The following is a 223,423-nucleotide window of genomic DNA, read 5'->3' on the forward strand; positions in this document are numbered from 1 at the left end:
AAGCCCGATCCTGACGATCGATTCAGATCGTGTGTTCAAAGAAAGCGCCTTTGGTCTGCGGGTGGCGGATGACGTGGAAACCCAAAGCGCTGAAATATCTGCCGAAAACCGCCTGATCGAAGCGGATTTGAAGGCCGAGGAACGCAAGCTCACCGATCAGCGCAGCAAGCTCAGTCCCGATGCCTTTAGCGGGCTGGCGGATGCCTTTGACGAAAAGGTGCAGAAAACCCGCGCGGCGCAAGCGGCAAAGGGGCGGGCGTTGAACGAATTGGTCGAGAAGGAACGCCAGGTGTTTCTGGCCGCTGCGGGCCCTGTGTTGGAACAGATGATGCGTGAAGCCGGGGCGGCCGTGATCCTTGAACGTCGGTCGGTCTTCGTCAGTGCCAACGCCATCGACATCACCGACGAAGCCATCGAGCGGCTTGACGCGTCGGTCGGCAGCGGCAAGAACTGATCCCCCCGCTTGCCCATGGCGGCCAGAATTGGTAGCCAGCATACAGCTTTTAACAGACAGGACATGCAATGACTGACACCCTGCCAAGTGCCGATATCCAGATGATCCAGCGGATCATTCCGCACCGCTATCCCTTTTTGCTGGTCGATAAAGTGGTCGATATCCAGGGCACGCAAAGCGCTGTCGGGATCAAGAATGTCACGATGAACGAACCGCATTTTCAGGGGCATTTTCCCGGCATGCCGATTATGCCCGGCGTCACCATCGTAGAGGCGATGGCGCAGACCGCTGCGGTGATGGTTGGTGTCACGCTGGAAATGGCGGACAAGGACATGAAGGTCTATTTCATGGCCATCGATAAATGCAAATTCCGCCGCAAGGTCGTTCCCGGTGACGTCGTCCGGATGGAGCTGAACACCCTGCGCGGCAAACCCGGCGGCAAAGTCTGGAAATTCGGCGGCGTCGCGTCGGTCGAGGGCGAAATGGCGGCCGAGGTTGAATTCACTGCGATGATGGACCTGTCCTGATGGGCAACATCCACCCAAGCGCCGTGATCGAGGAAGGGGCGCAGATCGCGGCCTCTGCCAAGGTCGGCCCGTTCTGCGTCATCGGCCCTCGGGTCGTGCTGCATGACAACGTTGAGGTGAAGTCCCACGCTATCGTCACCGGCGACACCGAAGTCGGCGAAGGTACGGTGATCTTTTCCTTCGCCGTGATCGGTGAAATCCCCCAAGACCTTAAGTTCAAAGGGGAATCCAGCCGCCTCGAGATCGGGAAGCGCAACCGTATCCGCGAACATGTCACCATGAACGGCGGCACCGAAGGCGGTGGCGGCGTGACCAAGATCGGCGATGACGGGCTGTTTATGGCGGGCTGTCACATCGCCCATGATGCGATCCTTGGCGATCGGGTGATTGTGGTGAACAACGCCGCCGTCGCGGGCCACTGCATCATTGAAGACGATGTCCTGATCGGCGGGCTGGCCGGTATCCACCAGTTCGTGCGTATCGGTCGCGGGGCCATTATCGGCGCTGTGACGATGGTGACGAATGACGTGATCCCCTACGGTCTGGTGCAAGCGCCCCGTGGGGTCTTGGACGGGCTTAACCTTGTCGGGCTCAAGCGACGTGGTGTCACCCGCGCCGACATCACGGCCCTTCGCGCGGCGTTCCAGATGCTGGCGCAGGGCGAGGGGACATTCCACGACCGCGCCCGTCGTTTGGGCGAGGAAACCGGCAGCGACTACGTCCGCGAGATCGTCGATTTCGTATTGGCCGACACGGGCCGTCACTTTCTGACACCGGGTTGATGCTGGCGCTGATCGCAGGGGGCGGCGGACTGCCTCAACGGGTGGCCGGCGCGCTGGCCGATGCGCCTTTGATCTGCGCCTACGAGGGGACGACACCCGTCGGGTTGGTGCCGGATCTGGTGTTCCGCCTTGAAACGCTTGGCACTTTGCTGGCCGAGCTGACCGCGCGCGGCGTGACGCAGGTGTGTTTCTGCGGTGCTGTGGCACGGCCGTCCTTCGATCCGTCCAAGCTGGATGCGGCAACGCTGCCCTTGGTGCCGGTGTTCCAGCAAGCCCTTGCCGCGGGGGACGACGGTGCCTTGCGCGCCTTGGTCGATATTTTCCAGACAGCGGGGCTGACCGTCGTTGCCGCGCATGACCTCGCGCCCGACTTGATGGCGCGCGAAGGCGTGCTTAGCCAGCGTCAGCCGGATGCGCAGATGCGCGATGACGCCGCGCGTGGTGCCGCCCTGGTGCGCTGCCTTGCGCCGATGGATGTGGGGCAATGCTGCGTCGTCGGGCAAGGGCAGGTCATGGGGATCGAGGCGATTGGCGGCACAGATCACTTGCTGTCGACCCTGCCTGATCGTGCGCGCTCGGCCAGCGCGGTGCTGTTTAAAGGTCCGAAATCCGGCCAGAGCCATCTTGTCGATATGCCCACCATCGGGCCGGACACCCTGCGCCGCGCCCACGAGGCAGGGCTGGCGGGTGTTGTGATCGAGGCGGGGTCCGTCATTCTTCTGGAGCCAGACGCCTGCGTCGCCTTGGCGGATGAACTAGACCTCGTGCTATGGGCAAGGGCCGCGACATGAAGGTGTTCATCATTGCGGGCGAACCTTCGGGCGACCGTTTGGGGGGGGCGCTGATGGCAGGGCTGAAATCCCTGCGCTCCGACATCACCTTTGACGGGATCGGCGGGACGGATATGGCCGCCGAGGGGCTGAGCAGCCGCTTTGATATGTCCGAACTGTCTGTCATGGGCATCGCCGAGATCCTGCCGAAATACAAATCCCTGATGGCGCGGATCAACGAGACGGCGCAGGCCGTAATCGATGCCAAGCCCGATGTGATGATCACCATCGACAGCCCCGATTTCTCGCTCCGCGTGGCCAAGCGGGTCAAGGCGGCGTCGGATATTCGCACGGTGCATTACGTCGCGCCCACGGTCTGGGCCTGGCGTCCCGGGCGCGCGAAAAAGATGGCGCGGTATATCGATCATGTGCTTGCGCTTTTCCCCTTCGAGCCGCCCCTGATGGAGGCCGAGGGCATGGCCTGCGATTTCGTCGGCCATCCCGTGGTCGGAGAGAAAATCGCCACACACCGCGAAGCCGCTGCCTTTCGTCAAGCCCATGAGATCGGCGATGCTCCCCTGATGCTCGTCCTGCCCGGATCTCGGCGGTCAGAGGTGGCGCGGCTTTCGGATGTGTTCGGCGATGCGGTGGCCCGTTTTGCCCGGACCCATCCGGATCTGCGCGTGGTCATTCCCGCCGCTGGTCCTGTCGCAGATGCGGTGATTGCGCAGACCCAAGGCTGGACGGTGCGCCCTATCGTGCTGGACCCGCGTGCGGGCAGCAGGGAGGAAGGTGCCGCGATGAAACGGGCGGCGTTTGCCGCCGCGGACGTGGCACTTGCGGCCTCTGGCACCGTCTCGCTGGAACTGGCCGCCGCATCGCTGCCGATGGTGATCGCCTACCGGATGAACTGGCTCAGCTTCCGTCTGATCAAGGCGATGGCGCTGATTGATACGGTGACTTTGGTGAACCTTGTGTCCGACACACGCGTCGTGCCGGAGTTTCTGGGCCCCGATTGCACCGCCGATAAGATCGCTGGCGGTTTGGCGCATGTCTTTGCGCATCCCGAGGATCAGAAAGACGCGATGGCGCTGACGATGGAGCGGCTCGGCAAGGGGGGCGAGAGCCCGGGCTTGCGCGCGGCGCGGGCGGTATTGGCAAAGCTGTAGGTCTAGAGATTGGCTATAGTGTAAAATGAGGGGCGCTGCCCCTCAAACTCCCCGGGATTTTAAACCATTTGGAAGGGGTTAGCCTTTGTGGATCCAGCCGCCGCCGAAAATGCGGGTGCTTTCGGGGTCGTAGAAGACGCAGGCCTGACCCGGCGAGATCCCTTCCTCGGGGGTGAGCAGCTCTACCGTGGCTTCGGTATCCGAGATCGGACGCAGGATCGCGTCTGTCGGAGGGCGGGTAGAGCGTACGCGCACAGCAATGGGCCATTCGCTTTGCGACATGAGCGGGGTGTCACCAAGCCAGTTAATCTCTTTCACGGGCACAGTACGGGTGGCCAGCATCGATTTCGGCCCCACGACGACCTGCGCATTATCCGCATCAAGTTTCACCACATAGAGCGGGTCGGCCAAGCCGCCGATGCCAAGGCCACGGCGCTGCCCGATGGTGTAGTTGATCACCCCGTCATGCTGGGCCAGCACATTGCCGTCGGTGTCGACGATATTGCCGGGGTTGGCGGCTTCGGGGCGCAGTTTGCGGATCACCGAGGCGTAGTCGCCATTCGGAACAAAGCAGATATCCTGACTGTCGGGCTTGTCCGCCACGCTCAGCCCGTATTTCGCCGCCAGCGCCCGCGTGTCGTTTTTTGACGGCAGGTGGCCAAGGGGGAAACGTAGATAGTCCAACTGTTCGGGCGTGGTCGAGAACAGAAAGTAGCTTTGATCGCGATTGGCATCGGCGGCGCAATGCAGTTCGGCCCCGTCGAGGCCCATCTTGCGCTGGATATAGTGACCGGTCGCCATGCAATCGGCATCCAGATCCTTGGCCGTTTCCAGCAGATCCTTGAACTTCACCCGTTCGTTACAGCGGATGCAGGGCACGGGCGTGGCCCCGCCCAGATAGCTATCGGCGAATTCGTCAATCACGGCGTCCTTGAACACGTTTTCATAATCCAAAACGTAATGCGGGAACCCCATGGATTCCGCGACACGCCGCGCATCATGGATATCGATGCCCGCACAGCAGGCCCCTTTGCGCGCCAGTGCCGCACCGTGGTCGTAAAGCTGCAGGGTGACGCCGACGACGTCATAGCCTTCCTCGGCCAGCATGGCGGCGACCACGGAACTGTCGACACCGCCCGACATCGCCACAACGACGCGGGTGTCGGCAGGTGCTTTGGCAAAGCCCAACGAATTGAGCGGTGGGGTGCGATCAAGCGGCATGAGAATACTCCGGGAGGTTTGAGGCTTAATATAGGAAAATTAGCGGTACTCTCAAGGGGCGACTTCACGGGTCGTTAACATGCGGCGACCTAGCCTGCACCGGATCAAGAACGGGCCGTGAACAGTGGGCGCGCGTCTTATGTGTAAAGGGTGAAAAGGGGAAAACGAGTGTATTTGAAAAAGGTCGAACGACCCAGGGCGGTGACCTTGCCCGACGGGTCCAGCTTTAGCCTTGCGGATCTGCCGGATCGCAATACCCGCCGGTGGGTCGCATCGCGCAAGGCTGCGGTGGTCCGCGGCGTGTTATACGGGCTGATCACTGAGGCGGAAGCGGAAGAACGCTATGGTGTGGGGCGGGCGGAATTTGTCGAATGGGTGCGCGCTGTCTCTGAACATGGGGAGGCGGCTTTGAGGGCCACAGCGCTACAAAAGTATAGACAACTTTAAGTTGCTCGCCTAACAAGTTGAGCACTATTAACGAGTGGTTAAACTATTTTGTTCACGGTGCCTTTTATACCAAATCCATTTGAGCGGAGTGAGACACATGCGAATTTTGTTGGTCGAAGATGACCCAACCACCTCCAAAAGCATCGAACTGATGCTGACCCATGCCAATCTGAACACCTATACCACCGATTTGGGGGAAGAGGGCATCGATCTGGCAAAGCTCTATGACTACGATCTGATCCTGCTGGATCTGGATCTGCCGGATATGAACGGGCATGACGTTTTGCGCCAATTACGGCTGAGCAAGATCCAGACGCCGATCCTTATCCTCTCCGGCTCCGACGACACAGAAAACAAGATCAAGGGGTTCGGCTTTGGCGCCGATGATTATCTGACCAAACCCTTCCACCGCGAAGAACTGGTGGCGCGTATCCATGCGATCATCCGGCGGTCCAAGGGCCACTCGCAATCGGTGATCAACGTCGGGCGCGTGTCGGTCAATCTGGACGCCAAGTCGGTGACGGTGGGGGATAAGCCCGTGCATCTGACCGGCAAGGAATACCAGATGTTCGAACTGCTGAGCCTGCGCAAAGGGTCGACGCTGACGAAAGAGATGTTTCTGAACCATCTTTACGGCGGCATGGATGAACCCGAGCTCAAGATTATCGATGTTTTCATTTGCAAATTGCGTAAAAAGCTTAGCAATGCCACGGGCGGCGAGAATTACATCGAGACGGTCTGGGGCAGGGGCTATGTGCTGCGTGATCCGGCCACCATGGGCTACCCCGAACAGGAAAGATTGGCCGTCGGCGGCTAGCCACAAAGGAGAGGGAAATATTCTAGACGCGGGGGAGTTCCCTGCGTATCTAGACCCCAGTTGAAACAGCAGGCTGGGGCTTACCGTGACTGATAAAACCGCACTTCAGGAGCTTTCCGAGGAGGAGGCCAAAGCCGAATTGGCGCGGTTGGCGGACCTGTTGGGGCGGGCGAATGCGGCCTATCACACGCAGGACGCGCCCGACCTGTCAGACGCGGAATATGATCGCCTGAAACGCCGCAATCAGGCGATCGAGGAACGGTTTCCCCGCCTCAAACGCGCTGACAGCCCCAGCGACAAGGTCGGAGCCGCGCCGGCGGAAGGGTTCGGCAAGGTTCGGCATGACGTGGCGATGCTGTCCTTGGGCAATGCGTTCGAGGATGAGGATGTTGTCGATTTCGATGCGCGCATCCGCAAATATCTGGGGCTGCCAAGCGGCACGCCGCTGGCCTTCACCGCAGAGCCCAAGATTGACGGGCTGTCGCTGTCGCTGCGCTATGAAAACGGGGAACTGGTACAGGCCGCGACCCGTGGGGATGGTGCCGTCGGGGAAAACGTCACCGCCAATGCGCGCACGATTGATACCATTCCGACGCGGATCCAGGGCGCACCGGCGCTGCTTGAGGTACGCGGCGAAGTCTATATGCGCCACCACGATTTTGATGCGCTGAATGCCCGCCAGACGGCCAACGGGGGCAAGACCTTTGCCAATCCGCGCAACGCCGCCGCCGGATCCTTGCGCCAGCTGGATGCCGAGATTACCCGCGCACGGCCGCTGGCATTTTTCGCCTATGCCTGGGGGGCCTTGTCCGCGCCGCTGGCCGACACGCAGTTTCATGCGATAGAGCGGCTGAGCGCATTCGGGTTTGACACCAACCCGCTGACGACGCTCTGCGATGGTCCGCAAGAGATGATCGCGCATTACCGCAAGATCGAAGAGCAACGCGCGACGCTTGGCTATGACATCGACGGCGTTGTCTACAAGGTGAACGATCTGGCGTTGCAAGACCGGCTTGGCTTTCGCTCCACCACCCCCCGTTGGGCAATTGCGCATAAATTCCCTGCGGAACTGGCCTGGACCCGGCTGGAGGATATCACCATTCAGGTCGGCCGCACCGGCGCGCTATCGCCGGTAGCGCGGTTGAAGCCGGTGACCGTGGGCGGCGTCGTTGTCTCGAATGCGACGCTCCATAACGAGGATTATATCAAAGGGCTCGACAGTAAGGGGGCCAGTATCCGCGACGGCAAGGATATCCGCGTCGGCGACTGGGTGCAGGTCTACCGTGCGGGGGACGTGATCCCCAAGATCGCGGATGTGGACCTAGGCAAGCGACCCGAGGACTCCGAAGCCTATGTCTATCCAACGACCTGCCCGGAATGTGGCAGCGACGCCATCCGCGAGGAAGGTGATGCGGTGCGTCGCTGTACGGGTGGACTGATCTGCCCTGCCCAAGCAGTTGAAAAGCTGAAACATTTCGTATCACGCGCGGCTTTTGATATTGACGGTCTGGGCGCGAAACAGGTCGAGCAATTCTATGCCGATGGCTGGATCGCGGAACCGGCGGATATCTTCACGCTCAAGGCGCGCTATGGCAGCGGCATGCAGCAGCTCAAGAACCGCGAAGGCTGGGGCGAGAAATCTGCCGATAAACTGTTTCAGGCCATTGAGGATAAACGCAAAATTCCCCTGTCGCGGCTGATCTTTGCGCTTGGCATCCGCCATGTGGGCGAAGCGGCGTCGAACCTGATCGCGCAGCATTACGGCAGCTGGACCGCGTTCGAGGCTGCGATGGGGCATGCAAAATCCGGGGATGGCCCCGCCTGGGACGATCTGATCGGAGTGGACGGCGTCGGTCAGGTCATGGCGCAAAGCCTGGTAAGCACCTTTGCCCAAGAGGCCGAGCGTGCCTCGATCGACCGGCTGGTAACGGAACTGTCGGTGCAGGATGTGGCGCGCCCCGATACCGAAGGGTCCCCCGTGGCGGGAAAAACCGTGGTCTTCACCGGCACGCTTGAAAAAATGACCCGCGCCGAGGCGAAGGCCCGCGCCGAACGTTTGGGGGCCAAGGTCTCTGGCTCGGTCAGTGCGAAAACCGATATTCTGGTCGCGGGGCCGGGGGCTGGCTCCAAGGCCAAGAAAGCGGCGGATCTGGGCATTCAGACATTGGACGAGGACGGCTGGCTTGCGCTGATCGACGGCGCATGACCGGCCGGCCCGAGGCGCTTTTCCCCCTCTTTGCCAAGCTCGAAACGCTGGAAGGGGTCGGGCCGAAGACCGCGCAGAACTTTGCCCAGCTTGGGGTGATGGCCCCGCGGGACCTGTTGTTTACGTTGCCGTATTCCGGCATCGACCGACGGCTGCAGCCCAGTGTCAAGGATGCGATCCTGCCCGCCACTGTCACCGTAGCGGTCACCGTTGGCGCGCATCGGGCCCCTGCAAACAAGGGCGGGGCCTACCGTATTCATGTTGAAGACAGCGCCACCGCCTTTCAGCTGGTCTTCTTTCACGCGCGCGGGGATTACTGGAAACGGCAGATGCCCGAAGGGTCACGGCGCGTGGTGTCGGGGCGGGTAGAGCTTTTTGACGGCATCCCCCAGATGGTGCACCCGGATTTCGTCGTGCCCGAGGCCGAGGCGGGCGATATTCCGACGTTTGAACCGGTCTATCCGCTGACCAGCGGGATCACGCAAAAGCTGATGTATAAGGCCACGCGGGCCGCATTGTCGCGGGTGCCAGAGGTCGGCGAATGGATTGATCCCAATCAGAAAAACCAAGAGAACTGGCCAGATTTTCCCGATGCGCTGCACCAGGCGCACGCCCCGAACGACATGGCTGACCTGTCTGCCGCGGCACCAGCGCGGGCGCGGCTGGCCTATGATGAATTGCTCGCCCATCAACTGACGCTTGCCCTTGCGCGCGCCAAGGACCGGCGGAAGGCAGGGCGCAAGACGCTTGGGGATGGCCACCTGCAGCAGCGCGTGCTTGGCGCATTGCCCTACGCGCCCACCGGTGCACAGACCCGTGCTATCGCCGAGATTGCAAAGGACATGGCCAGCGGGGCGCGCATGAACCGCTTGCTGCAGGGGGATGTGGGCGCGGGCAAAACGCTGGTCGCCTTCATGGCATTGTTGCGGGCGGTCGAGGCAGGCGGGCAGGGCGTGCTGATGGCCCCGACAGAAATCCTCGCGCGACAACATCTTGAAGGCTTGCGCCCCCTGGCCGAACAGGCGGGTGTGGTGCTTGATCTCTTGACCGGACGCGACAAAGGGCCCGAACGGCGCGCCAAGCTGAGCGCGCTGGAAAGCGGCGCGATCCAGATTCTTGTGGGCACCCATGCCGTCTTTCAGGCCGATGTCGCCTTTGGCGATCTGCGTCTTGCGGTGGTGGATGAACAGCACCGCTTCGGGGTGCGCCAGCGGCTTGAGCTTGGCAAAAAGGGGCAGGCCGTCGATGTTTTGGTCATGACCGCGACGCCGATCCCGCGGTCGCTGGCCCTCGCGCAATATGGCGATATGGACGTGTCTGTGCTGGATGAAAAGCCGCCCGGGCGCAAACCCATCCGCACCGCCCTGATTGCCACCGACCGGATGGAGGAGGTCGTAACCCGCTTGCGCGCCGCCATCAGCGAAGGGCGGCAATGCTATTGGGTGTGCCCGCTGGTCGAAGAAAGCGAGGTCAGCGATCTGATCGCCGCAGAGGCGCGGTTCAAACACCTGCGTGCGGCATTGGGCGAAGGCGTGGTCGGGCTGGTCCATGGGCAAATGCCGCCCGCCGATAAAGACGCGGCCATGCGTGCCTTTCAGCAAGGGCAGACCAAGCTGCTGGTCGCCACCACGGTGATCGAGGTGGGCGTCGACGTGCCGAACGCCAGCATCATCGTGATCGAGCGCGCCGAAAGTTTCGGGCTGGCACAATTGCACCAGCTGCGCGGGCGCGTGGGACGGGGGCAGGCGGCCTCTACCTGCTTGCTGATGTATCAAGCCCCGCTCAGCGAAAGCGGCCGCCAACGGCTGGAGGTTTTGCGCGAAAGCGAGGATGGGTTTGTGATCGCCGAGACGGACCTCAAGATGCGCGGAACCGGTGATCTGATTGGCACGGCGCAATCTGGCGTTCCGCGGTTTCGGGTGGCGGATCTGGAGAAACAGGCGGGTTTGATGCAGGTCGCCCAATCGGATGCGCGCGCCTTGCTGGCTGTGGACCCAGATCTGGCCACCCCGCGCGGCAAAGCCGCCCGGTTGCTTTTGTGGCTGATGCGCCAGGACGAGGCGATCCGTTTGATATCAGTAGGTTAGAGAATTAATCCTATTTTGTTCTCTTTTGTTCTCATAAAGTTCTTTACACAGGGGTTTGAAAATGAGAACAAATAGGCAACGGAAACGGGAGAACGCAAATGACCACGATCCTTACAGTCAAAGCCATTGCCAAACGGTCGAAAGACACGCTGTTGCAAGATGCCGCAGGGGCGGCTGCCTTGGTTGTCATCCTCGTGGTCGGTCTGCACCTTCCCGCCTTCGTTTGACTTCTGCCTGCGTAAACCGTGTTGTTTTGATCTAGCCCGCGCATCTGTCCCAAACTCTATGCGTTGGCGAAGTCCGCAATACCTTCGTCCCTGTGCCCGAGTTGTCCCCTCTGTCACGGATCAAAACGAGCCTTCACGGTCACCGCACCCTTACGCCGCCATCCTGCCCGGATGTGCGGCGTTTTTTTGTGTGTTCGGTGGGGGGCGTTCGCTGATAGGGCGGCATCGCTGCCACGGTGCTATTTGCGCAGAAAGCCGCGGAACGGGCCTAGCCGTTTTGCGCGACCGATTGGGTCTGTTCCATCGCTTCGGCCAACGCCTCTATCGTCAGCAGGATGGACGCATGACGGTTTTTATAGGCCACCGCGGGGGTCAGCACCTCGAACCCGTCAAAGGGGGCGTCGGGCACGGGGCCTTGGCCTTTCAACATCGCTTTCAACTGGTCCCGCGCCGTCTGGATCTGATCCAACGTGGCACCAACTGCCGCCGCACCGGCCACAGCGGCAGAGGCTTGCCCCAAGGCGCAGGCCTTCACATCCTGCCCCATCTGCGCCAGCTTGCCATCTTCAACCACGACATCGACCGTGACGGTGGACCCACATAGGGGCGAGCGCCGCGTGACGCTGGCATCGGGATTTTCCAAGCGCCCCAGATGTGGGATGTCAGCCGCAAGCCCCAAAATCCGCGCTGAGTATAGCTTGATCAGGTCTGTCTCGTCACTCATGGCTGTTCCTCTGTATCGTTAACCCTTACATAAGCTTTCACGCGGATGATGCAAAAACAAACTGAAGGCACGGCGATGGACTTTGACACCAGCACATTGAAATTCAACGAAGCAGGGCTGATCCCCGCGATTGCGCAGGATGCGACCACGGGCGAGGTGTTGATGATGGCGTGGATGAACGCGCAGGCCGTCACCCAAACGCTGGAAACCGGCCGCGTCACCTATTGGAGCCGCTCTCGTCAGTCGTTCTGGATCAAGGGCGACACCAGCGGCCACGTGCAAGAGCTGGTCGAGCTGCGCATTGACTGTGACCGCGATTGCCTGCTGGTGAAGGTGCACCAGACGGGGGCGGCCTGTCACACAGGACGGCGAAGCTGCTTTTACACGCTCGTTGAGAATGGTGCCGAACGTATTACGCTTGACGTAATGGATGATGAATAGGCGCTAAAGCCCTATCATTGAACGAATATCTTTTGGTGACGCGCCTTCGCACCGGTATAAGGAGATTGCGCGCGCGTCATCGCGTTTGGCCAACCGCTTGCCATTTTCATCACGGATCAGATCGTGGTGGAAATAGCGCGGGGGTTTGTGGCCCAGCAGATCCAGCAGCAACACTTGCACCTGAGTGAAGTCAAACAGATCCACGCCGCGCACCACATGGGTGATCCCCTCGCGGATATCGTCGATGGCAGAGGCAAGGAAGTAGGCGGCGGTCTGGATGTCTTTGCGCCCCACCACGATATCACCGATCTTTGTCAAAAGGGCCGCGTGATCAAGGGGATGCGGGCCGGTGTGTAGCGGCCCGTCCTCTATGAACCCCAGCCCGTCTGAGACTTGCTCAAGCGCCCGGTCCATATGCAGGCGGATGGCGTCATTCGGTGCGCGGTCGTCCATGCTGCGCGTTTTGCAGGTCTGCGGATAGACGCTATGCGGTGCCCCTTCCTGCGGCGCGGCGAGCGCGGCGGCGATATCTTTGCGGCTACAACGGCAGGGATAGGTTAATCCACGTGAAGAAAGCGCCTCAACACTTTGATTATACACATCAAGGTTTTCGGATTGCATCAGAGGTGGTGCATCCCATGTGATGCCCAGCCACGCCAGATCGTCCAACGCTTGGCGCATGTATTCGGGCTTTGATCGCTCCAGATCCGTGTCCTCGAACCGCAGCAAAAAGCTGCCACCTTGGGCGCGCGCCATATCGTGGGCCACCAGCGCCGAATAGGCGTGCCCCAGATGCAGCGGCCCGGTGGGCGACGGTGCGAACCGGGTGCGAAAGCTCATGCTGCGGGCGTGGCGCCGTCCAGCCAGCCCTGCCAGTCTGTCTTGGCGCGGTCGGTGTAGGCTTTATAGCGATCCTTGCGGCCGCGACGGCCGGATTTCAGCCCCTCGACCGGTGGGAACAGGCCAAAGTTGACGTTCATCGGCTGGAAGGTTTTCGCATCCGCGCCGCCGGTGATATGGGTAATCAAGGCACCGGTCGCAGTGGTCGGCGGGGGTGGTGCGGCCGCTTCGCCCTTGATCTCGGCCACGGCCAAACGCCCGGCAAGCAGCCCCATCGCAGCGCTTTCCACATAGCCTTCGACGCCGGTGATCTGCCCTGCAAACCGCACGTTCGGCTGGCTGCGCAGACGCATCTGGTCGTCCAACAACGTGGGCGAGTTCAGGAAAGTATTGCGGTGGATACCGCCGAGCCGCGCGAAGGAGGCATTTTCAAGCCCCGGGATCATCCGCAGCACCTCTGTCTGGGCCCCGTATTTCATTTTGGTCTGGAAGCCGACGATATTATACAACGTGCCCAACTTGTTATCGCGGCGCAGTTGCACCACGGCATAGGGTTTGTTGTCGGGATCATGGGGGTTGGTCAGGCCGACGGGCTTCATCGGGCCAAAGCGCAGCGTTTCGCGCCCGCGTTCGGCCATCACCTCGATCGGGAGGCAGCCGTCGAAGTAACCCGCCGTCTCGCCTTCCTTGAATTCTGTCTTGTCCGCGGCCAGCAGCGCGTCGATGAACGCCTCGTATTGATCCTTGGTCATCGGGCAGTTGAGGTAGGCGGTACGCTCTTCCTCGGTCTCGCCCTTGTCATAGCGCGATTGCATCCACGCTTTGCTCATATCAATGCTGTCGTGGTAGATGATCGGCGCGATCGCGTCGAAAAAGGCCAGTGCCTCGGCACCGGTTTCGGCGGCGATAGACTGCGCCAGATCGCCCGAGGTCAGCGGGCCGGTCGCGATGATCCAGTGACCCTCGCGCGGCAGATCGGTGATCTCGCCATATTCGACAGAGATATTCGGATGCGCCATCAGCGCGTCTGTCACCGATTGCGCGAAGGGATCACGGTCCACCGCCAAGGCACCACCGGCGGGCAGGCGGTGTTTCTCGGCGGTTGCCATGATCAGCCCGTTGGCGGCACGCATTTCCCAATGCAGCAGCCCCACGGCGTTCTGTTCGTTATCATCCGAGCGGAAGGAGTTGGAGCAGACCATTTCCCCCAGCAGCCCCGTCTGATGCGCGAAGGTGCCGACCTTGGGCCGCATTTCATGGAGCACAACCTGAATGCCCGCGTTCGCCGCCTGCCAGGCGGCCTCTGATCCGGCCATGCCGCCGCCGATGATATGGAGTGTATGTGTCATGTCAGCGATGTAGGGCAGGGGCTGGCGCGGTGCAATAGCCAGCGGTGTCTGTCGCGAAACGCGTGCCCGCCGCCCTTTAGACCGTCAAACATGTCGATTGAATGTGAAGGGGGATTTTTGGGGTCGCCGCTGCGGGAACGGTCGGTCAGTGAGAGGCTGACCTGGAGGGACCTTCCGCCGGCGGCGACCCAAAATCATCAAGGCATCTGCCTTGTCTTATTTGTGCCACAAAAGCGCCCGAATTGAAAGCACGAATTCGTGATCTGTGCGGCACCATCGGAAACAGTCTGTTTCCGGCTTACTGATCCCACTCAGGAGTGCGTTTTTCCAGAAAGGCCGCGATGCCCTCGGCTGTGTCGGGGTTGAGCATGTTTTCCACCATCACGTCACCCGTGTAGACATATGCTTGCGCAACCGGCATGGCGAGCTGCGCATAGAAGGCCTGTTTGCCGATCTTGACCGCTGTGCCCAGCTTGTCCGCGATCTGCTGCGCCAACGCTGTCGTCTGCGTCGCAAGTTCGTCTGGTGGGGCGATACGGTTGATCAACCCTAGCTCGCGGGCGCGGGCTGCATCGATAAACTCGCCCGTGGTCAGCATCTCGAACGCCTGTTTGCGCGGGATATTGCGGCTGAGCGCAACCATCGGGGTCGAACAGAACAGGCCGATATTCACCCCGTTCACGCCAAAGCGCGTATCCTCGGCCGCGACCGCAAGATCGCAGGTCGCGACCAGCTGACATCCCGCGGCAGTGGCGATGCCGTGGACCTGCGCGATCACGGGCTGGGGCAGGGACTGGATGCGCGCCATCAGACGGGCGCAGCGTTCGAACAGGTCTTGGAAGCCGGCAACACCCCCATCCTTGGCGTCACGCAACGCCGTCATCTGCTTCAGATCATGCCCGGCGCAGAACGCCTTGCCCGCCCCGGCAAGGATGACGACCCGTATATCGGGCCGATGCGCGATCTCGTCCAGACGCGCCTGCAACGCGGCCAGCATCTCGTCCGACAGCGCGTTCAACCGGTCCGGCGCGTTCATCGTCAACCGGACTACCGCACCGTCACATGCCATTTCGACCATTGTCATCTTGAACCCCTCCCGCTTTTCCCTGAGCCTAGCCGCGACATATGAGGGAGGACAAGTATGCCAATTATGATGGATGCCGATGCGCTCGCGGTTTTTATGAAAGACGTGTTCAAGCAGGTCGCCGATGATTTCGCCATCGACCATGTCGGAGAGACGGATCTGACCACACGTTTGCTCACCGCGGACCGGCACCTGCGCCCCGGCGGCACCGTGTCCGGCCCGTCGATCTTCGCGCTGGCCGATGTCAGCGCCTATCTGATGACCTTGGCGCGAATCGGGCCCAAGGCGCTGGCGGTGACCACAAACTGTTCGATCGATTTCATGCGCAAACCAGCGGCCAATACCGATCTGATCGCCAAGACGCGATTGCTCAAGCTTGGCAAGCTGCTGTCGATTTGTGATGTGTTGGTCTATTCCGACGGGCTGGACGACCCTGTCGCGCGGGCATCGCTGACCTATGCCATTCCGCCACGCTGATTGTACCCCACACTAACGGGTACAATGGAAAAAAGGGCCGGTATTTACCGGCCCGAGTGAAGAGGTCTGGACTGCGCCACAGGGACGTTACGCCTTCCAGAACACCCGAATAGACTCATCATGAGCCTGTCGCGGTGTGAGTCCCACGTCTGCCAACTGCCAAGGCTCAAGCTGTGCGAGCGCTTTGCGTGTCCGGCGACGCGATGCCATCTTCGTGACGCAGACCGCAAATTTGACCGCAAGAACAGCGGCAAACGGTGTGCTGCGCTGGTTCAGGATTGCCACAGTTTCGTGGTTGAGGGTCAGGGTCTGTGTCATGAGAATCTCCTATTTCTGAATTGTATTGACACAATGTTACGTTTTGCTGTAACAAAGGGGTACAAAATGAGATACATTTTGGAAAGGAAAACATTGTAATGGGTACAATTTGGCAACCTGATCAGATTGACGGGCCTGGCCCCAAATACAAAGCCGTTGTTACAATGATACGAAACGGTATCTCGAACGGTGCTTTATCGGCGGGGGAAAAACTGCCGCCGGTGCGGGAACTGGCATGGAAGCTTGGCGTTACGCCGGGGACTGTGGCACGGGCATATACGATGCTGACCGAAAGCGGGACGTTGCAGGCCGAGGTCGGGCGCGGCACCTTTGTCGCCCTGCCGCCCACGACCCCCGATCGCAACAGCCCGATCGAGATGGATGTGATCGCCCACCACGTGCATCAAGGAACCAAGAACTACCCCGCGGACACCTATGCCGTGAACATGTTCTCGCCGCACCTGCCATCGGCAGGGCAGGCGACCCTGATCCGCAACCTGATGGCCGAGATCGCTCAGGATCCGGCGTCAGGTGTGATGCATTATCCCAGCCGCACCGGGGCGCGCCCCGCACGCGAAGCTGTGGTCAAATGGCTGGCCGGCACGCCGCTGGGATCCTTTACCGAGGCCGATGTGATCCTGTCTCACGGCGGGCAAAACGGTCTGTCTCTCGTTTTCCAGTCCATCCTGCAAGGCCGACGCCCCGCCATCGCGATTGAAGAGCTGTCGTACCCCGGTTTCCGCCGCGCGGGCGAGCTGCTGCGCGCCGATGTCATTCCGGTGGCCATGGATAAAGACGGCGTGATCCCCGAAGCGCTGGACGAGGTGGCGCGGAACCATGATCTTCAGATTTTCTGCACCTCGCCCGAAGTCCACAACCCGACCGCCGGCTTCACACCTGTGGCGCGCCGCGAGGCGCTGGTCGAGGTGGCGCGCAAACATGACTTTCAAATTGTCGAGGACGATTGTTATCGCATGCGCGTAGAGCGTGCGCCGACCTACCGGATGCTTGCGCCCGAACGCGGCTGGTATGTCTCGTCACTGGCCAAGACCCTGACCCCTGCGCTGCGCATCGGCTTCGCCATCGGCCCCCGCCAGCGCACACCCGATCTGCGTCGCGTGGCCGAATATAATTGCTTTGGCCTTGCGACCCCGCTGATCGACCTTTGTGCCAAGCTGCTGGTGCATCCCGATATCGACACCATCGCCGAGGGCACGCGTCAGGGCTTTAACGCCTATGTCCAAAGCGCGGTGAATATACTGGGCGGATATGATGTGGCGTGGCGCACCAACGTGCCGTTTTTATGGCTGAGCCTGCCGGTTGGCTGGCGTGCGGGTGCGTTCTGTCAGGCGGCTGAAGGGCAGGGCGTTCAAATCCGCTCGGCCGAGGAATTCGTCTGCCGCGATGCCCGCGCGCCCCATGCGGTGCGGCTTGCGATCAACGCAGGCGTGGCGCTGCACAGTTTTGAGGATGCGATCATGCGCCTACGACATCTGCTGGACTCTCCACCCGAGCAGTTGAGCGTGTGATTTTCGTGGGGTATAATAATACCTAATTTGCAAGGCATTGTTTTTGTGTATAAAAATAGGGAATGTGGCGCTTGACGTGGCGAAGGGCGTGTTTATAACCCAGCCATCAGATAGCGGGGTTCGGTTTCGGACCCTTTCACCAAAGTAACGGGAATTCCCTCCATGAAAACCTTTTCTGCAACACCGGCAGATATCGACAAGAAATGGATCATCGTCGACGCTGAAGGCGTCGTCCTTGGCCGTCTTGCGTCGATCATTGCCATGCGTCTGCGCGGCAAGCACAAGCCTTCCTACACCCCTCACATGGATTGCGGCGACAACGTCATCGTGATCAATGCCGAGAAAATCCAGATGACCGGCAAGAAGCGTGAAGAAAACTTCTACTGGCACACCGGCCACCCCGGCGGGATCAAGGAGCGTACCAAAGCTCAGATCCTTGAAGGTGCGCACCCCGAGCGTGTTGTGACCCAAGCGGTCAAGCGCATGCTGCCCGGCAACCGCCTGAGCCGCCAGATCATGACCAACCTGCGCGTTTACGCCGGTTCCGAACACCCCCACGAGGCGCAAAGCCCCGAGGTTCTGGACGTGAAATCCATGAACTCTAAAAACACGCGGAGTGCATAAGCATGGCTGATGAAATCAAAACACTCGAAGGCCTCGAAGCGGCCGTAACCGAGAACATCGGTGGCGTTCAGGGGACAGAAGTTGAAATGACCCCACGCGAGCCCGTGCGTGACGCGCAAGGCCGCGCCTATGCAACCGGTAAGCGTAAAGATGCGGTTGCCCGCGTCTGGATCAAACCAGGTTCCGGTAAAGTCATCGTAAACGGCAAAGCGCAAAACGAATATTTTGCACGCCCCGTTCTGCAGATGATCTTGGCACAGCCATTCACCATCACAGGCACCGACGGTCAGTTCGACGTTGTTGCAACTGTGAAAGGTGGCGGTCTGTCCGGTCAGGCGGGCGCGGTGAAGCACGGTGTTTCCAAAGCACTGCAGCTCTACGATCCCTCCCTGCGCGGCGCGCTGAAAGCGGCAGGCTTCCTGACACGCGACAGCCGTGTTGTTGAGCGTAAGAAGTACGGTCGTGCGAAAGCGCGTAAGAGCTTCCAGTTCTCCAAGCGTTGAGCTTTGCTTTACAGTTTTGGGAAAAGGCCGCTCCTGCCGGGGCGGCCTTTTTCGTATGCGCCTGAGGCCAGCCGACCCTTCGGGGAGAGTTTATTTCGCAAAATGAAGCCGGCGGGGTGGTTTTGTTTTACAGGCCGCGTGCTTAGGTAGAGGTTGCGTTAAAAACGGAGCCGCCCCATGCGATATTCAGTCCTTGATCTTTCCCCCGTGCCCGAAGGGTCAGATGCCCGTCAAGCTATTGCGAATACGATTGATCTGGCAAAGCGAACCGAAGCGGCGGGATATTATCGCTACTGGATGGCAGAGCATCACAACATGCCGGGGATCGCCTCTGCCGCGACATCGGTGTTGATCGGGCATGTGGCGGATCACACCTCTCGCATCCGTGTGGGCGCGGGGGGCATCATGTTGCCGAACCACGCGCCGCTGGCGATTGCAGAGCAGTTTGGCACGCTTGCCACGATCCACGGAGACCGGATTGATCTGGGCCTTGGCCGCGCGCCCGGTGGGGATCAGGCCGTGTACCACGCCTTGCGGCGCGGGATGCAAGGGGGCGACCGTTTCCCCGAAGATGTGGCCGAGCTGATCGGCTATCTTGGCGAGGCCCCTGCGGGCGCGCGTGTGATGGCGCATCCGGGTCAGGGCACGCATGTGCCGGTGTGGATATTGGGCTCTTCGCTCTATGGCGCGCAGCTGGCGGCGCATTTCGGGCTGCCCTATGCCTTTGCCTCGCATTTCGCCCCCGATGCGTTGGAAGACGCCGTGGCGATTTACCGTCGCGATTTCAAACCCTCGGCGCAGTGGGAGAAACCGCATTTCATGTTGGCGGCGAATGTTTTCGCGGCGGATACCGATGAAGAGGGGGCCTACCTTCGGACCTCCATGCAGCAGGCTTTTGTGCGGTTGCGCACCGGCAAACCGGGCAAGCTGCCGCGTCCGGTGCGCGATATTGATGCCGAGGTTGGCGTTCAGATGCGTCAAGCCGTCGATCAGGCCCTGCGGGTCACTGCCGTGGGCAGCCCCGAGCGTGTCGCGCGGCAACTGTCGCAGATGATTGAGACATATCAACCGGATGAATTGATCCTGACAGGGCAGATCCACGACCACGCCGCGCGGGTCAAATCCTTCGAGATCGCGGCGCAGGCCTTGGCGGAGATCGCCGCCTAGTCGTCCGGTCCCACCAGACCAAGGCCGCGCAGGTAGATGCCGATGCCGCTTTCCAGCAGATCATCTGCGGGAAAGGGAGAGGCCCTGCCGGGGGAATTCCGGGCGAAGAGTTCAACCACCCCGTGGCTCAGCGCCCAGATATGGGCCGAGAACATCGAGGCGGGCGGGCGCTTTTCCAACGGGATATGCTGGCTGAGATCGCTTGCAGCCTGTTCCAGCACCCCATTGGCCCGCGCCGCAGCGGCGGCCAGATCGGGGGTGCGGTTGACGGAAATGCCGCTTTCGAACATCGCGATGTAATGGCCCGGATAATCGCGGGCGAAGGCAAGATAGGCACGGCCTGTCGCCTCGAACGCCTTGAGCGCGGAAGGTTGGCCGGATTGATACGCGGCTTCCATCAATTCGGCAAAGATATCATAGCCTTGCAACGCGCCTTCGGCGATCAGGTCTTCGCGGCCCTCGAAATGGCGATAGACGGCTGCGGGGGTGACACCCGCCTGTTTCGCCGCCTCTGACAGGGTGAACCCCGTGGGGCCGCGATCCTCGATCAGTTTGAGCGCGCCGTCGATCAGCGCCTGTCGCAGGTTGCCGTGGTGATAGCCGCGTTTAGGCATCCCAGATATCCGGCCCGCCGCAAATCTGGTCATCAATCGCACCGATCGCCTTGGTGTCTTTGCCTGTATATTCAAACGCGTGGAGCACGGTCCGGATCGCTGCCAGCCGCGCGCGGCGTTTATCGTCAGAGCGGATCACCGTCCACGGGGTCTGCGGCGTGTGGGACCGCAGCAGCGTGTCCTTGATCGCGACGCTATAGGCGTCCCATTTCGCCAGCCCTTTGACATCGATGATGCTGAGCTTCCATTGCTTTAGCGGGTCGCCTTCGCGCGCGAGCATCCGCCGCAGCTGTTCGCCGCGGCCTACGTTGAGCCAGAATTTGAACAGGTGTAGCCCATCGTCCACCAGCATCTTTTCCAGCGGGACAACCTGATCGAAGAAGGCTTCACGCTGGGCCTCGGTGCAAAAGCCGAACACCGGTTCGACGACGCCGCGATTGTACCAGCTGCGATCAAAGAACACCATGTCGCCGGCGGTCGGCAAATGCTTGATATAGCGTTGAAAATACCATTGCCCAGCTTCGGTTTCGGTGGGTTTGGGCAGGGCCACCATATGGGCGGCACGCTGGTTCAGGTTCTGACGGAAGCGCGAGATGGTGCCGCCTTTGCCCGCAGCGTCGCGGCCTTCAAAGATCATCGCGATCCGTGTGCCGGTGTCGCGCGCCCATGCTTGCAGCTTGACCAGTTCGATCTGGAGCCGATCCATCTCGCGGTCATATTGCTTGCGCCCCAGACGTTCGGAATGGGGGTAGCTGTCGCTCAGGATATCGTCCTTGTCGGCGCGTTTGATCGCCTTGTTGATGGGCGCGGGCGCGTCGTTTTCGAAATAGGCGCTGATCGCACCGTCAAAGGGCAGGTCCATGGGGGCCTCCTCAAATATCCTGTTCACCCTAACTTATGGAGCGTTCTGCCCCCTAGCGCAAACCCGCACGTGTCGCTGCGCGGTCAATGACGGCGATGACGTCGGGTTGGGTCACATGTTGCGGCATATGGCCGATGCCGGGTAGGGTGGTCAGCGCCGCGTCGGGCAGTTGCGGCGTGGCGATTGCCGCGTGGACATCCAGCGGGACGATGGTGTCTGCGGTGCCGTGGATCAGTTCGACCGGCATGGTCAGCGTATCATACTTCGGGACCATCTTCTTGATCTCGGGCAGCAGCGTGTTCACCTGTTGCGCATTGGCGCGCATGGACATCCGGCGCAGGGACAGGCCGGTGCCGATGTGGTCACTATAGCCGACAGGCGTGTCTTGCGGGGCAAAGATCGCGCCGACGCTGGCGCGCACAAATCCCTGCGGCACAAAGGCGGTGACCAGCGGGATCACGATACCCGACCCAAAGGCAGAACCGGTGATCTTGTACTGCCAGCCAAGGTCACCTTCCCACGGCTCGGACACGGCGGATACGAGCACCAGCGCCGCCGTGTCATCGGGCCGCGACAGCCCCCACGCCAGCGCCACCGCGCCGCCATAGCTGTGACCCAGCACCATCGGGTTGCTCACCCCAAGCCTGTCCGCTGCCTTTTGCAACAGCGCGGCTTGTTCATGGGGTGTGGCCGCGGTGGCATTCCATGCGCCCGCGTGCTGGGGCAGGTTGTCGGTCCAACCGAGCCCCGGACGGTCGAACAGGATAACGCGGTAGCGGTCGGTAAGCTGGTCCACCATGTCAAAGGTGAAATCCCGCATATTCCCTGACGCCCCGTGGATCAGCACCAGTTCCGGCCCGCTGCCCTGCACCTTGGCATGGACCTTGACGCCGTCGATATCGATCAGCTCGCCAATCGGCGGGTAGCCAGCGTTGGCCGCAGCCTCGCGCGCGCTGGCCCGCCAGTGCACCACGATCACCAAGCCCACGCAGACCAGCGTCAGGATCAACAGCATGCTACGTCCCAAAATTGCTGCGACCGATGTCGTTGAGATCGTAGTGGGTGGTCTGGTAGATCTCGTTGATCCAGTTGCCGTAGAGCAGATGCGCATGGCTGCGCCAGCGGTTCAGCGGCACCTGTGCAGGATCATCATCGGGGTAATAGTTGCAGGGCACGTTGATCGGCGTGCCTTGGGCGACATCGCGGTCATATTCATCCTTCAATGTGTCGCGGTCATATTCAAGGTGATTGAAGATATAGAGTGCCCGATGCCCTGCATCCTCGACCAGACAGGGGCCGACCTCCTTACTGCCGAGCAGGGTGGTCAGGCTGGGCACGGCGTCGACCTCTGCCGCGCGCATTTCGGTCCAACGGCTGACCGGCACCACCAGATCATCCGAGAACCCGCGCAAATAGGGTGACGACGGTTCAAGGTTGCTGTGGCGGAAGCAGCCGAAGGCCTTTTCCTCCAGCAGATGCTTTTTGATACCGTGGAAATAATTTATCATCGCCATGCCACCCCAGCACACGCCGAAGGTTGAATGGACATTGGTCTGGGTCCAGTCAAAGACGCGGGTAAGCTCTTCCCAATAGGTGACGTCATCAAAGTCCAGATGCTCTATCGGGGCACCGGTGATGATCAGCCCATCGAATTTCTCATGGGTGACTTCCTCGAACGGGCGGTAAAAGCTTTCAAGGTGATCTGCGGCCGTATTGCGCGACTGGTGGTCGGACATGCGGATCAGGCTGAATTCGATCTGCAGGGGCGTCGCCCCGATCAACCGCGCGAACTGGTTCTCTGTCTGGATCTTTTTCGGCATCAGGTTCAGCAAGGCAATGCGCAAAGGCCGGATGTCCTGACGCGCCGCCATTTCCTCGTCCAGCACCATGACACCTTCGCGCGTCAGCACGTCATAGGCAGGCAGGTCGGAAGGCAGTTTAATCGGCATGTCGGTATTCCACGTCTAGGGGCTCAGGTCTTGCATCATCTGCGCCGGATTTAGATAAGCGCCCGCGCAGAGGGCGCCAAGGGTCACGCGCTTAACGTCCCCGCGATCAGGTCGTTGAAATCATCCTCGGATTTGAGCCCGGCCACCTGATCGGCAGTCACGGTCACCCCCCATCGCGACATCGCCTCGTAGCGCGGCTGTCGGTGGGCAAGCGCTTGGGCGTAGGTCCAGCGGATAAAGGCATCCGGATCGACATCATCCTCTTGGCAGTTGTTTTCGCTCAGATATTCCTGCCACACCCGCAGCAGGAATTCGGGTTGATAGGCCATCGGCTTGGGCGCTTTGTCAAAGCGGCGGATCAGCTCTTGGGTGTGAGCATCGTCGCCCTTGATCCAGACCGGCAGACATTCCGCCGACAGGGTTTGCATCAGCGGATCATTGTCATCATCGGGGTCCACCCATTCACAGATCGAGCCGCCGGTGTCGCAGATGAAATGCGGATACCCATAAAGCGCCTGCGCACGGCGGGCAAAATGGCCGGTGTCGCGCAGGGCCGCGATCTCTGCCTGTTTGAACGCGTCCTGTCGCGAGGCATATTCCGCCATCGGCAATCCCCCCTTGGCCGCATCGCCGGGCTTGCCCAGCCAGGTCGCCACGGGCGAGAGATTATCAAAGGTGATGTTTGACCCGATGTAGATGCTGTCGCTCAGCAGAAGATCCCGCAGGAAGGGCACCTTCATCGCTTCGGCCTTGGCGTTGTCGGCGATGGTTTCACCCAAGTATCGCGTGCCGATCCGGTAGTCGATGGAGTAGTGAAACCACCTCGCCGATTGCCGCAGCAGATGCGCCATATGCGTCTTGCCCAGACCCGACATGCCAAAGACCAGCACATGTTTATGCGGCGCGGCACGCCACGCATCGGCAGAGGGGTAAAGCATGGGTCGTCATCCTTGGAACGTCTTGTTTCGCAATGAGTAGCCTAGCCTGTGCCCAGACACCAGACGCGAGACATCGGCCACGAGACGTCAGACATCGCGGGCCCATGAAAAAGCCCGCCACATTGCTGGGGCGGGCTGATAGAGCGTTGCTGTGGTAGGGCTTAGAAGGTGAAGCCGACTTTCACACCGATCGCAACAGCGTCGTTGTCTTCGAATGTCGCTGCGGGCGATGCAAGTCCTGCCTCGGTTTCTGCATCACCGATGTTGATGTAGCGAATACCGGTAGTGATTTTCACATTGTCACGGGAGTATGTAGCGGCAAGCGCCAAGCTTTTGTTGCCATCTGTAGGTCCTAGGTTGCTAGAAAAACCACCTTCGGACTTCTCGTAGCCTATGGATGCTGCCACAGACCAAGTATCATTCAAACGTCGTCCAACACCCAAGCTATAGCTATATACATCGTCGTCATAGCTAAGCAGCTTGCCGCCGCGTGTAAGCGTAGCATATTGCTGCGGTGCGATTTCGAACGACGACCAGTCAGTCCAGCGAACACCACCGAACAGTAGAGTATCGGCAGCAATACCCGTCTGGAATTCGAGGTTTAGCGACTGGGGTGTATCCACCTCTGTAGTCGATTTCACACCCATACCAAGGGCTGAGTTTTCCGTTGTATCAACGTCGTAACTAATCTTCGAATTATATGTAAGGGATACCCGCATAGCGATTTCTGGCTTTTCGTAAGCCACACCGGCGACATACCCAACCCCGGTTTCCTGATCGCCTTTTACGGAATACGGAGCACCGGGATTTGTGATAAATGGGTTGTTTGGGTTCGGTGCCGCAGTAACGAAAGGAATAAGCGCCGAAGCTTCAATTCGTTGAACACGGATACCACCATGAACGCTAAAGTTGTTTGGCGTTTTGTAGCGAAGTAGAGCCGTCAGGGCATCGCTATCGAAGGTGGCAGTAGATCCGGCGGCAAAGTAACCTGTGCCGGTGTCATAGGCCACGTCTGCTCCAAACGGCTGATCATAGATGATGGCATAAGAAAGCTGATCATTGATGTCCGCTTTATAAGCTGCGCCGAAAGTAAAGAAATTGTCTGTCATATTCCCGGATTTGACACCCGGAGTTGCTTGAACCCCAACCCCCGATGTATTCGGCGATACCGACCCAAGGCTGAACTCAGCATACCGGCCGCTTTCAAACAGGGCCGTGATCGACTGACCCGACCGGTCGATCCCCCCCGCGTGCAACGTGGATGCGCTGCCCAACAGGGCCGCCATTGCGATTACTCGATACGTCATCTCTAAATACTCCTCCCCAGAAGCAATGCAGCCACAACACGCAGCCACAATTTATACAGCAACTGAACGGTAGCATGCGTCAATCTGTCAATTCTTGACCAAGGGGAAGTCTGCGCCCCTATGCCAGAACTGTTGCAGTTTCGTTACGAAACGCGGCGGGATTCGATCCAGAGGTTCATGTAATTGCCGGCAAAGATAATCGCGCCGCCGATGAAGACCCAGATATCCAAGGCCTCGGCATAGACCAGCATTCCGATGACGGCAATCAGGGGCAGGCGGACAAAGTCGATCGGGACGACCACTGTCGCAGGCGCAATGGACAAGGCGTTGGTCAGGCAGAAATGTGCCATAAGCCCTGCAACACCGATCAGCAACAACAGCGGCATCTGTGCCACCTCGGGCACCGCGATATCCCCGTCGTAACCGGCCATGATCACGCCAAAAACCAGTTGCGTCACGGTCAGGTAGAACAGGATACAGGTGATCGTCTGGCTGCGCGTCAGCCGCTTGGTCAGCATGATCGTAAGCGCAAAGAAGATCGCCGAGGACGCCGCCGTGATCACGCCGGCATTCAGCCCGGCAATCGTCGGGCGGGCAACACAAAGGATGCCAATAAACCCAAGAACCGCCGCCAAAGCACGCACCTTGGTAAGCCGTTCGCCCAAAATCAGCGGCGACAGGACAATCACCCAAAGCGGAGAAGTGAACTCAAGCGCAAAGACCTGCGCGAGCGGGATCACGGTAACGGCGTAGAACCACAGATTCTGTCCGGTGAAATGCGCCAGATTGCGCCCGATCTGCGTGCCGAAATCGCGCCGGTTGATCTGCCCCCAGGTCCCGTAAACGGTCGTGAGCGTAAACACAGCGATCACGCCCACCAGCGACCGGTACATCATGATCTCGAAAGTATCGAGGCTGCCGCCAAGCTCGCGCCCGGCGACGGCCATCGCAGAGAAAGACGTGATCGACCCCATCATCCACAAAGCCGCCCTTAGCGTCGGGGTCATGGTCTCTCTTCCAAATGGAAAAAAATCCCCGCCGGAGGCATCTTTGTCATGCGGCCGATCACAGCCATTCAGATCATTCCCATTCAATGGTGCCGGGAGGTTTCGACGTGATGTCGTAGGTCACCCGGTTGATGCCCGGAATCTCGTTGATGATGCGTGTTGCGGTCTCGCCCAGGAATTCATGGGTGAACGGATAGTAATCCGCCGTCATCCCATCGACCGAGGTGACGGCCCGCAGGGCGCAGGCGAAATCATAGGTCCGCCCGTCGCCCATCACACCCACGGTGCGGACAGGCAGGATCGCCACAAAGGCTTGCCAGATTTCATCATAAAGCCCGTGCTTGCGGATCTGGTCGATATAGACCGCGTCCGCCTCGCGCAGGATGTCGAGCTTTTCGCGGGTAATCTCACCGGGGCAGCGGATGGCGAGGCCGGGGCCGGGGAAGGGGTGGCGGCCGATAAACGACGGCGGCAGACCCAGCTCGCGGCCAAGCTCGCGCACCTCGTCCTTGAAAAGTTCGCGCAGCGGCTCGACCAGCTTGAGGCCCATCTTTTCGGGCAAGCCGCCCACGTTGTGATGCGATTTGATTGTCACCGACGGGCCGCCGGAAAAGGACACGGATTCAATGACATCGGGGTACAACGTGCCCTGTGCGAGGAAGGTGGCATCGCCGACTTCCTTGGCGTGCTTCTGGAACACGTCGATGAACAGTTTGCCGATGATCTTGCGCTTGGTTTCGGGGTCGGACACGCCATCCAGCTCGCCCAGGAACAGTTCCTGTTCGTCGGCGTGGATCAGCGGCATGTTGTAGTTGTCACGGAACATGGTGACGACCTCTTCGGCCTCGCCCTTGCGCAGCAGACCGTGGTCGACAAAGACGCAAGTGAGCTGGTCCCCAATCGCTTCGTGGATCAGCACGGCCGCGACCGAGGAATCGACCCCGCCGGACAGACCGCAGATGACCTTTTGATCACCGACCTGCTCGCGGATCGCGGCGATGGCCTCGTCGCGGTAGGCGCTCATTGTCCAGTCGCCCTTGAAACCCGCGAGACGCACAAAGTTTTCGTACAGGCGCGCGCCATTGGGGGTGTGGTGTACTTCGGGGTGGAACTGCACGGCATAGAAATTGCGCGACACATCGCCGGTAACCGCGAAAGGCGCGTGAGGCGAGGTCCCGTAGACTTCGAAACCGGGGGCGATGGCGCTGACGTGATCGCCGTGGCTCATCCAGACTTGCTCTTTCTCGGTGAGGAACCAGCCTTCCAACAGCTCAAGACGGGCCTCGGAGGGGGTCACATAGGCGCGTCCGAATTCAGCGGTGCCGTGACCGCGTTCAACCTTGCCACCCAGGCAATGCATCATGACCTGTTGGCCGTAGCAGATGCCAAGGATCGGTACGCCAAGCTCGAACACCGATTGCGGCGGCATGGGCGCACCTTCGGCGAAGACCGAGGACGGCCCCCCCGACAGGATCACCGCCTTGGGCGCAAAATCCTTGAGAAAGGCATCATCCACCGTGTTGAACGGGTGGATTTCGCAGAACACATTAAGTTCACGCAAACGGCGGGCGATCAGCTGGGTGACCTGGCTGCCGAAGTCGATGATGAGAAGGCGGTCATGGGAGATATCTGTCATGCAGACTGATTATGGGCGGATGGCCTGCGTGGCAAGAGTGGAGTGGGGGCCAGCCCCCAGACCCCCGGAGTTTATTTTGGCAAAATGAAAGGGTCGGCGGATCATGATGTCGGTTTTTGACCTCTAAGGCCGTAAACCGCGTAAAGCCCGCTGCGTGAATGGGGTAGCTAGGCGTCAGTTTTGGCGGAAAGGAAGACCTCATGGCGGAATCAGCAAGACGCGGGCGCGGTGGTGGCGGTGCGGCACGTCGGGCGGCACGCTCGGCTGTGTCCTTCGAGACAGCGAAATACATCGAACGCAACATTCCCAACTACGAGGTGCTGACCGAAGAGGCGCTGCAGATCATCGAGTATAACGCCGATACGGTGTTGGAAGAGATCGGCGTGAACTTTCCCGACAACCCCGAGGCGCTGGCGCTGTGGCGCGCGGCCGGGGCGGATGTGACCGGCGACCGCGTGCGTATCCCCCGCGGGCTGGCACGCGAGCTGTGCAAGACCGCGCCGTCGCAGTTCACCCAACACGCGCGCAACCCCGCGCGCAACGTCGAGATCGGCGGGCGCAATCTGGTGTTGGCCCCAGTCTATGGCCCGCCCTTCGTGCGCGACACCGCCGGGGGCCGTCGCTATGCCACGATGGAAGATTTCAACAAATTCGTGAAGCTTGGCTATATGTCCAAGTGGTTGCACCATTCCGGCGGCACCGTCTGTGAGCCCACCGATGTGCCCGTCAACAAGCGCCATCTGGACATGCTCCATGCGCATATGACGCTAAGCGATAAACCCTTCATGGGATCCGTCACGGAACCGAGCCGCGCGCAGGATTCCGTGGACATGTGCAAGATTTTGTTCGGGGCGGATTTCGTCGACCAGAACACGGTGATGACGTCGCTGGTGAACATCAACTCGCCCATGACGTTTGATGATGTGATGATGGGGGCCCTGAAGGTCTTTGCCGAGAACAATCAGGCGTCGATCATTTCGCCGTTTATCGTTGGCGGCGCGATGGCACCGGTATCCGTGGCAGGGACATTGACGCAGGTCCTGGCCGAGGTCATGGCGGGCATCGCCTATAGCCAGCTGATCCGTAAGGGCGCGCCGGTGATTTTCGGGGCCTTTGTGACCTCGATCGACATGAACTCGGGTGCGCCGACCTTTGGCACGCCGGAGGCCGCGCATATCACCTATGGGGCGGGGCAGTTGGCGCGGCGGATGAACCTGCCATTCCGGTCCTCGGGCTCGTTCTGTGGGTCAAAACTGCCCGACGCGCAAGCAGCCTATGAGACGGCGAACAGTCTGAACATGGGGCTTTTGTCGGGGGTGAACTTTATGCTCCACGCCTGTGGCTGGCTGGAAGGGGGGCTCGTCGCCTCGTTCGAGAAATTCGTGATGGATGCCGATCAGCTGGGCGCGTTGCACCATTTGGCGCGCGGTGTAGAGATTGGCGAAAACGCGCAAGCGCTGGATGCGATCCGCGAGGTTGGTCCGGGGGGGCATTATCTGGGATGCGCACACACACAGGCCAACTTTAAGGAAGCCTTCTGGAAATCCGATCTGCTGGACTACAAGCCATTTGAAACATGGTCAGATGAGGGCGCGCGCGATACCCAGTCGCTGGCGGCAGCCCGGGTTGAAAAGCTGTTGGGCGACTATGTGCAACCGCCTATGGACCCCGAGACGCGTGCGGCGCTTGATGCCTTTGTCGCGGAACGCAAGGCGGCGGAGCCTGACAGCTTTATGTAGCCGCATCTCGGAAGTTTTCGCGCAAGATCGCGGCCTCGGCAATGAGGGCGATCATCACCTCTATATGACGGACCAGGTTATAGCCTGCGTCCGTCTTTTTACGTCTGGCGTTCAGGTCTGCCTCTATATCGATCAGCTGCACCAGCACCACAGCGCTGCGCGGCAGGGTCGCTTTCCCCAGTATCCGGCGCAGGGCGGGGCCGCGGCGATAGCTGCGGGCCCCGATGGTGCCTGCCTGCACCAATATGGCGGGACGGTGGATACCGCGAAGACGCGTCAGAATATCTTGCATAAAATCAAATCCTTGCTGGCTACGGGGTCATGCCATCGCATGGCCGCTCACGGGCAGGATTTCACGCAGGATCCTGGTGTTGCTCGCGCGGCGAGGTCTGCGTGCGTCGCGGTTACGACTGTTTACCCTTTGGAAACAATTATGGGTTGTATCGGTAAATATTAACAAATCCATAACCAATTAACCTTTTGGTATTGTGGATAAGGCTGTGGATAACCGCGCCGCCTGAAGAAAGGAGACCGCATGACCCAAGTTTTGAATACGCCGCCGGACCGACGTGGATTGCCCGGATGGGTACCGGATGCCGCGCGGCATTACGTGTCGCATGTGGAGATGGGCCAGCCGATCCGGGCGCTGGCGCGATCCGCTGAGTGTCACGCCTCTACCATCCTGCGCCAGATCCGGCGGCTGGAAACGCGGCGCGATGATCCGCTGGTGGACGACGCCCTTGATCTGCTGGGGCAGGTCAGCCGTTTTGAAACCCACCCCATGCAGGAGCCCGCCGCGATGAATGACACCTCACCCCCCATGATGCCCGATGATGAAACCCTAAAAAGCGAAGCGCAGCGCATCTTGCGGCGCTTGTGCGAAACCGGTGCGTTGCTGGCCGTGGCGGCCGAGATGGACAAGGCCGTTGTCGTGCGCGGTGGTCCGGATGGCGCGCAGACGCGAACTGCCGTGGTGGACCGTTGTGTCGCGCAGGCGATGGCGCTTAACGGCTGGATCGCGAGTGATGGCGAGGGGCGCATCCTGCGCTATCACATCACCGCGGCCGGACGGCATGCGCTGGAAGAGATGCTGGGTCAGGGGGCACAGAACGGTTTTGCCGAATCCCAAACCAGTTTTGCCCCTGCGCCGCCGCTGCCAGAGGGGGCGCGGCAGAAGACAGCGCGGCGCTTGCGCTACACTCTGGCAGAAAGCCCGTTGGCCGCGCTCGCCCGCAGACGCGACGCAAAGGGCGCGCCGTTCCTGTCCGACAGTCTCGTCCAAGCCGGAGAGCGCCTGCGCGAGGATTTTGAACTGGCGCAAATGGGCGAGGCGGTGACGCAGAACTGGGACCGGTTTCTGGCACCGGGCGGGCAGGGCGACAGCGTCAGCTTTGAAGGCAGCGCACCCTCTGCAGCCCGGGCACGGGTGGGATCGGCGCTGGCGGATCTGGGACCGGGTCTGTCGGATATTGTGCTGCGGTGCTGCTGCTATCTGGAAGGGCTGGAAACCACGGAAAAGCGCCTTGGCTGGTCAGCGCGGTCGGGAAAGATCGTTCTGCGTATCGCCCTGATGCGCTTGCGCAAACACTATGCGGAAACGCTTGGCCCCGGGAGCGCGATGATCGGCTAGGCGGCGGATCCGGATCGGCGCGCACCGCATGTCTGCCCCGCAGCTGACAACTGCCTCTTTCATGCGCCGCGCGAACCTACTACATAAGGGGCGTATTCCAAACGGAGCCTGATCATGCGAGACCTGAAAATCCCCGAGCAGCGCCACCCTGAAAAGGCCCGACGCCCCGACAATCCACAGCCGAAAAAGCCGTCGTGGATCCGGGTGAAGGCGCCGGGTGGCAAAGGCTATGCGGATACCGCAAAGATCATGCGCGAGAACAAGCTGGTGACTGTCTGCGAAGAAGCCGGCTGCCCGAATGTGGGCGAATGCTGGTCGCAGGGCCATGCCACCATGATGATCATGGGCGAGGTCTGCACCCGCGCCTGTACCTTCTGCAACATCGCGACAGGGCGCCCGCCGGAAGCGCTGGACATCTTTGAACCCGGGCGTGTGGCCGATGCGGTGTCCAAACTGGGGCTGAACCACGTGGTGATCACCAGCGTGGACCGCGACGACATCGAAGACGGCGGGGCAGAACATTTTGCCCAGACCATCCGCGCCGTGCGCAAACGGTCCCCGGGCACCACGATCGAGATCCTGACCCCCGATTTCATCCGCTGTGATCCCAAAGTGCTGGAAACCGTGGTCGAGGCGCGCCCGGATGTGTTTAACCACAATCTGGAAACAGTGCCCGGCCTCTACCCCGAGGTCCGCCCCGGGGCGCGGTATTTCCATTCGCTGCGTCTGTTGCAGCGGGTCAAAGAGCTTGATCCGACGATGTTTACCAAATCCGGCATCATGGTCGGTCTGGGCGAGGATCGTCAGTCGGTTATGCAGGTCATGGAAGACATGCGCGCGGCGGACATCGATTTTCTGACCATCGGGCAATATCTGCAGCCGACACCAAAGCACCACGCGGTGGACCGCTTTGTGCATCCCGATGAATTCGCCGCCTATGAAAAATCGGCCTATGGCAAGGGGTTCTTGATGGTCTCTGCGACGCCTCTGACGCGGTCGAGCTACCACGCGGGGGATGACTTTGCGCGGCTGCAGGCGGCGCGGTTGGCGAAGCTAGGGTAACTGTGATGCATTGAGTTTGAGGGGTGCAGCCCCTCAAACTCGCGCGGTACAATGAGGGGCGCTGCCCCTTAAACTCACGCGGTACAATGAGGGGCGCTGCCCCTCAAACTCCCCGGGATTTACATCCATTTGGAAAGGTTAGAACGGGTTTTTGATCCGTTGGGTCGTGGCCCACTCGGGCCAGTAACCAAAGTATTCTGCGGTGAAAATCAGCGCGCCGGCCAGGACCACAGCAAGGACGAATTTGACGCGGCCCGCCGAGGGCGGGTGCTGCACCCACCGTTTCATCCGCATCAGCCAAGCGACGTTCATGTAAAACGGACCTTGCCGATAAAGGGCTGGTTGCGGTCGCGCTGTGCGAAATCGATGCCGTAGCCCACAACAAATTCATCGGGAATTTCAAAGCCGATCCAATCGGCCTTCATGTCCACCTCGCGGCGGCTGGGTTTGTCGAGCAGGGCGATGGTTTTCAGCCGTGCGGGTTCGCGCGACATCAGCAGGTTGCGTACGTGATGCAGGGTGTGGCCCGTATCGACGATATCTTCGACGACCAGCACATCGCGCCCTTCGATTGCGCCGCGCAAGTCTTTGAGGATACGGACTTCTCTGCTGCTTTCCATGCCATCGCCATAGCTGGAGGCTTCGAGGAAATCGACCTCGATCGGGAGGTCAAGCTCGCGCACCAGATCGGCGATAAACACGAAAGATCCGCGCAGCAGCCCCACCACTGTCAGCTTTTCGGTGCCTGCGAATTCGCTTTGGATTTCGCGGCAGAGAGTTTCGATCCGCGCGGCGATTGCCTTGGCCGAGATCATTTCATCGATGACATAAGGTCGCGTCGTCATGGGTTTTACCTTGAAAAAGGGGGAGATAGGATTTCATAAGGGCTAACTTCATGACAGATGGAAATCAATGCCTACCCATTCAGAGACCCGCGAACTGCCCTACACCGCCGAACAGATGTATGATCTGGTGGCCGATGTGGCGTCATACCCAGAATTTTTGCCCTGGACCGCCGCCGCGCGGATCAAAAGCCGTGAGGATAAGGGTGATCACGAGGTGATGGACGCCGATCTTGTCATCAGTTTCAAGGTGTTTCGCGAACGTTTCACCAGCCGGGTGGTGTTGTGGCCAGCGGCCAAGAAGATCGACACCGAATATCTGGATGGCCCGTTCAAATACATGAAATCGAACTGGGCGTTCGAGGACAATGGCGACGGCAGCTGCAAGGTGCATTTCTTCGTCGATTTCGAATTCAAGAACGCGATTTTGCAAAAGATCATCGGCGTCGTCTTTAATGAGGCGATGCAGCGGGTGGTGCGGGCGTTCGAGAAACGCGCGGCGGCGCTCTATGGGGCCGGGGCCTAGAAACGACAAAGGCCCCGGTGCGGGGCCTTTGCGTGGGTCTGCGTTTTCCCGATCAACTGCTTAGATCATAGGCCCGTTCACCGTGGACGGACAGATCAAGCCCGTTGACCTCGACCTCTTTGCTGACACGCAGCGGGGTGATCGCCTTGCAGACCAGCACCAGCACGACGGTCACCACCGTGGTATAGACACCGACAATCGCCAGCGACCCCAGTTGTGCGGCCCAGGACCCCGCCCCGAGGGCAGCGATCATGATGGTCCCAAAGATACCACCCACGCCGTGAACCGCGAATACATCAAGCGTGTCGTCGATCTTGGCCTTGTTGCGGATCAAGACGACTGCTTCCTGGCACAGGATCCCGGCAACCGCGCCGATCAGCAGCGCCGCCCAAGGGCCGACGAAACCCGACGCAGGCGTGATGGAGGCCAGTCCCGCGATGGTGCCTGTGACGATGCCGACCAACGATGCTTTGCCGAATTTGATCCGCTCCCACAGCGCCCAAGTGAGCGAGGCGGTGGCGGCAGAGATATGGGTCACCGTGATCGCCATCGCCGCACCTCCGTCTGCGGCCAGTTGCGAGCCGCCGTTAAAGCCGAACCAGCCAACCCAGAGCATCGCCGCCCCGATCATCACGAAGCCCGGGTTATGCGGCGGGGTGTTGTGGTTGAGGCGTGGACCAAGGAAGACCGCGAGGATCAGCGCCGCGAGGCCAGCTGTTTCATGCACCACGATGCCGCCCGCGAAATCGCGCACGCCGACCTCGCCAAAGATGCCGCCATCGGCCAGGAAACCGCCGCCCCAGACCCAATGCACCACGGGCGCGTAGCACAGCAGCATCCAGAGACCCGAGAAGAGCATTACAAAGCCAAAGCCGATACGCTCCACATAGGCACCGACGATCAGCGCGGGGGTGATCACTGCGAATGTCATCTGGAAGGCGAAGAACAGAATCTCGGGCAGGGTGCCTGACAGGCTGTCAGCAGTGACCCCCGACAGGCCGATCTTGCCCAAGCCGCCCCAGAGGCCCGATGTGTCGGGACCAAAGGCGATGGAGTATCCGGCGAAGAACCATAGCACGCTCATCAGACAGGCGACGCCGTAGGTATGCATGAAAACGCTCAGCACGTTGCGGCTGCGCACCAGCCCGCCATAGAAGAGCGCGAGCCCCGGTAATGTCATGAACAGGACCAAGGCCGTGGCGGTCATGATCCAGGCCGTATCAGCTGCGTTCATCTTGGTTTCCTCCCGAAAGGTTTTTGATTGCAGACGGGTGAAACGGATGTGCGCGCGCGACAAAAGTTAAAATGCGGGCAAAGCCGGTGATTAAACGGGCATTTCTACATTCGCCACATATTTAGGCAGCAATTTCGCCATGCCGCCTGTTTTGCGGGCGTTATGCAATCGCCTCAAAAATCAGCCCCAAGGCGAAATCGCGGGCAGCGCGGCGGACTTTATCGCGGCCCAATGCGCCGAACTCTTGCGTTTGGGTGGTGATACCGGACGCCGTGGCGAGGCCGAAACAGACGCGGCCTTCGGGCTTATGCTCTGACCCGCCGGGGCCTGCGATACCGGTGATCGACACGGCGATCTGCGCGCCAGATCGTGCCAAGGCACCACGCGCCATTTCAAGGGCGACCTGCTCGGACACCGCGCCGTGGGCGGTGAGTGTGTCAGGGCTGACGCCAAGCAGGTCGATCTTGGCGGCATTGGTATAGGTGACAAACCCACGGTCAAAGATCGCGGAGGATCCGGGCAGGTCCGTCAGGGCGGCTGCGACCATGCCGCCCGTGCAGCTTTCGGCGCAGGCGATCATGACCTCGCGCGCGCGGGCGCGGTTCAGAAGGGCGTGCAAATCAGGCAAAGAGATACACATGATACAGCACGGCCAGTGCGATCACCCCCAGCAGTGCAAAAATGCCTGCAAAGATATCATCCAGCATCACGCCAAGCGCATCGCCGCGCCGGTCGGCCCAGCCGATGATCAGCGGCTTCCAGATGTCGAAAAGTCGGAAAAGCGCAAAAGCCGCGATCCAGCCGGGCCACATCACAAGGATGTTCATATCCATCGTCCAGCTGGCATAGCTGAGCGGCAGCAGCGCGACCCATTGGCCCGCAACCTCGTCGATCACGATTTCCGACGGATCATGATCAGCGCTTCCGGCGGTCATGCGTGCGGTGGCCCACCAACCGGCGGCAAAGGTAAAAACGATGCCTGCGATCAACAGCGGCAGCCCCCCGATGACATGGAGCAGCCAGGCCCAGGGCAGCGCCACCAGCGACCCCCAGGTGCCCGAGGCAGGGCGGATGTAACCCACCCCCAGAACAGTCGCGATCAGCTTTGCCAAAGTCATAGTTTCACCAATGTTGCTGTGGCCATGCAGGCGATGCCTTCGCCGCGGCCGGTAAATCCCAAACGTTCCGAGGTCGTCGCCTTGACCGACACACGGCTTTCTTCGAGGGACAGGATATCCGCCATCACGCGGCGCATCTCTGCGGCATGAGGCCCCACTTTGGGGTATTCGCAGATCAGTGTGCAATCGACATGGGTCAGGGTGAACCCTTCGCTGCGTGCCAGATCGGCGGCATGGCGCAGAAAGATATGGCTTTGCGCCCCTTTCCACTGCGGGTCAGATGGGGGGAAATGCTGGCCGATGTCGCCCATAGCCAGCGCGCCATAGATCGCATCGGTGACCGTATGCATACCGACATCGGCGTCGGAATGGCCGACCAGCCCCTGATCATGCGGGATATCAACGCCGCAAAGTGTGACGTGATCCCCCGGACCGAAAGCATGTACATCAAACCCGTTGCCGGTGCGAATATCCATCGAAGACTCCAATATGCGGGCGGCGCGGGTCAAATCGCCCGGCACCGTGATTTTCAGGTTATCGACGCTGCCGGGGGTGATGGCAACCGCAACACCGGCGGCGCGGGCGACCTCTACATCATCGGCGGCGATGCCTTCAAAGGCGGCATGAGCGGCGCGGATCGTGGCGGCATCGAAACCTTGCGGGGTTTGGGCGGCATAAAGCGCGGTGCGGTCCTGCGTGCCTGCGACGGCTCCGTCTTCGGCCACCCAAAGCGCGTCGGTGACAGGCAGGCCGGGGGCGGCTGCGGCATCTGTGGCCAGCGCGTCGATCACACCGTCGATGATTTGCGGCGTGACACAGGGGCGGGCGGCGTCATGGATCAGCACCAGATCCGCATCCCCCAGCAGCGCCAGACCGTTGCGCACCGATGCTGCGCGATCCGCGCCCCCTTCGGCGACAAGACAGCCTTGCGCGGTGAACCCGTCGGCCTGCGCCATGTCACTGGCGTTCAATACGATGATGATCCGGTCGACCTGCGGATGCCGCTGGAAAGCCGCAAGCGTGTGGTCGATCACGCGTTTCCCGCACAGCGGCTGCCATTGTTTGGGCACGGCGCCCCCCGCACGGGTACCCCGTCCGGCGGCCACGATGAGCGCTGCGATTTTCGGTGTCGACGCCATCGCGCGCCCCCTTTGATAAACTCGCCCCGTTCTAAGCCCGCAAAGCAGCCTGTGCAATCGCCCGCGCCCTATGCCTAAATTTTAGGCAACAGGTCAGTTTCTCACCAGCAAAAGCTTTTGGTTTGATTGAGTTTCGGCCCACCCCTCGGTAAACCAAAGGCAATTGCACAAGGATTAAGCGTTTGGATCTCTCGGATCTGCCCTTCAAACTCGACCCGCCCGTTTTGCTGGCTCCGATGGCGGGGATCACTGATCTGCCGTTCCGCACACTGGTGGCGTCTTTTGGCGCAGGGTTGGTGGTGTCAGAGATGGTTGCCAGCGTCGACATGATCAACGCCCGCCCCGGGACGCTGGAAAAGGCCGAACTGGGGCTTGGCGTCGAAGGCACTGCGGTACAGCTGGCAGGACGCGAGGCCGCCCCCATGGCCGAGGCCGCGCGGATGGTCGAAGGGCAGGGCGCGCGCGTGATCGACATCAATATGGGCTGCCCCGCCAAGAAGGTGACCCAGGGCTATTCCGGCTCTGCGCTGATGAAAACGCCCGACCACGCGCTGCGCCTGATCGAGGCGGTGGTGAACGCGGTGAACGTGCCCGTCACGCTCAAGACGCGACTGGGGTGGGACGACAATATGCTGAACGCGCCACAGATCGCCGCGCGGGCCGAAGCGGCGGGGATCACCATGATCACCATCCACGGGCGCACGCGCTGCCAGTTCTATAAGGGCTCCGCCGATTGGGCCGCGATTGCGGGTGTCAAACAGGCGGTCTCTGTTCCTGTCATTGCCAATGGCGATATCATCAGCACCGATGCCGCGCGGCAGGCGCTGGCGCAGTCGGGGGCGGATGGTGTGATGATCGGGCGCGGTGCCCAAGGTAAACCGTGGCTGCTGGCTCAGGTGGCCCATGATCTGTTTGGCGCGCCCGCACCGGTCATCCCGCAGGGCGCCGATTTCGCGCGCATGGTGTCCGACCACTACGAGGCGATCATCCGGTTCTATGGCGAGGTGATCGGCCTACGCGTCGCGCGCAAGCATCTGGGGTGGTACATGGACACCAGCAACACCCCCGCTGATCTGCGCCGCGCGGTACTGACCGCGGCCAGCCCCGCCGAGGTCCACCGTCTTATCCCGTCCGCCTGTCTGCCGGACCACCAGTTGGAGGCCGCTTGATGTCGCTGGATACTGTTTTCGCCTCGCTGCCCGTGCCCGCCATTCTGATCGATACAGACGACACGATTGCCGAGCTGAACTCGGAAGCCGAAGGGTTTCTGAACGCCTCTGCAAAATCCGTGCGCGGTGTGCCGGTGTGGGACATGATCGCCGTCGACGCCCCTCTGGAAGAGGCGTTCACCCGCGCCCGCGACAATGGCACGCCCTTGTTCGTCAACGATGTTGATGTCGGCAGCGGCCAGCGCCCGCCGGTGCAATGCGCGTTGCACTTCGCGCCGCTGATCGATGCGGCGGGGCAGATGATCCTGATGATCACCCCCCGCGAGATGGCCGGTCGGATGACGCAGAATAATTCGGTCAAATCCGCCGCCAAATCCGCCATCGGCATGGCCGAGATGCTGGCCCATGAGATCAAGAACCCGCTGGCAGGAATTACGGGCGCCGCGCAACTGCTCAGCATGAATCTCAGCACCGAGGATCTGGAGCTGACAGACCTGATCGTCGCGGAATCGCGCCGGATCGTGAAGCTGCTGGAACAGGTCGAACAATTCGGCAACCTGATGCCGCCGGAACGCAAGGCGGTGAACCTGCATGACGCGCTGGACCGCGCGCGCCGGTCTGCGCTGCTGGGGTTCGGCGCGCGCATGAAGATCATCGAGGATTACGACCCCTCGCTGCCGCCGGCCTTGGGCGACAAGGACCAGTTGTTGCAGGTGGTGCTGAACCTGATCAAGAACGCGTCAGAGGCGGCAGGCCCCTCGGGCGGCACGATCCGGTTGCACAGCTATTATGAACATTCCTTCCGCATGCGCCGATCCGACGGCACGGCGCAATCGTTGCCTTTGCAGATCGAAGTTATCGACGACGGCCCCGGTCTGCCAGAGGCGATCCGCGCTGACGTGTTCGAACCCTTCGTATCCGGGCGTGAGAACGGCACCGGGCTGGGGCTGGCGCTGGTGAGCAAGATTATTTCCGACCACGGCGGCTGGATCACGGTGGATTCTGTGCCCGGCAAGACCGTGTTCCGCATCTCACTGCCGCGGGCCGATAAGACCCAAATTGAAAATACCGCTTCCGATCAGGAGAATTAACGATGGATGGCACCGTTCTGGTCGCTGATGACGACCGCACAATCCGCACCGTTCTGACACAGGCACTGACCCGCGCGGGCTGCAAGGTGCACGCGACATCCAGCCTGACCACCCTGATGCGTTGGGTGGGCGAGGGCAAAGGCGACGTTGTGATCTCGGATGTGGTGATGCCCGACGGTAATGGGCTCGAGATGCTGCCCAAGATCGCGCAGGACCGCCCCGGTTTGCCCGTCATCGTGATCTCGGCGCAGAACACCATCATGACCGCGATCAAGGCGGCAGAGGCGGAAGCCTATGATTACCTGCCCAAGCCTTTCGACCTGCCTGACCTGATGAAACGCACCGCCCGCGCGCTAGAGCGCAGCGGGCCCGCCCGCCGTCCGGCGCAGACCAGCTCTGACAGCGATGGGGACCGCGATGATCTGCCGCTGGTGGGGCGCACGCCGGTGATGCAGGCGCTCTACCGCGTGGTGGCGCGGGTGATGAACACGGATCTGCCGGTGTTGATCTGGGGCGAATCCGGCACAGGAAAGTCGCTGATTGGCAAGGCGATCCACGATTTTTCGGACCGGCGGAACCTGCCCTTTGTCACCGTCACCTCGGCCGAGTTGCAAGACCTTGAAGGCCCGACACGTGTCTTGGCGAGGGTCCGCGGCGGGACGCTGCTGATTGACGAGATCGGCGATTTCTCGGAAGAGATTCAGGCCCGTATCGCACGCATGATGGACACGCCCGGCGAACATGCGCCGCGGTTCCTTGCCACCAGCCAATCGGATCTGGCCGCCGCGATGAAGGCGGGCACCCTACGGCGCGATCTGTATTATCGTCTTTCGGGGGCGACGCTGCATGTGCCCGCGCTGCGCGACCGCGTGGATGATATTGCCTTGCTTGCCGCGCATTTCCTTGAACGGTCCGAAACCGGCAATACCGCGCCGCGCGCCCTGTCCGAAGGGGCGGCGAAAGTCTTTGCCAACTATCAATGGCCCGGCAACGTACGACAGTTGGAACACGCGATGCGGCAACTGGCGCTGACCAGCCGCGCGCCCGAAATCACCCAATCCGAGGCAGAGCATGTGCTGGGGGCGCAACCCGACCCCGAACCGCTGCGCGCGCAGGCCAATACCGAAAAGCTCGGCGCGTCGGTCGAACGTCACCTACAGAGATACTTTGACCAGCACGGATCCATGCTGCCGCCCCCCGGGCTCTACGCCCGTATCCTGCGCGAGATCGAAGCCCCGTTGATCGAGATCGCCCTTGCCGCTACCGCTGGTAATCAGGCGAAATGTGCAGACCTTCTGGGAATCAACCGCAATACGCTGAGAAAAAAGATCACGGACCTCGATATTGAGGTGACACGCGGTCGAAAAATGATGTAAAAGCGCCACATAACCGTGGCCATCTAGCCTCAAAGCCGGATCAGGACCACAAAAATGGGCGGTTGATGCATAGGTGCATCACATCATCGGTGAGGATAGCGGGTGCTTACCCGGTCACGCAGCTATTATCTTATGCGGCTTGAGCGCCTGCGCCGGATCAGGCGCGTGCGCAATCTGGCGACCTTGGGGCTTGTGGTTCTGGGGCCGGTGCTGGCGCTTGTCACCTATCTGGTGCTCGGCCCGCTTGAACAAGGCGGAAACACCCCCAGCCTGCGCATCATTCTGCTGATCGATCTGGTCTATATCCTGCTCGTCGCCGCCCTTGTGCTGAGCGAGGTCGCGCGGCTGGTGGCGGCGCGGCGGGCGAAGTCGGCGGGCTCGCGGTTGCACCTGCGTCTGACGGGGGTGTTCGCGCTGATGGCGCTGATCCCGACGGTGAGTGTTGCGATCTTCGCGGGCCTGACGATCAACGTCGGGCTTGAGGGCTGGTTCTCGGATCGGGTGCGGTCGGTGGTGGGCAATTCGCTGGCCGCCGCCGAAGCCTATGAGAACGAGCAAAGCGACGATCTGCGCGAAGATGCCATCGCCTTGGCCCGCGCGATTGATCAAGCGCGCACGCAGGGCGTTGATGTGCCGGACACCCAGCTTTTGGCGGACGGGCAACGCCTGATCCAGCGCGGCTTGCGTGAGGCCTATATGATCGACGGCACCGGCCAGATCCGCGCGCGCGGCGACCGGTCCTATCTGTTCGATTTCGAAGAACCGACTCCCGAACAGATCCGCGAGGCACAAGAGCTCGACGGCGCGCCGCTGGTGATCGAGGATTGGGACAACAACGAATTCCGCGCGCTGGTGCTGATGGAAGCCTTTGTCGATCGCTATCTTTACGTCAGCCGCGATGTGGACGGAAAAATCCTGTCGCTGCTGGACGATACCAAGGAAACGGTGCGACTGTACCAACAGCTTGAAAACGAGCGCGGCAAGCTGCTGTTCGAATTCGGGCTGCTTTATGTGGGCTTTGCGGTGATCCTGATTCTCGCGGCGGTCTGGCTGGGACTGTGGTTTGCCGAACGTCTGTCAGGGCCGGTGGGTCGCCTAACCGGCGCGGCGCAGCAGGTCGGTGCCGGTGATCTTGAGGTTCAGGTCCGCGAGGAAGAAGGCGATGACGAGATCGCCATGCTTGGCCGCTACTTCAACCAGATGACCAAACAGTTGAAAGGCCAGCGCGAGACGTTGCTGGATAACACCCGCCAGATCGAACGCCGTCGCCGCCTGTTCGATTCGGTGCTTAGCTCCGTTACTTCAGGCGTCGTGGGGCTGGACCCCGAAGGGCGGGTGACCTTCGTCAACCGCTCTGCCGCGCGGCTGCTGGACTGGAGCGAGGACCAGCAATCGCTGGCGCTCTCTGTCGCGGTGCCGGAGTTCGGCCCGCTGTTCAATACGGTCGTCAAGGGGCAGAACGAGGTCGCGCAGGGCGAGATCAAGGTCTCGCGTCAGGGGCAGATGGAGAATCTCCTGGTGCGCGTCGCCACACGGCGCAGCGAGGACGGGCGGCTAGAAGGCTATGTTGTCGCCTTTGACGATGTGACCGATCTGGTGAGCGCGCAGCGCATGGCCGCATGGGGCGACGTGGCGCGGCGTATTGCCCACGAGATCAAGAACCCGCTTACTCCGATCCAGCTGAGCGCCGAGCGGATCAAACGCAAGTTCGGCCCCAAGCTGCCCGACGACGCCGCCAGCCTTGACCAGATGACCGGCGTGATCATCCGCCAGACTGGCGACCTGCGCCGTATCGTCGATGAATTCTCCAAATTCGCGCGCATGCCAGAGCCAGAAACCTCTGTGCAGAATGTCGTTCAGGTGCTGCAAGATGCGGTCGTGTTGCAGCAGTCGGGCCAGCCCGACGTGACCATCAGCGCCAATCTGCCGACACAAGAGATACTGGCGCGGGTGGACCAGACAATGCTGTCGCAAGCCTTAACAAATCTGATTAAGAACGCGGGCGAAGCCATTGAAAGCCGTAAGCAAAACGACCCAGAGGCCGACATAGACCCGCGCATCGAGGTGCAGTTGACCACAACCCAAACGGCGCTACAAATCACCATAGCGGATAATGGCATCGGATTGCCGGAAGACCGCGCGCGACTGTTCGAGCCATATGTCACCACCCGATCCGAAGGGACTGGCCTTGGCCTGCCCATCGTGAAAAAGATCATCGAAGAACACGGCGGGACGTTGTCGTTGGAAAACGCGCCGGTCTTCGCGGGCGAAACACATTTCGGCGCAATGGCGGTGATCACGCTACCCCTTGCTGCCCCCACCGGAACCCCAGAACTGGAGACCCATAATGAGTGACATCCTGATCGTTGACGACGAACGCGACATCCGCGAGTTGATTTCGGACATTCTGGAAGACGAAGGCTTTGTCACGCGGTTGGCCGGCAATTCGGACGAGGCGATCTCGGCCATCAACGCGGAGCCGCCGGCGCTGATGATCCTTGATATCTGGTTGAAAGACAGCCGGATGGACGGAATCGACATTCTGAAAACGGTAAAGCGGGACAATCCGGATGTGCCTGTTGTCATCATCTCGGGGCATGGGAACATCGAAATCGCGGTCGCGGCGATCAAGCAGGGTGCCTATGACTTCATCGAAAAACCCTTTAATATCGACCAGTTGATGGTGGTGATCCGCCGCGCGATGGAAACCTCGCGCTTGCGTCGCGAGAACCACAGCCTCAAACGGCGCGAGGTCGCCAGCACCGATATGATCGGCAGCTCGACCGCCTTCAAAACGCTGATGGGGCAGCTTGACAAGGTCACGAAATCGAACGGTCGGGTGATGCTGCGCGGCCCTGCGGGGGCGGGCAAAGAGATCGCCGCGCGCTATATCCATGCCAATTCCAACCGTGCCTCGGCCCCCTTCGTAACGGTCAACTGCGCCAGTGTGGCGCCAGACCGCATGGAAGAAGTGTTGTTTGGCCGCGAAACCCCTGACCGTGGGGTAGAGCCGGGCCTGCTGGAACAGGCGCATGGCGGGGTGATCTTCTTTGACGAGGTGGCCGATCTGCCGCTGGGAACACAATCGAAAATCCTGCGTGTACTGGTGGACCAGCAATTCACCCGCGTCGGTGGCAACGACAAGGTGCGTGTCGATCTGCGCGTTATATCCAGCACAAACAAGGATTTGGACGCCGCGATTAAAGCGGACACCTTCCGGCAGGAACTGTTTCACCGGCTCAACGTCGTGCCGATCTCTGTCCCGTCGCTTGAGGAGCGTCGCGAGGATATCCCCGTCTTGGCGCGCCACTTTATCGCGGACTTCAACGCCTCGCAGGGGTTGCCGCTGCGCGAATTCTCGGGCGATGCAGAGGCGTTGTTGCAGACGATGGTCTGGCCGGGCAACGTGCGTCAGCTCAAGAACCTGGTGGAACGTGTGCTGATCCTTGGCGACGGCACCGGTCCGATCGAAGCGCGCGAGCTGCCGGGCGAGGAAGAAACCACCGATGAAGAAGGCCGCGTGGTGCTGTCCGGTGCCTTGGCGACCTTGCCCCTGCGCGAGGCCCGCGAGGCGTTCGAACGCGAATACCTGCTGACCCAGATCAACCGGTTCGGCGGCAACATCAGCCGCACCGCGAATTTCGTCGGCATGGAACGGTCGGCGCTGCACCGTAAGCTCAAAAGTCTCGGGGTGGTGACCTCGGCCAAGTCGGGCACGCGGGTGGCGCATGTGGATGATGACGGGGCAGCCGATAGCTGACCGCGTTCGCTACCCCCGCGTCACGATCTGGAAACTGCCATCGTCATTGCGGATCACGCAGGCGTTTTCAGTCAGCGCGGGCAGGACGGTTGTGCGCCCCTGCGGCGCGGCCTTGGCGATGCCGGCGGGGCATTGCGGGATCGACACCGGGGCAAAGCCGGCATCCGCCATACATTGCGTTTCAACCCTTTTGCGCAGATCGGCATTGGGATCGATCGTATAGGTCTGCCCGGGCTCGAAATATCCCGCGCGGGAAGTGCAACGGCCATCGGACCGGCAGACGCGGCGCGGCGGGATGAAACGGGGCGGGGTGCGCACGGTTTGAAGCGCCACAGGCACCTGCGCCAAGGCATCGACCTGACATTGCGTGGTCTGCCGTTCGACCGTCGCGACAGTGGCACCGGGTTTGTAGTAGGTGTTCAACGGTGCGCAGGCCGCCAGTGCCACGCCACCCCAGATGATCAAAGCCGTTTTCCGCATATGCGCCCCCGTCCTGCTATGGAAGCAAGTCTGACATTTGAATTGACCCTTGCATAGCCATCTGTCATTCAAATCACTGGCATATCACGGGTCACGCGGGCACGCCCCAGCTGGTGACGCAAGGCAAGGCTTCACGCCAAAGGAACCCCATTTATGAAAGTGATCATTTGCGGCGCAGGGCAGGTCGGGTGGCAGATTGCCCGCCATCTTTCGGGCGAACGCAACGACGTCACAATCGTTGACAGCAACGCCGATCTGGTGCGCCGCGCCACAGATACGCTGGATGTGCAAGGGATCGCAGGCTTTGCAAGCTACCCCGACGTGCTGGACCGCGCCGGTGCCCGCGATGCCGAGATGATTATTGCCGCCACCCATTCCGACGAGGTGAACATGGTCACCTGTCAGGTGGCCCATTCGGTCTTTGGCATCAACCGCAAGATCGCGCGGCTGCGCAGCCAATCCTATCTGACGGCGATCTATTCCGATCTTTATCGTCGCGATCACATGCCGATCGACGTTGTAATCTCGCCCGAGAAAGAGGTGGCGAATGCGGCGTTGCAGCGGCTTTCGGCCCCGGCGGCCTTTGATACAGAGACGTTCATGGACGGGATGGCGCATCTGATCGGTATCCAGATCGACGAAGACTGCCCGGTTGTGAATACGCCGCTGCGACAGTTGACCGATCTGTTCTCGACGCTCCGCGCCGTTGTCGTTGGTGTGCGCCGCGACGGGACGCTGTTTGCGCCGGAATCCAAGGACCAGCTGTTTGTCGGTGACGCCTGCTATGTCTTTTGCCACCGCGATGACATCCCCCGCACGCTCGAGATTTTTGGCAAGACCACCAGCAAGCTTGAACGTGTCGTGCTTGTGGGCGGGGGGAATGTCGGGCTGGCCGTGGCCCAGAACCTCGAGGCGCGCGGCAAGCGGGTGCGCACCAAGATGATCGAGAAGAACCGCCGCATCGCGGAACGCGCCGCCGAGGCGTTGGAGCGGACGATCGTGCTTAACGGTGACGGGCTGGACGCGTCCCTGCTGGCCGAAGCGGGCATTGGCCGCGCCGATGCGATGATGGCGATCACCGATGATGACAAGACCAACATGCTGGCCTGCGTGCGCGCCAAATCCGAAGGCTGCCCCTATGTCATCGCGCTGATCAATGACCCCACGCTGGTCCCGCTGATGGAGCCTTTGGGCATCGACGCCTATATCAACCCGCGTTCCACCACCGTCAGCTCTATCCTGCGGCACATCCGTCACGGGCGGGTGCGGTCGGTCTATTCCATCGGCGACGCCGAGGCAGAGGTGATCGAGGCCGAAGTGCTGTCGACCTCTCCGATTGCGGGCAAACGTGTGTCCGACATTGATTTCCCCGAAGGGGCATTGATGGGCATGGTCCGCAAGGGCGACGAGGTCATGCGCCCCCTTGGCACCACACGCATCGAAGAAGGCGACGTCATCGCTGTGTTCTGTCTGGCCAAAGACGTGCCGCAGGTCGAACAGCTGATGCAGGTCTCCATCGACTTTTTCTGATGGTGCCTGCGTCCAAATTACCGGAGCGCCGCACGTGAGACGCAAATCCTATATCCGCCGCGAGATCCTTGAACTGCCGCTGTTCTTGCTGATTTTCGGTGTGTTCAGCGCCTCGACAATCTTTCCGGCGATCTTTGCGCTGACAACCCAAGACCATCTGGCATCGCGGGCGTTTTTCTATTCGGGGCTGCTGGGGGTGATTATCTTTACCCTGATTGCGGTCGCCCATGCCGGACGGCGCGCGCGGCACGGGGCCTTGGGGCCGTTGATGTCGCTGTTTTCCAGCTTTGTCTTTTTGCCCGCGCTGCTGGCGATCCCGTTTCTCGAGGCTCTGCCGACCACGCGGTTCCTGCACGCCTATTTCGATATGGTCAGCGCGATCACCACGACCGGCGCGACGCTGTTCGATGATCCCGGGCGGATCAGTGACACGCTGCATCTGTGGCGCGCGCAGGTCGCCTGGATGGGCGGGCTGCTGATGTGGATCGCGGCCTCGGCCATTCTGGCCCCCTTGCACCTTGGCGGATTCGAGGTGACCTCGCAGGCCGAACCCGGCAACCCGGACGAACGCCGCAGCAATATGGGCCAGATCGACCCGCGCCAACGGTTGCTCAGGTCCGCGGCGGCGCTGACGCCCACCTATCTGGCGCTGACGCTGATGCTGTGGCTGCTGCTGCTGGCCAACGGAGATAGATCGCTGGTGGCGCTGTGCCATGCGATGTCGGTGCTGGCGACCTCGGGCATCTCCCCACTTGGGGGGACGCATGACACCGGTGTCGGTTTCGGGGCCGAGGCGATGATGATGCTGTTCATGCTGTTCGCGCTGTCGCGGCTGACCTTTTCCAAAGACACGGTGACGGCGACGCAAGGGGGGCTCTTTACCGATCCGGAATTCCGCATGGGGCTGGCGCTGATCCTCGGCGTGCCTGTGGTGCTGTTCGTGCGCCATTTTCTTGGCGCTTTCGATGTGGATGCCAGCGCCGAAGCGCTTGAGACCGGCAGCGCCTTCTGGGGGGCCATGTTCACGGTCACCTCCTTTCTGACCACCACCGGATTTGTCAGCGCGTCCTGGGCCGAAGCCCAAAGCTGGTCGGGGCTCGAGACTCCGGGGCTGATCCTCATGGGGCTGGCGCTGATCGGCGGCGGAGTGGCGACCACGGCCGGAGGGGTCAAGCTGCTGCGGGTCTTTGCGCTGTATCGAAACGGCGTCCGCGAGATGGAACGGCTGGTCCATCCGCACTCTGTTTCAGGCGCCGGTCAAGCGGGGCGGCGGCTGCAAAGCAACGGGGCGTTCATCGCCTGGATCTTCTTTATGCTCTTCGCGCTGTCGCTGGCGGGGGTGACCCTGCTGCTGACGTTCGTCGGCGCGCCCTTTGCCGATGCGCTGGTGATGTCGGTGGCCACACTGGCAACAACCGGCCCGTTGATGGAGTTTGCCGCCGATGCCCCCATCGCGTTGATCCAGCTGGGCGACGGGGCAAAGATGATCCTATGTGCGGCAATGGTGCTGGGGCGGCTGGAAACCTTGGCAATTATTGCGCTGCTCACCCCTGATCTGTGGCGCGCGTGACACGGCATGCGGCTTTGCGTGCAACAGTTCTGACATTTTGGGGTGGAAAGTCTGTGCGCGGGTCTTCATAGTCTTCCGAAGGGGTGAACCGATCCGCGGTTGCCAGCAAGAACAACAGCAAGAATAAGAGCGAGACCAACAATGGCGGCTGACCGACAAAACCTGCAAGACGCATTCCTGAACCATGTGCGCAAGACAAAGGTGCCGGTAACGATTTTCCTGATCAACGGTGTGAAGCTGCAAGGCGTCATCACATGGTTTGACAATTTCTGTGTTCTTCTGCGCCGTGATGGCCAATCGCAGCTTGTGTACAAACATGCGATTTCCACGATCATGCCAAGCACGCCGATCTCGCTATACGAGGGTGAAGACGCTAATTGAGCCGTCCTCCGTTTCAAATTGATGACACCGCAGGCCCGAAGCGTACCCGGGCTTGGGTGATTCACCCTGACATCAAGTCAGACAATGACCGCCGCATCGCCGAGCCCGCCTTGGCGGAAGCCGTTGCATTGGCCCGTGCCCTCCCGCATCTTGACGTGGAAGGGGCCAATATCGTGCCCCTGCGTACCGTCAGCGCGGGCATGCTGTTCGGCTCTGGCAAGATCGAGGAGCTTCGGCTTGTCTTTGAAGAGGCCGAGGTTGAACTGGTGCTGGTCGATGGACCAGTGACGCCGGTCCAGCAGCGCAACCTTGAAAAAGCATGGGGCGTCAAACTGCTTGACCGTACTGGTCTGATCCTCGAGATTTTCAGCGATCGCGCCGCCACCCGCGAAGGGGTGCTACAGGTCGAAATGGCCGCGCTGAACTACCAGCGCACGCGTCTGGTCCGTGCCTGGACCCACCTTGAACGTCAAAGGGGTGGATTGGGCTTTGTCGGGGGCCCCGGCGAAACCCAGATTGAATCGGACCGTCGCGCCATTGACGAACAACTGGTGCGCTTGCGCCGGCAGTTGGACAAGGTCGTCAAGACTCGCGCCTTGCACCGCGCCGCGCGTGCCAAGGTACCGTTCCCCATCGTGGCGCTGGTGGGCTATACCAACGCAGGCAAATCGACGTTGTTCAACAGGATGACCGGCGCCGATGTGATGGCGAAAGACATGTTGTTTGCGACGCTGGACCCGACCATGCGCAGCCTTGTGCTGCCCGACGGACCAGAGATCATTCTAAGCGACACCGTGGGTTTCATTTCTGACCTGCCGACGGAACTGGTCGCCGCCTTCCGCGCCACACTGGAAGAGGTTCTGGCCGCCGATATCATCTGCCACGTGCGCGATATCTCTCATGCAGAGACGGAAAGCCAGGCACGCAATGTGCGCGATATCCTGACGTCCTTGGGCGTGCCCAAGGATACGCGCAGCTTCGAGGTCTGGAACAAGCTTGACCAGTTGGATGACGACCGAGCCGCCGCCGTACGCGCCCGTGCGCAGCGCGACGACAGTGTTCTTGCCATCTCTGCCATCACGGGTGAGGGGTTGGAGGAGTTGCAAGCGGTCATCGCCGAAGCGCTGCAAGGTGCTGTGCGCGAAGCCGAGCTGACGCTGGCCTTTGCCGACGGCAAGAAACGCGCCTGGCTGTTCGAACAGGACGTCGTGATCGAGGAAACCCAAACCGAAGACGGGTTCAATCTGGTCGTGCGTTGGTCGGCACAGCAAGAAGCGCAATACCAGCGGCTGTAAGGCCGGCAGGTCTCGGGACCATTCAAAATAAGATAAAAAACGCCCGGAAAAGTCGCATTTTCCGGGCGCTGCTGCATATGATTGGGGAGCGTTGATTTTTCCCGGAGCCCCCGATGACTTTGATTATTCTTTATGTACTGACATTCGCGATCTTTCTGGGGCTCGACTTTCTTGGCCTGAGCTATCTGATCAAGCCGGTTTTCAGCCGCGATATCGGCCCCTTGCTGCTGGACCAGTTCCGGCTGCTGCCTGCCTTTGTCTTCTATGCCTTCTATATTGCTGTGCTGCTGTATTTCGTCAGCTGGCCCGCGATTGCACAGGATAAATCCTTGCTGTGGGTCTTTGGCAATGCCGCGCTGATCGGGGCTTTGGGCTATGGCACCTATGAGTTCACCAACCTCGCGACGTTGAAAGACTGGACACCGCAGATGGTGGCGACGGATTTCTCTTGGGGGGTGGTGTTGACCGGGACCTCTGCCACCTTGGGGGTCTGGGGCACGCGGGTGTTTTCCTGACGGTTCAGGGGTCAGGGAAAAGGGGGCCAGCCCCCCGGCCTTTGGCCGCCCCCCGGGATTTTGGGCCATTTGGAATTAGCGGCCAAGCTCGGACGAGAAGCGCCATGCGCCGGGTTGGAGCTTGTGCAGTTCCCAGTCTCCGACGCGCGCGCGGATCAGGCGGAGTGTCGGCAGGCCGACATGGGCCGTCATGCGCCGTACCTGACGGTTGCGACCTTCGGTGATCGTGATCTCGAGCCAGGCATCAGGGACGGATTTGCGAAACCGCACCGGCGGGTCGCGGTCCCACAGAGGGTCGGGCGGGTCCATCAGCCGCGCCCTAGCGGGGGCGGTCTTGCCGTCTTTGAGCGTGACACCGCTGCGCAAAGCGGCGAGGGCTTGTTCATCCGGCGTGCCCTCGACCTGCACCCAATAGGTTTTGGCCAGTTTATACTTCGGATGCGAGATACGCGCTTGCAGCGGGCCGCTGTCAGTCAGCACCATCAGCCCTTCGCTGTCGCGGTCCAGCCGTCCGGCGGGGTAGAAGCCTTTTTCATCGATATAGGCCGACAGGGTCGGGCGCGGCGAGCCTTCGGTGCCCTTGTCGGTGAATTGGGACAAGACGCCAAAGGGTTTGTTGAAAAGGATCACGCGGTTCATTCTGCCTCCGGTATCAGCTTGGTGATGCCGACGGGGGCGGCGCGGGCGAGCTCTTCGTCCAGCGACATGGGAATGTATTCGCCACGCCGCCAGAGCTGTGCCAGATCGTCGTAGTGATGCGACAGGAAGTGGCCCGATTGACCCGTCGATGTAATGAACACCGATGAATCCGGATCGGCGAAGTCATAAACCCCGCGGAAGCCTGCGCCGTGGACATTGGCGAAAGGGTCCGGCCCCGTGCCACGGGTGCGGCCACGCAGCAGGGTGTTGTCACCGCCCGAGGTCGATTGGCGGATGTTCATGAAGTAGCGCAACACGGGTACTTCACCCAAGGTCTGGTGGTCGTGTGTGGCTTGGTGTGCGTCGCCCCACCGCAGGGATTCCAGCTGGGTGCCCCATGTCTCGTTGATCCAGATCAGCGCGTCGTCCAGCGCCATGCGGGCCATGTCGGGGCAGGTCTCTTTCGGGGCGGATTGCAGCACGTCGCACCATGCGGCCGCACCGTCCACATCGCGGAAAACACGTTCGATGAACAGCGGATCGACATGATCGAATTCCTCCGCCAGGGCCCCAAGCTCGTCCTGGATCAGCCGTTGCTGCAAGGCGCGCAGCCAGGCGGCATAGATCAGCGGTTCGGGCAGATGTTCGTTCATCTCGCCCGACCAGCCGGCAAGCAGGGTCAGCGCGCGTTGGCGTTGGCGCTCAGACGTGCCTTCGGGCGCGGTTTCGCCGGTGAACCAAAGCTCGGCCCCGATCAGCGGTAGCAGAGAGCGCGCGGTGAAGCTGACCGTATCCAGCTGCGCTTCGATAAAGCTGTCGCGCGTGTGCACCTGGCGGCGCTGCATCAGGTTGCGCCACCGTTGGATGCGTTGCGTATCGCCCCAAAGGAAGGACACGTGGTTGGGGAAGGGGCGGTCCACCGTCTTGTTGTTGGTATTGCCGATGATCCCACCACGGGGCGAGAGGAATTCGGGGTTTGCGCTATAGGGCAGGCGGCCCTGCCAGCGGTTCGCGGCGATCCAGCCCGGTGTGGGCATGCGCCCCTGGCTTTGATGCGCGGCGTCGCGGGCGGGCAGCGCGCCGATGGTTTTCATCGCGATGGTATTCACATCCACCAGCGTCAGGTTTTGCGACGGCGCGATATAGGCCTCGCCCGCGGTGATCCCTTCCTCGACGGTCTTGGCCTCCATCAGCTGCATGGCCGCGGCGATCGAGGTATCGGCGGGGTCAAGCGCGGTCCAGTTCAGCGCGGCGACATGACCGGGCGGGGTGATCGCAGCGAGGTTATAGTGGCTGCCGGGAAGCACCGGCCCATTGTCGGTCCAGCGCAGGGTCAGCGTGATCGGATCGGCATCCTTGACCGTGATGATCGACGCGCGTTTGGCGAATTTCTTGAACCCGTCGGGGGTGCGATATTCCTCGCTGTTGTCGGGGTTCAGCTCTTCGATATAGACATCCTGATCGTCGGCATAGGATGAGGTGATCCCCCAGCCAAGCGCGCTGCTGCGCCCTGTCAGCACCACGGGGATACCGGGGATGGTGCCGCCGATGACACCGCCCGATTGCAACTCGAGCCGCGCGAGGTACCAGATGGTCGGCGCGGTGAAGCCCAGATGCGGGTCATTGGCGATCAGCGTCCCGCCCGAGGCAGAACGATCCCGTGCGGCAGCCCAGGCGTTGGAGGCACCAGCCAGATCAAAGGATTTGAACGGCGACAGCGGAGAGGGATCGAGGGGGATATTGGCGGCGAACTGCGGCAGGCCGGGGGCCAGCTGCGCATATTCGGGCAGGGCGGCGATGCCACTGCCGGGGGCGTCAGGCAGGATATCGGACAGGCGCTTTTGATCGGGCAGCGCGAGCGAGGTGCGGGCGCGCTTGACCTCGGCATCCAGATGCCCCGACAGCTGCAAGGCCATCAACTTGACCAGCGCGACGGAATCCGCGGCGCGCCAGGGCGCGACGGGGGCATCAAACAGCAGCATTTCGGGGGCACCGCGGCCCAGGGCTTCGGTGTTGATCTGGTCCAGCCGGGCATTCACCCCGGCGGCATAGGCATCCAGCGCTGCGCGGGTCTTAGGGTCGAGCGCCTGAAGCGACTGCACCGACAAGGTATAAAGATCAAAGCGGCGCAGCAGACGGTCGATACGGACGGTGGTGGTGCCGAAAACCTCGGACAAGCGGCCTTGGACCGTGCGGCGCATGGTGATCATCTGCCACAGACGGTCCTGCGCATGGGCAAAGCCCAGCCCGTAGAACACATCTTGGTCACTTTCCCCGAAGATATGCGGCACATTGGCGTTGTCGCGCACGATCTCCACCTCGGCCCCGAGGTTGGGCACGCGGACCGTATCGTCGTAGTCAGGCAGCGACCGCGAGGCCAGCCAATAGGCGCCGCCGACACCGATCACCGCCAGCACCACCAAGAGCGTTGCAATTCGCATCAGCCACCGAAAAACCACTGCCATGTCACGCTCCTGGGTATATGTACGCGCGATTGACCAATGCGCGCAGGGTGATAGGTTCCTCTCAGGCAATAGCGCAACTGAATGACAAGGAAAAGACGATGGCAAAGCTCGCATTTTTGGGATTGGGCGTGATGGGTGCGCCAATGGCCGCGCATCTGCAAAAAGCGGGGCATGACGTGACCGTGTACAACCGCACCACAGAGAAGGCGCGCGCTTGGGCAGAAACCCACGGTGGCAAGATGGCAGAGACGCCCAAAGCCGCGGCTGACGGGGCAGAGATCGTCTTTTCCTGTGTCGGCAATGATGACGATCTGCGCTCCGTCTGCGTTGGCGACGACGGCGCTTTTGCCGGAATGGGTGAGGGCACGATTTTTGTCGATCACACCACGGTCTCGGCCGCGGTTACGCGCGAATTGCACGCGGCGGCGGATGCACGCCAGATCAGCTTTGTCGATGCGCCGATTTCTGGCGGGCAGGCGGGGGCGGAGAATGGCCAACTGTCCATCATGTGCGGTGGCGATTCCGGTGCCTTTGATCGTGCGCTGCCCGTGATGGAGGTTTACGCCAAGATCTGCCGTCGCCTTGGCGATAGTGGTGCCGGCCAGATGACCAAGATGTGCAACCAGATTGCCATTGCCGGTCTGGTGCAGGGCCTGAGCGAGGCGCTGCATTTCGCCCAGAAGGCCGGATTGGACGGGCGCGATGTGGTCGAGGTGATCAGCCAGGGTGCCGCAGGCAGCTGGCAGATGGCCAACCGCTACGAGACAATGCTGGATGATAAATTCGACCACGGGTTTGCCGTGGACTGGATGCGCAAGGATCTGGGGATTTGTCTGGACACCGGTAACGAGATTGACGCGAGCCTGCCTGTCACGGCGCTGGTCGATCAGTTCTATAAGGATGTGCAGAAAATGGGGGGCGGACGTTGGGATACGTCGGCGCTGTTCAAACGTCTGAACGCCTTGGGTTAGGCCCAAAGCTGCCCGATCCGCGATGGTGCGGATCGGGCGTTTTGCTTAGGGAATGATGCGCGAATATTTCGTGCCTTCCAGCGTGGCGCCGATACGCAGACCGGCGCGGCCAAAGACGGCGGCCAGCACGGGGGCAAGCACGGTTGTGGTATCCGCTTCGACGCTTTCGCCACGATCCGAGATGACATATTCCAGATCGGCACCCGCAGCCCAACCGGGGGAGCGGCGGAAATCGCTGAGTGCTGCTTCGGTCATGAAGAACAGCACATGCGCATATTGCTGCGCCCCGATCTGCAAGCCGCCCGTCGCCTTGGTGACCGAGTAATAGTCGACAGTCACGTTATTCACCCGCAGCGCACCACGGCCATAGGCACCGCCGAAGCCAAGGCCAGCCTCGGTCACCAGCGGCATGATCAGCATACCGTTGGATTTTTCCGCCAGTTGCCGCGTGTTGGGGAAGCTGCGGTACATCGCGTTGAGCGTCGCATCGACGCGGGCGTCAATCATCCCGCTGCCACGGCTGCCGACACCGTTGCCACATGCCGCAACGGCACCCGCGCTTGCAATCGCACCCAAAGCGAAAGCCCGGCGCGAGAAAGTGTTGTTTGTCATAGTCTTCTGCCTGTAATTGCCTGTGCCGGTTCATCCGGTTTCTGCGCGATCTTATGCTCAAAACCCGCGGGTGTCACGAATTTAGGGCTTGAATCGGCGGTGATCTGCCACAAGTGCCATGTTATTTGCGCATCGAAGCCGCGTTATCCGTTCATCAACCGCGCCACGGCGGGGGCAAAATAGGTCAAGACCCCGTCACAGCCCGCGCGTTTGAACCCCATCAGGCTCTCCATCATCACGCGTTCTTCGTCGATCCAGCCATTCTGGGCGGCGGCTTTCACCATGCTGTATTCACCCGAGACCTGATAGGCAAAGGTCGGCGCCCCAAAGCTGGATTTCACGCGGTGGCAGATATCAAGATATGGCATGCCGGGTTTGACCATGACCATATCGGCCCCTTCGCGCAGATCACGCTCGATCAGGCGGATCGCCTCGTTGCTGTTGGCGTAATCCATCTGATAGGTCTTCTTGTCGCCGGTCAGCGCCCCCGAGGCCCCCACAGCATCGCGGAACGGACCATAGAAGGCCGAGGCGTATTTCGCCGCGTAGCTCATGATCATCACATCCGAATGGCTTGCCCCTTCAAGGCCCGCGCGGATCGCGGCGATGCGCCCGTCCATCATATCGGACGGCCCGATGATATCCGCCCCCGCGTCGGCCTGTGCCAGCGCCATCTTGACCAATGCCTCGACCGTGCGGTCGTTGACGATGATCCCGTCTTCGACAAAGCCGTCATGGCCGTTGATATTATAGGTATCCAGCGCGACATCGGTCATGAGGACCATATCGGGCACCGCCTTGCGGATCGCGCGAAGGGCGCGGTTGGCGTTGTTTTCAGGATCCCAGGCACCGGCGCAATCCTCTGTCCGGTCCTCGATACCGGTGTAAGGGAAGATACACATCGCCCCGATCCCCAGATCAGAAGCCTCGCGCGCGGCATCGACCAGCTTGTCAACGCTGCGCCGATAGACGCCGGGCATGGAGGGGACGGGCTCTTCCACGCCCTCACCGCTGCGCACGAACACCGGCCAGATCAGATCCCCCAAGCACAGCGCATTTTCACGGACCAATGCGCGGACGCCCTCGGATTGACGGGTGCGGCGCAGGCGGGTGGCGGGAAAGGGGGCTTGTTGGGGTCTCATGCAAAAATACCTCAGATGCTATCGGGCAAGGCTTGCCACGTATTTTTGCACGGCTCAAGGCTAGGAATTTCGCGAACGCGCCGCTATGACAGGCAGACGATTGTAGGGCAGCACGTCTGAACACAATGATTTCACTTCAAAGATGAGCGCACCTTGACCCTCTATCAGACAATTTTCGAAGTCATCGACATGCGGTCTTTTTCCAACCTGTGGTACTGGATCGCCGTTGCGGTGATCTGGTCTTCTGCCAGCCATTGGGTCTTGGGCGTGCCCTTTGATATGGTGCTGCGCGCGCGGCGCAACGGTGAACAGGCGCTGGTCGACCTGGAGGATATGGCGCGCATCAACGTGAACCGTATCCTATATATTACCCAAGTGTCCGGCATCTGGATTTTGGGGTTCACCTGCTTTTTCATGACGATGCTCTTTACGCTGGCGGTTTTCTACCGGTTCGAATTCGCCCAAGCCGTGCTGTTGCTGGCGTTTCCGCTGTGTCTGGTAGGGGTGCTGAGCGTGTCGACCGCGCAGCAGATCCGCGAGGATTCCGGCACCGGCGACCGCCTGATCAAACGGCTGAACCGTCACCGTCTTTATACCCAGATCATCGGGATGATTTCGATTTTCATCACATCGATGTGGGGCATGTACCAAAACCTTTATACAGGTCCGTTTGGCGGTTGAAAAAACCGCGATCGGATACAGGTAGCTGCTGATGTCAGAGAAATCCCAAATCACGCTGTCCGGCGTTCCCGAAGGTTTTGACGCACAGGCGGTGCTGAACGAACTGGGCAAAAACGGCACACCGGTGTTGCATATTGCCCGCGATGACAAACGCATGGCGGCCATGCAGGCGGCGCTGCGCTTTTTCGCGCCGGATGTGCCTGTGGTCGTCTTCCCCGGATGGGATTGCCTGCCCTATGACCGCGTGTCGCCCAATGCCGATATCTCGGCGCAGCGGATGGCAACGCTAGCGGGACTGGTGCATGGAATGCCGGACCGTTTTATCCTGCTGACCACGCTGAACGCAGCGACCCAGCGGGTGCCTGCGCGCGATGTGCTGCGCGATGCCGCGTTTTCGGCCCGTGTGGGCGACCGGATAGACGAGGCGGCCTTGCGCGGGTTCCTTGTCCGCATGGGCTTTGTCCAGAGCCCGACAGTGACCGAGCCGGGCGATTACGCGATCCGCGGCGGCATCATCGACATTTTCCCACCCGGCGATCTTGGCCCTGTGCGGCTGGACCTTTTTGGCGATACGCTGGACGGGGCGCGACGCTTTGATCCGGTGACGCAGCGCACCACAGAAAAGCTGGAGCTCGTGGAGCTTGCCCCCGTCAGCGAAGTCATTCTTGACGAAAGTGCTATCACCCGTTTCCGCCAGAACTACCGGATCGAATTCGGGGCCGCGGGCACCGATGATCCGCTATACGAAGCGATCAGCGCAGGGCGCAAGCATCAGGGCGCGGAACACTGGATGTCGTTCTTTCACGAGACGCTCGAGACCTTGTTCGACTATGTGCCGCGGGCGACGATCACGCTGGACGACCAACTGACCGCGCAACGTCTGTCACGGTGGGAGAGTATCGCGGATCAATACGAAACCCGCAGGCTGGCGATGGCGAACCGGTCGAAGATGGACAGCGTCTATAAGCCCGCACCGCCCGAAGGACTGTACCTGACCGACACCGCGTGGGAAACCGCGCTGATCGGCAAACGCGTGATCAGTTTCAAACCGCTCCCACAGCCGACGGGTCCGAATGTGCTGGATGCGGGTGGACGCTTGGGGCGCAACTTCGCGCCCGAGCGGCAACAGGAAACTGTAAGCCTTTTCGGTGCCTTGGCCGCGCATATTAAAGCAAAACTTCAAGAAGGGCCGGTGGTCATCGCCAGCTATTCCGACGGTGCGCGCGAACGGTTGACCGGGCTGATCGAAGACGAAGGCATGGGCGAGACCATCGCCATCAAGAACGGCACCCGTATCGGCAAACGCGGGCTGCATCTGGCGGTTTGGGCGTTGGAACATGGGTTCGAAGCCCCGTGGGAAAGCGGCAGCAGCGCGTCGAAACTGACTGTCATCTCTGAACAGGACATCCTTGGCGACCGCTTGATCCGCGCGCCGAAACGTAAACGGCGGGCCGAGAATTTCCTGACCGAGACACAGTCGCTGAGCCCCGGCGATCTGGTCGTGCATGTGGATCACGGTGTCGGCCGCTATCTGGGGATGGAGGTGGTGACCGCCGCTGGTGCCGCCCATGAATGTCTGCTGCTGGAATACGCCGAAAGCTCGAAGCTCTATCTGCCGGTCGAGAATATCGAACTGCTGTCGCGCTATGGTCATGACGAGGGGCTGCTTGACAAGCTGGGCGGTGGCGCGTGGCAGTCCAAGAAAGCCAAGCTCAAGGAACGCATCCGCGAGATGGCGGACAAGCTGATCCGCATCGCCGCCGAACGTGCGCTGCGCAAGGCGCCTGTCATGGATCCGCCCCCCGGCATGTGGGACGCGTTTGCCGCGCGCTTCCCCTATACCGAGACCGACGACCAGTTGAATGCCATCTCGGATGTGCTGGACGATCTGACCAGCGGCAACCCGATGGACCGGCTGATCTGCGGCGACGTAGGCTTTGGCAAAACCGAAGTCGCGATGCGGGCCGCTTTTGTGGCTGCGATGTCCGGGTTGCAGGTGGCGATTGTTGCGCCAACAACCCTGCTGGCACGTCAACACTATAAATCCTTCGCCGAACGCTTCCGTGGCTTCCCGCTTGAGGTGCGTCAACTGTCGCGTTTTGTCTCTGCAAAAGAGGCCACAGCCACCCGCGACGGCATCAATCGCGGCACCGTCGATGTGGTGGTGGGCACCCACGCGCTGCTAGCAAAGACGGTCAAGTTCAAGAACCTCGGCCTGCTGATTATTGATGAAGAACAACACTTTGGCGTGGGTCACAAAGAACGTCTGAAGGCGATGCGCACGGATATTCACGTGCTGACCCTGACCGCCACGCCGATCCCGCGCACCCTGCAGCTTAGCCTGACCGGCGTGCGCGACCTGTCGATCATCGGCACGCCCCCTGTCGACCGTCTGGCGATCCGCACCTATGTCAGCGAATTTGATGCCGTCACCCTGCGCGAGGCGCTGTTGCGCGAACATTATCGCGGCGGGCAGTCCTTCTATGTGGTGCCCCGCATCACAGATCTGCCCGAAATCGAAGCGTTCCTGAAAGAGCAACTGCCCGAGCTGACGTATCTTGTTGCCCACGGGCAGATGGCCGCCGGAGAGCTCGACGACCGGATGAACGCCTTTTACGACGGGAAATATGACATCCTGCTGGCCACGACGATTGTGGAATCCGGTCTGGATATCCCGACCGCCAATACGATGATCGTGCACCGTGCCGATATGTTTGGTCTGGCGCAGCTGTACCAGATCAGGGGCAGGGTGGGTCGGTCAAAAACCCGCGCCTATGCCTATCTGACGACCAAACCCCGTGCCAAGCTGACTGCCACCGCAGAGAAGCGTTTGCGGGTGTTGGGCAGCCTCGACACGCTTGGGGCAGGCTTTACGCTGGCGTCGCAGGATCTTGATATTCGGGGTGCGGGCAACCTGTTGGGCGAGGAACAATCCGGCCAGATGCGCGACGTGGGGTTCGAGCTTTATCAATCCATGCTGGAAGACGCGATTGCCAAGATCAAGTCGGGCGAGCTGGAAGGCGTAATCGACGACGATGGGCAGTGGGCACCGCAGATCAATCTGGGCGTGCCGGTGCTGATTCCCGAGGATTACGTGCCTGATCTGGATGTGCGGCTTGGGCTCTACCGTCGCCTGTCCGAACTGACCACCAAGGTCGAGCTGGAAGGCTTTGCCGCCGAGCTGATCGACCGTTTCGGCAAGCTGCCGAAAGAGGTGAACACGCTGATGCTGGTCGTGCGGATCAAGGCGATGTGCAAACGCGCCGGTATTGCCAAGCTGGATGGCGGGCCCAAGGGCGTCACGATCCAGTTCCACAACGACAAATTCGCCTCGCCCGAGGGGTTGGTCACCTTCATTCAGGACCAACGCGGGCTGGCAAAGGTCAAAGAGAACAAGATCGTCGTCAAGCGCGACTGGAAAACCGATGCTGACAAGATCAAAGGGGCCTTTGCCATCGCCCGTGATCTGGCAGAGCATGTGATCGCCAAGGAAAAGAAGGCCAAGAAAGCAAAAGCCTGACCCGTTGCCGGATCAGGCTTTCACAACCGTCTGTGGTCAGGCCGCGCCGCTTTAGGTGTAGAGCGACGGCACCCCCATCTGCGCGTGGATCTCGTTCACTGCGGCGGGCTGCATTCCATAGGCGCTGGCTAGCTTGTGCAGATATTGCGCCTCTTCCTGCGTATCCAGATCAATCGCCAGCAGCGACATCGCATAGATTTGCGGGCCCATGCCGTCGGGTGTCTGGGCGACCAGCGCGTCGACATCCACAGGGGCTTCCATCTGGCCTTGCACGAATGCGGCCTCGTCGGCGTCCACGTCGCCCAGATGGTTCAGCAGCTTTTCACGCTCGTTCTCATCAAAAGTGCCGTCGGATTTCGCGGCCTGGATCATCGCGGCGATCATCAGCGCGGCGGTGGCCTCCTGATCGCGCGAGGGGGTGATTTCGGGGGCAGGGTTGCTATCGAATTGCGAGTTCAGCACCGCGCCGAAGTCTGCCTCTGGCCGTTCGGGGGCTTTTTGGCTGGCACCGCTCAGGCTGGACAGCAAGCCACCCGCACCTGCGGCACCGGCAAGCCCACCCAGCAGCCCGCCAAGGCCGCCCGAGCTGCCAGACGTGCTTGTGCCTGTGCCGCCGCCAAGCTGGTTCAGCAAACCGCCCAAGCCGCCGCTGCTGGCCCCGGACGATCCCCCCATCAAACCACCCAGCATATCCTGCAGGTTACCGCCCGAGCCGCCCGTGCTGCCGCCAGTCAGACCGCCCAGCAATCCGCCTAGACCGCCGCCGCTGCTGGCGCTGCCGGTCGTGGATTTATTCTTGTTCATCATGGCGCTCGCCCCTTTGGCCACAGCCACGCCGATCGCCACTTTGGCCAATGTTTTCATCAAGCTCATTATCGATAATCCTTTTGGGTCAAATCGCCTGCAAGTCTGTTGCAGTTTACTGTGCAAAACAACCAAAAGATCGCGGGGGTTCCCGCTTGTCGACGTGCTTGACGGTGGGACAACGGGTGGCACCTGCCACCCGCTGGCCGCTCAGGTGCCGCAGAAGGTGGCCGGCACGATTTCCTGCGTCGTCGGCGCGCGGTGCAGATCGGCGTCGGTTTCGCGGTACGGGCTGGCAAGCGCTGTCATCAGCCGGTGGAACGGGTCCATATCACCGGCAACGGCGGCGTTGATCATCGCCTCTATCCGGTGGTTGCGCGGGATCACGGCGGGGTTGGCGGCATCCATGACCGATTTAGGGTCAGGCTCAAACGCGATGCGCTGCTGCCACGCGTCGCGCCAGTTGGCAAAGGCCGCGCGGTCGGTGAACTGAGCGGCGGCATCATCGCCTGACAGCGCCCGGAAAGCATTGGTAAAATCCGCGCCATCCGTTTGCATCAGCGACAATAGGGCGTCGATCAGCGCAGTATCTTCAGCCTTGGGCGTCGTGATCCCGATCTTGGCAGCAAAGCGTCTCAGCCAGGCTTGCTCGATCAACGCGGGCATGGCGTGCACGATCTCTGTCGCCTCGGCCACACCGCTTTCGGGATCATCACGCTGCTGCAACAACGAGGTTGCAAGCTGCGCCATATTCCACACGACGATCTGCGGCTGATTGGCATAGGCATAGCGCCCCTGACGGTCGATGGAGCTGAACACACGGTTGGGGTGGAACGCATCCATGAAGGCGCAGGGGCCGTAATCAATCGTCTCGCCCGAGATGGCGCAATTATCGGTGTTCATCACCCCGTGAATAAAGCCCACAGACATCCACGCCGCGACCAGATCCGCCTGTGCTGCGCAGACCGCGCGCAGCAGACCCAAGGGCCCGTCCGCCTGCGGGTAGTGCCGCTGGATCGCATAGTCGGTGAGGCGGCGCAGGTTTTCGACCTCGCCCCGATGGGCAAAGACCTGAAACGTCCCCACACGCAGATGGCTTGCGGCGACACGGGTCAGCACGGCACCGGGCAGGGCGGTTTCGCGAAAGACATCCTCGCCACTTTGCACAGCGGCCAAGGCGCGGGTGGTGGGGATGCCTAGGGCGTGCATCGCCTCTGACACTACATATTCGCGCAGCACCGGCCCAAGCCAGGCGCGCCCGTCGCCGCCACGGGAATAGGGCGTGCGCCCCGATCCTTTCAGCTGGATATCGCGGCGCTGGCCCTTTGCATCCAGCACCTCGCCCAAGAGGATCGCGCGACCATCGCCAAGCTGCGGGTTGTAATTGCCGAATTGGTGCCCCGCATAAAGCTGCGCCAGCGGGTCGGCACCGGCGGGCAGTTCGTTCCCGCTGAAGATAAAGGCCAGATCCTCGGTCGATCCGTGGGTGATCCCCAGGGTCTTGGCCAGCGGCGCGTTGAAAGCCAGCAGTTTGGGATCGGCCACCGGCGTAGGCGTGGTGCGGGTGAAAAAGCCATCGGGCAAGGCCGCGTAGCTGTTATCGAAGGGGGCTGATACTGTCATAGTGCAGATATAGGGGCCGCGGCCCCAGCTTGCCAGCCCGCGTCAGAATTTGCGCGACATGAACATATAGTTTTCGCGGGGGCGAAAGCCTGCACGGTGGTAAAGCTTCTGCGCGATCTCGTTGCTACGCTCGACCTCAAGATGGATCGCGCGCAGACCGCCGCCCGCCAGCGCATTCGGGACGGCCAGCAATGCCTCTGTCGCAATGCCACGGCCACGCACGCCGGGGCGCACGTAGATTTCATCGATGATCGCGTCCAGACCGCCGAATTCAACCGACCAGCCGAAGGTGATGATGATATAGCCGATGGGCGCACGGGCAGGGCCGATCAGATAGGCCACCCCATAGGGCGTGCCTTCGAGCAGCGGTGCCAGCCCGTTGCGGCGGTCGTCATCCGTCTGCTCGATCCCCGTCTCGGCGTGAAAGCTGCCCACGAGGGCAACGAGACGGTCCAGATGCTCTGGCTTGGCAAGGGTGAAGGCCGCGCTCATAGACGGGCCAACCGTTCGGTCAGCAGGGCAAAGAAGCCATCAGAATCCAGATCGCCCATAAAGGTCGCATTGGGGGCGCGGTCGGTCACGCCCCACCAATCGGCGACGGTCATACCCATGGTCAGCTCTGACTCTGTCTCGATCTCGACGTTGATATGGCGGCCTTTGAACAGATCGGGGTTGATCAGATAGGCGGTGACGCAAGGGTCATGCAGCGGCGCGCCGTCAGAGCCGTATTTCTCTTTGTCGAACCGTTCGAAGAAATCGGTCATTTCCGCCACGGCGATGCCCACAGGCGTGCCAAGGGCGCGGAAAGCGTCGTTGCGCGCTTTGGTCACCAGCGCCTTATGGGTAACGTCCAGCGGCATGACAACGATAGGAGCTCCGGATTTGAACACGATATCCGCGGCTTGCGGATCGACGTAGATGTTGAACTCCGCCGTTGGGGTGATGTTGCCCCCTTCGAAATAGCCACCGCCCATCAGTACGATCTTGGCGATGCGATCGGCGATATCAGGTGCTTTTTGCAACGCGGTGGCGATATTGGTCAGCGGCCCCAGCGGGCACAACGTGACGGTTCCCGGAGCGTTATCGCGCAGCGTGTCGATGATGAAATCCACCGCATGGCCTTCGGCCATCGGCATGCTAGGCTCGGGCAGATCGGGGCCGTCCAGCCCGGTCTTGCCGTGCACATGCTCTGCCGTGACCAGCGCGCGGCCCAGGGGGCGGTCGCATCCGGCAAAGACTTTGACATCCCGTTTGCCTGCCAATTCGCACACGATCCGCGCGTTGCGCGAGGTGAGGTCCAGCGGCACATTGCCCGCGACGCAGGTGATCCCCAGAACATCAAGCTCTTCGGGGCTGGCCAAAGCGACAAGGATCGCTACGGCGTCATCCTGACCGGGGTCCGTGTCGATAATGATCTTGCGCGGTGTCATGGGCTCTCCTGTCTTGGCTGTGCCAGAGCCTTGCCGCAAGTGCCGCGACTTGTCCAGCAGGCACGGGCGGTCCTAGCTGCGTTCCGCCCGTTTTACATCCTCCCACAAGGCATCCATCTCGGCGAGATCACTATCCGAGGGGGATTTACCTCGTGCGGCCAACCGCGCCTCTACCCCGTTGAAGCGGCGCATGAATTTGGCGTTGGCAGCGCGCAGAGCGGCTTCGGGTTCGACGCCAAGATGCCGGCCCAAATTGGCCATAACGAACATCAGGTCCCCGTATTCCTCGGTCACCTCGGCCTGGGTCAGCGTATCACGCGCCTCGACCAGTTCGGTCGCTTCCTCGGTGATCTTGGCGATCACATCATCGACCTGCGGCCAGTCAAACCCGACACGGGCCGCCCGTTTTTGCAGCTTGTAGGCGCGCAGCAGCGCGGGCAGGCCAACGGCTACGCCGTCAAGCGTTCCCCCCTGGGCCTTGCCCGCGCGTTCTGCCGCCTTGATCTTTTCCCAATCCGCGGTCTGTTGCTCGGCCGATTTATCGCGGCTTTCATCGCCGAAAACATGCGGGTGCCGGGCGACCATCTTGTCCGAGATATTGCGCACCACTGTCTGAAAGCTGAACCGCCCGTCCTCTTCGCCCATGGCCGTGTGATACACGGTCTGGAGCAGCAGATCGCCCAACTCTCCCTCAAGCTCGGGCCAGTCGCGACGCTCGATCGCATCGGCGACTTCATACGCTTCTTCAATGGTATAGGGGGCAATGCTGTCGAAATCCTGTTCGATATCCCAAGGGCATCCGGTTTGCGGGTCACGCAGGCGGCGCATGATTTCCAACAAGCGTTCGATCCCGGCGTCGCGATCGTGGATCAACGCATCATTTCTTGTCTCGGCCATTGCAGCCCCCATGTGTCTGATGTCAGATGCAACCTGACCAACATCCCCACAGGAGTCCAGTAATGCCCGTCGTGAACCGTATCGCGGATTATGCCCCCCAGATGACAGAATGGCGCAGATATCTGCACACGATCCCGGAACTGGGGAACGACTGCTTCAAGACCGCGGCTTTCGTGGCGGAACGCCTGCGGGACTTCGGCGTGGACGAGCTGCACGAAGGCTTTGCCACCACGGGCATGGTTGCGATCATCAACGGTCAGGCCGAGGGGCCGACCATCGGGTTGCGCGCCGATATGGATGCGCTGCCGATCCCCGAGGAAACCGGGCTGGACTATGCCAGCACCCACGCAGGCAAGATGCACGCCTGCGGGCACGACGGGCACACAACGATGCTGCTGGGGGCGGCGAAATATCTGGCGGAAACGCGCAATTTCGCGGGCCGCGTGGCGCTGATCTTCCAACCTGCCGAAGAAACCGGCGGCGGGGCCGAGGTGATGGTCGAGGAAGGGATCCTTGATCGCTTCGACATCGGCCAGGTCTATGCGCTGCACAATGCGCCCGGCTTTGAGAAAGGGGGGTTTTACACATCCCCCGGCGCGATGATGGCGGCGGTCGATGAGTTTCACATCCACATCAAGGGTTTGGGTGGTCATGGTGCCACACCGCATCTGACCCGCGATCCGGTCGTTGCCGCCTGTGGCATTGCGACGGCATTGCAAACCATCGTCAGCCGCAACCACTATGCGCAGGATGATCTTGTCGTTTCGGTCACGCAGATCCACACGGGCACCACCGACAACGTGATCCCCGAAACGGCCTATATCAACGGCACGGTACGCAGCTTTGACAAAGAGGTGCAGGCCATGGTGATCCGCCGGATGGAGCAGATCGTCGCCGGGCAGGCCGCCAGCTATGATGTCAGCGCGACACTGGAATATGAAAAGGGCTATCCCGCCACGGTGAACACCCCGGAAGAGGCCGGATTTGCCGCCGCCGTTGCCACCGAGATTGCGGGCGCGGACCGCGTTATTGCCGATAATGGCCGCGAGATGGGGGCCGAGGATTTCAGTTATATGCTGGAAAAACGCCCCGGTGCCTATTTGTTCATCGGGCAGGGTGACACCGCAGGGCTGCACCACGCCGCCTATAACTTCGACGATGAGATCGCGCCCGTGGGTGCATCCTTTTTTGCCCGCATCGTCGAGCGGGCCCAACCATTAGGAGCCAAGTAACATGGGTTTGGAAGACGCGAAAAATCAGGTTGATCAAGCCTTTACCCGCGATGATCTAAAAGGGCCGAGCTTCGAGAACGCCTTTGGCGGGGCCACGTCCTTTCTGCGGCGGCGCTATACCAAAGACCTGCGCGGCGTGGACATCGCCGTGACCGGCGTGCCCTTTGATCAGGCCGTGACCAACCGTACCGGCACCCGTCTGGGCCCGCGCGCGATCCGCGAGGCGTCTTCCTTGCAGCCCTACGACCCGCCCTATGGCTGGGATTTCGACGTGCTGAGCGAGTTCGCCATCGCCGACTATGGCGATCTGGCGTTCGACTATGGTCACATAAGCCAGTTTCCTGCCGCTTTAACAAGCCATATCAAAGGGATACTGGACGCAGGTGCAGCGAGTGTGACCCTGGGCGGAGATCACTACATCAGTTTTCCGATCCTCAAGGCCTATGCCGAAAAATACGGTCCTATCAGTCTGTTACAGTTCGATGCCCATTCGGATACATGGCCCGACGATGATATGGACCGGATCGACCACGGCACCATGTTCTACAAGGCGGTGAAATCGGGCATCGTTGATCCGAAAACCTCGGTTCAGGTGGGCATCCGCACGACCAACCCCGATACGCTTGGCGTGACCACCATCGACGCGCGCGAGGTCCACGAGAAGGGGCCGCAGGCAGCCGTTTCCAAAATAAAACAGGTACTTGGCGACCGTCCTTGTTATCTTACATTCGATATCGACGCGCTTGATCCCGCCTTTGCGCCGGGCACGGGCACGCCGGTTTGGGGCGGACTCACGTCAGCACAAGCGGCGATCGTGATGCGGGATCTTGCGGGGATCAACATCGTGGGCGGTGACATCGTTGAAGTCTCTCCGCCTTTTGACACGACAGGTGCGACAGCGATCGCGGGGGCCCATGTGGCGACCGAGATCCTGTGTTTGCTGGGGTGGAACATGCGGCAGACCAAAGCCCGCGCATAACCACTGGCGGCGCAGTTTGCGACGGCAGGACGCTCCGCGGGGAGTTTATTTGGCAAAATGAAGGTAAAGATAATGATGGCATTTTTCTGGATCGCACTGGCGATTTTCGTCGCCTTGCAGGCGTACATCCGCCTTGCACCCGCCCCCGCGGCCCGCTGGGAATTGGGCGCGGTCGACAAGGCCCCCGGCGATTACCCGTCGGAGGGGGGCTTTATGGCCGTGCGCGAGGTTGAAGGCGATGGCACGGCGTTCTTGAACCGGTTTGACGACGCGATGTTGTCGTTGCCCCGAACCCAGCGGATCGACAGCAATGCAGGTCAGGCGCTTTATGTCACACGCTCGGCCTTCTGGGGCTTTCCCGATTACACCAGCGTCGCGGTCACCCCCGTTGACGGGGCGGATCAGAGCCGCGCGGTGGTCTATGGGCGGCTGCGCTTTGGCCGGTCAGATATGGGTGTGAACGCCAAGCGTTTGAAGCGGGTTCTGGCCCAAGCCGGGGTCTAGGCGCTGTGCGAGGCCGGGGCAGGCCTCGCCGATATCGCGCCACATGGGCACATTCAGTGACATCTGGCATTGCGCGGCAAAGCGGCGACCGTTGACATCGAGGCAGATCGTTTGCCCCAGCTCGACCCGCTGGCCGTTGCGGTCGGTGCAATAGCACTCCACCGCTTTGCGCCCCGAGGGCGCGGGGTCCGCCGCAAGCGACGGGGCAAGGCAGATCAGACTGAAAACCAGCGAAATGCGTTTCATAGGGGCATCATAGCACAGGCTGGGTCTTGACCATAGCCGCTTCATCAGCGACATCCAGCGGTATGATCCCCATGGACCGCCTTGCCCAAATCACCCAACGTTTCCAGTTTCTGGAGGCGTCGATGTCTGCTGGCTCTGACGGGGCGGATTTTGCCAAGCTGGCCAAGGAATACGCCGATCTGCGCCCCGTGGTCGAACAGATCGACGCTTATCGCCAGTTGCTGCAAGACATGGACGACGCTCGCGCCATGCTGAAAGACACCGAGATGGCGGAGCTGGCCGAGGAAGAGCTGCCGCGCCTGAAGGCCGCTTTGCCGCAAGCGGAGGCTGATTTGCAGCTCGCGCTGCTGCCGCGGGACGAGGCCGACAAAAAGCCCGCGATGCTGGAGATCCGCCCCGGGACCGGCGGGGATGAGGCCGCGCTTTTCGCCGCTGATCTGCTGCGCATGTATCAACGCTATGCCGAGGCGCGGGGCTGGAAGTTTGAGCTGATCGAACAACAGTTCACCGAACTTGGCGGCGTCAAAGAGGTCGTGGCCCATATCAAGGGCGAGAATGTCTTTGCCCGTCTGAAATACGAATCCGGTGTGCACCGCGTGCAGCGCGTGCCCTCTACCGAAAGCGGCGGGCGTATCCATACTTCTGCCGCGACTGTCGCCGTTCTGCCAGAGGCAGAGGATGTGGATATTCACATCGACGCCAATGATCTGCGGATCGATACAATGCGCAGTTCAGGGGCGGGTGGGCAACACGTCAACACCACCGATTCTGCCGTGCGCATCACCCACCTGCCGACGGGGCTGGTGGTGACGTCTTCCGAGAAATCGCAGCACCGCAACCGCGAGATCGCGATGCAGGTGCTGAAAGCGCGGCTTTATGATATGGAGCGTCAGCGGGTGGACAGTGAACGGTCGGCCAGCCGTGCGGCGCAGGTGGGGTCGGGGGACCGGTCTGAACGGATCCGGACCTATAACTTCCCGCAAGGGCGCCTGACCGACCACCGGATCAACCTCACCCTTTACCGGCTTGAAGCCGTGATGCAGGGCGATCTGGACGAGATTGTCGATGCGTTGACCGCGGATGCGCAGGCGCAGCTGCTGGCCGAGATGGGGCAGTGAGCGCGCCAACCGCCGCGCAAGCCATGGTCGCCGCCACAGCGCGATTGCGCGCGGCGGGCGTGCCTGACCCCGCACGGGATGCGCGGATCTTGCTGGCGCATGCGGCGTCAGTCGATGCGGCGCGGGTGACGTTGATCGCGCCCGAGGAAATCGCACCGGATATTGCCGAACGCTATGAAAAGCTGATCGCCTTGCGGGCGGTGCGCGTGCCGGTCTCGCATCTGGTGGGGCAGCGGGCGTTTTACGGGCGCGACTTCAAGGTCAGCCGCGATGTGCTCGACCCGCGGCCCGAGACCGAATCTCTTATTGAACTGGCGCTGTCCGAGCCATTTGAACGGGTGCTTGATCTGGGCACCGGATCGGGCTGTATTCTGGTGACGCTTCTGGCCGAACAGCAAGACGCACGCGGCGTGGGCCTTGATCTGTCCGAAGCTGCCTGTCTGCAGGCCAGCGCCAATGCGGTGTTGCACGGGGTGCAGGCACGCGCGGAGATCACGCAATCGGATTGGTTCAGCGCGGCGGAGGGGCGGTTCGATCTGATCGTCTCCAACCCGCCTTATCTGGCACAAAGCGAGATGGCGGATGTCTCGCCCGAACTGCGCCTGCATGAACCCGAGATGGCATTGACCGACGGGCAGGACGGGTTGAGTGTGTACCGTATCATCGCGGCGCAGGCACAGGGGTATCTGGCCCCCACAGGTCGCGTTCTGGCAGAGATCGGCTGGCAACAGGGTGCCGATGTGAAAGCGATCTTTGAGGCAGCCGGTTGGGGCCGGGTGCGCATCTTGCCCGATCTGGGCGGGCGCGACCGTGTCCTTTGGGCCGATACGCCAGCATAAACACGCCAAAACTTGTCATTTCGGGGTGTTTTTCGCCAATTTCCACTTGCTCCAAATCATTTGCCGTGCTTATTCAAGGATGTTGCAGCGGTGGATGCCTTTTGGGCGGTCCCGCGCGGCGTTAAGCCCAACAGAGCGTAAAGCTAGCTTTTCAGGGACGCGACTGCGTCCGGCAGCTTATTCCGAAGCCCAGCATAACAAGGCTGAACTGATTACATGAAATCTTCCAGATCACGGTCCCGGTCCAAGAATAATCGCAACCGTCAGCCGCAAGGTGGCAACGTCGTTAACCGCGTTTTCGACAGTTCTGGCCCCGAAGGCAAGGTCCGCGGCACGCCGCAGCAGATTATCGAGAAATACAACCAGTTGGCGCGTGATGCCCAGCTGAGCAACGACCGCGTGGCGGCAGAGAACTTCCAGCAGCACGCCGAACATTACCTGCGGATGCTGTCCGAAGCGCAACGCGAGATTGACCAGCGTCGCGATCAGCAAGAACGCGAGAACCGCGAACGTCAGGCAGAGCGGGACCGCGAGCGGGTAGAGCGTCAGGAACGCGAAGCTGCCCAAGCCGGTCAGAACACTGCGGATCAACCTGCTGCGGAAACAGATACGGGCGAAAAATCCGACGCGCCCCAGCAGGACAACACCAAGGGTGATGCCCCCAAGCGCCGCCGCAGCCGCAGCAACAACAACAACAACCAGAATGACAACGCTCCTAAGTCGGACAGCGCGCCCAAGTCGGATGGCGATGACGCGCAAGATGGCAGTGCGGCAGAGGACAATCTGGTGGACACGCCCGAGAACAAGCCCAAGCCCCGACGCGCGCCGCGCCGCAAACCTGCCCCCAAGGCAGAGACGAGCGAACCGGCCAAGGACAGCAGTGGCGACCAGCCCGAAGCGGCTGAATAAACGCTTTGACATCGTAACAAAGGCCCCGCGATTGCGGGGCCTTTTGCGTTTCGGACGGTGGGTGTGTTGTGGTGACCTTAGCCCTTAGCCCTTGGCGATTTCGCGGGCCAGCGCGCAGAAGCCTTCCAGCGGCACCTGTTCGGCGCGCTCCGTCGGTTTCAATCCGGCCGCACGCAAACGATCCTCGATATCCGGTGCGGTTCCTTTGAGGGCAGAGCGTAGCATTTTGCGCCGCTGATTAAAGGCGGCCGCCACAACGCGGTTCAACACATCAGGGTCCGCCGGAAAGCGGGGTTCGGGCAGGGCCGTCAGATGCACCACAGCAGAGGAGACTTTGGGCGGCGGGGTAAACGCCTCTGGCGGCAGGTTCAGCACGATACGCGCATCGGCCCGCCACTGTGCAAGCAGCGCCAGACGGCCATAGGCCTTGGAGCCGGGCTTGGCCACGATCCGCTCGGCCACTTCGCGCTGGAACATCAACGTCAGGCTTTGCCAGAAGGGTGGCCATTCCTGCGGGGTTAGCCAACGCACCAACAGCTCTGTCCCCACGTTATAGGGCAGGTTCGCCGCAATACGGATCGGTGGGGTCAGATGGGCCAGCGGATCGATTTCAAGGGCGTCGCCTTCGATCACCGTCAGACGGTCGGGATAGGCTTCGGCGATCTCGGCCAAAGCGGGCAGGCAGCGTTTGTCTTTCTCGATCGCCAGCACGCGGCGCGCGCCTTCGGACAGCAACCCGCGCGTCAACCCCCCGGGGCCCGGCCCGATTTCAAGCACATCACATTCGGTCATATCGCCCGCTTGTCGCGCAATCTTGGCGGTGAGGTTCAGGTCGAGCAGAAAGTTCTGGCCCAGCGATTTGCGCGCCTTCAGGTCATGGGTATTGATCACCTCGCGCAGGGGCGGCAGGTTGTCGATTGTGCTCATTCTTGGACCTGTGAAGCAGAAGGGTTCCGGGGGCGCGGGGTCATGATTGCGCCATGCGATAGGCCATGCGCAGGGCCTCGACCATGCTGGTGGGGTTGGCGATGCCCTGACCCGCGATATCAAAGGCGGTGCCGTGATCGGGCGAGGTGCGGATGAACGGCAGACCGAGCGTCACATTGACGCCGCGGTCGAAATCCAGCGTCTTGATCGGGATCAGCGCCTGATCGTGATACATGGCAATCGCCGCGTCATAGCGCGACCGTGCGGCGGCGTGGAACATCGTATCGGCAGGGTGCGGTCCGCTCAGGTCATAGCCTTCGTCCTGCATCCGGGTGACCAGCGCCGTCATCCAATCTGCTTCCTGACGACCCATCGTGCCGCCTTCGCCCGCATGGGGGTTCAGACCTGCAATGGCGATCCTGGGGGCCTTGATCCCGAATTGAGAGCGAAGCCCCGCCGCCGTGATCTCTATCACGCGGCGCAGATGGGCGGGGGTCAGCACATTAGGAACCTGATCCAGCGCGATATGGATCGTGGCCGGCACCACCCGCAGTTGGTCAGAGGCGAGCATCATCACCACATCGCTTCCGCCCGCCAGCGCGGCAAGATATTCGGTGTGGCCCGGATAGGCGAAACCGGCCCCGTCCTTCAGCGCCTTCTTGTGAATGGGCGCGGTGGTCAGCGCAGATGCGACCCCGCTGCGCACCAGATCAACACCGCGCGCGATCACGTCGATCACCCCCTGCGCATTGGCGGGGTCCGGCTTGCCCGCGACGGCACCGGCGGCAAAGTCGTGGCGCAGCACGGGCAAGGCGTCGCTGCCCGCGGCAAGCGCGTCCGACGGGCTGTCGATAATGCAATGGGGAATGTCTTGGGGCAGGTGGCGCGGATCACCGATCCAGGCGAGCGGCACTTCGCCTGCCAGCATCGCCCAGGCCCGTGCGGCGACCTCTGGTCCGATGCCAGAGGGTTCGCCGCAAGAGATCACAACCGGCTTGTCGGCCAAGCCCGTCTTGGCTTGGGTCATTTGCGAACGATGCGCGCGTCGGCCCGCAATTGCTCCAGCAGCTGTTCGGCATAACCGGTCAGCCGTTCCTGGCGCAGCGCATTGGTCACATCCTCGCGCGAGGCGGAGGCATTGGCGGCGGCGGTACGCCCACACATCATCAGCAGCATCAGCGTCTGACCATTGGCGCGGGTCAGCGTGGTCGAAACCTCGCCCGTGTCGAGCTTGGACAGTTCAATCGCCACGTCCTGCGGGATGTCCGAGGGGGCTTTCTTCACACGCTCCAACACTTCGGCGGGCTGGCCTTTGGCGATGCCGTAAAGGTCATCGCAGGTATCGATGCGGCCACGGATCTGCGCCGCCTGAGCCAGCGCGGCTTCTGTGCGGCCACCGGGGATGTAATAGGCTGCGTATTCAATCTCGGAATAAGTCGGCGCGGTGACGCTGGTTTCCTCGATGTCGCGCAGTTGAAACAGTGCCACGGCGTTGGGGATCGGCAGCGGGTCGGTAACTTCGCCCGGTGCGAGGTTCAGGATCAGTGGTTGTAGGCTTGGCGGCAGGTCCGTCAGGTTCTGCCACGGCAGCCGCCCGCCACGCCCGCGCGAAGCGGTCGCGGAATAGCGGCTGGCGTAGTTCGAAAACTCTGCCGTTGATTTGGATTGCGAGATTTGTTCGGCCAGCGCGTTCACCCGTGCGGCTTGCTGAGGCGGAGCGGGAATGATGATCTCGGACACGAGAACGCGCACACCGCTGCCTTGGGTTTCGCCCAAAGCGCGGTTGATTTCAGCGTCGGTGATCTGCACGCGGCTGGCATAGCGGGCACGCACCAGTTCACGCCACCCGACCGAGTTTACAACGAAATCGCGAAACGTTTCGCGCGAGACGCCAGATTGACCAAGCGCCTGGGTGAATTCTTCGGTGCTCAGATCCGCGCGCGAGGCAAATTCGGCAAGGCTGTCTTCGATGCCCTGTGGCGTCAGCTCGATGCCCGCTTCGGCCACGGCCTCGTTGCGCAGGCGTTCGTCGATCAGCGAGGTCAGCGCCCCTTCGCGGGTCGCCCCCGGTGCGTTCAACACCTCGAGAAAGCGCTGGCGCTGCTGGACTTCGAATTCGGTTACAACGGATTCATTCACCTTGGCGACGGGCGCAAAGAGGTTCTGCGCCGAAACGGGAGCGGCGGTCATCAGACCCAGCCCAAGGACGGCGATGCTTCGTGTCAGACGGTTCAGGTTCATCTTACTTATTTCCCACATGATCGCTCATATCTTTCTGTTCCGTTGGAGGCCGAGAAGCCCCGCAGGCCGATGTTAAACCCGATATCGGTTGAGGGCTCAACACTTGTTGAGGAGGTATAGCGGCGGCGCACCGAAAGGTCGACGCTCACACATTCATTATTGTAGGTCAGGCCAAGCCCCGCCGTCGCCGCTGTATTGTTTTGCACGTCATAGCGCACATCGGCGCTGGCGGACCATTGCTTGTTGATGTCGTAGCTGCCGTCGAACGACACCTCGGAAATCGCTTCGGTCCGGTCTTCTTCAGTATCCGCCAAAAGCCAGACATAGGTGCCTTCGACGGTGGTTTTGCCAAAGCTCCACCCACCGCGCAGTTCCGCCTTGGAGATGTCGAAATTGGAGTCGACCAAGGTCCGCGCGGTCAGCGAAAGACCGGCGTTATTCTTGATCTGCCCCGCCAGCAGCACATCAGAGCGCACGCCAGACAGGCCGGACGTATCGGTAAAGTCAGGGTCGCTGATGCTGCGGAACACCTGACCGACCGCGACATAGGTGTCCCAGCCATTGGGGTCAAAGCGCGACCAGTTCACCGCCACCGCTGCCGTTGTGCCGCGTTCGCGCCGGTCGGGGCGCGGAAAGCGCGAGAGCGACAGGATGTTGCCCTGATCGAATTCCACGCGCGTGCTTTCCTCGTTCGGAATGTCGAGCCGGCTGCCATCGGTCCAGCCCAGTTGCACCACGGGCGTCAGCACCTGCGATGCACCACCAGCCTCGCGGCGTGCCATCGGGTAGCTTAGTCCGACCGCTGCGAAAGGCGCGATGTCGCTGTGGTTCTGCGCAAAGGTATCGTCTTGGGTGATGTCGAAGAAATTGAACGTCGTGCCGACCTGCGCATCGGTGACCAAGCCGGAGCGGTGGGTGAAGCGACGCAGATATTTCAGCGACCCGTTGATCCGCGATACATCGCGGCCAATCACATCCGCATCAGAAGATCGCCAATGGCTGTGCGCCTCCAGCCCGAACCGCAGCTCGCCCCCCCATGCCTTGGGGAAAAAGCGCCGTTCGAATTCGCCGTCGATCACGACTGTGGGCAGGGTGCTGTTCAACTCTCCGGGGCGCAGGGTTTCAAAGTTGTAAAGGCTGGTGCGCACAAAGCTGTCACGTCGCGCGCGTGAAAGTGTGAGGTCACTGCGCAAACGGTCCTCGTCCGAATAGCCGTATTCGGTAAAGTAAGAGCTGTCGCTGACGGCCTCGATCGTGAAGCTCAGCTTGTAGCCGCGCTCAAGCTCAAAGCTGCCTTCACCGAACAGATAGCCGCGGGTTTCATCTGGGAGTTGGTCATCGCGGGTGTAGGCTCCGTTAAACTCGATATCACCGTTGGTGAACGCCTGCCGATAGCGGAATTCAAGCGTGCGGGTCGAGGACGACAGATAGGGCGTCAGTGTCAGGTCGCGGCTTTCGCCCAAGGTGATGAAATAAGGCAGCTTCAGCCCCGTGCCCAACAACGACGTGGTGCGGATTGATGGGGCCAAAAACCCGTCCGCGCGGTCCAGTGTCGGGTCGGGCAGCCGCAAACGGGGCAGGTAGAACACCGGCACCGACCGGATATGAAAAGTCGCATCATCGAAATACAATTGCTGCGCCTCGGTATCATGCACCACGCGGCGCGCGCGGATCTGCCAGAGGGGCAGCTCGCCGTCATTGCAGGTTTTGCATGAAGTCACGGCGGTCTTGTACAGCTGGCTATAGCGCCCCTCGACACGGTCGATCTGGACGGCGGCCATCTGCACCTGCTGGTTCAGCACCATACGTGCGCCGCGCAGCAGACCGTTCTGCAACCCCTGATCCAGCTCTGCCGCATCCGCGAGAATGACGGTACCATCACCGTCGTTCAGCACAATCGGCCCTTCGATCACCAAGGCACCGGTTTCATCATTATAGCGGATCGCAGAGGCACGGATGCGGGTCGTGCCTTGAAACGCCTCTACGTTACCTTGGGCGACCAATTCCCGGTCACGGGTGATGAACAGGTCATCGGCCACCAGAACGGCAGGGCGATCACTGTCTTGAGCGGCAGCGGGCAGACCAAGGGCGACAAGAAGGGTCAGGAGCAAACGGCGCATGTCAGCCATCCTCTGAATGAAGTAGAAGGCCAAGCGCCAGAAGAATGGACGCGACAGGCGGTGCCCAGGCCGCAAGAAGAACCGGAATTTGCCCGTTCTCCCCCAGAATTTGCGCAAAACTGCGAATAAAATACAAGCCGAACCCCATCAGAACAGAGGCCAGCACCGCGACGCCCGTGCCTCCGAACCTCGTATGGCGCATGGTAAACGCGCTCGCAACCAGAACCATCGCAACCAGAAAGAACGGGCGCGCCAGTTCGGTCTGCAGCCAGACCTTGTGGCGGCGCGGGCTGAAGCCTGCCAGTTCAAGCTGCTTGATGTAATCAGGCAGATCATAGATCGAGACGGCACCGGGATCGGTGATGCTGTCGCGGATACGGTCCAGCGTCAGGGTCGAGGGCAGGGTGAGCGTGTCAAATGTCTCGGCCGCGCCTTCGGCGTTCACCCCCACTTCAAGCGGCCATGACTTCGCATCGGTCAACGTCCAGATACCATCTTCCAGCGCGGCGCTGTCCGCTTCGATCCGCCGTGCGGGACCGCTCTCGGGGGCGTAGCTGAGGAATGTGACATCATAAAGCACCGAGGCGTCCTTGTTTGACCGCCATGCGCGGATCACGGTCTGCCCCTCGTCGCTGCCTTGGCGCAGCCACAGCCCTTCGTCGCTGACCGACAGGACAGAGGTCCCGCCCGCGCGAATGCTGTCGCTGAGTTGAATGTATCGTTTCGCGGTCGCCGCAACGATGGGGTTCAACATGCCCACAGCCATCACGCCAATGATGAACGCCACCCAGATCGGGGCCTGCAACGCGCTGAGCGCTGAGCGGCCGGCGGCACGGGTCACCACCAGTTCTGACGAGCGTGCCAGCGACAAAAACAACACCACAGTCGCAAGAATCATAATCAGCGGCAGGATCAGGTTCATGGTTTCGGGCGTCTTTAACAACGTCATCCCGAAGAGCCGCAGCCAGCCGATATCGTAGCTGCTGAACCGGCGCGCTTGATCGACCATATCCACCAACACGAGCAGAGAGAACAGCACAGCGGAGATGAGGATAAACCCCATAATAAAGCGGCGCGCGAAATAGAGATGCAGGATCATGCGACGCCCCTTTGCTTGCCCATCCGTTTGGTCCAGCCCGGATGGGCCGTTTGCCAGATCATCCCGATCACAATCACAGCGCCAATCAGGCTGGGCAGGAACAGCAGCGGCCAGCGGCTGGCATCGTCGCGCACCGTATCAACCAAAGTGCCGCGCAACCCGTCAAGCGCGATGAGCAGACCAAAGGCGATCACGATCTCGCGCCAGACTCCGAAGCGCGAAAACCCTCCGAGCACCAGTGTCGCATAGCCGATCATCGCGGCGATCATGCAAAAGGCTGCCGAGGAAAAGCGCTGCGCCAGCTCTTCTGCGATGTCACCCGCGCTGGATTTGGTGATCGTCTCAAGCTGGTCCCACTGGGCAAACATCTCGGCCGTGGTCATGGCGTCGATGGATTGGGTGCGGGGTTTGTCGCTGCTGACCAAGGACGAGATATCGAACGAGAAATCGCGGAACTTGGCTGTCGACAGGCGTTTGCCTGCCATCTCAAGCCGTTGCGCCATGCCATCGACCATGATCAGCGTCGTACCATCGCCATTGCGGATCAGATAGGCTTCGGACGCGGTATAGATCACGCTCTCGTCGGGGTTGCGCCGGTCCGAGAGAAACACATCGCGCAACACCCCGTCGGCGTCGATCACGCGGGTATAGAATGTAACCTTAGAGGTCGGATGCAGGAATGTGCCTTCGGTCAGCAGCCGTGCGGTGACATTCTGCGAAATTTCGGCCTCGCGTTCAGACAGCTGTCCGTTGGACAGGGGCAACAGCAGATGGGTCAGCACCGACATCATGATCGCGACGCAAAGGCCATAGACGAACACGGGCCGCGCCAGACGCCAAGGGCTGGTGCCCGTCGCCTGCAGCACCGTCAGCTCGGATTCGCTGGTCATCCGGTTGATCACATAGACCGATCCCGCAAAGGTCGCGATCGGCAGGACGGTGGTGATCAGCTTGGGCAACCCCAACACGGTAAATTCTAGAAACACAAGCGCCGTCTGGCCGTCGCCAATCAGCCGGTCAAACAGCACCACAGCGCGGTTGATCCAGAAAATCGCCACCAAGATCAACGCAAAGAAACTGAACAAAATCAGGAACTGGGACAACATATAGCGGTCGAACTTGGCCAATCTGCATCCCTTGGGTATCAACACGGGTGAACTTTCGCCCGACGATAAAGTAAATTTCCGCCCACGAAAACTGCTATCTGGCCTTAACGGCGCACGCAGGATACGTCTAAGCGAAATTCAGACAAAAGGGGTTCACCTGATGACCGCATTGACGCCAATGACATTTACCGAAACCGATATTGACCAGATCGCGGGTCACACGGGCCGTGTGGCTGTGACTGTGGGCGCGGATGGCAAGCTCAACCCCTCCGCGCGGCGCATCAACAAGCTGACCAAAGGCGCGTTGGAACGTCTGGTGGCCAGCGACAGCTTCACGAAATTGTCAGCGGGCGATGCGGTCAGCCTCGGTTTTCCCACCGGCATGGCGGCCGAGGCCGTGGATGTGGTGCAATTGGCGAATAACGCCGATCAGGAAGCCCTGCGCGCAGCCGGTGCGGCGCTTGCGAAACGGCGCGGCGATGCGGATCTGCTGGTGTTGACGGGCGGTTTGCGCAAAGCGGCCGAGCTTTGCTTTGGACTGGCCATGCGCGACTACACGTTCGAGGATCGCAAAAGCAACGGCAAGCCACGCAAGGGGCAGGTCGTGATCATGAATTCCAAACCCGAAGAGGTCGAAGCCGCTGCGGCACCCCTGCTGGCCATCGCCGACGGCGCCTTTATGACGCGCGACCTGACGAACGAACCCGCGAATATCCTGACCACCACCGAATTCGCCGACCGTCTGGCCGAGATGAGTTCAATCGGCCTTGAGGTCGAAGTGCTGGACGAAGCCAAGCTGGAAGAACTGGGGATGCGCACCTTGCTCAGCGTCGGGCAGGGGTCGGCCAGCCCGTCCTACGTCGTGGTGATGAAATGGAACGGCGGCGAGAAAGACGCGGCCCCGCTGGCGTTGGTCGGCAAGGGCGTGGTGTTCGACACCGGCGGCATCAGCCTGAAACCGGGCGCGGGCATGGAAGACATGACCATGGACATGGGCGGCGCAGGCGTTGTCTCGGGCGTGATGCGCAGCCTTGCCCTGCGTAAGGCCAAGGCCAATGTCGTCGGGCTGGTCGGTATCGTAGAGAACATGCCATCCAGCACGGCAACCCGCCCCGGTGACGTAGTCAAGACGATGAAGGGCGACACGGTCGAGGTGATCAATACCGACGCCGAAGGCCGTTTGGTGCTTTGTGATGTGCTCTGGTATGCGCAAGAACGGTTTAACCCCGCGGGCGTGATCGATTTGGCGACGCTGACCGGCGCGATTATCATCGGCTTGGGTCATGACAATGCCGGGGTTTTCTCGAACGACGATACGCTGTGCAACGCCTTCCTCAAGGCCGCGCAAACCGAGGGCGAAGGCGCGTGGCGGATGCCCTTGGGCGCGGGGTATGACAAGCTGCTGAAAAGCCGCATCGCCGACATGAAAAACATCGGCGGGCGGCCTGCCGGGTCGATCACGGCGGCGCAATTCCTGCAACGGTTCATCAAGGACGGCACGCCTTGGATTCACCTTGATATCGCCGGTGTGGCCTCCGTCAAATCCGAGACAGCGCTGGCGCCCGTCGGGGCCACGGGCTGGGGCGTTGCGGCGTTGAACCGATTGATTACAAACCTCTACGAGACAGAGTAAACCTGATGGGTGCCGCGTATTTCTACCATCTGACCCAGCGACCGCTGGTCGAAACGCTAACCATGCTTTTGGGCAAAGCCCAAGGCGCGGGCTGGCGTGTGGCGGTACGCGGCACCGATCAATCCTTGCTGGAACAGCTTGACGTCGCCCTGTGGCGCGGGCCCGAGGATGGCTTTCTGCCCCATGGACTGGCCGGTGGCCCCCATGATGCCGAACAGCCGGTGTTGCTGACCACGGACACCCACGCGCCGAATAACGCAAGCTGCGTTTTCTCGATCCATGGCGCGGCTGTGTCGGCACAGGAAGTCGCGGCGCTGGATCGGGTGTGCATCCTGTTCGACGGGCTGGACGACCACGCCTTGAACGTCGCGCGGGACCAGTGGAAATCGCTGAAAGCCGCAGGAGCCTCTGCGCAATACTGGTCCGAGGAATCGGGTCGGTGGGAGAAAAAGGCAGAGACCTAAAGGCGTTACGCCGTGTTTCAACGGGTGAGGATCAACTCTCCGTTGGTGATCTCGATCCGGCCCCAGCGTTGCAGATAGCCCATCCCCAACAAGGATTGCCGCATCTCTCCTTCGTTCACGACCGCGGGCACATCGGTATCGCGCACCCCGCCCAGTTCAACCTCGTCCAGCCGCACATAGGCAGTGCGCACTTCGCCATTGGCGGTGCTGGCACGGCCCAGATAGTTCAGGCTATCGGGCGAAAGCCCTGCAGCTTCGGCATCGGCGCGGGTCAGCACCATATCTGTCGCGCCGGTGTCCACCACAAAGCGGAGCGGCGTGCCGTTGATCGTCGCCGTCAGATAATAATGCCCGTCGCGGGCGCGTGGCAGGGTGACGCTGCCGCTGCTGGCCTCATAGGCTTGGCGCGGGATGTCGCCTTGCCGGTTGATATCCTCCCACAGGCCGTAGCCCGCGGCGACACCGGTAAAGATCATGGCCCAGACCGCGACCTGTTGCAGCGTCTTGTTCCAGCCCTGACGGCTTTGCATGAAGAACCAGCCCGCGACCATCGCCATGAGCACGATCAGATAGATCAAACGTCCTGTTTCAATGTCCGGCATCGTATATCCTTTGGCAATCTTCCAAAGATATGGGGGCAGGGCACGGAAAAGTCAGCCCGGACCCGGCCCGAAACCGAAAGCGCTAAGCCCGTCGAGCACGAATTGCACCGACAGCGCGGCGAGCAGCATACCCAAAAGCCGCGTAATCACGTTGATCCCGACCTTGCCCAAAGCGTTTTCAAGGTAGCCGCTGGCCTGCATCGTGATACCCATGATGATCAGGACGGCAAAAGTGATCGCGACGACGGTCACCAGCCCTTCAAGGCCCGGTTTCTCGCCCGTCAGCAGGATCACCGACGCGATAGAGCCGGGGCCCGCGATCAAGGGAATGGCCAGCGGAAATACCGATGGGTCGTCGTGATCGTCATCCGCCTCGGCATGGCCCTCGCGGCGTTTCGTGCGGCGGTCGAACAACATATCAAGCGCGGTCAGAAACAGCAGCACGCCCCCCGCGACACGGAAGGCGGGCATGGAGATGCCGATAAAGCCAAGCACAGCCTCGCCAAAGGCGGCAAAGACCAGCAGCAGCAGCCCCGCGATGACCACGGACCGCCACGCAATCAAGCGGCGCTGGCGCGGGGTCATACCGGGGGTCAGGGCCAGAAACATCGGGCCAATCGCAAAGGGGTCAATGATCACGATCATCGTCGCGAACGCGGTGATCATGAATGCCAGATCAAGTGCCATCATAAACTGTCACCGGGGCCAGCCCCGTCCTTATCCCTTGCGCCGCGCGGGCGTTACGCCGACGCGGTTTCCAGTTTCTCCAACGCGCCCATCCAGATCGCCTCTGCCCGTTCAAGCGCGGCCATGACTTCGGCGTATTTCTTGTTCCAGACCTCAAGTTCGCCGACTTTGTCCTTTTCGTAAAGGGCAGGGTCCGCGAGCTTTTTCGCAAGCTTGTCGCGCATGTCGTTGATCTTGGTCACCCGCGCCTCGGCCGTGCGCACTTCGGCGCGCAGGGCAAGGATGTCTTCGCGGTTGGCACGTTTGGGTTTTGGCGCTTCCTTGACCGGTTTGGGGTTCTTGCTGACGGGCTTTTCCACGGTCAACAGCATCTTGCGATAGGCTTCGAGGTCATCCTCATAGGGCTTGACCGTGCCGTTCGACACCAGCCACAGACGGTCCGCGACCATCGACAAAAGGTGCATATCGTGGCTGACAAGGATCACAGCACCGGAATAGCGCGTCAACGCCTCGACCAGCGCTTCGCGCGATTCGATATCAAGGTGGTTGGTCGGCTCATCGAGGATCAGCAGATGCGGTGCGTCCAATGTGGCGAGCAGCAGTGACAGACGCGCCTTTTGCCCCCCGGACAGACGCCCCACTTCGGTATCGGCCTGATCCGGCCCTAGACCGAACCCCGCCAGCTGTGCGCGCAGCTTGGATTGCATCACACCGGGGCGCGCGCTGATCATATGCTGCAGCGGCGTTTCATGGACGATCAATTCGTCCACCTGATGCTGTGCAAAGAACCCGATGCGCAGCTTGCTGGAGTTGATTGCCTTGCCCTCGAACAACACCAAACGGTTGGAGAGCAGCTTTGACAGGGTAGATTTACCCTGACCGTTTTTGCCCAACAGCGCGATGCGGTCGTCTTGGTCGATCCGCAGGTTCAGGCGCGACAGGACGGGCTGGCCCTCGGTATAGCCGGTCGATCCGCCTTCGATGCTGATGATGGGCGGCGAAAGCTCATCGGGCTGCGGGAAGGTAAAGACCTTGCGCGCGGCTTCTTCCGGCGGCGTGATTGTCACCATCTTCTCGATGGCCTTCATCCGCGACTGCGCCTGTTTCGCCTTGGACGCCTTGGCCTTAAAGCGGTCCACAAAGGCCTGCATATGCGCCTTATGCGCTTGCTGCTTTTTCGCCTGCGCGGTCAGCTGCGCACGCTTTTCGGCCCGCATTTTCGCGAATTGGTCGTAATTACCCTGATAATACGTGAGCTTACGGTCTTCGAGGTGCAGGATACCACCGACGGCACGGTTCAACAGACCACGGTCGTGGCTGATGATGATCACCGTGTGCGGGTATTTCGACAGGTAGTTTTCCAGCCACAACGCGCCTTCAAGATCAAGGTAGTTGGTCGGTTCGTCCAACAGCAGCAAATCCGGCTGCGCGAACAGAACGCCCGCCAGCGCCACGCGCATCCGCCACCCGCCCGAATAGGCCGAACAGGGCTGCTGCTGATCATGGTCGTCAAAGCCGAGCCCCTTGAGGATCGCGGCGGCACGGCCTTCGGCGGACCAGGCGTCGATATCGGCAAGGCGGGTCTGCACCTCGGCGATGCGCGCGGGATCATCCGTTGTCTCTGCCTCGTGCATCAAGGCGGCGCGTTCGACATCGGCGGCCAGCACCGTATCGATCAGCGACACGTCAGAGGACGGGACCTCTTGGGCGATGCCCCCGATCTTGGCGCGCGAGGGCAGGCTGATGTCGCCCGCGTCCAGCGACAGCTCTCCGCGAATGATTTTGAACAGCGTGGTTTTACCCGCACCGTTTTGCCCGACCAGACCCACTTTGTGGCCTTCGGGGATGACCGCGCTGGCTTCCTCGAACAAGGGACGGCCTTCGACGGAATAGTTGATTTCTGAAATGCTTAACATGGACGCGGTGTGAACCATGTCTGGCCCCGCGTCAATCGCGGCTTTTCACGGGGCATGACCCATGCTAGGGAGCGGCCAAATCAACCCCACCTAGGAGAGCTATCATGGCCCTTGAGCGCACATTCTCGATCATCAAACCAGACGCAACACGCCGCAACCTGACCGGCAAGATCAACGCCAAATTCGAAGAAGCCGGCCTGCGCATCGTCGCACAAAAGCGTATTCACATGACAAAGGCACAAGCCGGCGTTTTCTATGCCGTGCACGCCGAGCGTCCTTTCTATGACGAACTGTGCGAATTCATGGCGTCCGAGCCTGTTGTTGTTCAGGTTCTCGAAGGCGAAGGTGCCATCGCGAAAAACCGCGAAGTGATGGGCGCAACCAACCCAGCAGACGCAGCCGAAGGCACGATCCGCGCAGAATTCGCCGAATCCGTTGGCGAAAACTCCGTTCACGGGTCCGACGCGCCTGAAACAGCCGCCGTCGAAATCGCGTATTTCTTCTCCGGTCTGGAACTGGTTGGCTAAGCCTTCACAGGTTTGGACAGAGGAAAAGGGTCGCAGGCAACTGCGGCCCTTTTTTCATGCAACGGGGACCACATAGCGGCGGCCGATCTGTTCACCCTTTGAGGGTCGGATGATGTGACGACAGTTCACCGTCCACAGGGCTCACGGTTTTCATCGGTGCCGTTTGTTCAAGATGACGGTGCAACAGATCGACGTTGCGGATGTTCGCCTTCCAGCCCACGTCAAAGATGTCACCGATCAGGGGGATCGCACCGATCGCAAGGTCGATGCCCACATTCGCCCCCATACGCGCCAGGACCGAGCGGCTTGCGCCCATGCGATGCGCTTCCTTCAAGATATAGCCCGCCGGTGCCAAAGCCAGAACGTCGCCAACACCGGGTATCAGGCCAAGGATGCTGTCCCAGCCCAGCCGAATGCCCAGCACAGGCACCCGTAGGGCGCTGTCCATCGTACGGGCAAGGCCACGCAGCCGGTCAAGGTCGTGTTGAACATCGGGGGTATGTGGCATGGGGCAGGGTATCCTGTTGGGGCTACGTTTGCGACCCAACGCCTATGGGCGCAGTGCCGTTCCGCTGGCGCCTTCAGGTGTCGCAGGGACGCATTACGCCTCGCGCACACCGATCAGGTTCATCATGCGTTCGAATTCAGAGCGTCCGGTATCATGGGCACGGGCCTTGATTGCGTCGAACTTGACCCGCAGGGCTTTCTTTTCTTCCCCCTTGCAGTCGTTCCACGGGCGCCCCTGAAGCCCCATCACCAGAACATAGTACCCGATGAAGTGGGGGCGCTGACCATTGTGCAGCAACCTCTCGTAGGCCGCATCGGCACCAAGATCGCGCAGCTCTTGCGCAGAGTGGATGCCAGCACGGGCGCAGCTTTCCTCGAACGCGGGGCCGAGATTGCGGATGGAAGAAACAGGGTCGGTCATACCGGGCTGTTTATACCGCAGCGAGCCGCCTGTCACTTTCAGATGCTGGCGTAATCCGTAAATATCACCGGCTGGGGTTTTTCCGGCGCGGGTTTGGGTGGGGCGGATTGTTGCTGCTGCGGCGATTGCTTGGTCATGGGTCTTCTCCGGCTTGTGTTGGTCTCTCCGTTTCAGGGGCTACCAACGTTCGGGCGGCCCTTTCGTTCACGGTGAAGTCGAAAACTGCCGGTTTAGGGGCCGGATATGGGCGATATTGGGGCGAAACTGTGCCATTTAAGCCATGCATTTTCCGCATATCCACTATGGTTTGCACCTTTGCTGCACCACGCACATATGACGGTCACGGGCATTGAAGCCCTGAAATGGAAAGCTGGAAAATGAAAACCGAAGCTACATACAAAACCGCCACTCCGGTCGAAGTCGACCGTCTTCTTGCCGAAGCCAACGCGCTGCGCAGTGCCTATATCTCTGCCGCTGTTGCCAAAGCATCGCGCAAGTTTACCGGCCTGTTCCGCACCGCACCCCGCGGCACGGCAGCCGCCTAAACCGCCAGCGCTACGCTGACGGAACATACCAAACCGAATGCGGTGGATAGGCCGCCGCATAGACGTGAAAGAGAGAATAAGAAATGAGCTATACATCCACATATACCGCCGCACCTGTTGCGGGTCTGATGCCCAAGCTGCGCCAGTCGCTTGATGCATTCCGTGCCTACAGCGCTGATCAACGCGCCAAACGCCAGACCTTCCGCGAGCTGTCGGCGATGAATGACCGGGATCTGGCAGATATCGGTGTTGCACGTGGCGAGATCCGCCATATTGCCTCGCAAGCGGTTGCCCTGCGCTAACCACGACGCCGAAAGCCACAAGAATTTTCCCGCCGCAAAGTCCTCCCACTTTGCGGCGGTTTTATTTTGTCCGATCAGATGCTTATGCGGTGCAATCCGGCGCTGGTGATTCCCCCGATTGCGCGCTAATTCGCTTGATATCTTCCCCCAAAACCCCTTCCGTCGCTGCGGCCCCCGAAACAGCGTTTCGCGATCAAAGCGCTTGCCAGAATTATATTCCTGACCAAGGATGAATGACACCACCTCGGACTTGCTTGACGCTGCGCCATTGAAGCGCGGCTGCGTCATGTTACCTCCCCCTTAGACGTAACGGAGAATATCATGATCAAACACGCCACACTCACCGCAATCGCCCTTGCTACCGGCGTCAGTGCTGCTCAGGCAGAGACGCTGAATGTCGGCATGTCGGGCGGGTACTTTCCCTTTACCTTCGTAAAGCTTGACGAGCTTCAAGGGTTCGAGGTCGATTTCATCAACGCCGTCGCCAAGGAAACCGGCGACGAAGTTAACTTTGTCACCATGTCCTTTTCCGGCCTGATCGGCGCGCTGGAATCTGGCCGCATCGACACGATCGCCAACCAGATCACCATCACCCCCGAACGCGAGGCGAAATTTGCCTTTTCGCAGCCCTATGTCTTTGACGGGGCGCAGGTCGTGGTGAAAGAGGGCAACGAAGACACCATCGGCAGTGTCGAGGATCTGAGCGGGAAGACCGTTGCGGTCAACCTCGGCTCCAACTTCGAGGAACTGCTGAACGAGCTGCCGAACGCGGGCGAGATCGACATTCGCACCTATGAAAGCAACATTGCGCAAGACACGGCCCTTGGTCGCGTGGATGCCTTTGTGATGGACCGCGTTTCTTCGGCCCAGCTGATCGCGGAAAGCCCGCTGCCGCTGGCGCTTGCGGGCAAACCCTTTAGCGAGATCCGCAACGCGCTGCCTTTCCGTAACGATGACGAAGGTCAGGCCCTGCGTGACCGGTTCGATGCCGCGATTACCAAGCTGAAAGAAGACGGCACCCTGACCGAGATTTCGGAAAAATGGTTCGGCTCTGACATCACAACAGCCGAGTAACACAAGATGCGGGGACTGGATTTCGAATATATGTGGGGCCTGCTGCCCGTGTTGCTGGGCTATGTCCCGCTGACGCTGTTCATGGCGTTTGTGGGCATGGTCTGCGCATTGGTGCTGGCCTCTGTGCTCGCGGTTGAACGGGTGTTTCGGGTTCCGGTCCTCGACGTTTTTGTGCGGCTGTTCATCAGCTTCTTTCGCGGCACGCCGTTGTTGGTGCAGTTATTCCTGTTCTACTACGGCCTGCCGCAAGTCCTGAGTTTTCTGGGCAAGATCGACGGCGTCACCGCGACCATCATGGGGCTGACGCTGCATTTCTCGGCCTATATGGCGGAAAGCATCCGCGCCGCCATTCTGGGTGTGGACCGTAGCCAGTGGGAGGCCGCGCAGGCCGTGGGCATGACCCAAGGCCAGATGATGCGCCAAATCATCCTGCCACAGGCCTCGCGGGTCGCGGCACCGACTTTGGTGAATTACTTTATCGATATGATCAAAGGCACCTCGCTGGCCTTTACCCTTGGCGTGACCGAACTGATGGGGGCGACCCAGAAAGAGGCGGCGGGCAGCTTTCTCTACTTCGAGGCCTTTCTCGTCGTCGCCGCGATCTATTGGGTCATGGTCGAGACATTGGCCTTCGCACAGCGTCACCTAGAGGTTTATCTGAACAAGGCACATGCGCGATGACCGATACACAGAGCATTCCAGAGACGGGCAGGGCGACAGGTGACGGGATCACCATATCCGGCCTGACCAAATCCTTTGGCAGCACCGCCGTGCTGAAAGACATCTCGCTTGATATTGCCCAAGGCGAACGGGTGGTGATCATCGGACCGTCGGGTACGGGGAAGTCCACCTTGCTGCGCTGCCTGAACTTTCTTGATGCGCCTGACGCGGGCATTATCCGCATCGGCGATATGTCTGTCGATGCAGCGACGGCGAAACGCGCCGATATTCTGGCGCTGCGGCGGCGCACGTCCTTCGTGTTCCAGAACTACGCGCTGTTTGCCAACAAGACCGCGCGCGAGAATATCACTCAGGCGCTGATTACCGTTCAGGGCTATAGCAAGGCCGAGGCCAACGCCCGTGCCGATGCGACGCTGCGCGAAACCGGTCTGTTCGAGAAAGCCGATAGCTACCCCGCTGCACTGTCGGGCGGCCAGCAGCAACGGGTGGGCATCGGCCGCGCGATGGCGCTGGATGCGGATCTGATGCTGTTTGACGAACCGACCTCGGCGCTCGACCCCGAATGGGTGGGAGAGGTGCTCGACCTCATGCGGCGCGTGGCCGAGAAACGACAGACCATGCTGATCGTGACCCACGAGATCCAGTTCGCGCGCGAGATTGCGGATCGGATCGTCTTTATGGACGAGGGGCGGATTGTCGAACAAGGCCCACCGGCAGAACTGCTTGATGCGCCCAAAGACCCGCGCACCCAATCCTTTCTACGGCGTGTCACGGGGTAGGGATCAGACCTTGATTACCGTGCACCCATGGGCGGCGGCGCGGGACAGCAGATCGGGCGACAGCACGGCCCCTGTAACAAGGTAATCATAAGCCCAGATCTCCCCGTGCTGGCAGGCAAGGTCCAAATCCGCCTTGCCCTGATCGGCCACCAGGATCGTTGTCTTGGCGCAGCCCGCAATCGCCTTGCGCGCCAGCACCTCGTCCGAGTTATAGTCCATCACCGCGCCCGACCCCGACAGCCCGCCGCAGCTGAAAACCGCGTAATCCATGCGGTAACCCGCAAAAAACGCCAGCGCCGCAGCGCCGATCAGATCCAGATCGCGCATCCGTACATTGCCGCCCGCCAGCTCCACCATCACGCCCGCGGCATTCTGCAGGGCGCACACCGCGTGGATGCTATTGGTCGCGACGAACAGGTCTTTGTGCGACGACAGAAACCGCGCGCAATGCTCAACCGTGGTCCCCGTCCCAAGCGCCACCCGTGCGCCATCGGGGATCAGGTTCTTGACCGCCAAGGCGATGCGCTGCTTTTCCTGTCGCGCGATGGTTTCGCGGGGCAGGTAGCCGATATTCTCGCTTTGCTGGCGCAGCTGCACCTTTCCCTTGCGGCGCTGCACCAGCGCCGCGTCGTCAAGGTCGCGCAGGTCGGCGCGGATGGTCTGCACCGAGACGTCTAAACGCTGCGATAGTTCGGCAGGGGACAAAGCGTCGTTCTGCGACAGCAGCGCAATGATCCTGTCGCGCCGGTCGGTCAGAGTAGGTCGCGCCATCTATTTTCCTTCGAAAACAACTCAAGGTTAGCCGGACCCTAGAGCGACCCCGTCCACGGCGCAATATAATTAAATCTGTTACGCAAATGTCATAAATCTGTAGCGTAAGATGGGAATAAGGCGAGCGTGAAATGCTTTCGTACGAAAGCTACCTTTTCAGGAGAGCCCCATGAAAACCATCCTCACCACCACCGCTTTTGCCCTGATGGCCAGCACGGCCCTTGCAGATACAATCACACTTTACACCTCGCAGCCCAATGCAGATGCGCAGCAGACTGTGGACGCCTTCAAAGCCGCCAACCCCGATACCGATGTCGAATGGGTCCGCGACGGCACGACCAAACTGATGGCCCGTCTGCGCGCCGAGATCGAGGCAGGCAACCCGCAGCCCGACGTGCTGCTGATCGCCGACACCGTGACGCTGGAGGGCATGGCCCAAGACGGTCTGCTGACCGCCTATCAATCCCCCGAGGCTGCCAATTATGACAGCGCGCTGTATTCTGCCGACGGCTTCTATCACTCGACCAAGCTGATCACGACAGGCATCGTCTATAACACCGGCGTCGAGACGGCTCCGACATCGTGGAACGACCTGAGCGATGCGGCTCTGAAAGGGCAGGTGGCCATGCCATCCCCGCTGTATTCCGGTGCGGCGCTGATCCATCTGGCAACCCTGACCGGCGATGACAGCCTTGGCTGGGGCTATTACGAACAACTGGCGGAAAACGACGCCCGCGCCCAAGGCGGCAACGGCGGCACGTTCAAGGCTGTGGCCTCGGGCGAGAAACCTTATGGCATGGTCGTCGACTTCCTCGCGATCCGCAACAAGGCCGAAGGGTCGCCTGTCGAATTCGTCTTCCCCACCGAAGGCGTATCCTATGTGACCGAGCCTGTGGCGATCATGTCGACCGCCAAGAACGTCGAAGGCGCACAGAAGTTCGTCGATTTCCTGCTCAGCGCGGAAGGTCAGGATGTGGTGCTTGAGATGGGCTATATCCCCGCACGCGACGGCATGGGCGTGCCCGCCGGCTTCCCTGCGCGCGAAGACATCAAACTGATGGATTTCGATCCCGCGACCGCGTTGAAAGACGCCGAAGTCAACAAGGCCAAATTCACAGAGCTGTTTGGCGCCGAGTAATGGGCGTTCTGACAAAAAACGGGGGCAGCCGGTCCGAGGGGTGGCTGCTCTCTACCATTTTGATTGTGGCGATCAGCCTGACCCTTGCGCCGGTGCTGCGCCTGTTTGTCGAAGGGGTGACGGATCAGGGCGCGGTTGGCCTGTCGCTCGCGGGCGAGGTGCTGCACCAGCCATCGACGCTGAGCGCGCTGAAACATTCGCTGGTGACCGCAGGGTTCGGCACCCTGGTCTCGGTGGTTCTGGGGTCTGCCTTTGCGTTTCTGGTGGCGCTGACCGATCTGCGCGCCAAGGCGGCGCTGGTGTTCTGCCTGATGATCCCGATGATGATCCCGCCCCAGATTACCGCGCTGTCCTGGACCCAGATCATGGGGCCGTCGTCTGTGTTGCTCAAGACCTTGGGGCTGGCGCCGCCACTGGGGTCACCGCAGCCGCTTTATTCGGCGCAAGGTATCATTTTGTTGCTGGGCATCCAGCATATGTCGATCATTTTCCTGACCCTGCGTGCAGGTCTGCGCGCCATCCCGCAAGAGGTGGTAGAGGCGGCGCGCATCAGTGGCGCGCGGGGGCTGCGCACGTGGTGGCAGGTGGTCATGCCCCTGACCCTGCCCAGTTTGGCCGCGGGAACGGCGATCACCTTTGTCACCGCCCTTGGCAACTTTGGCATTCCCGCGATGCTGGGTATTCCGGCGGGCTATGCGACCCTGCCGACACTGGTTTACCAAAAGCTGGCGGGCATGGGCACCAGCGTGCTGGCCGAGGTATCGATCCTCGCCATGCTGATCGGTGCGGTGGCTGTAACGGGCATCCTGACGCAACGGTTCTTCCAATCGCGCCAACGGGTCTATCTGGTGGGGGCCACGTCGCGCCCCTTGGCGATCCCGCTCGGGGCGGCGCGTCTGCCGGTCGAGGTGTTGCTATGGGCCGTGGTCTGCACGATCCTTGTGCTGCCCATGTTCGGCCTGCTGGCGACGTCGCTGGTGCCTGCCTATGGCGTGCCATTGCGGCTTGATACTGTAACCCTTCAGGCGTGGACCGAGGTGCTGCTGCGCCAGCCGGTCACGACGCGGGCCTTTGCGAATTCCTTTGGTCTGGCGATCGGCGCGGCGGTTGTGCTCATCCTGCTCTGCCTGCCGCTGGCGTGGTTGATGGAGCGGAACCCGACGCGGCTGTCGCGGCTGTTCGACAGCCTGCTGGATCTGCCCTATGCCCTGCCCGGAGTGGTGCTGTCGATCGCGATGATCCTGCTGCTGATCAAGCTGCCGTTCACTGATGCGACGCTGTACGGCACGATCTGGATCATCTTCCTGGCCTATCTAGCGCGGTTCTTTGCGGTGATGTTCCGCCCCGTGCAAGCGAGCCTCAAGCAGTTGGACCCTGCCATGGGCGAAGCCGCGCAATCGGTGGGGGCATCGCTGTTCCAGCGGCTGCGCGATGTGATCGTGCCGCTCTCGGCACCGGCGGCGGCGGCAGGGGCGATCCTTGTGTTTCTCACCGCGTTTAACGAGCTCACGGTTTCCGCGCTGCTCTGGTCCTCGGGAACCGAGACGTTGGGCGTGGTCATTTTCAATCTGGACGACAGCGGCGAGACCGCAATGGCCAGCGCGCTGGCGATGACCATCGTGCTGGTGGTTATGGCGCTGATGGTGCTGGTGCAGCTGATGTCCCGACGTTTCCCCAAAGGAGTAGTCCCATGGCAGACATAAGCCTGTCCGCGCTTGGCAAATCATTCGCCGGCGCCCCCGCGCTGCATGACATCACCACCACGTTCAAGGATGGCGAATTCGTCGCCCTGCTGGGGCCGTCGGGCTGCGGCAAGACCACGCTGCTGCGCCTGCTTGCGGGGTTTGAGATGCCGACGACGGGGCAGATTTCCATCGGCCCGCGCGAGGTCGCGCATGTGGCTGGCAACCGCATGGTCCCGCCCGAGGATCGCAACATCGGTTTCGTATTCCAGTCCTACGCGCTTTGGCCCCATATGAACGTGCGGCGCAATGTGTCCTATCCTCTGGAGATCCGGCGTTTTTCCAAGGCCGAGATCGCCGCGCAGACCGATCAGGCGTTACAGGCGACGGGGCTGACGGACTATGCCGACCGGATGCCCTCCGAACTGTCGGGCGGGCAGCGTCAGCGGGTCGCTTTGGCGCGCTGTCTGGTGTCCCACCCCGATGCGGTGCTGCTGGACGAACCGCTGGCCAACCTTGATGTGGCGCTGCGGGCATCAATGCAAGCGGTGTTCACCGATTTCCACAAGCGTACCGGCGCGACGATGGTCTATGTCACCCACGATCAATCAGAGGCGATGGCCATGGCCGACCGGATCGCCGTGATGGACAAAGGCCGCATCCAGCAGTTCGACACGCCCCAAACGCTGTATGAACGCCCCAGGAACCGCTTTGTCGCCGAATTCGTCGGGCGCGGCACGGTGGTGCCCATGCGCGGGGTCGAAAAGAGCGATAGCGCCCTGCACGGCCATGTCCTGGGGACGCGGATCGCGGTGCAAAGCGGGGATGACCTGCCAAGCCATGTCTGCCTGCGCCCCGAAAACCTGACCATCAGCGAAACCGGCGACCTGCGCGCCAAAGTGGCGCGGGTGACCTATCTGGGCGGCAAATACCTTCTGGAAACCGTCGCGGACTGCGGCACGCGCCTGCTTGCTGAAACACGGGCACGGTTTGATGTCGGTATGCAGCTTGGCCTGACGATCTCCACCCCATGGGCATTCTCCGAGGATTAAATGCAAAGCGTAAGAGTACTTTCCGGCATCGGGGACAAGGGCCCCGCATGCATGCAATTGAACACGGGCAATCGGCGCTGGCTGCTGGACTGCGGCTTTGGCCCCGAGGCCCACGCCCATTTTGATCCGCGCTGGCTGAAGGGCGCGGATGCGGTCTTTATCACCCACGACCATATCGACCACATCGGCGGGGCGATCTATGCGGTAGAGGCGGGGCTCCCGATCTATGCCACCGCGCAAACCGCCAAGGCGCTGCCCCCAGCCGCCAAGGTCAACCTGCTGCCCGAACAGGGGGTATCTGTGATCGATGGCGTGCAGCTGACCACGGGGCGCAACGGGCACGCCATGGGCGGTGTCTGGATGCATTTCGCCTTGGGCGAAGGGCTGTTCTACTCGGGCGACTGGTCCGAGGAATCCGACTGGTTCCCGCTGGACCTTCCGCCACCCGCGGCGACGGCGATCCTGGACTGTTCCTACCAGCTTGACGATGTGCCCCAGACCGAAAGGTTTGCAGCACTTGACGCCTTGCTGGACAGGCTTGAGGGGCAGGTGCTTTTGCCAGTGCCGCCATCGGGCAGGGCGGGCGAAATGGCCTTGCACCTGATCCGGCGCTATGGTCACGCCAGCGTCATGCTGGACCCTGAATGTCAGGCGGTGCTGGCGACGGGTCTGCGCAGCGGCACGCTTGGCGTGGATGCGGCCAAGATCGCCCCGCTGCTGGCGCGCGGCCCGCTGGACGAGGCGCGGTTTCTGGTCTGCGACACCCCCAATGCCGATGGCGGTGCCGCCTGGGGCTATGTGCGCGCCTGGCATGAAAGCGGCCGTTTGGGGCGCGACGCGCATGTGGTCTTTACCGGCCATATGACCGCCCATGCCCGCGGGATCTGCAGCGTGCCGGGGGGATATTTCCAACGCTGGAACGTACATCCGCCGCTGCGTGATCAGGTGCGTATGCTGGAACGGCTTGGCGCGAAACGCTTTGCGCCAGCATTCTGCACCCAGCCCGAGGATTACCTGATCGAGGATCTGGGCGTCGAGGTTTTCATGCATGATCCGGTGCGCCTGTGAGGGGGGCCGCGCTTCCGCCCTCGGACTTTTGCCTGATCCGCCACGGGGAGACGACCGCCAATGCGCAAAGCATCATCGCAGGGGTGACCGATGTAGCGCTGACCGCCCGTGGCCGCGATCAGGCGTGCGCGCTGGCCCGTCGTCGCTGGCCGCAGCCGGTCACGCTTTTCGCCAGCCCCGCCGCACGGGCGCGAGACACCTGCAAGCTTGCCTTTCCGCAGCGCGGTTTTACCGTGATTTCCGCGTTGCGCGAACGCGACTGGGGGGCGTTCGAGGGGCAGCCGCTGTCGCAGCAACCCATACGCGAAGACACCCCCGAAGGCGGCGAAAGCTGGCCCGCCATGCTTGATCGTGTCGCAGGCGCGATCCACGCGGCCTGTGCCGCCACACCCCCCGGCCACCTTCCGGTGCTGGTCTGCCATTCCGGTATCATCCGCGCCGCGCGCGTGCTGTGGACACCCCATGACGCGGGCACACGCCCGCCAAACGCCATCCCGATCCTGTTTCAGCGATCGGGCACATTTTTTGAGGAGAAAGAGCTATGACATCCACCCCCCTGACACCTTGCGTGGTATTTGACGTCGACGGCACTCTGGCCGAGTTCGACGCGGCAAAGCTGGGTCATCTGGTGCATGGCGTCGAGAAACAATGGGATGCGTTCCACATGGCGATGGCCGACGCCCCGCTGATTGCCCCCATCGCCAAACTGATGCGCCGCCTGAAGCAAAGCGGCGAGACGATCGTCATCTGCTCGGGCCGCCCTGACGGTTGGGCGGAACACACGATCGCCTGGCTGCACAAACACGATCTGCCCTTCGACGGCGTCTACCTGCGTGCCAAGGATCAGGACGCCGCGAGCGATCCGGAGGTCAAACGCCAAGCGCTGGCGCAAATGCAAGCGGACGGGCTGGCCCCCTGGCTGGTCATCGATGATCGCAGTTCGGTCGTTGACGCATGGCGGGCCGAGGGGCTCGCCTGCCTGCAATGCGCGCCGGGAAATTTTTGACGCGGACGGGTGCAGCATCACGACCCTGATCGCGGATTTTGACACCGCCCCACAGGGGCATGCGACCAAGACGACGGCTTGTCCCGCAAGGGGTGGACCTAAACTGTCAGGGGGATAGTGGCGGAGAGACAGGGATTCGAACCCTGGGAACCCGTGAAGGCTCAACGGTTTTCGAGACCGCCCCGTTCGACCACTCCGGCACCTCTCCGCATCGGTGTGGTGCGTCCGTTTAGGATGGATTTTACGGGGTGGCAAGGGGGGCTAGGCCAGTTTTCGCGGACACGGGGAATTTCATTGCTGACAGATGGATTTCGCCTAAGCTCTTGGGGTGGATCAACTTGAAAGGAATGCCCTGATGCGCCGACTGTCCCGTTTGCCGTTAACTTTATGTTTTGGATTGGCGGTCATGGTATCGCTGATTGCACCGATGGCGCGGGCCGCCGACAGGGAAAGGGTCGATGCATTTCTGGAAGTCACAGGGTTTGATGTCGCCCTTGAAAGCATCCGCCTCTCTGCTGATTCCGCGCCGCAAATGCTGGGGATTGATGCGGATGCCTTCGGCTCTGAATGGTCGCGTCTGGTGCGCGAGGTATTCGAGACGGATTTGATGCTGGACATGGGCGCCGGTATTCTGGCGCAGGCGCTCAGCGATGATGCGCTGGAACATGCGTCGGATTTCTATGCCAGCGATCTGGGCCAACGCCTGGTGGCCGCCGAAAACGCGTCGCATATGGAGGAAGACGATGCCGCGAAGGCAGAGGCGGGCGATGCGATCCTGAGCGGGCTGCGCGGGATCGATTCTCCGCGCGTGGATCTGTTGGCGCGCCTGAACGGGGCAAGCGATGTCGAGGAGAGCTCGATCAAGGCGCTGCAAGAGGTGCAGATCCGGTTCCTGATGGCAGCGGCCGGCGCGGGTGTGATCGAATTACAGATGGAAGAGCCCGACCTGCGCGAAGCGATGCGCGCGCAAGAGCCCGAGATGCGCGCCTCTATCAAAGAGAATGCGCTGGCGGGTGCGGCCTATACCTATCAGGCGTTCTCGGATGAAGAAGTGCTGGTCTATGCCAAGGCGCTGGAAGATCCGCAGATGCAGGAGGTCTACGCACTGATGAACGCCGTGCAGTTCGAGATCATGGCGAACCGGTTTGAAGAGGTCGCACAGCGGCTTGGCACCATGCAACCCAGTCAGGACCTGTAACCATGCGCGCCTTTGTTCTTGCTGCTGGCCTGTGGATGCTGGCCCTGCCGCTTTGGGCCGACGCGCGGTCAACCGTGCTGGTGGATGTCCTGCGTCTTGGCGAGCTGGCCGAGATTTTGCAGCGCGAAGGATTAGAGAACGCGGAAACGCTTGATCGCGATATGCTCGGCGGGCAGGGCGGCGCGGGGTGGGCGCTGCAGGTGCGTGCCATCTACAACCCCGAACGGATCGTCGAAACCCTGCGCGGGGCATTGGATGCGGGGTTGCAAGGGCAGACCCGCGAGGATGTCATTGCCTTTTTCGCGCAAGACACGGGCGCAAGGATCATCACGCTCGAGAACGAGGCCCGCGCCGCCATCACCGACCCCGAGGTTGAAGACGCCGCCCGTGCAGGGTTCCATGACCTGGAGGGCAGCGACGACCCACGTCTGGGGCAGATCACAACATTGATCGACAGTGGCGACATGATCGACCGCAATGTCACCGCCGCGATGAATTCTAACTTTCAATTCATGCGCGGGATGGCAGATGGCAACGCGCTGCAGATGACAGAGGCCGAGATGCTGGCCGACGTGGCGCAGCAGCAAGAAGAGATCGCGCAAGACACGCGCGGCTGGCTTTATGGCTATCTGCTGCTGGCGTATTCTCCGCTGGAGGATGCAGAGCTCGACCGCTATATCGCCTTTGCGCAAAGCGATGCGGGGCGCAGCCTGAACACAGCGCTGTTCGAGGGCTTTGGCACGGCGTACGAAGACGTGTCCTATGCCCTTGGTCGCGCAGTTGCGTTGAACATGGTGGCCGAGGAATTATAGCCAGCCGCACCGCCTTTGCGATAAGTCCCGCGAGGCCCGTGCTGGCCCTTGACATCAGGGGGGCGGTGCATCATACGGCAAGCCTCAACCTAAGGGTGCCCGTTTCGGGTGCCTTTGTTATTTCATGAACATCCCGAAACGGGATGCGCTGTCCGAGGTGGGCCAAGGCCCGACAAACTCCCGAACGGGGACCACAGGATGCGGAAACAGTAAAGGAAGACGCATGTTTGCGGTCATCAAGACAGGCGGCAAGCAGTACAAAGTTCAATCCGGCGATATGCTGCGGGTAGAACGTTTGGCTGCTGACGCGGGCGAAACAGTCCAATTCAACGAAGTTCTCATGCTGGGCGGCGATTCCCCCAAGCTGGGTGCTCCTTTGGTCGCAGGGGCCGGCGTTCAAGCCGAGGTCGTCGATCAGATCAAGGGCGAGAAAGTCATTCACTTCGTCAAGCGCCGCCGGAAGCACTCTTCCAAGCGTACCAAAGGCCACCGTCAAAAGCTGACACTGGTCAAGATCGGCGAGATCCTGTCGTCCGGCGCGGATAAATCCGACGTCAAAGCGGCCATCGGCACCGGTTCCGTCAGCGCTGCTGCCGTGACAGCCATGGAAGAGCGTTATGCGCTGAACAAAACCGATCAGGCCGAAATGGCCAAGCGCGTGAAGAACAACCAGGCCGAAGAGAAATCGGCCAAGCCTGCCAAGGCGAAGAAGGCCAAAGCTGCACCCGCAGCCGAAGGTGCCGACGATCTGAGCAAGATCTCCGGTGTTGGCCCCGTCATCGTTGGCAAGCTGAACGGTGAAGGCATCACAACCTTCGCTCAGATCGCTGCTTGGACAGACGCTGACGTCGAAGCTATCGAAGAGAAACTGTCGTTCAAAGGTCGCGTCGGTCGTGAAGACTGGATCGCACAGGCCAAAGAACTCGCAAAAGGCTAAGGAGAGACACCAATGGCACATAAAAAAGCAGGCGGCTCATCCCGTAACGGCCGCGACTCAGCAGGTCGTCGTCTTGGCGTGAAAAAATATGGCGGCGAAGCTGTCATTCCCGGCAACATTCTGGTGCGTCAGCGCGGTACAAAGTACTGGCCCGCTGAAGGCGTTGGCATGGGCAAGGATCACACGATCTTCGCAACCGTTGACGGCAAGGTCCAGTTCCACAAGGGGCTGAAGAACCGTACGTTTATCTCGGTCCTGCCAGCGGCAGAAGCCGCAGAATAAGCCGCACCCGAGAGGTTTGAAAATTTAGGGATCGGCGGAAACGCCGGTCCCTTTTCCATTTTATCGCCCAGTGTTCACCCAGGAAGGGAGGGGCCGTTATGTCACGATCAAACCGCCCCGAGCTAAACGATGGCACCATCCGTCTGCGCGCGCCCGAACACCGTGACATCGACGCCCGGTTCAAGCTTGGAAACACGCCCGAGATCCACCACATGTTCGGGGCAGAGTTGAACGCCGTGCCGGTGATGACCAAGGCGCTGGCCGAACGTTGGTATGAAACGCAGCTGGTTGAACCGCTGGCCTGGGTCATCGAACATCGCGGCAAGATGATCGGTGCGCTGCGCCTGCATAGTCTGCGTCCGTGGGACGCCAGCGCCGATGTCGCGATCGGCATTCTGGCCCCCAAGAAACTGGGCAAGGGGTTGGGTACACGCGCGCTGCATCTGCTTGCGGCCCACGCCTTTGGCCCGCTGGCGCTGCACCGCCTCTCTGCCCGCGTGCTCGACATCAACGAACGCGCTGCGGCCTGTTTCACCAAAGTCGGCTTTGCCCCAGAAGGCCGCGCCCGGCAGTCGTCTTTTCTGGGGGGCGAATGGCACGACAACCTGTTGTTCGGGCTGATCAAACCTGATTACGTTCCGCCCGTCTATGACGCCAAGCCGCGGCAAAAGCGCAAGAAGAAGAGCCAGTCATGAGCGTCGCACTGACATCCTTTATCGTCTTTGCGGCAAGCCAGATCGGCACACCCGGACCGGCGAATATGGCGTTGATGGCCACTGGCGCGCGCTTCGGCTTTCGCGCGGCAGTGCCTTTTGTCGCGGGCGTGGCCCTTGGCAAACAGCTGGTGATCTGGCCAGTGGGTTTCGGGTTGATGCAACTGGCCGACCGCGCGCCGGGGGTTTTCGTCGCGCTGAAATTCGCCTCTGCCGCCTATATCATCTGGCTGGCGTGGAAGGTTGCGAACCTGCGGTTGGGGCAGGGCGCACGAACCGAGGCCGCACCGGGCTTTCTGGCCGGGCTGATCGTCCACCCGCTGAACCCCAAGGCCTGGGCGATGATCGTGGGCAGCTTCACGGCCTTCATCGCGCCTGGCACGCCTGCGCTGGCGGCGACGGCCACGGTGGCCGCCGTACTGCTGGGATGCCAGATCGTGCTGCACCCCTTGTGGACGCTGGCCGGTGCGGGGATCGCAAAGACGGTCGCAGGCACCGTTTGGGAGAAATATTTGATGTGGACCTTGGCCGCTTTGACGGTGGCCTCTGTCTTGTTCGTGCTGTTCGGAGGAGGGACATAACGATGGAAGATTTAACAGTGTCGCAACAGCAAGTGATTGAAACAGAACGGTTTGACCTGCGCCCTGTGCGCATGTCGGATCGTGGGATGATCGAACATTATGCCAGCGATCCACGGGTTGCGATGCGCACCGCATCCATTCCGCACCCGCTACCGCCCGGCGTGATCGAAAGCTTCATCACCCGCGCCACCAGCACCCCCCGGACGGAAGATGTCTGGGTCATGGACGGGCTGAAAACCGGCGGCTCCGAGGTGATGGGCGTGATTTCTCTGATCCGGATGGACCGCGATCAATCCGAAGTCGGCTATTGGGTCGCCCCTGCGTTCTGGAACACGCATCTGGCGTCCGAGGCCGTACAGGCGCTGGTGCAGGCCAATCCGCTGCGCAACAAAAATATGTTCGCCTCGGTGTTTCGCGACAACCCTGCCTCTGCCAAAGTGTTGACAAATGCGGGCTTCCGCTATCTTGGCAATGCGGAAACCTATTGTCTGGCGCGCGAGACCTGCGTACCAACCTGGACGTATAGCCATAAACTATGACCACACGTGCCCCGAAAGGCCCTTTTGATGAAGTTTCTTGACCTGTGCAAAGTCTATATCCGCTCTGGCGCAGGCGGGGGCGGTTGCGTGTCTTTCCGGCGCGAAAAATACATTGAATACGGTGGTCCCGACGGCGGAGACGGCGGGTCGGGCGGATCGGTCTGGGCCGAAGCCGTCGACGGGCTGAACACGCTGATCGACTTCCGCTACCAGCAGCACTTCTTTGCCAAGAACGGCCAGCCCGGCATGGGCAAGCAGCGCACCGGCAAGGATGGCGATGACATCATCCTGCGCGTCCCTGTGGGCACAGAGATCCTTGATGAGGATCAGGAAACTGTGCTGGCGGATATGACAGAGCTTGGCCAGCGGGTCGAACTGGCGCGTGGGGGCAACGGCGGCTGGGGGAACCTGCACTTTAAATCCGCGACGAACCAGGCACCGCGCCGTGCCAATCCCGGACAGGAAGGCGTGGACCGCACGCTGTGGCTGCGTCTCAAGCTGATCGCGGATGTGGGGCTGCTCGGCCTGCCGAACGCGGGTAAGTCGACCTTCCTTGCCGCGACATCGAACGCGCGGCCGAAGATTGCCGATTATCCGTTTACCACACTGCACCCCAATCTGGGCGTTGTGGGTGTGGATAATACCGAATTCGTCGTCGCCGATATCCCCGGCCTCATCGAAGGCGCGTCCGAAGGGCGGGGTCTGGGCGATCTGTTTTTGGGCCATGTCGAACGCTGCGCCGTGCTGCTCCACCTGATTGATGGCACGTCGAACACCATTGCCGAAGATTACCAGACCATCATCAACGAACTCGAAGCCTATGGCGGCGAGCTGGCGGACAAACCGCGGATCACCGTGCTGAATAAAATTGATGCGCTGGATGAAGAGGATCGCATAACTGCCCGCGAAGAATTGGAAAAAGCCTGCGGCGCAGAGGTCATGCTGATGTCTGGCGTCGCCCGCGAAGGCGTCACCGAGGTGCTGCGGGCATTGCGCGGCCAGATTGACGACGACCGGCTGCGTTTCCGGTCCCAAGATGAAGAAGAGGCACCTTGGCAACCCTAAGCGACGGCACCCGTATCGTTGTAAAAATCGGCTCGGCGCTGCTCGTCGATCGGGCCACCGGCCAGCTGCGCCGCGATTGGCTGCAAAGTCTCGCGCAGGATGTGGCGTGGCTCAAGGGGCAGGGCAAGGATGTGGTGCTGGTGTCTTCGGGCTCCATCGCGTTGGGGCGTGGTGTGCTTGGGCTGCCGCCAACCACGCTGGCGCTGGAACAATCCCAAGCCGCGGCCGCGGTGGGGCAGATCCGTCTCGCCCGCGCCTATGAAGAGGCGCTGGAACCCTATGGGATCACCGCCGCGCAGGTGCTTGTCACCCTGGAAGACAGCGCCGATCGTCGGCGGTATTTAAACAGCCGCGCCACGATGGAACAGCTGTTGTCCATGGGCGCGGTACCCATCGTCAACGAGAATGACACCGTCGCCACGGACGAGATTCGCTTTGGCGACAATGACCGGCTCGCGGCGCAGATCGCCGTGACCGTGGCGGCAGACCGGTTGATCCTGCTGTCGGATGTGGATGGTTTCTATTCTGCCAACCCCAATGACGACCCCGATGCCATCCGCTATGAGGTGATCGACACGATCACCCCAGAGATCGAGGCGCAGGCGGGCGATGCGGGCTCTGGCCTATCCAAGGGCGGCATGAAGACAAAGCTGATGGCCGCGAAAACCGCGACCGCCGCGGGCTGCGCCATGGCAATCTCCGAAGGATCACCGTTGCGGCCTTTGCTGACCCTCGAAAACGGGGCCAACGCCACTTGGTTCACCGCGCAATCCGACCCCCAAACCGCGCGCAAACAATGGATTACGGCAATCAAACCACGCGGTAGCGTCACATTGGATGCCGGTGCGGTGGCTGCCATGTCCAAGGGCAAGTCGCTTTTGCCCGCCGGTGTCACCGCTGTTTCCGGCCCCTTCGGGCGCGGCGACTCCGTCGCGCTGCTTGCCCCTGACGGGCGCCCCATCGGGCACGGGCTAACACGCTATACCTCGGCAGAGGCAGAGCTGATCAAAGGTCGACAATCCTCGGAGATCGAGGCGATTTTGGGCGCGCCGGGGCGTGCTGCTTTGATCCATCGGGACGATCTTGCGCTTTCCTGACTTCCAAATGGTTTAAAATCCTCGCCGAAGGCTTTAGGTAGAGGCCAACCCGAAATGACAAAAAAGCAGTAATTAGGTTATGACCTTGGATATGACACAGACAGACGACATTCCCGCGTTGATGGCGGATATTGGCGCGCGCGCCAAAGCCGCCGCCGCGACATTGGGCTTTGCCAGTGCCGACCAAAAGCAGACCGCGCTTGAAAAAGCCGCCGACGCGCTGATGGCCAGCAGCGCCGATATTCTGGACGCGAACGCCAAAGATCTGGCGTTTGGCCGCGACAAGGGTCTCTCTGACGCGATGATGGACCGGCTTTTGCTGGATGATGCGCGCATCAGCGCCATCGCCGACAGCCTCCGCAGCATCGCCGCACAGGATGATCCCGTGGGGCAGGTGCTGACCGAATGGGATCAGCCGACGGGGCTGAACATCCAGCGCGTGCGCACGCCTTTGGGTGTCATCGGCGTGATCTATGAATCGCGCCCGAATGTGACCGCGGATGCCGGTGCGCTTTGCCTCAAGGCGGGCAATGCCGTGATCCTGCGGGGCGGCTCCGAAAGCTTCCATTCCTCGCGCGCGATCCATGCCGCCTTGCAACAGGGGCTCGAAGCCGCTGATCTGCCTGCGGATTCAATCCAGCTGGTCCCCACGCGCGACCGCGCCGCGGTGAGCGAGATGCTGACCATGACCGACACGATTGATGTGATCGTCCCGCGCGGCGGCAAGGGGCTGGTCGGGTTGGTGCAACGCGAAGCGCGGGTGCCGGTCTTTGCCCACCTCGAAGGCATCGTGCACATCTATATCGATGAAAACGCCGACCCCGAGAAGGTTTTGAAGGTCGTGCTGAACGCCAAGACTCGCCGCACCGGCATTTGCGGCTCGGCTGAATGTCTGCTGATCCACGAGAAAGTGGCGCGGACGATTGGCAAGGGTGTGATCAAGGCGCTGCTGGACGCTGGCGTCGAAGTGCGCGCCGATGGCGCGCTGACCGAGATCGAAGGCACCGTGCCGGCCACGGCGGATGATTGGGGTCACGAATACCTTGATATGATCATCGCGGCGAAAACCGTGGGCAGCATCGACGATGCGATCACCCATATCCGCACCTACGGCTCGAACCACACCGATTGCATCATTACCGAAGACGATGCGGCGGCGACCAAATTCATGACGCGGCTGGATTCTGCAATTCTGATGCACAATGCTTCCACCCAATTCGCCGATGGTGGAGAGTTTGGGATGGGTGCCGAAATCGGGATCGCCACCGGCAAAATGCACGCGCGCGGGCCCGTCGGTGCCGAGCAGCTGACCAGCTTCAAGTATCTGGTGCGTGGCGATGGGGCCGTGCGCAGCTAAGCTGTGATCCCAAGGGTGATGGTCGTTTCTGTCACGATGGATGTTAACTGTTGCCCGCTGTCTTTCACGATGGCGGGCAACAGTCCGAACTGGACCTGCGAAGCTGTTAGACGCTCTGCCCGAGACTGCCCTGCCAGCACGCCCCAAAGCGCGGCGTGGATGCTCAGCCGGTCGGCCGTGCCGGTGATGTCCCATCCCGCATCGCGGTGATCTATGGTGATCTGCCCACCATAGGGCATCCCCGTTTCCAGACACAGCAGGCTCAGGAATACCATCCGCAGCGCGTTGCGCGGCGCGGCAACGCCGTCGGGCCAAGATACCTGCCATTTGGACTGAGCATATAGATCACGCAGGATACCGCTGGTTTCTTGGGCAGGGACAGGCTGCGCGTCGCCCGCGCCGAAAGCCACGCGAAAGAACCGCAGCCGCGCACTGGCATTGCGCACGCTTTCATCGATCAGCGCGACTTCGGGGCTCATATTCATGCCCGACATCAAAAGCAGTTCAAGCCCATTGTTGATCGCGCCCACCGGCGATATCAAGTCATGACAGATGCGGCTGCCGATCAAGGCGGCAAGATCAGTGTCGGTTTCTACCATGGGACACCCCCTAATTAGCTGGCCCTAAATAGCTGCCCCCACACCGCGCCGCAGAAAGGACGCACGCTTGGAAGACCTGAATGCGATACTGACACCCGGAATGCTTGTACGCCACCCCGCACATCCCGATTGGGGCGTGGGGCAGGTGCAAAGCAATATCAGCGGCAAGGTCACGGTAAACTTCCGCAGCGAGGGCAAGATCGTGGTCGATAGTCATCGGGTGATGCTCACCCCCGTCTTTGATGAAGGCTCTTCGTTAGCAAATCGTTAATTTTTCGCCGAAAACCACCGCGACGCGGGGCAAGCATTGCGCAACGGGCGGCAACTGCCTATTTATCCGCGTGATTGCGACCGGAGACGAAACCAGCCCATGATCATTGCAAAAGCGGCAGAGTTCGAAGTCCGTCTGGCGCGCACCCAAGCGGATCTTCATGCGGCGCAGCGGCTGCGGTATGACGTTTTTGTCACCGAGCTGGGGGCGGGCGGGCCTTTGGTGGATCACGAAAACCGGCGAGAGGTCGATCAATACGACGATTTCGTGGACCATCTGCTGCTTATTGATCGCAAGACCCAGCAAACCGTTGGCGTGTACCGGCTGATCCGCCGCGCTATGGCGGATCGGGCAGGCGGGTTCTATTCGGAAAACGAATATGATCTGACCGCGCTCAAATCCTCTGGCCGCGAGATACTCGAGCTGGGGCGGTCCTGTTTGCATCCTTCCTATCGCGGGGGCATCGCGATGCACCAGCTTTGGGCGGGGCTTGCCTCTTATGTGGCGGAACACGGGATAGAGATCCTTTTTGGCGTCGCGAGCTTTCATGGCACCCAGGCCGAGGCATTGGCGCAGCCCCTGTCGCTACTGCATCACACCTACCTCGCGCCGCCCGATCTGCGCGTCACCGCCCTGCCAAAGGCGCGCCAGGAGATGAACCTGATCCCCGCCGACATCCTGAACCGGCGTCAGGCGATGGTGCAGATGCCCAGCCTGATCAAAGCCTATCTGCGGCTTGGCGGATGTGTGGGCGAGGGGGCCTTTATCGATCATGACTTCAACACGACGGATGTGCTTTTGATGCTCGACACCGCCCGGCTTAGCGAGCGGCAGGCCAAGATCTACAGCGGAAAGCAAGGATGAGCGCGGCCTGGGACAGCGCCGACCACCCGACACCGGTATCCGTCGGGCCGCTTGGCTGGGTGCTGATGCTGCTGCGTGGGATGACGCTGGCGACGGTGGTTCTTGTGGGGCTGGTGATCCTGCTCGCGATCCGCTTGATAGAACGTCCGCTCTATGGGCAGGGTCGCCCCGTGACCCCGCATATCACCCAGATTGTCTGCAAAACCGCATTCTGGATCATGGGGTTACGCCGCGCGGTTATCGGCACCCCGATGCGCCACAGGGGCGCTGTCGTCGCCAATCACACCAGTTGGCTTGATATCTTCAGCTTGAACGCGGCGCAGCGGATATACTTTGTGTCCAAGTCCGAAGTCGCCAGCTGGCCCGGCATTGGCTGGCTCGCCAAAGCGACCGGCACGTTGTTCATCGAACGCAATCCGAAACACGCGCGCAAACAGACCGAGGTGTTCCAACGTCGCTTGCTCGACAACCACCGGCTGTTGTTCTTCCCCGAAGGCACCAGCACCGATGGCCTGCAGGTCTTGCCGTTCAAAACCACGCTCTTTCAGTCCTTCTTCGCGCCCGAACTGCGCGACGTGATCTGGGTGCAGCCTGTGACCGTGCTCTATACCGCTCCCGATGGGACCGACCCGCGGTTCTATGGCTGGTGGGGCGATATGAGCTTTGGCGGGCATCTGCTGCGCACCCTAGCGTCCCTGCGGCAGGGGCAGGTGACAACGATCTATCACACGCCGCTGGCCGTCGCCGATTTCGAGAACCGCAAAGCCCTGGCCCAAGCCTGTGAAGCGCAGGTGCGCGCGGCCCATCCCTCGGCCGGGCCTGCAACACCAAACCCCGCTGAATTGCGCTGATATAAGGCCCCAATGGCTAAAACATGCGCCTTTGACCTTGCGAAGCGTGAAAATCCGGACTATACGCGCGTCACTTAAACCCGCAGTCGGGGTTGGGCCTTTGAGGGAGAAATCCTTGAACGTCCGCCGGTTGGTCCCATTCCGGGATCGAGACCCCCGACGAGGCAAAACCGGAAAGGTATAAAGACATGGCTCTTCCTGAGTTCTCCATGCGCCAACTGCTTGAAGCAGGCGTACACTTTGGTCACCAAACACAGCGCTGGAACCCCCGCATGGGTCCGTTCATCTACGGCGCGCGTAACGGCATCCACATCATGGACCTGACACAGACTGTTCCAATGCTGGACCAGGCCCTGCAAGTCATCCGTGACACCGTCGCCAAAGGCGGCAGCATTCTTTTCGTTGGCACCAAGCGTCAGGCGGCACAGCCGATCGCAGAAGCCGCAGAGAAATGCGCACAGTACTACATGAACCACCGTTGGTTGGGCGGCACGCTGACAAACTGGCAGACCGTTTCCAAATCCATCCAGCGCCTGAAGTCCATCGACGAACAGTCCGAGCGTGGCTTCTCCGGTCTGACCAAGAAAGAGCGTCTTGGCATGGAACGTGACCAAGCGAAGCTGGAAGCATCGCTGGGTGGTATCCGTGAAATGGGCGGTCGCCCAGACCTGATCTTCGTCATCGACGTGAAAAAAGAAGCATTGGCCGTGGCCGAAGCGAACAAACTGGGCATCCCGGTTATCGCTGTTGTCGACACCAACTGCTCCCCCGACGGGATCGACTACATCATCCCGGGCAACGACGACGCCGCCCGCGCGATCCACATGTATTGCGATCTGGCCGCACGTGCCGCACTTGACGGTATGTCCGCGCAGCTGGGTGCCGCAGGTGTTGATATCGGTGCGATGGAAGAAGCGCCCGAAGAAGAAGCCCTGATCGACGGTGGTGTCGAAGTTGGCAACGCTTCGGAAGAAACCGTTTCGAACGACGCAATGGCAAAAGACGCACCTCTGGATATCGAATCCAAGAAGGAAACGCTGGCCGACGCCAAGTCGTAAGCGACGCGAAAGAGACGGGCAGGGGGCATGTTTCCCTCTGCCTGTCACAAAACCATTACATGATTGAGACAGTGGTGCAGAACGCTCTGCCCCTCAATTTATCCCAATTCAAGGAGAACCAAAGCGATGGCAATCACAGCATCCATGGTCAAAGAACTGCGCGACACAACCGGTGCCGGCATGATGGACGCGAAAAAAGCGTTGACTGAAACAGATGGCGACATGGAAGCAGCCGTTGACTGGCTGCGCACCAAGGGTCTGGCGAAAGCAGCCAAGAAATCCGGCCGCACCGCAGCCGAGGGCCTTGTTGCCGTTAAAGTCGATGGCGGCCACGGTGTTGCTGTCGAAGTGAACTCCGAAACCGACTTCGTTGGCAAAAACGCCGACTTCCAGAAAATGGTTTCCGGCATCGCTGACGTTGCAACCGGTGTGTCCGACGTTGACGCGCTGAACGCGGCAGACATGGGCGGCAAGCCCGTTTCCACCGTCATCACCGATGCCATTGCGAAAATCGGCGAGAACATGTCGGTGCGCCGCATGCAGTCCATCGATGGGGATCAGGTCGTGTCCTATGTGCACAACGCTGTAGCACCCGGCATGGGCAAAATCGGTGTTCTGGTCGCAATGACCGGCGGCAACGAAGAGCTGGGCAAACAGATCGCGATGCACATCGCCGCTGTGAACCCTGCGTCCTTGTCCGAAGCGGATCTGGACCCGGCTGTTGTTGAAAAAGAAAAGCAGGTTCAAATGGACATCGCACGCGAGTCCGGCAAACCGGAAGCCGTGATCGAGAAAATGATCACCGGCCGCATGCAGAAATACATGTCCGAAGTGACACTGCTGAACCAGGCATTCGTTGTGAACCCTGACCTGACCGTCGGCAAAGCCGCGGAAGAAGCTGGCGCGACCATCACCGGTTTCGTCCGTCTTGAAGTTGGCGAAGGCATCGAAGTCGTCAAAGAAGACTTCGCAGCAGAAGTTGCAAAAGCCGCCAAAGGCTAAGCTGTCACACAGCAGATGAGAAAAAGGGCGAGGGCGCATCAGCACCTTCGCCCTTTTTTATTATAAATCAGTTACTAAGCGATGAAACCTAATGCTTTAGGTGAGCTTTCAGCGCGTCCAAGGCCATCAGATAACCCTGCGCGCCAAACCCGCAGATCTGACCCAGAGCCACAGGCGCGATGTAAGACCGGTGGCGGAATTCCTCGCGCGCGTGGATGTTGCTCAGGTGTACCTCGACAACCGGCAGCTCGACCGAGGCGATCGCATCCATCAGCGCAATCGACGTATGGGTATAGGCACCGGCATTCAGCACGATCCCGGCATGTTTGCCTTTGGCCGCGTGGATTAGATCGATCAGCGCGCCTTCGTGGTTTGACTGCTCAAACGCCACATCAAACCCAAGCGTCTTCGCTTTCTCGCGGCACAGCGCCTCGACATCGGCCAAAGTCGTCTTGCCATAGACCTCGGGCTGGCGTGTGCCCAGCAGGTTCAGGTTCGGACCGTTCAGGATCAGAATGGATGTCATAGCGATGGCCTTGTTGTTACGATGTGGTGGCGCAGACGTAGCATAGGCGCCGCGGCGTCGTTAGTCTTTCTTTTCAGAGTATTCGACTGGACCACCGTGCTTTTCCCACGTCGAAAAACCTTCGCGCAGATGCGCCGCGTCAAATCCCATGTCTTGCAGCGTCGCCGTGGTGATCGCCGAGCGCCAGCCAGAGGCACAGTGAAAGACAAAGGTTTTGTCCTGACCGAAGATCTCTTTGAAGTATGGGCTGTCAGGGTCGACCCAGAATTCGATCATGCCGCGCGGTGCGTGAAAGCTGTCGGGGATATAGCCGCTGCGCTGGCGTTCACGGATATCGCGCAGGTCAACGACAACAACATCCGGATCCTTCAGCATGGCCATCAGATCAGGCGTTTCGATCTCGCGGATACGTGCACGGGCAGCGGCGACCATATCCGCCGAAGACATCTTGAGCGTCATATTCTTCCTTTCGTTCAGCAGCCACCAAAGCGCCGATCGCTTACAGTTGCATCGGCTTGGCGCATGTGGATTATGGCACGCAGAACAACAGGGTAAAGCAAGAAGCCACGCGGGTGGGAGAATGAAGAAACTGGGTGAAGAATCGTCTTTTTATACTACTTTTCAGTGCTTTATGACGCACTTTAACAGCAAAATATCACCCAAGGCATACCAATTATTTACATAATACTGATTATGGGAATCAGATCAGGCGCAAACGCACCCCTCACAAACACAGGATTAGCTAATGAAACTCTGCCGTATCGAAACCCCTGACGGGATAAAACCTGCGATGATTGACGCAGATGGTGCCGCGCGCGATCTGACGCAGCATCTGACGGATATCGAGCTTGCCACAATGGCACCCGCAGCGCTGGACCAGCTGCGCGATGTGGACGTTACGGCCTTGCCTGTCATCACCGGCCGGTTTGCGCCTGTGATCAATGACATACGTCGTATTCTGTGTATCGGGCTGAATTACTCAGACCACGCGGCAGAAGCTGGCATGGACGTGCCCGATCACCCGATCCTGTTTAGCAAACTCTGCGCGGCCACCGGTGCCAACGACCCGATCATCATCCCCAAGGATTCCGAGAAAACCGATTGGGAAGTTGAACTTGCGGTCGTTATCGGCACCAAGGCGCAGCATGTGTCCGAGGCCGACGCGCTGTCCCATGTGGCGGGTTATGCGAGCTTCAACGACGTGTCAGAGCGCGCTTTTCAGATCGAATTCGGCGGTCAGTGGGTCAAGGGCAAGTCCTGCGACAGCTTCGCCCCCATTGGCCCGTATCTGGTGACCGCAGACGAGGTGCCGGACCCGCAGAACCTTGATCTATGGCTTGATGTGAACGGCACCCGTCGCCAGACGGGCAATACCCGCACGATGGTTTTCTCGGTGGCCGAGATTATATCTTTTCTCAGCCGTTTCATGACCTTACTGCCCGGAGACGTGATCGCCACCGGCACACCGCCCGGCGTAGGCATGGGCTTTAAGCCGCCGGTGTACCTGCAACCGGACGATGTCGTTGAACTGGGCATTGAAGGCTTGGGGGATCAACGCCAAGAAGTCATAAAATTCAACGGGTAAGCGCCCTACCCTAATGCATAACCTGCACCGCGCACCGTGCGGATCGGGTCATCGCCACCGTGAGATGTCAGCGCCTTGCGCAGCCGCGCGATATGCACATCCACGGTGCGCGTGTCGACATAGATATCGCGGCCCCAGACGTGATCCAGCAGCTGATCGCGGCTGAACACACGGCCCGGACGCTCTAACAGGGTGACCAGCAGCCGGTATTCTGTCGGGCCCAGTTTCAGCTCGTTCGCGGCGCGGTTCACGCGGTGGCGTTCGGTGTCCAGCGTGATATCGGCATAGCTGAGTGACGCGCCCGAGGATGCCGGGCGCACGCGGCGTAACTGAGTACGCACACGAGCCATGAGCTCGCGCATGGAATAAGGTTTGACGACGTAGTCATCCGCCCCCGTCTCTAGCCCGCGCACGGTGTCCACCTCTTCTGACCGTGCCGAGAGCATGATCACGGGGATATTACGCGTATCTTCGCGGGTCTTGAGCTGTCGGCACACCTCGATCCCGCTCAGCAGCGGCATCATCCAATCGAGAATAATCAGGTCCGGCAGCGCCTCTGCCACCAGCAGGATCGCTTCTTCGCCATTCTCGGCCCGCCTCACGTCAAACCCTTCCGATTCAAGGTTATACGCCAGAATTTCGCGCTGTGCGGGTTCGTCTTCCACCAACAGGATCTGGGGCTGCGCCGCCGACATGGTTCTACCCCTTCAGCTTGGTGGAGGTGTTATCCGCCTTTGGGCGGTCCTCGTCCGGATGGGTGCCGGTCACCAGATAGACGACCTGTTCCGCGATCGATGTGACCAGATCGCCCATGCGTTCCACGTTTTTCGCGATGAAATGCAGGTGCATACACGATGTGATGTTGCGCGGGTCTTCCATCATGAAGGTGAGGAATTCACGGAACAGCGCGTTGTACATCTGATCGACGTCTTCATCGCGGGCAATCACGTCCATCGCCAGTTCTGCGTCGCGCTGCACATAGGAATCCAGCGCGTCCTTGAGCATGGATTCAACCGTTTTACACATGCGGCGGATGGCACCGGCGCTATCGGCGACTGCCGGAAGCTGCGCGAGCACTGAATTACGCTTGGCCATGTTTTTCGCATAGTCGCCAATACGTTCCAGGCTGGCGCTGATCTTGATCACGCTCAGGATCAGACGCAGGTCCACGGCTGTGGGTGCGCGCAGGGCGATGATGCGGGCGGCGCGTTCGTTGATCAGCTCTTCGAGCGCGTCAATCGCCTTGTCCCCGCCGCGGACCTGATCGGCCAGCTCTTCGTCGCGGGTTTCAAGCGATTGTGCGGCAAGGCGAATGGCATCCTCGACCATGCCACCCATTTTCATGATCTGTGCCTGAACGCTTTCGAGGTCACGGTCAAAGGCAGAGACAATGTGTTGATCTTGCATGATACTTATCCAATCCGGCCTGTGATGTAGCTTTCCGTCCGAGGGTCTTCGGGCGACGTGAAAATCTTGTCGGTCTCGCCGAACTCCACCAGATTGCCAAGGTGGAAGAACGCTGTTTTCTGGCTCACCCGTGCGGCCTGCTGCATGGAGTGTGTGACGATCACGACCGAATAGTCCTGACGCAGCTCGTCGATCAGCTCTTCGACCTGCGCGGTGGCGATCGGGTCAAGCGCGGAACAGGGTTCGTCCATCAGCAGCACTTCGGGTTCGGTCGCAACGGCACGGGCGATGCACAGACGCTGCTGTTGCCCGCCTGAAAGGCCGGTGCCGGGCGCATGCAGACGGTCCTTGACCTCGTTCCAGATGGCACCGCGTTTCAGGGCCCGTTCAACGATATCGTCAAGCTCGGACTTGTTGCGGGCCAGACCGTGGATGCGGGGGCCGTAGGCCACGTTGTCGTAGATCGATTTGGGGAACGGGTTCGGCTTCTGGAACACCATACCGACCTTGGCGCGCAGCTGCACCGGATCGACCGCGCTGTCATAGATGTCTTCGCCGTCGATCAGGATATCGCCTTTGACGGTGCAGATATCAATCGTGTCATTCATCCGGTTGATACACCGCAGGAAAGTCGATTTCCCACAGCCCGATGGTCCGATAAAAGCGGTGACGGTTTTGTCTTGGATATCGACAGAGACATCCTTGATCGCGTGGGTGTCCCCGTAGAAAACCTGCACGTTGCGGGCGGCGATTTTTGTTTGGTTCGTTGTCACGTCCGTCTCCGAAATTACATTATCTTTCATAGCCTTGCCTTTCATTCTTACCAGCGCCGCTCGAACCGGCGCCGCAGCATTACGGCGATGGCGTTCATGGTGATCAAAAAGACCAGCAAGATGATGATACCGCCCCAGGCGCGTTCATAGAACGCGGGATCGGCGCGCTTGGCCCATTCGTAGATCTGCGCCGGCATGGCGGAGTTCGGGTCCATCAGCCCCGATGCGATGCCGTCGGGCGGGTTCGAGGCGATGAAGCCCACCATCCCGATCAGCAGCAGCGGGGCCGTTTCACCAAGCGCCTGCGCCAGACCGATAATTGTGCCAGTGAGGATACCCGGAGCAGCCAAAGGCAGCACGTGGTGGAACACCGATTGCATCTTCGACGCCCCTACCCCCAGTGCCGCGTCACGGATGCTGGGCGGGACAGATTTCAGCGAGGCGCGGGTCGAGATGATGATCGTCGGCAGCGTCATCAGCGTCAGCACCAGCCCGCCCACCAGCGGGGCCGAGTTTGGCAGGTGCATATAGTTGATGAAAACCGCCAGACCCAGAATACCAAAGACAATCGACGGCACCGCGGCGAGGTTAGAAATATTCACCTCGATGATATCGGTGAGCAGGTTCTTGGGGGCGAATTCTTCAAGGTAGATCGACGCGGCGACCCCGATCGGCAGCGCCAGCGCTAGCACCACCAGCATCATAAAGAGCGAGCCAAGCATCGAGACCCCCATGCCCGCCGCCTCGGGTCGTGCGTCAGACGCATCGGCACCGATGATGAAATCGATGTTAAAGCGTTTTTCCAGCGCCCCATCTGCGACAAGGGCGTCCACCAGATCAAGCTGCTCTGCGTTGATGCTTTTGTCGTTGGCGATGCTGTCGCGGGTGACGCGGCCCTTCATATAGCCATCGACGCGGCTGTTGGTCAGGAATTCGAATTCGACTGCGGTGCCGATAAGCTCGGGGTTATCCAGCACAAAGTCACGCAGCTGTGCCGCCGCATCCTTGGACAGGATGCCCGCCATCGCCTTGGGCTTTAGGTCCGTGGTAATCCCGGCCTCGGCCACCTTGGCCTCAAGCGCGGCGGCCATCAGCGGCGCGTAGCCGAAGGTCGATACCTTCTTGATCTCGTCCAGATTACGGTTGCCGTTCTTGTCCAGCTTTTGCTCAAGCAGTTGCACGTTCAGCGTCAGGAACGTCTGTTGAAAGGCCCCTGCGCCGCGACCAATGATTGTGGTCAGCAAGATTGCCAGCATCAGCAGGCCCACGGCGATTGCAGCGATACCGTAGGATTTGAAACGGGCCTCGGCGCGGTTGCGTTTGACGGTGCGCGCGTCGGGCTTCAGCAGCGAATGGCGCGGCGTTGCGGTGTTGGGCATGTCGGTCATTCGTACTGCTCCCGGTATTTGCGCACGATATAAAGCGCCAGAACGTTCAGCCCCAAGGTCAGCACGAACAGCGTCAGACCAAGGGCAAAGGCGACCAGCGTTTCAGGGCTGGCAAAGTCGGTATCCCCGGTCAGCTGGCTGACGATACGGGTGGTGATGGTGGTCATCGCTTCCAGCGGGTTGCCCGAGATGCGCGCGATGGCCCCTGCCCCCAGAACAACGATCATCGTCTCGCCGATGGCCCGGCTCGCGGCGAGAAGCACAGCCCCCACGATCCCCGGCAACGCGGCAGGCAGCACGACCTGGCGGATCGTTTCGGAATGGGTCGCGCCCAGGCCAAATGACCCGTCGCGCATCGATTGCGGCACAGCGTTGATGATATCGTCGCTCAGCGACGAAACGAAGGGGATCAGCATGATGCCCATGACCAGCCCTGCTGTCAGGACCGATGTCGCCCCGCTCATCCAGTCGACGCCCAGCAGACCATTCTCGCCGCGGCCAAAGATGTTCACAAGGAACGGCCCCACTGTCAGCAAGGCAAACAGACCGTAAACAATCGTCGGGATACCGGCGAGGATCTCCAGCAAAGGCTTGGCGAAAGAGCGTACTTTGTTGTTGGCGTATTCCGACAGGTAGATCGCGGCAAAGAGGCCGATGGGCACGGCCACCAGCAGCGCGATGATCGAGATATAGAGCGTCCCCCAGAGCAGCGGCAGGATCGACAGGTCACTGTCCCCGCGGAAGTTCGGGGCCCATGTGGTACCCAGAAAGAAATCCTGCCACGGATGCAGACGGAAGAAATTCAGCGTCTCGAACAGCATCGACAGGACGATCCCCACGGTGGTCAGGATCGCCAGCGACGCGGCGAGCACCAGCAACCCCAGCAGAAAACGTTCGACCGTATTGCGCGCGCGAAAATCGGCGCGTGCGGTGCGCATCGCGATGAACAGACCGGCCAGCGCCAAAACAGAGATCACCGCGATCATCAGCCAGCGGCCGGTGTATTCCATTGACCGGTAGCGCTGCGCGGCGGCCAGCACCTCTGGCGTCACGTCAGACCCAAGCGCCACGCCCGTGCCCGCCAGCAGCGCGCGCACATCGGTGCCGGTCACGTCCAGATCACGGGCGCTTTGCGCATCCAACGCGCCTGACTGCACGGCCGCGTCCAGTCCGTTGGCCACGCGGCGCACGTCGCTCATCACCAGATTGACCGAAGAGCCTTCGTTCACGGCACTTTGCGGGATCATGTCGATGACCGCGTTCTGGATCAGCATCGGCTGGACCAGCATCCAGATCGCCAGCACAAACAGCGCCGGGATGGCGGTGAGCATGGCGGCATTATAGCCGTAGTAGTTCGGAAGGGAGTGCAGCTTGCGCGCATCGCCCGAGACGGACGACATGGCCCGGCTGCGCACCAGACCATAGGCAAGGACTGTTAATATCAAAACAACGGCAACTAAGAGCGTGGTAGATCCCACATTGAAAATATCGCGCATGGTGGCCCCCGGTCGCAGCCTGTTTCAGGCTATCATTGTTTGGAAAGTATCAGTCGGCAGCAAAAATCCGGAGGCACCTCGCAGCGCCTCCGGATCGTCAGACAGGGTTTAGGAACCGCTGCCCATTACAGTTTCTTCAGCAACAACCGACTGTGTTTTCGCCAGTTCCGGGTCGGAGACCAGACCGTATTCAGCCAAAGGACCGTCGGGACCAGCAATCTCGTCTGCCACGAAGAACTCGGCATATTCTTTCAGGCCGGGGATCACGCCGATGTGCGCTTTCTTGACGTAGAAGAACAGCGGGCGGGAGACGGGGTAGTCGCCGCTCGAGATGGTTTCAACGGTGGGCTCAATGCCGCTCATGTTGGCGACGGTCAGCTTGTCGGTGTTGTTCTCGTAGAAGGCCAGACCGAAGACGCCGATGCCGTCTTTGTTGCTTTCGATGCGCGCCAGCGTTTCGGTGTAGTCACCGTCGATGTCCACGGACACACCATCGGTGCGCAGCGCGATACATGCTTTTTCAGCGGCTTTCTTGTCGTCGCCATTGGCGGCCTTGAACGCTTCGAAATCGCCGGTGGCTTCACAGCCTGCCAGGATCACTTTTTCTTCGAAAACTTCGCGTGTGCCGTGCTTGGTGCCGGGGATGTAGGCCTGGATCGGCTGCTCGGGGAAGCTGGCGTTCACATCGGACCACATTTTGTTGGGGTTCGCCACGATCTCGCCGTCGACAACGACTTCGGCGGACAGGGCTTTGTACCAGTCTTCGGGGGTGAATTCGAATGTGTTGCCATTGATGTCGGAGGCAAACACGATGCCGTCATAGCCGATCTGAACTTCGATGATGTCGGTTACACCGTTGGTGGCGCAGGCTTCGACTTCGGAGCTTTTGATCTTGCGCGAGGCGTTTGCCACGTCGATTGTGTTCTCGCCAACACCTTCACAAAAACGCTTCAGACCCGCCGAGGAGCCACCGGATTCAACAACAGGTGTCGGGAAATCGAAGTTTTCGCCAAAGGCTTCGGCAACGATGGACGCATATGGCAGAACAGTGGAGGATCCGGCAACCTGTACCTGATCACGCGCGGCAGCGGCGGTTGCGGATACGGCGGCAATGGCCAGCGCGGAAGTGGTGAGTTTAACGAGCGACATGATGTCTCCTGTCAGCTTAGATTTGTCTGACCACCCCCATGGTGATCTTGCCGCACCAATAGGCGGGCGACACTGAGCTTTTGTGACAGTCATGTTACAGTTTTATGACACGGACGGAAATTGTAATTTCTTTTTGACGAAAATGCGCCCGATCACGCCACATCCATAGGCAAGATCACCGTAAATCGCGCCCCATCTCCCAGATCAGAGGTGATTTTCAGCCGTCCGCGGTGTCTGTTCAGGATATGTTTTACAATCGCCAGCCCCAACCCCGTCCCGCCAAGGGCACGGCTGCGGTGGCTGTCGGCGCGGTAGAAGCGTTCGGTCAGGCGTGGCAGGTGCACAGGGTCGATCCCCGGCCCGTGGTCTCGGATGGTGACCCGCACCGCAGGCCCGCGCAAGGAAGGGTCACGCAAGGTCGTCTCGACCGAAATTTCGACGTCTTTGCCCACGCCCCCATATTTGATGCCGTTTTCAATAAGATTCGTGAACACCTGCAACAGCTGGTCCGTATCCCCCATCAAGGGCAGCGGATCGTCCCCCATGGTCGCGACCAGCGTCACATTCGCCTCTACGGCCAAGGGGTTGAGGTTGCGCATGGTCGATTGCAGCACATAGCGCAGATCGACCTTATCTGTCGGGCGCACCCGTTCGTCCGATTCGACGCGTGACAGCGACAGCAGATCGCCCACCAGCCGGTTCATGCGCTCGGCCTCTCCGGTCATGATCCCCAGAAACCGGTCCCGTGCGGGGGCGTCGTCGCGCGCAGGACCGCGCAAGGTTTCGATGAACCCCATCATCGCCGTCAGCGGGGTGCGCAACTCGTGGCTGACGTTGGCGACGAAATCGCGGCGCATCTGGCTGGCGTTGGTGACCTGTGTGATGTCTTGAAAGCTCAGCAAGACGTAGTCCATGCCGGTCACCTTTCGGACGTGCACCCGAAAGGTCGTGTCATTGCCGTTGTCGCTGGCCAGATATTGCGCCTCGCGCGGGGTATCATCCTGTTGGCATTGCTCGACCGCATCGACCACCGCCGGCTGGCGCAAGACGTTGATGTAATGGCGGTCCAGCGCGCCACGGCCCAGCAGGGCTTGGGCCGGCGCATTCATCGCGACGATACGTTCAGCCCGATCAACGGCAAGCGTAGGCAAAGGCAGCGCTGCCAGCAGATCCGGCAGATGCGGGCGCAGCACCATGTTCAGACGGGTTTTAGCTGGCTGGCAAAGCGCCGCGCGTTGTCTTGGTAGTGTTTCGCGCTGGCGGTCAGCCCCGCAATCGCCGCCGCGTCCAGCTCCCGCACAACCTTGCCCGGGGCGCCCATCACAAGCGACCCGTCGGGGATCACCTTGTTTTCTGTGATCAACGCCCCTGCCCCGATCAGACAATTCTTGCCGATCTTGGCCCCGTTCAGGATCGTCGCCCCCATCCCGACCAACGAGTTATCCCCGATGGTGCAGCCGTGCAGCATGACCTTGTGACCGATCGTACAGTTCTCCCCCACGGTCAGCGGACAGCCCGGGTCCGTATGAAAGACGCAGTTTTCCTGCACGTTACTGCCCTTGCCCACGAGGATCAGCTCGTTATCGCCGCGCAGTGTACAGCCGAACCAGACAGAGGCATCTGCCTCGAGCGTCACATTCCCGATGACATTGGCATCGGGGGCAACCCATGCATCCGCGTGAACCTGCGGGGTGATATCGGCCAGAGCGTAAAGCGTCATTTCGTGTCCTCGAATTCTGATTGCAGCGCGCGCACATGATCCACCAGTTTCGGCTGCTGCGAAAGGCGCAATCTTTCGGCGGTGATGATCGACTTCAGCTTGGCCTCTGTTTCGGTCAGGTCGTCATTGACCAGCACGTAGTCGTAGCCGTCCCAATGGCTGATCTCGTCCCAGCTTTTCTCCATTCGCAGCGCGATGGTATCGGGGGCGTCCTGACCACGGGTTTCCAGACGTCGCCGCAGCTCTTTGATCGAGGGCGGCAGGATGAAGATCGACAGCACGTGCTGCTTCAGCGTCGAGTTGCTGATCTGCTGCGCGCCCTGCCAATCCACGTCGAACAGCACATCGCGACCGCTGTCGATCGCCTTTTGCACCGGTCCCTTGGGCGAGCCGTAATAGTTGTTGAAGACGCGGGCGTGCTCCAGCATATCGCCATCGTTCACCATGGCGCGGAAATCATCCTCGGCGGTGAAAAAGTAGTCCGTGCCGTCTTCCTCGCCGACACGCGGTGCGCGGGTGGTGGCCGAGACAGAGAATTCAAGCGAGGTATCCCAATCGCGCAGCTTGCGGGCCAGCGTCGATTTTCCCGCCCCCGAGGGCGAGCTGAGGATGATCAATAGGCCGCGTCGGTCGCTCATGTCTTACTCCACATTTTGCACTTGTTCGCGCATCTGGTCTATCACCGCCTTCAAGGCCAGCCCGATCTGGGTCAGCGCGGTGTTTTGTGCCTTGGCGCACAGTGTATTGGCCTCGCGGTTGAACTCCTGCATCAGGAAATCCAGTTTGCGCCCCACGGCCCCGTCCTGCGCCAGCAAGGCGCGGGCGGCATCCACATGGGCGTGCAGGCGGTCGATCTCTTCGGTGATGTCGGATTTGACGGCGATCAGCGCCAGTTCCTGCGCCAGCCGGTCAGCATCCACGCCTTCGGCATTGTCCAGCACCCGCGAAAGATTGCGTTGCAACGTCTGTGTCATCTCTTCCTTGCGCGTCTCGCCCAGCGCGGCGGCCTGTGTCGTCAGCTCTGCCACCTGCGTCAGCTGAGCCTCAAGAACCTGCGCCAAGGCAGCCCCTTCGCGGGCGCGCATGTCGTTGAAATCGGCAAGCACCGTGGGGAATTCCGCCAACAATGTCGCGCAAAGGGCGGCCACATCATCCACCGTCGTCGCCTGCTCAAGCACGCCGCGCATGGTGACGATGTCTGTCGCCTTGGATGGCGCAAGCGAGATACCCGCATCCATCGCGCGCGCTTCGATCTGGTGCAGCGCGTCCAGCACGACCTCAAGCTGATCCGCGTTCACCGTCAATGCACCAGAGCCATCCTCGCGGGTGATCCTCAGGTTGCAGGTGACATTGCCGCGGGCGATGGCCGCGCCGAGCGTCTTGCGCAGGCCCGCCTCCAGCCCGTCGATCCAGTCGGGCACACGCAGGCGCAGGTCGAGCCCCTTGCCGTTGACCGATCGCAATTCCCACCCCCAACTATGCGGACCGGACGCACCACTGGCCGAGGCGAAACCCGTCATTGAACGTATCATGGCATGGTCCTTGTCGATTGCGATTGTTGCGCGCCTTAAAAGGGAAACTCGCAAATGGGGCAAGTAAAAAGCCATTCTGCCGCACGAGGTCTCCCCTTAACGGTCTGTTAACCAAGTTTGCTGTTATATCTACAAATTACCGCTGATTTGACTAAAGTCAGGCAATACATCGCGGCCCCGCTGCCGCCCCCTGTCCTGCTCTTGTCCCGACCGCAATAAGGCTGCCCGATGAAACACCTCCCCCCTCTGGACGACATGCCCCAGACCGGCTCTCGCCGCGTGATGCCGCCGCCGACACCCGCGATGGTTGACGTGCGGGCCTATTGGCAGGGGCTTTGCCGGGGTCAGCCGGTCCCGTTCCGGTCGCAGATCGACCCTGCACAGATCACCTCCGTGCTGGATCGCGCCTTTGTTCTGGAACGCAGGCGGTCTGAACTGGCGCGGTTTCGCGTCGCCGGATCGCAGCTGTGCACTGCCATGGGGATGGACCTGCGCGGGATGCCGATGATCTCTTTGTTCTACCCGTCCGAGCGTCGCCGCTGCAGTGATTGGCTGGATCACATTCTGTCACAACCCGCCACCGGAGAGATGACGCTCACCGCGGGGGATGCGACCGTTCAGGCGCGTTTGCTGGTGCTGCCGCTGCGCAGTGACATGGGGCAGATCGACCGGATGCTTGGCTGTCTTGAGGTCACATCCAATGGCATCGAGCATCCGGGCTTGTATCGGATCGGCGATCTTGCCACGACACCGATCCCGCGCCCGCCACGGGCCGATGTGGCAGAGGAAACGCGCGCGCCCTGCCCCGAAGGTTTCGCCGATCCCGCCGCGCGTTTTGCCGCGCGGTCCGGTCGCAACCGGCCAGCCTATCTGCGGGTCGTGAAGTAAACGGGGTAACCCCGATGGGACGCCCCCCGATGCCGCAAAAGAAAAAGGCCGCGCATGATGATATGCGCGGCCTTCCTTATTGCATGAGCGTCAGCCGTTATACGACGGCTTTGACCTGTTGGTTCGCCCGGCGTGCCGACAGTTCCTCTGCCACGAGGAAGGCAAGCTCCAGCGACTGGCTGGCGTTCAAACGCGGGTCGCAGGCCGTGTGGTAGCGGTCCGACAGGTCTTCGTCCTGAACGGCGCGGACACCACCAGTACATTCTGTCACATCCTGACCGGTCATCTCAAAGTGGACACCACCGGGCACGGTGCCCTCGGCCCCATGTACGGCAAAGAATTCACGCACTTCGCGAAGCACGGAATCGAACGGCCGCGTTTTATAGCCGCTTGAGGATTTGATCGTGTTGCCGTGCATGGGGTCACAGGTCCAGACGACATTCGCGCCCTCTTCCTGCACGGTCTTGATCAGACGCGGCAGGTGTTCCCCCACATTGCCGGCCCCGAAACGCGCGATCAGGGTCAGGCGACCCTCTTCGTTTTCGGGGTTCAGCTTGTGCATCAACAGCTTGAGGTCATCGCTGGTCATCGTCGGGCCGCACTTCAGGCCGATGGGGTTCTGAACACCGCGGGCAAATTCCACATGCGCGCCATCAGGCTGACGTGTCCGGTCGCCGATCCAGATCATGTGACCCGAGCCCGCCAGCCATTTGCCGGTCTGGCTGTCCTGACGGCACAGTGCCTCTTCGTATTCCAGCAGCAGCGATTCGTGGCTTGTATAATATTCCACCGATTGCAGGGTATGTGCCGTTTCGGACGTGACGCCAGCCGCCGCCATGAAATCAAGCGTGTCTGAAATGCGGTTCGCGATCTCGCGGTATTTTTCCGCCTTTTCGCTTTCGGTAAAGCCCAGGGTCCAGCCGTGCACCTGATGCACATCGGCATAGCCGCCGGTCGAGAACGCCCGGATTAGGTTCAGGGTCGCGGCGGCCTGTGTGTAGGCGCGCAGCATCTTTTTAGGGTCGGGAATACGGGCGTCGGCGGTAAAGGCGAGCTCGTTGATGATGTCACCGCGGTAGCTAGGCAGTTCCACCCCATCAACCGTTTCAGTCGGCGCTGAACGCGGCTTGGCGAACTGACCCGCCATTCGGCCCAGCTTGATCACCGGCACTTTGGCACCGTGGGTCAACACGATGGCCATCTGCAACATCACCTTGAAGGTGTCGCGGATCATATCGCTGCTGAATTGTTCGAAGCTTTCGGCGCAATCGCCGCCCTGAAGCAAGAACGCCTCGCCACGGCCCGCCGCCGCCAGATGCTTTTTCAGCCGCCGCGCTTCACCCGCAAAGACCAACAATGGATAACGGGACAATTCAGCTTCGACCGCGCGCAGCGCGTCCTGATCAGGATAGTCGGGCATCTGGATCCGCGGTTTGTCGCGCCAGCTTGATTTTGTCCAATCGGTCATCATTTTTCTCCGAAGTCCGCAGCGCCCGAAGTGTCAGGCGCAAACATTGTGAAATTGTGGTATATAAAGGTCTGACCCAAGTGACCAGAACCGAAATTCACCCTATTGACCTTCGCCCCCGCCCGTGGGCAAGGTTTTTGGCAGGTTTTTGAGGGCAGCGCCCACTTTGCCCCAACGTATAACGCAAACCTGAAAGGCGACGTGATGAGCGACACCCGTCTGGCCAACCGCATTCTTCCTGACGCTGAAAAGACACGCCGCTTTGTCTTTGTGCTGCTGGAAAACTTTACCATGCTCAGCTTTGCCTCGGCGGTGGAATGTCTGCGCATCGCAAACCGCATGGCGGGTCGTCCGGCCTATGACTGGCGTCTGATCGGCGAGGATGGCGGGCGCGTGCGCTGTTCGGCAGGGGCGGAATTCACGCTGGACGGCGATCTTGACGATCTGGGCCGCGACGACACGCTGGTGGTGTGCAGCGGCATCGACGTGCAGGCGGCGACGACCAAGAAGCTGCTGGGATGGCTGCGCCGGGAGGCCCGCAAGGGCATTATGGTCGGCGGTCTGTGCACGGCCGCCTTTACGCTGGCCAAGGCCGGATTGCTGGACGGGAAGAAAGCCACGATCCACTGGGAAAATCAGGATAGTTTCAGCGAAGACTTCGAGGACGTCACCCTGACGAAATCGGTCTTTGTGGTGGACGGTAACCGGATGACCACAGCGGGCGGGACATCCTCGATCGATCTGATGCTCAAGCTGATTGCCGACGATCTGGGCGAGGATATGGCAAATGCCGTTGCCGACCAGCTGATCTATAGCTCCATCCGCACGGATCAGGACACGCAGCGTCTGTCGGTGCCCACCCGTATCGGCGTGCGGCATCCCAAGCTGGGTCAGGTCATCCAGATGATGGAGGCCAATATCGAAGAGCCGATCAGCCCGTCCTCATTGGCACGCGATGTCGGCATGTCCACGCGGCAGCTTGAACGGCTGTTCCGCCGCTACCTCAACCGCAGCCCCAAACGCTATTACATGGAACTGCGCCTGCAAAAGGCGCGTAACCTGCTGATGCAAACGGATATGAGCGTGATCAACGTGGCGCTGGCCTGTGGCTTTGCCTCGCCGTCGCATTTTTCCAAATGCTACCGTGCGCATTATAACACCACACCTTACCGCGAACGCGGGTCGCATGCGGCCAAGCCTGTCGCCTAGTCGTTACTGATCCGGTACACCGCCCCGTTCCCGACTGAGATAAACCAGATCGCGCCGTCCGGTGCCTCTATGATGTCGCGCACCCGTGCCGTGGCGGGGGCAGAGATTTGCGCCACCTCGGCCAGCGGGTCACCCTGTAGCCGCGCGATATAATTGAACTTGAGCGAGCCTATGAAGATATCGCCCCGCCAGTCGGGAAACATCTTGCCCGAATAGACCAGCAACCCCGAGGGCGCGATAGACGGGTCCCAGTAGAAGGCGGGCTGCTCCATCCCCTGTTTCGCGGTGCCTTCGCCGATCTTGGCACCGGAGTAGTGACGTCCGTAGGATATCACCGGCCATCCGTAATTGGCGCCCTTGCGGACCGCGTTAACCTCGTCTCCGCCGCGCGCCCCATGTTCTGACACCCACAGGTTGCCCTCCAGATCAAGCGCTGCCCCTTGCGGGTTGCGATGCCCGTAGGACCAGATTTCCGGCAGCACGTCGTCGCGCCCGACAAACGGGTTATCGGCGGGCACAGTACCGTCACGGTTGACCCGCACGACAGAGCCGTTGTGCTGCCTCAGATCCTGCGCCGCGGGGCGGTCGCCGCGCTCTCCGACGGTGACGAAAAGCGTGCCATCGCGCGCCTCGACCACGCGGCTGCCAAAGTGCTGACCGGCGGCAGACCCGCGTGACATGGTAAAGAGATCGCGTAGATTTTCGAGCCGCGCACCATCCTGCGACAGCTCTGCCGCGGCAAGCGCGGTACCGGCCCCGCCTTCAAGCGCCTTGGCATAGGTCAGAAATACAGTGCGCGATCTGTCAAAATCCCGTGCCAGCGTGATGTCCAGCAAGCCACCCTGCCCTGCGTCAACGACCTGCGGTGCGCCCGCAACCTCGTGGCTGGCGCCCTCGCGAACCCGCAGCAAGCGGCCGTCGCGTTCGGTGACCAGCACATCCCCATTCGGCAAAATCGCCAGCGCCCAAGGCGTCTCCAGCCCTGACACCTGCTGGGTAATCCGCAGCTCTTGCGCGACAACGCCCGACGCGCCCATGACCGATCCGGCGACGATCAACGCCCCGATGGCCCGTGCGGCCTGATGTATCATCCCCCCGAGAAACATGGCTTCCCCCCTCATACAACCTATCCCTGCAAACCTAGCGCAGACAAAGCGTCGATCCACATCATCTTGCGCCACTTTACCTAGGGATAACGCTTTTCTTTTCCAAAATCGGCGCATAGGCTCTGGCGCAGAACACCATGTTCAACAGGGAGAGAAACATGAAAAAGATGCTTATGGCCACAACGGCTGCAGCATTGCTGGCCACCAATGCCTATGCCGACGCGCATAGCAAGGACGTGAAGCTTGGCGTGATCTTTGGCTACACCGGCCCGATTGAATCGCTGACCGGCATCATGGCGGAAAGCGCTGAGCTCGCCATGCAAGAAGTCACCGACAGCGGCATGCTGATGGACGGGGCGACAGTCACCCCCTCGCGCGCGGACACGGGCTGCGTCGATAACGCGCTTGCGGTATCCAGTGCGGAACGCCTGATCGCCGAAGGGATCAACGGCATTGTGGGCGCGGCCTGCTCTGGCGTGAGCGGCGCGATCTTGCAGAACGCGGCACTGCCCAACGGCATGGTGATGATTTCGCCATCCTCCACATCCCCTGGCCTGAGCACGATGGAAGACGACGGTCTGTTCTTCCGCACTGCCCCCTCCGACGCCCGTCAGGGCGAGGTCATGGCAGAGGTGCTGATGGAAGAAGGTATCAAGGAAGTCGCGGTCACCTATACCAACAACGACTACGGCAAGGGTTTGGCGGACGCGTTCCAGCAGGCCTATGAAGCCGCGGGTGGGACAATCACCATCTCTGCCGCACATGAAGACGGCAAGGCCGATTACTCTGCCGAGGTTGGCGCGCTGGCCTCTGCCGGTGGCGACCGTCTGGTGGTTGCGGGCTACGTCGATCAGGGTGGATCGGGCGTTGTGCGTGCGGCGATTGATTCAGGCGCGTTCGACACGTTCCACTTCCCCGACGGGATGATCGCGGCGAACCTTGAAAACAACTTCGGCTCCGAGCTGGACGGCTCCACCGGCCAGCACCCCGGCACCGATAGCCCCGGCGCTGACAAATTCACCGCGCTGGTCGACGGTGCCTTCGATACCACATCGCCCTTCGCACCGGAAAGCTATGACGCAGCGGCGCTGCTGATGCTGGCGATGCAGGCCGCAGGGTCTTCCGATCCGCAGGTCTATAAGGATCAGGTCATGTCGGTTGCGAACGCCCCCGGCGAAAAGATCTATCCGGGTGAGCTGGCCAAAGCGCTGCAAATCCTCAAGGACGGCGGCGAAGTCGATTATGAAGGCGCAACCGCGGTTGAACTGATCGGCCCCGGTGAATCCGCTGGCAGCTACCGTCAGATCAAGATCGAAGACGGCAAGATCACGACGGTTCAATACCGCTAACATCACATGACGTGACAGAAAACAGCCCGGTGCATTGCGACCGGGCTGTTTTTGCAACGGGGCTTCGGCACCGCACGGGGAGACTACAAAATGATCGTCGTAGACGACATCCATAAACATTTCGGCGGGTTCCACGCCGTGGACGGGGCCAATCTGACCATTGGCAAAGGCACGATCACCGGTTTGATCGGCCCGAACGGTGCTGGCAAAACGACGCTGTTCAACGTGATCGCGGGGGTGCTGAAACCGACCTCGGGGCGTGTGACGATGGACGGCGAGGATATCACCGGCCTGCCCCCCCATACGCTGTTTCACAAAGGGCTGCTGCGGACCTTCCAGATCGCGCATGAATTCTCGTCGATGACCTGCCGCGAGAACCTGATGATGGTGCCCGGCGATCAGGCGGGCGAGACGCTGTGGAACACGTGGTTCGGGCGCAAGCGCATCGCCGATCAGGAACGCGCCTTGCGCGCCAAAGCGGACGAAGTGCTTGAGTTTCTGACGGTGGAACATCTGGCCGAGCAGAAAGCGGGTCAGATCTCCGGCGGTCAGAAAAAGCTGCTGGAACTGGGGCGCACCATGATGGTCGACGCCAAGATCGTGTTCCTTGACGAGGTCGGGGCCGGTGTGAACCGCACGCTGCTCAATACCATCGGTGACGCGATCATCCGTCTGAACAAGGAACGCGGCTATACCTTTGTCGTGATCGAACACGACATGGATTTCATCGGCCGTCTGTGTGATCCGGTGATCTGTATGGCCGAGGGCAAGGTTCTCGCTCAAGGCACCCTGCCCGAGATCAAGGCCAACGAACAGGTGATCGAGGCTTATCTCGGCACCGGGCTCAAGAACAAGGCCGTGCCTGCATGAGACGGATGACCACCGCATTGACGCTCTGCGCGGGATTTGCCCTGCCGCAGGCCGCTGCGGCCTGTGCGCAGCTGTCGGCGCAGGTCTGGATGTGCGATCGGGGCACCCCGTGGGAAGAAGCAACCTGGGACACGGTCGGCGACGGCTCCACCCGCTATCTGGGCGAGGTGATCCTGAACTTCACCCAAGAATGGCCCGGGTACGACATCGCCGACGGCACCTCGACGCTGGAAGAGCAATACGAGACCTATAGCGCCTGGATCGCGGCGGATGGCGGCCCTGCCCCCGAGGTGCTGAAGGTCGACCGGATCGACACCCCGATGGGCACGACCCTGCGCCACCTGCAATATGACGAGATCGAAGGCGACCGCACCATGAGCGCGGTCATGTTGTCGGATGTCGGATCAGCGCGGATTATGCAGTATCTCGATACCACCGACACAATGCCTTTGGATGAAATGGACAAGATGTCCTTTGAGGTGGCCATGATGCTGCGCGACACATGTGCGGATGAGATATCCTGCGCCGCGCCCATCCCTGCGGCAGCCCTGGACACCGAATGAAAGAGACTGACATGAGCAACCCATACGGCGACCGGGGCAATAAGGACCTGTCGATCGCGAACCCCAAAGGGCAAGGCACCGCGCAGCCGGTCAAACGGGGCGGCAAAAGCCACCCCGCGCCGGGGGGCCCCTTCCTGATCGGCGACACGATGACGGGCGGTTATGGCAAGGGCCCCGATATCCTGTACGGCTGCACCATCGCCGTCGAAAAGGGTGAGATCGCCGTCATCGTCGGCCCCAATGGCGCGGGCAAATCCACGGCGATGAAGGCGGTTTTCGGCATGCTCGACGTGCGCCAGGGCCATGTGCGGCTGGACGGCGAAGACATCACCTTGCTGTCGCCGCAAGACCGTGTGGCCAAGGGCATGGGGTTCGTGCCGCAGACCTCGAACATCTTTACCTCGATGACGGTGGAAGAAAACCTCGAGATGGGAGCGTTCATCCGCCGCGATGATTTCCGTGATACGATGGCGCAGGTCTATGACCTTTTTCCGATCCTCAAGGAAAAGCGCTATCAGGCCGCGGGCGAGCTGTCGGGCGGGCAACGCCAGCAGGTCGCTGTGGGCCGCGCGCTGATGACCCAGCCGAAGGTGCTGATGCTGGACGAACCCACCGCTGGCGTGTCCCCCATTGTGATGGACGAACTGTTCGACCGCATCATCGAGGTCGCGCGGACCGGTATCCCGATCCTGATGGTGGAACAAAACGCCCGCCAAGCGCTAGAGATTGCGGATAAGGGCTATGTTCTGGTGCAAGGGGCCAATGCCTTTACCGGCACGGGCAAAGAGCTTTTGGAAGACCCTGAAGTTCGCAAATCCTTTCTGGGGGGTTAAGCGATGCGATGGACCCTTCCGATGGCCCTATTGGCAACCACGGCGCCAGCCTTGGCGCAAGACAGCGTTGCCACGACCGCTGCAACAGCCCCGTCTGCCGCAGCCGCAACGGCCCCCGCAGAGCCGTTCCAGCAGACGATTGCGATCGCCTGCCGCTTTACGTGGGAATGTGTGGAAAACGAGCCCTGCACCGAGACAGAGTTCACCCCCGACATCACCGGCAACGCAGGCGGAGCCTCTGCCGATGCGCTGACGGTTCAATCACAAATGGTCAGCGACGCCGAAACCGTCGACATGACCGGCACGAAACAGGTCAAGGCGCTGTCCCTGACGGGGGGTGGGTTTGATGCCCGCCACCTGCTGAGCATCGCCGCCGACGGGGCCTCCCGTTATACCGTGCATTACGCTGATGGGCCGATTGTCATCAGCTATCTAGGGACATGCAAATAATGGATTTACTCAACGCTTTCATCGCCTTGGCCAACTATGTGCTGGTTCCGGGCATCGCCTACGGGTCGCAGCTGGCGCTTGGTGCGCTTGGGGTGACGCTGGTCTATGGCATCTTGCGGTTCTCGAACTTTGCCCATGGCGACACGATGGCGCTTGGCGCGATGTCCGCCGTGCTGATCACCTGGGGTTTCCAGTCGCTGGGGCTGAGCCTGGGGGTCTTACCGACCGCACTGCTGGCGCTGCCATTCGCGATCATCATCACCATCGGGCTGCTGCTTGGCACAGACAAGCTGGTCTATAGCTTCTACCGCGAAAAGAAGGCCAAGCCGGTGATCTTTGTCATCGTCTCGCTGGGGGTGACATTCGTCTATAACGGCATCACCCGCTTTATCATCGGCGCAGAGGATCAACGGTTTCTGGATGGTGAACGCTTCATCATCTCGGCCCGCGATTTCAAAGAGATGACGGGGCTTGAGGAAGGTCTGGCGATCAAAACGACCCAAGGGCTGACCGTGGTGACGGCTGTCATCGTGGTTGCCGTACTGTTCTGGTTCCTGAACAAGACACGCTCGGGCAAATCCATGCGCGCCTACTCTGACAACGAGGATCTGGCGCTGCTGTCGGGTATCAACCCTGAACGTGTGGTCATGATCACCTGGATCATTGTGGCCTGTCTGGCGACCACCGCCGGCGTGCTTTACGGGTTGGACAAGTCCTTTAAACCTTTCACCTATTTCCAACTGCTGCTGCCGATCTTTGCCGCCGCGATCGTGGGCGGTCTTGGCAGCCCGATCGGAGCCATCGCGGGGGGCTTTGTTATCGCATTCTCCGAGGTGACGATCACCTATGCGTGGAAAAAAGTCTTTGGCTACCTCGCTCCCGAGGGGATGGCCCCCGACGGCTTGGTGCAGCTTTTGTCCACCGACTATAAATTCGCCGTCAGCTTCGTGATCTTGTTGATCGTGCTGCTGTTCAAACCCACAGGTCTGTTCAAGGGGCAATCGGTATGAACGAGACACTGAAAAACACCGCTCTTTTCGCCATTGTCGCGCTGCTGATCGTACTGACCGGACTGGCGCAAAGCTGGAACGCGGCGCTGCTGATCATTGCGATGGGGCTGATCTCCAGCATCATGGCGCTTGGCGTGAACCTGCAATGGGGCTTTGCGGGGCTGTTCAATGTGGGCATCATGGGGTTTGTCGCCCTTGGCGGTCTGGCCGCTGTGCTGATCGGCATGCCCCCCACGCAAGGCGCTTGGTCCGCGGGGGGCTGGGGGATCCTCACCGCCCTGCTGATGGGGGCCGCGACGATCATTCTGGCGGTTCAGGTGATGAAACGCATGGCCAAGGGATGGCTGCGCACGCTGGTTGTTCTGGTGGTACTGGTGGCGGGGTTCTTTATCTTCCGCGCCCTGCTCGACCCGTCTGTAAGCGCGGTCGAGGCCGTGAACCCCGCGACCACCGGCTATCTTGGCGGGCTTGGCCTGCCGGTGATCATCGCCTGGCCCGTGGGCGGGCTGTTTGCAGCCGGAGCGGCCTGGCTGATCGGGAAAACCGCGCTTGGGCTGCGGTCTGATTACCTAGCGATCGCGACCCTGGGCATCGCCGAGATCATCATCGCCGTGCTCAAGAACGAAGACTGGCTGTCGCGGGGCGTCAAGAATGTCATCGGTATCCCGCGCCCCGTCCCCTATGAGATCGACCTGCAAAATAACGCGGGCTTTGTCGAACAGGCGGCCGGCTTCGGGCTGAACCCGGTAGAGGCATCGACGCTTTGGGTGAAATTCCTGTATGTGTGTCTGTTCGCCGTGGTGCTCTTGGTGCTGATGTGGCTAAGCCAGCGGGCGCTGAATTCGCCCTGGGGCCGCATGCTGCGCGCGATCCGCGACAACGAGGTCGCGGCCGAAGCCATGGGCAAGGACGTGACCGCACGGCACTTGCAGGTGTTCATCCTCGGCTCTGCCATCTGCGGGATTGCCGGCGCGATGATGACCACGCTGGACAGCCAGTTGACGCCCGGATCCTACCAGCCGCTGCGCTTCACCTTCCTGATCTGGGTCATGGTGATCGTTGGCGGGTCCGGCAACAATCTGGGGGCCGTGCTGGGGGGCTTTCTGATGTGGTACCTTTGGGTGATGGTTGAACCCATGGGGCTGTGGCTGATGCAATTGATCACCGCGGGCATGTCCGACGGCTATTGGCTGAAAGACCACCTGATCGAATCCGCGGCCCATATGCGGCTGATGACGATGGGGGCGGTCTTGCTGCTGGTATTGCGGTTCAGCCCGCGCGGGTTGATCCCCGAGAAGTAAAAGAAAAGGCCTTATCCCTTGCGGGATAAGGCCAGCCTTCGGCGAGGATTTATTGCCATTTGGAAGCGCGTTCAGCGTCCTTTGAATAACCCGCCCAAGATTCCGCGCACGATGCGCCGGCCGGTTGTGCCTTTCAACTCCTTGATCACGACACTCGCGATGGCACCGCCAAAGCTGTCGTCGCTTTTGGTCGTGCGTTTCGAGGTCGAGCGCGTGACCCGTTTGCCCGCATAGCGACGCGCTGCGTTGAATTCGCGCAAGGCGGGGGATGTGTCTTCGGCTTCGGCTTGTTCCTCGGCCTGCGCTGCCTCTTTCGCGGCGTCTTCTGCGCGTTTGGCCAGCATTTCGAACGCGGAGGCGCGATCAAGGCGGGTGTCGTATTTCCCTGCCATCGGGCTTTGCGCCATCAGGGCGGCACGGGTGGCCGGGTCGATCGGACCAAGCTGCGAGGATGGGGGCCGGATCAGGGTGCGTTCCACAATGCCGGGGATCCCTTTTTTCTGCAGCATGGAGGTCACCGCCTCGCCCACGCCCACATCGCGGATCGCGTCTTCGGTTTCAAAACGCGGGTTCTCGCGGTAGGTTTCGGCGGCAAGGCGCAGCGCCTTGCGATCACGCGCGGTGAAGGCACGCAAAGCGTGCTGGATGCGGTTGCCCAATTGGCCAAGGATATCTTCGGGCACGTCTGCGGGGTTCTGTGTGATGAAATACACGCCCACGCCCTTGGAGCGGATCAGCCGCGCCACCTGTTCAACCTTGTCGACCAGCGCTTTGGGGGCGTCGTCAAACAGCAGATGCGCCTCGTCGAAGAAGAACACCAGTTTGGGTTTATCGGGGTCGCCGACCTCGGGCAGTTCCTCGAAGAGTTCTGACAGCAACCACAGCAGGAAGGTCGCGTAGAGCTTGGGCGAGTGCATCAGCTGGTCGGCTGCGAGGATATTGATAAAGCCACGCCCGTCCGTGTCTGTGCGCATCAGGTCGGTGAGCGCCAGCGCAGGTTCTCCGAAGAGATCAGCCGCGCCTTGGTTTTCCAGCACCAGCAAGCGCCGCTGGATCGCCCCGACCGAGGCCGACGACACATTGCCGTAGCGCAGCGCCAGGGATGAAGCGTTTTCCCCGATCCAGACCAGCAGCGCCTGCAGATCCTTGAGATCCAGCAGCGGAAGCCCGTCTTCGTCAGCAACGCGGAACGCGATGTTGAGGATACCTTCCTGGGCCTCAGTCAGATCGAGAAGCTGCGCCAGCAGCAAGGGCCCCATTTCCGAGATTGTCGTCCGCACCGGATGCCCCTGTTTGCCGAACATATCCCAGAAGGTGACCGGAAAGGCGCTGTAGTCGAAATCGTCAAAGCCGATGGTTTGGGCGCGCTCTGAAAAAGGGGTGTGCAGCTTGTGGCTGGCAGAGCCTGCCTGCGCCAGCCCTGACAGATCGCCTTTGACGTCGGACAGAAACACCGGAACCCCTGCGGCGGAAAACCCTTCGGCCAGGATTTGCAGCGTGACGGTTTTGCCTGTGCCTGTGGCCCCCGCGACCAATCCATGGCGGTTGGCATAGCCGATGTTAAGAAACTGTTTCGTCGCGTAGTCTTCGCCACCGCCGCCGATAAAGATATCATTTGTCACGTATTTAATTCCTTTTGGGCCAATAACCTGCAGCCAAAGTGCAGAGCGAGCGTACAAACTTAACCTTTTCACACCATAGTGATTTTGTCGCCGGTCGTGATGTCCTTTTCGTGCTGGCGGCACTTCCTCCCTGTCAGACTTGGCCGCGCCTTCGGGTGCGGCCCTTTTTACGTTGGAGGTCCGTTTTACGCGCTTGAAACCGCTGTGATATTTTATGTTGACGGTGCCCGAATGCTTTCGTAACGTCCTTTCAATAAGTCGGCCAAGTCCGATGGGGAGAACGAAGAACAGGGAAAAGGACGCATCGCGTCCTTTTTTCTATTTCAGCCCCCCGCGCCCGGCCTCTCCCCCGTGAAAACCTGATTAAATAGGCAATATTTTGCCTTAAATCACGATGGTTTCAGCGCTATCGTCCTGACATTGGCATTGGCGCATGGTAGATGGCGTCGAAATTAACTGATTTGGAACGAGCATGAAAAAGTATATCACACTTCTCCCACTCTGCGCGGCGATGGCTCTGACTATGCCCGTTTCCGGTTACGCACAAACTGCAGCCACGGAAACACCCGCAGCAACAGACGCCCCGGAAACGGCGGAGCCGACCGCTGAAGCGGCACCCGCGACGGTAGAAAACACCACCACAGGCAGCAGCACCGACGTGCAGTCGCAGCTGAGCCTTGGTGAAGATGCCGACGGGGAGCCGACCCTGGGCAAGCCCTACACCAAAGAGGTGATCGGTGCCTGGGAGATGCGCTGCATCAAGACCGAAGAAGAGATCGACCCTTGCCAGATGTACCAGCTGATGGATGATGGCCAAGGCGCGCCTGTCGCCGAATTCTCGCTGTTCCGCCTGCCAGCGGGCGGTAAGGCGACAGCCGGTGCCACTGTGGTTGTGCCGTTGGAAACGGCCCTGCCCTCGCAGCTGACGCTGACCGTCGATGGTGGCAAAGCGCGCCGCTATCCTTTCGCTTTCTGTAACCCCGTTGGTTGCTACGTCCGCATGGGCCTGACCGAAGCCGATGTCGCCGCGTTCAAACGCGGGAAAGAGGCCGTGATCACCATCGTGCCCGCGCTGGCACCTGACCAGAAGGTCGAACTGTCGCTGTCGCTGGACGGGTTCACCGCAAGCTTCGACAAATCCTCGGTTGTTGAAGACCGGTAAGCAAATGCTTGGCCCTCGGGCCGTTGAGACGACAAAGCCGCCCCGTTTGACGTGGGCGGCTTTTTCATGGGCGGTATCGCAGCCGTCAGATCGCGCGCAGCGCCAGTACCGCGTTCATGCCGCCAAAGGCAAAGGCGTTGGACAGCGCCACCGTGACCCGCGCATCGCGGGCCACATTGGGCACCACATCCAAGGCGCAGTCGGGGTCTGGTTCTTCGTAGCCGATGGTGGGGGCGATCACGCCCTCGCGCAGGGCCATGATGCAGGCCAAAAGCTCTACCGCGCCGGTGCCGCCGATCAGATGCCCATGCATCGATTTGGTCGAGCTGATCATCAGCCTGTCTGCATGGGTGCCGAACACATCCGCCACCGCCGCACATTCGGTTTTGTCATTGGCTGCCGTCCCCGTGCCATGGGCGTTGATATAGCCCACCTCGTCCGGATTGATCCGGGCGTCGTCCAACGCGCCTTTAATCGCGCGGGCGGCACCCGCCTTGGACGGCATCACAATGTCCGACGCGTCAGAGGACATGGCATAGCCCGATACTTCGCACAGGATATCAGCCCCGCGGGCGCGGGCGTGGTCATACTCCTCGAACACGAAAATGCCTGCGCCTTCGCCCTGCACCATCCCATTGCGATTGGCCGAGAACGGGCGGCAGGCGTCGCGCGACATCACGCGCAACCCTTCCCACGCCTTGACCCCGCCAAAGCACATCATCGATTCAGATCCGCCTGTGACCATCGCCGGCGCCATCCCGCTGCGGATCATCGAAAACGCCTGCGCCATCGCGTGGTTCGAGGACGCGCAGGCGGTGGAAACGGTGAAGGATGGCCCCTTGAGGTGATGCTCCATGCTCACATGGCTGGCGGCGGCGTTGTTCATCAGGCGCGGCACAACAAAGGGATGCACGCGGTTTTTCCCTTCGGCATAGACCGCACGGTAGTTATCGTCCCATGTGCTGACCCCGCCGCCCGCCGTGCCAAGCACCACGCCGGATTTGGCCGAGAGCTCTCCCTTGAACTCAAGCCCTGATTGGCGGATCGCTTCGGCCGCGGCGGCAAGGGTGAACTGGGTGAACCGGTCATAAAGCGCGATCTTCTGGCGGTTATACTGGCTTTCGCCGTCAAACCCATGGACCTGACCACCGATCTTGATCGACAGCCGGTCCACGTCGCGGAAATCAAGCGGCCCTATTCCACACACTCCGTTGCGCATGGCCGCAAGCGTTTCGGGCACGTTCAACCCAAGCGGATTGACCGTGCCCGCACCCGTAATCACGACACGTTTCACGCGTCAGGCCTGCTCGGCGCGCAGCCGTTCCACCCCTGCGACAATGCTGGCCACGCTAGAGATATCGAACCCCGTGGCATCCGGCTGGTTCGCGTTGAACGGCACCGATACGTCGAATGTCTCTTCAATCGCGAAGATGCTTTCGACGATGCCCATGCTGTCGATGCCAAGGCTTTCGAGCGTGCTGTTCATGGTGACATCCGATGGCGTCAGAAACGCTTGATCGGCGATAATGCTGATGACCTGATCTTTGATGTTCATCCTAAGTCTCCGTCAGAACGGGCCATGGATCGGCCCTAGCTTGTCTCACTGTCTTTGGAGGTGCCCATCTGGGATTTTAACGCCGCCACATCGCGAAGCAAGCGCGGCAAACGGCGCAGCGCTTTGTAGCCTTCAATCTGCTTGCCCATTTCCGTCGCGGGATACCCCAGCAACGACCGGCCCGCGGGCGCGTTGGACAAGATCTTGGTGCCGCCGCCCGCGATCACCCCGTCGCCGATGGTGATATTGTCGCTGACGCCCACCTGCCCCCCCAGCACGACGTTGTCGCCAATGGTCACGGAACCGGCGATACCGACCTGCCCGCACAGCAGACAGTTTTTGCCAACCACGACGTTATGCCCCAGATGCACGAGGTTATCGAGCTTGCTGCCGTCGCCAATCACGGTGTTGCGAATGGTGCCGCTGTCAACCGTGCAGTTCATACCGCATTCCACGTCGTTCCCGATGGTCACACTTCCAAGGGTGTGAATACGGGTCCATTGTTGCGCTTTTGTGTCGCCACGATCACCAAGGGTCTTGCGTGTCTGTTCCACCGTGCTGGGTTCAGCCGTCACGAACGAAAACCCGTCGCCGCCGATCCGCGCGCCCGGTTGCGCGATGAAATCATCGCCGATGCGCACCCGTGCGCCGATGCTGACGTGATCGCGCAGATAGGCGTTCTTACCCAGAACCGCGTCTGTCCCAATGTAGCACTGCGGCCCGATGACAGAGCCAGCGCCGATTTTCGCGCCCGCCGCCACAATCGCCAATGGTCCGACAGAGACGTCCTCGGCCAGTTCGGCAGTCTCATCAATAACGGCAGAGGGGTGGATGCCAGCCCCGAACCCCTGCCCCGGATCCATCATGCGGGTCAGTCCCGACATGGCAAAGCGCGGACGGTCCGGCAGGATGGCGGCCTTCAACCCCATCTCTTGCCAATCGGCATCGGGCCAGAGCATGGCCGCGCGGGCCGATCCGTCAGACAGCGATTGTGCGTATTTGGGGCTCATGGCGAGCGCGAGATCGTCGGGGCCTGCGTCTGCCGGCTCTGCCAGTTTGGCAATCGAAATGGAGGTATCGCCGACCGCTGGCAAGCCAAGCGCGTCGGCGATCTGTTGGATGGTGTAGGTCATGTGCGGTCTCCCTTGTCAGGGACGAGTTAACCCTGAACCGCGCCCAATGCCACCCCCGCCTTGCTTAGCGCATCCCAGATACGGCCATCGCGACCATAGATATCGGCGCGATACTGCGTATGGCCGCGCGGCGTGGTGAAGGCGGTGCGGTAGATGATGTGGACCGGCACTTCGGTATCCAGATGGACGAAAGTCTCGCGACCTGTGGCCAGTTGCCGTTTGAAATAGGCGACAGGATCAGCCGCTTGCGGGGCCAGCAGCGTATAGGCGAAATCAAACGGATCGGCGAGCCGCACGCAGCCGTGGCTAAAGGCACGAACGTCGCGGTCAAACAGGCTCTTGGAGGGCGTGTCGTGCAGGTAGATGTTGTATTTGTTGGGGAAAATGAACTTCACCAGCCCAAGCGCATTGGTCTGTCCCGGCTTTTGGCGCATGCCATAGGGGAAGGTACGCGCTGTATAACGGCTAAAGTTCACAGACCCACGGCTGATGATCCGGCCACGATTATCGATCAGATCAATATGACCCGCGGCATTGGGGTTGCGCTGCATTGACGGCAGATATTCCTTGGTCACGATCGACCGCGGCACCGTCCACGTCGGGTTGATGACGATATATTCCATCACATCCGAGAATTCAGGCGTCAGACGGTCCGATTGGTTCGCCCCCACGACCGAGCGTGTCTCGAAGGTGACCTGCCCGTTGTCGACGACGGACGCGGTGAAGGCGGGGATATTGACCAGCACGTGACGTGCGCCGCGTTCCTTGTTCAACCAGCGTTCACGCTCCATCGCGACGATGACGGATTGCAGCCGCGTCTCGACGCTCTTGTTGATCTCGGCCATGGTGCCTGAGCCGGCAACGCCGTCCTCATTCAGACCGTGATCTTTTTGAAAGCTGCGCACCGCCTCTTGCAAAGTGGCGTCATAGGTCATCACGTTGGACCGTTTCAGATACCCCATCGACATCAACCGGTTGCGCAGCGCGACCACTTGCGTGCCTTGCGCCCCGGGCTTGAGCGAGGATGCAGGCACCGCGGGGCCCCAACCGCCTTGGGTCAGCAAATGCTCCATCCGCAGCTTTTCACGCATCAGGGCGTTATACTCCATCGTCCGCGGGCGCAGATTGCGCAGGAACGGCGTGGGATCGGAGGAGATGAAATCGGTGATATAGGTCTGACGGTCGCGGTATGGCACCTCGCGCACGATGGACGGATCAATGCGCGACGGCACCAGCACACCGGTTTGCAGATCACGGGCGTATTGCAGGAAAACGCGCGTCATCTCGACCTCTGCCAGCCCGCGATCCCGCGGGGTCTGCGCGTTTTTGAGCTTTTCCATCAGCCCTTGGGGGTCATAGCGCGCGACGGGTAGCCCGTGCAAATCAGCCGCGCGGATCGCCGACATAAGAGCGGCACGTCGGGCGCGCTGTGTCTCTGTCGCTTCGGTCCAGATCGGTGCATAGCCGTGGGTCCGGTAGTAGGCGGCGATATCCTCATCCCGCGCGGCGGCTTCGGCAACGGCCTGTTTGAACGCGGTCACCTGCGCAAAAGCGGGTTGCGGCGCGGTAAAGAGTGTCAGAGCTGTGGCAGCAGCCCCCAGAAAACCGGCCATGCGGCGAAATTTCCGCGATTGAATGCTTAAAATACGAGTCATTGATTCCCCCGAAATCGGTGAGCTTTGGATTTCCTAGATAGGCAGGGAACCCTATGCTCTTGTCCAATAACAATGCCCGTGAACTGAAAACTAAGGATAAATTGATGCTTATCGGCATCGCCCCTGTGGCAAAAATGAACAACCAACTAAGGGTTGCGCAAAAATTCGCCTAAATTTGTTGATGGATGGAACCTTTTCGATTCAGCACTTGGTTCAAGAATCGCGCTATGCCATAAATTGTTGCATCTGGGGATCGATGGAAAACTCCGTGTAACATCATGGAACCAAAGGCAGAAGACGGGACATACAATCAATGACTGGTAAGAGCACTTCGGGCATGACCCGGCGCTCCGTATTGGGCGCATTCGCAGCGACAGCCGTAGCAGCGGCACCGACCTTCGCAAACGCAGCAGGATTTTTGCGTGGGGCCGGCGATATTCGTCGCATCAAGATGTATTCCGGCCGGACCGGCGAACGCATCGACATGATCTATTGGATCGAAGGCAACTATATCAAAGATGCCGTATCCGAGCTGAACTATTTCATGCGCGACTGGCGTACCGATGGCGTCAAATCGATGGACCTGCGCACCGTGGACATCATGGCCGCGTCGCATAACCTTCTGGATGTGTCCGAGCCCTATATGCTTCTATCCGGCTACCGCAGCCCGCAGACCAACGCGATGCTGCGTTCCAGATCGCGCGGTGTGGCCAAGAACTCCCTCCATATGCGTGGTCAGGCGGCTGACCTGCGTTTGGCATCGCGTTCGGTGAACCAGATGGCACGTGCGGCGATTGCCTGTAACGGTGGCGGTGTTGGTCGCTATTCCGGCTCGAACTTCGTGCATATGGATTGCGGTCAGGTGCGTAACTGGGGCGGCTAAGCACCTCAGGACGACCACGGAAACAAAGCGCCCTCGGGCGCTTTTTTCGTTTCTAGCCAACGCGCTATCCGATCTCTTTCGCTCAGCCTATCCACACGAGCGTCACCCAGGCCAGCACCCCATAGCGCAATGCTTTGCCGATACCGACGATTGCGACGAAGGACCACAGCGGCTCTCTTAGCACCCCTGCGGTGACGGTCAGCGCATCGCCGACAACCGGAAACCAGCTGACCAGCAGCGACCAGCGGCCATAGCGCGCATACCACCGCTCGGCCCGCGCCATTTGCGACGGGGACGCAGGAAACCAGCGCTTGTGCTGGAACCGCAGCACCGCGTGCCCCAGCCCCCAATTCACCACCGACCCCAAGACATTGCCCACCGTGGCAACCGCCAGCAACCCCAGAACCCCGTGCTGGCCGTGGATCATCAGCCCGACCAGCAACGCTTCGGATTGCATCGGTAGAATCGTCGCTGCAAGAAAGGCGACCGCGAAAAGGCTCAGGTAACCGGTCATCGACGCGCCCGAACCAACGGGCATCTGACGACCCGTTCGGGGCGTCGCAACCGATCACCGTAGAGGCGGAATATATCGTAAGGGGGGTATGGCGGACAGACAGGGATTCGAACCCTGGAGACGGTCTCCCGCCTACACACTTTCCAGGCGTGCGCCTTCGACCACTCGGCCACCTGTCCATTGAGGGGGTGTTTAACGTGACCTGCAGGCGGGGTGCAAGGGGTAAAACGCGCGAAATTCAACAAGATTTCAATGCGCCGCTCAGCTGTCGAGATGGACGTAGATCCGGCGGGTGCCGCGCCCCTTTTTCTCAATCTTGCCAAGGCGTACCGCCCCAATCTCTCCGGTGCGGGCTACGTGGGTGCCCCCGCAGGGCTGCAGGTCGATCCATGCGTCACCCTCTCCGATTTGCACCAGACGCACGTTGGCCGCCGTGACCGGTGGTGCGACGGATAACGTCTTGACCAACTCAGGCGCCGCTTGCAATTCCTCTTGGGTGATCCAGTGATCCGTGATCGGCAAATCTTGCGCGATATAGGACGCCAGCGCGTCTTCAATGCCGTCGCGATCCTCTGGCGCATCGGCAAGGTCAAAGTCCAGCCGCCCATGGGTGGCCGAGATTTGCCCTCCCACCACGGGGAACGGCACGACAACGGACAACAGATGCAGCAGGCTGTGCACCCGCATGTGCCGGTGCCGGCGGTCCCAATCCAGCTTCTGCGTGACATGGGTGCCCGGCTGGGGGATTTCCTCGGGTTCGGCCGGAACCAGAATGATGGACCCGTCCAGCCCCTTGACCGTTGTCGCGATCGGCATGCGCTGCTTGTCCCAGTTCAGCCAACCGCTGTCCCCCGGTTGCCCGCCACCCGTGGGATAGAATACCGTCCGGTCCAGCACGATCCCGCCCTCGTCGGTGATGGCGATGACTTTGGCGGCGCTGTCGCGGGCATAGGCGTCGGTGAGATAGATCGGTTGGTTCAACTGTCCTCTCCATCCTGCTTAGAGGGTTTTTCGCCGGCGCGGGTGCGCAGCCATACGTCCCGCTGGGGAAAGGGCACCTCGATGTTTTCGGCGGCAAAGCGTTCGACGATGGCGTGGTTGATATCGCTTTTGACCGACATCATCCAATTCACGTCCCTTAGGAAGGCACGGATCTCGAACTCCAGCGCGTCGGCCCCGAAGCTCACCAGCAGCACATTCGGCGCGGGGTTCGCAAGCACCAGCGGCTGGTCCTCCGCGATCTCGCGCAAGATCGCTTCGACGCGGCGGGTATCGGTGCCATAGGCCACCCCGACCGAGATGATGACCCGCCCCACGGTATTGCCACGGGTAAAGTTGGTCACCGTACCGCTGACAAGATCGGCGTTCGGGACAATGACATCGGTGCGGTCAAAGGTTTCGATCCGCGTGGACCGTACCGAAATATCGCGCACATAGCCGGACTTGCCACCGACCTCGATCCAGTCGCCTTCGGAAATGGGGCGTTCGATCAGCAGGATGATCCCCGAGACGAAGTTGCTGACAATGTTCTGCAGACCGAAACCGATACCGACCGACAGTGCACCGGCGACGATGGCAAGCGAGCTAAGGTCAATGCCCGCCCCCGTGATCGCGGCCAGCGCGGCCAGAAAGATCCCGACATAGCCCAGCCCCGACAGCAGCGCGTTCTGCCCGCCGATGTCGATCTTGGTCTTGGGCAGGACATTGCTGCGCAGCGCCCCTTGCAGCAACCGCGTGAGCAGATAGCCGATCGCAAAGATCACCGCGAAGGCCAGCAGGTTCGACGGCGAGATCTGGCTTTCCCCGATGGTGAACCCGCGCGAAAATGCGGCCCATAACTCGGTCAGGTCAGCGACCCTTGCGCCCCAGACCAGCGCAAGTACGGGCATCGCCAACAACAGTAAAATCAGACCGAAGAACAGCGGCATTAGCGCTTCGCGTGCGGCAATGCCCTGCCCCGTGATCGCGCCATAGACATCAGCAGAAAAGCGTTGCAGCGCCATGACCAGCCCCAGCACAGCCAGTGTCGTCACATAGGGGCGCAGGATCGCATCCGACAGATCCTGGTAGCCAAAGGCAAAAAGCAGCGGTGCCACCACAGAGACCGCAATAGCCCCCAACCCGGTACTGCGTACAACCCGCGCATGGGACGATGCTTTGGCCATGCCATCGGCGTCTGGCGTATCCTCTTCGGGTTCACGGTAGCTGCGCAGGATACGACCGATCTGGAACAGCGCGAGGCTGGTCAGCACCGCCAGCGGGAATTGCACCACCGCGCGTGTCGCCAAGCTGGGGTCGCCGATCTCAAGCACCGTCAGCGCCACGATAGACAGGATCATCACGAAGGTGATCGCGTTCACGTAGAGCCGTGCGGATTTACGTTGCTGTGCAGACAGCGGCAAAAGCGCTTCGTCTTCTTCGCGGGCAAAGACCCGTTCGGACACCCAGCGGAACCCGAAGATAAGCAGGCCAATCAGCGGCAGCAATTCAACGATCTGTGTCGCGCGTGCGCCCAGAAAACCCGATTGCCGTGCCGCGATGGTCAGCAGGTAGAGCCCCACCAGCGGGAACAGGATGCGCAACAGGGAAACGACAAAGCGCCAGATCCCCATGCCGCGCGCCTGATGAGCGCGCAGGGTATGCGCAATCTTCATCGCCCAGACACGGCCGCGGAACAGCAAGAGCAAGCCGGCAATACCCGCGAAGAAAACGGTCGGCAGGTTGTTTTCCAACGTATTCAGCGCGCTGTCTGTATTCTGTTCAGCACTTTCCTGCCAGAAAGCGGCAAACGCATCCTGCATCTCGACCAGCGCGGGCCCCCAATAGACGGGGTTCAGCGGCGAAGGCGTGGTGCGTAACAGCCGTTCAGTCTGGCGTTCGCGAATGATCTTGTCGATCTCGCGTACCAGCCCGTCTGCGCGCAGAAACTCGCGCTCTGCGATCTGCACGGGGGCCAGCAGCGCGTTCAACTGCTGGTTGATGTCGGCGCGGGTCTTGGCCACCTCTGGCGCTTCGGGTTCGGCATTTTCGCCCTCGGGCGCTGTGCCCAAGGCGGCAAGCTGGTCACGCAGCGCCGCGATACGTTCAGCGTTCAGCGTGCGCGCGGCCTCGAACTCGGACCGGTAGTTGACGATACGCCCGCGCAGGCTGTCGAGTTCGGAAGTCGGTGTGTCGGCCTTTTCAACCGATTGTTCCGCCTTGACCGCAACACTATCCCATTGCTCCGCCGTTTTCTCGACGTCGGTCTGCGCGAAAGCCGCGGTCGTCAGGCAAAGCGCCAGAAGACCGCAGGCCAGAAGCCCCCTGAGCGTCGCGATCATTGGTCTTCGAAGACGCCGGGAATGGATTGTGGGGCGCGGTCCAACCAAGCGGGCACGGGCAGATCTTTTTCGCGCAGGAAGTCGGGGTTGAACAGTTTCGACTGATAGCGCGTGCCAAAGTCGCACAGGATCGTCACGATGGTATGCCCCGGCCCCATATCCTTGGCCAGACGCACCGCACCGGCGACGTTCACACCCGACGACGCCCCAAGGCAAAGCCCTTCGTGTTGCAGCAGGTCAAAGACATAGGGCAGTGCCTCTGCGTCCGAGACGTTGTAGCTGAAATCGGGCGTGAACCCTTCGAGGTTCTTGGTGATGCGAACCTGACCGATACCTTCAGCGATTGATCCGCCTTCGGCGACCAGTTCACCCTTGGTGTAATAGTTATGCAGCGCGGCCCCGTCCGGGTCGGCAATCGCGATCTTCACGCCTTTGGGCTGCAACGCCATGCCGATCCCGGCCAGCGTGCCGCCCGATCCTACCGCACAGCAGAATCCGTCAACCTTGCCGCCGGTCTGCTCCCAGATCTCGGGGCCGGTGGTTTCGATATGCGCCTGACGGTTGGCGACGTTGTCGAACTGGTTGGCCCAGATCACCCCTTCGTTCGTGGTGCGCGCCAGTTCATTCGCGAGCCGCTCCGAGTAGCGCACAAAGTTGTTGGGGTTGCGGTAGGGTGCTGCGGGAACCTGCACCAGCTCGGCCCCGGCAAGGCGCAGCATGTCTTTCTTTTCCTGACTTTGCGTTTCAGGAATGACGATCACGGTTTTGAACCCCATCGATGCGCCGACCAGTGCCAGCCCGATACCGGTGTTGCCTGCCGTGCCTTCAACAATCGTGCCGCCGGGTTTCAGCGTGCCCTTGGCGATGGCATCCTGAATGATGAACAGCGCGGCGCGGTCCTTGACCGACTGGCCGGGGTTCATGAATTCTGCCTTGCCGTATATCTCGCAGCCGGTTTCCTCGCTCGCCTTGCGCAGACGAATAAGAGGGGTGTTGCCAATGGCCTGCGCCAGATCAGATGCGACGTGCATGGGATGCTCCTAAATCAAGTTACATCCGGTGTAGCGGCGGGCGCTTCCAACCTCAAGCGTTCCCGATGCCGCGCAAGCCAGTAAGCGGCAATCACCAGCGGCGCATTGGCAGCTTCAAGCTGGTCTACCATGGTCATCAGCGCATCAAAGCCGATGAGATGGGACCGGATATCCTCGTTTTCCGCCTCAAGCCCGTTCACGCCGGTGCTATCATCGGGCAAATCGGCAAGGCCCAGATAGATATAGAAAAATTCCGTAGAATCCCCCGGAGAGGCGTAGACTTCCGCGATTTTTTCAAGCTTGCGCAGGGTCAGACCCGCTTCTTCTTGCGCCTCGCGGTGCGCGGCGTCTTCGGGGCTTTCGCCCGGATCAACACGGCCCGCGATGGGTTCAAGTTGCCACTGCGCGCGATCCCCCCGCGCCACCGGCCCCATGCGCAGCTGCTCTACCAGCATCACCCGATCCCGCACCGGATCATAGGGCAGCACCAGCGCGGCATCGGTCGCGACGAAGACCGCACGCTCCAGCACATCGGTCATCGTGCCATCGAAACGCTCGTGCGCGAGGTGATATTCGTTCAGCGCGAAATAATTGGTATAGGCGCGGTCAATCCGGTCGATCCGGACCTTGCCGTCCAGCGTCCCTGCCCCGTGTTTCGACCGAAGCGCATTCACCTGCGCCGCTGCCCGTGACCGGATCATCGGGAACATCTGCGCCACGCGGTCGGCGGTGTAGACGCCGAAATAATCCATCACCTCGCGCGCGGCAAAGCAGCTGAGCGCACCCCAATCTGCCTGCCACTGCGTCAGCGACCACGGGTCACGTGTTGTCCATTGATCGGGCCGCGCGAAATAGCCCAAAGCCTTTGCGCCGCTTTCCAACGTGATTTCCTGCAGGTCGTAGGCAAAGCTGCCTTCGTAGAAATTCAACCGGTCCAGATCGTTCTGCCCCAGCCCGCGCAGCAACAACCCTTCGGCGGATTGGCCCGGTGCCGGCACGATGCAAGGGAACGGCCCCTCGACCACGGACAAGGCGATGTGATCCGGCAAACGGTCCGGCGAGATGTCAAGCCGGTCCGCCGCGCGCCCCATCACAATTTCAAGCAGCGGTACATGCCGCAACGACCCATAGAGGAAAAGATCTGTCATCGGCTTAAGGGAACTTGCTGTCGATAAGGTTTGTGATCACGCCACTGACGGCACCGCCAATCAACACGACCGCGATGATCGGCACCGTCGCCATGATCAGGAAGTATTCGGCACCGATACCGATCATGCCCACCAGCGCCTCTCCGACACCGCCATAGCGGTGCATCATCGCGTTCTCGATCATCTCGCGGCCTGCCTGGATGAACAGCCCCCAGAACACCAGAACCACGGCACCGGTCAACCCGATGGTGATCCCTTCGGAAACGCCACCGCCCGCACGTGCCCCCATGACCCGCCACCCGACCGCGAGCCCGAGGGCAATATTGGTGGGAATGAAATACCCGAACTGGGTGGATTCAGGCATCAGGGGCATGATCATGCGCGAAAGGGCAAAGCCCATCAGCGCCAGGCAGAAAGCGGCTGTCAGGCGGGCAGCGGTCGGCATCGGGATTTCCTTAGACTACAAGCAATGCGCCCTCAGGCCGGACGCTTCACGGTAATCTGTGTCACATCGCAATTGCCGCTGTCAAAGGTAGACGCGCAAGAGGTGAGGTAGAAATCCCACATCCGCTTGAAGCGTTCGTCAAAGCCCATGCGCGCGATCTCTTCCCACTTCTCATTGAAGGTCGTATGCCAGCGGCGCAGCGTGACGTCGTAACTTTTCCCGAATTCGATAGACTTTTCAACGGCTAATCCAGCACTCTCAACCTGTTGCTTCAACATCGTAGGGCTAGGCAGCATACCACCCGGAAAGATATATTTCTGAATGAAATCAACGCCTCGCTTGTACACCTTCCAGCGACGATCCGGCACGGTGATGATTTGCAGGGTCGCTTGACATCCAGGTTTAAGACAGGCGTGCAACGTGTTGAAATACGACGGCCAATACTGTTCTCCAACGGCTTCGAACATCTCGATGCTGGCAATACCATCGTAGGTGCCACGCTCGTCACGGTAATCTTGAAGCTTGAACTGAACAACATCGGCCAAGCCCGCGTTTTCAATACGTTCTTTGGCGTAGTTAAACTGCTCTTTGCTGATCGTGAGGCACGTCACCTTGAGCCCGCGTTCCTTCGCTGCATATTCAGCGAAACCGCCCCAGCCGCAGCCGATTTCCAGCACATGGTCCCCAGCCGAGACCCCCATCTGATCCACCATAGAGGCATATTTCGCGGTCTGCGCCGCCTCTAGCGATTGTTGGAAACCGTCCTCGAAAAGCGCGCTTGAATAGGTCATCGTGTCATCAAGCCACAATTTGTAGAAATCATTTCCCAAATCATAGTGATAGCTGATGTTCTTACGCGCTTGCTTCTTGCTGTTGCGCTGCAACCAGAAGCGCAGGGATTCAAATTTACGGATCAACCCCATGCCGGGGAATGAATCGTAGATATCCTCATTCGCATGGGCCACGTCCATAAAGGCCTGCAGGTCCGGTGTGCTCCACCATTCGTCAAGGTAGGCATCGCTGAAACCAAGATCACCCTCCCTGATAAGACGCGCGAACAAGTCATTGTTATGGATACAGATTTCCGCAATGGGCAGCGGGTTCTTTCCGGTTGCGCGAAAGCACCGCCCGTCGGGCAAAACAAAGTCGACCTGCCCGTTTTGCATTTCCTGCGCCATCGCAAAAACACGCGAGAAATATCGTGGAAGGGCAGTCTGCCCCTCGGTGCTGGTCAAAATCATTCGCTCTCCTGTATGCGCTTGAACGCGTATCTTATTGGTTTATGGGTGTTACGTGGGAGATCCACGTTTCATAAAGGTTAAAAGTTTCGCCCCTTATAGGTTTCAAGGGCTCGTTCGCGCCCTTCGTCCAGCGCGATGATCTTTTCGGGATAGTCATCATCCGCCGACAAGGGCCAACTGCGCGGGATCGCATCAAAGAACGCAAGCGCGTCCTTATGCGGATTGGCGCGCCCTTCGGCGATCCAGCGACTGGCGTAGTCTCTATTCTTATCAAATTTATCCAGCTGTGTCTCGGGGTTGAACACGCGGAAATACGGAGACGCGTCCGGCCCCGACCCCGCCGCCCATTGCCACCCCATCGCATTGCTCGCGGGGTCCCAGTCGATCAGGCAATGTTCAAACCACTTCTGCCCGATGCGCCAGTGACACATCAGATGTTTCGTCAGATAGCTCGCGACGATCATGCGGCCCCGGTTATGCATGCGGCCGGTGACATAGAGCTCGCGCATGGCGGCATCGACAAAGGGTTCGCCCGTGCGCCCCTGTTTCCAGGCCTTCACCTCGGCGCGGCGTTCATCCTCGTTCCAGGGGAAGGCATCCCATTCCTCGCGCCAATTATCGGTCAGCATCCGTGGCGTGTGATGCATCAGGTGATAGGCAAACTCGCGCCACACCAGCTCTTTCAGAAAGGTCTCCGCCCCCTGTTTACCGTCATGCAAGGCGCGCTGTGCGGCGTGCCAGCATTGATGCGGGCTGATCTCACCCAGCGACAGGTTTTCCGACAGGTTCGACGTGCCATCGGTGCCGGGAATGTCACGGGTCTGCTTATAGTCGGCCACCCCATGCGCCATGAAGGCCCCCAGCCGCGACTGCGCGGCTTTTTCACCCAGACAGACAAAGGGGCGCACCACATCGGCACCACGGTCCATTGCAGCCCCCAGGTCCCAACCGTCCAGCGCATCACTGTCGGGCCAGCTTTCCGGCGCGGGCAGGTCTGAAGGTGCGGACAGCGGCGGCTCAACATCACGGGTTTTGACGTTGTTCCAGAACGGCGTGTAGACCTTATAGCAGTCGCCCGCCTTGGTCTCGACCGTCCAGGGTTCGAACATAACGTGCCCCCCAAAGGATTTCGCCTCTATCCCGTCGTTGCACAGGGTCTCTTTGATCTTGCTGTCGCGTTTCACGCTGTCTGGATCATAAAGCCGCGACCAATAGACGGTGCCCGCGCCCGTCTCCTTGATCAGAGCCTGTAATACCTCAAGCGCATCGCCTTCACGCAAGATCAGCCTGCTCGACACCCCCTCAAGACTGTCCGCAAGCGCCCCGATCCCCAACCCCAGACGCCATTTCGGTGCCGCGCCAAGGGCGTCGACACTCTTGTCCTTGATAAAGACGGGTATCACGGGGCGCCCCGCGTTTGCAGCGGCAGATAGGGCAGGATGATCGCTAAGCCGCAAATCGCGGCGATACCAAAGAAGGATGGGGCTTTTATCGGACATGTCACACTTTGCGTTAAGGTGATGCAAAGCTAGTGCTACCCCCGCAAGGTCAAGGCCGTACCAGTCCCTAAATACGCCAAACGGCGACCCCAAGGGGCCGCCGCCAGACAAATCGCAACCGTAGTGCCGGTGGTCTAGCCGTTCACATCAACCACAACACGGCCCCGCACCTGACCGTTGAGGATGTCTGCCCCCAGCTTGGGCAAATCGCTCAGCGTCGCAGGCACGACCATATCCTCAAGCTTGGACAGCGGCAGGTCTTTCCCGATCCGCTGCCATGCGCGCAGACGGTTGTCATAGGGTTGCATGACGGAATCGATCCCCAGCAGGTTCACACCGCGCAGCAGGAAGGGGATCACCGTGGCCGGCAACCCTGCCCCGCCTGCCAGCCCAACAGCCGCGACCGAACCGCCGTATTTCATCTGCCCCAGGACCCGCGCCAGCATCTCGCCGCCCACGGCATCAATGCAACCGGCCCAGGTTTCGGATTCCAGCGGACGTTTAACGGTTTCGTTCAACTCTTCCCGCGCGACGATCTGCGTGGCACCCAGCGATTTCAGATACTCCGCCGTATCCGGGCGGCCCGTCACACCGGCGACCTCGTGACCCAATGCAGCAAGGATGGCGACCGCGACCGACCCCACGCCACCGGCGGCACCCGTCACCAGCACCGGCCCGTTGCCTGGCACCAGCCCGTGATCTTCCAGCGCCATGACAGACAGCATGGCGGTAAAGCCCGCCGTGCCCACGGCCATGGCCTGGCGGGTATCCAGCCCCTCGGGCAGCGGCACCAGCCAGTCGGCCTTCACACGCGCCTTTTGCGCATAGCCGCCCCAATGCGCCTCGCCCACACGCCAGCCGGTCAGCACGACCTTATCGCCGGGTTTGTAGCGATCATCGTCCGATGCCTCCACGGTGCCTGCGAAATCGATACCGGGAATATGCGGATACTTGCGCACCAAGCCGCCGCCCGGCCCGATGCACAGCCCGTCCTTGTAGTTCACGGTCGAATATTCGACAGCAACGGTCACATCCCCCTCGGGCAAACGGTCAAGGTCGATCTGGGTGACCTCGGCATGGGTCTTGCCGGATTCCTCGTCCTTATTCACCATCAACGCATCAAACATCATTTCTCCTGTCTCGGACCGCTGTTCAGGGCCCGCTTCATTTTGCCAGTAAACTCCGGGGAGCCCGAGGGGCTGGCCCCTCGGTTCCATGAGTTCAAGCTGCGCGCCAGTGGGGGTGCCCGCCGACTCACATCTTGCAAAATTAATGTCAGACAATTAAAGTTTTTCCAAACCATAAATGTAAGACATATGAATTCCACGCCAGAAACCGCCTCTGATCTGTCCAGCCATATTGCCGCGAACATCCGTGATGCCATCATCAAAGGTGTGCTGATCGTGGACGAACGCCTCCCCTCCGAGGCGGAGCTGTCGGCGCAGTTCAACGTCTCGCGCGCGACGGTGCGCGAGGCGCTCAAGCGGTTGGCGGCACAATCGTTGATCCGCACGCAACGGGGGGCAACGGGCGGCGCTTTCGTCAATCGCATCAGCTTTGAAGCCGCCCAAGCGCAGCAGATCACCACCTCTACCCTGCTTTTGTCGATGAACGACGTGAGCTTCGAGACCGCCTGCGAGGCCCGCTTCGCGCTAGAGCGCGCCTGCGCCCCCCTATCGGCGGCACGCAGGCAGGAGCATCATCTCGACGCGATGCAAAACGCGCTTGCCGCGCAATCTGCCCCCGATCTGTCGGACGCGGGCTTTTGCGCGGCTGATGTCGCGTTTCACCGCGCGCTGGTCGATGGGACGTGCAATCCGGTGCTGTCCTATCAACTCGCCGGTGCGGTCGAAGCGATGCAGCCGCTGATGAACATGATCACCTTCACCGCTTGGTCCCGCGACGCCATCGTCGCACGCCATCGTGACATCGCCACCGCGATCGCCGCCCGCGACGCCGGCGCCGCCGCCCAAGGGCTGACCCTGCTTGAGGAAGAGACCCAGGCCCTCGCCCGCACCGTCTTTGCCCGCCGCAGCAAACAGATTGACGCGGCCCGATAGCCGCGGGTCACCTTTCGTTTTCAAAGCTTTCCCCTTGCAAAGCAAATCACGCCCCTTATATCTGGGGTGTCCTTCGGGACTATAGGTATAAACGCGCATGTAATAAGCGGTTCGGACCCGGGGGCGGTACCCGGCGACTCCACCAACCATCCGTCATTTGCGGATCATGGGGTCGAAATAGGATCGACGAACGTCTAAAGATGTTGCTTTATCTCGGCTGACTGCCACCGTTATCGGCGTAAAATGTACAATTGCAAATGACAATCGTGCTCCAATGGCGATGGCCGCGTAAGCGACCGGAACTATTGAAACTTAAGTCCTTACGTTTAGCGACCTAAGGCGGGGTTCGCAGGTACCTGGCAACAGAAACCTGCACTTACCCCCCCCTAAATTCCCACCTTCAAGCGCATGATATGCAGTTTTCGCCTGCTTATGATCAGGCAGGTCATCGCCTGTGCTGCAATCGAACGGCAGCTTGCATAAGCACTTCGTCCGCTTCAGAATGAAGGGCAGAACACCCAAGCCCCTTGCCCCCTGACTTTCAACGCGCACTGCGGGTTTGTTTGACTTGCAGTCAAAAAGTCCATAATTTTTAATAAGATACATTACCCGCCCACAAAGCAGAGAAGCCGCTCAATGTCCCAATCGACTGAAATCCTCGTCTCAACCCGGTTCTCGTTTCTAGGGGCGTCAGGATGGCAAAGCGACTTTTCCAAAGACGCGGCGATGCTGTTCGATAAAAACAGGCTATTGCGGCGGCTGTGGCTGTTCAACAATATCGCATTGGCGAGCCTCGCGTCGCAAACGGACGATAACTTTCACCATTTCATCCTCTCCAGCGATCAGATGCCCGATTGGGCAAAATCAGAGCTGACCGATATGTGTGAAGACCGTTTAGGGGCTGGTAAGTTCACGATACAATTCGCGCCGCAGGGCCCGGCGAGGAAGTTTCAGCGCCACGCAATCGCAAAATTCGCAGGGAGCGATCCTGTGGCGCAAGTCGTCCTTGATGATGATGACGGGCTGTCTTCGGATTTCATTGCAACGCTCCGAGCGCATCTAGCGCAAGCCGAGCCGCTCGAAGCAGAGGGCACGCCCCATTTTTACACATTCCCAAAGGGGTACGCATTGGGCTTGCGTGACGACGAGGTTCAGTTATGGGCACATCGCTTCAAATTCATTAATTTGGGTCTGACGATGGTTGGCAGAAAAGACCATAAAAACATATTCGGCATCGGCCATATGGATGCACCGAAACGGTTCGGCTACACCAGCGACACTCGGAAACTCATGTATATCCGGACGTTGAGCGACGTGAACGACTCGCGTGTCAGCGTCGGTGAAAGATGGACAGAGGTCGAGAATTGGCGCGACGACGAGGACTTTAAATCAAGGTTCTCTTGGATGCTGGACGTGCCGTTCAAAGAGTTCAACGATTTCGATAGTTTGGCGTGATAGCAACCTGCGCCCCCTAGCCTGACAATCCGCATCCTTTGAAACCCGCCGCGCATATGTGCGGGCAGCGCCAATCGGTGCCCCACCGGCGCTTGACCTCGGGGGCCGGTACTGCGACCTCTGGCGCGGGGCATCGTGAGAGGCATATGCGAGATATGAGTGTACCGGAATGGGGCCTGCTGGCGCGTGTGTTCGGGCGGATCGGGGTGCTGTCCTTTGGGGGGCCAGCGGCACAGATCGCCCTGATGCACAAAGAGTTGGTCGAGCGTCATCGCTGGCTTTCGGAAGACGGTTTTTTGCGCGCGCTGTCCTTGTGCATGTTGTTGCCCGGGCCAGAGGCGATGCAGCTGGCGACCTATGCCGGATGGCGGCTGCGCGGCACCCTTGGGGGGCTGTTGGCGGGGCTTTTGTTTGTACTCCCCGGGGCTGCGGTCATACTGGCGCTGGCCTTTGGCTATGCGTATTTCGGCCAGCTTCCCTTGGTTCAAGCCGCGTTCATGGGCATCAAGGCGGCGGTCATTGTCGTGGTCTTTCAAGCCTTGCGCAATCTGGGACGCAAAGCGTTGCACGGGCGCGCGGGATGGGTGCTGGCTGCGCTGGCCTTTGTGGCTCTGTTCGTCTTTGGTCTGCCCTTCCCGCTGATCATTCTGGGTGCGGGCCTTTGGGGTGCTTTCGGTGCCACCGGGCACGGCAGCGTGGTCGAGGTTGAGGGGCTACATCACCGCCCTGCCCGCCCCTTCGGCGTTATTGGACTTTGGGTCGCGCTATGGGCGTCGCCGCTGCTGCTTGTCTGGGGTATGGGGAATGAATTCCTGCTCAAGATCGGGCTTTTCTTCTCGAAGCTCGCGGTGGTGACCTTTGGCGGTGCCTATGCGGTGCTGGCCTATATGGCGCAGACCGTGGTGCAGGATCACGGGTGGATCACCACAGAACAGATGATCGACGCCTTGGGGCTGGCCGAGACGACGCCGGGCCCTCTCATTCTGGTAACGGAGTTTGTCGCCCTGCTGGCAGGTTTTGCCCAATCGGGGCCATGGGGCGCGGTCTCGGCCGGTGCTCTGGCGCTCTGGGTGACGTTTACGCCCTGTTTTCTATGGATTTTCCTTGCCGGCCCGTATCTGGAGGCGATCTCGGCGCAGCCGCGGCTGGCGGGGGCCTTGCGCGCGATTACCGCCGCCGTCGTCGGCGTGATTGCCAACCTATCGGTCTGGTTCGCGCTGCATGTGATGTTTGAACGCGTGCTGCCTATGGCGCATCTGGCCGTGCCTCTGCCTGATTGGGGCAGCTTTGATCCCGTGGCCGCTGTATTGACGGGTGTGGCGGCGGTGTTGATGCTGGGGCTGCGGTTCGGCTTTGTCCTGACGATGACGATAAGCGCTGCATTGGCCCTTTGCTGGCGCCTGTTGCTATAAATTTTTGCGCCCCCTTTTCACTGGTGCGAAATGCCGTATGCTATCGCCATCAACCAAGGCCGGAGAGAAGTAATGAGCCGAAGCATTGAGTATGGCAATCTGATGCACGATGCCATGCGCGGGTTAATTCGTCAGGTATTACTTGACGTTGCAGCCAATGGACTGCCCGGCAACCATCACTTCTTTATCACGTTCGACACCTCTCATCCGGATGCGGAACTGGCCGATTGGCTGTCTGACCGCTACCCCGGCGAGATGACCGTTGTCATGCAGCATTGGTACGACAAGCTTGAGGTCACCGAGGAAGGATTCTCGGTCACGTTGAACTTTGGCGATGCGCCCGAACCGATGTATATCCCCTACGACGCGATCCGCACCTTTGTGGACCCGTCGGTGGAATTCGGCCTGAAGTTCGAACAGCAAGAACCCGGTCAGCAGGACGAGGACGAAGACCTGCCCCAACAAGACGAAAGCGAGCTTGAGGTCGAGGAAGAAGCCCCCAAAGCCGCCGAAATTGTATCGCTGGACAGCTTCCGCAAGTAATCGACCGATCACCGCGCCTTGTCGCCAAGGTTAGCGCCATCGGCTCATTGCACCGCTGCGGCCCGCGGGGTAAACCCTGATCAGACATAAGCCCAAGATCAGGAGCCTTTTCATGGCCGATACCCGCACAGAAACCGACAGCTTTGGCCCATTGGAAGTGCCGTCCGATAAATACTGGGGCGCGCAGACCCAGCGGTCCATCATCAACTTCCCCATCGGGTGGGAAAAGCAGCCCGTGCCGATCATCCGCGCCCTTGGCGTCGTGAAAAAAGCCTGTGCGATGGAAAACCTGAACCAGGGCAATCTGGACCAGAAGCTGGCTGATGCCATCACCGCCGCCGCGACCGAGGTGATCGAGGGCAAGTTCGACGACAACTTCCCGCTGGTCGTCTGGCAGACCGGCTCCGGCACCCAGTCGAACATGAACGCGAACGAGGTGATCTCGAACCGCGCGATCGAGATGCTGGGCGGCGAGATGGGGTCGAAAGATCCGGTCCACCCCAACGACCACTGCAACATGGGACAGTCGTCCAACGATACCTTCCCGACCGCGATGCATGTGGCCATCGGCATGCAGGCCCGCGATGTACTGCTGCCCGGTCTGCAAAAACTGCACGACGCCTTGGTCGCGAAGTCCGAAGAGTTCAAGGACATCATCAAGATCGGCCGGACCCATACCCAGGATGCGACACCGCTGACCTTGGGTCAGGAATTCTCGGGCTATGCGCATCAGGTGAAAAAGGGGATCGAACGGGTCAACACCTGCCTGCCCGACATTTATGAACTGGCCCAAGGCGGTACTGCCGTTGGCACCGGCCTGAACACCAAGAAAGGCTGGGCCGAAGCCGTGGCCGCGCATATGGCCGAGATCACCGGCCTGCCCTTTGTCACCGCGCCGAACAAGTTTGAATCGCTGGCCGCCCATGACGCGATGGTCATGTTCTCGGGTGCGCTGAAAACCGTGGCGGGATCGCTGTTCAAGATCGCCAATGACATGCGCTTGCTGGGGTCCGGCCCGCGTTCGGGTCTGGGCGAGTTGATCCTGCCCGAGAACGAGCCTGGGTCGTCGATCATGCCGGGCAAGGTGAACCCGACGCAAGCCGAAGCGCTGACAATGGTCTGTGCGCATGTCATGGGTAATGACGCCGCCGTCGGCTTTGCCGGCTCGCAAGGGCATTTCGAGCTTAACGTCTACAACCCGATGATGAGCTATAACGTCCTGCAATCCATGCAGCTTTTGGGCGACAGCGCCTCGGCCTTCACGGACAATATGGTTGTCGGCACTCAGGCCAATGTCGAACGTATCGACAAGCTGATGAAAGAAAGCCTGATGCTGGTCACAGCGCTGGCCCCCACGATTGGCTATGACAACGCGACCAAAGTCGCGAAGACGGCCCACAAAAACGGCACGACGCTCAAGGAAGAAGCAATCGCCTTGGGCTTTGTCGATGCCGAAACATTCGACCGCGTGGTGCGGCCGGAGCAAATGATCGGACCCAAAGAATGAGCGCCCCCATCAACCTCAACAAGGTCAAGAAAGAGCGCAACCGCGCCTCGCGCAAGGCCCGTGCCGATGAAAACGCGGTACAGTTCGGCCAGAGCAAGGACCAGAAAGAGGTTTTGAAAGCCCGTCTGGCGCAAATCTCGCGCAATCTGGAAGCCCATAAGCACGACACATGAGCGCCCGACCGGTGAAACATTCGGTGACCCTTCGGGGTCACCGTACGTCAATCTCGCTGGAGAATGAATTCTGGCAGGAATTGCGCGACCTTGCGCAAGAGATGGACATGCCGATCAATGCGCTAGTGGCGCAGATCGATGCAGAGCGCGGCGTTGAAGCGGGGCTGGCCTCTGCTATCCGCGTCTATGTGCTGCGTGCATTAAAGGAACGTTTACCTTCGCGGGGGTAAGTTTCCCCCATGGTCAAACAACAGTATTCTCCATTGTCGCCCGAGGGCTGGATGCTCGCCCTATTCAGTTCGAAGGCTGCCCGCAGCGGGTGTGTCGTGCGGCGGAATGTCAGGGATGTCGAAAGATATGTGGGCCGCCACGCATTCGAGCAAGAACTGCTACGCCGCGGTTATCACGCTGTGGAGAATGCGGGCCAGCTCGTGATCTTTTGCAATCAGGAACCGATCCGCATTATTGTTTAGGGGTTTTCTTCCCAAGAAAACCCCCGCGGAATTTAGGAAAATTCCAATTTAGGCGACAGAGGCGTCGTAGATCTTGCTGATGTTCTGCCCCAGTGCCGTGTTGAACTCGGCATCCGACATCTTGACGTTCAACCCTTCGGTCAGCGCGCGCGAGAAACTGGCGATCATTTTGGGGTTTTGCGTCAAACGCGCGCAGGCGTCTTCGGTCGAATAGCCACCCGACAGCGCCACGACCCGCAGCACATTGGGGTGATCCGCAAGGCTGTCATAAAGCCCCGCGCGTTCTGGCAGCGTTACCTTGAGCATCACCAGTTCCTCCGCCGACAGCGCGGCGAGATGTTTCTCGAGCTCGGATTTCAGGATGTCTTCGGCTTCCGCCTTGCTCTCGGAATGGATGTTCACCTCTGGCTCGATGATCGGGACCAGACCGGCGGCGCAGACGGTTTTGGCGACGGCGAATTGCTGCGCCACGACCGACGCGATCCCCTCGGCGTTGGCCGATTGGATGACCGACCGCTCCTTGGTGCCAAAGATACCCGCGGCTTTCGCGCGCTTCAGCAGATCGTCCAGCTCGGGCATGGGTTTGAGCAGCTGCACGCCGTTTGCTTCGTCTTCCAGACCTTTGTCGATCTTCAGGAAAGGCACAACGCCGCGGTCTTCCCACAGCAGTTGGGCCACCGGTTTACCGTTAATCGTGTTGTCCATCGTGCGTTCGAACAGGATCGCGCCCAGAACTTTGTCAGAGGTGAAATCATCGGCCAGAATGATCCGCGCGCGCATGTCGTGCATGGCTTGGAACATCTCGGCATCGCCGGAGTAATCGGAAGGTTCAACGCCATAAAGGCTCAGCGCCTTGGGGGTCGATCCGCCCGACTGGTCCAATGCGGCCACAAACCCCTGCCCTGTTTCCATTTGTGTGCGCTGTGCGTCTGTCGTGGTCATGATGATCCTGGCCCTTATTGATTCCGTCGAATGTTCGTTTAACGCATCTATTCCCGCGATGATATATCGTTAGCGCCGGACAAAGCGCAGCAAAATGCCGTCTTTTGAACGAACTGTCAGATGTGCCACCGGAACAGGTGGCTTTTCGCCCACAACCTCTATGCGGTAATCGCGCAGGATACGCGACAGGATCAACGGGCCTTCGACCATGGCAAAGCCCGCCCCCGGGCAGACCCGCGCACCAGCGCTGAACGGCAGATAGGCCTCGCGCTGGCATTTCTTGCCGTTCTCGCTGTGCCATCGCGCCGGATCAAACCCGTCGGGGTTGTCCCACAGGCGTTCGTGACGATGCAGATGCCACGGGCTGATCACCACCTGTGCCCCACGCGCCACGGTCCGGTCGCGGAACGTCGCGGGGCAGCTCGCTTCGCGCACCATCATCGGCACGGGGGGATAAAGCCGCAGTGCCTCGCGGAAGACATCGCGGCTTTGCCTAAGCTTGCCCATGACCGCAAAATCGCACTGGTCGATCGCCTGTGCCTCTTCGGCCAGACGGTCCTGCCAGTCGGGATGGGTCGCCACCAGATACATCGCCCAGGCCAGCGCCGATGCGCTCGTCTCGTGGCCCGCAAGAAAGAAGATCGCGACCTGATCGACCATTTCCTCCGTGGTAAAGGTAGAGCCGTCTTCGGGGTCGGGCGTGGTCATGATCTTGGTCGCCAGATCGTCGGGGGCGGTGCCCGCCTTGATCGCCTCCATCCGCTCGGCCGTCAGTGCGGTGATCAGTCGCCGGATCTTGGCTGCGCTGCGTTTGGTGTCGCGGCGGAACAGCCGTGGCAGCCAGCGGGGCAACGGCACAAAGGCCGCGATGTTCAGGATCGGCTGGCTGCGCTGATAGGTTTTGAATTCGTCAAAAACCTCGCGCGCCATATGGTGTTCGATGGGAATCGAAAACAACGTGCGAAAGATAACATCCGCCGCCGCGTGGCTGGTCTGCGCCTCGACCTCTAGCGACGCGCCATCATGAGGGGCAAGCCGTGCCGCCGCTGCCTCTGCCGCGTCCCAGATGGCGGGAAAGGTCTCGCGCAAGCGGCCCCCTTCAAACGCAGGGTCAATGATGCGCCGCTGTCGTTTCCACGTCGCCCCGTTGGTCAGGAATACCGAGTTGCCAAGCAGCGGGCGCAATCCTTCGCCGATCCGGTCAGACTTGGGATAATCGTCGGGGCGCGTCTTGAGCACGGTCTGGATCAGATCGGGCTGGTTGATCAGATAACTGCGGAAGAACGGCGTCTTGAACTCTGCCATCCAAGCCCGATACAGCCGTGCGGGCTGCGCCGACAGGATGTCTTGGCGAAAGAGCCGCGCATAGCGCCAAAGCGACACTTTCGCCGGGCGGCTCTCGGGTTTGGGGGGCAGCTTCATGGCGCGGTAGAGGTGAATTTATTCACCGGTTTGACAATGCGCGACCGGGATGCAGGCCGTCCGGCATAGCGTTCGGCCAGACTGTGCGGGCCGGCGGTGATCTGGAAATAGTCATAGTCCTTGGGCGCATCAAAGGCGCAGAGGTATTGGAAATGCAGCCGGAAAAACCGCCAGCGCAGCTCTTTCCAGCGGGCTGGGGTCAGCGATTGGGTAAAAGCCGCCGAAAACACCAGCGGCCAGCGTTTATCCTCGGGGGCAACGCCCGACACCGCTACCGGATCGCAAAGCGCAAAGGCACAGCCGTCGCCGGGGGCGGTCACATCGACCCATGTCAGACCCTCGCATTGGGACAGAAAGCGCAAATCGGCGCGCAGACGGTGGGCATCGCGCAGGAAAGACACCATCGGCACCACCTGCCCCAAAGTCATAAAGGCCAGCGCAGGCCCGTCAGCAGGGACACGGCCCGCCCGGATCAGATCGGCAAGGATCGACACCCCCAAATGCGCGCCCGAGGAATGGCCGACGACAAGCACCTCGTCCACATCAGACTTCAGCGCCTGCGCGATGGCATCCCCGAATTCGGTCATGCGCGTTTCAAGCGCGGGCGGGTTCGCCCCGCGCGTCGCGGCCCCGAAGGCGTAATCATGCATCAGGTAATAGGCGAAAAGCTTGCCATCGTGTTTCTTGAACCAGCGCAGCACCTGCCAGCCCAGCCCCACGCCAGCGGCGGCGACGATCCCCTTGAACCACGCAGGCCCGCCAAAGAAGGTCAGCCCTGCGTAGAGCAGCTTGCCCGCGAGGGCCGCGATCAACAGTTGCAGCAGCAACATCCCCACCGGATAAAGCGCCGCAATCACCGGCCCCTTGCGCAGCTTCATCAACCGCCAAAGCGCACCCGATGCGATATAGACCCAAGCCGTCTGCACCAACTGCCCATAGGTCGCGAGGATCGAATTGCTCATGGAGATGCGCACGATGTCGGACCAGACGAGCACGTCGACCTGAGCCTCTACATCAACGCCATCGATATGCGCGGCGACGTTCCAGCCGTAGTTCCCGCCGCCCTTCTTGGGCGACAGCGCGATCTGATAGTCCGAGATCAGCGCCTGTGCGCTGCCTTCCTTACGGTAAAGCTCGCGGTAGCGGCGCGGATGAATGGGGTCGTAGCCCGGGATATAGAAAACCCGTCGCTTCCTGACTGTCTGCTCTATGTTCTCGGCCATCGTTCACCCTGTATTTCGCCGCAGCTTAAACAGGTTTTCCGGCAAGAGTAAGGCGCCTAACCCAAGGCTCCCAATGCAGGAAATGTTTCCAGCAACCAGAAAGAGAAGGTCGTAAACGCCCCCGTCAGCAGCGCCAGACCGACGACCACCAGCAAGATCCCCATGCCGCGTTCGATCAGCTTCATATAGGGCTTGATCCGGTTCATGACCTGGGTGGCGCGGGTGATGAACATCGCCGCCAGCAAGAAGGGAATACCCAAGCCAGCCGCATAGACCCCCAGCAAAAGCGTGCCGCGCGTGACCGAGGCTTCGGACGCCGCGAGCGACAGGATCGCACCAAGCTGCGGCCCGATGCAGGGTGTCCAGCCGAAGGCGAAGGCCAGCCCAAGGATATAGGCCCCAAAGGACGTGCCGCCCTTGTCGCCCGCATCCAGACGCGCCTCTTGATCCAGAAAAGGAATGCGGAAGACGCCGAGAAAATGCAGACCAAAGATGATCACCACGATGCCCGACATCCGCGCGAAGAGCACCTGATTTTGCAGGAAGAAGGCCCCGAAGACCGAGGCCGTGAACCCCAGAATCAGGAACACCGTACTAAGCCCCATAACAAAGAACAGGGCCGCGATGACAGCCTTGCGGCGCGCGGCGGCGACCGATGACATGTCGTTCAGGGTCACCCCGCTCATATAGGCCAGGTACGGGGGGACGATGGGCAGGACGCAGGGGCTCAGGAAGCTGATGATCCCGGCGGTCAGCGCGATGAGTATGGCGGGCAGTAGTCCCGCGTCGATCAGGTCAAATCCAAACATGACATCAGCCATAATCTGCTTTGTCCGGCGCGTCACCTGCTGTTGTGCGTGATCCCCGTCACAAGGTTGTGGACGCGTTGAAACATGTGGCTTATCTGAGGATCATGACAGATAAAAACTTTCTCGACGCGACGGGGCTTTTGTGCCCCCTGCCCGTGCTCAAAGCCCGTAAACGCCTGCAATCATTGGCCTCTGGCGATCTTCTCACCGTGCATGCGGATGATCCTGCCGCGATCATCGACATCCCGCATTTCTGTGCCGAGGCCGGTCACAGCCTTGAAAGCGCCGCGATGGACGAAACGCCGCAGGCCTATGTGATCCGCAAAAAGTAACAGCCCCCGCTGCCCCACGCGCCGCGGATACCGCAGATAAAAAAGGCAGACCCGAAGGTCTGCCTTTTTGCGTTTCCATATGTCAGCGCAGGGGCGCTGCTTAGCCGCCCAAGGACCACCAGCCGCGCCGCTTGGGCTTGGCGGGTTTTTCGGGCTCCGCCTGCGGGGTCGCCTCGGGCTGAGGTACCTCGGTGACCGGTGGCTCCGGCTGGATTTCCTGCGCGGGCGGCATTTCCGTCGGGGTGCTATCGGGCACTTCGGTCGGGGCCGGCGTTTCCTCAACCTCGGCGGGCTGGGACGGCTGCGCGGGCGTGGGTTCCGGCGTCGGGATCGGCGTCGGCTCCTTTGCGGGCTCGGGCGTCGGCGCGTCTGGCGTCACCTCAGGCTCTGGCTTGGGCTCGGGGGTTGGCTGCTCTTTTGGCGCAGGTGTTTCCTCGGGCTTGGGTGCCTCTTGCGAGCCCTCTTCGGTAGCCTCAACCGGCGCGGCCTTGGGCTTGCGCGTGCGGGTCCGCTTGGGTTTTGGCTTGGGCGCGTCTTCGGCGGCGTCCGCGTCGGCAGGTTTCGCGTCCTCGGAGGTCTTGGCGTCCGCGTCTACGGTCGCTTCTGCCGCGGCATCCGCCTTGGGCTTGCGGGTCCGGCTGCGGGTGCGCTTGGGTTTATCCTGCGGCTTCGCGTCATCAGAAGCGCCGTCTGCAGTCGCATCCGTTTTCGCGTCATCTTTGGAACCCGCAGTATCCGCCTCGGTTTGCGCGGGCGCGTCGCTATCGCCGTTGTCACCGTTGGTGTTGCTATCGCCGTTGTTTTCACCGTTGGCGGCATCATCCCCGTTGGATTTGCCACCCCGACGCCGCCGGCGACGACGACGACGCTTGGGTTTCCCTTCGCCATCATTGTCATCGTCAGAGCCATTGTGCTGGTTCTGCCCGCCATTGCCGTTGCCGGTAGGTTCATTGTCAGCGTTGTCCGCATCTGCTTCCGCATCGACATCCAGATCATCGACCTCGTCCATGATGGAGGTATCAACCGACACCACATGTTCGATCGGCGTGACGACGCGTGTCGCGGTCTTGAACTTTTCAAGCGAGAAATCGGGGCTGACCAAAGCGGGGTCGCCTTCGATGCGCACGGCCATGCCATAGCGGCCTTCGATATGGGCGATATGTTCGCGCTTCTGGTTCATCAGGAAGTTGGCGATGCCGACGGGCGCGGTGATCAATACCTCGCGCGACCGTTTGCGGGTGCCCTCTTCCTCGATCTGGCGCAGGATCGACAGCGCAAGGTTGTCGTCCGACCGGATCAGGCCGGTGCCGTGACAGGCGTGGCACGGCTGGGTCGTCGCCTCGATCATACCGGGGCGCAGACGCTGGCGCGACATTTCCATCAGGCCAAAGCCGGAGATGCGGCCCACCTGAATACGCGCACGGTCGGTTTTCAGCTTTTCCTTCATCAGCTTTTCAACGGCGGCGTTATTGCGGCGCTCGTCCATGTCGATAAAGTCGATGACGATCAGACCGGCCAGATCACGCAGACGCAACTGACGAGCGACTTCGGCGGCGGCTTCCAGGTTGGTCTTGGTCGCGGTCTGTTCGATGGAGCCTTCTTTGGTGGCCCGGCCCGAGTTCACGTCGATGGCGACAAGCGCTTCGGTCACACCGATCACGATATACCCGCCCGAAGGCAGCTGTACCGTGGGGTTGAACATGCCCGACAGGTAGCTTTCGACCTGATAGCGCGCGAACAAGGGCAGCGTTTCGCTATAGAGCTTCACGTTCTTGGCGTGGGACGGCATGATCATCTTCATGAAGTCCTTGGCGATGCGGTAACCGCGTTCACCTTCGACAAACACCTCGTCAATCTCGCGGTTATAAAGGTCGCGGATCGAGCGTTTGATCAGGTCGCCTTCTTCATAGATCTTGGCGGGCGCGATGGATTTCAGCGTCAGCTCGCGGATCTGTTCCCACAGGCGTTGCAGGTATTCATAGTCGCGCTTGATCTCGGCCTTGGTGCGTTGTGCACCGGCGGTGCGCACGATCAGACCGGCACCTTTTGGCACCTGAATTTCGTTTGCGATCTCTTTCAGCTTCTTGCGGTCTGCGGCGTTGGTGATCTTGCGGCTGATGCCGCCCCCACGCGCGGTGTTGGGCATGAGCACGCAGTAGCGACCGGCCAGCGACAGATAGGTTGTCAGCGCGGCACCCTTGTTGCCACGTTCCTCTTTAACGACCTGCACCAGCAGGATCTGACGCACCTTGACGACTTCCTGGATTTTATAGCGCTTGGGCCGTGGCTTGCGCGCGGTGCGCAGATCGTCGTGGTCATCGTCATCCGCCACGGATTCGATGCTGTCATCCTTGGAGGACGCATCTTTAGCCTTGGGGCTATCGTCGCTGTCATCCGCGTCGTCGCTGTCGTCCTGATCATCGGCACCAGGTTTTGCGGCGTCTTTCGCATCTGCTTTGGCGGCCTTGGGCGTGTCACCTTCTGCCTTGCTGTCATCACCGTCTGGCTCTTCGACAGGCGTTTCGGCAACCCGCTCCATCGGAGAGGAGCCTTCTTCATCGTCCAGATCGACGGTCTGCATGCCGTTGATCTGATCGCTGTCGGTGGCATCGGCGTCTTTGCTGACCGTCGCGTCATCAGACACGGTGTCTTCGGCCTTGGACTTGCTGCGGCTGCGCGAGCGTGTCCGGCGTTTGGGTTTTTCGTCTTCGTCTTCCTTGGCGGCCTGCGCTTCGGCATAGGCACGCTCTTCCTCCATCAGCGCCAGACGGTCGGCGACGGGGATCTGGTAGTAATCGGGGTGAATTTCCGAAAAGGCGAGGAAACCATGACGGTTGCCGCCATAATCCACAAACGCGGCCTGCAACGAAGGTTCTACCCGCGTGACTTTCGCGAGGTAGATATTGCCAGCTAGCTGGCGTTTATTCTCTGATTCAAAGTCAAATTCTTCGACCTTGTTTCCATCAACCACAACAACGCGAGTTTCCTCAGCGTGGGTGGCATCGATAAGCATTTTCTTAGGCATAAATCCATTTTGCACAGCTGCGCAAACAGCAGCCCCGGTGGGGCGCTGCGAGGCAGGGTATGTCTTGTCAGGGCGATGGGTGACGCGGCTAAAACAGGGCCCAAAAGGCCGCCTGTCTGTCTGCTCTTGGCGTCTGCGCGCGTCATCGCGGTTCTTCTCCGACATGGGTGGTGCGTACCGCGCCCCCATATCCATTAATTTACTGCGGTTGTCCGGCCAAAGGCACGGCGCAATCGTCAGCGGTTCTTGAGCCTTTTTTAAGGGCCTAATCGGTCTGCCTGGTCACCACATGCCGGGGAACCGAGGCATCGAAACTGTCTGGGGTCTGGTTTGCCATCCAAAGAGGCAAACAGCCCTATCTACAATTAACGGCAGAAGGCACCAAATGACAATGGGAAATCGCGTTTAGCGGCTTTACAGATACGGGGGCCGATAGCGGTATCACGCCCCCCGCCGCCTTGCTTGACAAGCGTCGGTGCTATGGGAAAAGCTTTGCCAGCGGGTTTATGCCCGTGCCGCACCCCTATGACGGGATGCACAAAAATAAGTCAGATAAGGATGATACGAATGCATATTTCCCTGCGCGCAGCCCTGTGCCTGCCGTTTCTGGCGCTTGCCGCCTGCGAAGACATGAGCACGACCGGCGGCAGCGACCCCGAGGGCCCGTCCAAGCGCAGTTGCATCCGTGCCGTGGAAAAGCACACCGGCAAATCGGGCGGTACGCTCAACACGACCATCCCTATCGTCGAGACGGGCCAGCATATTGTCGATATCCCCGGCGGTCCGTCGTGGACCTGCTACACCGATGAAACCGGTGCAGCACGCGAGTTGATCGAGACGCGGCTCGGCTGACCCTTTCTTCAAAATGCGGCGCTCAGAGGTAATCCGAGCGCTGCAATCCGTATTTCGCCATCTTCTCGTTCAGCGTCCGGCGCGGCAGGCACAGTTCCTCCATCACACTGGCGATAGACCCTTTGTGCCGGCGCATGGTATTGTCGATCAGCATACGTTCGAAGGCTTCTACGTATTCCTTCAAGGGCTTGCCGTCGGTGGTCATCACCGGCTGCATCTCTTCGTGGTCCGACATCAGCAGTGATGCGATAGAACCGGACCCGCGACGCGACTGCAATACAGCGCGTTCAGCCACATTGATCAACTGGCGCACGTTCCCGGGCCAAGGCGCTTGCAACAGTTGCGCAGCCTCTTGCGCGGAAACCTGCGGAGTCTCGCAGCCATATTCATCCGCGAATTCTTCGGACAAACGTGTGAACAACGTCAGAATATCCTCGCCCCGTTGGCGCAGCGGCGGCACCGTAATGCGCAGGGCGGCCAGACGATAGAAAAGATCAGAACGCAGCGCATCTTCGGAGGTGCGCCCCGCTTCTTGCAGGTTCGAAATCGCAACGATCCGCGTTTCCGCAGGCGTGCCTTGGTCGTTGATCGCACTCAGAAGACGGGCTTGCAGCGTCTCGCTGAGCGATTCAACACCTTCCAGCACCAAGGTGCCGCCACGGGCCTCCTCGATCGCGGGAAGCTGGGCGTCTTCAGGCATCATCGGACCAAACAAACGCTTGCTCAGCGCGTCTTCCTCTAGCGCGCCGCAGCTGACCAGCACGAATTTCTTGCCCGCGCGCGATCCCACAGCATGCAGCGCATGCGCCACCAATGTCTTGCCCGTACCGGTTTCACCATCGATCAGCACATGACCGTCGGCTTGACCAAGGTCCAGAATATCCTCGCGCAGCCGCTCCATCACGGGCGAGCCGCCGATAAGCTTTTTCATCAGTTGGCTGCCGTCAGACAGTTCACGACGCAGGGCGCGGTTGTCCATGACCAGACGGCGCGCGTTGGTGGCCTTCTTGGCCAGTTCGCTCATCCGGTCAGGGTTAAAGGGCTTTTCAAGGAAGTCGAACGCGCCGACGCGCATCGCCTCGACCGCCATGGGCACATCGCCATGGCCGGTGATCATAATCACAGGCAGCGCGCTGTCGGTGCCCATCAGCTTTTTCAGGAACTGCATGCCGCCCATGCCGGGCATCTTGATGTCGGAGATCACGATACCGGGGTAATCCGGCCCCAGTGTTTTCAACGCATCCTCGGCGCTGCCGAACGTCTCTGTGTCATAGCCCGAAAGCGCCAGCCACTGGCTGATCGACTGACGCATGTCTTGTTCATCATCAACGATCGCGATTTTCATTGCCTGAGCCATTGGTTTACTCTGCCGCCTGTGTCTTCTCTGTGCTGTCCATAATGGGCAGCTGCATTTCAAAAACCGCACCGCCATGTTGGCCGTTGCGGGCTGTCAGCCTGCCCCCCAGATCGGATACAATACCCGACGAGATCGCAAGCCCCAGCCCGACACCATCGCCGGGCTGCTTGGTCGTGTAAAACGGCTCGAACAGGCTATCGAGATCTTCGATCCCGGGGCCATTATCGCGCACGGTAAGCGTCGCCGTCTCACCCGCTGATAGTATAATCTCTACCGTCGGGTTACGTTCCGATTTGGTGGCATCCAATGCGTTGCGCAAGAGATTGACCAATACTTGTTCGATCCGCATGCGGTCCCCCATCACCTGAACAGGCGCTGCGGGCAGGATACGGTTGATCTGCACCTGACGCTGACGTAGCTGCGGCTCCATCATTGACAAGGCAGAGGCAAGCGCCTCCCCCATATCAAAGGGCGAAAACTGCTGCTGGCCCTTGCGTGCATAGCTTTTCAGCTGCCGCGTAATGGCCCCCATGCGTTCGATCAGATCGTCGATACGCCCGAATGACGCCAGTGCTTCCTCCAGCCGGTTGCGCTGCATCAACAGACGCGCGCCCGCCAGATAGGTTTTCATCGCGGCCAGCGGCTGGTTCAGCTCGTGGCTGACGGCGGCGGACATTTCGCCCAAGGCGGCGAGCTTGCTGGATTGTTCCAACGTCTGCTCGGCCACGGCCAAGGTCTGCTGGACCCGTTTGCGTTCCGCCACCTCGCGCTGAAGGGCGGCGTTCAGCGCGCGGAGTTCGGCGGATTCACGCTGAAACAGCGCCGCGCGCCCCGCCGTCCGACGGCTGAGGGCATAAAACGTCAGCGCCAGCAGGATCGCAAAGCCCATCACCTCAAGCGCAAGTACCCCGTTCACCTTCTCGCGGACCGACGCATAGGTGGTATAGCTCGTGATCCGCCAGCCCCGAAACGGTATCCGCGACGACAGACGCATCACCGCCTCGCCCTGCAGATAGGCATCGGCGGGCAATGCGGTCCAATCGGCGGTGGCCTTGATCGCGCGCTCGATGGCGCTTTGCGGGGTTTGGTTCGACAAAGCCTCGCTTTCCGTCAGACCACGCCAGCGTGGTTCGGTCGCCATGATGATGTCACCCGTGCTGTCGGTGACAATCACCGCATCCGAGATACCGGCCCAGGCCCGTTCAAACCGTTGCAGATCAACCTCGGCCGCGATCACCCCAAGGTTGGCGCCGCCTTCCTGAATACGCCGCGAATAGAAGAACCGATAACCGCCGGTATCGCGGGGAATAACGCTGAACACGGTCGAATTCGATCGCAGCGCGTCAACAAAATAAGCCTCTTGCCGGTGCGAAGCCCCCAACCGGTTGCGGTCGGTCGCTGCCACCGTGCGCCCGTCGATATCATAAAGCATCAAGGACGCCGCGCCGATCTCCTCTACAAAAGAGATCAATCGCTGGGTCGACAGGGAATAATCGGATCGGGTCAGCGCCTCGATCAAGGCGGGATCGCGCGACAAAAGCTGTGGCACAATCGCGTTCTGGCGCAGTTCGGCCAGCAGGTTGCCGCTGTAGAGCGCGATCCGAAGCTCGGCCCGGTTACGTGTGCTTTCGGTAAAGCGATCCGTCAGCAGCTTGTTGGTGACCGAAATCGTGGCCACCGCAATGACCAAAAGCAAAGCAACCGCCAGCCGGACGCGCCAGCTGACAGATAAAGGGGCTTCACTAGAGGACGCAGACCGAAACATGGCGGCAATCTACGCGTCCTCACCGGTGCACTCAAGTCACGCTGTGAGCAGAGACCCCGCCAATGCGCGGAAGAGCGCCGCCCCGTCCGTGCCCCCATGCCCCGCATCCGCGGCGCGTTCAGGGTGCGGCATCATCCCCAACACACGACGGTTCGACGAAAGGATGCCCGCGATGTCCGACTGCGACCCATTGGGGTTATCGCCATAGGTAAAGGCAACACGATCCTCGCCATGCAGTTTGGCAATCGTATCGCCATCGGCAAAATAATTGCCATCGTGGTGGGCGATCGGGATGTCGATCATCGCACCGGCCTCGTAGCCCGATGTATAATCGCTGTCCGCCGTAGCCACGCGCAGCGGTACGGTGCGACAGATGTATTTCAGCCCCGCATTGCGCAGCAGGGCACCGGGCAGCAGACCGGTTTCGGTCAACACCTGAAAGCCGTTGCAGATCCCCATGACATAACCGCCACGCTCCGCATGGGCCGCCACTTCGCGACAGATCGGAGAATTCGCCGCAATGGCACCACAGCGCAGGTAGTCGCCATAGGAAAAGCCGCCGGGCACACCCACAATATCGACGCCCTCGGGCAGGCTCGTGTCCTTGTGCCAGACCATCGACACTTTGGCACCGACCGCCTTGAATGCCACCGCCAGATCGCGGTCACAGTTAGAGCCGGGAAAAACGATGACCGCTGCGTGCATCAGCTCATCTCCACTGTGTAGGATTCAATCACCGTATTCGCGAGCAGCTTTTCACACATCGCCTCGACGTCGGCCTTGGTTGCGCCGTCATTCAGGTCCAGCTCGATCACCTTGCCCTGACGCACGCCATTGACGCCTTCAAAGCCCATGGCTCCAAGCGCGTGGCGCACGGCCTCGCCCTGCGGATCCAGAACACCGTTTTTCAACATCACATGCACCCGTGCTTTCATGACGCGTCCCCTATCTTCATTTTGCAAAATAAACTCATCTGCGACGCCAGCCTAGTTGATCAACGTCGGTTTCATCATCGGTGTCGACGTCTTGGGCATGACCCCCAAACGTCGGGCGACTTCGGTATAGGCATCCGTCAGCGACCCCAGATCGCGGCGGAACACATCCTTGTCCAGTTTCTGTCCGGTTTCGATATCCCACAGACGGCAGCTGTCGGGGCTAATCTCGTCGGCGACGATCAGACGCTGGAAATCGCCCTCGTAGATCCGGCCCACCTCAAGCTTGAAGTCCACCAGCCGGATGCCCACGGCCATCATCACGCCGGACATGAAATCATTGACCCGCAGCGACAGGCTCAGGATGTCCTCCATGTCCTGCTGACCGGCCCAGCCAAAGGCGGCGATATGCTCCTCGGTGACCAGAGGATCGCCAAGGTCATTGTTCTTGAAGTGATATTCCACAATCGGACGCGGCAGTTGCATGCCCTCGTCAATGCCAAGCCGCGTGGACAGATCCCCCGCCGCATAGTTGCGCACGACGATCTCGAGCGGGATAATCTCTGCCTGACGGATCAGCTGTTCGCGCATGTTCAGACGTTTGATGAAATGCGTGGGCACGCCGATGTTGTTCAGGCCGGTCATGAAGAATTCGGACAGGCGGTTGTTCAGCACGCCCTTGCCTTCGATCACCGCTTTTTTCTCGGCGTTAAAGGCGGTTGTGTCGTCTTTGAAGTGCTGGACAATGGTCCCCGGTTCCGGTCCTTCATACAGGATCTTCGCCGTACCTTCATAGATTTTCGTGCGACGGGCCATGCACATCCCTTCCAGACAACAGGCCGGTTGGAATACCCATCAGCCATTTCTAGCCTGTCACATAGTCCAAGCGCCCCTGCCACGCAAGCGCGCGCCCTGCCCTCATGGCGCTCATGCACGCAGAAACCATGGCGGCGGCTCATGACGATCATGAGAATAATGAAGTTGCGTCAACAGGGGCGTTGTGGGAAACGGCAAAATCACCCATTTAGCGGAGCGTTTTGATGTCCAACCCCCTCACCGATCTTCTGGCTGAAAAAGGCACGCTGCTGGCCGATGGTGCCACTGGCACGAACCTGTTCAACATGGGCCTGATGTCCGGTGACGCGCCAGAAATGTGGAACACCGAACAGCCGCAAAACATCATCAAGCTGTATCAGGGTGCGGTGCAGTCGGGCAGCGATATCTTCCTGACCAACTCTTTCGGCGCGAATGCCTCGCGTCTGAAACTACATAATGCCGAAAAACGCGCCCATGAGCTCAGCCGCGTGTCCGCCGAGCTCGCGCGCGAGGTCGCGGATAAGGCCGGTCGCAAGGTCATCGTTGCAGGCTCCGTCGGCCCAACGGGCGAGATCATGGAGCCGGTCGGCCCTCTCACCCACGCGCTGGCGGTCGAGATGTTCCATGAAACCGCAGACGGGTTGAAAGCCGGTGGTGCCGATGTGGGCTGGCTGGAGACGATCAGCGCCCCCGAGGAATACCGCGCCGCCGCTGAAGGCTTCAAGCTGGCGGGGCTCGACTGGGTCGGCACGATGAGCTTTGACACCGCAGGCCGCACCATGATGGGCATGACATCCGAGGCGATGGTCGACATGGTGCATGACCTCGATTATGGCCCGCTGGCCTATGGGGCCAACTGCGGTACCGGCGCGTCGGATGTGTTGCGCACGGTGTTGGGGTTCGCCTCCAAAGGCATGCCGACGCCGATCGTATCCAAAGGCAACGCGGGCATCCCGAAATACGTCGAAGGCCACATCCACTATGACGGCACGCCCGAACTGATGGCCGATTACGCCGAGATGGCCCGCAACTGCGGCGCGTCGATCATCGGCGGCTGCTGTGGCACCATGCCGGAACATCTGGTGCATATGCGCGCCGCTCTCGACAGCCGGCCCAAGGGCGACGCCCCCACACTGGAACAGATCGTCGAGGCCCTTGGACCGTTCTCTTCGGCCAGCGATGGCACCGATGGCGAAGGCCCCACCCGCGCACCACGCCGTGGCCGCCGCCGGGGTTAATCCCCGAACAGATCCAACTGCGCGCTCGCCCGTTTGGGCGGGCGGAACAGATCGCAGCGCATTGGCGGCAGGAGCGTATCCAGCCCCAACCGTTTGACCGCCAAGGTAAACCGCTGCGCAATCATCTCGGCATAGGGGCCTTCGCCGCGCATCCGTCGGTGCCAATTTGCGTCATATTCCTTCCCCCCGTGCATCTCGCGCAGCCGCGTCATGATGCGACCCGCGCGGTCAGGGTAATGCGCCGCCAACCATTCCTGCATCAAGGGCGATACCTCGCGCGGCAAGCGCAGCATGATCCAACTGGCCGCGACGGCCCCCGCATCGCGCCCCGCTTCCAAAATCGCCTCAAGCTCGGGATCGGTCAGCGCCGGCACCATGGGGGACGCCATGACCCGCACCGGAATGCCTGCCTCCGCCAATCGTTCGATCACCTGCAACCGACGTTTCGGGGCAGGCACCCGCGGCTCCATCAACCGCGAAAGCTTCGCATCCAACGTCGTCACCGACACGCCCACGCGGCACAGCCCGCGCACCGCCATATCCGACAGAATATCAATATCCCGCTCGATCAGACTGCCCTTGGTCACAATGGCAACGGGATGGTTCGCGTCTGACAGCACCTCTAGCAGCGCGCGCATGATCCGATGCTCTTTCTCGATCGGCTGATAGGGATCGGTATTCGTGCCGATCGCAATGGGGGCGACCTGGTATTTCTTCGCCGCCAACTCTCGTTTCAACACCTCGGGTGCCTCGGGCCGCGCGATCAGCCGCGTCTCGAAATCCAGGCCAGGCGACAACCCCAGATAGGCATGGCTTGGCCGCGCGAAACAATAGACACAGCCGTGTTCGCACCCGCGATACGGATTGATCGACCGGTCAAACGGCAGGTCCGGCGACTGGTTGTAGCTGATCACGGAGCGCGGAATTTCAACGCTCACCTGGGTGCGCAAGACCGGCAAAGGGTCATCATCGCCCGCCCATCCATCGGCCACAGCGCTGACGGTCAGCGGCTCGAACCGGCCCGGGCGGTTGCTGGATGTGCCCCGTCCGGGCAGTCTGTATTTGCGCTGTGCCTGATCCATTCAAATCTTTTCGAACAAATTGGGAACATGGTCAAGTATATTGGCCCAAGCCATTGTTTTACAGTACGATTGAGCGTAATTTCCCAACAACCAAAGCGTCGCACGCGGTGCCGGGTTTGTCGCAAAAAGCACGAAGCTTTCGGCGCGTATGTGACAAAAAGGCACAAGCCCGCGCGGGTGAGTTAACCGATGAGGAACGACTATGTCGGATGAAGACGAAATTATCCTTGCCGATCTGGACGACGAAGAACTTGTTCAGCAGATGTTTGATGATCTCTATGACGGTCTGCGCGAAGAGATTGAAGAAGGGGTCAATATCCTGATCGAACGCGATTGGGCACCCTATGATATTCTGACCAAGGCGCTTGTCGGTGGCATGACCATCGTCGGGGCCGACTTCCGCGACGGTATCCTCTTTGTCCCCGAAGTGCTTCTGGCTGCGAACGCGATGAAAGGCGGCATGGCGATCCTAAAGCCGCTGCTGGCCGAAACCGGCGCACCGCGCGTGGGCAAGATGGTAATCGGCACGGTCAAGGGCGACATCCATGACATCGGCAAGAACCTTGTGTCGATGATGATGGAAGGCGCGGGCTTCGAGGTTGTCGATCTTGGCATCAACAATTCGGTCGAAGCCTATCTTGAAGCGATGGAGACCGAAGGGCCGGACATCCTTGGCATGTCCGCGCTGCTGACCACGACCATGCCCTATATGAAAGTCGTGATCGACACGATGGTCGAACAGGGCATCCGCGATGACTATATCGTGCTGGTCGGCGGGGCCCCCCTGAACGAAGAATTCGGCAAGGCCATCGGTGCCGACGCCTATTGCCGCGATGCCGCCGTTGCAGTTGAAACCGCCAAGGAATGGGTCGGGCGGAAACACAACGCCGCCAAGGCGTAAGCGGTTGATCTAGAACACAAAGGCCCTTCCCTACCGGAGGGGCCTTTTGCATGACGGAGCGTGAGATGAAGCCGCCCTCGGACCGTGATCTGACAGAAAAAGGCCTGCCGCTCGCCCCGCAGACGGGCCGCATTCTGCTGATCGCCTGCGGGGCGCTGGCGCGGGAAATTCTCGACCTGAAAGAGGCGAACGGCTGGTCACATCTGGACCTGACCTGCCTGCCCGCCAAGCTGCATCTCTACCCAGAAAAAATCACCGACGAAGTCCGCACAGCCGTTGAGAAACAGCGCGACAAATACGACGATATATTCGTTGTCTACGCCGACTGCGGCACCGGCGGATTGCTGGAGGCGGAGTGTAAGAAACTTGGCGTGCAGATGGTCGCAGGACCGCATTGCTATAGCTTTTTCGAAGGCAACGACCGCTTTTCCAAGATCTCGGAGGACGAGATTACCACCTTCTATCTCACCGATTTTCTGGTCCGCCAGTTCGACGCTTTCATTATAAAACCCATGGGGCTCGACCGGCACCCCGAACTGCGCGATATGTACTTCGGGAACTACGAAAAGCTTGTGTATCAGGCGCAAACAGATGATCCCGCGCTTACCGCCAAGGCGAAAACATGCGCCGATAGGCTCGGCCTGGCTTTTGAACGGCGCTTTACCGGCTACGGTGATCTGGCGCGCACCCTCAAGGCGCTCTGATCTTCATTTTGCCAAATAAACTCAACTGGCACAGCTGTCGCCACACCCCGCAGGCGCGCGTTCAACCCTGCTGTGCAGCCTCGCCGCGAATCCGTTCGATCATCGCGGTCAGCCCGTTCGACCGCTGCGCCGACAGATGTTCGTTCAACCCAAGGCGCCCCATCTCGGCACGGGCATCGATGGCGCTGACATCGGCCGCGGGCACGCCGTTATACAGTTTTTGAAGCACGGCAATCAGGCCTGAAACGATCATCGCATCGCTGGCCCCGTCGAAATGGAGCACGCCATCCTCGAACTGCGTATGCAACCAGACCTGACTGGCGCACCCATCTACTTTGGTTGCGGGCACGCGCAACTCTTCGGTCAGCGGCTCCATCGCCTTGCCCAGATCGATCACATGGCGATAGCGGTCTTCCCAATCGTCCAGAAACTCGAAATCCTCGACCAGTTCTTCAAATGCCTCTGTCGCCACGGTGCGTCCCTCTTTTCGCTTGCCAAACAGGTAGGTTGCACGATGCCAAAGGTCCACCCCCTTCCCAACGGGTCTGGGATGGGTTAGTCAAATATTACCGAAATTTCTACGGCGGACCCCATGCGCAAGACCTTTTCAGCCATCCTGGTATCGACCCTTGTTTTGACAGGCTGCGCGACCGTGCGCGACAGCCGTGTGAACCCGTTCAACTGGTTCGGGACCGCGCGGTCTGAACCGATCACCCGTCAGGAAGCCTCGACCAACCCTTTGATCCCGCAGCGGACCGGAGTATTCTCCTCCTCGCGAAATAAAGAGGTGGTATATGCCGGTCGCCCCTTCGACCAGATCATTGATCTGACGATCGAAGAAGTACCGGGCGGTGCCGTCGTGCGCGCCACCGGTCGCGCGGATCGTCAGGGCATTTACGAGGTGCAGCTGACCCCCGCGAACGAAGACGAGCTGCCAGTGGACGGCGTGTTGACCTACCGTCTTGAAGGGGTGGAACCAAGCGAGGCGACCGCCATCGGCACGCCACCCACCCGCGAGGTTACGGCCGGCCGCAAGCTGACCAACCAGACGCTGGCTGGCGTGACGACCATCCGCGTCGAAGGGCTGCGCAACGCGATGACATCGCGCCGCTAACCCCAAATAAATTAATAAAAACCAAAGGGTTGAGCGTTAAAGCTCAACCACTTTCAGATCGGACCCGACCGCGGTCAAAGCGATCTCGCCGTTGCACAGTCGCAGCGCATCTTCCCCGAATACCTCGCGTCGCCACCCCTTCAGCGCGGCCACATCACGCAGCCCTGCGGCGATCCCGTCAAGGTCCGCAGCGGGGGCGATCAGCTTGGCCGCAACGCCTGCGCTTTCGGACTTGGCCTTCAGCAAGACACGCAGCAGATCGGACAGCGCCGGATTGACCTGAAGCTTGTCGCGGCTGCGATCGGGCTGCGGCATATCGCCGGGCGGGCAATTCAGACCAGCGGCCACCGCCTTGAGGATACCATCCGCGATTTCGCCCTTGCGGGCCTCGCGCAGAAGCAGACGGGCGCGGCCCAGTTCCTCGTGGTTTTTCGGCTTGTTGCTGGCCAGTTCTACCATCGCGTCATCCTTATAGACGCGGCTGCGCGGGATGTTGCGGGTCTGGGCGTACTCCTCGCGGAACGCGGCCAGTTCGCGCACAAGCGCCAGAAACTTTGGCGAATTCGTGCGCGTCTTGACCCGACGCCATGCCTCACGCGGCGGGGTGACATAGGTGTCAGGGCTGGTCAGGATCTCAAGCTCTTCCTGAACCCAGCGGGCGCGGCCCGTCTGTTCAAGCTTACGCGCAAGGAATTCGTAGATCTGGCGCAGGTGCGTGACATCGGCCAGCGCGTATTTCGCCTGCGCATCGCTCAGCGGGCGGCGCGACCAATCGGTAAAACGGGACGTCTTATCAAGAGGTTGGTGGGCGATCTTGCGCACCAGAGTTTCATATCCCACCTGTTCGCCAAAGCCACAGACCATCGCCGCGACCTGTGTGTCGAACAAGGGTTCGGGAAAGACGCCCGCATCGACATAGAAAATCTCTAGATCCTGCCGCGCGGCGTGGAAGACTTTGACCACCGACGTATCACGGAACAGCGTGTACAGCGGGTCAAGCGACAGCCCCTCGCTCAGCGGGTCCACCAGAACGGCATTGCTATCGTCGGTTCCGGGCATCGCCAACTGGATCAGACAGAGCTTGGAATAATAGGTCCGTTCGCGCAGAAACTCGGTATCGACGGTCACGTAATCATGCTTGGCGGCCTCTGTGCAGTAGGCTTCAAGCTCGGCGGTGGTGGTGATTGTTTTCATAGCGCTACTTTGGACAGAGGAAGCCATTCAGGCAATGGAAAAGCGCATGGTTTCAGCGCAATAGGCCGCGCGGTCAGCTTTCCAGCATTAAAAGATCACGGTTGCCGCTGGCAAACCGCCGCAGCACCGCAGGGTAAAGACGATGTTCCTGCACCAGAACCCGCGCCGCCAGATCCTCTGGCGTGTCGCCGGCCATGACGGGAATGGTCGCCTGCCCCAAAATCGGCCCGTCATCCAGCGCTGCCGTGACCTCGTGCACGGTGCAGCCATGCTGGGTATCGCCGGCCTCAAGCGCGCGGGCATGGGTGTGCAGCCCCTTATAGCGCGGCAGCAAAGACGGGTGGATATTGATCATCCGCCCCGCCCAAGCATCGGTAAAGCCACCGGTCAGTTTGCGCATGAATCCGGCCAGACAGATGATGTCGGGCGCATGGGGCATCAGCCGCGCGGTCAATTCGTTTTCAAAGGCAGCGCGATCCCCTGCAAAGGGCTTGTGATCCACGACTTCAGTCGGGATGCCGCGTTCTTTGGCCCAGGCAATCCCGCCCGCGTCCGCAACATTCGACACCACCACACAGGGCCGCGCGGGATGGTCGCCGGTCATGTCTTCGACCAGCGCCCGCATGTTCGACCCGCCACCCGAAAGGAAAATCGCAACCCGTTTGGTCACAGCAGGCTGCCGGTATAGGCAACGCCCGCGGTCTCGGTGACGTTGCCCATCGGATAGACCGTTTCGCCCGCCTGCCGCAGCAGTTTGGTCAGCGCCTCGGCCTCATCCGCCTTGACCACAAGGATCATACCCACGCCGCAGTTAAAGGTCTTGAGCATCTCGGTTTCCGAGATCGCACCCACATCGGCCATCCATTTGAACACGCCGGGCAGCTCCCAGCTGTCCAGATCAATCTGCGCGCCCAGATCATCGGGCAGAACGCGGGGCAGGTTTTCCGTCAGACCGCCGCCGGTGATATGGGCCAGCGCATGTACGCCCCCTGCCCGCACGGCCTGCAACGCGGATTTCACATAAAGCCGCGTCGGCGTCAGCAGCACCTCGCCCAATGTTCCGTCTGCCCAAGGACAGTCCGCATCCCAGCCAAGGCCAGAGATCTCGACCAGTTTACGCACCAGAGAATAGCCGTTCGAATGCACCCCGTCCGAGGCAAGCCCCAGCAGCACATCCCCCGCCGCCACATCGCGGGGCAGGTCCGCGCCGCGTTCCATCGCGCCCACAGAGAAGCCCGCAAGGTCAAAATCACCTTCGGAATACATGCCAGGCATCTCTGCCGTCTCGCCCCCGATCAACGCGCAGCCAGAGCCTTCGCAGCCTTTGGCGATGCCTTCGATGATCCGCGCGGCCTGCTCGGTCTCAAGCTTGCCGGTGGCGAAATAATCGAGGAAAAACAGTGGCTCCGCCCCTTGGCACACCAGATCGTTGACGCACATGGCGACCAGATCGACCCCCACGCCATCGACGTTGCCGGTATCAATCGCGATCCGCAGCTTGGTGCCCACACCGTCCGTGGCAGCGACGAGGATCGGGTCGGTATAGCCCGCCCCCTTGAGGTCGAACAGCGCGCCGAAACCGCCAAGCCCCGACATCACGCCCGGACGCTTTGTCCGTTTGGCCGCCGGTTTGATACGTTCTACCAGCGCGTTGCCTGCATCAATATCCACACCAGCGTCTGCATAGGTGATCGAGTTCTTGGAGTTGGTCATGACGCATCCCGCTGCCTGTTCCCTTTGCGAAAGTGGGTTATAGCAGGTTGCGCAGGCGTGCAATGCACCTAAGCCACATCTGCGCGTTTCTATCCCTTGACGCGCCGCGCCCGCCCGCTTACCAAACCGCGCAGGCGGGCCTGTAGCTCAATTGGTTAGAGCAGAGCGCTCATAACGCTTTGGTTGCGGGTTCAAGTCCTGCCGGGCCTACCAAACTTTCAGTATTCACACTGAAACCGCCGCATTCCATTTAAAAATACAAGGTTACTTTGGGGCTGCATGCTACGATCCGCGGGACAATCGCGCTGTTTCGCGTGGCCTCAGGCGGCAGCGTTTACCTCGAGGCTTTGCGCGGCGCGGATCGGGAGTGTCAGGATAAAGCAGCTGCCCTGCCCGACGACGCTGGACACGCTGAGGCTGCCGCCCTGCATTTCCGCCAGACTGCGCGAAATCGCGAGCCCCATGCCCGTGCCGCCTGCCCGACGCGTGGCGGTGGAATCGACCTGATAGAAGACCTCGAAAATGCTTTGGAGTTCGGCTTCGGGGATGCCGGCACCGCTGTCATGGACTTCGAAGCTGACGACATCGCCCACGGGTTTCACCACCAGACGGACGAAACCGGTGTCGGTGAATTTGATCGCGTTGCCGATGAGGTTGAACAGGATCTGCCGCGCGCGCACCTTATCGGCAAAGACCATATCCGCCTCTTGTACCACATCAAAGGCCAGACCCTTCTTGCTTGAAAGTGTGCGAAGCTGTTCGATCACCGGATCGACAATATCCTGCACCGCACAAGGGCTGGGTTCGATCACAAGGCTGCCGGATTCGATCTTGGCCACGTCGAGGATCTCGTTGATGAGGTGCAACAGATGCTCGCCGGATTGCACCAACCGGTTCATCAGGCCGGACAGTTGGTCGTACATCTCATCCAGCAGACGCTTTGCCTCTGCGTGGCCGATCTCCCCGTCCTCATAGCCCTTGAGCAGCGCCTTGGACGACGACAGCATACGCGCGTTGCGGGAAAGCTGCGCCACGCCCATGATCACCGTCAGCGGCGTGCGCAGCTCGTGGCTGAGGACGCCCATGAAATCCGTCTTCGCTTTGCTGGCAGCTTCGGCGGCATCCTTGGCGTGGCTCAGCTCGGTCACATCCACGCGCAGGCCGACATAGCTACCGTCTGCCAAAGGCCGGTCAGAGGCTTTGATCACGCGCCCGCCCGACAAGTGTTGTTCTGTCTCGGAGGTCCTGTTTTCGCGATGGATGGCCAAGCGACGCTCGATCCACTCTTCCTCGTTATAGCGCCCCATGGGAAACTGCTTGCTTTTGACACCGATACGCAGCAGCTCGGCAAAAGGTGCTCCGGGCTTGAGCACTTCAGAGGGAAGCTCGTACATCTCTTTGTATTTCGAGTTGCTCAGAAGCAAACGATCCTGCGCGTCGAACATGACAAACCCGTCGTTCAGCGCCTCGATCCCGCTGCTTAGCAGGACTTCGGCACGTTTGCGCCGCTCTGACACCTGCAGCACGTAAAGCAGCGTGCCCAAAAGCATCAGCCCGGCCGACGCGATGAGCGCGCGTTTTGACCATTGATCGGGCGCGTGTTTGGGCCACCCGCCCTTGGTGCGTGCTTCAAGCATCCATTCCTCGAAGGAGAAATCGAATTCCAACGTAACAGTATCCGCCTCCAGCAGGCCCCGATCGCCGTAGGTGAACATCTGCGGTCCTACCCCCACCTGCGGAGAGGCCGCATGAATGAGGATGTCATAGCGTTCTTCGGCCTCACGTATGCCGGAATTGATCAGGAATTGATCATAGTCCAGCACAAGCGATACGATTCCCCACAGCTGGCGTTTGCTGCCGTCAACATCGCCTTCGGTGGCAAAGTCTGGATCGGGCCAATAGACAGGGGCGCGCAGGATCAGCCCCTTACCGCCTTGCACCAGATCGACGGGGCCGGTCATCAGTTCTTTGCCCAAGTCCAGCATCCGTTCAATGCCGGGAAACTGGTCTTCGTTTGTGCGGTAATCTAACCCAAGCGCGCCCATGTTCGGCGCGAGCGGGTGGATCAGGGTCACAACAAGTTCGGGCGCGGCAGCGACATTGATGACCGTGTCGTCGATTTCACGTATATTCTGAACCCGCTGGGTAAATTCTTCCTGTTTCGCAAAGGGGTTCTCGCTGATGAACGTCGCAAGCTCGCGCAGCGCGAGGGACCGCTCGTGAATAATCTCTTCAAACTGTTCGCGCACCTCAAGCAGGTCCAGATATGTCTGGGCGCGGGCTTCGTATACGAAAGCTTCGGAGAGCAGACGATCCAGACGGCCGGCGGCGTAGGTAATGATGACCGTCGCGACAAAAAACGCGACCAGTGACCAGATACCACCGATATGGGTGCGCTTTGTTCTACTTAAGGGCAAGCACTGATCCGCCTGAAGCGCAGCGTAGCTGCGGATTACATGAAGCGACCAAGTTTAAAAGAACAATCTATTCCGTGGCAGGGCGAGGTTCCGCCGGCATAATACAATTGGAGATGTGTGGCGCGCGCGCCTCATTTGTTAACTTTGCGTAAACCTTAACCTTCGTGCCCAAATAAGTTGCGCGCGCCGGATAGATCTCCGACGCGCGCACCACGTTACCGTTGCCTTGCAGGCTTAGGGCAGGAAAATCGCCTTGGCGTTGGCGAATTCCTTCATGCCGAATCCGCCATGCTCGCGCCCATAGCCGGAATCTTTCACCCCGCCAAAGGGCATATTCGGATCGGCAGCCCCGAAGGAGTTGATGCGGATCATGCCTGTGTCGAAATGCTCTTTCGCGAGCCTCAAGGCGCGGTCCTCATCCTTCGAGAATATCCCGCCGCCCAGACCATAGCGGCTGTCATTTGCCAGACGCATCGCGTCTTCGTCATCCTTCGCACGGATGATCGACGCAACGGGCCCGAAGATTTCATCGTCAAACGCTGGCATACCGGGTTTGAGGTCGGACAGAACGGTTGCAGGGTAATAGGCCCCCGTACGGTCAGGCACCTCGCCACCGCACAGCACCTTGGCACCTTTATCGACGCTTTCTTTCACCTGATCGCGCACGGTCTCGAACTGGTCTTGACTGGACAATGGACCCAGCTGAACGTTTTCGTCGGTCGGATCGCCCATATTGATCTTTTTCATCTCGGCGACGAAGGCATCGACAAAGGCGTCATGGACCTTATCGGCGACAATAAAGCGTTTCGCCGATACACAGGTTTCCCCGTTGTTATAGAGCCGACCCATAACCGAGAATTTGACCGCTGTTTCGATATCAGCATCCTCAAGCACCAGATAGGCGTCGTTGGACCCAAGCTCGAGCACGGTCTTTTTCAGCGACTTCGCGGCGACCGACCCGATGTGACGGCCCGCACCATCGCTGCCCGTCATTGTCACGCCACGCACCTTGGGGTGTTCGATCAGCTTGTCGCTGGTGTCGTGGTCGATGAGGATCACTTGGAACAGGTCTTCGGGTAGCCCTGCCTCGATACAAAGTTCGCGCAGGCGCAGGCCCGATCCGGTGCAGATGCTCGCGTGTTTCAGAACACAACCGTTGCCGGTCATCAGGTTCGCCGCAAGCACACGGGTGGGTTGGTACAGTGGGAAGTTCCACGGCTGGATCGAATAGATGACGCCGATAGGCTGATACGTCACGACCCCGCGTTTGCCGTCGGTACCGTGGGTGCGCTCTTCATCCGCAAGCACGTCGGGGCCGTTTTTGGCGGTATATTCAAAGATGGCCGCGCAAATCTCTACCTCGGTCTTGCCGTCTTTCAGAAGCTTGCCTGTTTCGCGCGTCATAAGAGCGGCCAGTTCATCCGCGTTCTCGCGCAGCTTGGCGGCGATCTTGGTCAGATAGGGCGCGCGTTCCTTGTGCGACAGTTTGCGCCATTCAAGATGCGCGTCATGACAGGCTTCAACCCGCTGAATAGCCTCTGCCTCGCTCATCAGATCGTAGGACTGGATCTCTTCTTCGGTGGCGGGATTGATTGTCGTGATCTTGGACATGTCTGCTCCTTCTTCGCTTATTCGCGTCGAAGGGCAAACACATGGCCGTCGTATCAAGTTCCTGCGGTTGCGGCTGCTGCGGTCACGTCTGCGTGTGCCGCCCCCGCAGCCTAGCCGCCGAAGCCCGTGCGCCCACTACCCACCTTCCCGAAACCGCCGCGGGATTTCGCCGTCGCACGGGTCATCGGGGTTTTGCCCACGGTCGTCGCGGGGCGGGTGAATTGCGAGGTGCTGAGCTTGGCCGCCCCCTTGTTGCTGGAATAGGTGCTGGTGCGCGCCGCATTGGTGAACTTGCCATCCGCCGTCTTATACATCGGCTGGCTTGCGGCCATGCCCGACCGCCCGCCCAGCATGTTCCCGATCAGATAGCCCGCGAGCAACGGCATAAAGATACCGCCCGACCCGCCCTGTGTTTGCTGCGCCTCTGACCCGCAGGCCCCTTCGCCGTGTTGCTCTTCGCAGACATCCAGACTGTTGTAGCGCGGTGCGGATTCCACGTGCAGCGTCTCTGCCTCGGCAAAGGCGGTTTCACAATCGGCGGCGGTGAATGTGCCCCCGAAAGACGCCTCGTTCTTGCAGCTTTGCACATCGGGAAAGGCAGCGGCATCAATCTTTTCGTCGCGGCAACCGGCCAGCGTAAAGGCGGTGGCCCCGATGATCGCGATGGCGACGCGTTTTGACCGTTTTGTCATGATGATCTGCTTTCTGCTGTGGTTCGGCGATTGGGCGACGATGCTAACCGGAATATGGCGCAATGTAATGGGGTTTGAAACGCGACAGATCCTGCGTGATCCTTGACCGGTCCTCGCGCAGGCCGATGCCCGCACAGGTTTGCCCAATGATCCACGCGCCGATCACGGGGCGCATCCCGTCGAACTGCGGCAAGGGCGCATAGGCCTGAAGGATACGCGGGTGTTCGGCATACGCCGTGTTGCTGGCACTTTCGATGATCTGGCCGGATTTCACGATCTCGACCGAGGCCCCTTCGCGCGACAGGATCGGTTTGCGCACATGGGCCCGTGCAAGCCCTGCGCGCGCTCGGTCAAAGGCATCCGCCGCACGCCCCGTGACAGAGCCGCGCCCCGCCATCGCCTCGCCCACATCCTGTTCAAAGAACGCAGGGAGCAGGTTCGGGTGATCCTCGAACATCTCCCACAGCACGGGCAGCAGGCCCTTGTTGGACAGCAGCGCTTTCCATGCGGGTTCAAGAAACAGACAGCCAGAGCCTTCGATGTGGTCTGCGTAGTCGTCGCGCAGCAGGTCTTCCCAAGGGTAGAGTTTGAACAAGACGGCGATGCGGCGGTCCTCATCATCCAGAAACTGCCCGTCATCGCTCAGCGCGATTTTATCAAGGTCGCAGTAATGCGCGCCCAACCCCGCCTCGCGCGCGGCCCAGCCCATAGCCTCTACCGTGCCGTAATCTTCGGGATTGCCCGCCACGGCGGTGAAATGCAGATCGCTATCGGGTTCAAACACGTCGGCAAACCGCGCGACAAGCGCCTCGTGGATGCCGTTGAACTGATCCGCCCCCTCGGGCAGGTTGCCTGCCTCTAGCTGATCTTCCAACCACTGCCACTGGAAGGACGCCGATTCATAAAGCGAGGTCGGCGTATCTGCATTATACTCCAGCAGTTTGGCGGGCCCCTGCCCGTCATATGCCAGATCGAAGCGGCCATAGATCTCGGGGTCGCCTTGCTTCCAGCTGTTCGCAATGAGGTCACGGTGCGCTTCGGGAATGGCAAGCTTGTCCAATAGCTCTTCGCTGGCAAGGATGTGATCCACCGCCTCGCGGCACATACCATGCAGCGCGGTCGCGGGGTCTTCGATGTCATTTTCAATCTGGTCAAGCGAGAACGCATAGACAGAGGTTTCGTCCCAATAGGGTTCGCCGTGCATGTCCGCGAAGGAAAAACCGACCTCTTCGGCGTGGTCGCGCCAGTGGGGCCGTTCGGCTAGTTCTACTCTATGCATCCGGCCGGACCTTTCGCTCGAAAACTACCGCGGGTTTAATCGCTTTGCCCCCGTGGTGCCAGAGCATATCCACCATTGCAGAACCCGCACCCGCATCATTCACAAAAACGTCAGACATATCGCGGAACAACGGGCGCGCCCATTCGTTGAACGGTCTACGCGGTCGTTATTGCGGCGTCCCTAATGACGCCCTGACCGGTATAAGAAATGAATTGAAAGGCCCAAAAACATGAAAATTCTCATGGTACTCACCTCCCACGACAAGCTGGGCGATACTGGTAACAAAACCGGTTTCTGGCTCGAAGAGTTCGCGGCCCCCTATTACGTGTTCAAAGACGCTGGTGCAGAGATCACTTTGGCATCACCCAAAGGCGGACAGCCGCCGCTTGATCCGTCCAGCGATGCAGATGATGCGCAGACCGACGCGACCAAACGGTTCAAGAGCGATGACGCCGCACAGAAAGAGCTGGCCAATACCGAGGTGCTGTCGAGCGTTTCGGCTGACGGTTTCGACGCAATCTTCTACCCCGGCGGCCACGGCCCGCTGTGGGATCTGGCTGAAGACAAGGCCAGCATCAACCTGATCGAAAGCTTTGCCGCCAGCGACCGCCCCGTCGGGGCCGTCTGCCACGCGCCAGCGGTGTTCAAGCACACCAAAGGCACCGACGACAAACCGCTGGTTTCCGGCAAAACCGTCACCGGCTTCACCAACACCGAGGAAGAGGCCGTGGGCCTGACCGACGTGGTACCCTTTCTGGTCGAAGACATGCTCAAGACCAACGGTGGCACCTACAAAAAGGGTGACGACTGGGCATCCTTTGTGGTGACCGATGGCAAGCTTGTGACCGGCCAGAACCCCGCGTCTTCGGAAGAAGCCGCCCACAAGCTATTGTCGCTGCTGTAAAATACCGCCCGCTGCGCGAAGGCCGCGCGGCGGGCAGTTTTTCCGCGACACGTATAACAAGGATTACAACCATGAATATTCTCGTCGCCGGCGCGACCGGCAAAACCGGTATCCGCGTCACTGAACAACTCCGCCAACAGGGTCACACGCCGATCGCCCTTGTCCGCGATTCCTCTGACACCAGTGCGCTGGCCTCCGATGTGGTGCTGCGCAAGGGGGACCTGACCAATCTGACCGCTGACGCCTGCGAAGACTGCGATGCGGTGATCTTTGCCGCGGGCTCCGGCGGGTCCACAGGGCCAGAGATGACCGACAAGGTCGACCGCGATGGTGCCAAAGATCTGGTTGATATCGCCGCCAAGGCCGGCATCTCGCGCTTTGTGATGCTCAGCAGCGTCGGCGCAGACAACCCCGACCCAGACAGCGAGCTTGCGCATTATCTGCAAGCCAAACACGAAGCCGACGTGCATCTGCGAAACTCCGGCCTCGACTACGCTATCCTGCGCCCCGTCGCGCTGACGGATGATGCGGGCAATCGGAATATGATCTTTGGCGACAGCGTTGACGTCAAAGCCAAGGCCGCCCGTGGCGATGTTGCCGCCGCTTTGGTCGATGCTGTCACCGACCTCGAATGGAAGAACCAGGCTTTGCTGATGCAATCCGCCTGATCACGGGTTTGCGCCTGATCTGACTGCGCGCGGGCACCTCCCACCCGTTCGCGGAAAGAATGCGCCGTGCCGCCAGACCCCACCGGTCTGGAGGTTTTTCTATGAGTGACGCTGCGAATGCGACATTTCGCGCCAAATCCGCCGCATTGCCCCCCTTGGCATCCCTGATCGTCTCGTCTATCAGGCGCCTTCCCGGTCGCAGCCTACCCGGGTATCAAAACAAGGGTTAAGAAATGAAAACGATTGTCATCTGCTCCGGCGGATTGGATTCTGTGTCGCTCGCTCATATGGTGGCGGCCAAGCGCAAGCTGACGGGGCTCGTGTCTTTCGACTACGGCCAACGTCACCGCAAGGAACTAGACTATGCCGCGCTTTGCGCCAAACGTCTGGATGTTCCCCATGACATCATCGATATGCGCGGGATCGGTGCGGCGCTGACCGGATCCGCGCTGACTGATGATGTGGATGTACCCGACGGGCATTACGCCGAAGAAACGATGCGGGTCACCGTTGTCCCCAACCGGAATGCGATCATGCTGACGGTCGCCTATGGCATTGCCGCCGCACGGGGGGATCAGGCCGTCGCAACCGCGGTGCATGGGGGCGATCACTTTATCTACCCCGACTGCCGCCCCGATTTCACCCAAGCGTTTGAGTTCATGCAATATATGGCGCTGGACGGCTATGCTGATGTATCGCTTTACACGCCTTTCGTGCACCGTTCAAAAGCGGATATCGTGACCGAAGGCCAGCGCCATAACACCCCCTTTGCCGAAACTTGGTCTTGCTACAAAGGCGGCGTGCATCACTGCGGGCGCTGTGGCACCTGCGTGGAACGGCGCGAGGCTTTCGATCTGGCGGGGGTTACCGACCCGACCCAATATGACGATCCCGATTTCTGGGCCGAAGCGGTCAAGCGGAAGATCCTCGCCTGATGTATACAATTACGAAAGAGTTCCATTTCTCTGCCTCACATCAGCTGTCGCATCTGCCCGATGGCCACCAATGCGCCCGCCTGCACGGGCACAACTATGTCGTGGTGGTGGAGCTTCGAGCCAAAGAGCTGAACGCCGACGGTTTCGTTCGCGACTACGGAGAGCTGAAGCCGCTCAAGACCTATATAGACGAGACTTTCGATCATCGTCACCTCAACGACGTGCTGGATTTTGTCTCCACCGGCGAGAATATGGCGCGTCATCTCTATGAATGGTGCGCGCAGCACTGGCCCGAAACCACCGCCGTCAAGGTCAGCGAGACGCCCAAAACCTGGGCAGAGTACCGGCCATGAGCCAGCTGCGCATCGCCGAGGTATTCGGTCCCACGATACAGGGCGAAGGCGCGCTGATCGGTGAACCCACCGTCTTTGTGCGCACGGGCGGCTGTGACTATCGCTGCGCGTGGTGTGACAGCATGCACGCGGTCGATCCCGCATTCCGCCATGACTGGGCCAGCATGTCGACCGACGCGGTCTGGAACGAGGTGCAGCGCCTGTCAGACAACACGCCGCTGACCGTATCCTTGTCAGGCGGAAATCCCGCCATTCAGGACTTCGCGCCCTTGATCCAATTGGGTCATGCCGCCGGCTACCGTTTTGCCTGCGAGACGCAAGGCTCCATCGCGAAGCCGTGGTTCGGGCAGCTGGATTGTCTTGTGCTGAGCCCGAAACCACCATCCAGCGGCGAGACGGTGGATTGGGCCGCTTTCGACCGTTGCGTTGCGGCTGGCGAAACGGCGGCCCAGACGGTGATGAAGATCGTGATATTCGACGACGCGGATTACGATTGGGCCCGCGACGCCGCCACCCGCTACCCCCAACTGCCGCTTTATCTGCAACCGGGCAACGACGAGGTCGACCCCAGCGTCGCTGTCGATCAGCAGGTGCTGGCGGATAAGCTATTGTGGCTGGTAGATAAAACCATGGCAGATCGCTGGTTCACGCCGCGCCTGCTGCCGCAACTACATGTATTGCTATGGGGCAACAAACGCGGGGTCTGACCCGCCACCGGAGGATTTATGGAAACGATTTACAGCGATTTGCAGCAGCTTGGCGGCAAGACAGAGCTTCCCGCCTCGCCCGAAGAAGCGATGCTTGAGAAAGTCGCGAACCCTCAGGCCGATGTCGATTATTGCGTGCGCTTCACCGCGCCCGAGTTCACCTCGCTTTGCCCGATGACCGGCCAACCCGACTTTGCCCATCTGGTGATTGACTATGTGCCGGATCACTATCTGGTCGAATCCAAATCGCTCAAGCTTTACCTGGGCGCATTTCGCAACCACGGTGCCTTTCACGAGGATTGCACCGTCTCGATCGGCCGCCGTCTGGTAGAGCTGCTGTCGCCCCGCTGGTTGCGCATCGGCGGCTATTGGTATCCGCGCGGGGGCATCCCTATCGACGTGTTCTGGCAAACGGGCGAGACCCCCAAAAGCGTCTGGATTCCCGATCAAGGCGTGCCGCCCTATCGCGGACGCGGGTGAAGCGAGAGAGGCCATCACACTACCTAAGGTAGATCACACCCGCGCAACGATTGCCACGCTGCGCGGTTTTTTTGTGCTCGGATGTCACGGGGTATTTTCATATCAACAATTCACAGAGCACCTTTGGGTATGAGCCCAACGGTCGATGATCAATCTGCCCGATCTCGCAATATTACCCACAACCCCAACGTGTTACCAGACGTAAGCTATTAACGCTAAAGAGTATTTATCGCTAGACATTACACTTTAAAATTGCGCTAATATTTCGATAACCAGTTTTTATAGTACGATTATCCGTTTTTTACACTTCGCCAAGTTTATTTGGCAGACATTCCAGGTGATCCATGTTTTCGAAGCTCGTTCGGGCGCTTTCACGCGTGCCGTGCAAATTTAATCTCCACAGGTGGCGTGACAGTACAACCATGCCGCAAAAAGTCTGTACGAGGTGCCACTGTCGGCGACAGACCTACGTTTAAGGTCAATGTCTCCGCTTCATAATGCGCCCTTCTGAAGACCACATATAACGCTCCTGCCCCGCATATATTCTATACTGTGGGACAGAAGAAAGCTCAGTCACCGGGGTAGCGGCCTGCCCCGGTGAAGCATTCATCAGCCGTTGATCAGCACTTCGCCGAAGCTTTCGCGCAGATCACGTTTCAACACCTTGCCGGTCGCGTTGCGCGGCAATGCGTCGGTAAAGACGACGCGATCAGGGATCTGCCATTTGGCGATCTTATCTTCGAAGATCGACAGAATTTCTGCCTCGCTCGGGTCCTGGCCTTCGGCTTTCACGGCAATCAGGATCGGACGTTCGTCCCATTTCTCGTGACGGGCCCCGATGACGGCCGCATCCGCGATTTGCGGATGACCGATCGCGATGTTTTCAAGCTCGACCGAGCTGATCCATTCGCCGCCCGACTTGATGATGTCTTTTGACCGATCACGGATCGTGACATAGCCGTCGGGGTCCATTGTCGCCACATCGCCCGTGTCGAACCAACCGTCCTTGTTCAGCGTCTCGCTGCGGGTCTTGCGGAAATAGCTGTCAAGAATCCAGTAGCCCTTGGTGACCAGATCGCCCTGCGTCACGCCGTCATGCGCCACGGGATTGCCGTCGTCATCAAGGATTTCAAGATCCACACCAAAGACGGGACGACCCTGATTTTCGCGCAGCTTGTTTTGCGCGTCGGCAGGAAGCTTGGTGTGTTTGGCCAGCAGCTGGTTGATGCTGCCAACGGGCGACATCTCTGTCATGCCCCAGGCGTGAATCGTCTCTACCCCGTATTTCTCGCGGAAGGCGGTCATCATCGACGGCGGGCAGGCAGAGCCGCCAACCACGGTACGCTGCAGGCTTTCCAGCTTGCTGCCGATCTTATCCGCCTCGTTCAGCAGCCCTAGCCAGATGGTTGGAACGCCAAGCGCCAGCGACACATGGTTGGTGTCGATCAGTTTCACCAGCGACGGGCCATCTAGACCGGGACCGGGCATTACCATCGCCGCGCCAACCATAGCGCAGGCATAGGGCGCGCCCCAGGCGTTGACGTGGAACATCGGCACGACGGGCAGCACCACATCCTTGGCCGTGATCGCAATGCTGTCGGCCAGGTTGATCCCGAAGCTGTGCAACACGGTCGAACGGTGTGAATACAGAACGCCCTTGGGGTTACCCGTGGTGCCCGAAGTGTAGCACAGGCTGGAGGCGGTGTTCTCGTCCAGATCCGGCCAGATGAACTCTGGGTCACCGCTGGCGATCAGGTCGTCATAGAACTTGATCCCGGGCAGTTGCGCGGCGGCTTCTTCATCGGTGCCTTCCATCAGAACGACATGCTCAAGATGTTCAAGCTTGTCCTGAATACCCGCAATCAGCGGCACAAACGTCTTGTCGATGAACAGCACCTTATCTTCGGCGTGGTTCAGGATATAGACAAGCTGTTCGGGGAAAAGACGCGGGTTGATGGTGTGGCAGACGAAGCCGCCGCCCGATGCACCAAAGTAGATTTCGAGGTGACGGCGGTTGTTCCAGGCGATGGTGCCGCAGCGCGCCTGCGGGTCCAGCCCCAGATTTGTCAGCGCAGAAGCCAGCGCACGGGCGTTGCGCGCGACTTGACCCCAAGAGGTCTGCTCCAACCCGCCGGTGGTCTTGACAGAGACAATCTCTGTCTCGCTGTGAAAGCGTTGTGCGTGTTCGATCAAGCTCGAAATCAGCAGCGGTTTATTCATCATTTGGCCAAGCATGGCGCATCCTCCCAATTACTCGTTGGGTGCAAAATGAACAAATCACCCCAGTCTTGCAAGCGCCCTCATTGCTGCTTACGCAGGGTTCATGACAGTTATTTATCACACGCCCCTTTCCCCCGATCAGCAACGCGCCGCCGGTATGCCGACACCGCAACCGCTGGCCATGGCAGATCAGGTCCGCTTCTCTGATCTGGACACCAATAACCACGTCAATAACACCGTCTATTTCGAATGGTTCGAACGGCTGCGCATCCGCTATACGCAGTCATTGGTGGAACGCGGGCTGATCGACAGCCCCGGCCCGCGCGTGGTGATCCGGTCAGGTTCGATCCGCTATCTGCAAGAGATGCTGGAGCGCGAGAATTACACCGTGACCTGCCGCTGCACCAGCTTTCGCAACACCTCTTACGCTTTGGCGCAAGAGGTTTGGGTGGGCCGCGAGCTGCGGGCAACGTTCGAGTGTATTTTGGTGCTGCTGGAACGGGACGGCTCCGGTCGGTATCCCCTGCCCGACCGTTTGAAACAATATTTTGAGCAGACTGAAAACGCCCGCCCCGAGGGGTAACCGCCGCGCGCGCATGCACCGAAAGGAACATAAGGTATGACACTCACCACCCGCCCGATGGACGCCGCGGATCGCAGCACCTGGGAAACGCTCTTTGCCGGATATGCCGCCTTCTACAAGGTCGATCAGACGCCGCAGATGCGTGAAACCGTCTTTGGCTGGCTGATGGACCCCGATCACGGCAGCAATTGCATCGTGGCACAGGATGCCAGCGGCGCGCTTGTCGGATTTACCCATTACCGTCCCTTTGTCAGCCAGTTGCGCGCCGCGACGAACTGTTTTCTGGATGATCTGTTCGTCAGCCCGCAGGCTCGCGGTACCGGGGCCGCACAGGCGCTGATCAAAGCGGTTGAGACGGTGGCGAAAAACAACGGCTGGGGCACGCTGCGCTGGATCACGGCAGAGGACAACTATCGCGGGCGTGGGGCCTACGACAAGCTGGCAACCCGCACGGGCTGGGTGACCTATGACATCGCGCTGAAGGGGTAGGCTGCAGCGTTGTGCGCGAGGTTGGGGATGAGGGGCGCTGCCCCTCACACTCCCCGGAGTTTATCTGGCAAAATGAAGCCGTGATCCTAGTCGGCGTGTTTTGCAATAAAGGCGACAAGAGCGGCGGTCGAGCCGTCTTTATCGGTAGCAGGTGCCGCGCCCTCGACGATGGGTTGCAAAGAGGTGGCGAGCTCTTTGCCCAGCTCCACGCCCCATTGATCGTAGGAATTGATGCCCAGGATGACCCCTTCCACAAAGACGCGATGTTCATACAGCGCGATGATCTGCCCCAGGGCGAACGGGTCGAGCAGAGGGTAGCTGAGCGTGGTCGACGGGCGGTTGCCGGGGAAGACGCGGTGGCGCGCCTGACGGTCCAACTCGGCACCGGTCAGACCTTTTGCCGCCATCAGCTCTGACGCTTCTTGCAAGGATCGCCCGCGCATCAATGCTTCGGATTGCGCAAGACAATTGGCGATCAGCAGCTTGTGGTGATGTGTCAGGTCCGGCTCGTGCCCATTGGCCGCGATCAGGAATTCGCAAGGAATGACGCGGGTGCCTTGGTGGATCAGTTGGTAGAACGCGTGCTGGCCGTTGGTGCCCGCTGCGCCCCAGACGACGGGACCCGTGTGATAGGGCGCGGTTGTGCCGTCCATCAGGGTCGACTTGCCGTTGGATTCCATTTCAAGCTGCTGGAGGTAATCGGGCAGTTGCCCCAACCGCTGGTCATAGGGCAGCACGGCGCGGGTGGCATAGCCGCAGATCTGATTATGCCAGATGCCGACCAAGGCCAGCAGCATGGGCATGTTCTCGTGCGGGGCGGCCGCGCAGAAGTGACGGTCCATCGCCTGCCCCCCGCGCAGAAACGCATCAAAGGCGCGCGGGCCAATGGCAATCATCAGCGACAGGCCGATGGGCCCCCAAACGGAATAGCGCCCACCGACCCAGTCTTCGAAGCCAAAGACCTGATCCGCGTCGATGCCGAAATCGCTGGTCTTGTCCTGCGCCGTGCTCAGGGCTGCAAACTGCTTTGCCGGATCGCCGCCATTCTCTGTCATCCACGCGCGTGCGGTTCGGGCGTTGGTCATCGTCTCGATCGTGGTGAAGGTCTTGGAAGCGACGATCACCAGTGTGGTTTTCGCATCAAGCCCGCGGAGCGTGTCCGAGATATGCGCCCCGTCGACATTCGACACGAAGTGGCAGCGCGGCCCGTCATGATAGGGCGAGAGCGCCTGCACCGCCATCGCGGGCCCAAGATCGGACCCGCCGATCCCGATATTCACCACATCCGTAATGTCGCTGCTGCGGATCTGATCCGCGAAACCGCGCATCCGGTCGAGCGTATCATGAACGCCGGGCATCACATCCGCCCCATCCACCATCACCGCGCCCCCATCAAGATTGCGCAGCGCGGTGTGCAATACGGCACGGTCTTCGGTCTCGTTTATCTTTTCGCCTGCGAACATCGCATCGCGACGCGCGGGCACATCGGCGGCATTGATCAGCGCCAGCAGCGCATCCATCGTATCGCGGTCAAGATTGGTTTTGGAGAAGTCGAACAACATGTCACCGGTCTGCGCGCTGAATGTCTGGGCGCGATCGGCTGTATCGAACAACGACAGGATAGAGCGGTCTTGCACCGCCGCCTGCATACGGATCAAATCATCAAATTGCGTCATGGTGCCCAATGTACTGTTGCCTCGTTCAATACTGCGCCGATGGGGGCCTGAAGGGCCGGCAGGCTTTGCGCCTGTTCCACCGCTGCGCGTTTTTCATCGCCAAAGATCACAAGATGTTTTGACATTGCGCCTTCCAGCACCCTGCGCGACAGGGTGATGCGCCCGATATCCTGCCCGTCGACATCGATCGGACAGAGCGCCGGCGCGTCCGCGGCCATCGCTGCCTCTAGCCCGTTGGAACCCGGAAAGAGCGAAGCCGTGTGCATATCCGCGCCCATGCCCAGCAACAGCACCGACAGCGGTAATTGGGATTCGATCTGGGGAGACAGTGTTTCTGCGGCCTCGGCCGAGGTCAGCCCGTCGATATAGAACGGGGTGAACGCTGCCTCGGCCGCGCGACCCACCAGCAGGCGATTGCGCAAGAGCCGCGCGTTCGACATCTCGTGGTCGGGGGCGACCCAGCGTTCGTCACCCAGCATGACCTGCACCCGCGCCCAATCAAGATTGGCCGCGCTCAGGCTGTCAAAGATCGGCCCCGGGGTTGTTCCACCCGGCACGGCAAAGCTGACCGTGTCATGGGACAGCAGGGCGTTCTTCAGCTCCCCTGCGATCAGATTGGCGAGGTCCATCGCAAGGACTTCGCGGTCGGCATATTCGATCAACTTCATGCAGAATACTCCCGCCATTGGCGCTGGTCACGGCGCATCAGTTCGTTGGCATCTGTCGGGCCGTCGGACCCGCTGTCGTAGGGTTTGGGCACGTCATTGCGCGCTTCCCAGCCCTGGATGATCGGGTCGGTCCAGGCCCAAGCGGCCTCTACCTCGTCGCCGCGCATGAACAGGGTCTGGTTGCCACGGATCACGTCCATGATCAGACGTTCATAGGCGTCTACCTGTTCAGCGCCTTCAGGCCCCAAAGCGTCGGCGAATGTCATATCCAAGGGCACGTCCACCAAACGCATGCCGCCCGGGCCCGGTTCCTTGATCGTCACGCCAAGGGTGATGCCTTCGTTCGGCTGCAAACGGATCGACAGAACGTTGCGGTGGCGGCCTGCGTCTTCGGCAAAAATCGAATGGGGCGTTTCCTTGAACACGACCGTGATCTCGGAGGACCGCGCCGCCATACGTTTGCCGGTGCGCAGATAAAAGGGCGTGCCAGCCCACCGCCAGTTACTGATGTGGGTTTTCAGCGCGACGAAACTTTCGGTGCGCGAGCGCGGATCCCCCACAGCGGTACGGTAACCGGGTTGTTCGGCCTCGTTGCACGGTTCCGCCTGATATTGACCGCGGGCGATGTGATGCGGCAGCACAGGGTCCAGCGCGCGGATCACCTTGAGCTTTTCATCGCGTACCGCGTCGGGGTCAAACCGCGCGGGAGGCTCCATCGCGATCAGGCACAAAAGCTGCATCAGGTGGTTTTGCACCATATCGCGCATGGCACCCGATTTGTCGTAATATTCGCCCCTGCCCCCGACGCCGACGGTTTCGGCCACGGTGATCTGGATGTGATCGACATATTGGCTGTTCCACAGCGGCTCGAACAGCATGTTGCCAAACCGCACAGCCATCAGGTTTTGCACCGTCTCTTTGCCCAGATAGTGGTCGATCCGGTAGATCTGGCTTTCGTCGAAATACTTGGCGAGCGTGGCGTTGAGCGCCTGCGCGGTTTTCAGGTCGCGGCCAAAGGGCTTTTCGACGACGATCCGGCTTTGCGCATCCGCCATGCCCCATTGTTGCAGACGTTCCGCCAGATCACCGAACAACGCGGGCGAGACGGAGAAATAATAGGCCTCTACCCGTTCGGTCCCGGCCATGAGCTTTTGCAGCTCGGCCCAGCCGTCCTCGCCTTTCGCGTCAATCGCGACATATTCTAGCCGGTCGATGAACCCGTCCAGCTGCGCCTTCTCGTGCTCGAAGTCGCCGTTGAATTCGGCAATCGCCTCGCGGATCATCTGCTGGTAGCCCGCGCGGTCCATTTCTGTGCGCGCGGCACCTATGACACGGGCGTTTTCGGGCATCTGCCCTGCACAAAAGCGCCGGAACAAGCCCGGCAGGATCTTGCGGCGCGCCAGATCGCCTGTGCCGCCGAAAATCACCAGATCAAAAGGATCGACCGGAATGACGCGTGATACCATGTGGATGCTCCTTGTCGCGAGGCTACGACGTTTGGGTGCCGAGATGTGATGTTAGCGCAAACATACTGAGATTTCCGTTTTTCACAAGTCTGTGCACCAAATGACACGGGGTTTTATTGCGCATACCATTCGCATAGACAAAGAAAAGTAATTTATACAGGTGAGGCCCGGTTTCCTATGAAAGACGTTGTCGACGCAAATATCGGTAAATTTCAGGACCCTGCCCTGACGGCCAAGGGCGAACCCCGCGCGACTGTCAGCCTGACAAACCCGCAGACGCTGTGGTTCAACACCGGCACCCTGTGCAACATTGAATGCGTGAACTGCTATATCGCGTCCAGCCCGACGAATGATGCGCTGGTCTATATCACCGCCGACGAGGTGCGCGATTATCTGGGGCAAATCACGCAGCGCAACTGGCCGGTGACAGAGATTGCCTTTACCGGCGGCGAGCCGTTCATGAACCCGCAGATGATCGAGATCACCGAAGCCTCGCTGGCCGCCGGATATGACGTGCTGATCCTGACCAACGCCATGCGCCCGATGATGCGTAAATCCGTGCAAGCGGGGCTGGTGCGCCTGAACGAAGCCTATCCCGGCAAGCTGACATTGCGCATTTCCGTGGATCACTACCGCACCGATCTGCATGACGCAGAGCGCGGCGCGGGCGCGCTGGAAAAGACAGTGACCGGCATGAAATGGCTGCGCGACAATAACATCCGCATGGCCGTTGCAGGGCGGTCGGTTTTTGGCGCAACAGACGAAGACAGCCGCGCCGGATACGGGGCATTTTACGCTGAACACAGCTTTGACATCGACCCGCAAGACCCTGGGATGACAGTACTTTTCCCTGAGATGGATGAAACCGTCGAAGTGCCGGAAATCACCACCGCCTGCTGGGGAATCCTGGATAAGTCCCCCGACGCGGTGATGTGTTCCAGCTCGCGGATGGTGGTAAAGCGCAAAGGTGCTGCGACCCCTGCCGTGCTGGCCTGCACCCTGCTGCCCTACACCGAAGAGTTCGAACTGGGCCATTCGCTGGAAGAAGCGGAAAAAGACGTTGCCCTGAACCACCCTCATTGCGCCAAATTCTGCGTCTTGGGCGGGGCAAGCTGTTCGGCCTGACCCCGCGCCCGCACAGCACTAGGGGCGGATAATCGCGCCGACCTTGGGGTCGGCCTCCCCCCGTGCGAGGGTGGCATAGATCTCTTCCGCATCGGCCACGCCGTCATGGACCTGCACCTCCATCCAATCGGATGCGCTGGCCGCGATGCGCTTCCACGCGGCGGTGATCTGCGCCTCGATCTTGCCGGGGCCCCATTCCTCGCGGCGCTTGGCGACCTGTGAGGGCGCAAAGAAGAATTGCGGCTTGGGGCCATCCAACGGGGCTGTCGGGGTGAACTGATCCCAATGGCTCAGCCCGACAGCCGAGGAATGTTTCAGCTGATTTTTCAACGTGCTGTGCAGTTTGGCTTTGACCGTACTATTGCCGGACATATCGACATAGACGGATGGGACATGGTCCAGCGCGTCGGTCTGGTCGTAGGTCAGCACCGTATCGCAATGCCCCAATCCTTCGACAAAGGCGCGATTGCCGGCAGACGTGAGGCCCACGATCTTGACCCCGCGCGCCTCTGCCTCGGCGAGGTAGCTGCACAGGCCCAATCCGGTCTTGGACGAGGCGCTGCCCACAATAATCTGCTTGGCACCGAAAAATTCGTTATCCAGCAGCCAGTCGTAAATCAGATACGACGTCGCCAGCAGCGGTTGCAGCAAGGCGCGCAGGTGATCCTCTGATGCGGGGGCGGTTTTGACGGGCGTGTACTGATTATAGATCAAGGGCAGTTTCGCCCGATGTGCCGCCGCATCCACCAGACCCGCCGCGCCTTTTTCAGGCGTGATCACCAACTCGGATGCCATTGGATAAAAGCCATAAAGCCGCGTGCCGAGCTCAAGCACATCTGTGCGGCTTTCGACGACTTTTGCAGTCCCCCACACGGGCACGATCCCCCATCCGTTCTCGGATGTCGGGAAAAACTGCCAATAGCCGATATCGAAACCCGCCGCCGCATAGGTCACATTGTTCGATGTCACCGCGAAGCTTTCGATCGCAAGACGCGCCTGCCCCGGCGCCAGCGGCTCTCCTTCCGCCTCGAGCATGCGGGTTTCGGTGATTGCGTTTTGATTGACCAGTATCTGTTGCACGTAGATGCCTCCCCCTCGTTTTGCTTTAGCCTACCCCAAACGCGCGGGCTTAAACCACCAATTGACATTGACGTTACGCCACAAAAATCACGCCGGATTTAGTATCATTACATTTCAACAACTTAGCCTGATGAGCAAGTGAATCCCCGCCTGCCAAGGCCGCAGGCATTGCACCCGATATGCCCCGTCTGCTATACAAAACCGCAAGATATAGAACCAGCAAGAGCTAGGCAGATTACGTGAACGACACGCCAGAAACCCCTGAAAACGATGACGAAATCCCGGCTACGCGCCCCGTGTATGATGGCCCGTCGGTCAATATCGAACACGAGATGCGGACATCCTATCTGGATTACGCCATGTCGGTCATCGTTTCGCGCGCCATTCCCGACCTGCGAGACGGGCTGAAACCGGTTCACCGCCGCATCATCTATTCGATGTATGAAAAAGGCATCACCCACGAAAAAGCCTACCGCAAGTCTGCAAAGTCCGTGGGCGATGTAATGGGCTCCTACCACCCGCATGGGGACAGCGCGATCTATGACGCTCTGGTCCGCATGGCGCAGGACTTCTCTATGTCGCTGCCGCTGATTGACGGACAGGGTAACTTTGGGTCGATGGACGGCGATAGCGCCGCGGCGATGCGTTATACGGAATCGCGCCTTGATAAGGTCGCGTCCTTCATGACCGGCGATCTGGACAAGGAAACCGTTGATTTCATCGACAACTACGATGGCAAAGAACGCGAACCCACTGTTTTGCCAGCACGGTTCCCGAATATGCTGGTCAATGGTGCGGGCGGTATCGCCGTTGGTATGGCGACCAACATCCCGCCGCATAACTTGGGCGAAGTGATCGACGCCTGTCAGGCCCTGATCGAGAACCCCGATCTGACCTCGGAAGAGCTAATCGAATATATCCCCGGCCCCGACTTCCCCACCGGCGGGATTATGTTGGGTCGTTCGGGCGCGCGCAAAGCCTATCTTGAGGGGCGCGGCAGTGTGATCATGCGGGCCAAGACCCGTGTCGAAGAGATTCGCAAAGACCGTTTCGCCATCGTCATCGACGAGATCTGCTATCAGGTGAACAAATCCACCATGATCGAAAAGATCGCCGAGCAGGTGCGCGAGAAGAAGATCGACGGCATCGCCCATGTTCAGGACGAATCTGACCGCAACGGCGTGCGCGTTGTGATCGAGCTGAAGCGCGACGCGACGGCCGAAGTGGTGATGAACCAGCTCTACCGTTTCACCCCGATGCAGACCTATTTCGGCTGTAACATGCTGGCGCTCAACGGCGGCCGGCCCGAACAGCTGACCCTGCGCAAGTTCCTGACATCCTTCATCGATTTCCGCGAAGATGTCGTTGCCCGCCGCACTGCCTATCTGCTGCGCAAGGCGCGTGAACGCAGCCACATCCTGTGTGGTCTGGCCGTGGCCGTTACCAATATCGACGAGGTCGTCGCGACGATCCGGTCCTCCGCCGATGCTGCGGAAGCGCGCGAAAAGCTGATGACCCGCCGTTGGCCCGCGGAACAGATCCTGCAATATATCGCATTGATCGACGATCCGACACATACCGCCAATGACGACGGCACCTATAACCTGTCCGAAGCACAGGCCCGCGCCATTCTGGAACTGCGTTTGCAGCGTCTGACACAGATCGGGGTGAAAGAGGTCACCGACGAGCTGGAAGAACTGGCCAAGAAAATCAAGGAGTACCTTGAAATTCTGGGCAGCCGCGAACGGATTATGGGCATCATCTCGGACGAGCTGGCCGAGGTGAAAGACCAGTTTGCCGTGCCGCGCCGCACAGAGATCGTCGACTGGTCCGGCGACATGGACGACGAAGACCTGATCGCGCGCGAGGATATGGTCGTGACCGTAACCTCCGGTGGCTATATCAAACGCACCCCACTGGTCGATTTCCGCAGCCAACGCCGCGGCGGCAAAGGTGTTTCGGGCATGCAAACGAAGGAAGAGGACGTCGTCACCACCCTCTTCGTTGCCAATACCCACACACAACTGCTGTTCTTTACGACCGACGGCATGGTCTACAAGCTCAAGACCTGGCGTTTGCCCCAAGGCGGGCGCACGTCAAAGGGCAAGGCGATCGTCAATATCCTGCCCATCCCGACCGGCGTTTCCATCGCGGCGATTATGCCCGTGGACCGTGACGAAAAAGAATGGGACGATCTGCAGGTGGTCTTTGCGACATCCGCGGGCACCGTGCGCCGGAACAAGCTGTCGGATTTCACCAACGTCATGCGCAACGGCAAGATCGCCATGAAGTTCGAGGACGACCACGCCGACACCACGCTGATCAACGCACGCATCGCGTCGAATGATGATGATGTCATGCTGGTGACCAATTCGGGCCGCGCGATCCGCTTCCCTGCGACGGATGTGCGCGTCTTTAACAGCCGCGCCTCTGTCGGGGTGCGTGGGATCAAGCTGAACGGCGATGACAAGGTCGTTTCCATGTCGATCATCCGTCACTTCGACGCCAGCTCGGAAGAACGAACCGCCTACCTCAAGATGCGCCGCGCGATGGCCGGTCTGGCCGATGATGCGGAAGGCGACGAAGACGAAGCCCCCGCTGATCCGAATTTCTCGCAAGAGCGCTACGCCGAAATGTCCGCAGCCGAGAACCTGCTGCTGACAATCACCGAAAAAGGCGCGGGCAAACTATCCTCCAGCCACGACTATCCCGTTCGCGGGCGTGGGGGCCTAGGTGTGACCGCGATGGACAAAGCGATGCGCGGTGGCGATATCGTCGCCTCCTTCCCTGTCGAGATGGATGATCAGATCATGCTCGCGACCTCTAAAGGGCAATCGATTCGCGTCCCGGTAGAGGGTATTTCCTTCCGGTCGCGCAGTGCCGGTGGCGTCAAAGTCTTTGACACCGGACGCGGCGAAGTTGTGGTTAGCGTTGCGTGGATTGCAGACCAAGGTGATGAAACCGGCGACGACGAGATCGCAACGCCTGAAGCGTAAGTCGCCCACCAGAATGCTAAAAGCCGCCCCTCGTACTGAGTGGGCGGCTTTTTTCTTTGCGCGCTACGGATTGGCATAAAAAAACGCCCCCGAGGGGGCGTTTTCGAAACTCTCAGATCGTCAGATCTGTATTGCTTACGACCCGTTGGAACCGTTGGAGCCGTTTGTGCCGTTTGCGTCGTCATCGTTGCTTGCGATAACTGCAACTGCAACGATAACCGCTGCGATACCACCGGCTGCGGCGGGGCTCAGGCCCTCAAAGCCAACGCCACCAGCCGCATTCGGGTCAATGCAACGACGCGCGATGATGCCGTCAATTTCTGTTGGTGCCTGGCAGGCGTAGGTTACGCCGTCTGCGCCAACAACTGTGGTTGGGTAGCCGGGAACGCCGGACTCACCGCCAACAGCGGCTTGGGTTGTAACTTGAGCGGAAGCTGCGCCGGCAGTCATCAAAAGCGCGGCAGCAAATGCTGTGAAGCGTGTCATATAATTTCTCCAGTGTGCGAAGGTCAAAAATCTTGATCATCATATCGCATATTTCGGGCGCAAAAGCAAACTTGATATTGATGGTACAGTTGTCAGATCAAGTAAATGCAATTCAACCGACCGTTTTCGGGCGCGGCCAGACTATAATGCATATAGAGCGCTGAATTTCTCCGTCAAATAAGAAAGCAAGGGGGCCTCGCTCGGCTGCTCCCCGGTGGCGCGCGTGATCAAATCCCGCGGGGCATATAGCCCGCCGTGGCGCTGGACATTCTCGCGCAGCCAGCCCGTCGCCGCAGAGGTATCGCCCTGCGCCAATTGCGCATCCAGTTCCGGTACATCGCGGCGCAGCGCCGTATTCAGGCACCCGGCATAGACATTGCCCAAAGAATATGTCGGGAAATAGCCGAACAACCCGACCGACCAATGCACATCCTGCAACACGCCGTTCGAGGGCCGGTCAACCGCATAGCCGAAATCGGCCTCGAACCTGTCGTTCCACGCGGCTTCCAGATCACCGACCTGCAGATCACCGGCCATCAAAGCGCGTTCCAGATCAAACCGCAGAAGAACGTGCAGATTGTATTGCAACTCGTCGGCCTCGGTCCGGATATAGCCGTCAGAGACGCGGTTCACGATGCGGTAGAAGGTTTCTTCATCGGCCACGCCAAACTCACCGAAGGCATCGCGCATCTGACCATACAACCAGCCGGTAAAGGCACGGCTGCGCCCAAGCTGGTTTTCATAGATGCGGCTTTGACTTTCGTGGACCCCCATAGACACCCCCGCCCCAAGCGGCGTCAAAAGGTAGCCCTTGTCGATGCCCTGCTCATAGCAGGCATGCCCGACCTCGTGGATGGTCGAATAGAAACAGTTGAACGGGTCCAGCTCGTTGGTGCGTGTGGTGATCCGCACATCAAGCCCGGACCCGCTTGAGAACGGATGCACGGCCTTATCCACGCGCCCCATGGTCATATCATAGCCGAAGGTGGTGGCGAGCTGACGTGTCAGCTTCATCTGGGTCTCCGCGTCAAAGCGGCCCTCTAGCACCGGCGGTGCTTCGGCGGCGCGCACGGCTTCGCGCAGGCGCGTCAGCTCGGGGCGCAATGCGCCGAACATCGCCTCCAGCTCGACAGCACGCGCACCGGGTTCATAATCATCCAGCATCGCGTCATAGACATCGCCGCCGGCAGCCAGCGCCTGCCCCTCTTCGCGCTTCAGCGCGATCACCTCGGCCAGGGTCGGGGCAAAGGCCGCGACATCATCGGCGGCGCGCGCCTCGGCCCAGATGCCCTGCGCTTCCGAAGTGACCCGCGCGATGCGCGCAGCAAGGGCTGCGGGCACTTTAGAGCTGCGCGCGTGACTGCGACGGATGTCACGCAGCTGCGCTTGTCCGACGGGGTTCAGCGCCGCTTCGTCGATCCTGTCCAGCCATTCGGGAATGCGCGGATCCACACGGCGTGCATGAAGCACGCCTTCCATCGCGGCCATCTCCTCGCCACGCTGCGGGGCGGCCCCGCGTGGCATGACTGTTTCCTGATCCCAACCCAACCGGCCGGCGACCTGTGCCAAAGCCTCGGTTTCGCGCTGGAACGCCATCAACTCATCAAAAGCACTCATCAGGAATTTCCTCGTACAGATGTCGGAATGGGATAGGCGCTCAGGAAGCGGGCGCGCAGGATCAGCACCCACAGCACCACGGCAAGCACCTGATGGAAGATCGCGATATGTACCGGTGCGGCGTTGATCACGGTCACAATGCCCAAGGCGATCTGCCCCAGCATCGCGATCATCATCAGGTTGAACGCTTTGCGCGTATTGGGATGCGCCGATTTACGGCCCCGCAGCCAGACCACGATAGCAAAGGCAAACAGCAGATAGCCCGCCATGCGGTGCATGAACTGCACCAGCCCGGGGTTTTCAAAGAAGTTGCGCCAGACCGGCGTGATGCTGAAGGCGTCAGGCGGAAAGAACTGCCCCTGCATCAGCGGCCAATCGACAAAGAACCGCCCCGCATCGATTCCCGCGACCAGCGCGCCCAGCAGGATCTGCAGGAAGGCAAAATGCAACAGGCCCGTGGACATGCCGAAAAGCTTCGCCTCCTTGGCGCGTCGCGCCTGCATCAGGTCACGCTCGGTCCGGCCCAATAGCAACGCATACCAGGTGATGAACCCAAGGATGACAAAGGCAAGCCCCAAGTGCGTGGCCAAACGGTAGCTGGCGACATCCAGAACCGCCTCTCCGCTGGTGACGCCCGACGACACCATCCACCAGCCGATCGCACCCTGCAGCCCGCCAAGACCGCCCAACACAAGCAAACGCCCGGCCCAGCCAACGGGGATCTGGCGACGCAAGAGAAACCACAAGAACCCGACAGCCCAGACCAGGCCGATCACCCGGCCCAACTGCCGATGGCCCCATTCCCACCAGTAGATTGCTTTGAAATCAGACAGTTCCATCCAGGAGTTCTGGACCTGGAACTCGTCAATCTCTTGGTATTTGGCGAATTCCGACTGCCAGTCCGCCTCGTTCATCGGCGGCATGGCTCCGGTAAAGGGCTTCCATTCGGTGATGCTCAGGCCACTGTCGGTCAATCGGGTCAGACCGCCCACGGCGATCATCACAAAGACCAATGCGAATAGGATGAACAGCCAGATACGGATGCCACGGCGTGCCCCACCCCGCCCGCGGTCAATGCCGCCAGCCTGTGCCACGGGGCGCATGGCCTGCGCCTCTCCTACGTCCTCGAACAGCTTTCGTTTTTCGGCCATGGTGCCTCTCGTCTGCTAGGGTTTGTGCAGAAGTAGGACACAAGCGCACAAAGGTCTAGCCGCGCTCTTTCCAACGTACCATCTGTCGCAGGGTGCCGTGCAAGGTCTGCACATCGGCACGGGTCAGCGGCAGGCGCGACCACATGTTGCGCAGGTTGATCTTCATGCTGGCGGCCTTGTGCTCGGGGTAGAAAAAGCCGGCGGTGTCCAGACGGTCCTCGAAATGCCGTGCGAGATGTTCGATCTCGCTGTTGTCGGCCCAGTCGGTGCCCGCCATCTCGACCTGCTCGGCCACGACATCGCCCTGCGCGCGCATCCACTCATAGCCCATCAGCAACACACATTGCGCTAGGTTAAGCGAAGCAAAGGCAGGGTTTACCGGCACCGAGACAATCGCATTCGCGCGGCTGATATCATCATTCTCAAGCCCTGCCCGTTCCGGCCCGAACAGCACCGAGACACGGCGGCCCTCGCGGATCATCTGCGCGGCTTTGGCCATAGCCGCTTCAGGACTATAAACTGGCTTGGTCAGATCTCGATCGCGCGCCGTGGTGGCAAAAACAAAGGCAGCATCGCCCACAGCACCGGCCAGATCATCATAGATCACCGCCTCATCCAGCAACCGCCCCGCACCAGATGCCATAGCAACGGCCGAAGGGTTCGGCCAGCCGTCACGCGGCGCGACAATGCGCATGCGATCAAGGCCAAAGTTCCACATGGCCCGAGCGGCGGCACCGATGTTTTCGCCCATCTGCGGGCGCACAAGCACAAAGGCCGGGATCTGCGGGTGTTCTACTGTATCATTCATGGGCACCTCATACGCGCGCGGCGCGCACCTCGCAAGAACGACGGGGCGCTCCGCGCGCCTTCCAAATGGGAAAAAATCCTCGCCGAAGGCATAAAAGTTTTTCTTTCCCCGCGTGATCCGTTAATTGACGCGCAATAACGCAAAGGACAGCAAGCCATGGATACGCCCGAACAGCCGCAGCTTTACCTGATTACCCCGCCCGAGCTTGAACTCTCCAGCTTCCCCGACCAGCTGGCGCGTGTGCTGGATGCGCATGATGTGGCCTGCGTGCGTCTGGCGCTCAGCACCCGTGACGAAGATCGCGTAATGCGCGCGGCGGATGCGCTGCGGGGCGTCACCGACGCGCGTGACATTGCGCTGGTGATTGCGGATCACACTTTGCTGGCGGAACGGTTGGGGCTTGATGGCGTGCATCTGTCGGATGCGGCACGCTCCGTGCGTCATGCGCGCAAGACCTTGGGCGATGACGCCATTGTGGGCAGCTTTTGCAACGGCTCGCGTCACGACGGCATGGCCGCAGGCGAAGCGGGTGCGGATTACATCAGCTTTGGTCCGGTGAACGCGTCCCTGCTGGACGATGGCACCCACGCCGAACAAGACCTGTTCCAGTGGTGGTCCGAAGTGATTGAAGTGCCGGTCGTCGCCGAAGGCGGGCTCAACACCGATCTGATCCGCGCGCTCACCCCCGTTACCGACTTTTTCGGCATCGGGGATGAAATCTGGACCAGCGAAACACCCCAGCAGGCGCTCGCCGATCTGATTGCCGCGATGAAGTAACCGCGCAGGGCGGGTGTTACAGGAACACCCGCTCTACGAACCAATAGGCCCCGATGACCGCAATCGCGACCGACGCCGGAATGGCGACAAAGCGACGGTAGGGTGCCGCGACCTGACGGAACTGCACCGACAGGAAACACCCGGTAAAGACCAGCGCCAGCGGGATCAGGAACACCGGTACCGGTGCCTCCAGCAGCGCGGCCACGGCGGGCATCGGCACGATGCACAGCGCCAGCGCAATCACCGTCAGCGCCACATAAAGCCCCTTTGCCGCACGCGGGTCACCCTGCCCGCGCATCACCCGCAGCGCCTGCCAGACACAGAGGAACATGACGGCAATCACGGTGAGCTGCCCGATCTCTACCCCGATGTTGAACCCGATGAGCGCGGGGATGAACTGGTCTTGCGGCAAGCCGAATTCCCCCAGCACCGAGGCAAAACCAAGCCCGTGCAACAGACCAAAGCCAAAGATCACCAGCGGTCTCCACGGGCTGAGCCCTGCAAGAAAGATATTCTCGACCGCGACATAGACGATAGAGGCGGCGATCAACGGCTCGACAATGCTACCGGGGACAGTCACCCAGCCAAGCGCGCCAAGCGCCAATGTCACCGTATGCGCTGCCGTAAACGCCGTGACCTGCCAGACCAGCGGGCGCAGATGTGTCGACAGGAAAAACAGCCCCAGCACGAACAGGATATGATCCAGCCCTTTGGGCAGGATGTGATCGAACCCGACGGGAATATAGCTGGCGAACGCCTCCCACGCGGATTGCTGTCCGCCGCCCGCAAGCAAAATTTCGGGGCTTTCCGCGCCACCGTCCAGATAACCGGTATAGGGGTTTTCGACCCCTTGTTGGCGCAGAACCAGCGCGCCCGACCCATCGGGCCATGACACCACCAGCCCGCGCGTGTCTTGCGGAACATTTCCTTGCAGCGACCATTCGGCGATGCGGGGCAGCTCTGGGTTCACATCTTCGGGAAGCGTCAGCGCCACTGCCTCCAGCGCGACAGGCTCCCCATCGGCGCGCAGCAGCGGTAGCGCGTTCCACTGGGCCAGCAATTCCGGCGCACGGGCCGCGACCTCATCGGCGGGCAAGGCACGCAAGCTGTCGTAATCGCTGGCATTTTCGGCATCATTCGTATCGGCCACCGCGTCCAGATCAATGCCGGATATCAGCGCCTCTAGGTTCACGCGCAGGTCAAGCGTGACCTGACCGTCGCTGCTTTGCACATCGGCGATGGTCGGTACGACTTCATGCGCCTGCGCGAGCCCTGCCATCCCACTTGACAAAACCAGCGCATAGGCCAGCTTGAGTATCAGTTTATAAAAGGTTGTTATCATGTTTCTGTCCCGTTTCGTACTCGTACTATCATTCTTATTACCAACTTCGGGTGTCACTGCGCATGAATTCTGGCTGGACGCGCCCGCGTATCAAGTACAGCCCGGCACCGAAATAACAACCGACATCCGCAACGGTCAGTTGTTCGAGGGCACACGCCTCGCCTATTTCCCGAACAGCACCGAACGGTTTGACGTGACTTTTGACGGGGAAACCACACCGGTCGCAGCGCGCATGGGCGATATCCCGGCGCTGAAGATGACCGCGCCGGATCAGGAAGGGCTGGCAATCGTCGCGCATCAGGCCAAGGCGACAATGCTGACCTATAAAGACTGGCAAACATTCGTCGGATTTACCGTGCATAAGGATTTCATGCAGGCATTGGCCGAGCACCGCTCGAAGGGCTACCCCCAAGACAAGGTGCGCGAACGCTATAGCCGCTATTCCAAGGCGCTGATCGCTGTCGGTGACGGACAAGGTGAAGACAAAGCCTTGGGGCTTGAAACCGAACTGGTCGCTCTCACCAACCCCTACACGCTTGAGGCCGATCAGCAGATGGAGGTCGCGCTGACCTACCAGCAAGAGCCGCGCCGCGATGTGCAGGTTGAAGTCTATGAACGCGACGCCGACAAGAACGTCACCGTGACCAAATACCGGACGGATGACGCGGGGCACGTCCAATTTCCGGTTGCCGCCGGGATGACCTATCTGGTGGATGCCGTGGTGCTGCGCCCTGCCCCGGACGTTGAAACCACCCCCACCAGCCCCCAATGGGAGAGCCTTTGGGCATCGCTGACATTTGCCGTGCCGGAATAGGCCTTTTCGCGCCGCCGCGCCTTGCGCCCGCCATATCGGTTGGGCCATACCGGCGGCATGACACATACACCTGACATTCTCTGCATCGGTTCCGTGCTTTGGGACATTATCGGCCGTGGCGATACGGTCATGCGGCAAGGCTCTGATATGCCCGGTCGCATCTCGCGTCTGCCCGGTGGCGTTGCGCTGAATATCGCGATGGCGCTGGCCCGCTTTGGGCTGTCCCCCGCCCTCATCAGCGCCGTCGGCCGCGACCCCGAAGGGGACGAGCTGATCGCCGCGTGTAAGCTGCGCGGGCTGCATACGGATCATGTGTACCGCTCGGATGATCTGCCCACGGACCGCTATATGGCGGTTGAGGGCACCAACGGCCTGATCGCCGCCATTGCCGATGCCCATTCGCTTGAGGCTGCGGGCGATAAAATCTTGCGCCCGTTCGAAGACGGATCGCTGCCCACCCCCTACCGCGGGGCCGTGGCGCTGGATGGCAACCTGACGCTGGACCTGCTGTCGCAAATGGCGCGTAGCCCGCTGCTTGAGCATGCCGATCTGCGCGTTGCTCCTGCGTCGCCGGGCAAGGCGCAACGGCTCACACCGTTTTTGCAGGCGGAACGCGGCACGCTTTACGTCAACCTCGAAGAAGCGGGGCTGCTGTGTCAGGCGACTTTCGACAATTCGCGCGATGCGGCCACGGCGCTGCTGTCGCGTGGTGCCGTGCGCGCGGTGGTCACCGATGGCGGCAATCCCGCGACGGTGGGTGCGCCAAGTGGTCTGATCACCCAGAACCCGCCGCCCGTCTCTGTCACCCGCGTCACCGGTGCCGGTGATACGTTCATGGCTGCCCATATCGCGGCTGAAATCAAAGGGGCGGCACCAGACGCGGCCCTGACCCAAGCGCTTAGTGCCGCTGCCCAATATGTTTCTGGAGAGACCAAAATATGATTCCCCTGCACCGCTCTGCCGAAGTCGCCAAAGCCCATGCGAATGGCACCCCTGTTGTTGCGCTGGAAAGCACGATCATCACCCACGGGATGCCCTATCCGCAAAACCTAGAGGTTGCGCGTCAGGTCGAGGCGGATGTGCGTGAGGCCGGTGCGATCCCCGCCACCATCGCGGTGATCGACGGACGGTTGCACATCGGGCTGGAAGACGACGAGCTGACAGCCTTGGCGCAGGCCAAGAATGTCGCGAAACTGTCGCGCGCCGATATGGCGGCCTGCATCGCCACGGGCGGCACCGGTGCCACCACGGTTGCCGCGACAATGATCGCCGCCCATCTGGCCGAGATCGCGGTTTTCGCCACCGGCGGTATCGGCGGCGTGCATAAGGGCGCAGAAGACAGCTTTGATATCTCTGCCGACCTGATGGAGCTTGCCCAAACGCCGGTGACCGTTGTCGCCGCGGGGGCCAAGGCCATTCTGGATGTGGCCAAAACGCTCGAGGTGCTGGAAACCCAAGGTGTGCCGGTGATCACCGTCGGCCAGGACAGCTTCCCCGCGTTCTGGAGCAGCACCTCCCCGCTGAAATCGCCCCTGCGCATGGATAGCGCGACTGATATCGCCGCCGCCCATAAGATGCGCGGCCATATGGGTCTGCCCGGAGGGCAGCTGGTCGCCAACCCGATCCCGAAAGAGGATGAAATCGCCGCCGCTGATCTGGCACCCATCATCAAGGCCGCGCAAGCCGATGCCAATACCCACGGCATCAGCGGTAAAGCCGTAACCCCTTATCTGTTGCAGCGCATCTTTGAACTGACCGAAGGCCGGTCGCTGACCGCGAACATCGCATTGGTGCGCAACAACGCCCGTTTTGCGTCCAAAATTGCGGCTGCACTTATGTCAAAAGACGCATAAAGCTTAATTATTATGCGTCCTCCATTGTAGCAACGCGTGAAACGCCCTAGCTCTAACGCATTGCTGCAGTGGGATAACCTTCATTCATGAACACACCGTTTACGCCGCCCCTTCCTCCCGCACCGCGCCGGACTTTGCTCGCGCGGATCAGGGCTTCGTTCCTGACGGGGCTGGTGGTGATTGCGCCGGTCGGCCTCACGATCTGGCTGATCTGGAGCGTGATCGGCTGGATCGACGGGATCGTGCTGCCGATGGTGCCGCTGGCCTATCACCCCGACCGGCTGATCCAGACGTATTTCGGGTTGGACCCGTCTGCCCAGATCAACGTGCGCGGCATCGGTGTGATCATCTTCTTGCTGTTTACGGTCATCGTCGGTTGGCTGGCCAAGGGCATTATCGGGCGGTCGTTCATCCGTTTCGCCGAAAGTCTGGTAGAGCGTACACCTGTGGTGCGGACCATCTATTCCGGCATCAAGCAGATTTCGGAAACGATTTTCGCCCAGTCAGAGCGCAGCTTTGAAACCGCCTGCATGATTGAATACCCGCGTAAAGGTATATGGGCGCTTGGTTTTATCTCAATCCCCGCAAAGGGAGAGGTCGCCGCTGCAGCGGGTGAAGGGTCGAACCTTGTGGGGGTGTTTGTGCCGACCACGCCCAACCCGACCTCGGGCTTTTTGTTGTTCGTGCCGCAAAAGGATGTGACCGAGCTCGACATGTCGGTCGAGGACGCGGCCAAGCTGGTGATCTCTGCCGGGCTGGTCTATCCGCCAAAGAAACCGGTGCCGGTGGACCCATCCGCGACGCCGCGGCCCGACCGCATTTCCCCTAGCTGAACATCTTGCGCAGATCGACTGAACTGCACTTGCCTATATTGTCGATATCCGTTTGCAGAAACCGCTCGGCCGAGGTGCGGCCCGCGGATTTAAGCGCGGTGATCACCGCCCCGTTCGGCACGCTTTTGGTCGCAGTGGACAGCTGCGACATCAGATCGTCGTCAGCGATCATGTGAATCCGCAACCGCTGCATCTGGCCTTCCTCGACACGTCCCTGATCCAGCAGGTTCTGCACAAAGTGGATCGCACGAAGTTCGCGTAACAGGCTGGAATTAAAGCTGATTTCATTCACTCGATTATGGATCATCTGCGGCGTGGTGGGAAGTTCGTCCCGTTCAAGCGGGTTGATATTGATGATGACGATATCCCCCGGCAGGTCCGAGGAATACAGCGGGAAAAGCGCCGGATTGCCGGTATAGCCCCCGTCCCAGAACGCCTCGCGCCGGCCCAATTTCGGATCCTCCATCTCGATCGCCTGAAACAGCGTCGGCAGACAGGCAGAGGCGAGGATCGCGTCAGGCGTGATCTCTTCTTTCTCGAAGACACGGATCTTGCCGTCGCGCACTTTGGTCGCGCTGACAAACAGCCGTGGTCCCGCCGCTTGGCAGATATGTTCGTAATCAAACGTCTCGACAATATCGCGCAACGGGTTGCGATAGAGCGGGCCGTAGACATAGGGCGACACGATCTGCGTCATCGCCGTGCTGAGCATGACCGGCCAGCTATAGGCCATCGCCTGACTAAGTGCCCCCACGCCAAAGGGGGCCATCCAGCCGTTCAGATGCAGGTTCCCGACACCGGCGACCCTGTCCCACAGCCAATCCAGATTATCGCGCGCGGCCTGATGCCCGCCCTTGATCAGCCCCGCCTTCAATGCAGCGCCGTTCAGTGCGCCAGCCGATGTGCCGGAAATACCGCTGATCTCAAGCTCTGGCTCTTCCAGCAGCCGGTCAAGCACGCCCCAGGTATAGGCCCCATGCGCGCCGCCGCCCTGTAGGGCAAGGTTGATCTGTTTTTTCTGCATCTACACGCTCCGCCAGTCGCCGCGCGCGAGGTATCCCCGCGCGCGCGTGTTGTATTACAGGGCGGTCCAGCCACCATCGACGCTGATCGTTGTACCGGTGATCTGGTCCCCCGCCTCGGAACACAGGAAGGTCGCGGTGCCGCCCAGTTGTTCGACCGTGGCGAACTCTTTCGACGGTTGGCGCTTGAGCATGACGTTCTTGATCACCTCTTCGCGCGACATGTCGTATTCTTTCATCGTGTCCGGGATCTGCTTTTCGACGATATCGGTCAGCACATAGCCCGGACAGATGGCATTGCAGGTGATCGGGTCTTCGGCCGTTTCCAGCGCGGTGGTTTTGGACAGCCCGACGATCCCGTGCTTGGCCGCAATATAGGCGGATTTATAGGGCGAGGCCGTCAGCCCGTGCGCCGAAGCGACGTTGATCACGCGGCCCCAGCCCGCCTCGCGCATCATTGGCAGAGCCACCGCCGTGGTGTGAAACGCAGAGCTGAGGTTGATGGCGATGATCGCGTCCCATTTCTCGGTCGGGAAGCTGGGGATCGGCGCGACATGCTGGATGCCCGCGTTATTCACCAGAATATCGCAGCGCCCTGCATCGGTGATCAGCTGGCGGCATTCTTCGGCTTTCGACATATCCGCCTTGATATAGCGCGCGGTCACGCCGGTTTCGGCGGCGATGTCTTTAGCAATAGCGTGGTCTTCGTCGCGGTCGGTAAAGGAGTTCAGCACAACATCCGCCCCCGCCCGCGCCAATGCCCAAGCGATGCCAAGCCCAATACCGGAATTGGACCCCGTGATGACTGCTGTTTTTCCTGAAAGATCGATGCTGTAAGCCATGAAAATCTCCTAGCGTTTCTGCAGGTGCATCATGGCGGGCTGCGAAACGAATGGAAACGGCTAATTCCGCACCCCGGCGGAATGCCCCTGCTGCCCGGACATTTGCCGGATCACGGGCAAAAAAAAACGTCCGCACGAAGCGGACGTTAAGTTATTGAGGCAGGTTTCATACAGGCAAGAAACCTATCGAGCAGTGAGTTCGTTATACGCAATTCGCCGCCGTAATCCAAGCTTAAAGTTTGAACTGTAGCCGCCGCATCGCTAAGGAATACGCTAATAAAACAAGGGCAGAGCGGGATTGTTGCTAAAATGGCGTTTAAATTTTTCCAAAGCTGTCGGGCAGTTGCAGCTGTTTCTTCACTGATTCTTCTCAGTGGATTCGCCCGCGCCGAGCCCGCACATGGTATATCTATGTATGGGGACCCTGCCCTCCCACCTGATTTTGTGTCGCTGCCCTATGCCAACCCGGACGCACCCCAAGGCGGCGCGATTGTTCTGGGCAACACCGGCGGGTTTGACAGCCTCAATCCCTTCGTGCGCAAGGGCACCTCTCCGTGGCAGTTGCCGTTCTTTACCCATGAAAGCCTGATGGGCCGTTCGTGGGATGAACCTTTCGCGCTTTACGGGCTTTTGGCCGAATCGATTGAGGTCCCGGAGGACCGGTCCTGGGTCGAATTTACCCTGCGACCCGACGCGCGTTTCTCCGATGGCAGTCCGGTCACCCCCGAAGATGTGATCTTTAGCTACGACATGCTCGGCACCGAGGGCCACCCGCGTTACCACGGGCTTTATGCCCAGATCGACAGCATCACCCAGACCGGTCCGCGCAGCGTCAGAATGGCGTTTAACACCGATAACCGAGAGCTGGCCCTGCTGGCAGGGATGCGCCCGATCCTGAGCAAGGTGCAATGGGAGGGCCGCGATTTCGCCAACGCCCCGCTGGCGGAGATACCGCTGGGCTCCGGCCCCTATGTGGTAGCTGACTATAAAGCCGGCAAACAGGTCACCCTGACGCGCAACCCTGACTACTGGGGCAAGGATGTGCCGTTTCGCAAAGGCACCCATAACATCGACGAGATAAAGCTCGACTTTTACGGCGACGCGAATGTGTTGTTCGAGGCGTTCAAGGCCGGAGAGATTTCCGCCCTGCGCGAATTCAACGCCGAAAGCTGGGCGACGCAATATGACTTCCCCGCCGTGCAGCGCGGTGATGTGGTTAAATCCACCTTCGCCCATAGCAAACCCTCGGGCATGACCGGATTGGTCATGAACACCCGCCGCGCCCCGTTCGACGACATCCGTGTGCGTGAGGCGTTGATCGCGGCCTTTAACTTTGAGTATATCAACGAGACGCTGACCGGCGGGGCGCAACCGCGCATTACCTCTTATTTCTCGAACTCCCCGCTGGCGATGCGAGACGGCCCCGCCACCGGCCGCGTGGCCGAGTTGTTGGCCCCCTTTGCTGATGATCTGCCCGCCGGCGCGCTTGACGGCTATGCGCTGCCCGTGTCCGACGGATCCGCCCGCAACCGCGCGGGCATCCGCCGCGCCATGGGCGCGTTGGCCGACGCGGGATTCAGCGCCGATGGCGGCACCATGCGGGGGCCTGACGGGCAGCCTTTGTCGTTCAGCATCCTGCTGTCCAAAGGTAGTAGCGAGAATATCGCCATTGCCGAGCTTTATATCCAGGCGCTGGCCCGTCTGGGCATCACCGCCCGCGTGGACGCTGTGGATGACGCGCAATTCGTCGCGCGTAACGCGGCCTTCGACTTTGACATGGCCATCTTCCGCCGCGCCCTCTCGCTGAGCCCGGGCAACGAACAACGCTATTACTGGGGGTCGGAGGCAGCCGATCAGGAAGGCAGCCGCAACCTGATGGGGGTAAAATCCCCTGCCATTGACGCGATGATCGATACGATGGTCGGGGCCAGCAGCGCCGAGGCGTTCACCGCCGCCACCCGCGCACTGGATCGCGTGCTGACCGCCGGGCGCTATGTCATCCCGTTCTGGCAGTTCACCGAAGACCGCATCGCCCATGTCGCGGCGATGAAATACCCTGAACACGTGCCGCTGTATGGCGACGGGCCGAACTATATGCCCGAGGTCTGGTGGATTGAACCGGCCCAGTAAGCGACGCGTGTAGGTATCAGGCGGCGGTGCCTGCGGCGTAGCGGCCCTTCGGGGAGAGTTTATTTGGCAAAATGAAGCGCGGGCCCGTCGGTTAGGTGAGCGATGTGACCCAAAGGATCGTGGCGTCCTCATCGCTGGTAGAGACGACGTTATGCCCCATCGTCGCATCATAATAGGCGCTGTCGCCGCGGCGCATTTCGACGGGTTCGTAGAATTCGGTGTATAGGGTGATGACGCCGGTCAGCACGTAAAGGAACTCTTCCCCGTCGTGTCGCACCCAGCCGTCGAACTCATCCATCCGGCGGGCACGGATACGCGCGCGGTAGGGAAGCATCTGCTTTTTGCGCAGCGTATCGGCCAGCATCATGTGCTCGTAGGTGGTCGTCGCCTTGGCCGCCCCCTCGCCCGATTTGGTGACCGCCATGCGCCCGTTGATCTGCCCCGGCGAGGGGGGCGTGAAGAGCTGTGGCACCGAGATTTCCAACCCCACGGCGAGCTTTTTCAGCGCCTCATAGGTGGGCGACATCTGGCCGTTCTCGATCTTGCTGAGCGTGGAACGGGCCAGTCCGGCCTGATTGGCGGCTTGCTCCAGCGTCCAGTTGCGCGCCTTGCGCAGCTCGCGCACGCGCGCCCCCAGATCAACAGGCGGGGCGGTTTCCGTCTCGCCGCTTTCGCGGGCGATCTGGATCATGGATTTCGGGCCGTCTTGCGTCATACGCTGGCTATAGCGCCGCGCCGGAGCGCTTGCAACGCTGCTGCGCGCGGGGTAGCGATTGGGCATGCTGTCCGTCTCTGCGTCCACCGGCTTTGCGCCTTGCCCCGCCCCGTTCAATCTTGCCGCCCATGTTCTGGGCCGCGCCGCCGATTTGGTCGACAAGACGGCGCTTGCCATTGTCGGGCCCGATCGCGTTGAGGCGTGGCGTTTCGACCAGCTTGAGGCCGCCGTGCGCGGCACCGCGACGGGGTTGCTGGGCATGGGGCTGCGCCCGGGGGACATCGTGCTGATGCGCCTTGGCAATACTGTGGATTTCCCGCTGGCCTATCTGGGCGCGCTGGCCGCAGGCTTGGTGCCTGTCCCCACCGCCGCCGCGTTGACAGAGCCGGAGGTTGCCGCGATCATCGCCACCCTCGCGCCCAAGGCGATCTTGCGCGATCCCGCCGTGCCCTGTCCGCCGAATGACACCACCGTTGATCTGGCCCAGCTCAGGTCCATGCGCGATTTGCCCGCGGCCCCCTGGCATATGGGAGACCCCGACCGGCTGGGCTATATCATCTATACCTCTGGCACGTCGGGCCGACCAAGTGCGGTGATGCACGCACATCGCGCCATCTGGGCACGGCAGATGATGGTGCGCGGCTGGTATGATCTGAAGCCCGAGGATCGGGTCATGCATGCAGGCGCGTTCAATTGGACCTATACGCTGGGGACCGGCCTGATGGACCCCTGGACCGCCGGTGCCACCGCCCTGATCCCGGCTGCGGGCGTGGCTCCTGCGGATCTCCCTGCCTTGATGGCGCGGCATGAGGCGAGCCTTTTTGCTGCCGCACCGGGGGTGTACCGTCAGATCCTGAAACACCACGACCGGATCAACGTGCCAAGCCTGCGCCACGGGTTGAGCGCGGGGGAGAAGCTTCCCTCGGCCGTTGCCCGCGCATGGGAGGCTGCCAGCGGCACGCCGATCTTCGAAGCCTACGGTATGTCGGAGTGTTCGACCTTCCTCTCCGCCTCTCCCGACCGGCCGGCGCGGGCCGGCACATTGGGCCAGCCTCAGGACGGGCGGCGCATCGCGTTGATCGGGACGGAAGGCCCGGTAGAGATCGGCCAAGAGGGCACCATCGCGATCCACAAGAGCGACCCGGGGCTGATGCTCGGCTATCTTGGCGCGCCGGATCAAACGGCCCGGAAATATCAGGGGGACTGGTTCCTGACCGGTGATCAGGGTGTCATGGGCAACGATGGGCAGATCACCTATCTGGGGCGAAATGACGATATGATGAACGCGGGCGGGTTCCGCGTCTCGCCGATCGAAGTGGAACAAACCCTCGTCAAATTCCCCGGCATCCATGCTGTCGGCGTGGCGGAGGTCGAGGTTAAACCCGACGTGACCGTGATCGCGGCCTTCTATACCGCCGACAGCCCGCTGGACGAGGCCGCGCTGGCACTTTATGCACAAGACAACATGGCGCGCTACAAGCAGCCGCGCCTTTTCATCCACCTGCCAGAGCTGCCGATGGGCGCGAATGGCAAACTGCTGCGCCGGTCCTTGCGTGCAGCCTATGAGGCACAACGATGACCCAGACGATCAAGCTTGATATCATGTCCGACCCGATTTGCCCTTGGTGCTATATCGGCAAGGCCCATCTGGACCGCGCACTGGAAAGCGAGCCGGACCACCCTTTCGCGATCGAATGGCACCCGTTCCAGCTTAACCCCGACATGCCTGCCGAAGGGATGGACCGCCGTGCCTATCTGGAAGGCAAGTTCGGCGGCAAGGAAGGTGCGGTGCGGGCCTATGCCCCTGTGGTGGAACATGCCGAGAAAGCCGGTCTCAAGATCAACTTCGAGGCGATGCAGCGCACCCCCAACACGCTTAACGCCCATCGGTTGATCCATTGGGCCGGGATCGAAGGGCGCCAAACCGCTGCGGTATCGGCGTTGTTCAAAGCCTATTTTGTTGATGCGCGCGATATTGGCGATGCCGAGGTGCTCGCCGATATTGCCGACGGGATCGAGATGGATGCCTCTGTTGTGACGCGTCTATTGGCGACAGATGAGGATATGGAAGACATCCGCAAACGCGACGCGCACAGCCGCGAGATGGGCATCAACTCCGTCCCGACCTTTATCGTGGGCGGGCGTCACGCGGTGCCGGGCGCGCAGCCGCCCGAGCTTTGGAAAAAAGTACTGGCCGAGCTGCGCAACGAAGGCTGAGGCCACGCGCCCGATCTGAAAGTCAGGGACAGAAAGGCTTTGCCTTTGCGCTGAAACCCGCCTAGAATCAAACGGATAAAGGGGCAAAGACCCCTATCCAGATCGAGCGGGCAGCATGAAATACGATATCCCCTTTCCCTTTATGGGACGCGGGCGGGCGACGGTGGTGACACCGGCGGCGCGTCCGTCCAGCTTCACACCCTCCACGCCAATGACGCGGACGATCCTGACCTATGGCGGGTTCGACGGATTCCACACCGGTCACGCCGACTGGCTACGGCAGCTGGCCCGTATGGGCAGCGATCTGGTCGTTGGCTGCCAGAGCGAACAGTTCTGTCAGCGTGCGGGGCGTCCGGCGCATCTGGGCTTTGCCGCCCGCCGTGCGGTGCTGGAGCGGTGCCGCTATGTCTCGCGGGTCATTTCGCTTGAGACATGGGATCAGGTGCGCAGCGATATCGTGAATTACAACGTCTCGGTATTGGCCCTGCCATCGCATCTTCCCCTGCCGGTGTCGGGACTGGACGAGATCGTTCAGGTACTGCGTTTGCCGGTGACCGCCCGCGAGACAGTGCAGCGCCAGCGCGCCCAAGCCAGCTGACGGCGCGACGCCGATTGCACTATCTGTAAGGCAGCCTTATGAAAGCCATAGGCTGCGCCCTGCGGCCCACCGTCACGATGGAGCCGATGGATGACCGACGACCGCCCCGACATCAACATGAGCCGCCCCGAGTTTGTGGCGCTGATTGCGATGATGTTTGCAATCATTGCGTTCTCGACCGATGCAATGCTGCCCGCCCTGCCCGAGATCGGCGCAGATCTGTCGCCTTTGGATATGACCAAAGTCCCGCTGATTGTGACCGCCTTTATTCTGGGGATGGGGATGGGCACTTTTGTCACGGGGCCGCTGTCGGATGCTTTCGGGCGCAAGAATATCATCTACCTCGGGTCTGCGATCTATATCTCGGGGGCTGTGGTGGCGTGGTTAAGCCAATCGCTTGAGGTGATGCTGATCGCGCGGGTCGTTCAGGGCGTGGGAGCTGCGGGCCCTCGGGTCGTGGCGCTTGCGGTGATCCGCGATCTGTATTCCGGCCGGCAGATGGCCAAGATCATGTCTTTCGTGATGATGATCTTTGTCGTGGTGCCCGCCTTTGCCCCTGCAATGGGGGCTGTGATCATCGCCCTGTCCGATTGGCGCGGCGTATTCTTGTCATTCATCGTTTTCTCGGCAACCTGTGTGGTCTGGGCCATGCTCCGCCTGCCCGAAACCCTGCCCAAGCCCAAGCGTCGACCTTTGCAGATCGGCCTGCTGTGGAACGCGGTGAAAGAGATTTTCAGCAACCCGATGGTGTGTCTGTCGATCACGGTGCAGACCCTGGTGATGGGGTTCTTATTCTCGACGCTGATGCTGGTGCAACCCATTTACGACCAAGTCTATGACCGCGCCGAGAGCTTCCCCTTCTGGTTTGGCGTCGCGGCGCTGATCTCGGGGACGTCGAGCCTGCTGAACGCGCTGTTGGTCGTGCGGCTGGGGATGCAGCGCATCGTGATCCTTGCGCTTGGCCTGCAGATCGTATTGTCGGGCCTGATGCTGGGTCTTGGTCTGGGCGATCTGCCCGAGCCCTATGGCTTTGTCTTTTTTCTGATGTGGCAGGCGTCGCTGTTCTTTCAGGTGGGGCTGGTGATGGGCAACCTCAACGCGCTGGCGATGGAGCCTTTGGGCCACATCGCCGGCATGGCGGCGTCGGTCATCGGGGCGGTGTCGACGGTGATGGCGGCCATGCTCGCCTCGCCCATCGGGTTGATGTTCAACGGCACGATCACCCCGCTGATTGGCGCGGTACTGACGCTGGCGACACTCGCCTTTGCGCTGATGCTGCTTCTGGCGCGGGTCAACCGGCAGGCGGCAGCAGACCCCGCGGAATAGGGTTAAGCGGCCACGTGGTGGCTGGCGGTGCCGGTTTCGCCCTTCGGGCGAGGATTTAGAGCCATTTGGAAGCGCGGATCATGGCGCTTTAGAGAGAGGTAACAAAAAGGGGCATCGCTGATGGCGGTGCCCCTTTTGATCGTGCATTGATACCTGCGCGCTTATGCGGCGCGCTGCCCGGCTGGCTTGCGACGACGCCGCGCGGCACCCGCGGGTTTGCCCGCACCGCCGCCATTGCCACCGCCCCCGTTGCCGCCACCGCCACCGGGGCGACCACCGCGACCACGACCGCGTCCGCCGCGACCCTTTGGCTTGGCGGGTTCGTCAATCGCTTCCCACGGACGGCCGGAGGCCACGGGGATCGAGATTTTCATCGTCTTCTGGATATCTTTCAGCTCGCCCATTTCATCCGGTGCGCAGAAAGCGATCGCCGCCCCGTCTTTGCCCGCGCGCGCGGTCCGGCCGATACGGTGGACATAATTGTCGGGCACATTGGGCAGCTCATAGTTGTAGACGTGCTTCACGTCGGGAATATCCAGACCGCGGGCGGCGACATCCGTTGCTACAAGCACGGTGACCTCGCCTTTCTTGAAGGACTCAATGGCGCGGTCCCGCTGGCCCTGGCTTTTGTTGCCGTGGATCGATGCGGCTTTGAAACCGGCTTTGACCAGATCTTTCATCAGCTTTTCACAGCCGTGTTTGGTCCGCCCGAACACCAGGGCGCGTTCCTCGGTATGTTTGCCAAGCAGTTCGATCAGCAGGGATTTCTTTTCCGCCTTGGCGATGAAATGCACCTCTTGGGTGATCTTGTCCGCCGCCTTGCCCGGAGGCGAGACTTCGATGCGGATCGGGCTGTTGAGGTAGCTGTTGGCGATCTCGTTCATCAGTTTCGGCATGGTTGCCGAAAAGAGCATGGTCTGACGCTCTTTCGGCAGCACCGCCGCGATCTTGCGCAGATCGTGGATGAAGCCCATGTCGAGCATCTGGTCCGCTTCATCAAGCACAAGGAAAGTGGTCTTGTGCAGCAGCACCGCGCGGCGGTCCATCAGGTCCAGCAAGCGCCCGGGTGTGGCCACCAGCAGGTCGACGCCGCGCTCCATCCGTTTGATTTGCGGGTTGATCGACTGGCCGCCGACAATCATCATGGTCTTCAGCTGGGTCCCTTCGCAGAAGCCCTTGAGGTTTTCCATGATCTGGTTGGCAAGCTCGCGGGTCGGGGCCAGCACCAGCCCGCGCACGGTGCGCGGCTCGGGGCGGGCTTCGCGTTCCAGCATCTGGGCCACCAGCGGGATACCGAAGGCAGCGGTCTTGCCGGTGCCGGTCTGTGCCAGCCCCATCACGTCGCGGCCATTCATCCCGTGGGGGATCGCCTGTTTCTGGATCGGGGTCGGATCGGTCATGCCCATGTTGGTCAAGGCTTTGACCAGACGGCGCGGCAGGCCCATCATTTCAAAATCGCTCATCGTTTTGTCGTCTTTCCGCGGGATGCGGGGCAAGGCCCCTTCCCGCCATAGCAATCACGCGGGCCCTGTCGATGCAGGGAAACCGCGAGGGACGCAAAGCAGATCGCAGGGGGCGGCCTAGTGCCAACACCCTGTCTGTTGCGCTTGGCCCCACGCGTGATTTTGGGAACATCGGCGGCCTTTTGTTCAGCTATCATAAGACGCCACGATTTTAGGTCGACAGGTCAAGGGCTGGTCTGCTCACGCGGCAGAAGGCATCGCTTGCGCCCCAGATGGGCTGTTTGGGCGGCAAAGTCAACGGTGCTGTGAAAGATAGCCTAGCGCGGGGTGCTGCGCGCCAGCATCAGGGGCAGCACAGCGCTGAGGATGAACAGACGCATCATGTGGCAGGCGGCGACAAAACCCGGGCTGATCCCCAGCACGCTGCCCATGGCGATCATTGTTTCGAACCCACCGGGCGCAAAGGCCACGAGGATATGCGCCAGCGGCATGCCAAGCGCCATAGCGACCGGGATTGCCCCCAGCAGGGCCAACCCCACGGCAAGGCAGGTCACAGCCAGCCCCGCGGCGAGCCCCTTGGTCAGATCGTCAAGCCGCACGCCGGAGAACCGCGTGCCGATCAAGGCTCCGAGCACCACATAGGCGGGCATCACCAGCCACAGGGGCAGCACACCGGGGGCGAGCCCTGTCACATGCGCAAGCGATGACACCAGCATCGGCCCGATCAACATCGGCGCGGGTACCCGGATGCGCCCCAGCAGCACCCCTGCCCCAACGGAGAGCACCGCCATCACCAGCAATGTCACGCCGCCCATAACGGGGCCGTCGGGCACGATGGACCCGCCCAGATCAACCCCCATCGCCAGCGCGACAAAGGGCACCACCAGCGTGAGCGACAACAGCCGCACCGACTGCGTGGTCGAGATACGCACCACATTATCCCCGCCATCGGCCGCCATCGCCAGCACAAAGCTGAGGTGTCCGGGGGCCGAAGCCAGCAGTGCTGCACGACGGTCAAAGCCAAAGAACCGCGCCAGAAGCCAGCGGCTGAGCACCAGCATCGCCCAGACCAGCACGGCCATCACCACAAAAGCCAGCGGCCAGCGCAGCATGGCATCGACCGCATTCTGGTCAAACCCTGCCCCCACCGACAGGCCAATGACGACAAAGCAGATGTTGCGCAGCGGCAGCGACACCCCCATGCGCGCGCCCGCCAGACCGGCCAGCGACACCAGCACCGCAGGCCCCAGCAGCATGTAGATCGGCGCGTTCAGCAGCCAGCCGATACCGGCCCCCACCGCGCCGATAAGGACGGTGAAAACGGTCGTATGCGTATCAGACGGGGGGCGCGGCCATTTCATACGCTTGTGCTAGCAGTTGGTCCCTTCCGCCACCAGCCCCGTCACGGGATGCGCCGCGAGGCTTGCACATCCCCCGACAAAGGGACATGCATCCACTGACGGAAATTTAGAACGATTGTATGAAGGAATAGGATATGGACAATCTGCGCGGCGCTTTGATCATGGTGCTGTCGATGTTGGGCTTTGCCATTGAGGACATGTTCATCAAGCTGATCGGGACGGATATCCCGATCGGGCAGATTATCTTTATGCTCGGGACCGGTGGCGCGCTCTGCTATGGTGCGATGGTGGTGATGAAGGGCGAACCGTTGATGGATCGCGCGATGCTGACCCGCCCGATCCTGCTGCGCGCCTTGGGCGAGATTGTCGGCACCTTGGGGTTTGTATCGGCCATTGTGCTGACACCGATTTCTTCTGCCTCGGCCATTTTGCAGGCGACACCGCTGGTTGTGACCCTAGGCGCGGCGCTCTTTCTGGGCGATCCCGTCGGCTGGCGCCGGTGGAGCGCTATTCTGGTTGGTATGCTGGGCGTCTTGCTGGTGATCCGCCCCGGGATGGACAGCTTTCAGGCGCTGTCCCTGCTGGCGGTGCTTGGGGTGCTGGGGCTGTCCTTGCGTGATCTGGCGACGCGGCGGGTGCCGAAATCGACCTCTACGTTCCAACTGTCGTTCCTTGCGTTTCTGGCGCTGGTCCCTGCAAGCCTGCTTTTCATGCTGGGCACGGGCACGGCTTTTGCGCCGATGTCGGGGGTGCAATGGCTGTTCATGGGGGCCGCGCTGACAACCGGCATGGTCGCCTATTACGGCATCGTCGCGGCCATGCGTATCGGCGAAATCAGCTTTATCACACCGTTCCGCTATGCGCGCCTGCTGTTCGCGATGGTTGTGGGCATCACGATCTTTGGCGAACGCCCCGATCTGCTGACCTATGTTGGCGCAACCATCATTGTTGCCTCGGGCATCTATACGGTATGGCGTGAGCGAAAGGTCAAAGAACAGGCCTGAACACTTTCCATCCTCCCCCCGGCGCGCTAAACCGCTGCGCAATTGTCATCTGCAAAAGGATAGCCCCTTATGAGCACGATCATCGACATCCACGCCCGCGAAATCATTGACAGCCGGGGCAACCCCACGGTCGAAGTCGATGTGACGCTTGAAGACGGCACCATGGGCCGTGCGGCGGTTCCCTCTGGCGCATCCACCGGTGCCTATGAGGCGGTAGAGCGTCGCGATGGCGACCAAAAGCGCTATATGGGCAAGGGCGTTCTGGAAGCCTGCGCCTCGGTCAATGGCGAGATCGCGGATGCGCTGGTCGGCATCGACGCGACAGAGCAGGTCGAGATTGACGGCACGATGATCGAGCTGGACGGCACCGACAACAAGTCGCGTCTGGGGGCCAACGCCATTCTGGGCGTCTCCCTCGCGACGGCGAAGGCCGCGGCTGATTATTGCTCGCAGCCGCTCTACCGTTATGTGGGCGGCACCTCTGCGCGCATGCTACCCGTGCCGATGATGAACATCATCAACGGGGGCGAGCATGCGGATAACCCGATCGACATTCAGGAATTCATGATCATGCCCGTCGCGGCAGAGAATATCCGCGACGCGGTGCGCATGGGCTCCGAGGTGTTCCACACGCTGAAGAAAGAGCTTTCGGCCGCAGGTCTGTCCACCGGTATCGGCGACGAAGGCGGCTTCGCACCCAACATCAGCTCCACCCGCGATGCACTTGATTTCATTCTGAAATCCATCGAAAAAGCGGGCTATAAGCCGGGCGAGGAAATCTACCTCGCGCTGGATTGTGCGGCAACGGAATACTTCAAGGACGGCAGCTATGTCCTTTCTGGCGAAGGGAAAACCCTGACCAGCGCCGAGAATGTGGATTATCTGGCGGCCCTATGCGCCGATTACCCCATCATCTCTATCGAAGACGGCATGTCCGAAGACGATTGGGATGGCTGGAAACTGCTGACCGACCGTCTGGGTGACAAGATCCAGTTGGTGGGCGACGATCTGTTCGTGACCAACCCCGAACGTCTGGCCGAAGGCATCAAACGGGGTTCTGCCAACTCCATGCTGGTCAAGGTCAACCAGATCGGCACCCTGTCCGAGACGCTGCAAGCGGTC

At 60.7% G+C, this 223,423-nt stretch carries 224 protein-coding genes, 3 tRNA genes and 1 other RNA gene (2 of these 228 only partly in view); 119 read left to right on the plus strand and 109 right to left on the minus strand.

Translation table 11 applies throughout. The annotated features are described in order from the left end of the window. The 5 genes from C1J04_RS09490 to lpxB all read left to right on the plus strand — a co-directional run. On the plus strand, positions 1–454 hold the 3' portion of the coding sequence (locus tag C1J04_RS09490) for an OmpH family outer membrane protein (protein WP_114865351.1). The gene continues 98 nt to the left of window position 1, outside the view; 454 of the gene's 552 nt are visible here — the last part of the coding sequence; its start codon lies off the left edge, out of view; it ends in the stop codon at positions 452–454. Positions 455–522: 68 nt separating this feature from the next. Beyond that, complete coding sequence (gene fabZ / locus C1J04_RS09495) at positions 523–981, plus strand: 3-hydroxyacyl-ACP dehydratase FabZ (RefSeq protein WP_005853421.1); 459 nt, start codon at positions 523–525, stop codon at positions 979–981. Beyond that, positions 981–1,763: an acyl-ACP--UDP-N-acetylglucosamine O-acyltransferase gene (gene lpxA, locus C1J04_RS09500; RefSeq protein WP_009824559.1), complete on the plus strand. Its 783-nt coding sequence runs from the start codon at positions 981–983 to the stop codon at positions 1,761–1,763. The genes fabZ and lpxA overlap by 1 nt, the downstream gene beginning before the upstream one ends. Beyond that, positions 1,763–2,554 carry an LpxI family protein gene (locus tag C1J04_RS09505; protein ID WP_009824560.1) on the plus strand — a complete coding sequence of 264 codons (792 nt, stop codon included), beginning with the start codon at positions 1,763–1,765 and terminating at the stop codon, positions 2,552–2,554. The genes lpxA and C1J04_RS09505 overlap by 1 nt, the downstream gene beginning before the upstream one ends. Next, the gene (gene lpxB, locus C1J04_RS09510; RefSeq protein WP_037954422.1) at positions 2,551–3,702 is read left to right on the plus strand and encodes a lipid-A-disaccharide synthase; all 1,152 of its coding nucleotides are present in this window, start codon (positions 2,551–2,553) and stop codon (positions 3,700–3,702) included. Before C1J04_RS09505 ends, lpxB begins: the two co-directional genes overlap by 4 nt. A gap of 78 nt (positions 3,703–3,780) precedes the next feature. Here the strand turns inward: lpxB and mnmA are convergent, their stop codons facing one another. Then, the gene (mnmA, locus tag C1J04_RS09515; RefSeq protein WP_009824562.1) at positions 3,781–4,923 is read right to left on the minus strand and encodes a tRNA 2-thiouridine(34) synthase MnmA; all 1,143 of its coding nucleotides are present in this window, start codon (positions 4,921–4,923) and stop codon (positions 3,781–3,783) included. Between the two features lie 168 nt (positions 4,924–5,091). Here mnmA and sciP point away from each other — a divergent pair, with 168 nt between their 5' ends. The 5 genes from sciP (at position 5,092) to C1J04_RS19695 (ending at position 10,707) form a co-directional block, all read left to right on the plus strand. Further along, positions 5,092–5,370: a CtrA inhibitor SciP gene (sciP, locus tag C1J04_RS09520; RefSeq protein WP_005853430.1), complete on the plus strand. Its 279-nt coding sequence runs from the start codon at positions 5,092–5,094 to the stop codon at positions 5,368–5,370. A gap of 97 nt (positions 5,371–5,467) precedes the next feature. Continuing rightward, entirely contained in the window at positions 5,468–6,187 is a 720-nt protein-coding gene (ctrA, locus tag C1J04_RS09525; protein WP_005853432.1) for a response regulator transcription factor CtrA, read from the plus strand. 85 nt (positions 6,188–6,272) lie between these two features. Continuing rightward, entirely contained in the window at positions 6,273–8,393 is a 2,121-nt protein-coding gene (gene ligA, locus C1J04_RS09530; protein ID WP_009824564.1) for an NAD-dependent DNA ligase LigA, read from the plus strand. Further along, positions 8,390–10,480, plus strand: coding sequence for an ATP-dependent DNA helicase RecG (recG, locus tag C1J04_RS09535; protein WP_009824565.1), 2,091 nt, complete (start codon positions 8,390–8,392; stop codon positions 10,478–10,480). Before ligA ends, recG begins: the two co-directional genes overlap by 4 nt. Positions 10,481–10,578: 98 nt before the next feature. Beyond that, complete coding sequence (locus tag C1J04_RS19695) at positions 10,579–10,707, plus strand: hypothetical protein (RefSeq protein WP_005853439.1); 129 nt, start codon at positions 10,579–10,581, stop codon at positions 10,705–10,707. Between the two features lie 268 nt (positions 10,708–10,975). Here C1J04_RS19695 and C1J04_RS09540 read toward each other — a convergent pair whose 3' ends face one another. Then, positions 10,976–11,431, minus strand: coding sequence for an iron-sulfur cluster assembly scaffold protein (locus C1J04_RS09540; RefSeq protein ID WP_009824566.1), 456 nt, complete (start codon positions 11,429–11,431; stop codon positions 10,976–10,978). 45 nt (positions 11,432–11,476) lie between these two features. Here C1J04_RS09540 and hisI point away from each other — a divergent pair, with 45 nt between their 5' ends. Further along, positions 11,477–11,872 (plus strand): phosphoribosyl-AMP cyclohydrolase, encoded by a 396-nt coding sequence (gene hisI, locus C1J04_RS09545; protein WP_009824567.1) that lies wholly within the window; start codon positions 11,477–11,479, stop codon positions 11,870–11,872. A gap of 3 nt (positions 11,873–11,875) precedes the next feature. Here hisI and gluQRS read toward each other — a convergent pair whose 3' ends face one another. The 3 genes from gluQRS to C1J04_RS09560 all read right to left on the minus strand — a co-directional run bounded on the left by gluQRS (position 11,876) and on the right by C1J04_RS09560 (position 15,139). Beyond that, on the minus strand, positions 11,876–12,712 hold the full coding sequence (gene gluQRS, locus C1J04_RS09550) for a tRNA glutamyl-Q(34) synthetase GluQRS (RefSeq protein WP_009824568.1): 837 nt from the start codon (positions 12,710–12,712) through the stop codon (positions 11,876–11,878). Then, on the minus strand, positions 12,709–14,061 hold the full coding sequence (gene trmFO, locus C1J04_RS09555; RefSeq protein WP_009824569.1) for a methylenetetrahydrofolate--tRNA-(uracil(54)-C(5))-methyltransferase (FADH(2)-oxidizing) TrmFO: 1,353 nt from the start codon (positions 14,059–14,061) through the stop codon (positions 12,709–12,711). Before trmFO ends, gluQRS begins: the two co-directional genes overlap by 4 nt. A gap of 298 nt (positions 14,062–14,359) precedes the next feature. Next, entirely contained in the window at positions 14,360–15,139 is a 780-nt protein-coding gene (locus C1J04_RS09560; RefSeq protein WP_009824570.1) for an enoyl-CoA hydratase, read from the minus strand. 63 nt (positions 15,140–15,202) lie between these two features. Between C1J04_RS09560 and C1J04_RS09565 the strand changes: the two genes are divergently transcribed. Beyond that, positions 15,203–15,622: a PaaI family thioesterase gene (locus C1J04_RS09565; RefSeq protein ID WP_037953663.1), complete on the plus strand. Its 420-nt coding sequence runs from the start codon at positions 15,203–15,205 to the stop codon at positions 15,620–15,622. Between the two features lie 87 nt (positions 15,623–15,709). Here the strand turns inward: C1J04_RS09565 and C1J04_RS09570 are convergent, their stop codons facing one another. Beyond that, positions 15,710–15,940: a DUF1127 domain-containing protein gene (locus tag C1J04_RS09570; protein ID WP_005853453.1), complete on the minus strand. Its 231-nt coding sequence runs from the start codon at positions 15,938–15,940 to the stop codon at positions 15,710–15,712. A 98-nt stretch (positions 15,941–16,038) separates the two neighbouring features. Between C1J04_RS09570 and C1J04_RS09575 the strand changes: the two genes are divergently transcribed. The 4 genes from C1J04_RS09575 (at position 16,039) to C1J04_RS09590 (ending at position 19,763) form a co-directional block, all read left to right on the plus strand. After that, on the plus strand, positions 16,039–17,469 hold the full coding sequence (locus C1J04_RS09575; RefSeq protein WP_009824572.1) for an aminotransferase-like domain-containing protein: 1,431 nt from the start codon (positions 16,039–16,041) through the stop codon (positions 17,467–17,469). Positions 17,470–17,631: 162 nt separating this feature from the next. Then, positions 17,632–18,093, plus strand: coding sequence for a 50S ribosomal protein L13 (gene rplM / locus C1J04_RS09580; RefSeq protein ID WP_005853457.1), 462 nt, complete (start codon positions 17,632–17,634; stop codon positions 18,091–18,093). 2 nt (positions 18,094–18,095) lie between these two features. Further along, positions 18,096–18,596, plus strand: a complete 501-nt coding sequence (rpsI, locus tag C1J04_RS09585; RefSeq protein ID WP_005853459.1) for a 30S ribosomal protein S9 — start codon at positions 18,096–18,098, stop codon at positions 18,594–18,596. Positions 18,597–18,773: 177 nt separating this feature from the next. Beyond that, on the plus strand, positions 18,774–19,763 hold the full coding sequence (locus tag C1J04_RS09590; RefSeq protein WP_009824573.1) for an LLM class flavin-dependent oxidoreductase: 990 nt from the start codon (positions 18,774–18,776) through the stop codon (positions 19,761–19,763). On the opposite strand, the gene C1J04_RS09595 is transcribed toward C1J04_RS09590, so the two are convergent. The 8 genes from C1J04_RS09595 to guaA form a co-directional block, all read right to left on the minus strand. Beyond that, positions 19,760–20,377 (minus strand): TetR/AcrR family transcriptional regulator, encoded by a 618-nt coding sequence (locus C1J04_RS09595; RefSeq protein ID WP_005853462.1) that lies wholly within the window; start codon positions 20,375–20,377, stop codon positions 19,760–19,762. The genes C1J04_RS09590 and C1J04_RS09595 overlap by 4 nt on opposite strands. Then, the gene (gene ppk2, locus C1J04_RS09600) at positions 20,370–21,239 is read right to left on the minus strand and encodes a polyphosphate kinase 2 (protein ID WP_009824574.1); all 870 of its coding nucleotides are present in this window, start codon (positions 21,237–21,239) and stop codon (positions 20,370–20,372) included. The genes C1J04_RS09595 and ppk2 overlap by 8 nt, the downstream gene beginning before the upstream one ends. Before the next feature lie 52 nt (positions 21,240–21,291). Then, a complete protein-coding gene (locus C1J04_RS09605; RefSeq protein WP_009824575.1) occupies positions 21,292–22,254 on the minus strand; it encodes an alpha/beta fold hydrolase in 963 nt (320 codons plus the stop codon). 1 nt (position 22,255) lies between these two features. Beyond that, entirely contained in the window at positions 22,256–23,188 is a 933-nt protein-coding gene (gene metA / locus C1J04_RS09610; protein WP_005853468.1) for a homoserine O-acetyltransferase MetA, read from the minus strand. 83 nt (positions 23,189–23,271) lie between these two features. After that, a complete protein-coding gene (locus C1J04_RS09615; RefSeq protein ID WP_009824576.1) occupies positions 23,272–24,126 on the minus strand; it encodes an ATP-binding protein in 855 nt (284 codons plus the stop codon). A 161-nt stretch (positions 24,127–24,287) separates the two neighbouring features. Next, the gene (locus C1J04_RS09620; RefSeq protein WP_037953667.1) at positions 24,288–25,433 is read right to left on the minus strand and encodes an OmpP1/FadL family transporter; all 1,146 of its coding nucleotides are present in this window, start codon (positions 25,431–25,433) and stop codon (positions 24,288–24,290) included. Between the two features lie 143 nt (positions 25,434–25,576). Continuing rightward, a complete protein-coding gene (locus C1J04_RS09625; RefSeq protein ID WP_037953676.1) occupies positions 25,577–26,440 on the minus strand; it encodes a DMT family transporter in 864 nt (287 codons plus the stop codon). 73 nt (positions 26,441–26,513) lie between these two features. After that, on the minus strand, positions 26,514–28,076 hold the full coding sequence (gene guaA / locus C1J04_RS09630; RefSeq protein WP_005853474.1) for a glutamine-hydrolyzing GMP synthase: 1,563 nt from the start codon (positions 28,074–28,076) through the stop codon (positions 26,514–26,516). Positions 28,077–28,276: 200 nt separating this feature from the next. Here guaA and C1J04_RS09635 point away from each other — a divergent pair, with 200 nt between their 5' ends. Then, entirely contained in the window at positions 28,277–29,815 is a 1,539-nt protein-coding gene (locus C1J04_RS09635; RefSeq protein ID WP_114865352.1) for a trimethylamine methyltransferase family protein, read from the plus strand. Here the strand turns inward: C1J04_RS09635 and C1J04_RS09640 are convergent. Continuing rightward, positions 29,808–30,107, minus strand: a complete 300-nt coding sequence (locus C1J04_RS09640; RefSeq protein WP_009824580.1) for a DUF6477 family protein — start codon at positions 30,105–30,107, stop codon at positions 29,808–29,810. The genes C1J04_RS09635 and C1J04_RS09640 overlap by 8 nt on opposite strands. 243 nt (positions 30,108–30,350) lie before the next feature. Between C1J04_RS09640 and C1J04_RS09645 the strand changes: the two genes are divergently transcribed. Together C1J04_RS09645 and lipA are read left to right on the plus strand one after the other, a co-directional pair. Further along, entirely contained in the window at positions 30,351–31,445 is a 1,095-nt protein-coding gene (locus C1J04_RS09645) for a DUF6456 domain-containing protein (protein ID WP_050766208.1), read from the plus strand. A 114-nt stretch (positions 31,446–31,559) separates the two neighbouring features. Next, the gene (gene lipA, locus C1J04_RS09650; RefSeq protein WP_005853478.1) at positions 31,560–32,507 is read left to right on the plus strand and encodes a lipoyl synthase; all 948 of its coding nucleotides are present in this window, start codon (positions 31,560–31,562) and stop codon (positions 32,505–32,507) included. A 138-nt stretch (positions 32,508–32,645) separates the two neighbouring features. Here the strand turns inward: lipA and C1J04_RS19455 are convergent, their stop codons facing one another. Both C1J04_RS19455 and hpt read right to left on the minus strand, forming a co-directional pair. Then, on the minus strand, positions 32,646–32,819 hold the full coding sequence (locus C1J04_RS19455; protein WP_174226606.1) for a hypothetical protein: 174 nt from the start codon (positions 32,817–32,819) through the stop codon (positions 32,646–32,648). Then, a complete protein-coding gene (hpt, locus tag C1J04_RS09655; protein ID WP_005853480.1) occupies positions 32,816–33,352 on the minus strand; it encodes a hypoxanthine phosphoribosyltransferase in 537 nt (178 codons plus the stop codon). The genes C1J04_RS19455 and hpt overlap by 4 nt, the downstream gene beginning before the upstream one ends. 67 nt (positions 33,353–33,419) lie before the next feature. Here hpt and C1J04_RS09660 point away from each other — a divergent pair, with 67 nt between their 5' ends. After that, complete coding sequence (locus tag C1J04_RS09660; protein WP_009824584.1) at positions 33,420–33,875, plus strand: type II toxin-antitoxin system RatA family toxin; 456 nt, start codon at positions 33,420–33,422, stop codon at positions 33,873–33,875. A gap of 52 nt (positions 33,876–33,927) precedes the next feature. On the opposite strand, the gene C1J04_RS09665 is transcribed toward C1J04_RS09660, so the two are convergent. The 4 genes from C1J04_RS09665 to C1J04_RS09680 form a co-directional block, all read right to left on the minus strand. Continuing rightward, on the minus strand, positions 33,928–35,109 hold the full coding sequence (locus C1J04_RS09665; RefSeq protein ID WP_037944254.1) for an ammonium transporter: 1,182 nt from the start codon (positions 35,107–35,109) through the stop codon (positions 33,928–33,930). A gap of 160 nt (positions 35,110–35,269) precedes the next feature. Further along, positions 35,270–35,749: a CinA family protein gene (locus C1J04_RS09670; RefSeq protein ID WP_009824585.1), complete on the minus strand. Its 480-nt coding sequence runs from the start codon at positions 35,747–35,749 to the stop codon at positions 35,270–35,272. Further along, positions 35,730–36,227, minus strand: a complete 498-nt coding sequence (locus tag C1J04_RS09675; RefSeq protein ID WP_009824586.1) for a phosphatidylglycerophosphatase A family protein — start codon at positions 36,225–36,227, stop codon at positions 35,730–35,732. The genes C1J04_RS09670 and C1J04_RS09675 overlap by 20 nt, the downstream gene beginning before the upstream one ends. Next, positions 36,224–37,366, minus strand: a complete 1,143-nt coding sequence (locus tag C1J04_RS09680; RefSeq protein ID WP_009824587.1) for a bifunctional 2-C-methyl-D-erythritol 4-phosphate cytidylyltransferase/2-C-methyl-D-erythritol 2,4-cyclodiphosphate synthase — start codon at positions 37,364–37,366, stop codon at positions 36,224–36,226. Before C1J04_RS09680 ends, C1J04_RS09675 begins: the two co-directional genes overlap by 4 nt. 182 nt (positions 37,367–37,548) lie before the next feature. Here C1J04_RS09680 and dusB point away from each other — a divergent pair, with 182 nt between their 5' ends. The 5 genes from dusB (at position 37,549) to ntrX (ending at position 44,762) form a co-directional block, all read left to right on the plus strand. Next, entirely contained in the window at positions 37,549–38,535 is a 987-nt protein-coding gene (dusB, locus tag C1J04_RS09685; protein ID WP_009824588.1) for a tRNA dihydrouridine synthase DusB, read from the plus strand. Then, positions 38,535–39,626, plus strand: a complete 1,092-nt coding sequence (locus tag C1J04_RS09690; RefSeq protein WP_009824589.1) for a two-component system sensor histidine kinase NtrB — start codon at positions 38,535–38,537, stop codon at positions 39,624–39,626. The genes dusB and C1J04_RS09690 overlap by 1 nt, the downstream gene beginning before the upstream one ends. Before the next feature lie 2 nt (positions 39,627–39,628). Then, positions 39,629–41,002: a response regulator gene (locus C1J04_RS09695; RefSeq protein WP_005853488.1), complete on the plus strand. Its 1,374-nt coding sequence runs from the start codon at positions 39,629–39,631 to the stop codon at positions 41,000–41,002. Positions 41,003–41,134: 132 nt separating this feature from the next. Continuing rightward, on the plus strand, positions 41,135–43,357 hold the full coding sequence (locus tag C1J04_RS09700; RefSeq protein ID WP_009824590.1) for a sensor histidine kinase NtrY-like: 2,223 nt from the start codon (positions 41,135–41,137) through the stop codon (positions 43,355–43,357). Continuing rightward, positions 43,350–44,762 carry a nitrogen assimilation response regulator NtrX gene (gene ntrX, locus C1J04_RS09705; RefSeq protein ID WP_009824591.1) on the plus strand — a complete coding sequence of 471 codons (1,413 nt, stop codon included), beginning with the start codon at positions 43,350–43,352 and terminating at the stop codon, positions 44,760–44,762. The genes C1J04_RS09700 and ntrX overlap by 8 nt, the downstream gene beginning before the upstream one ends. A gap of 9 nt (positions 44,763–44,771) precedes the next feature. Here ntrX and C1J04_RS09710 read toward each other — a convergent pair whose 3' ends face one another. Then, the gene (locus tag C1J04_RS09710; protein ID WP_009824592.1) at positions 44,772–45,242 is read right to left on the minus strand and encodes a hypothetical protein; all 471 of its coding nucleotides are present in this window, start codon (positions 45,240–45,242) and stop codon (positions 44,772–44,774) included. Between the two features lie 153 nt (positions 45,243–45,395). Here C1J04_RS09710 and trkA point away from each other — a divergent pair, with 153 nt between their 5' ends. The 5 genes from trkA to C1J04_RS09735 all read left to right on the plus strand — a co-directional run bounded on the left by trkA (position 45,396) and on the right by C1J04_RS09735 (position 50,533). After that, positions 45,396–46,772 (plus strand): Trk system potassium transporter TrkA, encoded by a 1,377-nt coding sequence (trkA, locus tag C1J04_RS09715; RefSeq protein WP_005853494.1) that lies wholly within the window; start codon positions 45,396–45,398, stop codon positions 46,770–46,772. A gap of 34 nt (positions 46,773–46,806) precedes the next feature. Further along, entirely contained in the window at positions 46,807–48,342 is a 1,536-nt protein-coding gene (locus C1J04_RS09720) for a TrkH family potassium uptake protein (protein ID WP_005853496.1), read from the plus strand. Positions 48,343–48,483: 141 nt separating this feature from the next. After that, positions 48,484–48,723, plus strand: coding sequence for an RNA chaperone Hfq (gene hfq, locus C1J04_RS09725; protein ID WP_005853497.1), 240 nt, complete (start codon positions 48,484–48,486; stop codon positions 48,721–48,723). A gap of 56 nt (positions 48,724–48,779) precedes the next feature. After that, positions 48,780–50,018, plus strand: coding sequence for a GTPase HflX (hflX, locus tag C1J04_RS09730; protein ID WP_009824595.1), 1,239 nt, complete (start codon positions 48,780–48,782; stop codon positions 50,016–50,018). 113 nt (positions 50,019–50,131) lie between these two features. Then, the gene (locus tag C1J04_RS09735; protein WP_005853501.1) at positions 50,132–50,533 is read left to right on the plus strand and encodes a DUF2177 family protein; all 402 of its coding nucleotides are present in this window, start codon (positions 50,132–50,134) and stop codon (positions 50,531–50,533) included. A 75-nt stretch (positions 50,534–50,608) separates the two neighbouring features. Here the strand turns inward: C1J04_RS09735 and C1J04_RS09740 are convergent, their stop codons facing one another. Together C1J04_RS09740 and C1J04_RS09745 are read right to left on the minus strand one after the other, a co-directional pair. After that, the gene (locus C1J04_RS09740) at positions 50,609–51,172 is read right to left on the minus strand and encodes a pseudouridine synthase (RefSeq protein ID WP_009824596.1); all 564 of its coding nucleotides are present in this window, start codon (positions 51,170–51,172) and stop codon (positions 50,609–50,611) included. Further along, entirely contained in the window at positions 51,169–53,637 is a 2,469-nt protein-coding gene (locus C1J04_RS09745; RefSeq protein WP_009824597.1) for a penicillin acylase family protein, read from the minus strand. The genes C1J04_RS09740 and C1J04_RS09745 overlap by 4 nt, the downstream gene beginning before the upstream one ends. Positions 53,638–53,735: 98 nt before the next feature. On the opposite strand from C1J04_RS09745, the gene C1J04_RS09750 reads away from it, so the two are divergent. Continuing rightward, positions 53,736–54,608, plus strand: a complete 873-nt coding sequence (locus C1J04_RS09750) for an NAD(P)-dependent oxidoreductase (protein ID WP_009824598.1) — start codon at positions 53,736–53,738, stop codon at positions 54,606–54,608. 45 nt (positions 54,609–54,653) lie between these two features. Here the strand turns inward: C1J04_RS09750 and C1J04_RS09755 are convergent, their stop codons facing one another. Together C1J04_RS09755 and hemB are read right to left on the minus strand one after the other, a co-directional pair. Further along, positions 54,654–55,220, minus strand: coding sequence for a YSC84-related protein (locus tag C1J04_RS09755; RefSeq protein WP_005853509.1), 567 nt, complete (start codon positions 55,218–55,220; stop codon positions 54,654–54,656). A gap of 143 nt (positions 55,221–55,363) precedes the next feature. Next, positions 55,364–56,362 (minus strand): porphobilinogen synthase, encoded by a 999-nt coding sequence (hemB, locus tag C1J04_RS09760; protein ID WP_009824599.1) that lies wholly within the window; start codon positions 56,360–56,362, stop codon positions 55,364–55,366. A 153-nt stretch (positions 56,363–56,515) separates the two neighbouring features. Here hemB and C1J04_RS09765 point away from each other — a divergent pair, with 153 nt between their 5' ends. Both C1J04_RS09765 and mfd read left to right on the plus strand, forming a co-directional pair. After that, positions 56,516–57,043, plus strand: a complete 528-nt coding sequence (locus C1J04_RS09765; protein ID WP_005853514.1) for a hypothetical protein — start codon at positions 56,516–56,518, stop codon at positions 57,041–57,043. 31 nt (positions 57,044–57,074) lie between these two features. Then, positions 57,075–60,563 carry a transcription-repair coupling factor gene (gene mfd, locus C1J04_RS09770; RefSeq protein ID WP_009824600.1) on the plus strand — a complete coding sequence of 1,163 codons (3,489 nt, stop codon included), beginning with the start codon at positions 57,075–57,077 and terminating at the stop codon, positions 60,561–60,563. 51 nt (positions 60,564–60,614) lie between these two features. Here mfd and C1J04_RS09775 read toward each other — a convergent pair whose 3' ends face one another. From C1J04_RS09775 to mazG, 5 genes are all read right to left on the minus strand, one after another. Beyond that, positions 60,615–61,436: a DUF533 domain-containing protein gene (locus C1J04_RS09775; protein WP_009824601.1), complete on the minus strand. Its 822-nt coding sequence runs from the start codon at positions 61,434–61,436 to the stop codon at positions 60,615–60,617. A gap of 141 nt (positions 61,437–61,577) precedes the next feature. Continuing rightward, entirely contained in the window at positions 61,578–62,990 is a 1,413-nt protein-coding gene (locus tag C1J04_RS09780; RefSeq protein WP_009824602.1) for a protein adenylyltransferase SelO, read from the minus strand. Between the two features lie 42 nt (positions 62,991–63,032). Further along, positions 63,033–63,482, minus strand: coding sequence for a GNAT family N-acetyltransferase (locus C1J04_RS09785; RefSeq protein ID WP_005853523.1), 450 nt, complete (start codon positions 63,480–63,482; stop codon positions 63,033–63,035). Continuing rightward, positions 63,479–64,420 carry a nucleoside hydrolase gene (locus tag C1J04_RS09790; protein WP_114865353.1) on the minus strand — a complete coding sequence of 314 codons (942 nt, stop codon included), beginning with the start codon at positions 64,418–64,420 and terminating at the stop codon, positions 63,479–63,481. The genes C1J04_RS09785 and C1J04_RS09790 overlap by 4 nt, the downstream gene beginning before the upstream one ends. 72 nt (positions 64,421–64,492) lie before the next feature. Continuing rightward, complete coding sequence (mazG, locus tag C1J04_RS09795; protein ID WP_009824604.1) at positions 64,493–65,317, minus strand: nucleoside triphosphate pyrophosphohydrolase; 825 nt, start codon at positions 65,315–65,317, stop codon at positions 64,493–64,495. A 62-nt stretch (positions 65,318–65,379) separates the two neighbouring features. Between mazG and C1J04_RS09800 the strand changes: the two genes are divergently transcribed. The 3 genes from C1J04_RS09800 to C1J04_RS09810 all read left to right on the plus strand — a co-directional run bounded on the left by C1J04_RS09800 (position 65,380) and on the right by C1J04_RS09810 (position 68,032). Then, positions 65,380–66,549, plus strand: coding sequence for a M20 aminoacylase family protein (locus C1J04_RS09800; protein WP_009824605.1), 1,170 nt, complete (start codon positions 65,380–65,382; stop codon positions 66,547–66,549). A gap of 1 nt (position 66,550) precedes the next feature. Continuing rightward, entirely contained in the window at positions 66,551–67,528 is a 978-nt protein-coding gene (speB, locus tag C1J04_RS09805; RefSeq protein ID WP_009824606.1) for an agmatinase, read from the plus strand. Positions 67,529–67,600: 72 nt separating this feature from the next. Next, entirely contained in the window at positions 67,601–68,032 is a 432-nt protein-coding gene (locus C1J04_RS09810; RefSeq protein WP_009824607.1) for a DUF1499 domain-containing protein, read from the plus strand. Here C1J04_RS09810 and C1J04_RS09815 read toward each other — a convergent pair. Next, the gene (locus C1J04_RS09815; protein ID WP_083779612.1) at positions 67,973–68,278 is read right to left on the minus strand and encodes a hypothetical protein; all 306 of its coding nucleotides are present in this window, start codon (positions 68,276–68,278) and stop codon (positions 67,973–67,975) included. The two genes, C1J04_RS09810 and C1J04_RS09815, sit on opposite strands and share 60 nt — an antisense overlap. Positions 68,279–68,340: 62 nt before the next feature. Here C1J04_RS09815 and prfA point away from each other — a divergent pair, with 62 nt between their 5' ends. From prfA to C1J04_RS09830, 3 genes are all read left to right on the plus strand, one after another. Then, on the plus strand, positions 68,341–69,396 hold the full coding sequence (gene prfA / locus C1J04_RS09820; protein ID WP_009824609.1) for a peptide chain release factor 1: 1,056 nt from the start codon (positions 68,341–68,343) through the stop codon (positions 69,394–69,396). Then, positions 69,393–70,235 carry a peptide chain release factor N(5)-glutamine methyltransferase gene (gene prmC, locus C1J04_RS09825; protein WP_009824610.1) on the plus strand — a complete coding sequence of 281 codons (843 nt, stop codon included), beginning with the start codon at positions 69,393–69,395 and terminating at the stop codon, positions 70,233–70,235. The genes prfA and prmC overlap by 4 nt, the downstream gene beginning before the upstream one ends. A 216-nt stretch (positions 70,236–70,451) precedes the next feature. Beyond that, a complete protein-coding gene (locus C1J04_RS09830; protein WP_009824611.1) occupies positions 70,452–71,144 on the plus strand; it encodes a DUF4167 domain-containing protein in 693 nt (230 codons plus the stop codon). Positions 71,145–71,228: 84 nt separating this feature from the next. Here C1J04_RS09830 and rsmA read toward each other — a convergent pair whose 3' ends face one another. From rsmA to lptF, 6 genes are read right to left on the minus strand one after another with little or no spacing between them, the layout of a single operon-like run. Next, positions 71,229–72,071, minus strand: coding sequence for a 16S rRNA (adenine(1518)-N(6)/adenine(1519)-N(6))-dimethyltransferase RsmA (rsmA, locus tag C1J04_RS09835; RefSeq protein WP_009824612.1), 843 nt, complete (start codon positions 72,069–72,071; stop codon positions 71,229–71,231). Positions 72,072–72,111: 40 nt separating this feature from the next. Beyond that, the gene (gene pdxA, locus C1J04_RS09840; RefSeq protein WP_009824613.1) at positions 72,112–73,098 is read right to left on the minus strand and encodes a 4-hydroxythreonine-4-phosphate dehydrogenase PdxA; all 987 of its coding nucleotides are present in this window, start codon (positions 73,096–73,098) and stop codon (positions 72,112–72,114) included. Further along, positions 73,095–74,312, minus strand: coding sequence for a peptidylprolyl isomerase (locus C1J04_RS09845; protein ID WP_009824614.1), 1,218 nt, complete (start codon positions 74,310–74,312; stop codon positions 73,095–73,097). Before C1J04_RS09845 ends, pdxA begins: the two co-directional genes overlap by 4 nt. A 5-nt stretch (positions 74,313–74,317) precedes the next feature. After that, complete coding sequence (locus tag C1J04_RS09850) at positions 74,318–76,432, minus strand: LPS-assembly protein LptD (protein WP_037953682.1); 2,115 nt, start codon at positions 76,430–76,432, stop codon at positions 74,318–74,320. Between the two features lies 1 nt (position 76,433). Continuing rightward, positions 76,434–77,531, minus strand: a complete 1,098-nt coding sequence (gene lptG, locus C1J04_RS09855) for an LPS export ABC transporter permease LptG (RefSeq protein WP_009824616.1) — start codon at positions 77,529–77,531, stop codon at positions 76,434–76,436. Further along, the gene (gene lptF / locus C1J04_RS09860) at positions 77,528–78,658 is read right to left on the minus strand and encodes an LPS export ABC transporter permease LptF (RefSeq protein ID WP_009824617.1); all 1,131 of its coding nucleotides are present in this window, start codon (positions 78,656–78,658) and stop codon (positions 77,528–77,530) included. The genes lptG and lptF overlap by 4 nt, the downstream gene beginning before the upstream one ends. 139 nt (positions 78,659–78,797) lie before the next feature. Between lptF and C1J04_RS09865 the strand changes: the two genes are divergently transcribed. Together C1J04_RS09865 and C1J04_RS09870 are read left to right on the plus strand one after the other, a co-directional pair. Further along, a complete protein-coding gene (locus tag C1J04_RS09865) occupies positions 78,798–80,270 on the plus strand; it encodes a leucyl aminopeptidase (RefSeq protein WP_009824618.1) in 1,473 nt (490 codons plus the stop codon). Positions 80,271–80,275: 5 nt separating this feature from the next. Continuing rightward, entirely contained in the window at positions 80,276–80,734 is a 459-nt protein-coding gene (locus C1J04_RS09870) for a DNA polymerase III subunit chi (protein ID WP_009824619.1), read from the plus strand. A 17-nt stretch (positions 80,735–80,751) separates the two neighbouring features. Here C1J04_RS09870 and C1J04_RS09875 read toward each other — a convergent pair whose 3' ends face one another. Genes C1J04_RS09875 through C1J04_RS09885 form a run of 3 tightly spaced genes read right to left on the minus strand, consistent with a single transcriptional unit; the run spans position 80,752 to position 83,939 of the window. Beyond that, positions 80,752–81,336, minus strand: coding sequence for a retropepsin-like aspartic protease family protein (locus C1J04_RS09875; protein ID WP_009824620.1), 585 nt, complete (start codon positions 81,334–81,336; stop codon positions 80,752–80,754). 51 nt (positions 81,337–81,387) lie between these two features. Then, positions 81,388–82,023, minus strand: a complete 636-nt coding sequence (locus tag C1J04_RS09880; protein WP_009824621.1) for a MarC family protein — start codon at positions 82,021–82,023, stop codon at positions 81,388–81,390. 53 nt (positions 82,024–82,076) lie between these two features. Next, complete coding sequence (locus C1J04_RS09885; protein ID WP_037945024.1) at positions 82,077–83,939, minus strand: ABC-F family ATP-binding cassette domain-containing protein; 1,863 nt, start codon at positions 83,937–83,939, stop codon at positions 82,077–82,079. 104 nt (positions 83,940–84,043) lie between these two features. On the opposite strand from C1J04_RS09885, the gene ndk reads away from it, so the two are divergent. Next, positions 84,044–84,466: a nucleoside-diphosphate kinase gene (gene ndk / locus C1J04_RS09890; protein ID WP_005853549.1), complete on the plus strand. Its 423-nt coding sequence runs from the start codon at positions 84,044–84,046 to the stop codon at positions 84,464–84,466. A gap of 91 nt (positions 84,467–84,557) precedes the next feature. Here the strand turns inward: ndk and C1J04_RS09895 are convergent, their stop codons facing one another. Both C1J04_RS09895 and C1J04_RS09900 read right to left on the minus strand, forming a co-directional pair. Further along, entirely contained in the window at positions 84,558–84,974 is a 417-nt protein-coding gene (locus tag C1J04_RS09895; protein WP_009824622.1) for a DUF4112 domain-containing protein, read from the minus strand. A gap of 93 nt (positions 84,975–85,067) precedes the next feature. Beyond that, the gene (locus C1J04_RS09900; RefSeq protein ID WP_037953684.1) at positions 85,068–85,394 is read right to left on the minus strand and encodes a TfoX/Sxy family DNA transformation protein; all 327 of its coding nucleotides are present in this window, start codon (positions 85,392–85,394) and stop codon (positions 85,068–85,070) included. Between the two features lie 243 nt (positions 85,395–85,637). On the opposite strand from C1J04_RS09900, the gene C1J04_RS19335 reads away from it, so the two are divergent. The 6 genes from C1J04_RS19335 to C1J04_RS09925 all read left to right on the plus strand — a co-directional run bounded on the left by C1J04_RS19335 (position 85,638) and on the right by C1J04_RS09925 (position 88,775). Then, the gene (locus C1J04_RS19335) at positions 85,638–85,775 is read left to right on the plus strand and encodes a hypothetical protein (protein ID WP_156775786.1); all 138 of its coding nucleotides are present in this window, start codon (positions 85,638–85,640) and stop codon (positions 85,773–85,775) included. Then, the gene (locus C1J04_RS09905; protein ID WP_235183784.1) at positions 85,772–85,939 is read left to right on the plus strand and encodes an RSP_7527 family protein; all 168 of its coding nucleotides are present in this window, start codon (positions 85,772–85,774) and stop codon (positions 85,937–85,939) included. The genes C1J04_RS19335 and C1J04_RS09905 overlap by 4 nt, the downstream gene beginning before the upstream one ends. Positions 85,940–86,022: 83 nt before the next feature. Further along, positions 86,023–86,241, plus strand: a complete 219-nt coding sequence (locus C1J04_RS09910; protein ID WP_009824624.1) for a DUF1127 domain-containing protein — start codon at positions 86,023–86,025, stop codon at positions 86,239–86,241. Positions 86,242–86,562: 321 nt separating this feature from the next. After that, complete coding sequence (locus C1J04_RS09915) at positions 86,563–87,315, plus strand: amino acid ABC transporter substrate-binding protein (protein WP_005853554.1); 753 nt, start codon at positions 86,563–86,565, stop codon at positions 87,313–87,315. A gap of 6 nt (positions 87,316–87,321) precedes the next feature. Further along, complete coding sequence (locus tag C1J04_RS09920) at positions 87,322–87,996, plus strand: amino acid ABC transporter permease (protein WP_005853555.1); 675 nt, start codon at positions 87,322–87,324, stop codon at positions 87,994–87,996. Then, positions 87,993–88,775: an amino acid ABC transporter ATP-binding protein gene (locus C1J04_RS09925; RefSeq protein ID WP_009824625.1), complete on the plus strand. Its 783-nt coding sequence runs from the start codon at positions 87,993–87,995 to the stop codon at positions 88,773–88,775. Before C1J04_RS09920 ends, C1J04_RS09925 begins: the two co-directional genes overlap by 4 nt. Positions 88,776–88,778: 3 nt before the next feature. On the opposite strand, the gene C1J04_RS09930 is transcribed toward C1J04_RS09925, so the two are convergent. Beyond that, positions 88,779–89,546, minus strand: coding sequence for a DeoR/GlpR family DNA-binding transcription regulator (locus tag C1J04_RS09930; RefSeq protein ID WP_009824626.1), 768 nt, complete (start codon positions 89,544–89,546; stop codon positions 88,779–88,781). Between the two features lie 169 nt (positions 89,547–89,715). Between C1J04_RS09930 and C1J04_RS09935 the strand changes: the two genes are divergently transcribed. The 6 genes from C1J04_RS09935 to C1J04_RS09960 are packed head-to-tail and all read left to right on the plus strand — an operon-like array spanning position 89,716 to position 95,492. Next, the gene (locus C1J04_RS09935; RefSeq protein WP_009824627.1) at positions 89,716–90,684 is read left to right on the plus strand and encodes an ABC transporter substrate-binding protein; all 969 of its coding nucleotides are present in this window, start codon (positions 89,716–89,718) and stop codon (positions 90,682–90,684) included. Next, positions 90,684–92,387 carry an ABC transporter permease gene (locus C1J04_RS09940; RefSeq protein ID WP_114865354.1) on the plus strand — a complete coding sequence of 568 codons (1,704 nt, stop codon included), beginning with the start codon at positions 90,684–90,686 and terminating at the stop codon, positions 92,385–92,387. The genes C1J04_RS09935 and C1J04_RS09940 overlap by 1 nt, the downstream gene beginning before the upstream one ends. Beyond that, on the plus strand, positions 92,375–93,418 hold the full coding sequence (locus C1J04_RS09945; protein ID WP_009824629.1) for an ABC transporter ATP-binding protein: 1,044 nt from the start codon (positions 92,375–92,377) through the stop codon (positions 93,416–93,418). The genes C1J04_RS09940 and C1J04_RS09945 overlap by 13 nt, the downstream gene beginning before the upstream one ends. A 51-nt stretch (positions 93,419–93,469) precedes the next feature. Further along, a complete protein-coding gene (locus tag C1J04_RS09950; protein WP_009824630.1) occupies positions 93,470–94,486 on the plus strand; it encodes an MBL fold metallo-hydrolase in 1,017 nt (338 codons plus the stop codon). Next, positions 94,483–95,031: a histidine phosphatase family protein gene (locus C1J04_RS09955; protein ID WP_009824631.1), complete on the plus strand. Its 549-nt coding sequence runs from the start codon at positions 94,483–94,485 to the stop codon at positions 95,029–95,031. Before C1J04_RS09950 ends, C1J04_RS09955 begins: the two co-directional genes overlap by 4 nt. Next, positions 95,028–95,492 carry a phosphatase domain-containing protein gene (locus tag C1J04_RS09960; protein ID WP_009824632.1) on the plus strand — a complete coding sequence of 155 codons (465 nt, stop codon included), beginning with the start codon at positions 95,028–95,030 and terminating at the stop codon, positions 95,490–95,492. Before C1J04_RS09955 ends, C1J04_RS09960 begins: the two co-directional genes overlap by 4 nt. Before the next feature lie 118 nt (positions 95,493–95,610). Here C1J04_RS09960 and C1J04_RS09965 read toward each other — a convergent pair. Then, positions 95,611–95,700: transfer RNA gene (locus tag C1J04_RS09965), tRNA-Ser, on the minus strand. A gap of 147 nt (positions 95,701–95,847) precedes the next feature. Between C1J04_RS09965 and C1J04_RS09970 the strand changes: the two genes are divergently transcribed. The 10 genes from C1J04_RS09970 (at position 95,848) to C1J04_RS10015 (ending at position 104,073) form a co-directional block, all read left to right on the plus strand. Beyond that, positions 95,848–96,690, plus strand: coding sequence for a DUF2059 domain-containing protein (locus C1J04_RS09970; RefSeq protein ID WP_037953686.1), 843 nt, complete (start codon positions 95,848–95,850; stop codon positions 96,688–96,690). Positions 96,691–96,692: 2 nt separating this feature from the next. Beyond that, the gene (locus C1J04_RS09975) at positions 96,693–97,502 is read left to right on the plus strand and encodes a hypothetical protein (protein WP_009824634.1); all 810 of its coding nucleotides are present in this window, start codon (positions 96,693–96,695) and stop codon (positions 97,500–97,502) included. Positions 97,503–97,725: 223 nt separating this feature from the next. Further along, entirely contained in the window at positions 97,726–98,439 is a 714-nt protein-coding gene (locus tag C1J04_RS09980) for a 50S ribosomal protein L21 (RefSeq protein WP_005853569.1), read from the plus strand. A gap of 12 nt (positions 98,440–98,451) precedes the next feature. Beyond that, a complete protein-coding gene (gene rpmA, locus C1J04_RS09985) occupies positions 98,452–98,721 on the plus strand; it encodes a 50S ribosomal protein L27 (protein WP_005853571.1) in 270 nt (89 codons plus the stop codon). Between the two features lie 98 nt (positions 98,722–98,819). After that, on the plus strand, positions 98,820–99,416 hold the full coding sequence (locus C1J04_RS09990; protein ID WP_009824635.1) for a GNAT family N-acetyltransferase: 597 nt from the start codon (positions 98,820–98,822) through the stop codon (positions 99,414–99,416). Further along, positions 99,413–100,015 carry a LysE family translocator gene (locus C1J04_RS09995; RefSeq protein WP_009824636.1) on the plus strand — a complete coding sequence of 201 codons (603 nt, stop codon included), beginning with the start codon at positions 99,413–99,415 and terminating at the stop codon, positions 100,013–100,015. Before C1J04_RS09990 ends, C1J04_RS09995 begins: the two co-directional genes overlap by 4 nt. Positions 100,016–100,017: 2 nt before the next feature. Continuing rightward, positions 100,018–100,554, plus strand: a complete 537-nt coding sequence (locus C1J04_RS10000; protein WP_005853576.1) for a GNAT family N-acetyltransferase — start codon at positions 100,018–100,020, stop codon at positions 100,552–100,554. A 27-nt stretch (positions 100,555–100,581) separates the two neighbouring features. After that, positions 100,582–101,619, plus strand: coding sequence for a GTPase ObgE (gene obgE / locus C1J04_RS10005; RefSeq protein ID WP_009824637.1), 1,038 nt, complete (start codon positions 100,582–100,584; stop codon positions 101,617–101,619). Next, a complete protein-coding gene (gene proB, locus C1J04_RS10010) occupies positions 101,607–102,716 on the plus strand; it encodes a glutamate 5-kinase (RefSeq protein ID WP_009824638.1) in 1,110 nt (369 codons plus the stop codon). The genes obgE and proB overlap by 13 nt, the downstream gene beginning before the upstream one ends. Before the next feature lie 79 nt (positions 102,717–102,795). Beyond that, positions 102,796–104,073 carry a glutamate-5-semialdehyde dehydrogenase gene (locus C1J04_RS10015; protein ID WP_009824639.1) on the plus strand — a complete coding sequence of 426 codons (1,278 nt, stop codon included), beginning with the start codon at positions 102,796–102,798 and terminating at the stop codon, positions 104,071–104,073. Here the strand turns inward: C1J04_RS10015 and C1J04_RS10020 are convergent. Continuing rightward, positions 104,070–104,672, minus strand: coding sequence for a histidine phosphotransferase family protein (locus tag C1J04_RS10020; protein ID WP_009824640.1), 603 nt, complete (start codon positions 104,670–104,672; stop codon positions 104,070–104,072). The genes C1J04_RS10015 and C1J04_RS10020 overlap by 4 nt on opposite strands. Positions 104,673–104,739: 67 nt before the next feature. On the opposite strand from C1J04_RS10020, the gene C1J04_RS10025 reads away from it, so the two are divergent. From C1J04_RS10025 to tsf, 5 genes are all read left to right on the plus strand, one after another. Next, complete coding sequence (locus C1J04_RS10025) at positions 104,740–104,943, plus strand: DUF3553 domain-containing protein (RefSeq protein ID WP_005853586.1); 204 nt, start codon at positions 104,740–104,742, stop codon at positions 104,941–104,943. Between the two features lie 99 nt (positions 104,944–105,042). After that, positions 105,043–105,807, plus strand: a complete 765-nt coding sequence (locus C1J04_RS10030; RefSeq protein WP_009824642.1) for a GNAT family N-acetyltransferase — start codon at positions 105,043–105,045, stop codon at positions 105,805–105,807. After that, complete coding sequence (locus tag C1J04_RS10035; protein ID WP_009824643.1) at positions 105,804–106,658, plus strand: lysophospholipid acyltransferase family protein; 855 nt, start codon at positions 105,804–105,806, stop codon at positions 106,656–106,658. The genes C1J04_RS10030 and C1J04_RS10035 overlap by 4 nt, the downstream gene beginning before the upstream one ends. Before the next feature lie 188 nt (positions 106,659–106,846). Then, on the plus strand, positions 106,847–107,716 hold the full coding sequence (gene rpsB / locus C1J04_RS10040) for a 30S ribosomal protein S2 (protein WP_005853591.1): 870 nt from the start codon (positions 106,847–106,849) through the stop codon (positions 107,714–107,716). A 126-nt stretch (positions 107,717–107,842) separates the two neighbouring features. Then, complete coding sequence (tsf, locus tag C1J04_RS10045; RefSeq protein ID WP_009824645.1) at positions 107,843–108,718, plus strand: translation elongation factor Ts; 876 nt, start codon at positions 107,843–107,845, stop codon at positions 108,716–108,718. An 88-nt stretch (positions 108,719–108,806) separates the two neighbouring features. On the opposite strand, the gene aroQ is transcribed toward tsf, so the two are convergent. Further along, positions 108,807–109,244: a type II 3-dehydroquinate dehydratase gene (gene aroQ / locus C1J04_RS10050; protein ID WP_009824646.1), complete on the minus strand. Its 438-nt coding sequence runs from the start codon at positions 109,242–109,244 to the stop codon at positions 108,807–108,809. Positions 109,245–109,304: 60 nt separating this feature from the next. Then, on the minus strand, positions 109,305–109,703 hold the full coding sequence (locus C1J04_RS10055) for a rhodanese-like domain-containing protein (protein ID WP_009824647.1): 399 nt from the start codon (positions 109,701–109,703) through the stop codon (positions 109,305–109,307). A gap of 286 nt (positions 109,704–109,989) precedes the next feature. Here C1J04_RS10055 and C1J04_RS10060 point away from each other — a divergent pair, with 286 nt between their 5' ends. Beyond that, entirely contained in the window at positions 109,990–110,829 is an 840-nt protein-coding gene (locus tag C1J04_RS10060) for a fumarylacetoacetate hydrolase family protein (protein WP_009824648.1), read from the plus strand. Positions 110,830–110,834: 5 nt separating this feature from the next. On the opposite strand, the gene phoB is transcribed toward C1J04_RS10060, so the two are convergent. The 10 genes from phoB to C1J04_RS10110 all read right to left on the minus strand — a co-directional run bounded on the left by phoB (position 110,835) and on the right by C1J04_RS10110 (position 120,294). Further along, positions 110,835–111,524, minus strand: a complete 690-nt coding sequence (gene phoB, locus C1J04_RS10065) for a phosphate regulon transcriptional regulator PhoB (RefSeq protein ID WP_009824649.1) — start codon at positions 111,522–111,524, stop codon at positions 110,835–110,837. 4 nt (positions 111,525–111,528) lie between these two features. Then, entirely contained in the window at positions 111,529–112,236 is a 708-nt protein-coding gene (gene phoU, locus C1J04_RS10070; protein ID WP_009824650.1) for a phosphate signaling complex protein PhoU, read from the minus strand. A 5-nt stretch (positions 112,237–112,241) separates the two neighbouring features. Continuing rightward, on the minus strand, positions 112,242–113,039 hold the full coding sequence (gene pstB, locus C1J04_RS10075) for a phosphate ABC transporter ATP-binding protein PstB (protein WP_005853603.1): 798 nt from the start codon (positions 113,037–113,039) through the stop codon (positions 112,242–112,244). A 17-nt stretch (positions 113,040–113,056) separates the two neighbouring features. Next, positions 113,057–114,397, minus strand: coding sequence for a phosphate ABC transporter permease PstA (gene pstA, locus C1J04_RS10080; RefSeq protein WP_009824652.1), 1,341 nt, complete (start codon positions 114,395–114,397; stop codon positions 113,057–113,059). Then, positions 114,394–115,893, minus strand: coding sequence for a phosphate ABC transporter permease subunit PstC (gene pstC, locus C1J04_RS10085; protein ID WP_050766209.1), 1,500 nt, complete (start codon positions 115,891–115,893; stop codon positions 114,394–114,396). Before pstC ends, pstA begins: the two co-directional genes overlap by 4 nt. 108 nt (positions 115,894–116,001) lie before the next feature. Further along, positions 116,002–117,042 (minus strand): substrate-binding domain-containing protein, encoded by a 1,041-nt coding sequence (locus C1J04_RS10090; RefSeq protein WP_009824653.1) that lies wholly within the window; start codon positions 117,040–117,042, stop codon positions 116,002–116,004. 152 nt (positions 117,043–117,194) lie between these two features. After that, the gene (locus C1J04_RS10095) at positions 117,195–118,238 is read right to left on the minus strand and encodes a sensor histidine kinase (protein ID WP_009824654.1); all 1,044 of its coding nucleotides are present in this window, start codon (positions 118,236–118,238) and stop codon (positions 117,195–117,197) included. 2 nt (positions 118,239–118,240) lie between these two features. Beyond that, positions 118,241–118,762 carry a gamma carbonic anhydrase family protein gene (locus tag C1J04_RS10100; RefSeq protein WP_009824655.1) on the minus strand — a complete coding sequence of 174 codons (522 nt, stop codon included), beginning with the start codon at positions 118,760–118,762 and terminating at the stop codon, positions 118,241–118,243. Continuing rightward, on the minus strand, positions 118,759–119,400 hold the full coding sequence (gene gmk, locus C1J04_RS10105) for a guanylate kinase (protein ID WP_009824656.1): 642 nt from the start codon (positions 119,398–119,400) through the stop codon (positions 118,759–118,761). Before gmk ends, C1J04_RS10100 begins: the two co-directional genes overlap by 4 nt. Positions 119,401–119,403: 3 nt before the next feature. Beyond that, entirely contained in the window at positions 119,404–120,294 is an 891-nt protein-coding gene (locus tag C1J04_RS10110) for a YicC/YloC family endoribonuclease (protein ID WP_037953690.1), read from the minus strand. 228 nt (positions 120,295–120,522) lie between these two features. On the opposite strand from C1J04_RS10110, the gene C1J04_RS10115 reads away from it, so the two are divergent. Then, entirely contained in the window at positions 120,523–121,182 is a 660-nt protein-coding gene (locus C1J04_RS10115; protein ID WP_009824658.1) for a PAS domain-containing protein, read from the plus strand. 97 nt (positions 121,183–121,279) lie between these two features. On the opposite strand, the gene C1J04_RS10120 is transcribed toward C1J04_RS10115, so the two are convergent. Further along, a complete protein-coding gene (locus tag C1J04_RS10120; RefSeq protein ID WP_037954427.1) occupies positions 121,280–122,650 on the minus strand; it encodes a class II 3-deoxy-7-phosphoheptulonate synthase in 1,371 nt (456 codons plus the stop codon). 204 nt (positions 122,651–122,854) lie between these two features. Between C1J04_RS10120 and C1J04_RS10125 the strand changes: the two genes are divergently transcribed. After that, positions 122,855–123,859, plus strand: a complete 1,005-nt coding sequence (locus C1J04_RS10125) for a GlxA family transcriptional regulator (RefSeq protein ID WP_174226608.1) — start codon at positions 122,855–122,857, stop codon at positions 123,857–123,859. Here the strand turns inward: C1J04_RS10125 and C1J04_RS10130 are convergent. Continuing rightward, positions 123,856–124,965 carry a PQQ-dependent sugar dehydrogenase gene (locus tag C1J04_RS10130; RefSeq protein ID WP_009824661.1) on the minus strand — a complete coding sequence of 370 codons (1,110 nt, stop codon included), beginning with the start codon at positions 124,963–124,965 and terminating at the stop codon, positions 123,856–123,858. The two genes, C1J04_RS10125 and C1J04_RS10130, sit on opposite strands and share 4 nt — an antisense overlap. A 158-nt stretch (positions 124,966–125,123) precedes the next feature. Between C1J04_RS10130 and C1J04_RS10135 the strand changes: the two genes are divergently transcribed. The 7 genes from C1J04_RS10135 (at position 125,124) to C1J04_RS10165 (ending at position 131,341) form a co-directional block, all read left to right on the plus strand. Continuing rightward, a complete protein-coding gene (locus tag C1J04_RS10135) occupies positions 125,124–126,314 on the plus strand; it encodes an ABC transporter substrate-binding protein (RefSeq protein ID WP_009824662.1) in 1,191 nt (396 codons plus the stop codon). Positions 126,315–126,404: 90 nt separating this feature from the next. Beyond that, on the plus strand, positions 126,405–127,184 hold the full coding sequence (locus tag C1J04_RS10140; protein ID WP_009824663.1) for an ABC transporter ATP-binding protein: 780 nt from the start codon (positions 126,405–126,407) through the stop codon (positions 127,182–127,184). Then, entirely contained in the window at positions 127,181–127,747 is a 567-nt protein-coding gene (locus C1J04_RS10145) for a hypothetical protein (RefSeq protein ID WP_050766210.1), read from the plus strand. The genes C1J04_RS10140 and C1J04_RS10145 overlap by 4 nt, the downstream gene beginning before the upstream one ends. An 11-nt stretch (positions 127,748–127,758) precedes the next feature. Further along, positions 127,759–128,580, plus strand: coding sequence for an ABC transporter ATP-binding protein (locus tag C1J04_RS10150; RefSeq protein ID WP_083779613.1), 822 nt, complete (start codon positions 127,759–127,761; stop codon positions 128,578–128,580). Between the two features lie 21 nt (positions 128,581–128,601). Beyond that, a complete protein-coding gene (locus C1J04_RS10155) occupies positions 128,602–129,030 on the plus strand; it encodes a hypothetical protein (RefSeq protein ID WP_009824666.1) in 429 nt (142 codons plus the stop codon). Continuing rightward, positions 129,030–130,040, plus strand: coding sequence for a branched-chain amino acid ABC transporter permease (locus C1J04_RS10160; RefSeq protein WP_009824667.1), 1,011 nt, complete (start codon positions 129,030–129,032; stop codon positions 130,038–130,040). Before C1J04_RS10155 ends, C1J04_RS10160 begins: the two co-directional genes overlap by 1 nt. Beyond that, on the plus strand, positions 130,037–131,341 hold the full coding sequence (locus C1J04_RS10165) for a branched-chain amino acid ABC transporter permease (RefSeq protein WP_009824668.1): 1,305 nt from the start codon (positions 130,037–130,039) through the stop codon (positions 131,339–131,341). Before C1J04_RS10160 ends, C1J04_RS10165 begins: the two co-directional genes overlap by 4 nt. Before the next feature lie 71 nt (positions 131,342–131,412). Here C1J04_RS10165 and C1J04_RS10170 read toward each other — a convergent pair whose 3' ends face one another. Continuing rightward, positions 131,413–132,963 (minus strand): helicase HerA-like domain-containing protein, encoded by a 1,551-nt coding sequence (locus tag C1J04_RS10170; RefSeq protein WP_009824669.1) that lies wholly within the window; start codon positions 132,961–132,963, stop codon positions 131,413–131,415. Between the two features lie 523 nt (positions 132,964–133,486). Here C1J04_RS10170 and C1J04_RS10175 point away from each other — a divergent pair. Then, positions 133,487–134,125, plus strand: a complete 639-nt coding sequence (locus C1J04_RS10175; protein WP_114865355.1) for an invasion associated locus B family protein — start codon at positions 133,487–133,489, stop codon at positions 134,123–134,125. A gap of 85 nt (positions 134,126–134,210) precedes the next feature. Here the strand turns inward: C1J04_RS10175 and C1J04_RS10180 are convergent, their stop codons facing one another. The 4 genes from C1J04_RS10180 to C1J04_RS10195 are packed head-to-tail and all read right to left on the minus strand — an operon-like array spanning position 134,211 to position 138,426. Beyond that, complete coding sequence (locus C1J04_RS10180) at positions 134,211–135,419, minus strand: beta-ketoacyl-[acyl-carrier-protein] synthase family protein (RefSeq protein ID WP_009824671.1); 1,209 nt, start codon at positions 135,417–135,419, stop codon at positions 134,211–134,213. A 3-nt stretch (positions 135,420–135,422) separates the two neighbouring features. Further along, entirely contained in the window at positions 135,423–135,680 is a 258-nt protein-coding gene (locus tag C1J04_RS10185; RefSeq protein ID WP_009824672.1) for an acyl carrier protein, read from the minus strand. A gap of 35 nt (positions 135,681–135,715) precedes the next feature. Beyond that, positions 135,716–136,813 carry a UDP-3-O-(3-hydroxymyristoyl)glucosamine N-acyltransferase gene (lpxD, locus tag C1J04_RS10190; RefSeq protein WP_009824673.1) on the minus strand — a complete coding sequence of 366 codons (1,098 nt, stop codon included), beginning with the start codon at positions 136,811–136,813 and terminating at the stop codon, positions 135,716–135,718. Positions 136,814–136,839: 26 nt separating this feature from the next. Next, the gene (locus C1J04_RS10195) at positions 136,840–138,426 is read right to left on the minus strand and encodes a L,D-transpeptidase family protein (RefSeq protein WP_009824674.1); all 1,587 of its coding nucleotides are present in this window, start codon (positions 138,424–138,426) and stop codon (positions 136,840–136,842) included. 355 nt (positions 138,427–138,781) lie between these two features. Here C1J04_RS10195 and C1J04_RS10200 point away from each other — a divergent pair, with 355 nt between their 5' ends. Further along, positions 138,782–139,351, plus strand: coding sequence for a YcbK family protein (locus C1J04_RS10200; RefSeq protein ID WP_037944325.1), 570 nt, complete (start codon positions 138,782–138,784; stop codon positions 139,349–139,351). A gap of 82 nt (positions 139,352–139,433) precedes the next feature. Here C1J04_RS10200 and C1J04_RS10205 read toward each other — a convergent pair whose 3' ends face one another. The 10 genes from C1J04_RS10205 to acuI all read right to left on the minus strand — a co-directional run bounded on the left by C1J04_RS10205 (position 139,434) and on the right by acuI (position 149,676). Then, positions 139,434–139,889 (minus strand): YqaA family protein, encoded by a 456-nt coding sequence (locus tag C1J04_RS10205; protein WP_009824676.1) that lies wholly within the window; start codon positions 139,887–139,889, stop codon positions 139,434–139,436. Positions 139,890–139,954: 65 nt separating this feature from the next. After that, positions 139,955–140,044, minus strand: a tRNA-Ser gene (locus C1J04_RS10210). Positions 140,045–140,126: 82 nt separating this feature from the next. After that, complete coding sequence (locus tag C1J04_RS10215) at positions 140,127–140,846, minus strand: alanyl-tRNA editing protein (RefSeq protein WP_009824677.1); 720 nt, start codon at positions 140,844–140,846, stop codon at positions 140,127–140,129. Continuing rightward, positions 140,843–143,185 (minus strand): DUF3772 domain-containing protein, encoded by a 2,343-nt coding sequence (locus C1J04_RS10220; RefSeq protein WP_009824678.1) that lies wholly within the window; start codon positions 143,183–143,185, stop codon positions 140,843–140,845. Before C1J04_RS10220 ends, C1J04_RS10215 begins: the two co-directional genes overlap by 4 nt. Continuing rightward, positions 143,182–144,216 carry a cysteine synthase A gene (locus C1J04_RS10225; RefSeq protein ID WP_005853660.1) on the minus strand — a complete coding sequence of 345 codons (1,035 nt, stop codon included), beginning with the start codon at positions 144,214–144,216 and terminating at the stop codon, positions 143,182–143,184. Before C1J04_RS10225 ends, C1J04_RS10220 begins: the two co-directional genes overlap by 4 nt. A gap of 14 nt (positions 144,217–144,230) precedes the next feature. Next, on the minus strand, positions 144,231–145,364 hold the full coding sequence (locus C1J04_RS10230; protein ID WP_009824679.1) for an NUDIX domain-containing protein: 1,134 nt from the start codon (positions 145,362–145,364) through the stop codon (positions 144,231–144,233). Between the two features lie 4 nt (positions 145,365–145,368). After that, complete coding sequence (locus tag C1J04_RS10235; protein WP_005853664.1) at positions 145,369–145,809, minus strand: TrgA family protein; 441 nt, start codon at positions 145,807–145,809, stop codon at positions 145,369–145,371. A gap of 32 nt (positions 145,810–145,841) precedes the next feature. Further along, on the minus strand, positions 145,842–147,050 hold the full coding sequence (locus C1J04_RS10240; RefSeq protein WP_037953696.1) for an SAM-dependent methyltransferase: 1,209 nt from the start codon (positions 147,048–147,050) through the stop codon (positions 145,842–145,844). Between the two features lie 77 nt (positions 147,051–147,127). Further along, complete coding sequence (locus C1J04_RS10245; protein ID WP_009824681.1) at positions 147,128–148,549, minus strand: cryptochrome/photolyase family protein; 1,422 nt, start codon at positions 148,547–148,549, stop codon at positions 147,128–147,130. A 134-nt stretch (positions 148,550–148,683) separates the two neighbouring features. After that, the gene (gene acuI, locus C1J04_RS10250; protein WP_037953699.1) at positions 148,684–149,676 is read right to left on the minus strand and encodes an acrylyl-CoA reductase (NADPH); all 993 of its coding nucleotides are present in this window, start codon (positions 149,674–149,676) and stop codon (positions 148,684–148,686) included. Positions 149,677–149,865: 189 nt separating this feature from the next. Here acuI and C1J04_RS10255 point away from each other — a divergent pair, with 189 nt between their 5' ends. From C1J04_RS10255 to C1J04_RS10295, 9 genes are all read left to right on the plus strand, one after another. After that, positions 149,866–150,609 (plus strand): FadR/GntR family transcriptional regulator, encoded by a 744-nt coding sequence (locus C1J04_RS10255; protein ID WP_009824683.1) that lies wholly within the window; start codon positions 149,866–149,868, stop codon positions 150,607–150,609. Positions 150,610–150,639: 30 nt separating this feature from the next. After that, positions 150,640–150,986, plus strand: a transfer-messenger RNA (tmRNA) gene (gene ssrA, locus C1J04_RS10260). A gap of 259 nt (positions 150,987–151,245) precedes the next feature. Further along, complete coding sequence (locus tag C1J04_RS10265; RefSeq protein WP_009824684.1) at positions 151,246–152,064, plus strand: glycosyltransferase; 819 nt, start codon at positions 151,246–151,248, stop codon at positions 152,062–152,064. Positions 152,065–152,219: 155 nt separating this feature from the next. Continuing rightward, on the plus strand, positions 152,220–153,476 hold the full coding sequence (chrA, locus tag C1J04_RS10270) for a chromate efflux transporter (protein WP_009824685.1): 1,257 nt from the start codon (positions 152,220–152,222) through the stop codon (positions 153,474–153,476). Between the two features lie 72 nt (positions 153,477–153,548). Next, positions 153,549–154,019 (plus strand): SspB family protein, encoded by a 471-nt coding sequence (locus C1J04_RS10275; RefSeq protein ID WP_005853671.1) that lies wholly within the window; start codon positions 153,549–153,551, stop codon positions 154,017–154,019. A gap of 112 nt (positions 154,020–154,131) precedes the next feature. Further along, positions 154,132–155,526 (plus strand): class II fumarate hydratase, encoded by a 1,395-nt coding sequence (fumC, locus tag C1J04_RS10280; RefSeq protein ID WP_009824686.1) that lies wholly within the window; start codon positions 154,132–154,134, stop codon positions 155,524–155,526. After that, entirely contained in the window at positions 155,523–155,699 is a 177-nt protein-coding gene (locus tag C1J04_RS10285; protein WP_009824687.1) for a DUF4169 family protein, read from the plus strand. Before fumC ends, C1J04_RS10285 begins: the two co-directional genes overlap by 4 nt. Continuing rightward, positions 155,696–155,929, plus strand: a complete 234-nt coding sequence (locus tag C1J04_RS10290; protein ID WP_009824688.1) for a ribbon-helix-helix domain-containing protein — start codon at positions 155,696–155,698, stop codon at positions 155,927–155,929. Before C1J04_RS10285 ends, C1J04_RS10290 begins: the two co-directional genes overlap by 4 nt. 9 nt (positions 155,930–155,938) lie before the next feature. Beyond that, positions 155,939–156,172, plus strand: coding sequence for a hypothetical protein (locus C1J04_RS10295; RefSeq protein ID WP_009824689.1), 234 nt, complete (start codon positions 155,939–155,941; stop codon positions 156,170–156,172). 48 nt (positions 156,173–156,220) lie between these two features. Here the strand turns inward: C1J04_RS10295 and C1J04_RS10300 are convergent, their stop codons facing one another. The 4 genes from C1J04_RS10300 to C1J04_RS10315 form a co-directional block, all read right to left on the minus strand. After that, positions 156,221–157,114 (minus strand): fructose bisphosphate aldolase, encoded by an 894-nt coding sequence (locus tag C1J04_RS10300; protein ID WP_009824690.1) that lies wholly within the window; start codon positions 157,112–157,114, stop codon positions 156,221–156,223. 69 nt (positions 157,115–157,183) lie between these two features. After that, positions 157,184–158,536: a cytochrome P450 gene (locus tag C1J04_RS10305; protein ID WP_009824691.1), complete on the minus strand. Its 1,353-nt coding sequence runs from the start codon at positions 158,534–158,536 to the stop codon at positions 157,184–157,186. Beyond that, on the minus strand, positions 158,533–159,759 hold the full coding sequence (locus tag C1J04_RS10310; protein WP_009824692.1) for a hypothetical protein: 1,227 nt from the start codon (positions 159,757–159,759) through the stop codon (positions 158,533–158,535). The genes C1J04_RS10305 and C1J04_RS10310 overlap by 4 nt, the downstream gene beginning before the upstream one ends. Before the next feature lie 56 nt (positions 159,760–159,815). After that, a complete protein-coding gene (locus C1J04_RS10315; protein WP_037954433.1) occupies positions 159,816–160,568 on the minus strand; it encodes a cytochrome c biogenesis CcdA family protein in 753 nt (250 codons plus the stop codon). Between the two features lie 104 nt (positions 160,569–160,672). Between C1J04_RS10315 and C1J04_RS10320 the strand changes: the two genes are divergently transcribed. Then, positions 160,673–160,900, plus strand: coding sequence for a sulfurtransferase TusA family protein (locus tag C1J04_RS10320; protein ID WP_037945031.1), 228 nt, complete (start codon positions 160,673–160,675; stop codon positions 160,898–160,900). 100 nt (positions 160,901–161,000) lie between these two features. On the opposite strand, the gene C1J04_RS10325 is transcribed toward C1J04_RS10320, so the two are convergent. Next, complete coding sequence (locus C1J04_RS10325) at positions 161,001–163,925, minus strand: Rne/Rng family ribonuclease (RefSeq protein WP_037953702.1); 2,925 nt, start codon at positions 163,923–163,925, stop codon at positions 161,001–161,003. Positions 163,926–164,492: 567 nt separating this feature from the next. Here C1J04_RS10325 and C1J04_RS10330 point away from each other — a divergent pair. Further along, positions 164,493–164,777, plus strand: coding sequence for a hypothetical protein (locus C1J04_RS10330; protein ID WP_009824696.1), 285 nt, complete (start codon positions 164,493–164,495; stop codon positions 164,775–164,777). 22 nt (positions 164,778–164,799) lie between these two features. On the opposite strand, the gene C1J04_RS10335 is transcribed toward C1J04_RS10330, so the two are convergent. Genes C1J04_RS10335 through purC form a run of 5 tightly spaced genes read right to left on the minus strand, consistent with a single transcriptional unit; the run spans position 164,800 to position 169,647 of the window. After that, the gene (locus C1J04_RS10335; protein ID WP_009824697.1) at positions 164,800–166,134 is read right to left on the minus strand and encodes a sigma-54-dependent transcriptional regulator; all 1,335 of its coding nucleotides are present in this window, start codon (positions 166,132–166,134) and stop codon (positions 164,800–164,802) included. A gap of 4 nt (positions 166,135–166,138) precedes the next feature. Next, positions 166,139–167,899 carry a sensor histidine kinase gene (locus tag C1J04_RS10340; RefSeq protein ID WP_009824698.1) on the minus strand — a complete coding sequence of 587 codons (1,761 nt, stop codon included), beginning with the start codon at positions 167,897–167,899 and terminating at the stop codon, positions 166,139–166,141. A gap of 36 nt (positions 167,900–167,935) precedes the next feature. After that, positions 167,936–168,604, minus strand: coding sequence for a phosphoribosylformylglycinamidine synthase subunit PurQ (gene purQ / locus C1J04_RS10345; protein ID WP_009824699.1), 669 nt, complete (start codon positions 168,602–168,604; stop codon positions 167,936–167,938). After that, entirely contained in the window at positions 168,604–168,834 is a 231-nt protein-coding gene (gene purS / locus C1J04_RS10350; RefSeq protein ID WP_009824700.1) for a phosphoribosylformylglycinamidine synthase subunit PurS, read from the minus strand. Before purS ends, purQ begins: the two co-directional genes overlap by 1 nt. A 51-nt stretch (positions 168,835–168,885) precedes the next feature. Continuing rightward, a complete protein-coding gene (gene purC / locus C1J04_RS10355) occupies positions 168,886–169,647 on the minus strand; it encodes a phosphoribosylaminoimidazolesuccinocarboxamide synthase (protein ID WP_005853701.1) in 762 nt (253 codons plus the stop codon). Positions 169,648–169,871: 224 nt separating this feature from the next. On the opposite strand from purC, the gene bmt reads away from it, so the two are divergent. Next, entirely contained in the window at positions 169,872–170,885 is a 1,014-nt protein-coding gene (gene bmt, locus C1J04_RS10360; protein ID WP_005853702.1) for a betaine--homocysteine S-methyltransferase, read from the plus strand. On the opposite strand, the gene C1J04_RS10365 is transcribed toward bmt, so the two are convergent. After that, entirely contained in the window at positions 170,882–171,967 is a 1,086-nt protein-coding gene (locus C1J04_RS10365) for a PA0069 family radical SAM protein (protein ID WP_009824701.1), read from the minus strand. The genes bmt and C1J04_RS10365 overlap by 4 nt on opposite strands. A gap of 202 nt (positions 171,968–172,169) precedes the next feature. Here C1J04_RS10365 and C1J04_RS10370 point away from each other — a divergent pair, with 202 nt between their 5' ends. Together C1J04_RS10370 and C1J04_RS10375 are read left to right on the plus strand one after the other, a co-directional pair. Beyond that, positions 172,170–172,868 carry a corrinoid protein gene (locus tag C1J04_RS10370; RefSeq protein WP_005853706.1) on the plus strand — a complete coding sequence of 233 codons (699 nt, stop codon included), beginning with the start codon at positions 172,170–172,172 and terminating at the stop codon, positions 172,866–172,868. 50 nt (positions 172,869–172,918) lie between these two features. Next, entirely contained in the window at positions 172,919–173,572 is a 654-nt protein-coding gene (locus C1J04_RS10375; RefSeq protein ID WP_254655107.1) for a DUF1638 domain-containing protein, read from the plus strand. A gap of 61 nt (positions 173,573–173,633) precedes the next feature. On the opposite strand, the gene C1J04_RS10380 is transcribed toward C1J04_RS10375, so the two are convergent. Then, positions 173,634–174,044 carry a SufE family protein gene (locus C1J04_RS10380; protein ID WP_037954435.1) on the minus strand — a complete coding sequence of 137 codons (411 nt, stop codon included), beginning with the start codon at positions 174,042–174,044 and terminating at the stop codon, positions 173,634–173,636. Positions 174,045–174,164: 120 nt separating this feature from the next. Between C1J04_RS10380 and C1J04_RS10385 the strand changes: the two genes are divergently transcribed. Continuing rightward, the gene (locus C1J04_RS10385; RefSeq protein WP_009824704.1) at positions 174,165–174,686 is read left to right on the plus strand and encodes a hypothetical protein; all 522 of its coding nucleotides are present in this window, start codon (positions 174,165–174,167) and stop codon (positions 174,684–174,686) included. A 36-nt stretch (positions 174,687–174,722) separates the two neighbouring features. Here C1J04_RS10385 and rnd read toward each other — a convergent pair whose 3' ends face one another. The 3 genes from rnd to purM all read right to left on the minus strand — a co-directional run bounded on the left by rnd (position 174,723) and on the right by purM (position 177,593). Continuing rightward, positions 174,723–175,880: a ribonuclease D gene (rnd, locus tag C1J04_RS10390; protein ID WP_009824705.1), complete on the minus strand. Its 1,158-nt coding sequence runs from the start codon at positions 175,878–175,880 to the stop codon at positions 174,723–174,725. 73 nt (positions 175,881–175,953) lie between these two features. Then, the gene (purN, locus tag C1J04_RS10395; RefSeq protein ID WP_005853715.1) at positions 175,954–176,550 is read right to left on the minus strand and encodes a phosphoribosylglycinamide formyltransferase; all 597 of its coding nucleotides are present in this window, start codon (positions 176,548–176,550) and stop codon (positions 175,954–175,956) included. Next, positions 176,547–177,593: a phosphoribosylformylglycinamidine cyclo-ligase gene (gene purM, locus C1J04_RS10400; RefSeq protein ID WP_009824706.1), complete on the minus strand. Its 1,047-nt coding sequence runs from the start codon at positions 177,591–177,593 to the stop codon at positions 176,547–176,549. Before purM ends, purN begins: the two co-directional genes overlap by 4 nt. A gap of 136 nt (positions 177,594–177,729) precedes the next feature. Between purM and C1J04_RS10405 the strand changes: the two genes are divergently transcribed. Then, positions 177,730–177,806, plus strand: a tRNA-Ile gene (locus tag C1J04_RS10405). A gap of 107 nt (positions 177,807–177,913) precedes the next feature. On the opposite strand, the gene C1J04_RS10410 is transcribed toward C1J04_RS10405, so the two are convergent. The 4 genes from C1J04_RS10410 to C1J04_RS10425 all read right to left on the minus strand — a co-directional run bounded on the left by C1J04_RS10410 (position 177,914) and on the right by C1J04_RS10425 (position 183,592). Continuing rightward, positions 177,914–180,010, minus strand: a complete 2,097-nt coding sequence (locus C1J04_RS10410; protein ID WP_009824707.1) for a sensor histidine kinase — start codon at positions 180,008–180,010, stop codon at positions 177,914–177,916. A gap of 234 nt (positions 180,011–180,244) precedes the next feature. Continuing rightward, the gene (locus C1J04_RS10415; RefSeq protein ID WP_114865356.1) at positions 180,245–181,621 is read right to left on the minus strand and encodes an NAD-dependent succinate-semialdehyde dehydrogenase; all 1,377 of its coding nucleotides are present in this window, start codon (positions 181,619–181,621) and stop codon (positions 180,245–180,247) included. Between the two features lie 110 nt (positions 181,622–181,731). Continuing rightward, positions 181,732–182,313 (minus strand): DUF1190 domain-containing protein, encoded by a 582-nt coding sequence (locus tag C1J04_RS10420; protein WP_005853722.1) that lies wholly within the window; start codon positions 182,311–182,313, stop codon positions 181,732–181,734. Between the two features lie 43 nt (positions 182,314–182,356). Then, complete coding sequence (locus C1J04_RS10425) at positions 182,357–183,592, minus strand: glutathionylspermidine synthase family protein (RefSeq protein WP_037953705.1); 1,236 nt, start codon at positions 183,590–183,592, stop codon at positions 182,357–182,359. Between the two features lie 229 nt (positions 183,593–183,821). Here C1J04_RS10425 and C1J04_RS10430 point away from each other — a divergent pair, with 229 nt between their 5' ends. The 6 genes from C1J04_RS10430 to queF all read left to right on the plus strand — a co-directional run bounded on the left by C1J04_RS10430 (position 183,822) and on the right by queF (position 187,639). Next, on the plus strand, positions 183,822–184,496 hold the full coding sequence (locus tag C1J04_RS10430) for a type 1 glutamine amidotransferase domain-containing protein (protein WP_009824711.1): 675 nt from the start codon (positions 183,822–183,824) through the stop codon (positions 184,494–184,496). Positions 184,497–184,567: 71 nt separating this feature from the next. After that, entirely contained in the window at positions 184,568–185,164 is a 597-nt protein-coding gene (locus C1J04_RS10435) for an SDR family oxidoreductase (protein WP_009824712.1), read from the plus strand. Positions 185,165–185,397: 233 nt separating this feature from the next. After that, positions 185,398–186,099, plus strand: coding sequence for a 7-cyano-7-deazaguanine synthase QueC (gene queC / locus C1J04_RS10440; RefSeq protein WP_009824713.1), 702 nt, complete (start codon positions 185,398–185,400; stop codon positions 186,097–186,099). Beyond that, positions 186,099–186,452 carry a 6-carboxytetrahydropterin synthase QueD gene (gene queD, locus C1J04_RS10445; RefSeq protein ID WP_009824714.1) on the plus strand — a complete coding sequence of 118 codons (354 nt, stop codon included), beginning with the start codon at positions 186,099–186,101 and terminating at the stop codon, positions 186,450–186,452. The genes queC and queD overlap by 1 nt, the downstream gene beginning before the upstream one ends. Continuing rightward, on the plus strand, positions 186,449–187,159 hold the full coding sequence (gene queE, locus C1J04_RS10450; RefSeq protein ID WP_009824715.1) for a 7-carboxy-7-deazaguanine synthase QueE: 711 nt from the start codon (positions 186,449–186,451) through the stop codon (positions 187,157–187,159). Before queD ends, queE begins: the two co-directional genes overlap by 4 nt. 18 nt (positions 187,160–187,177) lie before the next feature. Continuing rightward, positions 187,178–187,639, plus strand: coding sequence for a preQ(1) synthase (queF, locus tag C1J04_RS10455; RefSeq protein WP_009824716.1), 462 nt, complete (start codon positions 187,178–187,180; stop codon positions 187,637–187,639). Between the two features lie 609 nt (positions 187,640–188,248). Here queF and C1J04_RS10460 read toward each other — a convergent pair. Next, positions 188,249–189,874 carry a long-chain fatty acid--CoA ligase gene (locus C1J04_RS10460; RefSeq protein ID WP_009824717.1) on the minus strand — a complete coding sequence of 542 codons (1,626 nt, stop codon included), beginning with the start codon at positions 189,872–189,874 and terminating at the stop codon, positions 188,249–188,251. 88 nt (positions 189,875–189,962) lie between these two features. On the opposite strand from C1J04_RS10460, the gene C1J04_RS10465 reads away from it, so the two are divergent. Together C1J04_RS10465 and C1J04_RS10470 are read left to right on the plus strand one after the other, a co-directional pair. After that, on the plus strand, positions 189,963–190,442 hold the full coding sequence (locus tag C1J04_RS10465) for an acyl-CoA thioesterase (RefSeq protein ID WP_009824718.1): 480 nt from the start codon (positions 189,963–189,965) through the stop codon (positions 190,440–190,442). 36 nt (positions 190,443–190,478) lie between these two features. After that, on the plus strand, positions 190,479–190,931 hold the full coding sequence (locus C1J04_RS10470) for a GNAT family N-acetyltransferase (protein WP_037953707.1): 453 nt from the start codon (positions 190,479–190,481) through the stop codon (positions 190,929–190,931). Between the two features lie 86 nt (positions 190,932–191,017). Here C1J04_RS10470 and pgi read toward each other — a convergent pair whose 3' ends face one another. Genes pgi through zwf form a run of 3 tightly spaced genes read right to left on the minus strand, consistent with a single transcriptional unit; the run spans position 191,018 to position 194,741 of the window. Further along, the gene (gene pgi, locus C1J04_RS10475) at positions 191,018–192,607 is read right to left on the minus strand and encodes a glucose-6-phosphate isomerase (RefSeq protein ID WP_009824720.1); all 1,590 of its coding nucleotides are present in this window, start codon (positions 192,605–192,607) and stop codon (positions 191,018–191,020) included. After that, positions 192,604–193,275: a 6-phosphogluconolactonase gene (pgl, locus tag C1J04_RS10480; RefSeq protein WP_009824721.1), complete on the minus strand. Its 672-nt coding sequence runs from the start codon at positions 193,273–193,275 to the stop codon at positions 192,604–192,606. The genes pgi and pgl overlap by 4 nt, the downstream gene beginning before the upstream one ends. Next, positions 193,272–194,741, minus strand: coding sequence for a glucose-6-phosphate dehydrogenase (gene zwf / locus C1J04_RS10485; protein ID WP_009824722.1), 1,470 nt, complete (start codon positions 194,739–194,741; stop codon positions 193,272–193,274). Before zwf ends, pgl begins: the two co-directional genes overlap by 4 nt. A gap of 177 nt (positions 194,742–194,918) precedes the next feature. Between zwf and C1J04_RS10490 the strand changes: the two genes are divergently transcribed. Continuing rightward, positions 194,919–195,866 (plus strand): radical SAM protein, encoded by a 948-nt coding sequence (locus C1J04_RS10490; protein WP_009824723.1) that lies wholly within the window; start codon positions 194,919–194,921, stop codon positions 195,864–195,866. 18 nt (positions 195,867–195,884) lie between these two features. On the opposite strand, the gene C1J04_RS10495 is transcribed toward C1J04_RS10490, so the two are convergent. After that, complete coding sequence (locus tag C1J04_RS10495; RefSeq protein WP_009824724.1) at positions 195,885–196,946, minus strand: DUF2855 family protein; 1,062 nt, start codon at positions 196,944–196,946, stop codon at positions 195,885–195,887. Between the two features lie 239 nt (positions 196,947–197,185). Between C1J04_RS10495 and gyrA the strand changes: the two genes are divergently transcribed. Beyond that, on the plus strand, positions 197,186–199,942 hold the full coding sequence (gyrA, locus tag C1J04_RS10500; protein WP_037944370.1) for a DNA gyrase subunit A: 2,757 nt from the start codon (positions 197,186–197,188) through the stop codon (positions 199,940–199,942). Positions 199,943–200,077: 135 nt separating this feature from the next. Here gyrA and C1J04_RS10505 read toward each other — a convergent pair whose 3' ends face one another. The 4 genes from C1J04_RS10505 to C1J04_RS10520 all read right to left on the minus strand — a co-directional run bounded on the left by C1J04_RS10505 (position 200,078) and on the right by C1J04_RS10520 (position 204,004). After that, positions 200,078–200,428 (minus strand): hypothetical protein, encoded by a 351-nt coding sequence (locus C1J04_RS10505; RefSeq protein WP_009824727.1) that lies wholly within the window; start codon positions 200,426–200,428, stop codon positions 200,078–200,080. Between the two features lie 141 nt (positions 200,429–200,569). Next, a complete protein-coding gene (locus C1J04_RS10510) occupies positions 200,570–202,045 on the minus strand; it encodes a carboxypeptidase M32 (protein ID WP_009824728.1) in 1,476 nt (491 codons plus the stop codon). Beyond that, positions 202,045–203,196: a heme A synthase gene (gene ctaA / locus C1J04_RS10515; RefSeq protein WP_009824729.1), complete on the minus strand. Its 1,152-nt coding sequence runs from the start codon at positions 203,194–203,196 to the stop codon at positions 202,045–202,047. Before ctaA ends, C1J04_RS10510 begins: the two co-directional genes overlap by 1 nt. Positions 203,197–203,251: 55 nt before the next feature. After that, the gene (locus tag C1J04_RS10520; RefSeq protein ID WP_005853757.1) at positions 203,252–204,004 is read right to left on the minus strand and encodes an RNA methyltransferase; all 753 of its coding nucleotides are present in this window, start codon (positions 204,002–204,004) and stop codon (positions 203,252–203,254) included. A gap of 156 nt (positions 204,005–204,160) precedes the next feature. Between C1J04_RS10520 and C1J04_RS10525 the strand changes: the two genes are divergently transcribed. Next, positions 204,161–204,781: a thiamine phosphate synthase gene (locus C1J04_RS10525; RefSeq protein WP_009824730.1), complete on the plus strand. Its 621-nt coding sequence runs from the start codon at positions 204,161–204,163 to the stop codon at positions 204,779–204,781. Positions 204,782–204,797: 16 nt separating this feature from the next. On the opposite strand, the gene C1J04_RS10530 is transcribed toward C1J04_RS10525, so the two are convergent. Beyond that, complete coding sequence (locus tag C1J04_RS10530; RefSeq protein ID WP_009824731.1) at positions 204,798–206,123, minus strand: HupE/UreJ family protein; 1,326 nt, start codon at positions 206,121–206,123, stop codon at positions 204,798–204,800. Between C1J04_RS10530 and C1J04_RS10535 the strand changes: the two genes are divergently transcribed. The 4 genes from C1J04_RS10535 (at position 206,122) to C1J04_RS10550 (ending at position 209,623) form a co-directional block, all read left to right on the plus strand. Then, positions 206,122–206,937, plus strand: a complete 816-nt coding sequence (locus C1J04_RS10535; protein ID WP_009824732.1) for a DUF4198 domain-containing protein — start codon at positions 206,122–206,124, stop codon at positions 206,935–206,937. The two genes, C1J04_RS10530 and C1J04_RS10535, sit on opposite strands and share 2 nt — an antisense overlap. Before the next feature lie 57 nt (positions 206,938–206,994). Further along, the gene (locus C1J04_RS10540) at positions 206,995–207,879 is read left to right on the plus strand and encodes a PfkB family carbohydrate kinase (protein WP_037944378.1); all 885 of its coding nucleotides are present in this window, start codon (positions 206,995–206,997) and stop codon (positions 207,877–207,879) included. After that, positions 207,876–208,790 carry a pseudouridine-5'-phosphate glycosidase gene (locus C1J04_RS10545; protein WP_005853762.1) on the plus strand — a complete coding sequence of 305 codons (915 nt, stop codon included), beginning with the start codon at positions 207,876–207,878 and terminating at the stop codon, positions 208,788–208,790. Before C1J04_RS10540 ends, C1J04_RS10545 begins: the two co-directional genes overlap by 4 nt. A gap of 86 nt (positions 208,791–208,876) precedes the next feature. Further along, positions 208,877–209,623 (plus strand): DUF502 domain-containing protein, encoded by a 747-nt coding sequence (locus C1J04_RS10550; protein WP_050766211.1) that lies wholly within the window; start codon positions 208,877–208,879, stop codon positions 209,621–209,623. Here C1J04_RS10550 and C1J04_RS10555 read toward each other — a convergent pair. Next, complete coding sequence (locus C1J04_RS10555) at positions 209,616–210,647, minus strand: patatin-like phospholipase family protein (protein ID WP_009824735.1); 1,032 nt, start codon at positions 210,645–210,647, stop codon at positions 209,616–209,618. The genes C1J04_RS10550 and C1J04_RS10555 overlap by 8 nt on opposite strands. A gap of 54 nt (positions 210,648–210,701) precedes the next feature. Continuing rightward, positions 210,702–211,475: a 3-hydroxybutyrate dehydrogenase gene (locus tag C1J04_RS10560; RefSeq protein ID WP_198009214.1), complete on the minus strand. Its 774-nt coding sequence runs from the start codon at positions 211,473–211,475 to the stop codon at positions 210,702–210,704. A gap of 423 nt (positions 211,476–211,898) precedes the next feature. Here C1J04_RS10560 and C1J04_RS10565 point away from each other — a divergent pair, with 423 nt between their 5' ends. Further along, positions 211,899–213,617, plus strand: coding sequence for an extracellular solute-binding protein (locus C1J04_RS10565; RefSeq protein WP_009824737.1), 1,719 nt, complete (start codon positions 211,899–211,901; stop codon positions 213,615–213,617). A 91-nt stretch (positions 213,618–213,708) separates the two neighbouring features. Here the strand turns inward: C1J04_RS10565 and C1J04_RS10570 are convergent, their stop codons facing one another. Continuing rightward, entirely contained in the window at positions 213,709–214,332 is a 624-nt protein-coding gene (locus C1J04_RS10570; RefSeq protein WP_037954439.1) for a helix-turn-helix domain-containing protein, read from the minus strand. 64 nt (positions 214,333–214,396) lie between these two features. Between C1J04_RS10570 and C1J04_RS10575 the strand changes: the two genes are divergently transcribed. From C1J04_RS10575 to C1J04_RS10590, 4 genes are all read left to right on the plus strand, one after another. Beyond that, complete coding sequence (locus C1J04_RS10575; RefSeq protein ID WP_009824739.1) at positions 214,397–215,911, plus strand: class I adenylate-forming enzyme family protein; 1,515 nt, start codon at positions 214,397–214,399, stop codon at positions 215,909–215,911. Beyond that, positions 215,908–216,549 (plus strand): DsbA family oxidoreductase, encoded by a 642-nt coding sequence (locus C1J04_RS10580; RefSeq protein ID WP_009824740.1) that lies wholly within the window; start codon positions 215,908–215,910, stop codon positions 216,547–216,549. The genes C1J04_RS10575 and C1J04_RS10580 overlap by 4 nt, the downstream gene beginning before the upstream one ends. Positions 216,550–216,664: 115 nt before the next feature. Continuing rightward, positions 216,665–217,147, plus strand: a complete 483-nt coding sequence (locus C1J04_RS10585) for an adenylyltransferase/cytidyltransferase family protein (RefSeq protein WP_009824741.1) — start codon at positions 216,665–216,667, stop codon at positions 217,145–217,147. A 90-nt stretch (positions 217,148–217,237) separates the two neighbouring features. Continuing rightward, complete coding sequence (locus C1J04_RS10590) at positions 217,238–218,473, plus strand: multidrug effflux MFS transporter (RefSeq protein ID WP_009824742.1); 1,236 nt, start codon at positions 217,238–217,240, stop codon at positions 218,471–218,473. Positions 218,474–218,634: 161 nt separating this feature from the next. On the opposite strand, the gene C1J04_RS10595 is transcribed toward C1J04_RS10590, so the two are convergent. Then, entirely contained in the window at positions 218,635–219,936 is a 1,302-nt protein-coding gene (locus tag C1J04_RS10595; RefSeq protein WP_005853776.1) for a DEAD/DEAH box helicase, read from the minus strand. Between the two features lie 317 nt (positions 219,937–220,253). Continuing rightward, a complete protein-coding gene (locus tag C1J04_RS10600; RefSeq protein ID WP_009824744.1) occupies positions 220,254–221,297 on the minus strand; it encodes an AbrB family transcriptional regulator in 1,044 nt (347 codons plus the stop codon). 134 nt (positions 221,298–221,431) lie between these two features. Between C1J04_RS10600 and C1J04_RS10605 the strand changes: the two genes are divergently transcribed. Both C1J04_RS10605 and eno read left to right on the plus strand, forming a co-directional pair. After that, a complete protein-coding gene (locus C1J04_RS10605; RefSeq protein WP_009824745.1) occupies positions 221,432–222,301 on the plus strand; it encodes a DMT family transporter in 870 nt (289 codons plus the stop codon). 69 nt (positions 222,302–222,370) lie between these two features. Continuing rightward, positions 222,371–223,423 carry the 5' portion of a phosphopyruvate hydratase gene (gene eno, locus C1J04_RS10610; RefSeq protein WP_009824746.1) on the plus strand. The gene runs 225 nt beyond the window's last position, so 1,053 of the gene's 1,278 nt are visible here — the first part of the coding sequence; it begins with the start codon at positions 222,371–222,373; its stop codon lies beyond the right edge, outside the window.

Source organism: Sulfitobacter sp. SK025, assembly GCF_003352105.1.
GTDB classification, from domain to species: Bacteria; Pseudomonadota; Alphaproteobacteria; order Rhodobacterales; family Rhodobacteraceae; genus Sulfitobacter; species Sulfitobacter pontiacus.

Excerpts from the sequence above, each read along its gene's own strand:
- C1J04_RS09660 (WP_009824584.1), top strand. The coding sequence starts at position 33,420 with ATGCCTACCCATTCAGAGACCCGCGAACTGCCCTACACCGCCGAACAG.
- C1J04_RS09830 (WP_009824611.1), top strand. The coding sequence starts at position 70,452 with ATGAAATCTTCCAGATCACGGTCCCGGTCCAAGAATAATCGCAACCGT.
- C1J04_RS10555 (WP_009824735.1), bottom strand. The coding sequence starts at position 210,647 with ATGCAGAAAAAACAGATCAACCTTGCCCTACAGGGCGGCGGCGCGCAT.
- hisI (WP_009824567.1), top strand. The coding sequence starts at position 11,477 with ATGATGCAAAAACAAACTGAAGGCACGGCGATGGACTTTGACACCAGC.
- C1J04_RS09750 (WP_009824598.1), top strand. The coding sequence starts at position 53,736 with ATGGCAAAGCTCGCATTTTTGGGATTGGGCGTGATGGGTGCGCCAATG.
- C1J04_RS09570 (WP_005853453.1), bottom strand. The coding sequence starts at position 15,940 with ATGACACAGACCCTGACCCTCAACCACGAAACTGTGGCAATCCTGAAC.
- C1J04_RS10125 (WP_174226608.1), top strand. The coding sequence starts at position 122,855 with ATGAGCGACACCCGTCTGGCCAACCGCATTCTTCCTGACGCTGAAAAG.
- C1J04_RS10235 (WP_005853664.1), bottom strand. The coding sequence starts at position 145,809 with ATGCCGACCGCTGCCCGCCTGACAGCCGCTTTCTGCCTGGCGCTGATG.
- C1J04_RS10165 (WP_009824668.1), top strand. The coding sequence starts at position 130,037 with ATGAACGAGACACTGAAAAACACCGCTCTTTTCGCCATTGTCGCGCTG.
- hemB (WP_009824599.1), bottom strand. The coding sequence starts at position 56,362 with ATGAGACCCCAACAAGCCCCCTTTCCCGCCACCCGCCTGCGCCGCACC.
- C1J04_RS10225 (WP_005853660.1), bottom strand. The coding sequence starts at position 144,216 with ATGCACGTCGCATCTGATCTGGCGCAGGCCATTGGCAACACCCCTCTT.
- C1J04_RS09920 (WP_005853555.1), top strand. The coding sequence starts at position 87,322 with ATGCGGGGACTGGATTTCGAATATATGTGGGGCCTGCTGCCCGTGTTG.
- C1J04_RS10120 (WP_037954427.1), bottom strand. The coding sequence starts at position 122,650 with ATGACCGATTGGACAAAATCAAGCTGGCGCGACAAACCGCGGATCCAG.
- C1J04_RS10240 (WP_037953696.1), bottom strand. The coding sequence starts at position 147,050 with ATGATTTTGACCAGCACCGAGGGGCAGACTGCCCTTCCACGATATTTC.
- rsmA (WP_009824612.1), bottom strand. The coding sequence starts at position 72,071 with ATGAGCACAATCGACAACCTGCCGCCCCTGCGCGAGGTGATCAATACC.
- ctaA (WP_009824729.1), bottom strand. The coding sequence starts at position 203,196 with ATGGCCGAAAAACGAAAGCTGTTCGAGGACGTAGGAGAGGCGCAGGCC.
- C1J04_RS09605 (WP_009824575.1), bottom strand. The coding sequence starts at position 22,254 with ATGCTGTTGATCCTGACGCTGGTCTGCGTGGGCTTGGTGATCGTGGTG.
- lptG (WP_009824616.1), bottom strand. The coding sequence starts at position 77,531 with ATGATCCTGCATCTCTATTTCGCGCGCCGCTTTATTATGGGGTTTATC.
- C1J04_RS10230 (WP_009824679.1), bottom strand. The coding sequence starts at position 145,364 with ATGACAGATCTTTTCCTCTATGGGTCGTTGCGGCATGTACCGCTGCTT.
- C1J04_RS10295 (WP_009824689.1), top strand. The coding sequence starts at position 155,939 with ATGGTCAAACAACAGTATTCTCCATTGTCGCCCGAGGGCTGGATGCTC.
- C1J04_RS09925 (WP_009824625.1), top strand. The coding sequence starts at position 87,993 with ATGACCGATACACAGAGCATTCCAGAGACGGGCAGGGCGACAGGTGAC.
- C1J04_RS10505 (WP_009824727.1), bottom strand. The coding sequence starts at position 200,428 with ATGACACGCTTCACAGCATTTGCTGCCGCGCTTTTGATGACTGCCGGC.
- C1J04_RS10530 (WP_009824731.1), bottom strand. The coding sequence starts at position 206,123 with ATGATAACAACCTTTTATAAACTGATACTCAAGCTGGCCTATGCGCTG.
- C1J04_RS10330 (WP_009824696.1), top strand. The coding sequence starts at position 164,493 with ATGCATATTTCCCTGCGCGCAGCCCTGTGCCTGCCGTTTCTGGCGCTT.
- C1J04_RS10600 (WP_009824744.1), bottom strand. The coding sequence starts at position 221,297 with ATGAAATGGCCGCGCCCCCCGTCTGATACGCATACGACCGTTTTCACC.
- C1J04_RS10135 (WP_009824662.1), top strand. The coding sequence starts at position 125,124 with ATGAAAAAGATGCTTATGGCCACAACGGCTGCAGCATTGCTGGCCACC.
- queF (WP_009824716.1), top strand. The coding sequence starts at position 187,178 with ATGGAAACGATTTACAGCGATTTGCAGCAGCTTGGCGGCAAGACAGAG.
- C1J04_RS10095 (WP_009824654.1), bottom strand. The coding sequence starts at position 118,238 with ATGGTGCTGCGCCCGCATCTGCCGGATCTGCTGGCAGCGCTGCCTTTG.
- rplM (WP_005853457.1), top strand. The coding sequence starts at position 17,632 with ATGAAAACCTTTTCTGCAACACCGGCAGATATCGACAAGAAATGGATC.
- C1J04_RS09700 (WP_009824590.1), top strand. The coding sequence starts at position 41,135 with ATGCGGCTTGAGCGCCTGCGCCGGATCAGGCGCGTGCGCAATCTGGCG.
- acuI (WP_037953699.1), bottom strand. The coding sequence starts at position 149,676 with ATGTTTGATGCGTTGATGGTGAATAAGGACGAGGAATCCGGCAAGACC.
- purQ (WP_009824699.1), bottom strand. The coding sequence starts at position 168,604 with ATGCACGCAGCGGTCATCGTTTTTCCCGGCTCTAACTGTGACCGCGAT.
- C1J04_RS09755 (WP_005853509.1), bottom strand. The coding sequence starts at position 55,220 with ATGACAAACAACACTTTCTCGCGCCGGGCTTTCGCTTTGGGTGCGATT.
- hfq (WP_005853497.1), top strand. The coding sequence starts at position 48,484 with ATGGCGGCTGACCGACAAAACCTGCAAGACGCATTCCTGAACCATGTG.
- zwf (WP_009824722.1), bottom strand. The coding sequence starts at position 194,741 with ATGGTATCACGCGTCATTCCGGTCGATCCTTTTGATCTGGTGATTTTC.
- C1J04_RS09780 (WP_009824602.1), bottom strand. The coding sequence starts at position 62,990 with ATGACAGTATCAGCCCCCTTCGATAACAGCTACGCGGCCTTGCCCGAT.
- C1J04_RS10150 (WP_083779613.1), top strand. The coding sequence starts at position 127,759 with ATGAGCAACCCATACGGCGACCGGGGCAATAAGGACCTGTCGATCGCG.
- C1J04_RS10590 (WP_009824742.1), top strand. The coding sequence starts at position 217,238 with ATGACCGACGACCGCCCCGACATCAACATGAGCCGCCCCGAGTTTGTG.
- C1J04_RS10145 (WP_050766210.1), top strand. The coding sequence starts at position 127,181 with ATGAGACGGATGACCACCGCATTGACGCTCTGCGCGGGATTTGCCCTG.
- C1J04_RS09990 (WP_009824635.1), top strand. The coding sequence starts at position 98,820 with ATGTCACGATCAAACCGCCCCGAGCTAAACGATGGCACCATCCGTCTG.
- C1J04_RS09735 (WP_005853501.1), top strand. The coding sequence starts at position 50,132 with ATGACTTTGATTATTCTTTATGTACTGACATTCGCGATCTTTCTGGGG.
- trkA (WP_005853494.1), top strand. The coding sequence starts at position 45,396 with ATGAAAGTGATCATTTGCGGCGCAGGGCAGGTCGGGTGGCAGATTGCC.
- C1J04_RS09680 (WP_009824587.1), bottom strand. The coding sequence starts at position 37,366 with ATGGCGTCGACACCGAAAATCGCAGCGCTCATCGTGGCCGCCGGACGG.
- C1J04_RS09815 (WP_083779612.1), bottom strand. The coding sequence starts at position 68,278 with ATGAAACGCATTTCGCTGGTTTTCAGTCTGATCTGCCTTGCCCCGTCG.
- hpt (WP_005853480.1), bottom strand. The coding sequence starts at position 33,352 with ATGACGACGCGACCTTATGTCATCGATGAAATGATCTCGGCCAAGGCA.
- purS (WP_009824700.1), bottom strand. The coding sequence starts at position 168,834 with ATGAAAGCACGGGTGCATGTGATGTTGAAAAACGGTGTTCTGGATCCG.
- C1J04_RS09710 (WP_009824592.1), bottom strand. The coding sequence starts at position 45,242 with ATGCGGAAAACGGCTTTGATCATCTGGGGTGGCGTGGCACTGGCGGCC.
- C1J04_RS10290 (WP_009824688.1), top strand. The coding sequence starts at position 155,696 with ATGAGCGCCCGACCGGTGAAACATTCGGTGACCCTTCGGGGTCACCGT.
- speB (WP_009824606.1), top strand. The coding sequence starts at position 66,551 with ATGGGTTTGGAAGACGCGAAAAATCAGGTTGATCAAGCCTTTACCCGC.
- C1J04_RS10200 (WP_037944325.1), top strand. The coding sequence starts at position 138,782 with ATGACTGGTAAGAGCACTTCGGGCATGACCCGGCGCTCCGTATTGGGC.
- C1J04_RS10220 (WP_009824678.1), bottom strand. The coding sequence starts at position 143,185 with ATGATCGCGACGCTCAGGGGGCTTCTGGCCTGCGGTCTTCTGGCGCTT.
- C1J04_RS10325 (WP_037953702.1), bottom strand. The coding sequence starts at position 163,925 with ATGCCTAAGAAAATGCTTATCGATGCCACCCACGCTGAGGAAACTCGC.
- C1J04_RS10335 (WP_009824697.1), bottom strand. The coding sequence starts at position 166,134 with ATGGCTCAGGCAATGAAAATCGCGATCGTTGATGATGAACAAGACATG.
- C1J04_RS09625 (WP_037953676.1), bottom strand. The coding sequence starts at position 26,440 with ATGACCCCGACGCTAAGGGCGGCTTTGTGGATGATGGGGTCGATCACG.
- mnmA (WP_009824562.1), bottom strand. The coding sequence starts at position 4,923 with ATGCCGCTTGATCGCACCCCACCGCTCAATTCGTTGGGCTTTGCCAAA.
- C1J04_RS19455 (WP_174226606.1), bottom strand. The coding sequence starts at position 32,819 with ATGAACGTCGCTTGGCTGATGCGGATGAAACGGTGGGTGCAGCACCCG.
- chrA (WP_009824685.1), top strand. The coding sequence starts at position 152,220 with ATGAGTGTACCGGAATGGGGCCTGCTGGCGCGTGTGTTCGGGCGGATC.
- C1J04_RS10420 (WP_005853722.1), bottom strand. The coding sequence starts at position 182,313 with ATGACAAAACGGTCAAAACGCGTCGCCATCGCGATCATCGGGGCCACC.
- C1J04_RS09560 (WP_009824570.1), bottom strand. The coding sequence starts at position 15,139 with ATGGTCGAAATGGCATGTGACGGTGCGGTAGTCCGGTTGACGATGAAC.
- C1J04_RS09845 (WP_009824614.1), bottom strand. The coding sequence starts at position 74,312 with ATGAACCTGAACCGTCTGACACGAAGCATCGCCGTCCTTGGGCTGGGT.
- C1J04_RS09635 (WP_114865352.1), top strand. The coding sequence starts at position 28,277 with ATGGCGGAATCAGCAAGACGCGGGCGCGGTGGTGGCGGTGCGGCACGT.
- ntrX (WP_009824591.1), top strand. The coding sequence starts at position 43,350 with ATGAGTGACATCCTGATCGTTGACGACGAACGCGACATCCGCGAGTTG.
- C1J04_RS10020 (WP_009824640.1), bottom strand. The coding sequence starts at position 104,672 with ATGGTAGAAACCGACACTGATCTTGCCGCCTTGATCGGCAGCCGCATC.
- C1J04_RS09740 (WP_009824596.1), bottom strand. The coding sequence starts at position 51,172 with ATGAACCGCGTGATCCTTTTCAACAAACCCTTTGGCGTCTTGTCCCAA.
- purM (WP_009824706.1), bottom strand. The coding sequence starts at position 177,593 with ATGACCAACTCCAAGAACTCGATCACCTATGCAGACGCTGGTGTGGAT.
- C1J04_RS09745 (WP_009824597.1), bottom strand. The coding sequence starts at position 53,637 with ATGGCAGTGGTTTTTCGGTGGCTGATGCGAATTGCAACGCTCTTGGTG.
- C1J04_RS10540 (WP_037944378.1), top strand. The coding sequence starts at position 206,995 with ATGACACATACACCTGACATTCTCTGCATCGGTTCCGTGCTTTGGGAC.
- bmt (WP_005853702.1), top strand. The coding sequence starts at position 169,872 with ATGTCCAACCCCCTCACCGATCTTCTGGCTGAAAAAGGCACGCTGCTG.
- C1J04_RS10565 (WP_009824737.1), top strand. The coding sequence starts at position 211,899 with ATGTATGGGGACCCTGCCCTCCCACCTGATTTTGTGTCGCTGCCCTAT.
- C1J04_RS10465 (WP_009824718.1), top strand. The coding sequence starts at position 189,963 with ATGACAGTTATTTATCACACGCCCCTTTCCCCCGATCAGCAACGCGCC.
- C1J04_RS10460 (WP_009824717.1), bottom strand. The coding sequence starts at position 189,874 with ATGCTTGGCCAAATGATGAATAAACCGCTGCTGATTTCGAGCTTGATC.
- C1J04_RS09645 (WP_050766208.1), top strand. The coding sequence starts at position 30,351 with ATGACCCAAGTTTTGAATACGCCGCCGGACCGACGTGGATTGCCCGGA.
- C1J04_RS09695 (WP_005853488.1), top strand. The coding sequence starts at position 39,629 with ATGGATGGCACCGTTCTGGTCGCTGATGACGACCGCACAATCCGCACC.
- C1J04_RS10305 (WP_009824691.1), bottom strand. The coding sequence starts at position 158,536 with ATGAAGCTGCCCCCCAAACCCGAGAGCCGCCCGGCGAAAGTGTCGCTT.
- pgi (WP_009824720.1), bottom strand. The coding sequence starts at position 192,607 with ATGACGCAATTTGATGATTTGATCCGTATGCAGGCGGCGGTGCAAGAC.
- C1J04_RS09670 (WP_009824585.1), bottom strand. The coding sequence starts at position 35,749 with ATGTGTATCTCTTTGCCTGATTTGCACGCCCTTCTGAACCGCGCCCGC.
- fumC (WP_009824686.1), top strand. The coding sequence starts at position 154,132 with ATGGCCGATACCCGCACAGAAACCGACAGCTTTGGCCCATTGGAAGTG.
- C1J04_RS10370 (WP_005853706.1), top strand. The coding sequence starts at position 172,170 with ATGTCGGATGAAGACGAAATTATCCTTGCCGATCTGGACGACGAAGAA.
- C1J04_RS10605 (WP_009824745.1), top strand. The coding sequence starts at position 221,432 with ATGGACAATCTGCGCGGCGCTTTGATCATGGTGCTGTCGATGTTGGGC.
- C1J04_RS09975 (WP_009824634.1), top strand. The coding sequence starts at position 96,693 with ATGCGCGCCTTTGTTCTTGCTGCTGGCCTGTGGATGCTGGCCCTGCCG.
- C1J04_RS09785 (WP_005853523.1), bottom strand. The coding sequence starts at position 63,482 with ATGAGCGCGGCCTTCACCCTTGCCAAGCCAGAGCATCTGGACCGTCTC.
- rpmA (WP_005853571.1), top strand. The coding sequence starts at position 98,452 with ATGGCACATAAAAAAGCAGGCGGCTCATCCCGTAACGGCCGCGACTCA.
- purC (WP_005853701.1), bottom strand. The coding sequence starts at position 169,647 with ATGGCCCGTCGCACGAAAATCTATGAAGGTACGGCGAAGATCCTGTAT.
- queC (WP_009824713.1), top strand. The coding sequence starts at position 185,398 with ATGAAAACGATTGTCATCTGCTCCGGCGGATTGGATTCTGTGTCGCTC.
- C1J04_RS19335 (WP_156775786.1), top strand. The coding sequence starts at position 85,638 with ATGGGCGATATTGGGGCGAAACTGTGCCATTTAAGCCATGCATTTTCC.
- rpsI (WP_005853459.1), top strand. The coding sequence starts at position 18,096 with ATGGCTGATGAAATCAAAACACTCGAAGGCCTCGAAGCGGCCGTAACC.
- C1J04_RS09995 (WP_009824636.1), top strand. The coding sequence starts at position 99,413 with ATGAGCGTCGCACTGACATCCTTTATCGTCTTTGCGGCAAGCCAGATC.
- metA (WP_005853468.1), bottom strand. The coding sequence starts at position 23,188 with ATGCCGATTAAACTGCCTTCCGACCTGCCTGCCTATGACGTGCTGACG.
- C1J04_RS09690 (WP_009824589.1), top strand. The coding sequence starts at position 38,535 with ATGTCGCTGGATACTGTTTTCGCCTCGCTGCCCGTGCCCGCCATTCTG.
- C1J04_RS10365 (WP_009824701.1), bottom strand. The coding sequence starts at position 171,967 with ATGGATCAGGCACAGCGCAAATACAGACTGCCCGGACGGGGCACATCC.
- C1J04_RS10375 (WP_254655107.1), top strand. The coding sequence starts at position 172,919 with ATGACGGAGCGTGAGATGAAGCCGCCCTCGGACCGTGATCTGACAGAA.
- C1J04_RS10585 (WP_009824741.1), top strand. The coding sequence starts at position 216,665 with ATGAAATACGATATCCCCTTTCCCTTTATGGGACGCGGGCGGGCGACG.
- gluQRS (WP_009824568.1), bottom strand. The coding sequence starts at position 12,712 with ATGAGCTTTCGCACCCGGTTCGCACCGTCGCCCACCGGGCCGCTGCAT.
- C1J04_RS10320 (WP_037945031.1), top strand. The coding sequence starts at position 160,673 with ATGACAGATAAAAACTTTCTCGACGCGACGGGGCTTTTGTGCCCCCTG.
- C1J04_RS10055 (WP_009824647.1), bottom strand. The coding sequence starts at position 109,703 with ATGACGCTCAAGATGTCTTCGGCGGATATGGTCGCCGCTGCCCGTGCA.
- C1J04_RS10205 (WP_009824676.1), bottom strand. The coding sequence starts at position 139,889 with ATGCCCGTTGGTTCGGGCGCGTCGATGACCGGTTACCTGAGCCTTTTC.
- C1J04_RS10430 (WP_009824711.1), top strand. The coding sequence starts at position 183,822 with ATGAAAATTCTCATGGTACTCACCTCCCACGACAAGCTGGGCGATACT.
- C1J04_RS09775 (WP_009824601.1), bottom strand. The coding sequence starts at position 61,436 with ATGAGCTTGATGAAAACATTGGCCAAAGTGGCGATCGGCGTGGCTGTG.
- C1J04_RS10155 (WP_009824666.1), top strand. The coding sequence starts at position 128,602 with ATGGCCCTATTGGCAACCACGGCGCCAGCCTTGGCGCAAGACAGCGTT.
- C1J04_RS09900 (WP_037953684.1), bottom strand. The coding sequence starts at position 85,394 with ATGACCGACCCTGTTTCTTCCATCCGCAATCTCGGCCCCGCGTTCGAG.
- C1J04_RS09575 (WP_009824572.1), top strand. The coding sequence starts at position 16,039 with ATGGGTACAATTTGGCAACCTGATCAGATTGACGGGCCTGGCCCCAAA.
- obgE (WP_009824637.1), top strand. The coding sequence starts at position 100,582 with ATGAAGTTTCTTGACCTGTGCAAAGTCTATATCCGCTCTGGCGCAGGC.
- C1J04_RS09675 (WP_009824586.1), bottom strand. The coding sequence starts at position 36,227 with ATGACTTTGGCAAAGCTGATCGCGACTGTTCTGGGGGTGGGTTACATC.
- C1J04_RS10340 (WP_009824698.1), bottom strand. The coding sequence starts at position 167,899 with ATGTTTCGGTCTGCGTCCTCTAGTGAAGCCCCTTTATCTGTCAGCTGG.
- C1J04_RS10140 (WP_009824663.1), top strand. The coding sequence starts at position 126,405 with ATGATCGTCGTAGACGACATCCATAAACATTTCGGCGGGTTCCACGCC.
- C1J04_RS09595 (WP_005853462.1), bottom strand. The coding sequence starts at position 20,377 with ATGCCTAAACGCGGCTATCACCACGGCAACCTGCGACAGGCGCTGATC.
- lpxB (WP_037954422.1), top strand. The coding sequence starts at position 2,551 with ATGAAGGTGTTCATCATTGCGGGCGAACCTTCGGGCGACCGTTTGGGG.
- lpxD (WP_009824673.1), bottom strand. The coding sequence starts at position 136,813 with ATGACCTACACCATCCAACAGATCGCCGACGCGCTTGGCTTGCCAGCG.
- C1J04_RS10130 (WP_009824661.1), bottom strand. The coding sequence starts at position 124,965 with ATGTTTCTCGGGGGGATGATACATCAGGCCGCACGGGCCATCGGGGCG.
- ndk (WP_005853549.1), top strand. The coding sequence starts at position 84,044 with ATGGCCCTTGAGCGCACATTCTCGATCATCAAACCAGACGCAACACGC.
- recG (WP_009824565.1), top strand. The coding sequence starts at position 8,390 with ATGACCGGCCGGCCCGAGGCGCTTTTCCCCCTCTTTGCCAAGCTCGAA.
- C1J04_RS09960 (WP_009824632.1), top strand. The coding sequence starts at position 95,028 with ATGACATCCACCCCCCTGACACCTTGCGTGGTATTTGACGTCGACGGC.
- C1J04_RS09880 (WP_009824621.1), bottom strand. The coding sequence starts at position 82,023 with ATGGCACTTGATCTGGCATTCATGATCACCGCGTTCGCGACGATGATC.
- C1J04_RS10285 (WP_009824687.1), top strand. The coding sequence starts at position 155,523 with ATGAGCGCCCCCATCAACCTCAACAAGGTCAAGAAAGAGCGCAACCGC.
- C1J04_RS10575 (WP_009824739.1), top strand. The coding sequence starts at position 214,397 with ATGCTGTCCGTCTCTGCGTCCACCGGCTTTGCGCCTTGCCCCGCCCCG.
- C1J04_RS10435 (WP_009824712.1), top strand. The coding sequence starts at position 184,568 with ATGAATATTCTCGTCGCCGGCGCGACCGGCAAAACCGGTATCCGCGTC.
- C1J04_RS10275 (WP_005853671.1), top strand. The coding sequence starts at position 153,549 with ATGAGCCGAAGCATTGAGTATGGCAATCTGATGCACGATGCCATGCGC.
- C1J04_RS09565 (WP_037953663.1), top strand. The coding sequence starts at position 15,203 with ATGCCAATTATGATGGATGCCGATGCGCTCGCGGTTTTTATGAAAGAC.
- C1J04_RS09945 (WP_009824629.1), top strand. The coding sequence starts at position 92,375 with ATGGCAGACATAAGCCTGTCCGCGCTTGGCAAATCATTCGCCGGCGCC.
- C1J04_RS10425 (WP_037953705.1), bottom strand. The coding sequence starts at position 183,592 with ATGCATAGAGTAGAACTAGCCGAACGGCCCCACTGGCGCGACCACGCC.
- C1J04_RS10415 (WP_114865356.1), bottom strand. The coding sequence starts at position 181,621 with ATGTCCAAGATCACGACAATCAATCCCGCCACCGAAGAAGAGATCCAG.
- C1J04_RS10315 (WP_037954433.1), bottom strand. The coding sequence starts at position 160,568 with ATGTTTGGATTTGACCTGATCGACGCGGGACTACTGCCCGCCATACTC.
- C1J04_RS10195 (WP_009824674.1), bottom strand. The coding sequence starts at position 138,426 with ATGGCCGGTTTTCTGGGGGCTGCTGCCACAGCTCTGACACTCTTTACC.
- C1J04_RS10185 (WP_009824672.1), bottom strand. The coding sequence starts at position 135,680 with ATGAACATCAAAGATCAGGTCATCAGCATTATCGCCGATCAAGCGTTT.
- pstB (WP_005853603.1), bottom strand. The coding sequence starts at position 113,039 with ATGAAAGATAATGTAATTTCGGAGACGGACGTGACAACGAACCAAACA.
- C1J04_RS09935 (WP_009824627.1), top strand. The coding sequence starts at position 89,716 with ATGAAAACCATCCTCACCACCACCGCTTTTGCCCTGATGGCCAGCACG.
- C1J04_RS09910 (WP_009824624.1), top strand. The coding sequence starts at position 86,023 with ATGAGCTATACATCCACATATACCGCCGCACCTGTTGCGGGTCTGATG.
- C1J04_RS09905 (WP_235183784.1), top strand. The coding sequence starts at position 85,772 with ATGAAAACCGAAGCTACATACAAAACCGCCACTCCGGTCGAAGTCGAC.
- pdxA (WP_009824613.1), bottom strand. The coding sequence starts at position 73,098 with ATGACCCAAGCCAAGACGGGCTTGGCCGACAAGCCGGTTGTGATCTCT.
- C1J04_RS09940 (WP_114865354.1), top strand. The coding sequence starts at position 90,684 with ATGGGCGTTCTGACAAAAAACGGGGGCAGCCGGTCCGAGGGGTGGCTG.
- C1J04_RS10300 (WP_009824690.1), bottom strand. The coding sequence starts at position 157,114 with ATGACCACGACAGACGCACAGCGCACACAAATGGAAACAGGGCAGGGG.
- C1J04_RS10310 (WP_009824692.1), bottom strand. The coding sequence starts at position 159,759 with ATGGCCGAGAACATAGAGCAGACAGTCAGGAAGCGACGGGTTTTCTAT.
- trmFO (WP_009824569.1), bottom strand. The coding sequence starts at position 14,061 with ATGACACATACACTCCATATCATCGGCGGCGGCATGGCCGGATCAGAG.
- C1J04_RS10060 (WP_009824648.1), top strand. The coding sequence starts at position 109,990 with ATGAAACTCTGCCGTATCGAAACCCCTGACGGGATAAAACCTGCGATG.
- C1J04_RS10035 (WP_009824643.1), top strand. The coding sequence starts at position 105,804 with ATGAGCGCGGCCTGGGACAGCGCCGACCACCCGACACCGGTATCCGTC.
- C1J04_RS09895 (WP_009824622.1), bottom strand. The coding sequence starts at position 84,974 with ATGCCACATACCCCCGATGTTCAACACGACCTTGACCGGCTGCGTGGC.
- queE (WP_009824715.1), top strand. The coding sequence starts at position 186,449 with ATGAGCCAGCTGCGCATCGCCGAGGTATTCGGTCCCACGATACAGGGC.
- C1J04_RS10545 (WP_005853762.1), top strand. The coding sequence starts at position 207,876 with ATGATTCCCCTGCACCGCTCTGCCGAAGTCGCCAAAGCCCATGCGAAT.
- C1J04_RS10015 (WP_009824639.1), top strand. The coding sequence starts at position 102,796 with ATGACCTTGGATATGACACAGACAGACGACATTCCCGCGTTGATGGCG.
- C1J04_RS09540 (WP_009824566.1), bottom strand. The coding sequence starts at position 11,431 with ATGAGTGACGAGACAGACCTGATCAAGCTATACTCAGCGCGGATTTTG.
- C1J04_RS10090 (WP_009824653.1), bottom strand. The coding sequence starts at position 117,042 with ATGTCGCTCGTTAAACTCACCACTTCCGCGCTGGCCATTGCCGCCGTA.
- lpxA (WP_009824559.1), top strand. The coding sequence starts at position 981 with ATGGGCAACATCCACCCAAGCGCCGTGATCGAGGAAGGGGCGCAGATC.
- C1J04_RS09915 (WP_005853554.1), top strand. The coding sequence starts at position 86,563 with ATGATCAAACACGCCACACTCACCGCAATCGCCCTTGCTACCGGCGTC.
- aroQ (WP_009824646.1), bottom strand. The coding sequence starts at position 109,244 with ATGACATCCATTCTGATCCTGAACGGTCCGAACCTGAACCTGCTGGGC.
- C1J04_RS09885 (WP_037945024.1), bottom strand. The coding sequence starts at position 83,939 with ATGTTAAGCATTTCAGAAATCAACTATTCCGTCGAAGGCCGTCCCTTG.
- C1J04_RS10265 (WP_009824684.1), top strand. The coding sequence starts at position 151,246 with ATGTCCCAATCGACTGAAATCCTCGTCTCAACCCGGTTCTCGTTTCTA.
- C1J04_RS10580 (WP_009824740.1), top strand. The coding sequence starts at position 215,908 with ATGACCCAGACGATCAAGCTTGATATCATGTCCGACCCGATTTGCCCT.
- C1J04_RS09790 (WP_114865353.1), bottom strand. The coding sequence starts at position 64,420 with ATGACACCGCGCAAGATCATTATCGACACGGACCCCGGTCAGGATGAC.
- lipA (WP_005853478.1), top strand. The coding sequence starts at position 31,560 with ATGCGAGACCTGAAAATCCCCGAGCAGCGCCACCCTGAAAAGGCCCGA.
- C1J04_RS10525 (WP_009824730.1), top strand. The coding sequence starts at position 204,161 with ATGGATACGCCCGAACAGCCGCAGCTTTACCTGATTACCCCGCCCGAG.
- C1J04_RS10385 (WP_009824704.1), top strand. The coding sequence starts at position 174,165 with ATGCGCAAGACCTTTTCAGCCATCCTGGTATCGACCCTTGTTTTGACA.
- C1J04_RS10470 (WP_037953707.1), top strand. The coding sequence starts at position 190,479 with ATGACACTCACCACCCGCCCGATGGACGCCGCGGATCGCAGCACCTGG.
- C1J04_RS10255 (WP_009824683.1), top strand. The coding sequence starts at position 149,866 with ATGAATTCCACGCCAGAAACCGCCTCTGATCTGTCCAGCCATATTGCC.
- C1J04_RS09620 (WP_037953667.1), bottom strand. The coding sequence starts at position 25,433 with ATGACGTATCGAGTAATCGCAATGGCGGCCCTGTTGGGCAGCGCATCC.
- C1J04_RS10100 (WP_009824655.1), bottom strand. The coding sequence starts at position 118,762 with ATGACGCTTTACGCTCTGGCCGATATCACCCCGCAGGTTCACGCGGAT.
- C1J04_RS10245 (WP_009824681.1), bottom strand. The coding sequence starts at position 148,549 with ATGTCCGATAAAAGCCCCATCCTTCTTTGGTATCGCCGCGATTTGCGG.
- mazG (WP_009824604.1), bottom strand. The coding sequence starts at position 65,317 with ATGGCCGAGACAAGAAATGATGCGTTGATCCACGATCGCGACGCCGGG.
- C1J04_RS10520 (WP_005853757.1), bottom strand. The coding sequence starts at position 204,004 with ATGAATGATACAGTAGAACACCCGCAGATCCCGGCCTTTGTGCTTGTG.
- rnd (WP_009824705.1), bottom strand. The coding sequence starts at position 175,880 with ATGAAAACAATCACCACCACCGCCGAGCTTGAAGCCTACTGCACAGAG.
- C1J04_RS09850 (WP_037953682.1), bottom strand. The coding sequence starts at position 76,432 with ATGCGCCGTTTGCTCCTGACCCTTCTTGTCGCCCTTGGTCTGCCCGCT.
- C1J04_RS09505 (WP_009824560.1), top strand. The coding sequence starts at position 1,763 with ATGCTGGCGCTGATCGCAGGGGGCGGCGGACTGCCTCAACGGGTGGCC.
- C1J04_RS09950 (WP_009824630.1), top strand. The coding sequence starts at position 93,470 with ATGCAATTGAACACGGGCAATCGGCGCTGGCTGCTGGACTGCGGCTTT.
- pstC (WP_050766209.1), bottom strand. The coding sequence starts at position 115,893 with ATGCGCGATATTTTCAATGTGGGATCTACCACGCTCTTAGTTGCCGTT.
- C1J04_RS09615 (WP_009824576.1), bottom strand. The coding sequence starts at position 24,126 with ATGCTTTACCCCTCTGCCGATGCGTGGCGTGCCGCGCCGCATAAACAT.
- C1J04_RS09800 (WP_009824605.1), top strand. The coding sequence starts at position 65,380 with ATGCCCGTCGTGAACCGTATCGCGGATTATGCCCCCCAGATGACAGAA.
- pstA (WP_009824652.1), bottom strand. The coding sequence starts at position 114,397 with ATGACCGACATGCCCAACACCGCAACGCCGCGCCATTCGCTGCTGAAG.
- C1J04_RS10115 (WP_009824658.1), top strand. The coding sequence starts at position 120,523 with ATGAAACACCTCCCCCCTCTGGACGACATGCCCCAGACCGGCTCTCGC.
- C1J04_RS09980 (WP_005853569.1), top strand. The coding sequence starts at position 97,726 with ATGTTTGCGGTCATCAAGACAGGCGGCAAGCAGTACAAAGTTCAATCC.
- guaA (WP_005853474.1), bottom strand. The coding sequence starts at position 28,076 with ATGACAGATATCTCCCATGACCGCCTTCTCATCATCGACTTCGGCAGC.
- C1J04_RS09870 (WP_009824619.1), top strand. The coding sequence starts at position 80,276 with ATGGGTGCCGCGTATTTCTACCATCTGACCCAGCGACCGCTGGTCGAA.
- C1J04_RS09640 (WP_009824580.1), bottom strand. The coding sequence starts at position 30,107 with ATGCAAGATATTCTGACGCGTCTTCGCGGTATCCACCGTCCCGCCATA.
- mfd (WP_009824600.1), top strand. The coding sequence starts at position 57,075 with ATGTCAGAGAAATCCCAAATCACGCTGTCCGGCGTTCCCGAAGGTTTT.
- C1J04_RS10570 (WP_037954439.1), bottom strand. The coding sequence starts at position 214,332 with ATGACGCAAGACGGCCCGAAATCCATGATCCAGATCGCCCGCGAAAGC.
- C1J04_RS10030 (WP_009824642.1), top strand. The coding sequence starts at position 105,043 with ATGATCATTGCAAAAGCGGCAGAGTTCGAAGTCCGTCTGGCGCGCACC.
- tsf (WP_009824645.1), top strand. The coding sequence starts at position 107,843 with ATGGCAATCACAGCATCCATGGTCAAAGAACTGCGCGACACAACCGGT.
- C1J04_RS10595 (WP_005853776.1), bottom strand. The coding sequence starts at position 219,936 with ATGAGCGATTTTGAAATGATGGGCCTGCCGCGCCGTCTGGTCAAAGCC.
- C1J04_RS10535 (WP_009824732.1), top strand. The coding sequence starts at position 206,122 with ATGTTTCTGTCCCGTTTCGTACTCGTACTATCATTCTTATTACCAACT.
- ppk2 (WP_009824574.1), bottom strand. The coding sequence starts at position 21,239 with ATGGACCTGCCCTTTGACGGTGCGATCAGCGCCTATTTCGAAAACGAC.
- prfA (WP_009824609.1), top strand. The coding sequence starts at position 68,341 with ATGATCCCCATGGACCGCCTTGCCCAAATCACCCAACGTTTCCAGTTT.
- pgl (WP_009824721.1), bottom strand. The coding sequence starts at position 193,275 with ATGAAGTTGATCGAATATGCCGACCGCGAAGTCCTTGCGATGGACCTC.
- phoB (WP_009824649.1), bottom strand. The coding sequence starts at position 111,524 with ATGTCGGCGGCGCAGCCCCAGATCCTGTTGGTGGAAGACGAACCCGCA.
- C1J04_RS10160 (WP_009824667.1), top strand. The coding sequence starts at position 129,030 with ATGGATTTACTCAACGCTTTCATCGCCTTGGCCAACTATGTGCTGGTT.
- C1J04_RS09970 (WP_037953686.1), top strand. The coding sequence starts at position 95,848 with ATGCGCCGACTGTCCCGTTTGCCGTTAACTTTATGTTTTGGATTGGCG.
- C1J04_RS10110 (WP_037953690.1), bottom strand. The coding sequence starts at position 120,294 with ATGATACGTTCAATGACGGGTTTCGCCTCGGCCAGTGGTGCGTCCGGT.
- C1J04_RS09865 (WP_009824618.1), top strand. The coding sequence starts at position 78,798 with ATGACCGCATTGACGCCAATGACATTTACCGAAACCGATATTGACCAG.
- fabZ (WP_005853421.1), top strand. The coding sequence starts at position 523 with ATGACTGACACCCTGCCAAGTGCCGATATCCAGATGATCCAGCGGATC.
- phoU (WP_009824650.1), bottom strand. The coding sequence starts at position 112,236 with ATGCAAGATCAACACATTGTCTCTGCCTTTGACCGTGACCTCGAAAGC.
- C1J04_RS10490 (WP_009824723.1), top strand. The coding sequence starts at position 194,919 with ATGAAAGACGTTGTCGACGCAAATATCGGTAAATTTCAGGACCCTGCC.
- C1J04_RS10550 (WP_050766211.1), top strand. The coding sequence starts at position 208,877 with ATGAACACACCGTTTACGCCGCCCCTTCCTCCCGCACCGCGCCGGACT.
- C1J04_RS09590 (WP_009824573.1), top strand. The coding sequence starts at position 18,774 with ATGCGATATTCAGTCCTTGATCTTTCCCCCGTGCCCGAAGGGTCAGAT.
- C1J04_RS19695 (WP_005853439.1), top strand. The coding sequence starts at position 10,579 with ATGACCACGATCCTTACAGTCAAAGCCATTGCCAAACGGTCGAAAGAC.
- C1J04_RS10510 (WP_009824728.1), bottom strand. The coding sequence starts at position 202,045 with ATGAGTGCTTTTGATGAGTTGATGGCGTTCCAGCGCGAAACCGAGGCT.
- gmk (WP_009824656.1), bottom strand. The coding sequence starts at position 119,400 with ATGAGCGACCGACGCGGCCTATTGATCATCCTCAGCTCGCCCTCGGGG.
- C1J04_RS10000 (WP_005853576.1), top strand. The coding sequence starts at position 100,018 with ATGGAAGATTTAACAGTGTCGCAACAGCAAGTGATTGAAACAGAACGG.
- rpsB (WP_005853591.1), top strand. The coding sequence starts at position 106,847 with ATGGCTCTTCCTGAGTTCTCCATGCGCCAACTGCTTGAAGCAGGCGTA.
- ctrA (WP_005853432.1), top strand. The coding sequence starts at position 5,468 with ATGCGAATTTTGTTGGTCGAAGATGACCCAACCACCTCCAAAAGCATC.
- C1J04_RS09930 (WP_009824626.1), bottom strand. The coding sequence starts at position 89,546 with ATGGCGCGACCTACTCTGACCGACCGGCGCGACAGGATCATTGCGCTG.
- queD (WP_009824714.1), top strand. The coding sequence starts at position 186,099 with ATGTATACAATTACGAAAGAGTTCCATTTCTCTGCCTCACATCAGCTG.
- C1J04_RS09810 (WP_009824607.1), top strand. The coding sequence starts at position 67,601 with ATGATGGCATTTTTCTGGATCGCACTGGCGATTTTCGTCGCCTTGCAG.
- C1J04_RS09875 (WP_009824620.1), bottom strand. The coding sequence starts at position 81,336 with ATGCCGGACATTGAAACAGGACGTTTGATCTATCTGATCGTGCTCATG.
- C1J04_RS10175 (WP_114865355.1), top strand. The coding sequence starts at position 133,487 with ATGCCCGTTTCCGGTTACGCACAAACTGCAGCCACGGAAACACCCGCA.
- C1J04_RS09665 (WP_037944254.1), bottom strand. The coding sequence starts at position 35,109 with ATGAACGCAGCTGATACGGCCTGGATCATGACCGCCACGGCCTTGGTC.